192 protein-coding genes and 1 riboswitch (1 of these 193 running past the window's edge) are annotated in these 217,805 nt (G+C 71.4%); of the genes, 120 read left to right on the top strand and 72 right to left on the bottom strand.

What is annotated here, in order from left to right; all coding sequences use genetic code 11:
- Positions 1-86: 86 nt before the first annotated feature.
- Entirely contained in the window at positions 87-1,640 is a 1,554-nt protein-coding gene (locus tag AC07FA_RS20085; RefSeq protein WP_479077101.1) for an MFS transporter, read from the bottom strand.
- 185 nt (positions 1,641-1,825) lie between these two features.
- Between AC07FA_RS20085 and AC07FA_RS20080 the strand changes: the two genes are divergently transcribed.
- The 3 genes from AC07FA_RS20080 (at position 1,826) to AC07FA_RS20070 (ending at position 3,971) form a co-directional block, all read left to right on the top strand.
- A complete protein-coding gene (locus AC07FA_RS20080) occupies positions 1,826-2,452 on the top strand; it encodes a TetR/AcrR family transcriptional regulator (protein WP_479077100.1) in 627 nt (208 codons plus the stop codon).
- A gap of 117 nt (positions 2,453-2,569) precedes the next feature.
- The gene (locus AC07FA_RS20075) at positions 2,570-3,280 is read left to right on the top strand and encodes a ribonuclease HII (RefSeq protein WP_479077098.1); all 711 of its coding nucleotides are present in this window, start codon (positions 2,570-2,572) and stop codon (positions 3,278-3,280) included.
- Between the two features lie 58 nt (positions 3,281-3,338).
- Positions 3,339-3,971 (top strand): hypothetical protein, encoded by a 633-nt coding sequence (locus AC07FA_RS20070; protein ID WP_479077097.1) that lies wholly within the window; start codon positions 3,339-3,341, stop codon positions 3,969-3,971.
- A gap of 54 nt (positions 3,972-4,025) precedes the next feature.
- On the opposite strand, the gene AC07FA_RS20065 is transcribed toward AC07FA_RS20070, so the two are convergent.
- Both AC07FA_RS20065 and AC07FA_RS20060 read right to left on the bottom strand, forming a co-directional pair.
- On the bottom strand, positions 4,026-4,667 hold the full coding sequence (locus AC07FA_RS20065) for a hypothetical protein (protein WP_479077096.1): 642 nt from the start codon (positions 4,665-4,667) through the stop codon (positions 4,026-4,028).
- 216 nt (positions 4,668-4,883) lie between these two features.
- Complete coding sequence (locus tag AC07FA_RS20060; protein WP_479077095.1) at positions 4,884-7,055, bottom strand: RecQ family ATP-dependent DNA helicase; 2,172 nt, start codon at positions 7,053-7,055, stop codon at positions 4,884-4,886.
- A 111-nt stretch (positions 7,056-7,166) separates the two neighbouring features.
- Here AC07FA_RS20060 and AC07FA_RS20055 point away from each other — a divergent pair, with 111 nt between their 5' ends.
- From AC07FA_RS20055 to AC07FA_RS20025, 7 genes are all read left to right on the top strand, one after another.
- Positions 7,167-8,507: a DUF4192 domain-containing protein gene (locus AC07FA_RS20055; RefSeq protein WP_479077094.1), complete on the top strand. Its 1,341-nt coding sequence runs from the start codon at positions 7,167-7,169 to the stop codon at positions 8,505-8,507.
- Positions 8,508-8,889: 382 nt separating this feature from the next.
- Positions 8,890-10,836, top strand: a complete 1,947-nt coding sequence (locus tag AC07FA_RS20050; RefSeq protein WP_479077093.1) for a glycogen debranching N-terminal domain-containing protein — start codon at positions 8,890-8,892, stop codon at positions 10,834-10,836.
- A 116-nt stretch (positions 10,837-10,952) separates the two neighbouring features.
- On the top strand, positions 10,953-11,717 hold the full coding sequence (locus AC07FA_RS20045; protein WP_479077091.1) for an NUDIX hydrolase: 765 nt from the start codon (positions 10,953-10,955) through the stop codon (positions 11,715-11,717).
- 178 nt (positions 11,718-11,895) lie between these two features.
- On the top strand, positions 11,896-13,629 hold the full coding sequence (locus AC07FA_RS20040; protein ID WP_479077090.1) for an ATP-binding cassette domain-containing protein: 1,734 nt from the start codon (positions 11,896-11,898) through the stop codon (positions 13,627-13,629).
- A gap of 160 nt (positions 13,630-13,789) precedes the next feature.
- A complete protein-coding gene (locus AC07FA_RS20035) occupies positions 13,790-14,677 on the top strand; it encodes a FadR/GntR family transcriptional regulator (RefSeq protein WP_479077089.1) in 888 nt (295 codons plus the stop codon).
- A gap of 324 nt (positions 14,678-15,001) precedes the next feature.
- A complete protein-coding gene (locus tag AC07FA_RS20030; protein ID WP_479077087.1) occupies positions 15,002-16,543 on the top strand; it encodes an RNA polymerase sigma factor in 1,542 nt (513 codons plus the stop codon).
- Between the two features lie 134 nt (positions 16,544-16,677).
- A complete protein-coding gene (locus tag AC07FA_RS20025; protein WP_479077086.1) occupies positions 16,678-17,505 on the top strand; it encodes a serine protease in 828 nt (275 codons plus the stop codon).
- A 113-nt stretch (positions 17,506-17,618) separates the two neighbouring features.
- Here the strand turns inward: AC07FA_RS20025 and AC07FA_RS20020 are convergent, their stop codons facing one another.
- Complete coding sequence (locus tag AC07FA_RS20020) at positions 17,619-17,852, bottom strand: DUF7455 domain-containing protein (RefSeq protein WP_014153643.1); 234 nt, start codon at positions 17,850-17,852, stop codon at positions 17,619-17,621.
- Positions 17,853-18,290: 438 nt separating this feature from the next.
- Here AC07FA_RS20020 and AC07FA_RS20015 point away from each other — a divergent pair, with 438 nt between their 5' ends.
- From AC07FA_RS20015 to AC07FA_RS20005, 3 genes are all read left to right on the top strand, one after another.
- Positions 18,291-20,423 (top strand): DNA gyrase/topoisomerase IV subunit B, encoded by a 2,133-nt coding sequence (locus AC07FA_RS20015; protein WP_479077085.1) that lies wholly within the window; start codon positions 18,291-18,293, stop codon positions 20,421-20,423.
- Positions 20,424-20,671: 248 nt separating this feature from the next.
- Positions 20,672-21,115, top strand: a complete 444-nt coding sequence (locus AC07FA_RS20010) for a DUF485 domain-containing protein (protein WP_479077244.1) — start codon at positions 20,672-20,674, stop codon at positions 21,113-21,115.
- Entirely contained in the window at positions 21,112-22,719 is a 1,608-nt protein-coding gene (locus tag AC07FA_RS20005; protein WP_479077084.1) for a solute symporter family protein, read from the top strand. The genes AC07FA_RS20010 and AC07FA_RS20005 overlap by 4 nt, the downstream gene beginning before the upstream one ends.
- A gap of 10 nt (positions 22,720-22,729) precedes the next feature.
- Here AC07FA_RS20005 and AC07FA_RS20000 read toward each other — a convergent pair whose 3' ends face one another.
- The 3 genes from AC07FA_RS20000 to AC07FA_RS19990 are packed head-to-tail and all read right to left on the bottom strand — an operon-like array spanning position 22,730 to position 26,421.
- Positions 22,730-23,407: a DUF7342 family protein gene (locus AC07FA_RS20000; RefSeq protein ID WP_479077082.1), complete on the bottom strand. Its 678-nt coding sequence runs from the start codon at positions 23,405-23,407 to the stop codon at positions 22,730-22,732.
- On the bottom strand, positions 23,404-25,074 hold the full coding sequence (locus AC07FA_RS19995; RefSeq protein ID WP_479077080.1) for a sensor histidine kinase: 1,671 nt from the start codon (positions 25,072-25,074) through the stop codon (positions 23,404-23,406). The genes AC07FA_RS20000 and AC07FA_RS19995 overlap by 4 nt, the downstream gene beginning before the upstream one ends.
- 54 nt (positions 25,075-25,128) lie before the next feature.
- Positions 25,129-26,421 (bottom strand): citrate/2-methylcitrate synthase, encoded by a 1,293-nt coding sequence (locus tag AC07FA_RS19990; protein ID WP_479077079.1) that lies wholly within the window; start codon positions 26,419-26,421, stop codon positions 25,129-25,131.
- 121 nt (positions 26,422-26,542) lie between these two features.
- Between AC07FA_RS19990 and AC07FA_RS19985 the strand changes: the two genes are divergently transcribed.
- Both AC07FA_RS19985 and AC07FA_RS19980 read left to right on the top strand, forming a co-directional pair.
- A complete protein-coding gene (locus AC07FA_RS19985) occupies positions 26,543-27,706 on the top strand; it encodes a citrate/2-methylcitrate synthase (protein WP_479077243.1) in 1,164 nt (387 codons plus the stop codon).
- A 22-nt stretch (positions 27,707-27,728) separates the two neighbouring features.
- Positions 27,729-28,832: a CobW family GTP-binding protein gene (locus AC07FA_RS19980; protein ID WP_479077078.1), complete on the top strand. Its 1,104-nt coding sequence runs from the start codon at positions 27,729-27,731 to the stop codon at positions 28,830-28,832.
- Positions 28,833-28,860: 28 nt separating this feature from the next.
- On the opposite strand, the gene AC07FA_RS19975 is transcribed toward AC07FA_RS19980, so the two are convergent.
- Positions 28,861-31,311 carry a DNA gyrase/topoisomerase IV subunit A gene (locus tag AC07FA_RS19975; RefSeq protein ID WP_479077077.1) on the bottom strand — a complete coding sequence of 817 codons (2,451 nt, stop codon included), beginning with the start codon at positions 31,309-31,311 and terminating at the stop codon, positions 28,861-28,863.
- A gap of 249 nt (positions 31,312-31,560) precedes the next feature.
- Between AC07FA_RS19975 and AC07FA_RS19970 the strand changes: the two genes are divergently transcribed.
- From AC07FA_RS19970 to AC07FA_RS19955, 4 genes are all read left to right on the top strand, one after another.
- Positions 31,561-32,940 carry a M16 family metallopeptidase gene (locus AC07FA_RS19970; RefSeq protein ID WP_479077076.1) on the top strand — a complete coding sequence of 460 codons (1,380 nt, stop codon included), beginning with the start codon at positions 31,561-31,563 and terminating at the stop codon, positions 32,938-32,940.
- A 26-nt stretch (positions 32,941-32,966) separates the two neighbouring features.
- Positions 32,967-34,349, top strand: coding sequence for a M16 family metallopeptidase (locus AC07FA_RS19965; RefSeq protein WP_479077241.1), 1,383 nt, complete (start codon positions 32,967-32,969; stop codon positions 34,347-34,349).
- A 218-nt stretch (positions 34,350-34,567) separates the two neighbouring features.
- Positions 34,568-34,735: riboswitch (cyclic di-AMP (ydaO/yuaA leader) on the top strand.
- 13 nt (positions 34,736-34,748) lie between these two features.
- Positions 34,749-35,552: a M23 family metallopeptidase gene (locus AC07FA_RS19960; RefSeq protein ID WP_479077075.1), complete on the top strand. Its 804-nt coding sequence runs from the start codon at positions 34,749-34,751 to the stop codon at positions 35,550-35,552.
- A 210-nt stretch (positions 35,553-35,762) separates the two neighbouring features.
- Positions 35,763-36,467, top strand: a complete 705-nt coding sequence (locus AC07FA_RS19955) for a GntR family transcriptional regulator (protein WP_479077073.1) — start codon at positions 35,763-35,765, stop codon at positions 36,465-36,467.
- Positions 36,468-36,627: 160 nt separating this feature from the next.
- On the opposite strand, the gene AC07FA_RS19950 is transcribed toward AC07FA_RS19955, so the two are convergent.
- Entirely contained in the window at positions 36,628-36,909 is a 282-nt protein-coding gene (locus AC07FA_RS19950; RefSeq protein WP_328906274.1) for an HPr family phosphocarrier protein, read from the bottom strand.
- 162 nt (positions 36,910-37,071) lie between these two features.
- Here AC07FA_RS19950 and AC07FA_RS19945 point away from each other — a divergent pair, with 162 nt between their 5' ends.
- From AC07FA_RS19945 to AC07FA_RS19930, 4 genes are all read left to right on the top strand, one after another.
- Entirely contained in the window at positions 37,072-39,969 is a 2,898-nt protein-coding gene (locus AC07FA_RS19945) for a bifunctional acetate--CoA ligase family protein/GNAT family N-acetyltransferase (RefSeq protein WP_479077071.1), read from the top strand.
- Between the two features lie 133 nt (positions 39,970-40,102).
- Complete coding sequence (locus tag AC07FA_RS19940; RefSeq protein ID WP_479077070.1) at positions 40,103-40,699, top strand: DUF5998 family protein; 597 nt, start codon at positions 40,103-40,105, stop codon at positions 40,697-40,699.
- Entirely contained in the window at positions 40,699-41,886 is a 1,188-nt protein-coding gene (locus tag AC07FA_RS19935) for an alkaline phosphatase family protein (protein WP_479077068.1), read from the top strand. The genes AC07FA_RS19940 and AC07FA_RS19935 overlap by 1 nt, the downstream gene beginning before the upstream one ends.
- Before the next feature lie 58 nt (positions 41,887-41,944).
- Positions 41,945-42,598 carry a thymidine kinase gene (locus AC07FA_RS19930; protein WP_479077066.1) on the top strand — a complete coding sequence of 218 codons (654 nt, stop codon included), beginning with the start codon at positions 41,945-41,947 and terminating at the stop codon, positions 42,596-42,598.
- Positions 42,599-42,616: 18 nt separating this feature from the next.
- Here the strand turns inward: AC07FA_RS19930 and AC07FA_RS19925 are convergent, their stop codons facing one another.
- Positions 42,617-43,393, bottom strand: a complete 777-nt coding sequence (locus tag AC07FA_RS19925) for a VOC family protein (RefSeq protein ID WP_479077065.1) — start codon at positions 43,391-43,393, stop codon at positions 42,617-42,619.
- Positions 43,394-43,627: 234 nt separating this feature from the next.
- Here AC07FA_RS19925 and AC07FA_RS19920 point away from each other — a divergent pair, with 234 nt between their 5' ends.
- Entirely contained in the window at positions 43,628-44,458 is an 831-nt protein-coding gene (locus AC07FA_RS19920; RefSeq protein WP_479077064.1) for a sulfurtransferase, read from the top strand.
- Positions 44,459-44,548: 90 nt separating this feature from the next.
- Here AC07FA_RS19920 and sepH read toward each other — a convergent pair whose 3' ends face one another.
- Positions 44,549-45,613, bottom strand: coding sequence for a septation protein SepH (gene sepH / locus AC07FA_RS19915; protein WP_479077063.1), 1,065 nt, complete (start codon positions 45,611-45,613; stop codon positions 44,549-44,551).
- Between the two features lie 496 nt (positions 45,614-46,109).
- On the opposite strand from sepH, the gene AC07FA_RS19910 reads away from it, so the two are divergent.
- Complete coding sequence (locus tag AC07FA_RS19910; protein WP_479077061.1) at positions 46,110-47,147, top strand: hypothetical protein; 1,038 nt, start codon at positions 46,110-46,112, stop codon at positions 47,145-47,147.
- A gap of 33 nt (positions 47,148-47,180) precedes the next feature.
- On the opposite strand, the gene AC07FA_RS19905 is transcribed toward AC07FA_RS19910, so the two are convergent.
- Both AC07FA_RS19905 and AC07FA_RS19900 read right to left on the bottom strand, forming a co-directional pair.
- Entirely contained in the window at positions 47,181-48,503 is a 1,323-nt protein-coding gene (locus tag AC07FA_RS19905) for a D-arabinono-1,4-lactone oxidase (RefSeq protein WP_479077060.1), read from the bottom strand.
- Positions 48,460-49,707, bottom strand: a complete 1,248-nt coding sequence (locus AC07FA_RS19900) for an MFS transporter (RefSeq protein WP_479077058.1) — start codon at positions 49,705-49,707, stop codon at positions 48,460-48,462. The genes AC07FA_RS19905 and AC07FA_RS19900 overlap by 44 nt, the downstream gene beginning before the upstream one ends.
- Before the next feature lie 127 nt (positions 49,708-49,834).
- Between AC07FA_RS19900 and AC07FA_RS19895 the strand changes: the two genes are divergently transcribed.
- Both AC07FA_RS19895 and AC07FA_RS19890 read left to right on the top strand, forming a co-directional pair.
- The gene (locus AC07FA_RS19895; RefSeq protein WP_479077057.1) at positions 49,835-50,962 is read left to right on the top strand and encodes a ferrochelatase; all 1,128 of its coding nucleotides are present in this window, start codon (positions 49,835-49,837) and stop codon (positions 50,960-50,962) included.
- Positions 50,963-51,002: 40 nt separating this feature from the next.
- A complete protein-coding gene (locus AC07FA_RS19890) occupies positions 51,003-51,803 on the top strand; it encodes an inositol monophosphatase family protein (RefSeq protein WP_479077055.1) in 801 nt (266 codons plus the stop codon).
- Between the two features lie 101 nt (positions 51,804-51,904).
- Here AC07FA_RS19890 and AC07FA_RS19885 read toward each other — a convergent pair whose 3' ends face one another.
- Positions 51,905-52,078 carry a hypothetical protein gene (locus AC07FA_RS19885; protein ID WP_382737454.1) on the bottom strand — a complete coding sequence of 58 codons (174 nt, stop codon included), beginning with the start codon at positions 52,076-52,078 and terminating at the stop codon, positions 51,905-51,907.
- Between the two features lie 410 nt (positions 52,079-52,488).
- Here AC07FA_RS19885 and AC07FA_RS19880 point away from each other — a divergent pair, with 410 nt between their 5' ends.
- The 4 genes from AC07FA_RS19880 to AC07FA_RS19865 all read left to right on the top strand — a co-directional run bounded on the left by AC07FA_RS19880 (position 52,489) and on the right by AC07FA_RS19865 (position 56,051).
- Positions 52,489-53,142 carry a response regulator transcription factor gene (locus AC07FA_RS19880; RefSeq protein WP_073721987.1) on the top strand — a complete coding sequence of 218 codons (654 nt, stop codon included), beginning with the start codon at positions 52,489-52,491 and terminating at the stop codon, positions 53,140-53,142.
- A 7-nt stretch (positions 53,143-53,149) separates the two neighbouring features.
- Positions 53,150-54,382 (top strand): sensor histidine kinase, encoded by a 1,233-nt coding sequence (locus AC07FA_RS19875; RefSeq protein ID WP_479077053.1) that lies wholly within the window; start codon positions 53,150-53,152, stop codon positions 54,380-54,382.
- Positions 54,383-54,788: 406 nt separating this feature from the next.
- A complete protein-coding gene (locus tag AC07FA_RS19870; protein ID WP_003965732.1) occupies positions 54,789-55,085 on the top strand; it encodes a DUF4193 domain-containing protein in 297 nt (98 codons plus the stop codon).
- Positions 55,086-55,097: 12 nt separating this feature from the next.
- The gene (locus AC07FA_RS19865; RefSeq protein ID WP_479077052.1) at positions 55,098-56,051 is read left to right on the top strand and encodes a hypothetical protein; all 954 of its coding nucleotides are present in this window, start codon (positions 55,098-55,100) and stop codon (positions 56,049-56,051) included.
- 7 nt (positions 56,052-56,058) lie between these two features.
- Here the strand turns inward: AC07FA_RS19865 and AC07FA_RS19860 are convergent, their stop codons facing one another.
- Positions 56,059-56,517 (bottom strand): DUF3093 domain-containing protein, encoded by a 459-nt coding sequence (locus tag AC07FA_RS19860; protein WP_479077051.1) that lies wholly within the window; start codon positions 56,515-56,517, stop codon positions 56,059-56,061.
- Between the two features lie 57 nt (positions 56,518-56,574).
- On the opposite strand from AC07FA_RS19860, the gene AC07FA_RS19855 reads away from it, so the two are divergent.
- From AC07FA_RS19855 to AC07FA_RS19820, 8 genes are all read left to right on the top strand, one after another.
- Positions 56,575-57,159, top strand: a complete 585-nt coding sequence (locus AC07FA_RS19855) for a PaaI family thioesterase (RefSeq protein WP_479077049.1) — start codon at positions 56,575-56,577, stop codon at positions 57,157-57,159.
- Complete coding sequence (gene dut, locus AC07FA_RS19850; protein WP_479077048.1) at positions 57,159-57,686, top strand: dUTP diphosphatase; 528 nt, start codon at positions 57,159-57,161, stop codon at positions 57,684-57,686. Before AC07FA_RS19855 ends, dut begins: the two co-directional genes overlap by 1 nt.
- A gap of 1 nt (position 57,687) precedes the next feature.
- Positions 57,688-58,458: a DUF3710 domain-containing protein gene (locus tag AC07FA_RS19845; protein ID WP_479077046.1), complete on the top strand. Its 771-nt coding sequence runs from the start codon at positions 57,688-57,690 to the stop codon at positions 58,456-58,458.
- Between the two features lie 176 nt (positions 58,459-58,634).
- A complete protein-coding gene (locus AC07FA_RS19840) occupies positions 58,635-59,378 on the top strand; it encodes an ABC transporter ATP-binding protein (RefSeq protein ID WP_479077045.1) in 744 nt (247 codons plus the stop codon).
- Positions 59,379-59,512: 134 nt separating this feature from the next.
- Positions 59,513-62,056 carry a DUF4118 domain-containing protein gene (locus tag AC07FA_RS19835; RefSeq protein WP_479077043.1) on the top strand — a complete coding sequence of 848 codons (2,544 nt, stop codon included), beginning with the start codon at positions 59,513-59,515 and terminating at the stop codon, positions 62,054-62,056.
- 49 nt (positions 62,057-62,105) lie between these two features.
- Positions 62,106-62,798 carry a response regulator gene (locus tag AC07FA_RS19830; RefSeq protein WP_479077042.1) on the top strand — a complete coding sequence of 231 codons (693 nt, stop codon included), beginning with the start codon at positions 62,106-62,108 and terminating at the stop codon, positions 62,796-62,798.
- 109 nt (positions 62,799-62,907) lie between these two features.
- Positions 62,908-63,324, top strand: coding sequence for an OB-fold nucleic acid binding domain-containing protein (locus tag AC07FA_RS19825; protein WP_479077041.1), 417 nt, complete (start codon positions 62,908-62,910; stop codon positions 63,322-63,324).
- A gap of 3 nt (positions 63,325-63,327) precedes the next feature.
- Positions 63,328-64,089, top strand: a complete 762-nt coding sequence (locus AC07FA_RS19820; RefSeq protein ID WP_479077040.1) for a DUF3159 domain-containing protein — start codon at positions 63,328-63,330, stop codon at positions 64,087-64,089.
- A gap of 87 nt (positions 64,090-64,176) precedes the next feature.
- On the opposite strand, the gene AC07FA_RS19815 is transcribed toward AC07FA_RS19820, so the two are convergent.
- Both AC07FA_RS19815 and AC07FA_RS19810 read right to left on the bottom strand, forming a co-directional pair.
- Positions 64,177-64,854, bottom strand: coding sequence for a potassium channel family protein (locus AC07FA_RS19815; protein ID WP_479077038.1), 678 nt, complete (start codon positions 64,852-64,854; stop codon positions 64,177-64,179).
- Entirely contained in the window at positions 64,854-65,522 is a 669-nt protein-coding gene (locus AC07FA_RS19810; protein WP_479077036.1) for a potassium channel family protein, read from the bottom strand. The genes AC07FA_RS19815 and AC07FA_RS19810 overlap by 1 nt, the downstream gene beginning before the upstream one ends.
- Positions 65,523-65,748: 226 nt before the next feature.
- Between AC07FA_RS19810 and AC07FA_RS19805 the strand changes: the two genes are divergently transcribed.
- The 4 genes from AC07FA_RS19805 (at position 65,749) to AC07FA_RS19790 (ending at position 71,159) form a co-directional block, all read left to right on the top strand.
- Positions 65,749-66,408, top strand: coding sequence for a GntR family transcriptional regulator (locus AC07FA_RS19805; RefSeq protein ID WP_479077034.1), 660 nt, complete (start codon positions 65,749-65,751; stop codon positions 66,406-66,408).
- Between the two features lie 92 nt (positions 66,409-66,500).
- Positions 66,501-67,541: a 1-aminocyclopropane-1-carboxylate deaminase gene (locus tag AC07FA_RS19800; RefSeq protein ID WP_479077033.1), complete on the top strand. Its 1,041-nt coding sequence runs from the start codon at positions 66,501-66,503 to the stop codon at positions 67,539-67,541.
- Positions 67,542-67,666: 125 nt separating this feature from the next.
- A complete protein-coding gene (locus AC07FA_RS19795) occupies positions 67,667-69,715 on the top strand; it encodes an APC family permease (RefSeq protein ID WP_479077032.1) in 2,049 nt (682 codons plus the stop codon).
- 100 nt (positions 69,716-69,815) lie between these two features.
- Positions 69,816-71,159, top strand: coding sequence for a class I SAM-dependent RNA methyltransferase (locus AC07FA_RS19790; RefSeq protein WP_479077031.1), 1,344 nt, complete (start codon positions 69,816-69,818; stop codon positions 71,157-71,159).
- A gap of 146 nt (positions 71,160-71,305) precedes the next feature.
- Here AC07FA_RS19790 and AC07FA_RS19785 read toward each other — a convergent pair whose 3' ends face one another.
- Positions 71,306-71,755, bottom strand: coding sequence for an SRPBCC family protein (locus AC07FA_RS19785; protein ID WP_479077029.1), 450 nt, complete (start codon positions 71,753-71,755; stop codon positions 71,306-71,308).
- A gap of 296 nt (positions 71,756-72,051) precedes the next feature.
- On the opposite strand from AC07FA_RS19785, the gene AC07FA_RS19780 reads away from it, so the two are divergent.
- Entirely contained in the window at positions 72,052-72,324 is a 273-nt protein-coding gene (locus tag AC07FA_RS19780) for a hypothetical protein (protein WP_479077027.1), read from the top strand.
- 120 nt (positions 72,325-72,444) lie between these two features.
- Here the strand turns inward: AC07FA_RS19780 and AC07FA_RS19775 are convergent, their stop codons facing one another.
- Both AC07FA_RS19775 and AC07FA_RS19770 read right to left on the bottom strand, forming a co-directional pair.
- The gene (locus AC07FA_RS19775; protein WP_479077026.1) at positions 72,445-73,002 is read right to left on the bottom strand and encodes a sigma-70 family RNA polymerase sigma factor; all 558 of its coding nucleotides are present in this window, start codon (positions 73,000-73,002) and stop codon (positions 72,445-72,447) included.
- 115 nt (positions 73,003-73,117) lie between these two features.
- Positions 73,118-73,927, bottom strand: coding sequence for a lysozyme family protein (locus AC07FA_RS19770; RefSeq protein ID WP_479077024.1), 810 nt, complete (start codon positions 73,925-73,927; stop codon positions 73,118-73,120).
- A gap of 223 nt (positions 73,928-74,150) precedes the next feature.
- Between AC07FA_RS19770 and AC07FA_RS19765 the strand changes: the two genes are divergently transcribed.
- The 8 genes from AC07FA_RS19765 (at position 74,151) to AC07FA_RS19730 (ending at position 82,803) form a co-directional block, all read left to right on the top strand.
- Positions 74,151-74,783: a DUF6668 family protein gene (locus AC07FA_RS19765; RefSeq protein WP_479077022.1), complete on the top strand. Its 633-nt coding sequence runs from the start codon at positions 74,151-74,153 to the stop codon at positions 74,781-74,783.
- 2 nt (positions 74,784-74,785) lie between these two features.
- The gene (locus tag AC07FA_RS19760) at positions 74,786-75,061 is read left to right on the top strand and encodes a hypothetical protein (RefSeq protein WP_479077021.1); all 276 of its coding nucleotides are present in this window, start codon (positions 74,786-74,788) and stop codon (positions 75,059-75,061) included.
- Positions 75,062-75,157: 96 nt separating this feature from the next.
- On the top strand, positions 75,158-75,439 hold the full coding sequence (locus tag AC07FA_RS19755; RefSeq protein WP_479077019.1) for a hypothetical protein: 282 nt from the start codon (positions 75,158-75,160) through the stop codon (positions 75,437-75,439).
- Between the two features lie 21 nt (positions 75,440-75,460).
- Positions 75,461-76,234 carry a DUF8175 domain-containg protein gene (locus tag AC07FA_RS19750; protein ID WP_479077017.1) on the top strand — a complete coding sequence of 258 codons (774 nt, stop codon included), beginning with the start codon at positions 75,461-75,463 and terminating at the stop codon, positions 76,232-76,234.
- Between the two features lies 1 nt (position 76,235).
- On the top strand, positions 76,236-77,501 hold the full coding sequence (locus tag AC07FA_RS19745; protein ID WP_479077016.1) for a hypothetical protein: 1,266 nt from the start codon (positions 76,236-76,238) through the stop codon (positions 77,499-77,501).
- Between the two features lie 150 nt (positions 77,502-77,651).
- Positions 77,652-79,145 (top strand): SCO6880 family protein, encoded by a 1,494-nt coding sequence (locus AC07FA_RS19740; protein ID WP_479077014.1) that lies wholly within the window; start codon positions 77,652-77,654, stop codon positions 79,143-79,145.
- A gap of 302 nt (positions 79,146-79,447) precedes the next feature.
- On the top strand, positions 79,448-81,001 hold the full coding sequence (locus tag AC07FA_RS19735) for an ATP/GTP-binding protein (RefSeq protein ID WP_479077240.1): 1,554 nt from the start codon (positions 79,448-79,450) through the stop codon (positions 80,999-81,001).
- Positions 80,998-82,803, top strand: a complete 1,806-nt coding sequence (locus AC07FA_RS19730; protein ID WP_479077013.1) for a type IV secretory system conjugative DNA transfer family protein — start codon at positions 80,998-81,000, stop codon at positions 82,801-82,803. The genes AC07FA_RS19735 and AC07FA_RS19730 overlap by 4 nt, the downstream gene beginning before the upstream one ends.
- Before the next feature lie 65 nt (positions 82,804-82,868).
- On the opposite strand, the gene AC07FA_RS19725 is transcribed toward AC07FA_RS19730, so the two are convergent.
- A complete protein-coding gene (locus AC07FA_RS19725; RefSeq protein ID WP_479077011.1) occupies positions 82,869-83,798 on the bottom strand; it encodes a hypothetical protein in 930 nt (309 codons plus the stop codon).
- 358 nt (positions 83,799-84,156) lie between these two features.
- Here AC07FA_RS19725 and AC07FA_RS19720 point away from each other — a divergent pair, with 358 nt between their 5' ends.
- On the top strand, positions 84,157-84,567 hold the full coding sequence (locus AC07FA_RS19720; RefSeq protein WP_479077009.1) for a DUF4913 domain-containing protein: 411 nt from the start codon (positions 84,157-84,159) through the stop codon (positions 84,565-84,567).
- A gap of 12 nt (positions 84,568-84,579) precedes the next feature.
- On the opposite strand, the gene AC07FA_RS19715 is transcribed toward AC07FA_RS19720, so the two are convergent.
- Positions 84,580-85,770 (bottom strand): DUF418 domain-containing protein, encoded by a 1,191-nt coding sequence (locus AC07FA_RS19715; RefSeq protein WP_479077008.1) that lies wholly within the window; start codon positions 85,768-85,770, stop codon positions 84,580-84,582.
- Between the two features lie 9 nt (positions 85,771-85,779).
- Positions 85,780-86,232 carry a hypothetical protein gene (locus AC07FA_RS19710; RefSeq protein ID WP_479077006.1) on the bottom strand — a complete coding sequence of 151 codons (453 nt, stop codon included), beginning with the start codon at positions 86,230-86,232 and terminating at the stop codon, positions 85,780-85,782.
- A gap of 215 nt (positions 86,233-86,447) precedes the next feature.
- On the opposite strand from AC07FA_RS19710, the gene AC07FA_RS19705 reads away from it, so the two are divergent.
- From AC07FA_RS19705 to AC07FA_RS19695, 3 genes are all read left to right on the top strand, one after another.
- Entirely contained in the window at positions 86,448-87,329 is an 882-nt protein-coding gene (locus AC07FA_RS19705) for a hypothetical protein (protein ID WP_479077004.1), read from the top strand.
- A 248-nt stretch (positions 87,330-87,577) separates the two neighbouring features.
- Positions 87,578-90,439: an AfsR/SARP family transcriptional regulator gene (locus AC07FA_RS19700; RefSeq protein ID WP_479077003.1), complete on the top strand. Its 2,862-nt coding sequence runs from the start codon at positions 87,578-87,580 to the stop codon at positions 90,437-90,439.
- A 199-nt stretch (positions 90,440-90,638) separates the two neighbouring features.
- Positions 90,639-91,670: a C40 family peptidase gene (locus AC07FA_RS19695; protein WP_479077001.1), complete on the top strand. Its 1,032-nt coding sequence runs from the start codon at positions 90,639-90,641 to the stop codon at positions 91,668-91,670.
- Positions 91,671-91,718: 48 nt separating this feature from the next.
- On the opposite strand, the gene AC07FA_RS19690 is transcribed toward AC07FA_RS19695, so the two are convergent.
- The 3 genes from AC07FA_RS19690 to AC07FA_RS19680 form a co-directional block, all read right to left on the bottom strand.
- Entirely contained in the window at positions 91,719-93,308 is a 1,590-nt protein-coding gene (locus AC07FA_RS19690; RefSeq protein ID WP_479077000.1) for an MFS transporter, read from the bottom strand.
- 79 nt (positions 93,309-93,387) lie between these two features.
- Positions 93,388-93,861, bottom strand: a complete 474-nt coding sequence (locus tag AC07FA_RS19685; protein ID WP_479076999.1) for a MarR family winged helix-turn-helix transcriptional regulator — start codon at positions 93,859-93,861, stop codon at positions 93,388-93,390.
- A 175-nt stretch (positions 93,862-94,036) separates the two neighbouring features.
- Complete coding sequence (locus tag AC07FA_RS19680) at positions 94,037-95,071, bottom strand: LacI family DNA-binding transcriptional regulator (protein ID WP_479076998.1); 1,035 nt, start codon at positions 95,069-95,071, stop codon at positions 94,037-94,039.
- A gap of 140 nt (positions 95,072-95,211) precedes the next feature.
- Here AC07FA_RS19680 and AC07FA_RS19675 point away from each other — a divergent pair, with 140 nt between their 5' ends.
- The 4 genes from AC07FA_RS19675 to AC07FA_RS19660 are packed head-to-tail and all read left to right on the top strand — an operon-like array spanning position 95,212 to position 100,857.
- A complete protein-coding gene (locus tag AC07FA_RS19675) occupies positions 95,212-96,519 on the top strand; it encodes an ABC transporter substrate-binding protein (protein WP_479076997.1) in 1,308 nt (435 codons plus the stop codon).
- Between the two features lie 32 nt (positions 96,520-96,551).
- Positions 96,552-97,511, top strand: coding sequence for a carbohydrate ABC transporter permease (locus AC07FA_RS19670; protein ID WP_479076995.1), 960 nt, complete (start codon positions 96,552-96,554; stop codon positions 97,509-97,511).
- Positions 97,508-98,329: a carbohydrate ABC transporter permease gene (locus tag AC07FA_RS19665; protein ID WP_479076994.1), complete on the top strand. Its 822-nt coding sequence runs from the start codon at positions 97,508-97,510 to the stop codon at positions 98,327-98,329. The genes AC07FA_RS19670 and AC07FA_RS19665 overlap by 4 nt, the downstream gene beginning before the upstream one ends.
- Positions 98,326-100,857 carry a beta-xylosidase/alpha-l-arabinosidase gene (locus AC07FA_RS19660; RefSeq protein ID WP_479076993.1) on the top strand — a complete coding sequence of 844 codons (2,532 nt, stop codon included), beginning with the start codon at positions 98,326-98,328 and terminating at the stop codon, positions 100,855-100,857. Before AC07FA_RS19665 ends, AC07FA_RS19660 begins: the two co-directional genes overlap by 4 nt.
- Positions 100,858-100,963: 106 nt before the next feature.
- Here AC07FA_RS19660 and AC07FA_RS19655 read toward each other — a convergent pair whose 3' ends face one another.
- The 4 genes from AC07FA_RS19655 to AC07FA_RS19640 all read right to left on the bottom strand — a co-directional run bounded on the left by AC07FA_RS19655 (position 100,964) and on the right by AC07FA_RS19640 (position 105,442).
- The gene (locus AC07FA_RS19655) at positions 100,964-102,343 is read right to left on the bottom strand and encodes a glycoside hydrolase family 10 protein (RefSeq protein ID WP_479076991.1); all 1,380 of its coding nucleotides are present in this window, start codon (positions 102,341-102,343) and stop codon (positions 100,964-100,966) included.
- Positions 102,344-102,398: 55 nt separating this feature from the next.
- The gene (locus tag AC07FA_RS19650; protein WP_479076990.1) at positions 102,399-103,481 is read right to left on the bottom strand and encodes an endo-1,4-beta-xylanase; all 1,083 of its coding nucleotides are present in this window, start codon (positions 103,479-103,481) and stop codon (positions 102,399-102,401) included.
- A gap of 272 nt (positions 103,482-103,753) precedes the next feature.
- Entirely contained in the window at positions 103,754-104,767 is a 1,014-nt protein-coding gene (locus AC07FA_RS19645; protein WP_479076989.1) for a MerR family transcriptional regulator, read from the bottom strand.
- A gap of 3 nt (positions 104,768-104,770) precedes the next feature.
- Positions 104,771-105,442, bottom strand: coding sequence for a HEAT repeat domain-containing protein (locus tag AC07FA_RS19640; protein ID WP_479076988.1), 672 nt, complete (start codon positions 105,440-105,442; stop codon positions 104,771-104,773).
- A gap of 221 nt (positions 105,443-105,663) precedes the next feature.
- On the opposite strand from AC07FA_RS19640, the gene rpmB reads away from it, so the two are divergent.
- Both rpmB and rpsN read left to right on the top strand, forming a co-directional pair.
- On the top strand, positions 105,664-105,900 hold the full coding sequence (gene rpmB / locus AC07FA_RS19635; protein WP_479076987.1) for a 50S ribosomal protein L28: 237 nt from the start codon (positions 105,664-105,666) through the stop codon (positions 105,898-105,900).
- A complete protein-coding gene (gene rpsN / locus AC07FA_RS19630) occupies positions 105,900-106,205 on the top strand; it encodes a 30S ribosomal protein S14 (protein WP_479076986.1) in 306 nt (101 codons plus the stop codon). Before rpmB ends, rpsN begins: the two co-directional genes overlap by 1 nt.
- A 62-nt stretch (positions 106,206-106,267) precedes the next feature.
- Here rpsN and AC07FA_RS19625 read toward each other — a convergent pair whose 3' ends face one another.
- Positions 106,268-107,512, bottom strand: a complete 1,245-nt coding sequence (locus tag AC07FA_RS19625) for a hypothetical protein (RefSeq protein ID WP_479076985.1) — start codon at positions 107,510-107,512, stop codon at positions 106,268-106,270.
- Positions 107,513-107,675: 163 nt separating this feature from the next.
- Here AC07FA_RS19625 and AC07FA_RS19620 point away from each other — a divergent pair, with 163 nt between their 5' ends.
- The 12 genes from AC07FA_RS19620 to AC07FA_RS19565 all read left to right on the top strand — a co-directional run bounded on the left by AC07FA_RS19620 (position 107,676) and on the right by AC07FA_RS19565 (position 121,105).
- Complete coding sequence (locus AC07FA_RS19620; protein WP_479076984.1) at positions 107,676-108,656, top strand: ABC transporter substrate-binding protein; 981 nt, start codon at positions 107,676-107,678, stop codon at positions 108,654-108,656.
- Positions 108,653-109,714, top strand: a complete 1,062-nt coding sequence (locus tag AC07FA_RS19615; protein ID WP_479076983.1) for a FecCD family ABC transporter permease — start codon at positions 108,653-108,655, stop codon at positions 109,712-109,714. Before AC07FA_RS19620 ends, AC07FA_RS19615 begins: the two co-directional genes overlap by 4 nt.
- Before the next feature lie 80 nt (positions 109,715-109,794).
- Positions 109,795-110,784, top strand: coding sequence for a FecCD family ABC transporter permease (locus AC07FA_RS19610; protein WP_479077239.1), 990 nt, complete (start codon positions 109,795-109,797; stop codon positions 110,782-110,784).
- Positions 110,785-110,825: 41 nt separating this feature from the next.
- Positions 110,826-111,728, top strand: coding sequence for an ABC transporter ATP-binding protein (locus AC07FA_RS19605; RefSeq protein WP_479076982.1), 903 nt, complete (start codon positions 110,826-110,828; stop codon positions 111,726-111,728).
- 58 nt (positions 111,729-111,786) lie between these two features.
- On the top strand, positions 111,787-111,924 hold the full coding sequence (gene amiA, locus AC07FA_RS19600) for a streptamidine family RiPP (RefSeq protein WP_479076980.1): 138 nt from the start codon (positions 111,787-111,789) through the stop codon (positions 111,922-111,924).
- An 81-nt stretch (positions 111,925-112,005) separates the two neighbouring features.
- Positions 112,006-112,848: a hypothetical protein gene (locus AC07FA_RS19595; RefSeq protein WP_479076979.1), complete on the top strand. Its 843-nt coding sequence runs from the start codon at positions 112,006-112,008 to the stop codon at positions 112,846-112,848.
- The gene (locus tag AC07FA_RS19590) at positions 112,845-114,368 is read left to right on the top strand and encodes a CocE/NonD family hydrolase (RefSeq protein ID WP_479076977.1); all 1,524 of its coding nucleotides are present in this window, start codon (positions 112,845-112,847) and stop codon (positions 114,366-114,368) included. Before AC07FA_RS19595 ends, AC07FA_RS19590 begins: the two co-directional genes overlap by 4 nt.
- Entirely contained in the window at positions 114,359-115,750 is a 1,392-nt protein-coding gene (locus AC07FA_RS19585; RefSeq protein WP_479077238.1) for a YcaO-like family protein, read from the top strand. The genes AC07FA_RS19590 and AC07FA_RS19585 overlap by 10 nt, the downstream gene beginning before the upstream one ends.
- 9 nt (positions 115,751-115,759) lie before the next feature.
- On the top strand, positions 115,760-117,079 hold the full coding sequence (locus AC07FA_RS19580; protein ID WP_479076975.1) for a nitroreductase family protein: 1,320 nt from the start codon (positions 115,760-115,762) through the stop codon (positions 117,077-117,079).
- On the top strand, positions 117,076-118,815 hold the full coding sequence (locus AC07FA_RS19575) for an ABC transporter ATP-binding protein/permease (protein WP_479076973.1): 1,740 nt from the start codon (positions 117,076-117,078) through the stop codon (positions 118,813-118,815). The genes AC07FA_RS19580 and AC07FA_RS19575 overlap by 4 nt, the downstream gene beginning before the upstream one ends.
- Complete coding sequence (locus tag AC07FA_RS19570) at positions 118,812-120,566, top strand: ABC transporter ATP-binding protein (protein WP_479076971.1); 1,755 nt, start codon at positions 118,812-118,814, stop codon at positions 120,564-120,566. The genes AC07FA_RS19575 and AC07FA_RS19570 overlap by 4 nt, the downstream gene beginning before the upstream one ends.
- Positions 120,567-120,808: 242 nt before the next feature.
- Entirely contained in the window at positions 120,809-121,105 is a 297-nt protein-coding gene (locus tag AC07FA_RS19565) for a hypothetical protein (protein WP_479076969.1), read from the top strand.
- Positions 121,106-121,254: 149 nt separating this feature from the next.
- Here the strand turns inward: AC07FA_RS19565 and AC07FA_RS19560 are convergent, their stop codons facing one another.
- The gene (locus AC07FA_RS19560) at positions 121,255-122,187 is read right to left on the bottom strand and encodes an NADP-dependent oxidoreductase (protein ID WP_479076967.1); all 933 of its coding nucleotides are present in this window, start codon (positions 122,185-122,187) and stop codon (positions 121,255-121,257) included.
- A 90-nt stretch (positions 122,188-122,277) separates the two neighbouring features.
- Between AC07FA_RS19560 and AC07FA_RS19555 the strand changes: the two genes are divergently transcribed.
- The 9 genes from AC07FA_RS19555 (at position 122,278) to AC07FA_RS19515 (ending at position 130,714) form a co-directional block, all read left to right on the top strand.
- Positions 122,278-123,285, top strand: a complete 1,008-nt coding sequence (locus AC07FA_RS19555) for a GlxA family transcriptional regulator (RefSeq protein WP_479076965.1) — start codon at positions 122,278-122,280, stop codon at positions 123,283-123,285.
- A gap of 137 nt (positions 123,286-123,422) precedes the next feature.
- Positions 123,423-124,202, top strand: a complete 780-nt coding sequence (locus AC07FA_RS19550; RefSeq protein ID WP_479076963.1) for an amino acid ABC transporter ATP-binding protein — start codon at positions 123,423-123,425, stop codon at positions 124,200-124,202.
- Positions 124,203-124,260: 58 nt separating this feature from the next.
- A complete protein-coding gene (locus AC07FA_RS19545) occupies positions 124,261-125,112 on the top strand; it encodes a glutamate ABC transporter substrate-binding protein (RefSeq protein ID WP_479076961.1) in 852 nt (283 codons plus the stop codon).
- A gap of 99 nt (positions 125,113-125,211) precedes the next feature.
- Complete coding sequence (locus AC07FA_RS19540) at positions 125,212-125,877, top strand: amino acid ABC transporter permease (protein ID WP_479076959.1); 666 nt, start codon at positions 125,212-125,214, stop codon at positions 125,875-125,877.
- Positions 125,874-126,836, top strand: a complete 963-nt coding sequence (locus AC07FA_RS19535; protein ID WP_479076958.1) for an amino acid ABC transporter permease — start codon at positions 125,874-125,876, stop codon at positions 126,834-126,836. The genes AC07FA_RS19540 and AC07FA_RS19535 overlap by 4 nt, the downstream gene beginning before the upstream one ends.
- 102 nt (positions 126,837-126,938) lie before the next feature.
- Positions 126,939-127,988 carry an iron-siderophore ABC transporter substrate-binding protein gene (locus tag AC07FA_RS19530; protein ID WP_479076957.1) on the top strand — a complete coding sequence of 350 codons (1,050 nt, stop codon included), beginning with the start codon at positions 126,939-126,941 and terminating at the stop codon, positions 127,986-127,988.
- Positions 127,989-128,007: 19 nt separating this feature from the next.
- On the top strand, positions 128,008-129,045 hold the full coding sequence (locus AC07FA_RS19525; protein WP_479076956.1) for a FecCD family ABC transporter permease: 1,038 nt from the start codon (positions 128,008-128,010) through the stop codon (positions 129,043-129,045).
- On the top strand, positions 129,042-130,106 hold the full coding sequence (locus AC07FA_RS19520) for a FecCD family ABC transporter permease (protein ID WP_479076955.1): 1,065 nt from the start codon (positions 129,042-129,044) through the stop codon (positions 130,104-130,106). Before AC07FA_RS19525 ends, AC07FA_RS19520 begins: the two co-directional genes overlap by 4 nt.
- Before the next feature lie 65 nt (positions 130,107-130,171).
- Positions 130,172-130,714, top strand: a complete 543-nt coding sequence (locus tag AC07FA_RS19515; RefSeq protein WP_479076953.1) for a hypothetical protein — start codon at positions 130,172-130,174, stop codon at positions 130,712-130,714.
- A 90-nt stretch (positions 130,715-130,804) separates the two neighbouring features.
- On the opposite strand, the gene AC07FA_RS19510 is transcribed toward AC07FA_RS19515, so the two are convergent.
- The gene (locus tag AC07FA_RS19510; RefSeq protein WP_479076951.1) at positions 130,805-131,689 is read right to left on the bottom strand and encodes an SIS domain-containing protein; all 885 of its coding nucleotides are present in this window, start codon (positions 131,687-131,689) and stop codon (positions 130,805-130,807) included.
- A 203-nt stretch (positions 131,690-131,892) separates the two neighbouring features.
- On the opposite strand from AC07FA_RS19510, the gene AC07FA_RS19505 reads away from it, so the two are divergent.
- The 10 genes from AC07FA_RS19505 to argF all read left to right on the top strand — a co-directional run bounded on the left by AC07FA_RS19505 (position 131,893) and on the right by argF (position 142,851).
- A complete protein-coding gene (locus AC07FA_RS19505) occupies positions 131,893-132,693 on the top strand; it encodes a DeoR/GlpR family DNA-binding transcription regulator (RefSeq protein WP_479076949.1) in 801 nt (266 codons plus the stop codon).
- Between the two features lie 116 nt (positions 132,694-132,809).
- Complete coding sequence (locus tag AC07FA_RS19500) at positions 132,810-133,214, top strand: cell division protein SepF (RefSeq protein WP_328906373.1); 405 nt, start codon at positions 132,810-132,812, stop codon at positions 133,212-133,214.
- A gap of 117 nt (positions 133,215-133,331) precedes the next feature.
- Positions 133,332-133,691 (top strand): nucleotide pyrophosphohydrolase, encoded by a 360-nt coding sequence (locus AC07FA_RS19495; protein WP_479076948.1) that lies wholly within the window; start codon positions 133,332-133,334, stop codon positions 133,689-133,691.
- Positions 133,692-133,815: 124 nt separating this feature from the next.
- Positions 133,816-134,334, top strand: a complete 519-nt coding sequence (locus tag AC07FA_RS19490) for a DUF6099 family protein (protein ID WP_479076946.1) — start codon at positions 133,816-133,818, stop codon at positions 134,332-134,334.
- 93 nt (positions 134,335-134,427) lie between these two features.
- Positions 134,428-135,351, top strand: a complete 924-nt coding sequence (locus AC07FA_RS19485) for an LLM class F420-dependent oxidoreductase (RefSeq protein WP_479076944.1) — start codon at positions 134,428-134,430, stop codon at positions 135,349-135,351.
- Positions 135,352-135,410: 59 nt separating this feature from the next.
- Positions 135,411-136,358: a homocysteine S-methyltransferase gene (gene mmuM, locus AC07FA_RS19480; RefSeq protein ID WP_479076942.1), complete on the top strand. Its 948-nt coding sequence runs from the start codon at positions 135,411-135,413 to the stop codon at positions 136,356-136,358.
- A gap of 43 nt (positions 136,359-136,401) precedes the next feature.
- A complete protein-coding gene (locus tag AC07FA_RS19475) occupies positions 136,402-137,898 on the top strand; it encodes a 3' terminal RNA ribose 2'-O-methyltransferase Hen1 (RefSeq protein ID WP_479076940.1) in 1,497 nt (498 codons plus the stop codon).
- The gene (locus AC07FA_RS19470) at positions 137,895-140,462 is read left to right on the top strand and encodes a polynucleotide kinase-phosphatase (RefSeq protein ID WP_479076938.1); all 2,568 of its coding nucleotides are present in this window, start codon (positions 137,895-137,897) and stop codon (positions 140,460-140,462) included. The genes AC07FA_RS19475 and AC07FA_RS19470 overlap by 4 nt, the downstream gene beginning before the upstream one ends.
- 68 nt (positions 140,463-140,530) lie before the next feature.
- Positions 140,531-141,763: an arginine deiminase gene (locus AC07FA_RS19465; RefSeq protein ID WP_479076936.1), complete on the top strand. Its 1,233-nt coding sequence runs from the start codon at positions 140,531-140,533 to the stop codon at positions 141,761-141,763.
- A 71-nt stretch (positions 141,764-141,834) separates the two neighbouring features.
- Complete coding sequence (gene argF, locus AC07FA_RS19460) at positions 141,835-142,851, top strand: ornithine carbamoyltransferase (RefSeq protein ID WP_479076935.1); 1,017 nt, start codon at positions 141,835-141,837, stop codon at positions 142,849-142,851.
- On the opposite strand, the gene AC07FA_RS19455 is transcribed toward argF, so the two are convergent.
- On the bottom strand, positions 142,852-143,316 hold the full coding sequence (locus AC07FA_RS19455) for an ATP-binding protein (RefSeq protein WP_479076933.1): 465 nt from the start codon (positions 143,314-143,316) through the stop codon (positions 142,852-142,854).
- A gap of 246 nt (positions 143,317-143,562) precedes the next feature.
- On the opposite strand from AC07FA_RS19455, the gene AC07FA_RS19450 reads away from it, so the two are divergent.
- Entirely contained in the window at positions 143,563-144,390 is an 828-nt protein-coding gene (locus tag AC07FA_RS19450) for an enoyl-CoA hydratase family protein (RefSeq protein ID WP_479076931.1), read from the top strand.
- A 4-nt stretch (positions 144,391-144,394) separates the two neighbouring features.
- Entirely contained in the window at positions 144,395-146,677 is a 2,283-nt protein-coding gene (locus AC07FA_RS19445; RefSeq protein WP_479076929.1) for a bifunctional salicylyl-CoA 5-hydroxylase/oxidoreductase, read from the top strand.
- On the opposite strand, the gene AC07FA_RS19440 is transcribed toward AC07FA_RS19445, so the two are convergent.
- Genes AC07FA_RS19440 through AC07FA_RS19425 form a run of 4 tightly spaced genes read right to left on the bottom strand, consistent with a single transcriptional unit; the run spans position 146,664 to position 150,487 of the window.
- Positions 146,664-147,131, bottom strand: a complete 468-nt coding sequence (locus tag AC07FA_RS19440; protein WP_479076928.1) for a hypothetical protein — start codon at positions 147,129-147,131, stop codon at positions 146,664-146,666. The genes AC07FA_RS19445 and AC07FA_RS19440 overlap by 14 nt on opposite strands.
- Positions 147,128-147,952, bottom strand: coding sequence for a GNAT family N-acetyltransferase (locus AC07FA_RS19435; RefSeq protein WP_479076926.1), 825 nt, complete (start codon positions 147,950-147,952; stop codon positions 147,128-147,130). Before AC07FA_RS19435 ends, AC07FA_RS19440 begins: the two co-directional genes overlap by 4 nt.
- 53 nt (positions 147,953-148,005) lie before the next feature.
- Positions 148,006-148,824 carry a PaaX family transcriptional regulator gene (locus AC07FA_RS19430; RefSeq protein ID WP_479076925.1) on the bottom strand — a complete coding sequence of 273 codons (819 nt, stop codon included), beginning with the start codon at positions 148,822-148,824 and terminating at the stop codon, positions 148,006-148,008.
- 4 nt (positions 148,825-148,828) lie between these two features.
- The gene (locus AC07FA_RS19425; RefSeq protein WP_479076923.1) at positions 148,829-150,487 is read right to left on the bottom strand and encodes an AMP-binding protein; all 1,659 of its coding nucleotides are present in this window, start codon (positions 150,485-150,487) and stop codon (positions 148,829-148,831) included.
- Positions 150,488-150,578: 91 nt separating this feature from the next.
- Between AC07FA_RS19425 and AC07FA_RS19420 the strand changes: the two genes are divergently transcribed.
- The 9 genes from AC07FA_RS19420 to mnhG all read left to right on the top strand — a co-directional run bounded on the left by AC07FA_RS19420 (position 150,579) and on the right by mnhG (position 159,293).
- On the top strand, positions 150,579-151,706 hold the full coding sequence (locus tag AC07FA_RS19420; protein ID WP_479076922.1) for an acyl-CoA dehydrogenase family protein: 1,128 nt from the start codon (positions 150,579-150,581) through the stop codon (positions 151,704-151,706).
- Positions 151,703-152,104 (top strand): RidA family protein, encoded by a 402-nt coding sequence (locus AC07FA_RS19415; protein ID WP_479076921.1) that lies wholly within the window; start codon positions 151,703-151,705, stop codon positions 152,102-152,104. The genes AC07FA_RS19420 and AC07FA_RS19415 overlap by 4 nt, the downstream gene beginning before the upstream one ends.
- A gap of 120 nt (positions 152,105-152,224) precedes the next feature.
- Positions 152,225-152,656: a (4Fe-4S)-binding protein gene (locus AC07FA_RS19410; protein ID WP_479076919.1), complete on the top strand. Its 432-nt coding sequence runs from the start codon at positions 152,225-152,227 to the stop codon at positions 152,654-152,656.
- 168 nt (positions 152,657-152,824) lie between these two features.
- Positions 152,825-155,725: a Na+/H+ antiporter subunit A gene (locus AC07FA_RS19405; RefSeq protein WP_479076917.1), complete on the top strand. Its 2,901-nt coding sequence runs from the start codon at positions 152,825-152,827 to the stop codon at positions 155,723-155,725.
- A complete protein-coding gene (locus tag AC07FA_RS19400) occupies positions 155,722-156,333 on the top strand; it encodes a Na(+)/H(+) antiporter subunit C (protein ID WP_479076916.1) in 612 nt (203 codons plus the stop codon). The genes AC07FA_RS19405 and AC07FA_RS19400 overlap by 4 nt, the downstream gene beginning before the upstream one ends.
- Entirely contained in the window at positions 156,330-157,979 is a 1,650-nt protein-coding gene (locus AC07FA_RS19395; RefSeq protein ID WP_479076915.1) for a Na+/H+ antiporter subunit D, read from the top strand. The genes AC07FA_RS19400 and AC07FA_RS19395 overlap by 4 nt, the downstream gene beginning before the upstream one ends.
- Positions 157,976-158,605 carry a Na+/H+ antiporter subunit E gene (locus tag AC07FA_RS19390; protein ID WP_479076914.1) on the top strand — a complete coding sequence of 210 codons (630 nt, stop codon included), beginning with the start codon at positions 157,976-157,978 and terminating at the stop codon, positions 158,603-158,605. The genes AC07FA_RS19395 and AC07FA_RS19390 overlap by 4 nt, the downstream gene beginning before the upstream one ends.
- Positions 158,602-158,943 carry an MrpF/PhaF family protein gene (locus AC07FA_RS19385; protein WP_479076912.1) on the top strand — a complete coding sequence of 114 codons (342 nt, stop codon included), beginning with the start codon at positions 158,602-158,604 and terminating at the stop codon, positions 158,941-158,943. The genes AC07FA_RS19390 and AC07FA_RS19385 overlap by 4 nt, the downstream gene beginning before the upstream one ends.
- Entirely contained in the window at positions 158,940-159,293 is a 354-nt protein-coding gene (mnhG, locus tag AC07FA_RS19380) for a monovalent cation/H(+) antiporter subunit G (protein ID WP_479076911.1), read from the top strand. The genes AC07FA_RS19385 and mnhG overlap by 4 nt, the downstream gene beginning before the upstream one ends.
- 55 nt (positions 159,294-159,348) lie before the next feature.
- Here the strand turns inward: mnhG and AC07FA_RS19375 are convergent, their stop codons facing one another.
- Genes AC07FA_RS19375 through AC07FA_RS19360 form a run of 4 tightly spaced genes read right to left on the bottom strand, consistent with a single transcriptional unit; the run spans position 159,349 to position 163,123 of the window.
- Positions 159,349-160,551: an ABC transporter permease gene (locus tag AC07FA_RS19375; protein ID WP_479076909.1), complete on the bottom strand. Its 1,203-nt coding sequence runs from the start codon at positions 160,549-160,551 to the stop codon at positions 159,349-159,351.
- On the bottom strand, positions 160,548-161,339 hold the full coding sequence (locus tag AC07FA_RS19370) for an ABC transporter ATP-binding protein (protein ID WP_479076908.1): 792 nt from the start codon (positions 161,337-161,339) through the stop codon (positions 160,548-160,550). The genes AC07FA_RS19375 and AC07FA_RS19370 overlap by 4 nt, the downstream gene beginning before the upstream one ends.
- The gene (locus tag AC07FA_RS19365; RefSeq protein WP_479076907.1) at positions 161,336-162,553 is read right to left on the bottom strand and encodes a peptidoglycan-binding protein; all 1,218 of its coding nucleotides are present in this window, start codon (positions 162,551-162,553) and stop codon (positions 161,336-161,338) included. Before AC07FA_RS19365 ends, AC07FA_RS19370 begins: the two co-directional genes overlap by 4 nt.
- A 3-nt stretch (positions 162,554-162,556) precedes the next feature.
- Complete coding sequence (locus AC07FA_RS19360; RefSeq protein WP_479076906.1) at positions 162,557-163,123, bottom strand: hypothetical protein; 567 nt, start codon at positions 163,121-163,123, stop codon at positions 162,557-162,559.
- Positions 163,124-163,311: 188 nt separating this feature from the next.
- Here AC07FA_RS19360 and AC07FA_RS19355 point away from each other — a divergent pair, with 188 nt between their 5' ends.
- Positions 163,312-163,965 carry a response regulator transcription factor gene (locus AC07FA_RS19355; protein WP_479076905.1) on the top strand — a complete coding sequence of 218 codons (654 nt, stop codon included), beginning with the start codon at positions 163,312-163,314 and terminating at the stop codon, positions 163,963-163,965.
- Between the two features lie 11 nt (positions 163,966-163,976).
- On the top strand, positions 163,977-165,143 hold the full coding sequence (locus AC07FA_RS19350) for a sensor histidine kinase (protein WP_479076904.1): 1,167 nt from the start codon (positions 163,977-163,979) through the stop codon (positions 165,141-165,143).
- 38 nt (positions 165,144-165,181) lie between these two features.
- Here AC07FA_RS19350 and AC07FA_RS19345 read toward each other — a convergent pair whose 3' ends face one another.
- Positions 165,182-167,350, bottom strand: a complete 2,169-nt coding sequence (locus tag AC07FA_RS19345; protein ID WP_479076903.1) for an ABC transporter ATP-binding protein — start codon at positions 167,348-167,350, stop codon at positions 165,182-165,184.
- A gap of 86 nt (positions 167,351-167,436) precedes the next feature.
- Here AC07FA_RS19345 and AC07FA_RS19340 point away from each other — a divergent pair, with 86 nt between their 5' ends.
- Complete coding sequence (locus tag AC07FA_RS19340) at positions 167,437-169,278, top strand: S9 family peptidase (protein WP_479076901.1); 1,842 nt, start codon at positions 167,437-167,439, stop codon at positions 169,276-169,278.
- 67 nt (positions 169,279-169,345) lie between these two features.
- Here the strand turns inward: AC07FA_RS19340 and AC07FA_RS19335 are convergent, their stop codons facing one another.
- Both AC07FA_RS19335 and AC07FA_RS19330 read right to left on the bottom strand, forming a co-directional pair.
- Complete coding sequence (locus AC07FA_RS19335) at positions 169,346-170,410, bottom strand: cupin domain-containing protein (RefSeq protein WP_479076900.1); 1,065 nt, start codon at positions 170,408-170,410, stop codon at positions 169,346-169,348.
- A gap of 169 nt (positions 170,411-170,579) precedes the next feature.
- Entirely contained in the window at positions 170,580-170,726 is a 147-nt protein-coding gene (locus AC07FA_RS19330) for a hypothetical protein (protein WP_479076898.1), read from the bottom strand.
- 281 nt (positions 170,727-171,007) lie between these two features.
- Here AC07FA_RS19330 and AC07FA_RS19325 point away from each other — a divergent pair, with 281 nt between their 5' ends.
- Together AC07FA_RS19325 and AC07FA_RS19320 are read left to right on the top strand one after the other, a co-directional pair.
- Positions 171,008-171,796 (top strand): helix-turn-helix domain-containing protein, encoded by a 789-nt coding sequence (locus AC07FA_RS19325; protein WP_479076897.1) that lies wholly within the window; start codon positions 171,008-171,010, stop codon positions 171,794-171,796.
- A gap of 122 nt (positions 171,797-171,918) precedes the next feature.
- Positions 171,919-172,653 (top strand): CDP-alcohol phosphatidyltransferase family protein, encoded by a 735-nt coding sequence (locus AC07FA_RS19320; protein ID WP_479076896.1) that lies wholly within the window; start codon positions 171,919-171,921, stop codon positions 172,651-172,653.
- Here the strand turns inward: AC07FA_RS19320 and AC07FA_RS19315 are convergent.
- A complete protein-coding gene (locus tag AC07FA_RS19315; RefSeq protein WP_185297793.1) occupies positions 172,622-173,068 on the bottom strand; it encodes an FAD synthase family protein in 447 nt (148 codons plus the stop codon). The two genes, AC07FA_RS19320 and AC07FA_RS19315, sit on opposite strands and share 32 nt — an antisense overlap.
- A 154-nt stretch (positions 173,069-173,222) precedes the next feature.
- On the opposite strand from AC07FA_RS19315, the gene AC07FA_RS19310 reads away from it, so the two are divergent.
- From AC07FA_RS19310 to AC07FA_RS19300, 3 genes are read left to right on the top strand one after another with little or no spacing between them, the layout of a single operon-like run.
- The gene (locus AC07FA_RS19310; protein WP_479076895.1) at positions 173,223-174,485 is read left to right on the top strand and encodes a glycosyltransferase; all 1,263 of its coding nucleotides are present in this window, start codon (positions 173,223-173,225) and stop codon (positions 174,483-174,485) included.
- Positions 174,482-176,158 (top strand): P-loop NTPase family protein, encoded by a 1,677-nt coding sequence (locus AC07FA_RS19305; protein ID WP_479076893.1) that lies wholly within the window; start codon positions 174,482-174,484, stop codon positions 176,156-176,158. Before AC07FA_RS19310 ends, AC07FA_RS19305 begins: the two co-directional genes overlap by 4 nt.
- Complete coding sequence (locus AC07FA_RS19300) at positions 176,155-177,399, top strand: MATE family efflux transporter (protein WP_479076892.1); 1,245 nt, start codon at positions 176,155-176,157, stop codon at positions 177,397-177,399. The genes AC07FA_RS19305 and AC07FA_RS19300 overlap by 4 nt, the downstream gene beginning before the upstream one ends.
- Here AC07FA_RS19300 and AC07FA_RS19295 read toward each other — a convergent pair.
- Entirely contained in the window at positions 177,368-178,834 is a 1,467-nt protein-coding gene (locus AC07FA_RS19295) for a hypothetical protein (protein WP_479076891.1), read from the bottom strand. The two genes, AC07FA_RS19300 and AC07FA_RS19295, sit on opposite strands and share 32 nt — an antisense overlap.
- 109 nt (positions 178,835-178,943) lie before the next feature.
- On the opposite strand from AC07FA_RS19295, the gene AC07FA_RS19290 reads away from it, so the two are divergent.
- The gene (locus tag AC07FA_RS19290) at positions 178,944-180,104 is read left to right on the top strand and encodes a glycosyltransferase (RefSeq protein ID WP_479076890.1); all 1,161 of its coding nucleotides are present in this window, start codon (positions 178,944-178,946) and stop codon (positions 180,102-180,104) included.
- A 1-nt stretch (position 180,105) separates the two neighbouring features.
- On the opposite strand, the gene AC07FA_RS19285 is transcribed toward AC07FA_RS19290, so the two are convergent.
- From AC07FA_RS19285 to gmd, 5 genes are read right to left on the bottom strand one after another with little or no spacing between them, the layout of a single operon-like run.
- Positions 180,106-180,933, bottom strand: a complete 828-nt coding sequence (locus AC07FA_RS19285) for a glycosyltransferase family 2 protein (RefSeq protein WP_479076889.1) — start codon at positions 180,931-180,933, stop codon at positions 180,106-180,108.
- Entirely contained in the window at positions 180,930-181,631 is a 702-nt protein-coding gene (locus AC07FA_RS19280; RefSeq protein ID WP_479076888.1) for a hypothetical protein, read from the bottom strand. The genes AC07FA_RS19285 and AC07FA_RS19280 overlap by 4 nt, the downstream gene beginning before the upstream one ends.
- Positions 181,631-183,886, bottom strand: a complete 2,256-nt coding sequence (locus AC07FA_RS19275; RefSeq protein WP_479076887.1) for a LamG domain-containing protein — start codon at positions 183,884-183,886, stop codon at positions 181,631-181,633. The genes AC07FA_RS19280 and AC07FA_RS19275 overlap by 1 nt, the downstream gene beginning before the upstream one ends.
- A complete protein-coding gene (locus tag AC07FA_RS19270) occupies positions 183,883-186,672 on the bottom strand; it encodes a LamG-like jellyroll fold domain-containing protein (protein WP_479076886.1) in 2,790 nt (929 codons plus the stop codon). Before AC07FA_RS19270 ends, AC07FA_RS19275 begins: the two co-directional genes overlap by 4 nt.
- The gene (gmd, locus tag AC07FA_RS19265) at positions 186,669-187,682 is read right to left on the bottom strand and encodes a GDP-mannose 4,6-dehydratase (protein ID WP_479076884.1); all 1,014 of its coding nucleotides are present in this window, start codon (positions 187,680-187,682) and stop codon (positions 186,669-186,671) included. The genes AC07FA_RS19270 and gmd overlap by 4 nt, the downstream gene beginning before the upstream one ends.
- A 110-nt stretch (positions 187,683-187,792) precedes the next feature.
- Here gmd and AC07FA_RS19260 point away from each other — a divergent pair, with 110 nt between their 5' ends.
- A complete protein-coding gene (locus tag AC07FA_RS19260; RefSeq protein ID WP_479076883.1) occupies positions 187,793-188,776 on the top strand; it encodes a GDP-L-fucose synthase family protein in 984 nt (327 codons plus the stop codon).
- Positions 188,777-188,834: 58 nt separating this feature from the next.
- Here AC07FA_RS19260 and AC07FA_RS19255 read toward each other — a convergent pair whose 3' ends face one another.
- The 3 genes from AC07FA_RS19255 to AC07FA_RS19245 form a co-directional block, all read right to left on the bottom strand.
- Positions 188,835-190,382 carry a sugar transferase gene (locus tag AC07FA_RS19255; protein ID WP_479076882.1) on the bottom strand — a complete coding sequence of 516 codons (1,548 nt, stop codon included), beginning with the start codon at positions 190,380-190,382 and terminating at the stop codon, positions 188,835-188,837.
- Positions 190,383-190,693: 311 nt separating this feature from the next.
- On the bottom strand, positions 190,694-191,866 hold the full coding sequence (locus AC07FA_RS19250; RefSeq protein ID WP_479076880.1) for a glycoside hydrolase family 26 protein: 1,173 nt from the start codon (positions 191,864-191,866) through the stop codon (positions 190,694-190,696).
- 157 nt (positions 191,867-192,023) lie between these two features.
- Positions 192,024-193,292, bottom strand: coding sequence for a cytochrome P450 (locus AC07FA_RS19245; RefSeq protein ID WP_479076878.1), 1,269 nt, complete (start codon positions 193,290-193,292; stop codon positions 192,024-192,026).
- Positions 193,293-193,453: 161 nt separating this feature from the next.
- Here AC07FA_RS19245 and AC07FA_RS19240 point away from each other — a divergent pair, with 161 nt between their 5' ends.
- Entirely contained in the window at positions 193,454-193,939 is a 486-nt protein-coding gene (locus tag AC07FA_RS19240) for a tyrosinase family oxidase copper chaperone (RefSeq protein ID WP_479076877.1), read from the top strand.
- Positions 193,940-193,958: 19 nt separating this feature from the next.
- A complete protein-coding gene (locus AC07FA_RS19235; protein WP_479076875.1) occupies positions 193,959-194,819 on the top strand; it encodes a tyrosinase family protein in 861 nt (286 codons plus the stop codon).
- Between the two features lie 83 nt (positions 194,820-194,902).
- Here AC07FA_RS19235 and AC07FA_RS19230 read toward each other — a convergent pair whose 3' ends face one another.
- The 10 genes from AC07FA_RS19230 to AC07FA_RS19185 all read right to left on the bottom strand — a co-directional run bounded on the left by AC07FA_RS19230 (position 194,903) and on the right by AC07FA_RS19185 (position 206,794).
- On the bottom strand, positions 194,903-195,217 hold the full coding sequence (locus tag AC07FA_RS19230; RefSeq protein WP_479076874.1) for a chaplin: 315 nt from the start codon (positions 195,215-195,217) through the stop codon (positions 194,903-194,905).
- Between the two features lie 117 nt (positions 195,218-195,334).
- Positions 195,335-196,483: a GNAT family N-acetyltransferase gene (locus tag AC07FA_RS19225; RefSeq protein ID WP_479076873.1), complete on the bottom strand. Its 1,149-nt coding sequence runs from the start codon at positions 196,481-196,483 to the stop codon at positions 195,335-195,337.
- Positions 196,480-197,160, bottom strand: a complete 681-nt coding sequence (locus tag AC07FA_RS19220) for a YveK family protein (RefSeq protein WP_479076871.1) — start codon at positions 197,158-197,160, stop codon at positions 196,480-196,482. The genes AC07FA_RS19225 and AC07FA_RS19220 overlap by 4 nt, the downstream gene beginning before the upstream one ends.
- 63 nt (positions 197,161-197,223) lie before the next feature.
- Positions 197,224-198,336, bottom strand: a complete 1,113-nt coding sequence (locus AC07FA_RS19215; RefSeq protein WP_479076870.1) for a glycosyltransferase — start codon at positions 198,334-198,336, stop codon at positions 197,224-197,226.
- Entirely contained in the window at positions 198,333-199,145 is an 813-nt protein-coding gene (locus AC07FA_RS19210) for a polysaccharide deacetylase family protein (RefSeq protein ID WP_479076868.1), read from the bottom strand. Before AC07FA_RS19210 ends, AC07FA_RS19215 begins: the two co-directional genes overlap by 4 nt.
- Positions 199,135-200,871 (bottom strand): murein biosynthesis integral membrane protein MurJ, encoded by a 1,737-nt coding sequence (gene murJ / locus AC07FA_RS19205; protein ID WP_479076866.1) that lies wholly within the window; start codon positions 200,869-200,871, stop codon positions 199,135-199,137. The genes AC07FA_RS19210 and murJ overlap by 11 nt, the downstream gene beginning before the upstream one ends.
- Complete coding sequence (locus tag AC07FA_RS19200) at positions 200,868-202,253, bottom strand: O-antigen ligase family protein (protein ID WP_479076865.1); 1,386 nt, start codon at positions 202,251-202,253, stop codon at positions 200,868-200,870. The genes murJ and AC07FA_RS19200 overlap by 4 nt, the downstream gene beginning before the upstream one ends.
- 2 nt (positions 202,254-202,255) lie before the next feature.
- Positions 202,256-203,752 carry an exopolysaccharide biosynthesis polyprenyl glycosylphosphotransferase gene (locus tag AC07FA_RS19195; RefSeq protein ID WP_479076863.1) on the bottom strand — a complete coding sequence of 499 codons (1,497 nt, stop codon included), beginning with the start codon at positions 203,750-203,752 and terminating at the stop codon, positions 202,256-202,258.
- A complete protein-coding gene (locus tag AC07FA_RS19190; protein WP_479076862.1) occupies positions 203,749-204,891 on the bottom strand; it encodes a glycosyltransferase family 4 protein in 1,143 nt (380 codons plus the stop codon). The genes AC07FA_RS19195 and AC07FA_RS19190 overlap by 4 nt, the downstream gene beginning before the upstream one ends.
- 457 nt (positions 204,892-205,348) lie before the next feature.
- Positions 205,349-206,794, bottom strand: coding sequence for an MFS transporter (locus AC07FA_RS19185; RefSeq protein WP_479076860.1), 1,446 nt, complete (start codon positions 206,792-206,794; stop codon positions 205,349-205,351).
- Between the two features lie 332 nt (positions 206,795-207,126).
- Here AC07FA_RS19185 and AC07FA_RS19180 point away from each other — a divergent pair, with 332 nt between their 5' ends.
- Positions 207,127-209,184, top strand: coding sequence for a phosphocholine-specific phospholipase C (locus AC07FA_RS19180; protein WP_479076859.1), 2,058 nt, complete (start codon positions 207,127-207,129; stop codon positions 209,182-209,184).
- 117 nt (positions 209,185-209,301) lie between these two features.
- Here the strand turns inward: AC07FA_RS19180 and AC07FA_RS19175 are convergent, their stop codons facing one another.
- Together AC07FA_RS19175 and AC07FA_RS19170 are read right to left on the bottom strand one after the other, a co-directional pair.
- Positions 209,302-209,505 carry a cold-shock protein gene (locus AC07FA_RS19175; RefSeq protein WP_037908938.1) on the bottom strand — a complete coding sequence of 68 codons (204 nt, stop codon included), beginning with the start codon at positions 209,503-209,505 and terminating at the stop codon, positions 209,302-209,304.
- Positions 209,506-209,770: 265 nt separating this feature from the next.
- Positions 209,771-210,568 carry an inositol monophosphatase family protein gene (locus AC07FA_RS19170; protein WP_479076858.1) on the bottom strand — a complete coding sequence of 266 codons (798 nt, stop codon included), beginning with the start codon at positions 210,566-210,568 and terminating at the stop codon, positions 209,771-209,773.
- Between the two features lie 127 nt (positions 210,569-210,695).
- Here AC07FA_RS19170 and AC07FA_RS19165 point away from each other — a divergent pair, with 127 nt between their 5' ends.
- From AC07FA_RS19165 to AC07FA_RS19155, 3 genes are all read left to right on the top strand, one after another.
- Entirely contained in the window at positions 210,696-211,757 is a 1,062-nt protein-coding gene (locus AC07FA_RS19165; protein ID WP_479076856.1) for an ATP-binding protein, read from the top strand.
- Positions 211,754-213,589 carry a vWA domain-containing protein gene (locus tag AC07FA_RS19160; RefSeq protein WP_479076855.1) on the top strand — a complete coding sequence of 612 codons (1,836 nt, stop codon included), beginning with the start codon at positions 211,754-211,756 and terminating at the stop codon, positions 213,587-213,589. The genes AC07FA_RS19165 and AC07FA_RS19160 overlap by 4 nt, the downstream gene beginning before the upstream one ends.
- A 110-nt stretch (positions 213,590-213,699) precedes the next feature.
- Positions 213,700-214,758 carry a vWA domain-containing protein gene (locus AC07FA_RS19155; protein ID WP_479076854.1) on the top strand — a complete coding sequence of 353 codons (1,059 nt, stop codon included), beginning with the start codon at positions 213,700-213,702 and terminating at the stop codon, positions 214,756-214,758.
- On the opposite strand, the gene AC07FA_RS19150 is transcribed toward AC07FA_RS19155, so the two are convergent.
- From AC07FA_RS19150 to AC07FA_RS19130, 5 genes are all read right to left on the bottom strand, one after another.
- Complete coding sequence (locus tag AC07FA_RS19150) at positions 214,748-215,155, bottom strand: response regulator (protein WP_479076852.1); 408 nt, start codon at positions 215,153-215,155, stop codon at positions 214,748-214,750. The genes AC07FA_RS19155 and AC07FA_RS19150 overlap by 11 nt on opposite strands.
- Positions 215,152-216,246, bottom strand: coding sequence for a sensor histidine kinase (locus AC07FA_RS19145; RefSeq protein ID WP_479076851.1), 1,095 nt, complete (start codon positions 216,244-216,246; stop codon positions 215,152-215,154). The genes AC07FA_RS19150 and AC07FA_RS19145 overlap by 4 nt, the downstream gene beginning before the upstream one ends.
- On the bottom strand, positions 216,243-216,899 hold the full coding sequence (locus AC07FA_RS19140; RefSeq protein ID WP_479076850.1) for a response regulator transcription factor: 657 nt from the start codon (positions 216,897-216,899) through the stop codon (positions 216,243-216,245). The genes AC07FA_RS19145 and AC07FA_RS19140 overlap by 4 nt, the downstream gene beginning before the upstream one ends.
- 32 nt (positions 216,900-216,931) lie before the next feature.
- A complete protein-coding gene (locus AC07FA_RS19135) occupies positions 216,932-217,360 on the bottom strand; it encodes an STAS domain-containing protein (protein ID WP_479076848.1) in 429 nt (142 codons plus the stop codon).
- Positions 217,361-217,699: 339 nt separating this feature from the next.
- Positions 217,700-217,805 carry the 3' end of a hemerythrin domain-containing protein gene (locus AC07FA_RS19130; protein WP_479076847.1) on the bottom strand. 389 nt of this gene lie beyond the right edge of the window, so 106 of the gene's 495 nt are visible here — the last part of the coding sequence; its start codon lies beyond the right edge, outside the window — the gene reads right to left on this strand; it ends in the stop codon at positions 217,700-217,702.

The following is a 217,805-nucleotide window of genomic DNA, read 5'->3' as shown; positions in this document are numbered from 1 at the left end:
CCTCCTCCCTCCCGGCCCCCTCCCTCGTGTCCTGGTTTTCCCCTTCTTCCCCCCCCCCCCCCCCCCCCCCCCCGCGCGGACACGCCCTAGGCGGCCGGACCGGCCGCTGCGGAGTTTCCGCTCAGTGCTTCCAGGTCGCTCTTGCGTACCCGGATGACCAGAAGCGCCGTGAGCAGTGCGATCGCGGCCATCGCCACGGCCGCGGTGAACGCCGTGGCGATGCCCTGTGTGAGCACCTCGTTGCCCCACGGTGCGGGCAGCTCATGGGTTCGGGCGAACTCCGCCTGCTGCTCCGGCGTCGCCTGTGCCATGAACAGCGGGACCTGCTTCTCCGCCTCGTTGCGGCTCGCCGTGCCGAAGACGGTGACGAGGATGGACAGGCCGAGCGAACCACCCACCTGCTGGCTCGCGTTGAGCAGGCTCGACGCCGCCCCGGCCTCATGCGGCGCGACGCCGGACACGGCGGTCAGCGTCAGCGTGACGAAGTTCAGCCCCATTCCGAAGCCGAACAGAAGCATGGGGCCGAGCACTCCGCTCACATAGGAGCTGTCCGGCGAGATGAGCGTCTGCCAGAAGAGTCCGAGCCCGGTGATCGTCGACCCCGTGACCATGAAGGGTTTGGGGCCCAGCACCGGCAGGAGCCGCTGTGAGAGTCCGGCACCCGTGATGATCGCGACGGTCACCGGGAGGAACGCCAGGCCTGATTCGATCGGGCTGTAGTCCAGGACGTTCTGCACGAACAGCACGATGAAGAAGAACATGCCGAACATGGCCGCGGCCAGGCTGAGCATGATCATGTAGGTGCCCGAGCGGTTGCGGTCGGCGAACATCCGCAGTGGAGTGATCGGTTCCTTCGCGCGTGACTCGATGAGCACGAAGGCCGCGAGCAGCAGCACCGCCGCGCCGAACGACGACACGGTGAGCGTGTCGCGCCAGCCCTCTTCCGAGGCGCGGATGAACCCGTACACCAGCGAGGCCATGCCGAGCGTCGAGGTCAGAGCCCCGGAGACGTCGAAGCGGCCGGGGTGCTTCTCCGACTCGCTGATGTAGACGGGAGCGAGGACCGCGATCAGCACACCGATCGGTACGTTGACGAAGAGGACCCAGCGCCAGTCCAGCCACTCGGTGAGCATGCCGCCGGTCAGCAGTCCGATCGCGCCACCACCCGCCGACACCGCGGCGAACACCCCGAACGCGCGGTTGCGTTCGGGTCCTTCGCGGAACGTGGTGGTGATCAGTGCCAGCGAGGTCGGTGAGGCGATGGCCCCGCCGACACCCTGCAACGCCCGTGCGGCCAGCAACTGCCAGGGCTCCTGGGCGAGTCCGCCCAGGAGCGAGGCGAGAGTGAAGACGATGATTCCGGTCATGAAGACCCGGCGGCGCCCCAGGATGTCGCCGGCCCGGCCGCCGAGCAGCAGCAGACCGCCGAAGGTGAGCGTGTAGGAGCTCAGGACCCAGGAGAGATCGGTCGTCGAGAAGCTGAGTGCATCCTGAATATGCGGAAGTGCGATGTTGACGATGGTGGCATCGAGCACGACCATCAGCTGACATGCGGCAATGACGGTCAGTGCGATCCCCGGGCGCCCCTCCCGGCGGGCCGCGCCCGGATTGCCCTGTTTTTCTAACTGAGAGGTTGTCACTATGGGTCCCCCACAAGTGAATTAGTGAACGGATCCGTTCACTGTCTCGTCAACGGTAGTGAGTCCCCGTTAGTGAACGCAAGCGTTCACTGAGACTGCCGTCGACGGGATGCCCGACGCTGTCGGCCGGTTCCCCCCGGAACGCGCCGATCCGCTCTTCTCCCCGTCGTGATGGAGATCGACTGATGGCTACTTCGCGCCCGGCTGCTGCCGCTCGGCATCGCCCGGTGTCACTGCGTCGCCGCGGACCCGTGCTGGAACGGGCAATCCTCGACGCCGCCCTCGAGCAACTGAGTACGGTCGGCTGGAACGGGCTGACGATGGAGGGCGTGGCGGCCGGCGCCCAGACCGGTAAGGCCGCCGTGTACCGGCGATGGCCTTCGAAGGAGGATCTGGTCGTGGACGCGCTGCGCGCGGGGCTGCCGCCGCTGGACGACGCCCGCGACTGCGGCGGGATTCGCGACGACCTGTACGAGGTGTGCCGGCGGCTTCGCGACGCGATGCTGTCGGCGCCGGGAATCGCACTGCGGTCAGTGCTTCACGAGTGTGACGTGAGGGCAGCCGAACGCTTCCATGGCGTGATCATGAGCGGAGTGATCGAGCCTTCGACCGAACTCTTCCGCAAGGTCGTCGGCCGAGGTGTGGGGCGTGGTGAGGTGCGCCCGGAGGCCGTGAACGACATGGCGTTCGACGTGATCCCGGCCATGATGATGTACCGGACCAAGGTGTGCGGAAGTGAATGGCCGGACGAGGAGATCGCCCGGATGATCGACCAGGTGATGATGCCGATACTGCGGTCCGATCACCGCTGACGGCCGTGTTCCCGGTCCGGTCCTCGACGTGACGGACGGCGGGGCGCGCAGGAGTGGCAGGGAGCGGGTGCCCCGGGGTGTTCTTGCCGTAGTCATCGGCGTACGCTTGCTGGCGCCATGCCGTACGAACCACCCACGCACACCGTCGAGCGCTCACTGCGCGCTACCACCGGTGCCAGGACCGTCGCCGGTGTCGACGAGGTCGGACGCGGAGCGTGGGCCGGCCCTGTCACCGTCTGCGCGGCCGTCACCGGGCTTCGTCGACCGCCGGAGGGGCTCACGGACTCGAAGCTGATCAGTCCCAAGCGCCGCGCGGAACTGGCTCCGCTGCTGGAGAAGTGGGTCACGGCCTACGGGCTGGGACACGCCTCGCCGCAGGAGATCGACACCCTCGGAATGACCGCGGCGCTCCGGCTGGCAGCAGTGAGGGCCCTTGAGGGCCTGCCCGTGCGGCCGGACGCGGTGATCCTCGACGGCAAGCACGACTACCTGGGAGAGCCCTGGCAGGTCCGCACCGTGATCAAGGGGGACCAGTCCTGTATCGCGGTCGCCGCCGCTTCGGTGATCGCGAAGGTCCACCGGGACACGATGATGGCCGAACTGGGCGCGGACTCAGGGGAGTACACAGACTTTGCCTTCGGCGCCAACGCGGGATACCCGTCGCCGGTACACAGGGCCGCACTGGAGGAGCGGGGGCCCACGCCCCATCACCGCCTCTCCTGGTCCTATCTTGATGCGTTGCCCAGGTGGCAGCACCTGAAGAAGGTCCGTTTCTCCGCCGAGGCGGCTGCACTGGAAAGCGGGGGCCAGCTCGGCTTCGACTTCTGATCGCGCACGTACCCACGCGCTGACGTCCGAAGCGTCGGCGCTCGACAGTCACCTATTCATGCCTCTCATCCCCGAGGAGCCTCAGATTCACGAGAGTGCCCAGGGTCCCCGCGTCGCTCCGGCCGCCGGCCGCACCGCGCCGACCCCCCGTCCCGTACCAGGTCCGCGTTCCGCGGCCACGCCGCGTCCCGGGCGTCCGGGCCCCGGCCCCGCGCGGCCTGCGCCCCCGGCGCAGCGCCCGCAGCCCACATCCACTAGCGCTGCCTCCGCTTCGGGCCCGGCCCAGCCGGAGAATCGTTCCGCGCCGCAGCTCCAGGTGATTCCGGCCCCGGCCGGTGGCGCACTCGACGCGGCCGACGAGGCAGTCGACCTGCTGCTCGACTCGGGTCGCGCACCGGGCGACATCCTGGTCCTCACCACGGGTGAGGTGCACCCCTGGGCCGCGCACGAGATCTCCTTCGGAGAGGCCGCCTACTGGGCGCAGCACGACGCCGGCGACGACGTCTTCTTCGCTCACCTCGCGGCGGCCGGCCGTGCCGCGTCCCGCCCGGTGGTCGTGGTCGCGGTCAACGGTGACGTGGACGACGCCACCGCCCGCGCACTTCCCGTGGCGCGGGACCGTGCCGACGTGCTGCTGATCGTGTGCGGGGACCCGCAGAAGATCAACTCCGTGCTCGGCGCGGCGGTCTGAGCCGTACGTCATGGGGTCCCGGCTGCCCGAGAGGGTGGCCGGGACCGTGTGCGTTCAGCGGGCGGCGGTCCGCCGCAGGGCGTCCGCCGCGCCGCCACCGGTGCGCTGCGGGGACGGATCGAGATCCACGAAGGCTTCGGAGAGGTTGGAGGCCGGCGATATGGAGCTGGGCCGACGCCCGCCCCGCCCCTCGCCCAGCACCTGCCAGCCTCCCCGGGTCAGCGTGATGTACGCCCCGCAGCGCAGGCCGTGCAGCGTGCAGGCGTCCCGCAGGCCCCACATCCACGCACCGTCCTCCTCCGTCCAACGCTCGTCGCCGTCGCGGCAGTAGAGCAGCACCGCCGTACGGATGGGGGTACGGCGCCGCAGGTCGTGCGGCATGACCCGGCGCAGATGGGCCAGCAGCGCGTTGCGGAACTCCCACCCGTCCGCGGCCACCGTCGTCCGCCGGGCGAACGAGGCGCTGGCCGTGAGGCGTTCCTCGGGGTCGAGAACGGCCACGACGGCCGTCGTCGGAGTCGGCCGGTGGCGGGCGTGAAGACCACTGACGACCTCGCGGGGGCTCCGCAGCAGCGGTATGCCGGCCGAGGCCCATTCGGCTGGTTCGAGTGTTCTGGCAAGGTTGTTGACGGAGCCTGCGGACGCCGAGGACGTTGGCATCGAAGAGGCTTGGGACGGGGCGAATCCGAAGGTCACGGTCCTCCCTTCGCTACGCGCCCACGGTGCGGGCAGGGTCGAGTGAGGGCGCGCCGCGGCACAGCCCTTCCGGGCCGCGAAAGGACCGTGCGGGGAGCGATTCCAATTCTTCCTGGCGTACCGGCGGGCGGCAACGAGCAATTGGCTCGGCTGACGGGAATCAGCCGGAATGACACTGATATCCCTGCCCAGACAGTGCCCCTTCGACGCCACCTGTCACGCCTGAATGGCGAGGACCAGCGGAAACACGCCTTCCGCTCCTGCCCTGCGCAGCAGTCGCGAGGCCACGGCGAGTGTCCATCCGGTGTCGGAGAGATCGTCCACGAGCAGGACGGGGCCTCCAGCCGAGGCGATCGCTTCTGCCAGTTCCGGTTCCACGACGAGCGCCTCGTGCAGGGCCCGCACCCGCTGGGCGCTGTTCGTCTGCGAGATGCGTACGTCTTCGGTCCCCGGCGCGTACGTGACGGTGCCGAGGAAGGGCATCCTGCCCACCTCGGCGATACGGCTGCCGAGGGACTGGACGAGCTGGGGCCTGCGGCGTGAGGCGACCGTCACGACACCGACGGGGCGGGGGGAGGCGTCAGCGCTCCTCGAGGCCCAACCACCGGGCCCCTTCGCCCAGTCCGCCAGGACGGTGACCACCGCCGCCGCCACATCGTCCGGGACCGGGGCGTCCGGTGCCTGTGCCGCCAGCATGGGGCGCAGCCTGTTTCCCCAGCCGATGTCGGAGAGCCGCCCGAGCGCCCGGCCCGTGAACGACTGCTCTCCCACCGGGATACGGCCCTTGAGGTCCACTCCGACGGCGGGGAGGCCGGTCGGCCACATCTTCCGGGGCTCCACCTCGACACCGGGGCGCCCGAGTTCACCGCGCGCGCCGTCCAGCGCGGCCGTGGACACCTTGTCGTCGAACCGCGCCCCCACGCAGTTGTCGCAGCGCCCGCAGGCCGTCGCCTCGTCGTCGTCCAGCTGACGCCGGAGGAACTCCATACGGCAGGCGGTGGTGGAGGCGTAGTCCCGCATGGCCTGCTGCTCGGCGGCACGCTGCTTGGCGACCCAGGCATAGCGCTCGGAGTCGTAGACCCAGGGCTCGCCCGTGGCGATCCAGCCGCCCTTGACCCGCTTGACCGCACCATCGACGTCCAGCACCTTGAGCATCGTCTCCAGCCTGGTGCGCCGAAGATCGACCAACGGCTCCAGGGCGGGCAGGGAGACGGGCCGCCCCGCCTGGGCGAGCGCGTCGATGGTCCGCCGCACCTGCTCCTCGGGAGGGAAGGCGACCGAGGCGAAGTACTGCCAGATCGCTTCGTCCTCCTTGCCCGGCAGCAGCAGCACCTCCGCGTGCTCGACTCCACGCCCCGCACGCCCGACCTGCTGGTAGTACGCGATGGGGGAGGAGGGTGATCCCAGGTGGACGACGAAGCCCAGGTCGGGCTTGTCGAATCCCATACCGAGCGCGGAGGTGGCGACCAGGGCCTTCACACGGTTGGCCAGCAGATCGTCCTCGGCCTGCTGCCGGTCGGCGTTCTCGGTCCGTCCGGTGTACGAGGCGACGGTGTGGCCGCAGTGACGCAGATAGGCCGTGATCTCCTCGGCGGCGGCGACCGTCAGCGTGTAGATGATCCCCGAGCCCGGAAGCTCGCCGAGATGATCTCCCAGCCACGCCAGCCGATGCGCGGCATTGGGGAGCTTGAGCACGCTGAGACTGAGGCTCTCCCGGTCCAGCGCGCCCCGCAGGACCAGCGCGTCGGTGCCCGCTCCGGTGCCCAGCTGCTCCGCGACATCCGCGGTGACCCGGGAATTGGCGGTCGCCGTGGTGGCCAGCACGGGGACACCCGCGGGCAGATCGGCGAGCATCGTCCGCAGCCGGCGGTAGTCCGGCCGGAAGTCATGGCCCCAGTCCGAGATGCAGTGCGCCTCGTCGACCACGAGCAGCCCGGTCGCGGCAGCGAGCTTCGGCAGGACCTGGTCACGGAAATCGGGGTTGTTGAGCCGCTCGGGACTGACCAGCAGAACGTCCACCTCGCCTGCGGCGACCTCGGCCTGGACGGTGTCCCACTCCTCGGTGTTCGACGAGTTGATCGTGCGTGCGCTGATTCCGGCCCTGGCCGCCGCCGCGACCTGGTTGCGCATCAGGGCCAGCAGCGGCGAGACGATCACGGTCGGGCCACTGCCCTGCGCACGCAGCAGCGAGGTCGCGACGAAGTACACGGCGGACTTTCCCCAGCCGGTCCGCTGCACGACCAGCGCTCTGCGCTTGTCGGCGACGAGGGCCTCGATGGCCCGCCACTGGTCCTCGCGCAGCCGGGCCGTGCCGGTGGGGTCCCCGACGAGTCGGGCGAGTACGGAATCGGCCGAAGCCCTGAGCTCTGCGCGGTCTGGGTTGGTCATACCCCCATGCAACCCGATGGGTACGACAAACCACGAACGACGGAGCCGCGCCTGTGGACAAGTTATCCACAGGGGGTTTCGGAATTCGGCCGGTCGCGGGACGGTCATGCCATGAACAAGCACCACGAATCCACCGGACCGGCCGACGAGCAGCAGATCACCCTGCGCGGTCCCGCCGAACTCGCCGACGCCCTTCCGTACCTCATGGGTTTCCATCCCGACGACAGCGTGGTCATGGTGGCCCTGCACGGCGGTCGGGGACGTTTCGGCGGGCGTCTCAGGCTCGGGATTCCGCGGTCGCCGAAGGAGTGGGAGCCCGTCGCCGACCAGCTCGCCGAATGCCTGGTCTCGGGCAGCGAGCGGCGCGGCTCCCGGCCCGACGCGATCGTCGTCTTCCTCTGCCAGGACCCGGCGGACGGAGTGACAGGTCACCAGACGATGGAGCGGCTGAGGCCGTTCGCGCAGCTGTTGCGCACGGCGTGCGGGACGCTCGACGTGCCCGTACTGGAAGCGCTCTGCATCTCCGGCGGGCGCTACTGGTCGTACTGCTGCCCGGACGCCAGGTGCTGTCCGGAGGAGGGAAACCCCCTGGCCCTGCCGGGCACGACGGTCATGGCGGCGGCAGCCGCCTACGCGGGCATTCATGTGCGCGGATCACTGCGCGACATGGAGGCGCGGCTGGCGCCGCTGGAGACCGCCGGAGCGGACGGTCAGCAACAGGCACTGGACTCGGCGGGGGCCGTCCTTGTGTCCAGAATTCTGGACACCGAGGGCCGGGCCGAAGTGGCGGGGGAGACGCTGGAGCTCGCGCACGCGCTCATGGACCGTCTCGGCCGGGCTCCCACCGGTCCGCCGTCCGCTGGGGACGCGAACGACGACCGTCTGATCAGCCACGACGAGGCCGCCGCGGTGATTCTCGGGCTCCAGGACCGGGAGACGAGGGACAAGGCGGCGGAATGGATGGAAGGCCCCGGAGCGGCGTCCGCGCTGCGTCTGTGGCGGGCTCTCGCCCGCCGCTGCGTCGGCCCTTACGTGGAACACGCGGCCGCGCCGCTGACTCTGGCCGGGTGGGTCTCGTGGTCCACCGGTGACGAGCCGGCGGCCAGGGTGGCTCTGGGGCTCGCGCTGCGCGCCGACCCCGACTACACCTTCGCGCAACTGCTCCATCAGGCATGCAACGAAGGCCTCAACCCGGAGACATTGCGCCGTTGTCTGCGGGGCGAGCGCACCGCGGGGGCGGGGGAGGAGCGCCACGACAGCCGCGAGATCCACGGAGGCCGGGACGGCCGGCGTCCGGGCAGGCGTCCCAGGCCTCGGACCCTTCCCTCGCAAGTGGCGAAGCGGCGCAGGACCGCACCGGGCGGCGACACCGGGCCCGGACCCGTGGGGGTGCGTCGCCGGGTACGGGATGCCAAGCGTCAGGGCAGGCGTGGGAGCAGGAGCGACCGATGACAGCCGTGACCGGGCGGCCCGTGAAGCCGTTCACGGGGGTGGCGGAGTCGCACGACCCGTGGCGTCGCAGACACAGCGGCTGTCCGGAGCGCACGGACGGCGCAGAAAGACCACCATGGCCCTCACCGTCCCTCCCGGAGACCCCGAGTCCGCGGTCTCCTCTCCCGCTCCGCACCTCCGCCGCCCCACGTCGGCGGCCCGCGCCACCGCCGTTCCGCCCGTGCGCGCCGCCGGATCTGCCGCTCCTGCGGGGCCGGCCGGGCCGGAGGATGCCGTGGGACCTGTCGGACCTGTCGGACCTGTCGGACCTGTCGGTGCCCTCCGGCCTGGACCCGGACGTGGGCCGGGGCCCGGCGGGCCAGGGCCGGGCGCGGACCGGCGTATGCGTGAACCGCCCTCCGCGCACCTGGCCGTCATCAGCGTCGCGCTGCCGTCGATGGCCGTCTCGGCGGACCACGGTCAGCTCACCGGACAGGGTCTGGAGGGCTTCTACCGGTCCGGCCGCAGGCTGCTCTCCCGTTGTCAGCTGCGCGTGGGCGGACGGGAACCCATCGCCGTCCAGGGCGGCATGGTCACCTCCGGCAGCGCGCGCTTCCTGGGGGTGGTGCGTACGGCGGGCGACACCGGACCGGATCCCGAGATCACCGTCGAGCGGACGCGCCAGGCCGAAGGCATCGAACGGATCACCCTGCGCAGCGCGTCGGCCCGTACTCGCCGGCTGCCCGTCGAGATCACCCTGGCCACCGATCTCGTGGAGCTCGGTGCCATCGCGAGCGGCAGGCCGGGACCGGAGCGGGTCGCCAGCGTGTATGGCTCGGGACTGCGCTGGACGGCCTCGGACGGCATCGGCTGCGCCGTCACAGCCGAGCCCCCGCCCCAGGACGCGGTGGCCTCCGCGGGGCTGCTGCGCTGGGACGTGGTGCTCGCGCCCGGGGACTCGTACGGCATTGAGCTGACCGTTCGCGTCGAGCGCCGGGGACGCACTCAGGGAAGACCCGCGAACCGGCTGTCCGCCGACGTGTGGGCAGAAGCGGACGACCCCCGGGTCGAGCCGCTCGTGCGGACGGGGCTCGGAGACCTCCGGGCACTGCTCGTCAGCGGCGAGCAGCACCCGGCCGAAGGCTGGCTGGCGGCCGGGGTTCCCTGGCGCTGCGGCCCCGCTCCGGCCGAGGCGCTGTGGGCCGCGCGCATGGCGCTGCCGCTCGGTACGGGACTCGCGGCGTCCACGTTGCGCACGCTTGCCCGTTCGCAACTGCGAGGCACTGGTCCCGATCACGGGCGTATCCCCGGGCCGCTCCGGGACGCGGGTCCCCGGCTCCCGCCCAGCTGCACGGGTGTCGAGGCGACACTCGCCTTTCCGGCCGTGCTCGCGGAGGCACGTCGCTGGGGGCTGCCTGAACAGGAGGTGGCCGGTCTGCTTCCCGCGGCGGAGCGGTGCCTGCGGTGGCTGCGTACCGCGTCGGAGGGCGACGGGCTGGTCCCGGACGGCGGCCCCGACGGATTCCGGCGCGCCGAGATTCAGGCCCACGCCCACCGGGCCGCCCTGCTCGGTGCCGAACTGCTCGACGAGTGCGGACGGGGAGGCGGCGACGTATGGCGCGAATGGGCCGGCGCGCTGCGGAGCCGGTTCAGGGCCGACTTCTGGATCGACGACCACGCGGGCGGCTGCCCCGCCGCGGCGCGCGACGGCACAGGGCAGGCCGTGCCGCACCCCGGCAGCGGCGCGGCCCATCTGCTGGACACCGGCCTGCTGGGTGGAGGGCGGCTCGCCCCCGGTCTGCTGGACGCGGAACGGACCGGCCGGCTGGCCAGGCTCTTCGGCGGACCGGCACTGGACTCGGGCTGGGGGCTGCGCACACTCGGGACGAAGGAGCCTGGTCACAACCCGTTCGGCCACCGCTCCGGTGCTGTACGGGTGCACGAGACGGCGGTCGCCTGCGCGGGGCTGGCCGCTGCCGGATACGAGAAGGAGGCGAGCAGTCTGCTGCGGGGGGTCCTCGGTGCCGCTGGGGCCTTCGGCTACCGCCTCCCCGAGATGTACGCGGGGGAACAGCGCCGTGCGGGCAGTGCTCCCGCGCCCCACCCGACGGCCTGCCGTCCGGCCGCCGTCGCGGCGGCCGCCGGAGTCCACCTGGTCACCACGCTCGCGGGTATCCGCCCGGACGTGCCGGCGGCGACGGTCTCGCTGCGACCGGTCCGGTGCGCCCCGCTGGGGGCCGTCCAGCTGTCCGGGCTGCGTCTGGCAGGCGAGCCGTTCGCCGTGCGGATCAGCCGGCTCGGACTCGGGATGATCGAGGAAGCGGCTGCCGGACTTCAGCTGGGGGTGTGACGCAGGGGGCGGGAGGCAGGCATGACGGGCCGGGTCGCGTCGGGAAGGTGTTAACGGGTGACGACGAGCGTGACGAAGGGACTGTTTATCGTCAGGCAGACGACTATGATCACGGCATGCCGCCCTACGACCCGTCGACCTTCCCGCCCTTCGCTGTCACCGTCGACCTGGTTGTGCTCACCGTGCGCCGTCACGCGCTCTGCGCGCTGGTCGTACGCCGTGGTGAGACGCCGTTCCAGGGCAGATGGGCGCTGCCCGGTGGATTCGTCAGGGCCGATGAGGATCTCGCCGCCGCGGCAGCCCGTGAGCTCGTCGAGGAGACCGGGCTGTGCGCTCACGATCCGGAGGCCCCGGCTGTCGGAAACGGCGCGCATCTCGAACAGCTCGCGACCTATGGAGACCCCGGGCGCGACCCCCGTATGCGGGTCGTCAGCGTGGCCCATCTCGCGCTGGCTCCCGACCTGCCCGCGCCGCGTGCGGGAGGTGATGCCCACAGCGCCCGCTGGGCGCCCGTCGAGGACCTGCTCGGTGCCGGGGGCGGGTTGGACCGCGAGGGTGAGCAGTCCGCACCGCTGGCCTTCGACCACGCCCAGATCCTCGCCGACGGCGTCGAGCGCGCCCGTTCGAAGATCGAATACTCCTCGCTGGCCACGGCGTTCTGCCCGCCGGAGTTCACGGTCGGTGAGCTGCGCCGGGTCTACGAGGCCGTATGGGGCGTGGTCCTCGACCCCCGTAACTTCCATCGCAAGGTCACCGGCACCCCCGGCTTCCTGGTCCCGTCCGGGGGGACGACCACCCGGCAGGGCGGCCGTCCCGCCCAGTTGTTCCGCGCGGGCGCGGCCACCGTGCTCAACCCGCCCATGCTGAGGCCGGAAGTCTGAGCCCGAGGCCGTCCCACGGTCGCCCAGCAGCCCCCTCGCGGACGGCCGGTGGGCGCCCGGAGCTCGAACGTGCGGAACACCCGTAGGTTCGCGCTGCACAAAAAGTCGGAATTGTCGCGTTATGTTGCTGCGGTACCCACCCAGCCGCCGAGCGGTCTCACCTTCCGCGAGAGAAGCGATGCTCCAGGCCATCGGACTCACCAGCCGCCCCCGCCGCGACCTTCCGCCCGCCGTGGCCGATCTGACCTTCGAAGCCGGTCCCGGCCGTGTCACCACGCTGCTCGGCGCCCCGGGTTCCGGCAAGACCACGGCCCTGCGCCTGATGCTCGAACTCGAACCGGGGCGGGGTGTCACCTACTTCCGGGGGCGGCCCCTCCACCGCATCGGCCACCCGCCCCGCGAGGTGGGGGTGCTCCTCGGAGACGTACCAGGCCACCCCGCGCGTACGGCCCGCGGCCAGCTCCGGATGCTCTGCGCCGCCGCCGGCGTGCCCGCGTCCCGGGCGGACGACGTGCTCGAGGTGGTCGGTCTCGCCGGACTCGGGGACCAGCGCATCGGGACCCTCTCGGTCGGCATGGACCGCCGGCTCGGCCTCGCCTCCGCGCTGCTCGGCGACCCCCACACGCTCGTGCTCGACGAGCCCGCGGAAGGGCTTTCGCCGCGCGAGACCAGCTGGTTGTACGGGCTGCTGCGCGCGCACGCCGCCCAGGGGGGAACGGTCCTGCACACGACCAGCGACCCCAAGGAAGCCGCTCGCACGGCCGACCGGGTCGTCACCATCGACGAAGGGCGCCTCGTCGCCGACCAGGACGTCGCCGACTTCTCCCGTACGCGACTGCGCCCGCGCGTCGCCGTCCGCACACCGCACGCCGCCCGCCTCGCCGCGGTGGTCAGCCGCGAGGCACGCGCTGCGCAGCGCTCCGTCGAGGTCGTCGCCGAGGAGAGCTGCCGGCTGTCGGTGTACGGGAGCAGCTGCGCGGAGATCGGGGACACGGCGTTCCGGCACGGGGTCCCCGTACATCAACTCGCCGACGAGGTCGGTGACGCCGGTCCCGCCGTCGCGCCCCGGGCGAAGGCCGGGCACCCGGAGTCGTCCGTCGCGCTCTCCGAACTGCCCCCGCCGATCCCGGTACGCCCGGCGCGCGGCCCGCTCCGTCCGATCCGCTACGAACTGCGCCGGCTCTTCGGCGTGCGGACAACGACCGTGATCATGGCGGCGGTTCTGGTGATCTCCGCAGGACTGTCCGTCCTGCTCGCCCGCTCCGGCGGAACGCCCCTGCCGAAGCTCCTGGCCGCCTGGCCGGCCCTGTTGCCGCTGCCCCCTGCCGCTCTCGGCGCCGGCCTGCTGGGCGCACTCTCCTTCGGGGACGAGTTCCGCTATCCCGCGCTGTCCGCCGGCCGGGGAACCGTCCCGCGCCGGATCGGCCTGCTCGTGGCCAAGCTGATGGTCTCGGCGGGCGTCGGACTCCTGCTCGCGGCGCTGGTGGTGCTGGCCGACGCGCAGGCACTGCGACTCGTGTACGCCGACGACTTGGCCAAGGTGCCGTCGAACGCCGTCCCGCTGGCCGTGAGTTGGGCCGGTCTCACGGTCGGCTGCGCCTGGGCTGGGCTGCTCGCCGCCGGCATCTTCCGGGTCACCGGAGCCGGAATCGCCGCCGTTCTGGCCGTACCCGTTCTCGTCGTCCCGCTCGTCCAGAAGGTACTGGCGGGTCCGTCCGCCCGCTCGATCGCCGGACTTCCGGGCAGGTTGCGTGAGCTGACCTGGCTGCAGTGGCCGTACGAAGCCGACCGGTGGGTGCTGGGTGTCGTGAAGGTCGTGGCGCAGCCGGTGGGGGCGGCGTTTTCCCTGTCGTTGTCAGCTCTGATCTGCGCGTATGTGATCACCAGCCTTCGAGGAAGGGCCCGTTGGTGATCACACGGGCGTCAGATGGCGACGAGCCGCCCATAACTCCCTTGGAAATGCCCGCTTTATACATATATGGCGTCAATTGCGGGGCAGGCGCCGATCACCCTTTCGTGTGCTTTTCACCAAAGACCTCAAGGGGTGAGCGGGCCGCGCCGACAAAGGATGCGTGAGTACCCTTGCGCACACCATGATGACCGCCGCCCGCTCCGTCGAATCCGGCCTTGCCGGCTCGGGCGAACTCGACCGCTACCCCTACGCGGAGGCGCCGGCCGGCGAACGCGCCGCGCTGCGTTCCTGGGGCGGTACCGATTCCGAGTTGGGACGGGCGAGCCGACGAGGGGCGGCCAGTCGAGGCCGTGGTCTCCACGGCCAGCTTGTTCAGCAGCTGGGCCAGATGATCGTTTCCGGGGATCTGGGCGCCGACCGCCCGCTCGTACCGGAGGAGATCGGCCAGCGCTTCGAGGTCTCCCGCACCGTCGTGCGCGAGTCGCTGCGCGTCCTGGAGGCCAAGGGCCTGGTCAGCGCCCGTCCGAACGTGGGCACCAGGGTCCGCCCGGTCAGCGACTGGAATCTGCTGGACCCCGACATCATCGAATGGCGGGCGTTCGGCCCGTCGCGCGACGACCAGCGCAGGGAGCTCGGAGAGCTCCGCTGGACCATCGAGCCGCTTGCCGCCCGGCTGGCCGCGGGCCACGGCCGCGAGGACCTTCAACAGCGGCTCGGCGACATGGTGGAGATCATGGGCCACGCGATGGCGCAGGGTGACGGGATCACCTTCTCGCGGGCCGACGCGGAGTTCCACGCCCTTCTGATCCAGGCCGCGGGCAACCGCATGCTGGAGCACCTCTCAGGCATCGTCTCGGCCGCGCTCCAGGTGTCCGGCGCGCCCGTCACCGGCTGTGACCGCCCGACCGAGGCGTCGCTCGGTCACCACGCGCGCATCGTCGAGGCCCTCGCGACAGGTGATTCCAGCGGCGCGGAGGCCGCGATGCGCCAGTTGCTGATGGTCCACCCGGAAGTGGAGCGAGTGGTTCCCGCGCCGCGCGAGCACTGAGCGCAGCGCGGCCGGGGTGTACGGACCACGTGTCGCCGGATCACCGTGATCCGGCGGCACAATTGTGGAGAGATGTCACCTCTGGCACTGTTCGTCGCAAATGAGGTGTGACTCGGGCCACGCGGATTGGGCGTAACACTCCTCGAAACAGTGCGATGACTTAAGAGGTGACCGTCGCGGAAGGAATACAGCAGCTACCCAGTGCGCTGTGCAGTTCTGAGGCCAAGCCCGCGCCGTCGGCAACATCCCCCGCCGACGGTCGTCGGTTCCAGCCCTCTCAGGGGCCGGGCCGGAAGCCGTTTCCATCGTTCCGAGAGGTTGTTCGTGTCGGCCAGCACATCCCGTACGCTCCCGCCGGAGATCGCCGAGTCCGAGTCTGTGATGGCGCTCATCGAGCGGGGAAAGGCTGATGGGCAGATCGCCGGCGATGACGTGCGTCGGGCCTTCGAGGCTGACCAGATTCCGCCAACCCAGTGGAAGAATGTTCTGCGCAGCCTCAACCAGATCCTCGAGGAAGAGGGTGTGACGCTGATGGTCAGTGCCGCGGAGTCGCCGAAGCGCGCCCGCAAGAGCGTCGCAGCGAAGAGCCCGGTCAAGCGCACCGCCACCAAGACTGTCGCGGCCAAGACGACCGTGACGAGGACCGTCGCGGCCACTGCCGCCCCGGCGGCCGAGAGTGCGGATGCGGCGGCCGACGACGCCACCGCTCCGGCGAAGAAGGCGGCAGCCAAGAAGACGGCTGCCAAGAAGACTGCCGTGAAGAAGACGGCAGCGAAGAAGACAGCGGCGAAGAAGTCCGGCAAGCAGGACGACGAGCTCCTGGACGGCGACGAGCCGGTCGAGGACGTCAAGGCCGGCAAGGGTGAGGAAGAGGAGGGCGAGGGCGAGAACAAGGGCTTCGTCCTCTCCGATGACGACGAGGACGACGCACCCGCGCAGCAGGTCGCCGTCGCCGGCGCCACGGCCGACCCCGTCAAGGACTATCTGAAGCAGATCGGCAAGGTCCCGCTCCTCAACGCCGAGCAGGAGGTCGAGCTCGCCAAGCGCATCGAGGCGGGCCTGTTCGCCGAGGACAAGCTGGCGAATTCCGACAAGCTCGCTCCGAAGCTCAAGCGCGAGCTGGAGATCATCGCCGAGGACGGCCGCCGCGCCAAGAACCACCTGCTGGAGGCCAACCTCCGCCTCGTGGTCTCCCTGGCCAAGCGCTACACCGGCCGGGGCATGCTCTTCCTGGACCTGATCCAGGAGGGCAACCTGGGTCTGATCCGCGCGGTCGAGAAGTTCGACTACACCAAGGGCTACAAGTTCTCCACGTACGCCACCTGGTGGATTCGTCAGGCCATCACCCGCGCCATGGCCGACCAGGCCCGCACCATCCGTATTCCGGTGCACATGGTCGAGGTCATCAACAAGCTCGCGCGCGTGCAGCGCCAGATGCTCCAGGACCTGGGCCGTGAGCCCACCCCGGAGGAGCTGGCCAAGGAGCTCGACATGACCCCTGAGAAGGTCATCGAGGTCCAGAAGTACGGTCGTGAGCCGATCTCCCTCCACACCCCGCTGGGTGAGGACGGCGACAGCGAGTTCGGAGACCTGATCGAGGACTCCGAGGCGGTCGTTCCGGCCGACGCGGTCAGCTTCACGCTGCTCCAGGAGCAGCTGCACTCGGTGCTCGACACGCTCTCCGAGCGCGAGGCCGGCGTGGTCTCGATGCGCTTCGGCCTCACCGACGGTCAGCCGAAGACGCTCGACGAGATCGGCAAGGTCTACGGCGTGACGCGTGAGCGCATCCGTCAGATCGAGTCGAAGACCATGTCGAAGCTGCGTCACCCGTCGCGTTCGCAGGTGCTGCGCGACTATCTCGACTAAGTCGTACGCGTACGCAGGCCGAGGGCCCGGACCCCATGGGGGAAGCCGGGCCCTCGGCCTTTTGCGCGCATGCGGACCGGGGCAGGCTGGATGACTCTGAGTGGACCTTGCCCACCACAGCGTCAGGAGTCCCCATGTCCCGTACCGTCCTCCGTACCGTGACCGGGGCGCTCGCCCTGACGGCTGCCGCCGCCGTGCTGCCCCTGGGCGCGCCGGTGCCGGCAGCCGCGGACAGCATCGTCGTCGGCGGACAGCCGGCACACGTCGCGGACAGCCCCTGGGTCGTGGCCCTGTCGAGCCGTGACCGGTTCGGAGGAACCAGGGCCGGTCAGTTCTGCGGGGGTGTGGTGATCGCGCCGACCAAGGTCCTCACAGCAGCGCACTGCCTCGGGAACGAGGTCCTCGGCGCCGACGTGAGCCAGCTCCGCGACCTGCTGGTCATCGCCGGCCGGGACGAACTGCTCGGGGCGGGGGGCCAGGAGATCGCCGTACGGGACGCGTGGGTCAATCCCGGTTACGACCCCGACGTGAACGCGGGCGACCTGGCGGTGCTCACGCTGTCGGGGAAACTGCCGGAGAGCAGCGTCATCCGGATGGCGAAGGCGGGAGACGCGGCCTACGAGCCGGGCACGCGTGCGGCGGTCTACGGGTGGGGCGACACCACGGGAGGCGGCGCCTACGCCTCCGCTCTGCGCGCGGCCCCGGTGCAGGTGCTGCCGGACGGGATGTGCGAGCAGGCGTACCCGGGCGGCCAGGAGGGCACGTACGACGCCACGACGATGCTCTGTGCGGGCGATCCGGAGGGCGGGCGCGATGCGTGCCAGGGGGACAGCGGAGGGCCTCTGGTGGCCCGTGGGCGGCTTGTGGGCCTGGTCTCCTGGGGCAGCGGGTGCGGGCAGGCGGGCAGTCCGGGTGTGTACACGCGGATTTCCGCGGCCATCGGCTGGATGGCCGGTCGCTGACCGGCATCGTGCACAGGGCATGAGAACGGGCGGCTTCCCCCTGGTGCTAGCGGGGAAGGCCGCCCGTCGGCCGATTCAGGAACCGGACCCTGGCTCGTCGTGGATGCGAGGTGTCAGTGTTGTTCCTCGTCGGCGGCACTTGCCTGCACGGCAGTGAGCCGATCCGTCTCATCCTGTATTTCCGCGGCGATCTTCTTGAGTTCCGGCTCGAACTTGCGACCGTGGTGGGCGCAGAAGAGCAGTTCACCGCCGCTGATGAGGACGACGCGCAGGTATGCCTGGGCGCCGCAACGGTCACAGCGGTCTGCTGCGGTCAGCGGGCTCGCGGGGGTCAGAACAGTAGTCACGTCGCCTCTTCTCTAGCTCGACGAGCTGTCGTACCAGGGTCAACATCCAACCAGGCCGAAAACGTTCCCGCTCGTGGCTTTTCTTCGAAACTTCTTCTCAGGATGGCTGTCTGTTGCCGGTTGGCGGCGAATGTGCCGTATTGCGTAGCGCTACGGTTTCGCGTTGCTTGTCTTGGTGGGTCCGTCCGTCCGGCCGGCTTGCCGGGTTGTTGATGAGGACGTGCCCGGAGCCTAAATGGTTCATGCCTCGAAGGGAACGTGATGTCCACGTCACTCCAACGAATGATCGAACGTGCATGCGAGGCTGCACTAGCATGAGGATTCCCCGTGGGTGGCGTTACAACCGCTCTACCAGGGCTCTGTAGGCTCTCAGCGGCTACCGAAGCCGAGCCCGTTACCCAGTGGGCCCCAAATGAAATTCAGCGAGGAGCGAACCGCGTGAGCGCCGATACGTCCGTGCCGTCCACTGCGCTGCTGACCGGAGCGGGCGGCGTCGTGGACAAGGACAGCTCCAACTACACCGCGCGGCACCTTCTGGTCCTTGAGGGGCTGGAGGCGGTTCGCAAGCGCCCCGGGATGTACATCGGGTCCACCGACAGCCGCGGTCTCATGCACTGCGTCTGGGAGATCATCGACAACTCGGTCGACGAGGCACTCGGTGGCTACTGCGACGCGATCGAGGTCATCCTCCACGACGACGGTTCCGTCGAGGTCCGGGACAACGGCCGTGGTATCCCGGTCGACGTCGAGCCCAAGACGGGGCTCTCCGGCATCGAGGTCGTCATGACCAAGCTGCACGCCGGCGGCAAGTTCGGCGGCGGCTCGTACGCGGCTTCGGGTGGTCTGCACGGCGTGGGCGCGTCCGTCGTCAACGCGCTCTCCGCCCGGCTCGACGTCGAGGTCGACCGGAACAGCTCGACCCACTCGATCAGCTTCCGGCGCGGGGTTCCCGGGATGTTCACGGAGCAGGGCCCGGACAGCCCGTTCGACCCGGCCAACGGACTGCGCAAGGGCAAGCGCGTCCCGAAGAACCGCACGGGTACCCGGGTGCGGTACTGGGCGGACCGCCAGATCTTCCTGAAGGACGCCAAGCTCAACCTGGAGACGCTCTACCAGCGGGCCCGGCAGACGGCCTTCCTCGTCCCCGGCCTCACCATCGTCGTCCGCGACGAGCGCGGTCTCGACGGCGAGGGGAAGACGGAAGAGACGTTCCGTTTCGACGGCGGCATCAGCGAATTCTGTGAGTACCTCGCCCAGGACAAGGCCGTCTGCGACATCCAGCGCCTGACGGGGACGGGCACCTTCAAGGAGACCGTGCCGGTTCTCGACGAGCGCGGCCACATGACACCCACCGAGGTGACCCGGGAACTCGGCGTGGACATCGCGCTGCGCTGGGGCACCGGGTACGACACCAACGTCAAGTCCTTCGTGAACATCATCGCCACCCCCAAGGGCGGCACGCATGTCACCGGATTCGAACGCTCCGTGACCAAGACGGTCAACGAGGTGCTCCGCTCGTCCAAGCTGCTGCGCGTCGCCGAGGACGACATCGTCAAGGACGACGCCCTGGAGGGCCTCACGGCGGTCGTCACCGTACGACTGGCGGAGCCGCAGTTCGAGGGGCAGACCAAGGAGGTGCTCGGCACCTCGGCGGCCAACCGGATCGTCTCCAACGTGGTGACCAAGGAGCTCAAGGCGTTCCTGACCTCCACCAAGCGTGACGCCAAGGCGCAGGCCAGGGCGGTGCTGGACAAGGCGGTGGCGGCGGCCCGTACCAGGATCGCGGCCCGTCAGCACAAGGACGCGCAGCGTCGCAAGACCGCGCTCGAGTCCTCCTCGCTGCCCGCCAAGCTCGCCGACTGCCGCAGCGACGACGTGGGCCGCAGCGAGCTCTTCATCGTGGAGGGCGACTCGGCGCTCGGTACGGCCAAGCTGGCGCGGAACAGCGAATTCCAGGCGCTGCTGCCGATCCGGGGCAAGATTCTCAACGTTCAGAAGTCGTCCGTCTCGGACATGCTCAAGAACGCCGAGTGCGGCGCCATCATCCAGGTCATAGGAGCCGGGTCGGGGCGGACCTTCGACATCGACGCCGCCCGTTACGGCAAGATCGTCCTGCTGGTGGACGCCGATGTCGACGGTGCCCACATCCGGTGCCTGCTGCTGACGCTCTTCCAGCGGTACATGCGGCCCATGGTCGAGGCGGGACGCGTTTTCGCCGCGGTACCGCCGCTGCACCGGATCGAGCTCGTCCAGCCCAAGAAGGGCCAGGACAAGTACATCTACACGTACTCCGACGGCGAGCTGCGGCAGACGCTGCTGGAGCTCCAGCGGAAGAACGTCCGGATCAAGGACTCGATCCAGCGCTACAAGGGTCTCGGCGAGATGGACGCGGACCAGCTGGCGGAGACCACGATGGACCCGCGGCACCGCACCCTGCGGCGGATCAACATCGGCGACCTCGAATCCTCGGAGCAGGTGTTCGATCTGCTGATGGGCAACGAGGTCGCGCCGCGCAAGGAGTTCATCACCAGCTCGGCCGCCACGCTCGACCGGTCGCGCATCGACGTCTGACACGCTCAGCACCCCGCGCGCGCTCAGGGGCCCTCTCCGTATCCGGGGAGGGCCCCTGACGCATGCGGTACACGCACAGTCGGGCCACCGCACGAGCGACCAGGGCATCGTCACCTGAAGAGGTGAAGTCCGGCGCATGAAGTGCCCAGGATCTTCCCGATCTGCCCATTCTTGGCTATGCGGCCGAAAAGGTCCGTGGACAAGGGAGTTGTTCGGTGGAGAAGGAAGCAGGGTTCGAGGCCGCAGCGGTGCGACCGGACGACCCGTGGTACGACGAGCCGCCCTCCGGCTGGGCCGAGCTGGACGGTACGGGCAGCGGTGTGCCCGCGGTGCCTCCCGGGCCCGCGCTGCCCCACCAGGGTCCCAGCGCGGCGGAGATCTACCTGGACGTGCAGCGCAGCGAGGCGTTCCGCGAAGTGCGGCGCCGTTACCGGCGCTTCGTGGTCCCGGCGGCGGTCGCCTTCCTCCTCTGGTACGTCGCCTATGTCGTCGTGGCGACGACGGCGCACGAACTGATGGCACGCCCGGTGGCCGGCGCCGTCAACGTGGCGATGGTCGCCGGACTCGGCCAGTTCCTCACCACCTTCCTCCTCACCTGGGCGTACGCACGCCACGCGCGGCTGCGCAGGGACCGGGCGGCGCTCGATCTGCGGTGGGACACCCAGGAGATGACGAGAGGGATCGGGCGTTGAGCGGGGACGGGTGGGGCGGCGACCACCAGACGCTGGCACTCCTGCTGTTCAGCGCGTTCATCGCGGTGACGCTCGGCATCACCACCTGGGTGGGCCGCAACCGGCAGGGCTCGGCCGAGGAGTTCTACGCCGGCGGGCGGCTGTTCTCACCCATGGAGAACGGATTCGCCATCGCGGGTGACTACATGTCGGCCGCGTCCTTCCTCGGCATCTCCGGACTGATCGCCCTCTTCGGATACGACGGCATGCTCTACTCGGTCGGCTTCCTCGTCGCGTGGCTGGTCGTCCTGCTCCTCGTGGCCGAACTCGTCCGCAACTGCGGTCGGTTCACCCTCGCCGACGTGGTCGCGGCGCGCATGGCGGAGCGACCGGTGCGTACCGCGGTGGGCACCTCGTCCGTCACCGTCTCCGTGCTGTACCTGGTGGCGCAGATGGTGGGTGCGGGCAGCCTCGTGGCGCTGCTGCTCGGCGGTACGAGCGATGCCGCCCGCTCCTGGACCGTCGTGGGGGTCGGGGCCCTGATGGTGATCTACGTGTCGCTGGGCGGCATGCGGGCCACCACCTGGATCCAGATCGTCAAGGCCGTCCTGCTGATGGCGGGAGCCGTCGCGCTCACGGTGCTCGTGCTGGTGCATTTCCACGGCAACGTCAACGCGCTGCTCAACTCCGCCGCCGAACGCAGCGGCCACGGGAAGGACTTCCTGGCGCCGGGGCTCCGGTACGGCGGCAGCTGGACGGCCCGCTTCGACTTCATCAGCCTGGGCCTGGCGCTGGTGCTCGGCACGGCAGGTCTGCCGCACATCCTCTCGCGCTTCTACACCGTGCCCACGGCCCGCGCCGCCCGTCGTTCGGTCGTCTGGTCCATCGGACTCATCGGCAGCTTCTATCTGATGACGATCGTGCTCGGCTTCGGTGCGGCGGCGCTGGTCGGCCCCGCGGAGGTACGGGCGTCGAACGCCTCCGGGAACACGGCTGTCCCGCTGCTGGCCCTGGTACTCGGCGGAGGCGAGGGTTCCACCGGCGGAACGGTTCTCTTCGCCGTGGTCGCGGCCATCGCCTTCGCGACCATCCTCGCGGTCGTCGCCGGGATCACGCTGGCCTCGTCGGCGTCCGTGGCCCACGACCTCTACGCCTCGCTCAGGCGCCCCGGCGCCAAGCAGCACAGCGAGGTGGCGGTGGCCAGGGTCGCCGCCGCGGGCGTCGGTGTGGTCGCGATCGCGCTCGGTCTTCTCGCCCAGGACCTGAACGTGGCGTTCCTGGTCGGCCTGGCCTTCGCCGTGGCGGCGTCGGCCAACCTGCCGGCCCTGCTCTACTCGCTGTTCTGGCGGAAGTTCACCACGCGCGGAGCCGTCTGGGCGGTCTATGGCGGTCTGGTCCCCGCCGTACTGCTCGTGCTGCTCTCACCGGTCGTCTCGGGCAGTCCCACCTCGCTCTTCCCCGGTGTGGACTTCCAGCTCTTCCCGCTGGAGAATCCCGGACTCGTCTCCATCCCGCTGGGCTTCCTGGCGGGATGGCTGGGCACGGTGACCTCGGCGGAACCCCCCGACGAGGCCAGGCACGCGGAGACCGAGGTCCGCTCCCTGACCGGGGCGGGAGCGGTGTGAACAGGCCGGGTCAGCCGCCCGTGGCCCAGGTGTAGCGGTGTTCCGGGCGGCCCGTCTCGCCGTATCTCAGGGTCAGCCGGACCCGCCCGGTCCGCTCCAGCAGTTTCAGGTAGCGCTGCGCGGTCTGGCGGCTCATCCCGGCGCTCTCCGCGATCTCCTGTGCCGAGAGCGGCTGGTCGGCGGTCCGCAGCGCCTGCCGGACGAGTTCCGCCGTGGTCGGTGAATGTCCCTTGGGGAGGTCGGGCTCGCCGACGGTCCACAGGGCGCCGAACAGCCGGTCCACCTCGGTCTGCTCGGCCTCCCCGCCGCCTTCCAGCGTCCGGTGCAGGGTCGCGTACGCCTCCAGCTTGGTGCGCAGGCCCGCGTACGTGAACGGCTTCACCAGGTACTGGAGCGCGCCGTGGCGCATCGCGGCCTGGACGGTGGCCACATCGCGGGCCGCGGTCACCATGATCACGTCCGTGTGGTGGCCGAGCGCACGGAGTTCCTGGACCACGGAGAGGCCGTTGCGGTCGGGCAGGTAGTGGTCGAGCAGGACGAGGTCGACGGGAACCTCCGCGATCCTGGCGAGCGCCTCGGCGGCGGTGTGGGCCTGGGCGGCCACCCGGAAGCCGGGGACCTTGGCGACGTACGCCGCGTTGATCTGTGCGACGCGGACGTCGTCGTCGACGATCAGCACCTCGATCACGGGGCTTCTCCCGTCGTCGCCGGTGGGGCGCCCGGAGCCTCGGGGGCCTCCGGCTGGTGCAGGGCCTCCGGGAGGACGACCGTGAACACGGCCCCGCCCTCCGCGGCCGTGGCGACGGCCACGCTTCCGCCCTGGCGCTCCGCCAGCCGTCGTACCAGCGCGAGTCCCAGACCGCGTTTGCCGTGCGCCGGGAGCTCCTTGGTGGACCAGCCCTCCGTGAAGATGGATTCGCGCTGGTCGGCCGGTACGCCGGCGCCGCTGTCCCGTACCCGGAGAATCACCGTACGCCCCTCCGCCCGCAGCCCCACCTCGATGAGGGCGTCCGCCGACCCGGCGGCCGCGTCCAGAGCGTTGTCGACGAGATTGCCGAGGACCGTGACCAGGCCCCGCGGGTCCACCAACCGGTCCGGGAGCAGGGTGCCCGGCGCCATGCGCAGCGAGACCCCGCGCTCGGCGGAGACCGTGGCCTTGCCGACGAGGAGGGCGGCCAGCAGCGGATCGTTGATCCGCTCGGTCACCTGCTCCGCGGTCGCGCGGTGGACGCCGACGACCTCGGTGACGAACTCCATCGCGTCGTCGTGCATGTCCAGCTCCAGCAGCCCCAGGAGGGTGTGCAGCCGGTTGGCGTGCTCGTGGTCCTGGGCGCGCAGCGCGTCGATCAGGCCGCGGGTGGAGTCGAGCTCGCGGCCCAGGTGTTCGAGCTCCGTGCGGTCGCGGAGGGTGGCCACGGCCCCGCCGTCGTCGGTCGGCATCCGGTTGGCGAGCAGGACGCGGCTGCCGCGTACGGTCAGCAGGTCGTCACCGACCACCCTGCCGGCCAGCACGTCCGCGGTCCTGCCCTCGCCCAGCGCCTCGTCGAGCGGGCGGCCCGCGGCCTCCGGACCGAGGCCGAGCAGACGCTGCGCCTCGTCGTTCAGCAGCCGGATGCGTCCGGCCCCATCGAGCGCGACGACCCCTTCGCGGATGCTGTGGAGCATCGCCTCGCGCTCCGTGAGCAGCGCCGAGATGTCGGAGAACGCCAGGTCATGGGTCTGCCGCTGGAGCCGGCGGGAGATGAGGTACGCGGCGAGCGCACCGACCGCCAGCGCTCCGCCCGCGTAGGCGAGCAGCCCGGGGATCGCCGCCAGCAGCCGGGCGCGGACACTGTCGTACGCGATGCCGACGGAGACCGCCCCCACGATCCGGTCCGAGGCGTCGTGGAGCGGCACCTTGCCGCGGGCGGAGCGGCCGAGTGTGCCGCTGTCGATCTCCATGACGTCCTGGCCCGCGAGCGCCTCACTGGGGTCCGTGGAGACGACTCTGCCGATCTGCCGGCTGTCGGTGTGCGACCAGCGCACTCCGCGCCGGTCCATCACGACGACGTACTCCGCGCCGGTGGCCCGTCTGATCCGCTCGGCCGCGCTCTGCACGGGGCCGCCCGGGGTCGGCTCCGTGGTCAGCAAGGACGTGGCGATCTGGGACTGGGCCGCGGTGCTCTGAGCTATGGCGAGGGCGCGCCGCATCGCCTGGTCGTCGAGCTGGGCGCTGAGAGGGGCCAGGAAGAGGCCGGTGACCAGCACCGTGACTCCGGTGATGATGGTCAGCTGGATCAGCAGGACCTGGGAGAAGACCCTTTTCGGCCAGCCGAGCCGGCGGGGTCCCCGGGCGGTGGTCGGCGGGGCGTTCACCGTACGAAGGTAAAGGGCGGCCGGGTCCTTTCCGAAATCCCCCTCGTGGACCGGCTATCCGGCGGCCGTTGGCGCGGGCAGGGGCTGCGGGGGGCGGGGGCCCTCGTACTGCCCGCGGGGCCGCATGCGCAGCGGGCGTTCCGTGTACTCCTCCAGGGCGTGAGCGATCCAGCCCGCCGTGCGGGACACCGCGAACACCGTCTCGCCCGCTTCCGCGGGCATGCCGCACGCGACCGAGAGGACCGCGAGCGCCAGGTCGACGTTGGCGTGCAGGGGAGTGCGGCGGGCGGTGGTGGTGACCACGTCACGGGCCGCCGCCAGCACCTGGGCTGCCTGCGGCACGTCCGCGAGCAGGGCGAACAGCGCCGTCGCACGGGGGTCCTCGCCCGTGTAGAGGCGGTGGCCGAGGCCCGGCACCCGGCGGCCGGTACGGAGGTGGTCGGCGACGACCGGGGCCGCGCTGCCCCGCTCCACGACCTCGGAGAGCATGCGGTGGGCGAGGCCGCTGGCGGCGCCGTGCAGCGGCCCCTCCAGGACGCCGAGGCCCGCCGAGACCACGGCGTAGGGATGGGCGTGGGCGGACGCGGCGACCCGGGCGGCCAGCGTCGATGCCGCCAGGTCGTGGTCGGTCAGCAGGGCGAGGGCGGTGTCCAGGACGGCGAGCGTGGCCGCGTCGCCCCGCTGAGCGGTGAGTTTCGGCCACAGCTGACGGGCGATTCCCGTATCGCCTCCCTGGGCGGGGAGGTCCCGCCCGCCGGCCATCGGCAGGGCGCCCACCAGGGTGGGGATCAGGCCGCGCGCACTGCTGAGGACGCCCTGCGGGCTGAGGTCGAAGCGCAGCGGATCGGCGGCCGCCGCCGCGACGAGCGCGACCCGCAGGCGGTCGGTCGAGCCGCTGTGCGCGGGCAGCGCGTCGACGGCCCGTCGCGCTGCCGCGAGCGATACGGGCGGCGCGGTGAAGCGGACGCCTGGCCGGAGCTCGCCGGTCCAGATCCACTCGGCGACCTCCTCGTAGCCGTGGTGGCGGGCCAGCTCCGTCGCGTCGACGCCACGGAAGTAGTACCGGTCGTGGTCGATGAGCGTGATGCCCGTACGGAAGACGAGGCCGCCGTCGGCGGGTGCGGGCTCCCTCCGTCCCGTACGCCGGGCCAGGGCTCTGACCTCTGCTTCGTCGAAGGTGCTGCCGCGTCCGCCGGGGGCGCGCCTGCTGCTCAGCTGGCCCCGGCTGACGTACGCGTACACGGTTTCGGGCTTCACGCCCAGCAGCTCGGCGGTCTCCCGTGTGGTGAGCCGGCGGCCCTCCGCCGTGTCTCCCGGGTCGGCACTCCGCGCTGCTTGATCCGTCATGGTCCCCACCGTATCCATCCGTGCGCACATTGATTGAATCAATATTGACACGATCAGAGTCAAGCATGGACAGTCGAATCAATACATGGAGACCCCATGGATCACGGAAGCGAGTCCCGACATGACGGCCATGACCACTGACACCGCACCGCTCGACGTACCCCGCGGCCTCGCGGGCGTCGTCGTCACCGATACCGCTCTCGGTGACGTCCGGGGGCGCGAGGGCTTCTACCACTACCGGCAGTACTCGGCGATCGAGCTGGCGCAGAGCCGCACCTTCGAGGACGTCTGGTACCTGATGTTCCACGGCGAGCTGCCCGACCGGGCCGCCCGCGACAGCTTCACGGCCCGGACGGCGGCGCTGCGCCACCTGCCCGCCGAGGTCGTGGAAGCGCTGCCCGCCATTGCCGGGGCGGGCGCCGTGTCCGGCCCGCTCGCCGGGCTGCGTACGGCTCTGTCGCTGCTCGGAGCCCGCGCCGGTTTCCGCCCGGTGTACGACATAGGTGCCGAGCGCCGCCGTGACGACGCCCTCGCGGCCTGCGCCGCGGTCCCGACCATCCTCACCGCCCTGTACCGGCTCGGCCAGGGGCTCGAACCCGTCGAGCCGCGCGACGACCTGCCGTACGCCGCGAACTACCTGTACATGCTCACCGGCTCCGAGCCGGACGCCGCACGGGTCAGGGCCGTCGAGCAGTACCTGATCTCCACCATCGACCACGGCTTCAACGCCTCGACGTTCACCGGCCGGGTCGTCGCCTCCACCGGCGCCGACGTGGCCGCCTGCCTGGTCGCCTCGGTCGGCGCGCTCTCCGGACCGCTGCACGGCGGCGCCCCCAGCCGCGCCCTCGACACGCTGGACGCGATCGACACCCCCGACCGCGTCGACGGCTGGATCCGGGAACGGGTCCTCGCGGGCGAGCGCATCATGGGCTTCGGGCACCCCGTGTACCGCACCGAGGACCCGCGTTCGCGGATGCTGCGCTCCCTCGCGCAGGGCTTCGGCGGGCCGCTCGTCGACTTCGCGGTCGAGGTCGAGCGGCAGGTGGAGGCGATCCTCGCCGAGCTGAAGCCGGGGCGTGAGCTCCACACCAACGTCGAGTTCTACGCGGGAGTGGTCATGGAGCTCTGCGGACTGCCGCGCGAGATGTTCACGCCCACCTTCTGTGCGGCGCGTGTGATCGGCTGGAGCGCCAATATCCTGGAGCAGGCGGAGGACTCGAAGATCATCCGCCCGGCGGCCCGTTACACCGGCACGCCTGCGCCCCAGCCGGTCCCGGCCCCCTGACCGTCCACGAGAAAGGCCCCCGTTGACCCCGCCCCGCACCCCGCAGATCCCGGTCATCGTCCTGGCGGGCTTCCTGGGCTCCGGAAAGACGACGCTGCTCAACCATCTCCTCCGGCACCGCGCGGGCAACCGGATCGGTGTGATCGTCAACGACTTCGGGTCCATCGAGATCGATGCCATGACCGTCGCTGGACAGGTCGGTTCGACCGTCTCGCTGGGCAACGGCTGTCTGTGCTGCGCCGTCGACGCGAGCGAACTCGACACCTACCTGGAGACGCTGACCAGGCCCGCCGCCCGCCTCGATGTGATCGTCATCGAGGCGAGCGGCCTGGCGGAGCCCCAGGAGCTCGTACGCATGCTCCTGGCCAGCGACAACCCGCGCATCCGGTACGGGGGACTGGTCGAGGTCGTCGACGCGGCCGAGTTCGAACGCACCCGGGACCGGCACCCGGAGATCGACCGCCATCTCGCGGTCGCCGACCTCGTCGTGCTGAACAAGACGGACCGGGTCGACGACGCCGGACACCGCCGGCTGCGTGAGGCCGTCGCGGCGGCGGGCAGCCGCGCGGCCGTCGTCTCCGCCGCGTACGGACGGATCGATCCGGGACTGCTCTTCGACCCGGTCCTGCGGCCCGACGAGGACGAGCAGGCCCGTCAGCTCACCTTCGAGGACCTCTTCCTGGAGGAACGGGCCCAGGCCGGTGAGGAGCACGCGGACCATCTCCACACGGCGTACGAGAGTCTCTCCTTCACGGCCGACGTCCCCCTGGATCCCCGCCGCTTCATGAGCTTCCTCGACACCAGGCCCGAGGGGCTCTACCGGATCAAGGGGTTCGCCGACTTCGGCGCGGGGGACCCGGACCACCGGTACGCCCTGCACGCGGTCGGCCGCTTCCTGCGCTTCGTTCCGCAGCCGTGGGGGCGGGGCGAGCAGCGGATCTCCCAGCTCGTGCTGATCGGTTCGGGCATCGACGCGGAGGCGCTGCACAAGGAGCTCTCCGACTGCCGCGAGAGCGCCACACCCGCACCGGACGCCTCCCAGGACCGGGAGCGGAGCATGTGGGGCATCCTGCGCTACGTACACCAGCCGGACGCGCACCACCCGGACGACGACGCCCGCCTCTAGCCGAGGCGCCGTCGTCCGGGGCCGTCGGCTACACAGGCCCGGCGATCACCGCGACCGGACTCGTCAGCGGTGTGCCCGAACCGTCACGGCGCGGGTCTGGCTCCGGCAGCTGGGCCGGCGTCCCGTTCTTCTGGGCCGCCCGTGCCGGGACCGCGCCCGCCCAGGCGAAGACGAGCACGTCCTCGCCCTTGAGGAACCGCTGACACCGCACACCACCGGTGGCCCTGCCCTTGCGCGGATACTGGTCGAACGGGGTGAGCTTCGACGTCAGCTCCGAATCGTCCAGCGTGCCGTGCGACCCCGCCACCGTGAACACCACCGCGTCCGCGGCCGGGTCCACCGCGGTGAAGGAGAGCACCTCGGCCCCCGCCGCGAGCTTGACGCCCGCCATACCGCCCGCGGGGCGGCCCTGGGGCCGCACCTGAGCGGCCGGATAGCGCAGCAGCTGGGCATCGGACGTGATGAAGACCAGGTCCTCCTCACCCGTACGCAACTCGGTCGCGCCCACGATCCGGTCACCGTCCCTGAGCGAGATGACCTCCAACTCGTCCTTGTTGGCCGGGTAGTCGGGCACCACCCGCTTCACCACCCCCTGCAGGGTGCCGATCGCCAGGCCGGGCGAGGCCTCGTCCAGCGTGGTGAGACAGACCAGCTCCTCGTCCGTCTCCAGCGAGAGGAACTCCGCGACCGGCGCCCCTCCCGACAGGTTGGGGGCCGCGTGCGTGTCCGGGAGCCTCGGCAGATCGATCACCGAGAGCCGCAGCAGCCGGCCGGTCGAGGTGACCGCGCCCACGTCGCCGCGTGCCGTCGCGGCGACGGACGACACGATCACGTCGTGCTTGGCGCGCTTGGCGTCCTCGCCGATGACGATCGGGTCGGCGTTCGCCGTACGGGCGAGCAGCCCGGTCGAGGAGAGGAGCACCCGGCACGGGTCGTCCGCCACCTCCAGCGGTACGGAGGCGACCTGCGAACCCGCCGACTCCAGGAGCACCGTACGACGGTCGGTGCCGAACTTCTTGGCCACCGCGGCCAGTTCGCCGGAGACGAGCTTGCGCAGCTCGGCGTCCGAATCGAGGATCGCGGTCAGCTGGTCGATCTCCGCGTTGAGCCGGTCGCGCTCGCTCTCCAGCTCGATCCGGTCGAACCGGGTGAGCCTGCGCAGCGGAGTGTCCAGGATGTACTGCGTCTGGATCTCGCTCAGCGAGAAGCGCTCCATGAGCCGCTCCTTCGCCTGCGCCGAGTTGTCGCTGTCCCGGATGAGACGGATGACCTCGTCGATGTCGACCAGGGCGACGAGCAGGCCCTCGACCAGATGCAGCCGGTCGCGGCGCTTGCTCCGGCGGAACTCGCTGCGCCTGCGCACCACCTCGAAGCGGTGGTCGAGGTAGACCTCCAGGAGCTCCTTGAGCCCCAGGGTGAGCGGCTGGCCGTCGACCAGCGCCACGTTGTTGATGCCGAAGGACTCCTCCATCGGCGTGAGCTTGTAGAGCTGCTCCAGCACCGCCTCCGGTACGAAGCCGTTCTTGACCTCGATGACCAGACGCAGGCCGTGCGACCGGTCGGTGAGGTCCTTGACGTCCGCGATGCCCTGGAGCTTCTTCGCCGAGACCAGGTCCTTGATCTTGGCGATCACCTTCTCCGGGCCGACGGTGAAGGGAAGTTCGGTGACGACGAGGCCCTTGCGGCGGGCGGTGACGTCCTCCACGGCGACCGTGGCGCGGATCTTGAACGTGCCACGGCCTGCCGCGTACGCGTCCTTGATCCCGCCGAGGCCGACGATCCGGCCCCCGGTCGGCAGGTCCGGACCCGGGACGAACCGCATCAGGGTCTCCAGGTCCGCGCCCGGGTGCCTGATGAGGTGGCGGGCGGCGGCGATGACCTCGCCCAGATTGTGCGGCGGCATGTTGGTCGCCATGCCGACCGCGATCCCGGTCGTGCCGTTGACCAGGAGGTTCGGGTACGCGGCGGGGAGGACGACCGGCTCCCGCTCCTGGCCGTCGTAGTTCGACTGGTAGTCGACGGTGTCCTCGTCGATCGACTCCGTCATCAACGAGGTGGCGTCGGCCATACGGCACTCGGTGTACCGCATGGCGGCGGGCGGGTCGTCGTTACCGAGCGAGCCGAAGTTGCCGTGTCCGTCGACGAGCGGGAGGCGCATCGAGAACGGCTGCGCCATGCGCACCAGCGCGTCGTAGATCGACGCGTCGCCGTGCGGGTGCAGCTTGCCCATGACTTCGCCGACGACGCGGGCGCACTTCACATAGCCGCGGTCGGGGCGGAGCCCCATCTCGTTCATCTGGGACACGATGCGGCGGTGCACCGGCTTCATGCCGTCGCGGGCGTCGGGCAGGGCCCTGGAGTAGATCACCGAGTAGGCGTACTCGAGGAAGGAGCCCTGCATTTCGTCGACGACGTCGATATCGAGGATTCTCTCCTCGAAGTCGTCCGGCGGCGGGGTCTTCGTGCTGCGGCGGGCCATCGCTGCTGCGACTCCTTCACGGATTCTGTTCGGGCAACCTCAGGTTCTGACGCGGACCATTGTGGACCGCCGCACTGACAACGCCGACCTCGACCCGTCCGAAGCGGTCCTGCGGGCCCCGCGTGAGGCACCGTTTACGGCAGCATCTACGACAACATCAACGGATCGGGAACTTCGCCAGGTGTCGGTGCGCTTGCTTAGAGTGGCAGGTCTGGCAGGAAAACCTGTATCGCGATCGAAGGGACGTACATGCCCATGGGTCACACGGCCACAGCTCAGGCCGGCTCCGGCGGCAGAACAGCGACCGAGCACCGCCTGGCCAACGGCCTGCGTGTGGTGCTCTCGGAGGACCATCTGACCCCGGTCGCCGCGGTCTGCCTCTGGTACGACGTCGGTTCGCGCCACGAGGTCAAGGGGCGCACCGGCCTGGCTCACCTCTTCGAGCACCTGATGTTCCAGGGCTCGGGCCAGGTCAAGGGGAACGGGCACTTCGAGCTCGTGCAGGGAGCCGGTGGTTCGCTGAACGGCACGACCAGTTTCGAGAGGACCAACTACTTCGAGGTCATGCCCACGCACCAGCTGGAGCTGGCGCTCTGGCTGGAGGCCGACCGCATGGGCTCGCTCCTCGCCGCGCTCGACGAGGAGTCCATGGAGAACCAGCGCGACGTCGTGAAGAACGAGCGTCGCCAGCGGTACGACAACGTTCCGTACGGCACGGCCTTCGAGAAGCTGACGGCCCTCGCCTACCCGGAGGGCCACCCGTACCACCACACCCCGATCGGCTCGATGGCCGACCTGGACGCCGCGACCCTGGAGGACGCGCGTACGTTCTTCCGTACGTACTACGCGCCCAACAACGCGGTGCTCTCGGTGGTCGGCGACATCGACCCCGAGGAGACGCTCGCCTGGGTCGAGAAGTACTTCGGTTCCATCCCGGCCCACGACGGCAAGCAGCCGCCGCGTGACGGCACGCTGCCCGGCATCATCGGTGAGCAGCTGCGCGAAGTGGTCCACGCGGAGGTCCCGGCGCGTGCGCTGATGGCCGCCTACCGGCTGCCCCACGACGGCACCCGGGAGTGCGACGCGGCGGATCTGGCGCTGACCGTGCTCGGCGGCGGCGAGTCCTCCCGGCTGCACAACCGGCTGGTCCGCCGCGACCGTACGGCGGTGGCCGCCGGGTTCGGGCTGCTGAGGCTGTCCGGAGCACCCTCGCTCGGCTGGCTGGACGTCAAGACGTCCGGCGGTGTCGAGGTGCCGCAGATCGAGGCCGCGGTCGACGAGGAACTGGCCAGGTTCGCCGCCGAGGGCCCCACGCCCGAGGAAATGGAGCGGGCCCAGGCGCAGTTGGAGCGCGAGTGGCTGGACCGTCTCGGTACGGTCGAGGGCCGCGCCGACGAACTGTGCCGGTACGCCGTGCTGTTCGGCGACCCGCAGCTGGCCCTGACGGCCGTGCAGCGGGTGCTCGACGTCACCGCGGAGGAGGTCCAGGCGGCCGCCAAGGCCTGCCTGCGCCCCGACAACCGCGCGGTCCTGGTCTACGAGCCGGTCGAAGCGCCGGCCGACGCCGACGCCGATGCCGACGACACCGCCGAAGCCGGCACCGACACGCACGAGGGGGCCGAGCAGTGAGCGACGCCGCTGTGACTGGAGTAGCGATGCAGTACCACCCGCAGCCGACCGCGGGCGTGGCCAGGCCCTGGGCCTTCCCCGCCCCCGAGCGGGGCGCCCTGCCCAACGGCCTCACCGTGCTGCGCTGTCACCGCCCCGGCCAGCAGGTGGTCGCGGTGGAGATCTTCCTGGACGCGCCGCTGGACGCTGAGCCCGAGGGCCTCGACGGCGTGGCCACGATCATGGCGCGCGCCCTGTCCGAGGGCACGGACAAGCACTCCGCCGAGGAGTTCGCTGCCGAGCTCGAGCGGTGCGGCGCGACTCTCGACGCGCACGCCGACCACCCCGGCGTCCGGGTCTCCCTGGAGGTCCCGGTCTCCCGGCTGGCCAAGGCGCTCGGGCTGGTCGCCGAAGCGCTGCGGGCACCCGCCTTCTCCGAGAGCGAGATCGAGCGTCTGGTGGGCAACCGCCTCGACGAGATCCCGCACGAGCAGGCCAACCCCGCCCGCCGGGCGGCCAAGCAGCTCTCCAAGGAGCTCTTCCCCGCCACCGCGCGGATGTCGCGTCCGCGCCAGGGCACCGAGGAGACGGTGAAGCGGATCGACGCCGCTGCCGTGCGCGCCTTCTACGACGCGCACATCCGTCCGTCCACCGCCACCGCGGTCGTCGTCGGCGACCTCACCGGGGTCGACGTGGACGCGCTGCTCGCCGACACGGTCGGTGACTGGTCGGGCAACACCGCCGAGCCCCGCCCCGTCCCGCCGATCACGGCGGACGACCGGGGCCGCGTGGTGATCGTGGACCGCCCGGGCGCGGTCCAGACGCAGCTGCTGATCGGCCGCATCGGCGCCGACCGGCACGACAGCGTCTGGCCGGCCCAGGTCCTCGGCACGTACTGCCTGGGCGGCACCCTCACCTCGCGGCTGGACCGGGTCCTGCGCGAGGAGAAGGGCTACACCTACGGCGTCCGCGCCTTCGGGCAGGTGCTGCGCTCGACGGCACCCGGTTCCTCGTCCGGGCGCACCGGAGCGGCGATGCTCGCCATCAGCGGCTCGGTGGACACGGAGTCCACGGGACCGGCGCTGGACGACCTCTGGAAGGTCCTGCGGACGCTGGCTGCCGAGGGGCTGACCGACGCCGAGCGCGAGACGGCCGTGCAGAACCTCGTGGGTGTCGCCCCGCTGAAGTTCGAGACGGCGGCGTCCGTGGCGGGCACCCTCGCCGACCAGGTCGAGCAGCACCTCCCGGACGACTACCAGGCTCAGCTGTACGCGCGCCTGGCCGAGACGGGGACGGTCGAGGCGACGGCCGCCGTGGTCAACGCGTTCCCGGTGGACCGGCTGGTCACGGTGCTCGTCGGCGACGCCTCCCAGATCGCGGACCCCGTCCGCGCCCTGGGAATCGGCGAGGTGTCGGTCGTCAGCGGCTGACGGCCGGCCGGCTCACTGCCGTACTCGCAAAAGTGAACAAAGGGGACCTCGATGGGCAACTGCCCGTCGGGGTCCCTTCCTTTTGTCCGCTTTGGTGGGGAGGTTTCCTGTCTGCCCTGTGGGATGTACTACAAAACCGCCTGTCCGTTTGGTGATTGAAAGTGGCCCCGTTTAGCGTCGGCTCGGCTGTCCGTCATGTATGCCGCATCCGTGGCGCCGGGCAGCCATCGCCGAGTCCCCGTCAGGCGCGAGCCTGGGGAGCCGGGGACCCACGAAGTCCCTGGGGTGAATCGGACGTCTGCGCCTCCTCGGCGGTGCAGGGGCCCGTAGGAGACCTTCCTGCTCCGAACCCGTCAGCTAACCCGGTAGGCGAGAAGGAAGGAAAGGATCAGCCCCTCCATGGCGTTCACCCGTGCCACCGGGAAGCACCGTGCCCCGAGCCGTCTGACGCGCAAGAGCGCCCAGGTCGCCGGCATCGCGGCTCTGGCCACCACAGGCGTCATCGGCGGGATGGCCTCGCCGGCCCTCGCCGCGGACGAGGCCCGCGTCATCAGCGACACCGGCCTGATCCAGGCCGTCGCCATCGACGGCACCCTCGCCGACCAGATAGCCGCCCAGGCGAAGGCCCAGGAGCAGCAGGCCGAGGCCGCAGCCAAGGCGAAGGCCAGGGCTGCTGCCGCCGCCAAGGCGGAAGCGAAGGCGAAGGCCGAGGCCAAGCGCAAGGCGCAGGCGCGTGCCGAGGAGGCCCGCGAGGCCGAGGCGCGTGCCGCCCGCGCGGCCGAGCGCAAGCGGCTGACCTCGTTCCACCTTCCGGTGGCCGGTTCCTACGTGACCACCGGTTACAAGTCCAGCGGCTCCCTCTGGTCCTCCGGCAGCCACTCCGGTGTCGACTTCCACGCCGCGTCCGGCTCCTCCGTCGTCGCCGTCGGCGCCGGTACGGTCGTCGAGGCGGGCTGGGGCGGGGCCTACGGCAACAACATCGTGCTCCGGATGACGGACGGCACGTACACCCAGTACGGACACCTCTCCTCGATCGGCGTCTCCGTCGGCCAGAGCGTCACCTCCGGGCAGCAGATAGGTATCTCCGGCTCGACCGGCAACTCCACCGGACCGCACCTCCACTTCGAGGCCCGGACCACCCCCGAGTACGGCTCCGACATGGACCCCGTCGCGTACCTGCGCGCGCACGGGCTGAACGTCTGACCCACGCGCCGCACCAGCGCTTCCCGAAGGCCCCGGCTCCCCGCCGGGGCCTTCGGCATATCGCCCGGAGTCCGTCCGCCGAAGCCTTCCGTGGCCAGAAGATATCCCTTGATTCCGCTCTGCCATCGGAAATTCGCGCTCATTGCAATAGAGTCGCAGAACAGGCGTCGATCGGCCGCGTTTCGCGGGGATTAAGGCGGAGGTTCGGACATGCGCATTCCCGCGCATTCGGTATGCACGGCAATCCGTGACGACATCGTCTCCGGTGTCTTCGATCGCGGCAGCCGCCTCACCGAGGAGTTGCTCGCGCGTCGTTACGGGGTCTCGCGCGTCCCGGTGCGCGAGGCCCTGCGCACGCTGGAGTCCGAGGGGTTCGTCGTCACGCGCAGGCATGCGGGCGCGTGCGTGGCCGAGCCCACCGAGCAGGAGGCCGCCGATCTCCTGGAGGTCCGGATGCTGCTGGAACCGCTCGGCGCCGCGCGGGCCGCGCAGCGGCGTACGGAGGCCCACCTCAAGGTGCTGCGTGGCCTGGTCAGGCTGGGTCAGGAGCGGGTGCGGCGGGGTGAGGGCGAGGATCTGCGCTCCCTGGGCGGCTGGTTCCACGAGACGCTCGCCCAGGCGTCGGGCAGCCCCGGCCTCATCGCGCTCCTCACCCAGCTCCGGCACAAGATCGCCTGGATGTACGCGGTCGAGCAGCCGGTACGCCCCGCGGAGTCCTGGGCCGAGCACGGGGCGATCGTGGACGCCGTCGCGCGCGGTGACGCGGACCGGGCCAGGGCGCTGGCCGTCCAGCACGCCGAGCGTGCGATCGCCGCTCACCGGCTGCGCCGCCCGGACCGCCCGGGGCGCGGCCCGGTCCCGGCCCGGGTGAGCACTTCGCAACATGCCGTAAACACCGCGGGCGTCCGTCATTAACAATTGCGCCGTATACAAAGAAGGTAATTTCGCAGGACTTTCTTTGTGCTGCCCGAATTCGAGCCCGTCGGCGCCTTTCCGGAAACGAAGAAGTCGCGGCACCCGTTCAGGGATGCCGCGACTCCGTCGCAGAATTGATTCCGGTCGGATCCAGCCGGAATCAGACCGTCTCCGGAAGCTCCTCGAGCCCCTCGGCGACCAGCTTGGCCAGGCGGTCCAGGGCGGCTTCGGCGTTGTCCGCCTCGGACGCGAGCACGATCTCCTCGCCACCGGTGGCGCCCAGGCCGAGCACCGCGAGCATCGACGCGGCGTTCACCGGGTTGCCGTCGGCCTTGGCGATCGTCACGGGGACGCCGGAGGCCGTGGCGGCACGGACGAAGATGGAAGCGGGGCGGGCGTGCAGGCCCTCGGCCCAACCGACGTTGACGCGGCGCTCAGCCATGGTTCTGCCCTTCACGAATCAATGGTTGTCTAGACCAGTCTCTCATGCAGTGCGCACTGCTGTGCCCGGTCCCGGGCCCGGCCGCTGCGGCCGGTCGAGCACCCTCAGACTGCCCCGGCCCCGATCCCTCCGCGACCGGTGTGTCAGCCGTAGGCTTTGCCCATGCAGCCCACGCCGGAGCAGAGTCCGCATCACGCGTACCCCGACCACTGGGAAGCGGACGTGGTGCTCCGCGACGGTGGCACCGCGCGCATCAGGCCGATCACGACCGACGACGCCGAGCGGCTGGTCAGCTTCTACGAGCAGGTCTCCGACGAGTCGAAGTACTACCGCTTCTTCGCCCCGTACCCGCGGCTCTCCGCCAAGGACGTGCACCGCTTCACCCATCACGACTACGTCGACCGGGTCGGTCTCGCCGTCACGACCGGCGGCGAGTTCATCGCCACCGTGCGCTACGACCGCATCGACGAACGGGGCCGGCCCGCCACCGCCCCCGCCGACGAGGCCGAGGTCGCCTTCCTCGTCCAGGACGCCCACCAGGGCCGCGGGGTGGCCTCCGCGCTCCTCGAACACATCGCCGCGGTCGCCCGCGAGCGGGGCATCCGCCGCTTCGCCGCCGAGGTGCTGCCCGCCAACAACAAGATGATCAAGGTGTTCCGCGACGCCGGCTACACCCAGCAGCGCAGCTTCGAGGACGGCGCCGTCCACCTCACCCTCGACCTCGAACCCACCGCCGAGTCCCTCGCCGTCCAGCGCGGCCGCGAACAGCGCGCCGAGTCGCGGTCGGTGCAGCGCCTCCTCGCCCCCGGTTCCGTCGCCGTCGTCGGCACCGGCCGCACCCCCGGCGGGGTCGGCCGTACCGTGCTGCGCAACCTCCTCGGTTCCGGCTACACCGGGCGTACGTACGCCGTGAACCGGGCCTTCGACACCGGCCTGACCGAGATCGACGGCGTCCCCGCGCACCGGTCCGTCGGCGAGATCGACGAGCGGGTCGACCTCGCGGTCCTCGCCGTGCCCGCCGACCGGGTGCCCGAGGCGGTCGCCGACTGCGGTGAGCACGGCGTACGGGGACTGGTCGTCCTCTCCGCCGGATACGCCGAACAGGGCGCCGAAGGGCGCGAGCGGCAGCGCGAACTCGTGCGCCAGGCCCGCTCGTACGGCATGCGGATCATCGGCCCGAACGCCTTCGGCGTCATCAACACCTCCGAAGCCGTCCGGCTGAACGCCTCTCTCGCCCCCGAGTCGCCCGCCCACGGCCGCATCGGGCTCTTCACCCAGTCGGGCGCGATCGGGATCGCGCTGCTCTCCGGGCTCCACCGGCGCGGCGCCGGCCTGTCCACGTTCATCTCGGCGGGCAACCGGGCCGATGTCTCCGGCAACGACTTCCTCCAGTACTGGTACGAGGACCAGGAGACCGATGTCGCCCTCCTCTACCTCGAATCGCTGGGCAATCCGCGCAAGTTCACCCGCCTCGCACGGCGGACCGGGGCCGTGAAGCCCGTCGTGGTGGTGAAGGGCGCGCGGCACAGTGGTTCCAACCCGCCCGGCCACGCCGTGCCGGTCAGCCGGATTCCCGACGCGACGGTCTCCGCGCTGATGCGCCAGGCGGGCGTGATCCGCGTGGACACGGTGACCGAGATGGTCGACGCGGGCCTGCTCCTCGCCGGACAGCCGCTCCCGGCCGGGCCCCGGGTCGCGATCCTCGGGAACTCGGAGTCGCTGGGCCTGCTCACGTACGACGCCTGTCTCGCGGAGGGACTGCGCCCGCGTCCGCCCCGCGACCTGACCACCGCGGCGAGTCCGCAGGACTTCCGGGACGCGCTGGCCGAGGCGCTCGGCGACCAGACCTGCGACGCCGTGATCGTGACCGCGATCCCCTGGGTGGGGGAGAACGGCGAGGCGGAGACGGGGGACGGCGAGGTCCTGGCCGCCGCCCTGCGCGAAGCGGCGGCCACCGGTCCCGCCAAGCCCGTCGCGGTGGTCCACGTGGAGATCGGCGGCCTGGCGGAGGCCCTGGCCGCGGCCGCCGGCACGGTCGCCACCGCCCGCGCCGGGGCCCGGACGCAGGCTCCCGCGCGGGACACCGCCCTCGCGCCGCCCTCCGGCGGGTCCGCGCGGGACACCACCCTCTCGCCGCCCCCCGGTGAGTCCGCACCGGAAGCCGCCACGAGCGCACCGGCCCGCGTCGGGCGCATCCCCGCCTACCCGGCCGCCGAACGGGCCGTCCGCGCGCTCGCCGAAGCGGTGAGGTACGCGCAGTGGCGCCGCCAGGCGGCCGTCCCCGGCAAGGTGCCCGACTTCGACGACACCATCGACGAGGCAGGGGCGGCCCGCCTGATCGGCGGACTGCTCGGCCCCGACCCCGACCCGCGGGGCCGGCCGCTCACGCACGACGAGGCCCGCGAACTGCTGGGGTCCTACGGCATCACCGTCCGGCCCACCCTCCCCGCACCCCACCCGGAGGCAGCGGTCGCCGCCGCCGCGCGGCTCGGCTACCCCGTGGCGCTCAAGACCACCGCCCCCCACCTGCGCCACCGCGCCGACCTCGGAGGCGTACGGCTCGACCTCGCCAACGAGAGCGAGCTGCGGCGGGCGTACGGCGATCTGACCGAGCTCCTCGGCAGACCGGCCGAGCTCCAGCCGGTCGTGCAGGCCATGGCACCGCGTGGAGTGGACACCGTCGTCCGCGCCTCGATCGACGCGGCGGCGGGCGCGGTGCTCTCCTTCGGTCTCGCGGGCGCCCCCTCCGAACTCCTCGGCGACACCGCACACCGGCTGGTCCCGGCCACCGACCGGGACGCCGCCGAGCTGATCAGATCCATCAAGGCGGCCCCGGTGCTCTTCGGCTGGCGGGGTTCCGCACCCGTCGACACCCAGGCGCTCGAAGAGCTGCTGCTGCGGGTGTCGCGGCTGGTCGACGACCACCCGGAGGTGGTCTCCGTCGCCCTCGAACCCGTGGTCGTCGCCACCCAGGGGCTGACCGTCCTCGGAGCGAGCGTCCGGCTCGCCCCGCCCCCCGTCCGCGGCGACCTCGGCCCCCGCCACCTCCCCAGCTACTGAGGAACCCGGGCCCCGCAGGCGCTGAGGACCTCCGCGCCCGCCTCCGCCGCTCACCGATCCGTCCCGAGGTCCGGCCGCCGTACCTGCCGCACGGCGTGCCCGGCAGCCACCGGGCCCCCGTAGGATGGTCCCTATGGCAAAGACCGGTACGACGACCCAGGGGCTGCGCGCGGCGATCGAGCGCAGCGGCTACTACCCGGCCCTCGTGGCCGAGGCGGTGGAGGCCGCCGTCGGCGGGGAGCCGGTCGCTTCGTACGTGGTGCACCAGGAGACCACCTTCGACTCCAACGAGGTGCGCCGCCATGTCACGGTGCTGGTCCTGACGGACAACCGTTTCATCGTCAGCCACACCGACGAGCAGACCGCGGACGCGGATTCACCCACTCCGTTCGCCACCACCTCGACCGAGTCGGTCAAGCTCGACCGGATCTCCTCCGTCGTGCTCAGCCGTGTCGTGGCCAACCCGGAGAAGTACGTGCCGGGAACCCTGCCCCGCGAGGTCGTCCTCACCATCGGCTGGGGCGCCGTCTCCCGTATCGACCTGGAGCCCGCCGCCTGCGGCGACCCCAACTGCGAGGCCGACCACGGCTACACCGGCAGCTCCACCGCCGACGACCTGAGCCTGCGGGTCAGCGAGGCCGGTGACGGCCCGGAGACCGTGCGCGAGACGCTCGCCTTCGCCCAGGCGCTCTCCGAGGCCACGGCCGCGACCGCGGCGACCGGCCGCTGATGGTGCAGCCCGCGTGGCAGGACCCTGTTCTGCTTCCTCTCGACACCGCCCCGGTCCCCGAGTACGGGAGCGGGTCACTCTCCGACCTGCTGCCGACGCTCGTCGCCGGCCAGGGCGTCCCCGGGTTCGAGGCCACGATCCCCGAGCTCGCCCCCGCCGACCGGAACTGCGTGTTCCTGATCGACGGGCTCGGCTGGGAGCAGATCAAGGCCCACCCCGACGAGGCGCCGTTCCTGTACTCGCTGCTGCCCTCCTCGCGCGGTGGTACGGGCCGCCCGCTCACGGCCGGCTTCCCGTCCACCACGGCGACCTCCCTCGCCTCGGTCGGTACGGGGCTCCCGCCCGGGGAGCACGGCCTTCCCGGCTACACGGTCCGTAATCCGGAGACCGGCGAGCTGATGAACCAGCTCCGCTGGCGCCCCTGGACCGAGCCGAAGGTCTGGCAGCCGAACCCCACCGTCTTCAAGCTCGCCGACGCGGCGGGTGTGCGCACCGCGCAGGTGTCCGCCCCCACCTTCGAGCAGACCCCGCTCACCAAGGTCGCGCTCAGCGGCGGCTCCTTCCTCGGCCGGCTCTCCGGCGAGGACCGGATGGACGTCGCCGCCGAACGGCTGGCCGCCGGTGACCGCTCCCTCGTCTACACGTACTACAGCGAGGTCGACGGCAAGGGGCACCGCTTCGGCATCGACTCCGACGCCTGGCGCGGCCAGCTGATGTACGTCGACGGTCTCGCCCGGCGCCTGGCGGAACAGCTCCCGCCCCGCTCCGCGCTGTACATCACGGCCGACCACGGCATGATCGACATCCCCTTCGACGAGCAGTCCCGGATCGATTTCGACGAGGACTGGGAGCTGCGCGCGGGAGTCGCCCTGCTCGGCGGCGAGGGCCGGGCCCGCCACGTGTACGCGGTCCCCGGCGCCCAGGCCGATGTGCTGACCGTCTGGCGGGAAGTCCTCGGCGAGCAGTTCTGGGTGGCGAGCCGGGACGAGGCCATCGCGGCAGGCTGGTTCGGCCCCCGGATCGACGAGCGGGTGTACGGCCGGATCGGCGACGTGGTGGCGGCCGCCCACGACGACGTGGTGATCACCGCCTCCGTCCAGGAACCGCACGAGTCGGCGATGGTCGGTATGCACGGCTCGATGACCCCCGCCGAACAGCTCGTCCCGCTGCTCGAAGTGCGTTCGTAGCCCCCTCGTCCCCCTCCCCCCCCCGCTTCACGCCCGCCCGAAAGGTGCTCAACCCCTCATGCCCGAGCTTGTGTTCTTCTCCGGAACGATGGACTGCGGAAAGAGCACGCTGGCGCTCCAGATCGCCCACAACCGCGATGCGAGGGGGCTGCAGGGCGTGATCTTCACCCGTGACGACCGGGCGGGGGAGGGCAAACTGTCCTCCCGGCTCGGCCTGGTGACGGAGGCGGTCGAGGCGCCGGAGGGCATGGACCTGTACGCGTATCTCGTCGCCCAGCTCTCCAAGGGCGGCAAGGCGGACTACGTGATCGTCGACGAGGCCCAGTTCCTCGCCCCCGAGCAGATCGACCAGCTCGCCCGGGTCGTGGACGAGCTCGACATGGACGTGTTCGCCTTCGGGATCACCACGGACTTCCGCACCAAGCTCTTCCCCGGTTCCCAGCGGCTGATCGAGCTCGCCGACCGGATAGAGGCCCTTCAGGTCGAGGCCCTGTGCTGGTGCGGAGCCCGCGCCACCCACAACGCCCGTACGGTGGGCGGGGAGATGGTCGTCGAGGGTGCCCAGGTGGTCGTCGGTGACGTCAACCGCCCGGCGGAGGAGATCGGTTACGAGGTCCTCTGCCGCCGCCACCACCGCCGCCGTATGACGTCGGCCGCTGCCCACGCGGGCGCGCTGTCCCCGGATGTCCTCCCGGTCACGTCCGGCAGCTGACCCGGCGGTCCCGCTCGCTCAGCGAGCGGTCGACCGTACGATCGTGAAGACCGCGCCCTCCGGGTCCGAGACGGTCGCCAGCCGGCCCGTCGCGCCTTCCCTCGGCGGCTGGAGGACGTGTCCGCCGAGCTCGACCACCCGGGCCGCGGCCTCGTCGGTGTCGGCGACCTCGAAGTGGGTCATCCAGTGCGGTCCCCGGTCGCGCGGCAGCGCGTGCCCCACGCCGTGCAGCGAGGCCACGGGGCGGCCGTCCACATGGAGCGTCTGGTAGTCGAAGTCGGCGGAGACGACCGCCTCCGCCTCGAAGCCGAAGACCGCCTGGTAGAACTTGCCGACCGTCGCTGTCTCCCGGGTCACCAGCTCGTTCCAGACCGGGGTCCCCGGGGCGCCCGCCAGGGCCGTGCCGATGTGGGCGGCGGCCTGCCATACGCCGAAGACCGCCCCGCTCGGGTCGGAGGCGATGGCCAGGCGGCCGGCCTCGCCCGCGTCGAGGGGCCCGACAGCGACGGTGCCCCCGCAGGAGCGGATCGTCTCCGCGGTGAGGTCGGCGTCGTCGGTGGCGAGATAGGTCGTCCAGGCGGTCGGCAGGTGCCGGTCGGGGGCCAGCTGTCCGAGCCCCGCGACCTCCTTGCCGTCGAGCAGCGCACGGACGTACGGACCCAGTTGCTCGGGCCCCGGCCGGAACTCCCAGCCGAACAGGCCCGCGTAGAACTCCTGGGTGGCCGTCAGGCCGTGCACGATCAGACTCACCCAGCACGGTGTTCCGGGTGTGCGCCGCTCGGCAGCCTCGGTCATCGTCTTCTCTCCTCGGACCGTTGTGGTGGCCGTACGAAAGGACAGGGCCGGCACACCGGCCCGGGATGGTGGAGGTGATGTACGCCCGTGCAGATGCTTGCACCACCTGACGCGTGACGCGCCCCGGCCGCGCCGCCTTTCGACGGCTTCTCGACACGGAGGAACCGATTTGGGAGGGAATGTCCGCATCGGCATCGTTACAGGCCGGGTAGCTCCTGCGCGAGGATGGCACTCATGAAGCCCATCATCACCGCATCCGAATGTGCGAGCGAGCTGGCGGGGCCACGGCCGCCGGTGCTCCTGGACATCCGCTGGCAATTGGGTGGTCCGCACGGCCGCCCCGACTACGAGGCCGGGCACCTGCCCGGCGCGGTCTTCGTGGACCTCGACGCCGAGCTCGCGGGCCCGGCGGGCAAGGGCGGCCGGCACCCCCTGCCCGACCCGGAGGAGTTCGGGGCGGTGATGCGCCGCGCCGGGGTTTCCCGCGACACTCCCGTCGTCGTGTACGACGGCGGCCAGGGCTGGGCGGCCGCCCGCGCCTGGTGGCTGCTGCGCTGGACCGGGCACTCCGGCGTCAGGGTGCTGGACGGCGGTCTCCCGGCCTGGACCGGAGAGCTCTCGACCGGGACACCGAAGCCGGCCGAGGGCGATTTCCGTCCCGAGCCGGGTGCCCTGCCGCTGCTGGACGCGGACGCGGCGGCCGCCCTCGCCCGTTCGGGGCTGCTGCTCGACGCGCGGGCGGCGGAGCGCTATCGGGGTGACGTGGAGCCGATCGACCGGGTCGGCGGTCATATCCCGGGCGCCGTCTCGGCGCCGACCACGGAGAACGTCGGCGAGGACGGACGATTCCTCGCGGCCGAACTGCTGGCCTCCCGGTTCTCCGGGCTGGGAGCCGACGGCGACGCCGGTGAGGTCGGCGTGTACTGCGGCTCGGGCGTCTCCGGCGCCCACGAGGTCCTGGCACTGGAGATCGCCGGATACCGGGCCGCTCTGTACGCGGGTTCCTGGTCCGAGTGGTCCTCCGACGCGTCCCGGCCGGTCGCGACGGGCCCGGACCCGCGGTAAGCCTCCGGGCGGGGCCGGTTCCGGCACCAGGACAGAGCAAGGGCCCGTACGCGGTGGCGTACGGGCCCTCGTCATGCGGCGGTCACCGGCTCAGTCCTGCTTCTTCCGGCGCGTACCGAACACGATCTCGTCCCAGCTGGGTACCGCTGCCCGCCGGCCCGGACGGACACCGTCCGCCTCGGCCTGCCGGTCCGTCGTCCCGGTGAGCCGGTCGCGATGCCCGGCCACCGCCCGCGGCATCAGGACGTCCGCGTACGCCGAGCCCGCCCCCGCGGAGGCAGCCGCCGCGGGCGGCTCGTCCGCTTCGGGCTCCTGGATCGCGGGCTCGATGGCGGGCGGCTCGGGCGGCGCGGGCCGTTCTGGTACGACCATGTCGCCACGGAAGCTCGGCACCGCCTCCAGCAGGCTCGTCAGCGAGTCGCGCTCGCCGGCCGACACCCCGCCGATGTGTTCCTCGGGCTCGGGAGGCGGAGGCGGAGTGGGCCGCTCCATCTGACGGTCCAGGGCACGGTCCAGCGGCCGGTCGCGCGGCAGCCGTGCGATCCGGGGTACGAAGGGGAAGCTGGGCTCCGGCGCGGCGACGTCGTCGGTCTCGCCGATCAGCGAGCGCGCCTCGTCGTCCACGGCCTGGACGAGCCGCCGAGGCGGGTCGTACGTCCAGCTCGCCGAGTGGGTCTCGGCCGCGACGCGGTAGACCAGGAGGACTTCCCAGGTGCCGTCGTCACGGCGCCAGGAGTCCCACTGGACCGTTTCCTTGTCCGCGCCCCGCATCAGGAGGCGCTCCTGCACCGCCTCGCCGAGCTGGGGGCCGGTGTTCTCGCCGGGACGGCGCACGGGAGTCTTCCGGGCCCGCTCGGCCATGAAGGCACGCTCCGCGAGCACGGGGCCCTCGAAGCGGCGCACACGGTCGACGGGGATTCCGGCGAACTGAGCGACCTCCTCCGCGGAGGCACCGGCGCGTATCCGTGCCTGGATGTCGCGGGGGCGGAGGTGACTCTCCACCTCGATCTCGATCTGGCCGAGCCGGGCGCGGTCGTTGCGCACGGCGGCGCGCAGCCGCTCATCGATCGGAAGCGTGTACTCCGTGCTGTCCGCAGCCTTGAGCACCAGTCGTGTGCCGTCGTTTGAGACGGCCACGACACGCAGTTCGGGCATGGGAACCTCCCGGGTGGTGCCTGCCGACGTCACGTGCGTCGCTGCTTCCGCTAGTCGAGTGTGGCCTGCCCGGGTGCAGCCTGCCACAACCTTGCCAAGTTGCCCGGCGTGTCGGGCCTTGGCCCTTGCACGCCGCGATGGCACGGTTACCTATGTGCGACGCACAGTGACCAGGTGGTCACTCCGTGTCGCGGGCGCCGTGCGATGCCGCGGCGCCGCCGGTTCGAGTGCCGTCTTCGGCCCCCTCCCGTAAAGCTCGGATACCCATGCGGGAGTCCGGCCCCAGGGCTCGCCACAGTACTCCATTCGGGCCACGCGGGTGGACCGGCGCGCCGCCGAAGTTCTCGCGGGGCGCGGGAGTTGACCTCCGCGCAGCCCGGTCATATGTGCGCAATGCGTGTCCTGCTTCACAGAATCACCTGAAGCGGAACTATTCACTTCGCCCAAAGGTCCCTTCCTGTTGCATGGTGGGAGAGATGTCAAGCAGGGGCAGGTAATGGTTGATAGGCCGGAAAGCGACACAGAAACCAAGGAAAGGCGTATCGATCTGAGTCTGCCGCAGGTTGCGGGCAGTGCCGTGGCGGCGGTCGCCGCGGCCGTCATGGCCTCGCAACTGGGCGTGTACGGAACGATTCTCGGCGCGGGAGTGATGAGCGTCGTCGCCACCTGCGGAGGCTCCGTCTTCCAGCACTTCTTCCGCCGCACGGGCGAGCAGATCCGCGAGGTCACGGTCCAGGTGAAGCACCCGGCGGGCCGCCAGGTGACCGTACGGACGAGGGAGACGGCCCCGGCTGAGCGCGGGCGGCGGACGCGGCAGCAGCCGGTGGACGACGCGACGACCGTGCTGCGGACCGTGCGGCCCGACCTCGACCGCACCCGGATGCTCGACCTGGACCGCACCCAGCTCCTGAAGCCCGCCCCGGACCGTACGCGGCCGATGAAGCCCGATCCCGAACGCACCCAGGTGCTCAGGCGGGCGGACGCGCCCGAGGCGCTCGCGGCGGGCGGCCCGGACGACGCGTTCTCCGGCGCCACCACGCACGGCACGCGCATCCGCGGCTGGAGGAAGTCGGTGCTCGCGGCCGTCGCGGTCTTCGCGCTGGCGATGATCGGGATCACCGCGTTCGAGCTGGTCTCGGGCAACGACCTGAGCGGCGGCCGGGGAACGACCTTCGGCTCCGTCGTACGGGGCGGTGGCGACGGCTCGGGACCGGCCGGGCCCACGCCCTCCAGCGGCACGGACCAGGAGCGGGGCACGGACCAGGACCAGCGCTCCGGCAGCGGCACCGCGCCGGGCACGGACCCGGGCGACGGCGCGAGCACCGCCCCGGACACCGGCCGGGAGGGCGACGGCAGCACGACCGCGCCGACTCCCACACCGTCAGGGTCCGGCGAGGGCGGGACCGCCCCGACACCCACGCCCACCCCGACGGCGCCGGACGACGGTGCCACGTCCACCCCGGACCCGACCGGCACGGCCGAGGCCCCGGTGGGCCCGGACGCGGCGACGCCCGGCACCGGAACCGACGGCTGACGACGGACGGCGCCGGTCCCCGGTGCGCTCCCGTCAGTCGCCGAGTACGCGGCGCAGGTAGTCGTTGGCGAACAGCCGGTCCGGGTCGAGCCGGTCGCGTACGGCGGTGAACTCGCCGAACCGCGGATAGACGTCGGCGAGATACGCGGCGTCCCGGGTGTGGATCTTGCCCCAGTGCGGCCGGCCGCCGTGGGCGGTCATGATCCGTTCCACCGCGGTGAAGTACGCCTGGTACGGCGTGCCCCGGTACAGGTGCACGGCGATGTACGCGCTCTCCCGGCCCGAGGCCGTGGAGAGCGCGATGTCGTCGGCGGGCGCGGTCCTGACCTCCACCGGGAAGCTGATCCGCAGGGGCGAGCGGTCGATCATCGCCTTGACCTCGCGGAGGGCCTCGACAGCGCGCTCCCGCGGCAGCGCGTACTCCATCTCCATGAAGCGGACCCGGCGCGGGCTGGTGAAGACCTTGTACGGGATGTCGGTGTACGTACGGGCCGACAGGGCCCGGCTGGAGAGCTGGGCGATCGACGGGATGGCCGCGGGGACCGCCCGGCCGAGCGAGCAGGCGACCTGGAAGACGCCGTTCGACAGCAGCTCGTCGTCCACCCAGGCGCCGACCCTGCCGGGCGGGGCGGCCGGGCCCGCGCTGCGGTTGTTGCGCTTGGTGTTGCAGTTGCCCGTGTGCGGGAACCAGTAGAACTCGAAGTGCTCGTTCTCGGTGAAGAGCCGGTCGAAGTCGGCGGTGACCCTGTCGAAGGTCATCGGCTCCTCACGGGCCGTCAGCAGGAAGACCGGCTCCACGGCGAAGGTGATCGCGGTGATCACGCCGAGTGCGCCGAGTCCCAGGCGGGCCACGGCGAAGACATCCGGATTCTCCGCCTCCGAGCAGCGCAGCACCGTGCCGTCCGCCGTGACCAGTTCGAGGGCACGGATCTGCGCGGATATGGACGCGGAGTCGCGGCCGGTGCCGTGCGTACCGGTCGAGGTGGCCCCGGCGACCGTCTGCTCCATGATGTCGCCCATGTTGGTGAGCGAGAGCCCCTCCCGGGCGAGCGCCGGATTGAGCCGCTTCAGCGGGGTGCCGGCCTCGACCGTCACCGTCATCGCCGTACGGTTGATCTCCCGGATGCCGGTGAGCAGATCGGGGCGGATCAGAACGCCGTCGGTGGCCGCGGCCGCCGTGAACGAATGGCCCGTGCCGACCGGCTTCACCCTCAGACCGTCCTCGGACGCCCTGCGGAGCACCTCGGAGAGCTCGTCCACCGAGGCGGGTGACACCGCCCGTACCGGCCGGGCCGTGACGTTCCCCGCCCAGTTACGCCACGCGCTCGTCGTCGTCCGTGCGTAGGTGTCGTTCATCTTCCCCGCGCCCTCCCGTAGGAACCGGCTTGGCCAGCCGGCGATACCCCAGGAACCCCACCGCGGCCGCGAGCGCTCCCGCCACGACGGGCACCACGTACCCCGCCTCCGCTCCGGACGCGTCGACCACCCAGCCCGCGGCCGAGGAGCCGAGCGCCACTCCGACCGCGAGCCCGGTACCGGTCCAGCTCATGCCCTCGGTCAGTTCGGCGCGCGGTACGTGCTGCTCGACGAGGGCCATGGTGGTCACCATCGTCGGTGCGACGGAGAGGCCCGCGACAAAGAGCGCCACGGCCAGAAACGTCAGGTTCCCGGCCAGTTGGAGGGGGATCATACTCACGGCCATCACACAGACCCCCACCAGCCACCTGGTGGACGGCTTGCCCTTGAGGTGCATCAGCCCGAACACCGCCCCGGCGAGGCAGGACCCCAGGGCGTAGACCGCGAGCACGAGACTGGCCGCCGCCTTGTGGCCCTGCTCCTCGGCGAAGGCCACGGTGACCACGTCCACCGCCCCGAAGATCGTTCCGGTCGCCACGAAGGTGACCACCAGGACCTGGAGTCCGGGGGAGCGGAGCGCGGAGCGGCCGGAGTGCTGCGACCGGGGGTGCGGGACGGGTTCGGTGGCACGCTGCGCGGTCAGCCAGAAGACACCGACCGCCAGGAACACACCGGCCAGCAGCGGGCCCGCTTCCGGGAACCAGGCGGTGGAGAGCCCGATCGAGATGATCGGCCCGAAGATGAAGCACACCTCGTCGACGATCGACTCCCACGCGTAGGCGGTGTGCAGTTCACGGGCCGAGCCGCGGTAGATCTCCGCCCACCGGGCCCGGATCATCGAACCCACACTGGGAACGCAGCCGACGCCCGCGGCGAAGACGAACAGGGTCCAGTCGGGCCACCGTTGCTGGGCGCAGACGAGCAGTCCGGCGACCGCCGCCACGGAGACGAGCGTGGCCGGACGCAGCACCCGGCGCTGTCCGTACCGGTCGACCAGCCGGGAGATCTGCGGCCCGAAGACCGCCGCCGCCATGGCCAGCGTGGCCGAGAGCGCGCCGGCCAGCCCGTACCGGCCGGTGATCTGGGAGATCATGGTCACGACGCCGATCCCCATCATGGACAACGGCATCCGGCCGAAGAATCCGGCCGCCGAGAACCCCTTGGAGCCGGGGGCGGCGAAGATGGCGCGGTAGGGGCTGGGCAAGGGGCACTCCGGTCGAGCCTGTCACGCGTGAAGATGGCCGATACAGCTTACGGTCGGAACCGGGTGTCCGATACCTGGATGGATGTCGGTTGCCGTGCTGTCGGACCCGGGTGGCAGGATCGGGTGCATGTCCGATCTGCGCGATCCCGCTCTCTACGACGCCCTGCTGCTGCTCTCCTTCGGAGGCCCCGAAGGCCCGGACGACGTCGTCCCGTTCCTGGCGAACGTGACCCGTGGCCGGGGCATCCCCGAGGAGCGGCTGAAGGAAGTCGGCAAGCACTACTTCCTGTTCGGCGGCGTCAGCCCCATCAACGAGCAGAACAGGGCCCTGCTGGACGCCCTGCGCAAGGACTTCGCGGAGCACGGCGTGGACCTCCCGGTCTACTGGGGCAACCGCAACTGGGCGCCGTACCTCACCGACACCCTGCGCGAGATGGCCACGGCCGGACACCGCCGTATCGCCGTGCTCGCCACCAGCGCCTACGCCTCGTACTCCGGATGCCGCCAGTATCGCGAGAACCTCGCCGAGTCGCTCGCGGCCCTGGAGGCCGAAGGGCTTGTCGTGCCGCGCGTCGACAAGCTGCGGCACTACTTCAACCACCCCGGTTTCGTGGAGCCCATGACGGACGGCGTGCTGGCAGCGCTGGCCGACCTGCCGGAGGACCTCAGGGCGGGCGCGCACCTCGCGTTCACGACGCACTCCATCCCCACAGCCGCCGCGGACACCTCGGGCCCCGAGGAGACGCACGGCGACGGCGGAGCCTACGTCGCCCAGCACCTGGACGTGGCCCGGGTGATCGTCGACGCGGTGCGCGAGCGGACCGGCGTCGGGCACCCGTGGAAGCTCGTCTACCAGTCGCGCAGCGGAGCCCCGCACATCCCGTGGCTGGAGCCCGACATCTGCGACCACCTGGAGGCCGTCCACGGCTCGGGCGCGCCCGCGGTCGTGATGGTGCCCATCGGCTTCGTCTCGGACCACATGGAAGTCCTGTACGACCTCGACACCGAGGCCACCGCGAAGGCCGACGAGCTCGGTCTGCCCGTCCGCAGGTCCCCGACCGTCGGCGCCGACCCGCGGTTCGCCGCGGCCGTCCGGGAGCTGATCATGGAACGCACCGCGACCGAGCGGGGCCGCGCCGTGGAGCGGTGCGCCCTGGGCGCGCTGGGCGCCGGTCACGACCTGTGCCCGGCCGGCTGCTGCCCGGCGCGGGCCCCCAAGCCCGCGGCGGCGGGCGCCGACAGCCCGTACGCCTGAGACACCTCCCGCTTCTCACCGCAATCCACCTGGGAGCACTGTGACCGACCCCTTCCTGACCGAACTCCTCGACCTCGCCCTGGAAGCGGCGCGCCGGGCCGGCGCCCTGCTGCGCGACGGGCGGCCGGCGGACCTGGGGGTGGCCGCGACCAAGTCCAGCCCCATCGACGTCGTCACCGAGATGGACATCGCCGCCGAGAAGCTGATCACCGGCTTCCTCTCCGAGCGCCGCCCCGGAGACGGCTTCCTCGGCGAGGAGGGCGCCAGCTCCGAGGGCAGCACCGGCATCCGCTGGGTCATCGACCCGCTCGACGGCACGGTGAACTACCTCTACGGCCTGCCCACCTGGGCGGTGTCCATCGCGGCGGAGCGCGACGGCGAGCGGATCGTCGGCGTGGTCGAGGCCCCGATGCGCCGGGAGACGTACCACGCGGTGCTCGGCGGCGGCGCGTACGCGAACGGCGCCGCCCTGCGCGGCCGACCCGCGCCCCCGCTCGACCAGGCGCTCGTGTCCACGGGCTTCAACTACGTCACCGACGTCCGGACCCACCAGGCGGAGGTGGCCGCGCGGCTCATCCCGCGGCTGCGTGACATCCGGCGCAGTGGCTCGGCCGCCGTCGACCTGTGCGATGTCGCGGCCGGCCGTCTCGACGGCTACTACGAGCGCGGACTGCACCCGTGGGACCTCGCGGCCGGCGATCTCATCGCCCGGGAGGCGGGAGCACTCACCGGCGGGCGTCCCGGACGGCCCGCCGACGGCGGACTGACGGTGGCCGCCACCCCCGGGGTCTTCGAGCCGCTCCAGGCACTTCTGGAGGAGTTCGGCGCCTGGCACGACTGACGGAGGGCCCACCGGGGGCCCTGACGGGCTGCTGGGGGCGTACCGGCAAAGAAGAGGGCCCCGGCTGCCGGTCATGGCAGCCGGGGCCCTCTCGTAGCGGCTCAGACGCTTGTGGTGCTGACTTCGACGCCGTGTTCGGCCGCGAGGCGGCGCAGGTCGTCCAGCTCTCCCTGCTCGACATCCGCGAGGAAGTCGTCACCTGTCTCGCGAGCCCTGGTGAGGTCGGACTCGGTGCTCCTGATGCGTTGCAGCAGACCTGCGGTGAAAGCGTCCATGGAGCGCCCCTTCATCGTGGGCCGGTGGCACGGGGGTGTGCCCGGGATTCCTCCGGCCGGGCCGGAGGGCGGGTGATCACGCCTTCCCCCCAGGGGGACAGAACGGGCTGTGGCATGCCACGTGCAGGGTGTGATCTCGGGTGTGAAGTCGTCCTCCCCGGACCGGCTCCGGCGGAAACCTCAACTGGCCGGTAAATCCGCCGCATTCCCCGGAGCCCGCGGCGGCAGTGCGTCGTCTTACCGCCGGTTTATGCGCGTTGCGGGCAGGATGGACGCGCACAGCCGGTCCGCCGGCCGTGCGGCGGAGCGGCCCGGACCAGGGCCGTTCGCCCTTTCGATGTGCCGAAGTACCTGTGCACCGAGGTACGTGTGTACCGAAGTATCCGAAGTTTCTAAGGAAGGACAGCGCTGTGCGCGTACTCGTCGTCGAGGACGAGCAGCTGCTCGCCGATGCGGTGGCCACCGGACTGCGCCGGGAGGCCATGGCCGTCGACGTCGTCTACGACGGTGCCGCGGCCCTGGAGCGTGTCGGGGTCAATGACTACGACGTGGTGGTGCTGGACCGGGACCTCCCGCTGGTCCACGGTGACGACGTCTGCCGCAGGATCGTCGAGCTCGGCATGCCCACCCGGGTGCTCATGCTCACCGCGTCCGGTGACGTCAGCGACCGGGTGGAGGGTCTGGAGCTCGGCGCGGACGACTACCTCCCCAAGCCCTTCGCCTTCAGCGAGCTGACCGCGCGGGTACGGGCCCTGGGGCGCCGTACGACGGTCGCGCTGCCGCCCGTCCTGGAGCGGGCGGGGATCAAGCTGGACCCCAACCGCCGCGAGGTCTTCCGGGACGAGCAGGAGATCCAGCTCGCGCCGAAGGAGTTCGCCGTGCTGGAGGTCCTCATGCGCAGCGAGGGCGCGGTCGTCTCGGCCGAGCAGCTGCTGGAGAAGGCGTGGGACGAGAACACCGACCCGTTCACCAACGTGGTGCGCGTGACGGTGATGACCCTGCGCCGCAAGCTCGGCGAACCGCCCGTCATCGTCACGGTGCCCGGTTCCGGATACCGGATCTGAGGACGCCGTGCCCGCCGCCCCGGCGCCCGTGACAGCGCCTCCGAAGCCGACCTGGGAGCCCAAACAGCAGGAGCCCCCGTATCCCTGGCTGCGCCCGACCATCCGCATACGGCTCACGCTGCTCTACGGCGGCATGTTCCTGATCGCGGGCATTCTGCTGCTCTCGATCATCTACATGCTGGCCGCGCAGGCCCTGCACGTGGGCAGCGAGCTGCCGTTCCAGATCGTGAACGGACAGGTCACCAGCGAGGTGTGCGACCTTCCCAAGAAGGCCACGCCCGACGCCTTCAACGCGGCCATGAACGCCTGCGTCAACCACCAGCGCAAGCAGGCCCTCGACACGCTGCTGAACCGCTCCCTGCTGGCCCTCGTGGGCCTCAGCATCATCGCCTTCGCCTTCGGGTACGCCATGGCGGGCCGGGTGCTGTCGCCGCTGGGCCGCATCACCCGCACCGCCCGCAGGGTGGCCGGAACCGATCTGTCGCGACGGATCGAGCTGGACGGTCCGGACGACGAGCTCAAGGAGCTCGCCGACACCTTCGACGACATGCTGGACCGCCTGGAGCGCGCCTTCACGGCCCAGCAGCGGTTCGTCGGGAACGCCTCGCACGAGCTGCGCACGCCGCTCGCCATCAACCGCACGCTGCTGGAGGTCCACCTCTCGGACCCGGAGGCCCCGCCGGAGCTCCAACAGCTCGGCAAGACGCTGCTGGCCACCAACGAGCGCAGTGAGCAGCTGGTCGAAGGGCTTCTGCTGCTCGCCCGCAGCGACAACCAGATCGTCGAGCGCAAGCCCGTGGACCTGGCCGAGGTCGCGGACCGCGCCATCGACCAGGCCCACGCGGAGGCCGTGGCGAAGGGCGTGCTGATCCGCGGCGAGCGGGCCCCCGCCGTCGTCCAGGGCAACGGCGTCCTGCTGGAGCGGATCGCGCTGAACCTCGTACAGAACGCCGTCCGCTACAACGTGGCCGAAAACGGATGGGTGGAGGTGACCACCGAGCTCCAGCCGGGACAGGCGCTGCTGGTCGTCTCCAACACGGGGCCGGTCGTGCCCGCGTACGAGATCGACAACCTCTTCGAGCCCTTCAGGCGGCTGCGTACGGAGCGGACGGGCAGCGACAAGGGGGTCGGACTCGGCCTGTCGATCGCGCGGTCCGTCGCGCGGGCCCACGGAGGCCGTATCATCGCGGAGCCTCGCGAGGGCGGTGGTCTTGTGATGCGCGTCACCCTGCCGCTCTGAGAGGGTTCGTGGTGCGAGGCCGTAATGGATTCGCACTGTTCGCTTTAGGCGGAATTTTCGGGACCCGCTCCCGGTGAGTCCGTGTGTGATCGATCACAAGTGCTACATCGCGACCCTCTACTCTCCGTGATCGCACCTCCGTCGGAAAACCGGGAATCGTCCGGGTTTTCGGGGGTCGGTATCACGGGAAGTACACGGGGTGGCGCCTGTTAACCGCAGTATCAGGACCGTGTACGGTCCCCATCGCCACCCAAGCCGACCTCTCCCGAGGGGCCCGGTTGGGTGTCGATTGAGTAACAGACCTTGATGTGAGGCAAAATCTCCGCCTCAGGTCGGGCACAAGTCCGGCCTCTCACGCGTTACGTGCGCTGGAGACACCGCAGACACCCATGAGGGGGAGAGCGACATGGCAACGGATTACGACACCCCACGCAAGACCGACGACGACGTGGACCAGGACAGCCTCGAAGAGCTCAAGGCTCGTCGGAGCGACAAGACGGCATCCGCCGTCGACGTCGACGAATTCGACGCGGCCGAAGGGCTGGAGCTGCCCGGCGCAGACCTGTCCAACGAGGAACTGGCCGTACGGGTCCTGCCCAAGCAGGCCGACGAGTTCACCTGCATGAGCTGCTTCCTCGTGCACCACAGGAGCCAGCTGGCCCGCGAGAAGAACGGCCAGCCGATCTGCCGCGACTGCGACTAGGTCGGGTCGGCCGTGGCAGGCGACACACCGTTCCGGAAGCGGCGCTTGTGGCACAGGAAAGCCGCGGAGGCGCATCAGGGCGGCACAGGCCCGGCAGCAGGCGAAAGCCCGTCTGCCGAGCGTTCAGCCGCCCTGCCGCCCTCCGTGGGCGCACCTGACGACGAGCGGGGCCGGCCGGCCTCGCTCGAAGCCGTCCGGGCGGAAGGCACGCCAGGCATTACGGAAAAGGCCGGAGAGGCCGGCAGGACGGAGCCCGTGACCGGGGCAGGCCGTCTGAACACACTGAAACGGGGCGTACGCAAGGGCGGGGAGAGCGCCAGAGCCGTGGTCGGCCAGTTGGCCGACCGGATCATCGACACGGCTCCCCGCGTCCCCGTGCGTGATCTCGACACCTTGCGCAAGCAGTTCCCGGGGCTCGGCCCCGAAGAGCTCGCCGACAAGCTCATCGCGGGCGCGAGCAAGGCCACCGCGGCCGTGGGCGCGGGAATCGGGGCGGCGGCCATGATGCCCGTACCGCCCGCGATGCTCGCCGAACTGGCCGCGGAGATCTCCGGCGTCGCCGCGATCGAGCTGAAGCTCGTCGCCGAGCTCCACGAGGTCTACGGCCGGCGGCCCCCCGGCAACATCAGCCAGCGCAGCGCCGCGTATCTGACGTCCTGGACGGAGGAGCGCGGTATCGACGTCTCCCGGCCCACCACGCTGAACGCGGCGCTCGGTGGCCAGATGAAACGCGAGCTGCGCCAGCAGATCATGAAGCGCATGGTGCGCGATCTGCCGAATCTGATCCCGTTCATGGTCGGCGCCGCGGTCGGCGCGATGATGAACCGGCGCGACACCAAGAAGCTCGCCGACCGGGTCAGGAACGACCTGCGCGAAAGCCAGGTGCCCTGGGACCGGCTCCCCGACCTGCCCGCGCTGGAACAGCCCGCGAACCCGAAGCAGCTGCCCGGGGAGCCGAAGGGCTAGCGCGGACTCAGGCCGCGCGTACCGCCGTCAGCGCCGCCACCAGGGCCTGCGGCTCGCGGGTCGACAGGAAGACGTACGGAGTCGGGTCGGCCGGGTCGGTGACCTCGACCCGCACCGCCGTCGGGATGTAGCTGCGCAGCAGCATGAACGCGCGCACGTCCGCCTTGTACGAGCGCCAGGCGCGCGCCTCCTCCGCGTCCAGCACCTCGGCCTCGCCGAGCGCCGACAGCGGAATCCGCGCGTCGCCCGCGACGAGGGCGCCCGCCACCACGCGGATGCGCGCGGAGCCGTACGAACTCACGATCACCGCCGAGGCGGCCGTGCCGCCGACCAGACCGCCGAGCAGGGGCAGGGTGCCGAGCGGCAGGAGCATCAGGGCACAGGCGATGCCGACCCCGAAGGCGATGACCCACCACGAACGGGGAGCGGTGAGACGTTCGTCGAAGGGCGTTGCGGAAGGCTGCATGAAACCAAGCTTGGCACGGCGCGACCCGCGGTCGGCCGCGCGGGTAAGGTCTGCGCCGTGAGTGGAACATCTAAGGCCCTGACGCCTCCGGCCGACGCGGTGGCGCCGGTCCGGCACCCTGAAGCCCCGGCGCCGGGAGAACTTCTCGGCGCGCACTACGAACACTGTTTCGGCTGCGGCGGGGGACAGCCGCACGGGCTGCACCTCCAGGCCCGCGCCGAAGAGGGCGTGCGCGTCACCGCCGAGTTCACCGTGAAGGCCGCCCACCAGGGCGCCCCGGGTCTCGCGCACGGCGGCGTACTGGCCACGGCGCTCGACGAGACGCTCGGCTCGCTGAACTGGCTCCTGCGGGTGATCGCGGTGACCGGGCGGCTGGAGACCGACTTCGTCCGGCCGGTACCGGTGGACACCGTCCTCTTCCTGGACGCCGAGATCACCGCGGTCCACGGTCGCAAGATCTACTCGAGGGCGACCGGCCGGATCGGTGGTCCCGAGGGTCCCGTCGCGGTCCGCGCAGACGCCCTCTTCATCGAGGTCAAGGTCGACCACTTCATCGAGAACGGCCGGCCGGCGGAGATCCAGGCGGCCATGGCCGACCCGGACCAGCTCAAGCGCGCCCGCGCCTTCGAGGTGAACCCCTGATGCGCCCCCCTCTCGACGTACTGATCCGCCTGATCGACCCCGAGGTGCCGATCCCCTCGTACGGTCACCCGGGCGACGCCGGGGCCGACCTGGTGACCACCGAGGCCGCGGAACTCGCGCCCGGGGAACGGGTCGTGCTGCCCACCGGGGTGTCGATCGCGCTGCCCGACGGGTACGCCGCGTTCGTGCACCCGCGTTCCGGCCTCGCAGCCCGCTGCGGAGTGGCCCTCGTGAATGCCCCAGGGACGGTTGATGCCGGGTACCGTGGGGAGATCAAGGTGATCGTGGTCAACCTCGACCCGCGCGAGACCGTGCGGTTCGAACGTTTCGACCGGATTGCCCAGCTGGTCGTCCAGCAGGTCGAGAAGGTGCGCTTCCACGAGGTGGCGGAACTTCCCGGTTCGGCGCGGGCCGAAGGTGGCTTCGGGTCCACCGGCGGTCATGCCGCGGTGGACGGCGTCAGGGGCGGGATCACCCAGGGTGGGAACAGCTACGCTTCGGTCGTATCCGACCGGGAAGGACAGTGACGTGTTCGGACGTCGCAAGAAGAGTGGTTCCGCCGAGGACGCGGCGGACGAAGCGCGCGAGGCCGAGCAGGTCGCCGACGAGCTCGACACCGACGGCGCCGCGAGCGGTTCGCGCCGGATGAACCTTCCGCCGGCCCCTCGGCCGGACGGGCCGTGGGATGTCGACGAGGTGACCCAGCCCGGCGAGGGCCGGGTCGACCTGGGCGGCATCTTCGTGCCCGGAGTCGAGGGCATGGAGCTGCGGGTCGAGGTCGCGGGGGACGCGATCGTCGCCGCCACCGTGGTCCTGCGGGACAGCGCGGTGCAGCTCCAGGCGTTCGCGGCCCCCAAGAAGCAGGGCATCTGGGGCGAGGTCCGCGAGGAGATCGCCTCGGGCATCACCCAGCAGGGCGGCATCATCGACGAGGTCGAGGGTCCGCTGGGCTGGGAGCTGCGTGCCCAGGTCCCCGTACAGCTCCCGGACGGGACGAACGGCGTACAGCTCGTTCGTTTCGTCGGAGTCGACGGGCCGCGCTGGTTCCTGCGCGGAGTCATCTCCGGCCAGGGTGCCGTGCAGCCGGAGGCCGCCGGACTGCTGGAGACGATCTTCCGGGACACCGTGGTCGTCCGCGGCGAGGGCCCGATGGCGCCCCGCGACCCCATCGTCCTGAAGCTTCCCAACGACGCCCAGATGGTGCCGGAGGGTGTGCAGCAGGAGGAGCAGGAGGGCTCGAAGTTCTCCGGTGGAATGGGTCAGCTCCAGCGCGGGCCCGAGATCACCGAGGTGCGCTGAGTCGCTCCCCGCAGCATCGGCCGGTGGGCCGTACCCGCATGTCCAGGGGTACGGCCCACCGGCCTCTCCACGCCCGCTCGGTACGTCGGGCCGGTCTCCCGCACCTGGCCATTGCCCGGCCGTGTGCCTCATGCACATACTGGCCGCGGCGGGGAAGCGTACGTACGGGGAGAGACATGACCGAGAGCATCAGCGCACAGGGCGGCACGGCGGTGGCCGAGGGGCCGGGGCTCGGACCCATGGTGCGGATCGAGGACCTGCGCCGCTCGTACGGAACCGGCGCCTCGGCCGTCCACGCGCTGCGCGGCGTCTCCTTCGAGATCCCGCGCGGTGAGCTCGTCGCGCTCAAGGGGCGGTCCGGGTCCGGCAAGACGACGCTGCTCAACCTGGTCGGTGGTCTGGACTCGCCGGACAGCGGCCGGATCATCGTCGACGGCACGGACCTCTCCGAGCTCGGCGAGAACGGGCTGCTGGAACTGCGCCGCGACCGGATCGGCTTCATCTTCCAGTCCTTCGGTCTGCTCCCGATCCTGACCGCCGCCGAGAACGTCGGCGTACCGATGCGGCTCCGCAGGGCCGACCCGCGTGAGCGCGAGGAACGCGTGGCCCTGATGCTGTCGCTGGTCGGGCTCGGCGACCACGCCCAGCAGCGGCCCGGCGAGCTCTCCGGCGGACAGCAGCAGCGGGTCGCCATCGCCCGCGCGCTCGCCAACCGGCCCGCCCTGCTGATCGCCGACGAGCCCACCGGACAGCTCGACGCGGAGACCGGCCTCGCCGTGATGGAGCTGCTGCGCGCGGTGGTGCGCAGCGAGGGCGTCACCGCCCTCGTCGCCACCCACGACGCCCAGCTGCTCGGCCTCGCGGACCGGGTCCTGGAGCTCAGCGACGGGCACATCGTGGAGCACACGAAGGCGGTCTGAGGCCCCCGGGGCATCAGAATCCCGTCAATACGTCCTCCGGAGTCACCCCCGGCCCCATATGCCCGAAATCCTCGGAGTAGGTTCAGAATCGGCTGCCGCATCGGCCGCAGTCGATTCTGAAAGACAATGGGGCCATGGGACGCGGCAAGCTTCGGATCTACCTGGGTGCGGCACCGGGCGTCGGCAAGACGTACGCGATGCTCTCCGAGGCGCATCGCCGGGTGGAGCGGGGCACCGACTGCGTCGTCGCCTTCGTGGAGCACCACGACCGGCCGCGCACCGAGGTGATGCTGCACGGCCTGGAACAGGTCGGGCGCCGCGACATCGAGTACCGCTCGGCCGTGTTCACCGAGATGGACGTCGACGCCGTCCGCGACCGGGCCCCTGCCGTCGCCCTCGTGGACGAGCTGGCGCACACCAACGTGCCCGGCTCCCGCAACGCCAAGCGCTGGCAGGACGTCGAGGAACTCCTCGCGGCCGGCATCGACGTCATCTCCACCGTCAACATCCAGCACCTTGAGTCGCTCGGTGACGTCGTCGAGTCGATCACCGGGGTACGGCAGCGCGAGACCGTCCCCGACGAGGTCGTACGCCGCGCGGACCAGATCGAACTGGTCGACATGTCGCCCCAGGCCCTGCGCCGCCGCATGGCCCACGGCAACATCTACAAGCCCGACAAGCTCGACGCGGCCCTGTCCAACTACTTCCGCCCCGGCAACCTCACCGCACTGCGCGAGCTGGCCCTGCTCTGGGTCGCGGACCGGGTCGACGAATACCTCCAGCAGTACCGCGGCGAGCACAACATCCGCACCACCTGGCAGGCCCGCGAACGCATCGTCGTCGGACTGACCGGCGGCCCCGAGGGCCGCACCCTCATCCGCCGCGCCTCCCGGATGGCGGCCAAGGGCTCGGGCAGCGAGATCCTCGCCGTGTACATCGCCCGGAGCGACGGGCTCACCGCCGCCTCGCCCAAGGAACTCGCCGTACAGCGCACCCTCGTCGAGGACCTGGGCGGCACCTTCCACCACGTCATCGGCGACGACATACCCTCGGCGCTCCTCGAATTCGCCCGCGGGGTCAACGCCACGCAGATCGTCCTCGGCTCCAGCCGCCGCAAGGCCTGGCAGTACGTGTACGGCCCGGGCGTCGGCGCCACCGTCGCCCGCGACTCCGGAACCGACCTCGACGTCCACATCGTCACGCACGAAGAGGTCGCCAAGGGCCGTGGACTGCCCCTCGCGCGCGGCAACCGGCTCGGCCGGGCCCGCATCCTCTGGGGCTGGGCCGTCGGCGTCGGGGGACCGGCGGTGCTCTCGCTGTTCCTCAGAAGCCTGGAGGACGGCCCGGGACTCGCCAACGACGTCCTGCTCTTCCTCTTCCTGACCGTGGGAGCCGCCCTGCTCGGCGGACTGCGCCCGGCCCTCGCCTCGGCCGCCGCAGGCTCCCTGCTGCTCAACTACTTCTTCACCCCGCCCACCCACACGCTGACCGTCCAGGACCCGGAGAACTTCGTCGCCATCGTGATCTTCTTCGCGGTGGCGGTCGCGGTCGCCTCCGTGGTGGATCTGGCGGCCCGCCGAACCCACCAGGCCGCGAGACTGCGTGCCGAGTCCGAGATCCTCTCCTTCCTGGCCGGCAGCGTCCTGCGCGGAGAGACCGCCCTGGACGCGCTCCTGGAGCGGGTCCGCGAGACCTTCGCGATGGAGTCCGTCGCCCTCCTGGAGCGCCAGAGCGACGTCGATCCGTGGACCTGCGCCGGGTCCGTCGGCCCCGCCCCGGTCGTCCGCCCCGAGGACGCCGACGTGGACATGCCCGTCGGCGACCACATGGCGCTGGCGCTCTCCGGCCGGGTGCTGCCCGCCGAGGACCGGCGGGTGCTCGGCGCCTTCGCCGCCCAGGCCGCCGTCGTGCTGGACCGGCAGCGCCTGGTGGGGGAGGCCGAGGAGGCGAGGCGGCTCGCCGAGGGGAACCGGATCAGGACCGCCCTCCTCGCCGCCGTCAGCCACGATCTGCGGACCCCGCTGGCCGCCATCAAGGCCGCCGTCAGTTCCCTGCGCTCCGACGACGTCTCCTGGTCCGAGGAGGACGAGGCGGAACTCCTCGAAGGCATCGAGGACGGCGCCGACCGGCTCGATCACCTCGTCGGCAACCTCCTGGACATGTCCCGCCTCCAGACCGGCACCGTCACCCCGCTGATCCGCGAGATCGATCTCGACGAGGTGGTTCCGATGGCACTCGGAGGCGTACCGGAGGGCAGCGTCGACCTCGACATCCCCGAGACGCTTCCGATGGTCGCCGTGGACCCGGGGCTGCTGGAGCGGTCCGTCGCCAACATCGTCGAGAACGCCGTGAAGTACAGCCCCGGGGGCGCGCGCGTCGTCGTCGCCGCCAGCTCGCTGGGCGAACGCGTCGAGCTGCGTGTCGCCGACCGCGGTCCCGGCGTCCCGGACGAGGGCAAGGAACGGATCTTCGAGCCCTTCCAGCGCTACGGCGACGCCCCGCGCGGCGCCGGGGTCGGCCTCGGCCTGGCGGTCGCCCGCGGCTTCGTGGAGGCCATGGGCGGGACGCTCGACGCGGAGGACACCCCCGGCGGCGGGATGACCATGGTCCTCACCCTCAAGGCGGCGGGGGGATACGTGCCGGTCAGCCCCGGCCTGCCCGCCCAGGTCACCTCGTGACGCTCCCGTACTCCGTACATTTTCCGTGCAGCAGAAAGGCAGGTCCACGATGACCAGGGTGCTTGTGGTCGACGACGAGCCGCAGATCGTACGGGCCCTCGTGATCAACCTGAAGGCGCGCACGTACGAGGTGGACGCGGCTCCCGACGGAGCGACCGCCCTCCAGCTGGCCGCCGCCCGGCACCCCGATGTCGTCGTCCTCGACCTCGGGCTGCCCGACATGGACGGCGTCGAGGTGATCCGAGGACTGCGCGGCTGGACCCGGGTGCCCATCCTGGTGCTCTCCGCCCGCCACACCTCGGACGAGAAGGTCGAGGCCCTGGACGCCGGTGCCGACGACTACGTCACCAAGCCCTTCGGCATGGACGAACTGCTGGCCCGGCTGCGCGCTGCGGTACGCCGGGCCGAGCCCGTCGGCGCGGACGGCGCCGACGGCGTCGTGATCGTCGAGACCGAGGGGTTCACCGTCGACCTGGCGGCCAAGAAGGTCAACCGCGGGGGCCGCGACGTACGCCTCACTCCCACCGAGTGGCATCTGCTGGAGGTGCTCGTGCGCAACGGCGGCCGGCTCGTCAGCCAGAAGCAGCTGCTCCAGGAGGTCTGGGGCCCCTCGTACGGCACCGAGACGAACTACCTCCGGGTCTACATGGCCCAGCTGCGCCGCAAGCTGGAGGCCGATCCCTCGCACCCCCGGCACTTCGTCACCGAGCCGGGCATGGGCTACCGCTTCGAACGCGGCTGACCGCCGGAAACGGGCACGGGGAGGTTATACCGGGACGACTGGATGTCACCCGTCCGAGTGGCGCCCCCGGGCACCCGCCGACACCCCCGGACACCGGTACCCTTCGGGTATGAGTGCTGTTCCCCGATTCGAGAAGGCCGGCAAGGCGGATAAGCCGTCCGGCCGCTTCCGCCGGATGCTCGACCGGCTGTCCACCTCGCAGCAGGACCTGGAGTCCGAGGAGCTGCGGGAGGACGCGCAGGCGTCGGGGTGCACGCGCATCGCTGAGTGCTCCGACCGCCAGATCGTGAAGGTGACTGGTACGTTGCGGACCGTCACCCTGCGTCCGCGGGCCGGAGTGCCCGCCCTGGAGGCGGAGCTCTTCGACGGCACAGCGCCGCTCGACGTGGTCTGGCTGGGCCGGCGCTCCATCGTCGGCATCGAGCCGGGCCGTAAGCTCATCGCCTCGGGCCGTATCTCGATGAGCCACGGACGCCGAGTGCTGTTCAACCCCAAATACGAACTCCGACCGCTCGGCAAGGAGTAGCCGGTGACGTCTCTCGACAAGCCGACGTCCGATACGGACCAGTCCCACCCCACCGCCCGGGAGGAGGCCGCCGCGAAGGCGGTCACCGAGGCCGCCCTCTCCGAGGCGTTCGGCGGTGTCCGCGGCATGGTGGAGACAGTCCTTCCCGGGCTGCTCTTCGTCACGATCTTCACCATCAACAAGGACCTGCACACCTCGGCGATCGCGGCCCTGGTCGTGTCGCTGGTCCTGGTCGGTGTCCGGCTGATCCGCAGGGACACCGTCAAGCACGCCTTCAGCGGCGTCTTCGGCGTGGCCTTCGGTGTGGTCTTCGCGATGATGACGGGCAACGCCAAGGACTTCTATCTGCCGGGCATGATCTACACGCTCGGACTGGCCCTCGCGTACATCGTCACGACGATCGCCGGTGTGCCGCTGATCGGCCTGATCCTGGGCCCGGTCTTCAAGGAGAACCTCTCCTGGCGCACCAGGAACCCCGGCCGCAAGGCCGCGTACGCCAAGGCCAGCTGGGCCTGGGGGCTGATCCTGCTCGCCAAGTGCGCGATCCTCTTCCCGCTCTACTGGTGGGCCGACACCACGCAGCTCGGCTGGGTGCTCGTCGCGCTGAAGATCCCGCCGTTCCTGCTCGCCGTCTACCTGACGTGGGTCTTCCTCGCGAAGGCGCCGCCGCCGATCGACGTCTTCGCCGAGATGGAGGCGCAGGAGCAGGCCGAGAAGGACCGCAAGGCACAGGCCGCGACGCGGGCCGGTGACCCCGAGGTCTGACGCCGCCGGAACAGGCGTACGCGCGAACGAGAGGGGCCCCGGACCGTTGCACACGGTCCGGGGCCCCTCACGTACGCGTTCCCGGGATCAGTCCTCGGTGAGCTCGCGGCGCACCGACAGCAGATCCTCCAGCTGTTCCTCGCGCGCCTGGGCCGCCACGAAGAGCAGCTCGTCACCGGCCTCAAGAGACTCCTCGGTGCTCGGCGTCAGCACGCGCGTACCGCGGATGATCGTGACCAGTGAGGTGTCCTCCGGCCAGGCCACATCGCCGACCCGGGTGCCGGCGAGCGCCGACTCCGGGGGCAGCGTCAGCTCGACGAGGTTGGCGTCACCGTGGCTGAAGCGCAGCAGCCGGACCAGGTCGCCGACGCTCACCGCCTCCTCGACCAGGGCCGACATCAGCCGCGGTGTGGAGACCGCGACGTCGACGCCCCAGGACTCGTTGAACAGCCACTCGTTCTTCGGGTTGTTCACCCGCGCGACGACCCGCGGCACGCCGTACTCGGTCTTCGCGAGCAGCGAGACGACCAGGTTGACCTTGTCGTCGCCGGTCGCGGCGATGACGACGTTGCACCGCTGGAGGGCGGCCTCGTCCAGCGAGGTGATCTCGCAGGCGTCCGCGAGCAGCCACTCGGCCATCGGGACCCGCTCCACCGAGATGGCGGTCGGCGCCTTGTCGATCAGCAGCACCTCGTGCCCGTTCTCCAGCAGCTCGGCCGCGATGGAGCGGCCCACCGCGCCGGCCCCGGCAATCGACACGCGCATCAGTTACCGCCTTCATCCGGGCCCTCGGCGAAGGCCGCCTCGACCTTCGCGACCTCGTCCGTACGCATCATCACGTGGACCAGATCGCTCTCCTGCAGGACCGTCTGCGACGTCGGCAGGATCGCTTCACCCAAACGGGTGAGGAACGCCACGCGGACGCCGGTCTGCTCCTGGAGCGTGCTGATCTTGTGGCCGATCCACGAGGGCGTGGTGTGCACCTCGGCGAGCTGCACCCCGCCGCTCGGGTCGCGCCACAGCGGCTCGGCGCCGGACGGCAGCAGCCGCCGCAGCATCTGGTCCGCGGTCCAGCGGACGGTGGCCACCGTGGGGATGCCGAGACGCTGGTAGACCTCGGCACGCCGCGGGTCGTAGATCCGGGCGGCGACGTTCTCGATGGAGAACATCTCCCGGGCCACGCGGGCCGCGATGATGTTCGAGTTGTCGCCGCTGCTCACCGCGGCGAACGCGCCGGCTTCCTCGATCCCGGCCTCGCGGAGAGTGTCCTGGTCGAAACCGACCCCGGTGACCCTGCGCCCGCCGAACCCGGAACCCAGGCGACGGAACGCCGTGGGGTCGCGGTCGATCACGGCGACCGTGTGTCCCTGCTTCTCCAGGGTCTGCGCGAGAGCGGCTCCGACTCGCCCGCAGCCCATGATGACGATGTGCACCTTGCGCCTACCTCGCCGTCCTGGTCATCCCGCTGACCTGCGAAAACACCCTGGTCACACTTCTTTCTCAGCTTGCCGGGCAAACAACGGGGCAACGACGTCCGGCGTTGCCCGGGATTGAGCTTATGCCGCCCCGTTCCGGCCGCCTCATCCGAGTGTGCCCCGCGTTCTCACCCCCTGCCCGCACTCTTGAGTACCAGAACACAGACATCTAACATGTCAGTTCATGGAGACCCTCCGGCCCGTTCGACGGACCCTGCTGCGGGACACCGCGTACGAAGCGATTCGCGACGCCATCGTCCGCGGCGACATCCCACCCGGCGCGTCCGTCCGCGACGGCGAACTGGCAGAACGGCTCGGGCTCTCCCGGGCGCCCGTCCGCGACGCCCTGTCCCGGCTCGCCGGCGAAGGGCTGGTGGAGAGCAAGCCGCAGAGCTACACCCGCGTCACCCGGCTCGTCCCGCGTGACGTCAGGGACGCCGCCGCCGTCGTACGCGCGATGCAGGAACTGGCCGCCCGCAGCGCGGTCCCGCACCTCACGGCGACGGACGTCGCGGCGATGCGGGTGGCGAACGACCGGTTCCGGGCGGCCGCGGCCGACGGGGACATCGCGGCAGCGCTGCGCGCCGACGACGAACTGCACGGGGTGCTGGTCGCCGCCTGCGGCAACCGCGCGGTCGCCGCCACGGTCGAGCGCTACACCCCCCTGATCCGCCGCCTGGAGTGGCGGCAGTTCGGCACGGCGAGCGCGGCGCACGGCTCGGCCGCACTGCACGACCGGCTCATCGATGCCTGCGCCGGGGGGGACGCGGAGGCGGCCTCCCGCATCACGGCCGAGATCTGGCGCGCCCTGGAGGAACTCGCGGACGAGCCCCCGGCGCCCTGACCGTTCCCTTCCTCGTCTCTGTTCCGGTTCCTCATCTCTGCTCCGGCCCACCCCGTCCCTGCCGCAGCCCACCCCGCGATCCAAGGAGCCCCGTGACGACCCTTCCGGCCGACATCGCCTCGTACGAGCGCTATCCCCTCCTCTTCGGACCCTCGCCCGTGCACCGCCTGGACCGGCTCACCGAGCACCTGGGCGGCGCCGCACTCTGGGCCAAGCGCGAGGACTGCAACTCCGGCATCGCCTACGGCGGCAACAAGACCCGCAAGCTCGAATACCTCGTCGCCGACGCGCTGGCCAAGGGCTGCGACACCCTGGTGTCGATCGGTGGGGTCCAGTCCAACCACACCCGCCAGGTGGCGGCGGTGGCGGCCCGCGCCGGTCTGAAGTGCGTCCTCGTCCAGGAGAGCTGGGTGGAGTGGCCCGACGCCGTCTACGACAAGGTCGGCAACATCCTCATCAGCCGGCTGGCCGGAGCCGACATCCGTCTGGTGCGCGCCGGTTTCGGGATCGGCATCAAGGAGAGCTGGGAGCAGGCGCTGCGTGAGGTCGAGGAACGGGGCGGGCGTCCGTACGCCATTCCGGCCGGCGCCTCCGACCATCCGCTCGGCGGACTGGGCTTCGCCAACTGGGCGTACGAGGTCGCCGAGCAGGAGGCCGCGCTCGGCGTCTTCTTCGACACCGTCGTCGTCTGCTCGGTCACCGGCTCCACCCAGGCCGGCATGGTCGCGGGCTTCGCCGCCATCGAGGAGGCGGGCGGCCGGCCCCGGCGCGTGCTGGGCATCGACGCCTCCGCCGAGCCGGCCAGGACCCGTGAGCAGATCGCCCGCATCGCCCGCGCCACCGCCGCACTGATCGGGGTGCGGCGCGAGCTCACGGTGGCGGACATCGAGCTCGACGAGCGCTACCACGGGGGTACGTACGGCATCCCCGACGAGGCCACGCTCGACGCGATGCGGCTGGCCGCGCGGACCGAGGGAATGGTCACCGACCCGGTCTACGAGGGGAAGTCGATGGCGGGTATGGCCGACCTCGTGGCGCGCGGCGAGATCGCGCGTGACGCCACCGTTCTCTACGCCCATCTCGGCGGTCAGCCCGCGCTCAACGGATACAGCGCGCTCTTCGCGGAAGCGTGAGCGCAAGGAAGACGTTAAAGATTGAGCGAAGTTCTCTGCCCGAAGCCGGAAAATAGGAGAGATTGTCCGACTTTGATGGGGTGGTGGCTCATCGGCATCCGTACAGAACGCATACGATCCTCTGCGTGTCCAAACTGACCGACGTGCCCAAACGGATCCTGATCGGCCGGGCGCTGCGCAGCGACAATCTGGGAGAAACGCTCCTCCCGAAACGCATCGCTCTCCCCGTCTTCGCATCCGACCCGCTGTCCTCGGTGGCGTACGCCCCCGGAGAAGTCCTCCTGGTGCTGTCCATCGCGGGTGTGTCGGCCTACCACTTCAGCCCGTGGATCGCGGTCGCCGTCGTGGTGCTCATGTTCACGGTGGTCGCCTCCTACCGGCAGAACGTGCGTGCGTACCCGAGCGGTGGCGGCGACTACGAGGTCGCCACCACCAACCTCGGCCCCAAGGCCGGACTCACGGTCGCCAGTGCCCTGCTGGTCGACTACGTCCTGACCGTCGCCGTGTCGATCGCCTCCGGTGTGGAGAACCTCGGTTCGGCGGTCCCCTTCGTCGTGGAGCACAAGGTCCCCGTCGCTGTCGGCGCGATCGTGCTGCTGACGCTGATGAACCTGCGCGGCGTCAAGGAATCCGGCAAGCTCTTCGCCATTCCCACGTACCTCTTCGTGGTCGGCGTCTTCCTGATGATCCTCTGGGGCGCGTTCCGGGGACTCGTCCTGGGCGACACCATGCACGCCCCGACCTCGGACCTGGAGATCAAGCCCGAACACCAGGGGCTGGCCGGTTTCGCCCTGGTCTTCCTGCTTCTGCGGGCCTTCTCCTCCGGCTGTGCCGCGCTCACCGGCGTCGAGGCCATCAGCAACGGCGTGCCCGCCTTCCGCAAGCCGAAGAGCAAGAACGCCGCGACCACCCTCGCGATGATGGGCCTGCTGGCCGTCACCATGTTCTGCGGCATCATCGGGCTGGCCATGGCCACCGACGTGAAGATGGCCGAGAACCCCGCGAAGGACCTGATCCGCGACGGGGCGGCGGTCGGCGAGAGCTTCGTACAGGACCCCGTGATCTCCCAGGTCGCGGCCGCGGTCTTCGGCGACGGGACCTTCCTCTTCGTGGTCCTCGCCGCGGCCACCGCGCTCGTCCTCTTCCTGGCCGCCAACACCGCGTACAACGGTTTCCCGCTCCTCGGCTCGATCCTCGCCCAGGACCGCTACCTGCCGCGCCAGCTGCACACCCGCGGCGACCGGCTCGCCTTCTCCAACGGCATCGTGCTGCTGGCGGGCGCCGCGATCCTGCTCGTCTGGATCTACGGGGCGGACTCGACCCGGCTCATCCAGCTGTACATCGTCGGCGTCTTCGTCTCCTTCACGCTCAGCCAGACCGGCATGGTGCGGCACTGGAACCGCCATCTGCGGACCGAGAAGGACCCGGCCGCGCGCCGGCACATGATCCGCTCCCGTGCGATCAACACCTTCGGCGCGTTCTTCACCGGCCTCGTGCTGGTGGTCGTCCTCGCCACGAAGTTCACCCACGGCGCGTGGGTCGCCCTGCTCGGCATGGTGATCTTCTACGGGACGATGACCGCGATCCGCAAGCACTACGACCGCGTGGCCGAGGAGATCGCCGCCGACGAGACCCCGTCCGACGAGACCGTGCGTCCGTCCCGGGTCCACTCGATCGTCCTGGTCTCCAAGCTCCACCGGCCCACGCTGCGCGCCCTGGCGTACGCGAAGCTCATCCGCTCCGACCGGCTGGAGGCGCTCACCATCAGCGTCGACGCGGACGAGACGAAGGCGCTCAAGGACGAGTGGGAGCGGCGCGGCATCAACGTGCCGCTGAAGATCCTCGACTCGCCCTACCGCGAGGTGACCCGGCCGGTCATCGACTACGTGAAGGGCCTGCGCCGGGAGAGCCCGCGCGACGTGGTCAGCGTCTACATCCCCGAGTACGTCGTCGGGCACTGGTACGAACACCTGCTGCACAACCAGAGCGCCCTGCGGCTGAAGGGCCGGCTGCTGTTCACGCCGGGGGTCATGGTGACGTCCGTGCCGTACCAGCTGGAGTCGTCCGAGGCCGCGAAGAAGCGCGCCAGGAAGCGGGCGGACTGGAGCGCTCCGGGATCGGTGCGCCGGGGCCCCGTGGAACGGAAACACAAAGAGCCCACCCACAAGGGCTGACCGGCGGAGCCGGTTTGTGGTAAGCGGTCGGGCAGCACCCACGTAGACTGGTGGGTCGTTGTCCGGCCGCTTTCCCCTTGATCTCTGGAGCCACCCCCTCATGCAGAACGAATCCACTCCGCCGCAGGCCGGGGACTCGCTGATCGGGGAGGAGTACGAGGTCGAGGTCGGCCCCGTCGCGCACGGCGGCCACTGCATCGCCCGTACCGCGGAGGGCCAGGTCCTCTTCGTACGGCACACCCTCCCCGGCGAGAAGATCGTCGCCCGGGTCACCGACGGCGAGACCGGCTCCCGCTTCCTGCGTGCCGACGCCGTCCGGATCATCGAAGCCTCCAAGGACCGTATCGAGGCCCCCTGCAAGTACGCCGGCCCCGGTATGTGCGGCGGCTGCGACTGGCAGCACGCCAAGCCCGGCGCCCAGCGCCGGCTCAAGGGCGAGGTCATCGCCGAGCAGCTGAAGCGCCTCGCGGGCCTCACCCCGGAAGAGGCGGGCTGGGACGGCACGGTCATGCCGGCCGAGGGCGACAAGCTCCCGCAGGGCCAGGTGCCCGCGTGGCGCACCCGCGTCCAGTACGCGATCGACGACGAGGGCCGCGCCGGACTGCGCAAGCACCGCTCGCACGAGGTCCAGCCGATCGACCACTGCATGATCGCCGCGCCTGGCGTCTCCGAACTCGGCATCGAGAAGCGGGAGTGGCCGACGCTGTCCGCGATCGAAGCCATCTCCGCCACCGGCTCCCACGACCGCCAGGTCATCCTCACGCCGAAGCCCGGCGGCCGGCTGCCCCTCGTCGAGCTGGACAAGCCGGTCTCCGTACTCCGCGTCGAGGAGCACGACGGCGGCGTCCACCGCGTCCACGGCCGCGCCTTCGTCCGCGAGCGCGCCGACGACCGCACGTACCGCGTCGGCTCCGGCGGCTTCTGGCAGATCCACCCGCAGGCGGCCGACACCCTCGTCCGCGCGGTCATGCAGGGCCTGCTGCCCCGCAAGAACGACACGGCGCTCGACCTCTACTGCGGCGTCGGCCTGTTCGCCGGCGCCATCGGCCAGCGCATCGGCGAGAAGGGCGCGGTGCTCGGCATCGAGTCAGGCAAGCGCGCCGTCGAGGACGCCCGCCACAACCTGAAGGACCTGGAGCGGGTCCGGATCGAGCACGGCAAGGTCGACCAGGTCCTGCCCCGCACGGGCATCACGGAGGCCGACCTCATCGTCCTCGACCCGCCCCGCGCGGGCGCGGGCAAGGCGACGGTGAAGCACCTGGCCTCCCTGGGCGCCCGCCGCATCGCGTACGTGGCCTGCGACCCGGCGGCCCTGGCACGCGACCTGGCGTACTTCCGGGACGGCGGCTACAAGGTGCGGACGCTGCGGGCGTTCGACCTGTTCCCGATGACGTCGCACGTGGAGTGCGTGGCGATTCTGGAGCCGGTGGCCAAGGGCGCCTGACCTGGTGGTTTGTGGCGTAGGCCGGTCGCTCGGCCCGCTGTCCTCTGCGCAGCGGGCCGAGCGCGTCACCCTCTCGCACCCTTGCACCAAGCCCGGGAACGGCTAGCAGATGCCCGCCAGACCGGGTTCGCCCCCGACAAGGGGGCTCAGACCTCGCCGCGCCAGGATCCGGTCTCCAGGCCGCGGTCTTCGATGTACTCCTTGAACCGCTTCAGGTCGCCGGTGATCTGCCGCTTGACGAAGCCGAGCTTGTCCCCGACCGTCTCGGCGAAACCGTCCGGGTCGTAGTCGAGCTGGAGCATGACCTTGGTCCTGGCGTCGTCCAGGCGGTGGAAGGTGACCACGCCCGCCTGCTTCACTTCGCCGCCCAGCGTCGTCCAGGCGACCCGCTCGTCGGGGATCTGTTCGGTGATCTCCGCCTCGAACTCCTTCGTCGCACCTCCGATCTTCGCAACCCAATGCGTCATGGTCTCGGTGCGCTGGTCGATTCGCTCCACACCCTCCATGAAGCGGGGGAACGTCTCGAACTGCGTCCACTGGTTGTAGGCCGTACGCACGGGGACGTCGACCTCGACGGACTCTTCGACCTTCGACACGGAGCGTCCTTCCTCTTCGTCGGCCGGGCGGTGCCCAGCTCTACCCGGGGAGCCTTTCCCCTGCCAGCGCCTCTGCCCGGGTTGTCCACGTGCATGCCCGGAACAGACGCACGAGGAGAATTCGAGACCAGGATGCCCCCCCGGATACGGCTGGACCGACCTTCGGCGCTCGCTGGATCGAAGGGGTGCCGACGGGGCAGCGGCGTGGGCCGGCGTGGTCCGGGGCACATCGGGTACGCGAGGTGCGACACCAGCGCCACACCGCGCGCACCAGCCCACCGAACAGGAACGACGACATGACTGACCGCAGGCCGCAGGGAACCGCCTACACCGGGGCGAAGGGCCGCCCGCCGGCGGTGCCCGCCGACATGCCCGACCAGCAGGTCCAAGACGGCGAGGACGCCCTTGACGTGGTCCTCCCGCCGGGTGCCGAACGCCTCGAAGCGGGACCGGACGCCGCACCTGACGCCGACAAGCCGGACCCGGACGAGGCAGGCTCGGGCCGCGACGGTGCCCGCAATGCGGGCGTCCACCCGGAGCACCCCACCCCGGACGAGTCGACCGGGTGACGCGCGGTCGGCGGGCAAGGCGTCGGAACGTGAGTTTCGGCGCGGCGCGCAGACTGGCTGGAGGCGAGGGTTTGGGGCCTCGGTGCGAGGGCCGAGGGGCGGTGGTTTCGGGGTGTTTCCTCAGATGGCCGCCTGGGGTGAGGCGGTGGACGTGACCACCCCGCGTTCCTCCAGGGCCAGGCGCAAGGAGCGCAGGGCGTAGTAGACGCGGGACTTGACCGTGCCGTGGGGGATGTTGAGGGCGGTTGCCGCCTCCTGGGTGGTTCTGCCGACGAAGTACGTCTCGTACAGCACCTCGCGGTGTGCCTCGGACAGGGCCTTGAACGCCTCGCCGACCACGACCGACGAGAGGACGTTCTCGATCTCGTCCGCGTCCGCCGACATCTCGCGCAGCCAGTTGCTGCCGTCGATCTCGCAGGGGCGGGCCAGGCGGCGGCGGTGGCCGTCTATGACCAGGTTGCGGGCCACCCTGAAGAGCCAGGGTCTCAGTAAGGCCGCGTCGAGGCTCAGGTCCTGCTTGCTCCAGCAGCGCAGCAGCGTCTCCTGGATGATGTCCTCGGCCCGGTGACGGTCGCCGCCGACCAGGCGCAGGACGTATGTGTACAGCGGGTTGGCCTGCTCCTCGTACAGCGCGCGCAGGGTCTGATCCCCGGTGTCCTGTGACTCGCTCGATCCCATCAAAGACCATTGCATCGTGTACCCCCGGCGTCGGGCCTGCTGTTCTCCGTCGTCGGGAGTTTCACGGGACCGTGTCCACGGGGCGTTGACGGTCGATTGACGGCTCGTACATCCGTCACGGGGAAGGGCTCGGTGTGGGGCTCGGGGTCGGTGTCGGGGGCGGCGTGGGGGGTGTTGTGGAGGTCGGTGTCGGGGTGGATGTGGGGGCGAAGGACGGGGGCGGGGCGCCGATTCCCTCATACTTCGCGAACAGCGCCCGGATGCCCACGACATAGCCCTGGCTCGCGGCAGGGATGCCGCCGGTCCGGCGTACGGCGTCGATGTCCGAGTCGTAGGCCGCGAGTGCCAGGTCGAGCACCGTGCCGATGGCCTGGCCGTTGTCGATGAGGAGCTGGACCTCACCGGCCAGAGCGCACAGGTGGCGGCCCTGCGCCATGATCGAGTCGGCCGCGTCGAACGCCGAGACCTTGCCGTTGTCGTTCTCGTCCTCACCGAACTCCGTGAACACCGCCGGGGGAAGCTGTGAGATTCCCTCCGCCCCGTCGGGGCCGACCAGGTTCGGATCGAAGCCGGACGCGCGCTCCAGCTGGGCGGCGATCACCACCGGACCGATCGCCTCGCAGAGCGTCCCCGCCGACTTGATGGGCTCCAGAAGGTCCGCCGGTACTTGAGCGGGGTCGAGCTCGCCCTTCCCGTCCCCCTGGAACACCTCGACGACCTTCTCGGCCACGATGGCCGGCTCCGAACCGCCGCCTCCGAACAAGTGGACGAGGAGGACGAGTGGATACAGAAGCACACCGAGCCCGCCGACGACGATGACGACGATCACTGTGCCGAGGAGTACGGCCGGTGAGGTCAGGCAGCCGAGGCCGCCCGCCGCGCCCATGGCGATCTTCGCCGTGCTGCCGGGACCTTCGGAACTCATGAGCTGATCACGTTGTCTCCCTGTCTCCCTCGCTCGCGACCGTTACGGCCGTCTGTTCGAAATGAGTCGCCGAGGCCTTGAACCGGTGTGGGTGGGGCTCGCGTTGTGGCTGTCTGACGGAGCTCGACGGTCTCGAAGGAAGAGAACGGGTTCTGGAGCAGACCAGTTCAAACGCGCATGAATCGCTCGTGAGACGTTCGTGAGAAGAGAGGGTGGGGCACGCATGACTGTCCCTTCAGCGGAGCCCGCCGGTCCGCAGATGTGGGTACGGGGGCCTACGCGTCAGCAGCCCGCCGGGGAGCCGGTGACTCCGGAGGACGGGGCCACGACGATGGTGCGGCCGGTCGCCCCGCAGGGGGTGAAAAGCCCTGCGGAGCGGAGCGGACGGTCGCAGCGCCCGCGCCGGGAGCGATCCGGAACCCTGTCCGGTACGGGAGTCGGCTGGGTCGGCGCACACGGTGGTGCCGGCGTGAGCACCCTGGCCCGGGTGCTCGGCGGCACCGACCTCGGGTGCGCGTGGCCCGACCCCTCCCGCGGCGAACCCGCCCGCGTGATGCTGGTCGCCCGCACCCATGGGGACGGAATGCGCGCGGCGTCCCGGGCCCTGAACGCCCTCCGTGAAGGCCGGCATCCCGCCGGAATGGAGCTGGTGGCGCTGGTGCTCGTCGCCGACGCGCCCGGCCGGCTCCCCCTCGCGCTCGCCAACCGGGTGCGGATTCTGAGGTCCGCGGCTCCCGTGCGGCGGCTCCCCTGGATCTCCGCCTGGCGGCTCGGCAAGGAGACGAGAAAGCTCCCGAAGGAGCTGTTCCGGCTGGGTGCGCTCGCCGGTACGCGGCCCGACGGGCCGGGGGAGTGACGGTGCCCGGTATCGCCTCGGCGGGCGCCACGCTCGCCGCCACCTTCTCGCCGGGGCCAGAGGCCGGCGAGCTTCTCGGCCTGCTCGCCTGGTGCGCCTCGGCCGCCGGAGTGGGAGGCGTCATCACGGTCGGCACGCTGATGGCGCTCCAGTTGCGCAGTGGTCAGCCGGGGGAGGGCGGCGAACACTTCCGCGGGCTCTTCTTCGTCATGCTCGCCTGCGTCCTGGCCTCCACGGCCGGGCCGATCGTGTCCTCCCTCGGCTCCCTCGCACTTTGACGCTTCGTCAATTGCCGGTGTGTGTACGGGCAGTTGACGACCTTACTTCCTTCATCGCCACCGGTCGGTGGCGCACGACCCTCGCAGGAGACAGCCATGAAAACGCTCATCCCCTCGCTCTTCCACGCCTCGAACGTGCCCAATCCGAAGAGCGATGCTCCGGACGCGCTCACCCAGAAGGTCGACGTCGTGCTCGGCATCGCCGCCTGGGCGGGTACCGCCGCGGGCGTGGCCGGTGTCCTGATCACCGGCGCCATGATGGCCATCTCCATGAAGCGCGGCGAGAGTTCCGAGCACATGAGCCGTCTCGGCATGGTGCTGGGCGGCTGTGTGCTGGTGGCCACCGCGGGCCCGCTCGTCTCCTTCGTCTTCGACTAGACCGGGAAGGGGGCGGACATCATGTTCGGACGTAACCAGAGAGATGCCGGGACGGAGCAGCCGTTCTGGAACCAGCAGGGGTGGCTGCTCTCGGCGGCCTTTCTCGCCATCGTCCTCGTCATATCCGGGGTCACCTGGCTGTCGACGGGTGACGACGCGGCGGCCGCCCGGCAGGGGAGCCCCGCGAAGAAGGGGCCGCTGTCCTCCGCCGCGCCGAAGAGCGTGCCGGCCGGTGGCGAGGCGGCCGGTCCCGAACGGCCCGGCGGCTGTCTCACCGATGACAGCGACCAGACGCCTCCCGCGGCGTCGCCCGAGGATCTGGAATGGCGGTCGCTGGGCATGTCGAAGGTGCCCGTATCGCCATCGGCGGGGCCGGTCCGGACCAGCGGTGCGGTCATGTGGTGCTTCGCCCGCACCCCCCTCGGCGCGGTACTGGCCGCCCACGTGATTCCCGCCCGGATGAGCGGCAAGGACTGGCGCACCGTCACCGACCAGCAGGTCGTGCCCGGACGCGGGCGTGATCTCTTCGTCGCGCAGCGGAGCACCGTGCCGGAATCGGCCGGCAACGGAAGCGCGGCCGGCTCCTACGTCGGGTTCGCGCTGAGCTCGTACTCCAAGGAGACCGCCAAGGTGCAACTCCTCATCAGGAACGGCTCCGGTGGCTACGGAACGACCTTCGTCACCGTGGCCTGGGACGGCGGCGACTGGAAGGTGCGGCCCGAGACCAACGGGTCGCTCTACACCTCGCTGACGATCGTGACAGGCAACCACGGCTTCACCATGTGGGAGGTGTGACGTGCCCTCCTGCCCCACAGGGGACCCGCTGGTCGACGCGATCAAGGGCTTCTTCGACTTCCTGGGCGACCCGATCGGCACCATCGTGTCGGGCATCGCCAACGCCGTACTCGCCGCCGCCATCGCGGCCTTCGGTGAACTGACCGTCTCGATTCCCACGCTCTCCTCGACCGAGACCTCGCAACAGGTCAACAACCAGACGCAGTGGGTGGTCGTCTACACGGCGGTCGGCTCACTGATCTTCGCCGCGATCAGAATGGCCCTCGAACGACGCGGGGAGGCGGGAACGACCGCGCTCAAGGGCCTGCTGCGGGTGATTCTCGTGGCCGGTGCGGCGACCACGGTGGTGACCCTGCTGGCGGGGCTCTCCGACCGGTACGCCGACTTCCTCTTCAAGCAGGCCGCGTACGAGCAGCTCACCAACAACATCGGCTGCCAGAACGCCGGAGGCATCGAGGCGTTCCTGCTGCTCGTCCTCGCCTTCCTGCTGCTGATCGCCGCCATCCTGCACACGATCCTGCTCTACATCCGCCTCGGCGTGATGATCGTGCTGCTGGGCACGCTTCCGCTGGCCGCCGCCGCCTCCATGACGGACTGGGGCAACGGCTGGTGGCGCAAGCACATCGGCTGGATGATCGCCTGGCTGCTGTACAAACCCGCGGCCGGACTGGTCATGTACGCGGGCTCCGCGATGATCTCGAACGGCCAGGAGAACGGCATCCAGGAACGCATCGCCGGTATCGGCGTCATGCTCCTCTCCGCCGTCGCGCTGCCCGCCCTCCTCAAGCTCATCGTGCCCGCGACCGCGGCGCTCGGTGGCGGGAACGGCGTGGGGGACGGTGCCTCGGCCGCGGGCGGCGCGGTCGCCTCCGGAGCGAAGTCCGTCGCCTCGGGAAGCGGTGGCGGCAGCGGGGGCGGATCGGCAGGAAAGGCCGGGCCCTCCGGAGCTCCGGCATCCGCGGGCGGAGCCGGTGCGGCCGGGAGCGCGGGCGGGACGGGTGCGGCCGGTCAGCAGAGTGCCGCCGGCGGGGCCGGAGCGGCCGGTCAGCAGAGCGGTGCCGGCGGTGCCAGCGGTGCCGGTGCGGGTGGCGCTGTCGGCGGTGGTGCGGCGGGTGGCGCGGGTGCGGCCGGTGGTGCGGGTGCGGCGGCCGCCGCGGGTCCGGCCGGAGCCGCATTGGGCGCCGCGATGGCCGCCGCCCAAGGCGTGGGCCGGATCGCGAGCGGAGCCCTGGACGGCGCCGACGGGGACGCGGGCCACAACCGCTAGGGGCTGTCCGGAGAGGTCCACCGGGTCGTCCGGCCACGGCTTCGTCCTGAAGCGCCGGACGGCCCCCAGGGCCCAGGCCCCAGGGGCCCCGAACCCTGACACGACCACGGGCATCGGCCCGACCAAGCTACTGAGGAAGGAAGCAGAACCATGGCTACGGAAGCCGTTACGCATCCCACCTACGGGAACTGGCGCCGCCCCCGGCGCCCGGGACTCGGCCCACTCGGCCTGATCGGTACGTTCGGAGTCTTCGGCGGACTCGTCGTGGTGCTGCTCTCGTCACTGATCTCACTGCTCGCCGCCGTGGTGGTCCTCGTCCCTCTGGTCGTCGTCCTCACGCCACTGGCTCTGCGGACCCAGGACGGCCGCAACCTCTACCAGTTGCTCACTCTGCGCATCGGCTGGCTGCGCCGTAAGTCCAAGGGCGCGCACGTCTATGTGTCCGGGCCGCTGTCGCAGCGCCCGGGCGGCCGGTTCAGGCCGCCCGGCCTGCTGAACCGGGTGACGGCGAGCGAGGGGCGCGACGCGTACGACCGTCCCTTCGGCGTGCTGCACCACCGTCGGCGCAATCTCTACTCCGTCGTGCTGGGCTGCGAGCCGGACGGCGGGTCCCTGGTCGACCCCGATCAGGTCGACGTGTGGGTGGCGATGTGGGGCGAGTGGCTGGCCAGGCTCTCGCACGAGCCGGGGCTGCGCGGTGCCTCGGTCGTCGTCGAGACCGCCCCCGACCCGGGTACCCGGCTGGCCGCCGAGGTGCTGCCCCGGATCACCCCGGACGCCCCTCCGGCCGCGCGTGCCGTGATGGAGGAGGTCGTCGAGCGCTACCCGTCCGCCTCTTCCGAGATGCACACCTACATCACCCTGACCTACGGCGTCCCGCCGGGCCAGAAGCGCAAGCACGAGGACGTCGTCAACGACCTCGCCATCCGTATCCCCGGTCTGCTCACCGGACTTGTCGGAGCAGGAGGAGGCGCGGCGTACCCGCTCTCCGCCGAGCGGATCGCCGAAGTCGTACGGGTCGCGTACGACCCCGCCGTCGCGGCGGACGTGCTCAGCGCACGCGCTCAGCACGGGGGTACGGGACTCGAGTGGGACGACGCCGGCCCGTCCGCCTGCGTCGAGACGGTCAAGTCCTACCAGCACGACTCCGGTTACTCGCGCAGCTGGCTGCTCACCCTGGCTCCTCGCGGCACGGTGCGCTCCGGTGTGCTGCGCAGCATGCTGGAGGCCGCACCGGGGACCCGGCGCAAGCGGGTCGCGCTTCTCTACCGGCCCATCGACCCGGCGACCTCCGCGCGGATCGTCGAAGCCGACCGCCGCAGTGCCCAGTTCATGGCCACATCAGGCCGCGGGATGGTGCAGGCGCGCGCCGCATCCGAGGTGCGGGCGGCGGAACAGACGGCTGCGGAGGAGGCGTCCGGTGCGGGGCTGGTCGAGTTCTCGCTGATGTTCACCGTCACGGTCGACTCCGCCGACCAGCTGGGCGAAGCCGACGTGACCGTACGCAACCTCCTTGCGTCGTCCCGCATTTCGATGCGCCCTGCCGACCGGATGCAGGCCGCCGCGTTCAGCTGCACCCTGCCCGTCGGCATCCTTCCGTGGGAGCAGACGTTGATCCCGCACGAGCTCCAGGAGGCGCTGTGAGCGGCACCCCCACGTCGGTGCGGGTCCTCGACCTGGGCGCCGACTGGCCGGCCGGTTCCTCGGGCGGCACCACCGCGCTCAGCCGGATCTCGTTCGCGGACGCGGACGAGGCCGGGCCGGACGAGGCCGGGCGGAAGCAGGGCCGGAAGGACGCCGGGCCCGCTGCCGCGGAGGCGACGGGAAAGGCGGCCGGAAAGGGGAAGCGCGGGAGCGGGGGCCGGGCCGCCCGTCCCCGTCCCGTCCGTGAGGCGTACGTGCCCTCCCGGGGATGGGCCGGCCCCGGCGGCGGGCGCGTCGGTTACATGGACCCGCCCACCATGTGGCGCGCCACGAGCGTGCAGGCCTGCGGGCTCTGGCCGTTCGCCGCCGGTTCGGGGGCGCCCATGAGCGGCGTACCCCTCGGGCAGCACATGTTCACCGGGGCGACCGTGTGCGGCGATCCGCTGTCCTGGTTCACCCGGGCCCGGTACATCTCCAACCCTTCCCTGTTCATGCTCGGGATGCCGGGTCTGGGGAAGTCGACGCTGATCAACCGGATGCTCATCGGGCTGTCCGCGACAGGCGTGGTGCCGCTGGTGCTGGGTGACCTCAAGCCGGACTACGCGGACACGGTACGGGCCCTGGGCGGCCAGGTGATCTCCATCGGGCGTGGTGTCGGCGGCATCAACGTCCTGGACCCCGGTGCGATGGGGGCCGCCGCCGACCGCATCGGCGGTGAGGCGGGGCAGGCACTGGCCGCCGAGACCCATGGCCGTGTCCTCAACATGGTGGCCGCGCTGATCACGATCGTGCGCGGCCGGCCCATGGACGACCACGAGCAGTCGGTGCTCTCCGTATGCCTGCACCATCTGCGCGAACGCACCCCACGGGGGCACACGTTGCTCCTGCCCGACCTGCTCAGGGTGCTCGACGAAGGGCCCGCACGGGTGCGCGCGGTCACCCTGGACCGGGGGGACGACGCCAGGTACCGGGACGCGGTCGATCCCCTGCACCGCTCGCTGCTCGGCATCCTGGACGGGCCGCTGGGCGGCACCTTCGCCTCGGAGACCTCCACCCACATCAACCCGGATGCCACCGCGGTGTGCATCGACATCTCCCGTATCGGTGAGGCCGACACCCAGCTGACGGCGGCGGCGATGCTCGCCGCCTGGTCGGACGGGCTCGGCACGGTCGCGGCCTCGCACGCGCTGGCCGACGCCGGGCTCGCGCCCCGGCGCTGGTTCTTCACCGTCCTCGACGAGCTGTGGCGTCCGCTGCGTGCCGCGTCCGGCATCGTCGACCGGATCGACGCCCTGACCCGGCTCAACCGCTCGCTCGGCCTGGGCGACGCCAAGATCACCCACACCCTGAAGGACGCCGAGGCGCTGGGTACCGACTCGGACCGGGCCAAGGCGCGGGGATTCGTCGAGCGGGCCGGGATGGTCGTCGTCGCGGGACTGCCGCGGGCCGAGATGGAGGACCTCGGCAGGGTGGTCGGCCTGTCGCGGCGGGAGATCGAGCTGGTCTCCTCCTGGTCGTCGCCGCCCGGCTGGGCGAGCACCGGGGCGGATGAGGAGCCGCCGGGCCGCGGCCGGTTCCTCATCAAGGTCGGCGGACGCCCGGGCATCCCGATCAAGGTGGCGATCACCGACACCGAGCGAGGCCTGCACGACACCAACACCCGCTGGGCGTCCAACGGTTACGCCGAGGCGCGGGCCGCCGAGCGAGCCGCGGCGGAGGCGGCCGTCCTCGCCAACGGCCCCGGACCCGCCCTCACCGACGGCCCCGGACCCGCCCTCGCGGATCTCGGCCCCGCCGTGGACCTGTCGCGTCCCGTGGTCGATCTGTCCGCCCCGGCCGTACGGCGGCCCGCGTGAGCGGGCAGCCCGGCGGCCGGCCGGGAAGCGACCTCGCCCCCTGGGCGATCGTGGGCGTCGCCGGTGTGTCGCTGCTCGTGTTCGGGGTGACCTGGCTGGGCGGCACCCTGGGCGCCGCGGTGAGCGGAGCGGGCTGGAATCCGCCGCCCTTCGTCATGTCGACGTTCGGCACGCTGGTCACGGAGGGCGCGGAACGGCTCTGGCCGGGCGCCTCGCCCTACGGGGTGTACGGCGGCATCGTGGCCCTGTTCGCCATACTCGCCGCCCTGACCGTGCCGGTCGTCCGGCTCGTCCTGCGGACCCGGGGAGGGGGCGGGCACTCCGCCGGTCTCGCCGGCCGCAAGGAGCTCGCGTCCATGGGCCCCAAGGGCATTGCCGCGCGCGCCCGCGAACTGCGCCCGACCCTGAAGGGAATGAAGGAGCTCCATCCCGACGAGACCGGGAACCTCCTCGGTGACCTGGAGCCTTCCGGGCCCGAACTGCGCTCCTCGTACGAGGACGTGGAACTGGACCTGATGGCACCACGCGCCGGAAAGTCCACCGGAATCGCCATCCCACGGGTGCTGCGCGCGCGTGGGGCCGTGCTCCTCACGTCGAACAAGTCGGATGTGTACGCCGTCACCCGCGCCGAGCGGGCGAAGACCGGCACCGTCTGGACGTTCGACCCCCAGGGCATCGCCCACACCCCGCGTGAGATGTGGTGGGACATGCTCGCCGAGTGCGTCACGATCGAGGGCTCGCGTCGGCTGGCGGGCCACTTCGTGGCCTCCGTCAACGACGACGCCTCGCAGAAGGACTTCTGGATCTCGGCGGCGCAGAACACGCTGACCGCGCTGTTCCTGGCGGCGGCACGCGGCCGTGCGCCGGTGACCGATCTGCTCGGCTGGCTCGCCGACCCGGCCGACCGCACACCGATCGACCTGCTCCGCGAGGCCGGACTGGCCGCCATGGCCGAGCAGTTGCAGGGCACGGTGCGCGGCGCGGTGGAGACCCGTGACGGCATCTACGAGACGGCCCGGCAGTGCGTCTCCTGTCTCCTGGACCCGGGCATCCTGGCGTGGGTGACCCGGGACCCCGACGTACAGCAGTTCCGGCCCGAGCGGCATGTCCTGGGACGCGACACGCTCTATCTGCTGTCCAAGGACGGCGGCGGCTCGGCGGCCGGGGTGATCGCCGGCCTCGCCGACGCCACCATGAGGGCGGGCGTCGTCGCCGCCGAGCGGATGGGCGGCCGGCTTGACCCGCCGATGACGGCGGTGCTCGACGAGGCGGCGAACGTGTGCCGCATCGCTGATCTCCCCGACCTCTACAGCCACTTCGGCTCGCGCGGCATCAACGTGGTGACCCTGTTGCAGAGTTACCGCCAGGGCGCCCGTGTGTGGGGGGACGCGGGCATGGACGCCCTGTGGAGCGCCGCCACGGTCAAGCTGCTCGGTGCGGGACTGGACGACGCGGACTTCGTGGAGAAGATCTCCAAACTGGTGGGCCAGCACGATGTGAGCACCGTCAGCGTCTCCAGAGGCAGGGACGGCTCCTCCCGCTCCACCTCGTACCGCCAGGAGCAGGTGTTGCCGCCGGACCGGATACGGGCGCTGCCGAAGGGCACGGCACTGCTGCTCGCCACGGGTGTACGGCCGGCGTTGATCCGGCTCCGCCCCTGGTACAAGGAGCCGGACGCGGGCCGCATCTCGGCGGCGGCGAAGGCGGAGGTGGCGGCCATCACGGACCGGGCCGCGCGGTCGTGGTCGAAGGCGGCCATGACGGAGGCGGGGGAGGCGGGGGGAGCGCTGGAGTCCGTGTGAGAGGGGTTGGTGCGGTACGGGTGGGCGGGAGGACCTGGTGAGGGTGCTCCCGCCCACCCGGTTGTCTAACGGCCTTGCGTGGGCGACGCCATGCGGGCCGGTGGGATCGGGACCGGGGTCGTGGGCGCGTACTCGGTGGCCCTGTTGCCCTGAGTGGGCGGCGTCGAGCCGGGGACCGTGGAGACTGCTGCCTCGACGCGCTGCGAGGGCTGGGCGCCGAGAAGGGCGTTCGGTGCGGTGGCATGCGCCGGGTTGGCGGGCAGCGGCTCGTAGTACGCGTCGACGATGTCGGACAGGTCGTTCTCCGCGTCTTCGCTGACGAGGGGGGTGGTGGATGGCATGTCGAGGTACGCGTCCACGATGTCGGACAGATCGTCCTCGTCGTCGAGGATGAGATAGCTGAGTCCGGCTTCCTGCTCGTCCGATGCCTCCTCGCCGCCGGGGCGAGGCGCGGGGGCACTGCCCGACGCCGGGGACACAAGGGCTGCGGCCTCCGCGGTCGTGCGGCGCTCACTCGTTGCGAGGTGCGCATGCTGGACGAGCTGCTGGGTCCGGGGGAGTTGGCCGTTGTGGAACATCTCCACCAGCGCGGGGTGCTCGGCCAGTACGGCCTCCACCGCTTGCGCGATGCTCGCGGCCCTGCCCTTGTTCTCGTCGGTGTAGAGGTGGGCGAACCGGTCCGGGGCCTGTGCTGGTGCCTCCTGTGGTCCGGGCTGTTGCTGCCCCGGTGGCGAGATTCGCTCCAGGATCTTCTGGATGATGTACGCGATCAGCTTCTCGGTATCGGTGGACGTAGAAGCGTCCCGCGCACCAGACGCGCTGGACTCGTTCCCCTGCACCCGGGGGGGTTCCTCGGGCTGGGCTGGTCTGCGTTGCTCCTGCCGTTTCAGGCGCTCCCGAAGCTCAAGAAGGTCGTGGAGAATCAGTTCCATCGCTGTCTTCGCGGCGCCGGGATCGTGTGCAGTGATCCCCTCGGCAGCTCCCGTGGCGGGCATGACGGCGTGTCCTCTCTGTGGGGTTCGTGGGGCGGATGCGGTTCCGCCCACTCGTCTCGGACCGGCGCGTCCGGGCTCACCTGTGGTGTGCGACCGCCTGAGCGGAGGGAACGGCGACCGGGACGGGCCCGCCCACTTCTTCTGGTGTCGTCATGGCGTGCTGCCTTCCATGTGTTCTCCGTCTGGTCCCGTGAACCCGTGAACCGGTGTGCATGCACACGACGGATACCTGGGTATTCCGGTTCACGCGCGGCCCGGAGAAAGGCATGGACTGAACCATCCGCGCGTCCTGTGCGTAGTGCCGGTGTCGATCAGCCGATCACCGATATGCCCATCAACCTGTGGGAGGCGACCCCGCATGACCAGTGCCGTCGAGCGTGCCGAACCGGCCGGGAACACACAGCAGCAGGGACCGCAGTTCATCGTGTATCTGGACGGTCCGCTGCATGAAGAGGCGCTGAGCCTCCTGAGCCGGTGGGTGCAGCACCTCCTGATCCCGGTCTACGGCAGGGAGACCACCTCGTCCGCCCCCTGGTGCGCGCGGTGGTGGGAGCACGAGGAGGCGGTGGCGCAGCTCTACGGGCTGTGGATGGCCTGGCAGGAGCTCACCGACCCGGCGGCCGGCCTGACCGGCCCCGCGGTCTGGCACCGTGACTACCTCACGCACGTCATGTCCGCCTTGCGTGATCCCTCCGGTCCGTTCGCCGGCTGCAAGCCCGGGGCGCACCGGCCCAAGGACGTACCCGTGACGGAGACCTACGGCCGGTGAACTCCGGGGCGGCTACCGTGCCCGCCGCGGGAAGCCGCCCCGGGTCGCCGCGCGCACCAGGAATTCCACCGGACCGCTCCGGAAGTGCCTCAGCAGCACGCCGCTCAGGGCGAGTTGGGCGGCGTACAGGACCAGACAGCCCGACAGGACGGCCGTGGTGCCCAGCCGCCCGTACAGGCCGAGGCCGTACCCGGTGAAGACCAGGGCCAGGACGAGCGACTGCGTCAGGTAGTTGGTGAGCGACATCCGCCCCGCGGGTGCGAGCGCTGCTCCGACCCTCCGCCCGGCGGGGGTGCGTACGAGCAGGAGCACCCCGCAGGCGTACGCGGCGGTGAGGGCGGGAGCCGTGAGAATCCCGGCCGCCCGGCCGATGTGGAACCAGTCCCCGCCCAGCGGACCGCCGGTGCACGCCGCCATGAGGATTCCGCCGGCCAGGCCGAGGGGCAGCCATCGGCGGACGACGCGCCGCATCCCCTCCCGGTGGCGCTCCGGGCAGGCGAGGATCCGCCACCTGCCGGCGGCGAGGCCGACGAGGAAGGCAGCCAGCAGATCGGCGGAGTAGAGGACGTTCGCGCCGAGGAATTCCGGCAGCAGCTCGATGTTCGTGAGGATCACCGAGCCGGGGCCGCCCCGGTACCCCGTCACCGTGCCCGCCGTCGTGGCGGCGACGTCCTCCGTCCGCTCCGGCCCGCTCAGCGCGAGCGTGAGCAGACCGTAGGTGAGGAGCAGGGCGGCGAGCGTACCGACGAGGCCGGCCGCGATCCGCAGGAGCGCCCAGGGCGACACGTCACGCAGTGCGAACAGTACGAGCCCCAGGGCCGCGTACGTCATCAGGATGTCGCCCGGGTACAGCAGTACGGCGTGGGCGAGGCCGAGCAGGAACAGTGCGGCGGTCCGGCGGAGATGGCGGGGCGCGAAAGCGACGGCCGCGTGCTCGGCGGAACGCTGCTGCACGGTGAAGCCGTAGCCGAAGAGAAACGAGAAGAGAAGGTAGAACTTGCCGGCGACCAGGGCCGTCACCACCCAGGCGGCGCTCCGGTCCGCAAGCCCGGCGCCGGCCCCGCCGACGGACGCGGCGGCGGGGCCGGCCATGAGCTGGGCGTTGATCAGCAGGATGCCGAGCAGAGCGAAGCCGCGCAGCACGTCGATGTCACCGATGCGGGCCGTCGTCGGGGCGGCGGCGGATGCGTGGAGAGCGGACACGCGCGTGGCTCAGGAGACGGACGCGGCCGGGGCCGGGCCCGTGTCCTTCGGCCGGTGGGCCGGAGCTGGCAGGTGAGCGCCGGTCGCGTCGTCCCCGGCGGCCGCGGTCCGCGCCGCCCTGCGCGCGGAGGCGGACGCGAGCACCGGGTCCGCCGCGAAGAACCCCAGAGCGGCCACGCCGAACAGGGCGCCCGCCAGGGACGCGATGCCGGCCACGACCGCACCCGTCGGCGCCCCGGGCCACAGCACGCCCGTACCGCCACGGGCCAGCGCGGAGAGGGACTCCAGGGAGAACGGCGGCGGATTCCAGCCGTCGCCGACGAGCGCGACGCCCAGGCTGCCGCCCAGCCAGACGGCGGCAAGAGCCAACGGGGTCAGGAGCATCAGGGTCATCAGCCAGGGGACGAATCCCGTCGCTCCCGGCTCGTACGCACGGTCCTCCCGCTGTTCCAGGTCAGCCACGATGTGCCTCCACGTCTCGGTCTCCGGGGCCGTACGGCCGTTGTCGGACAGCCACCACGCATCCCGCCCGGCACGCGGTTCAATCCCGGACGGGCTCCTCGGCGGGAGCACCGAGAGTTCGTCGAGGGCCCGTTGAACCGGTGGCTCCGCACATCCGTCGAGGAGCTTGAACGCGCACTCAGCCCCCCGTTCACATCCGGCGAAGGGATTCCCGCATGCCAGAGCTCACCGCCCTCGACCGCCCCGGCCCGTCGGAGCCCGCACGCGCACTCGCCCCCCTGCTCTTCGACGTGTACGTCTCCGACGAGTACGCGGCCGTCCTCAACGGGGAGCCCGTCGACGTCGACGAGGGGCAGTCCGTCCACGAGGCGATCCTCGACCTCCTCCAGCGCCATGCGCGCGACCACCGGGGGCCGGTGCGCGCCACCGTCTTCGACCGCCCGGCCGCCCACACCGTGCGCATCGAAGTGGCACCGGACGGCTCCAGCCGCATCCCCGATCCCGACGAGAACGAGAACGAGAACGAGGGTGAGAGCGAGAACGAGGGCGAGAACGGAAACGGAAACGGGGACGTGAACGAGGGCCGCTTGGAGCCGGTCCCGGTCCCGGCCGCCGTCGCCGAGCGCGTACAACGCATCAGGGATGCCGTCGACGGAGGCGACGCGGAACACGCGGGCGTCCTCGCCGCCGCGCTGCGCGAGCGTCTCGCCGGTGACCACGGGGCCGGGCATCCGCAGGCACTTGAGGCGCGGGCGATGGAGGCGTACGTCGCCCATCTCGCCGGCGACCACCCCCTGGCCACGTCGCTGGCCATCGGGGTCGCCCGGATCCGCTGCGGGCTCGGGGACGCGCGCGCCGCCGACGACGTCCTGCGCGCGACAGCGGCGTGGGAGCGACTGCTCGACGAGCGGGCCGCTTCGGCGCACGGCCGTGAACTGCTGCACCTGTGGGCGCATCTGGCCGAGAAGCGCCGGCTGGGCCCCCCGCACACGGAGGCGATGCACCTGGTCAGGCAGCACTTCGCGGTCCCCGGCGCCGGGGACCGGGCGCACGCGGGAGTCGTGACAGCTGTGTCGCAGGACACGTGCGCTCTGTGACGATCACCTCAACCTGGTGCCCCACGGCGCATCGAATGTGCTGACATATGCAGCTGAAGGAGCATTCTGCGCCCACGCGGCGGCGAACCTGCTGAAGACGCCCTCCTCGCAACGGTTCGTCGGCCCGCTAACGTCCCCTCAGAAGATCGCTTCTGTGGGGGGCGCGAACACCAATGGAAACAACGGGCGTTACCGGTCTCCGGTTCACGGTTCTGGGTCCGTTACAGGCATGGCGGGGCGAGGACCCGGTGCCGCTGGGCTCACCGCAGCAGCGCGCCGTACTGGCCCTGCTGCTGCTCAAGCAGGGCCGCCCGGCCTCCGTCGACGAACTCGTCGACGCCGTGTGGGACGAGGACCCGCCCACGGGCGCCGTCTCCGTCCTGCGGACCTATGTCTCCCGCCTGCGCGCGGCGCTCGAACCGGGCCGGGCGAGGAACCAGCCGCCCCGCGTCCTCGTCTCGGTGGCCGGCGGTTACGCCGTCCACGTCCCCGACGGCGCGTTCGACCTCACCGTCTTCGAGTCGCGGCTGCACGAAGCCAGGAGGCTCAGAGACCGAGGCGACCACCGGGCCGCCAGAGACCTGCTGCGCTCCGCGCTCGACGCCTGGAACGGAGCCCCGCTGGCTGGTGTGCCCGGGGCCTTCGCCGAAGCGGAGCGGACCCGGCTCACCGAGCTGCGGCTCGGCGCGACGGAGATCCGCGTCGAGCTGGACGTGGAGCTGGGTGGCCACAGCGATGTCGTACCCGAACTGATCACCCTGGCCGCGGCCCATCCGCTGCGCGAACGGCTGCGGCTGCTCCTGATGCTGTCGCTGTACCGGTGCGACCGGCAGGCCGAAGCGCTGGCCGTCTACCACGACACCCGGCGCGTCCTGATCGCCGAACTCGGCATCGAACCGGGCCCGGCCGTCCGCGACCTGCACCGGCAGCTCCTGGCGGCCGATCCCTCACTCGCCGCGCCCAGGGCGGCGGCCGAACCACGGACCGCGGCAGTACGGCCCGCCCAACTGCCCGCGGACCTGGGCGACTTCACCGGTCGTGAGGCGGAGACCGCGCGCGTGACCGCGGCACTCTCGGGGGCGTCCGGGACGGCCGTGCCGGTGGCCGTCCTCACGGGCATGGGCGGAGCGGGCAAGACCGTCCTGGCCGTGCACGCCGCCCATGCCATGAGCGGGCAGTTTCCCGACGGTCAGCTCTACGTGGATCTGCGCGGTGCGGACGGCTCACCCGCCGACCCCTCGGCCGTACTCGCCGGATTCCTCCGCGCCCTGGGGGAGAAGGACCAGAGCATGCCGGACAGTACGGAGGAGCGCGCGGCGCTCTACCGTTCGGTCCTGGCCGGGCGCCGGGTGCTGGTCGTGCTCGACAACGCCCGTGACGCCGAGCAGGTACGTCCGCTCCTGCCCGGCTCCGGTGGGTGCGCCGCCGTCGTGACGAGCCGTTCCGCGCTCGCCGCCCTCTCCGGTGTCACGCATGTCGCGGTGGAGGTGTTCCGGCCCCAGGTGGCGGCGGCCCTCTTCACCCGCATCCTCGGCGGCTCCCGTACCGAGGGCGAACGCCTCGCGATCCTGCGCGTGGCCGACCTCTGCGGAGGGCATCCGCTCGCCGTGCGCATCGTGGCCAGCCGGCTCGCCGTCCGCCCGGACTGGACGGTGACGGACACGGTCGACCAGCTCAAGGACGAACGGCAGCGCATCGGCGAGCTGCGGATTCAAGGGCTGGGCGTCGAGGCGTGCTTCCGGCTCGGCTACGGCGAACTCGACGCGGAGCAGGCGCGCGCGTTCCGTCTGCTGTCCCTGCCGGCGCCCAGCCCCCTCATCCTGGTGGAAGCGGCGGCCGTGCTCGGACGGCCCCCGGAGCTGACCGAGTCGCTGCTCGAATCGCTGGTCGACGTGGGCATGCTGGAGTCGACGGCCCGCCGGTGCTACCGCTTCCACGACCTCCTGCGGCTGTTCGCACGCCAGCGCGCCCAGGAGGAGGAGTCGGCCGAGGCGCGTGAGGCCGCGCTGACCGGCCTGCTGGATCTGCTGCTGGCCACCGCGCGCAATGCGTACGGTCTGATCCGGCCGGGACACAAGGTCCCCGTGTCGCTGCTCCCCACCGAGCACCGGGGTGTGACCTTCGCGGACGAGAGGGAAGCCTGTGCCTGGTGGACCCGGCGGCTGGCTCCGGCGCTGGAGTTCGTGGCACAGATCGCCCCGGCGGCCCCGGCCGGCGCCGCCGATCTGATCCTGGCACTCGACCCCCTGCTGATGTCCGAGCACCGCTGGCGCGATGTGATCCCTGTCGCCCGCACCGTGGTCGACGCCGCGCGCCGTGCGGGCGACCGGCGGGCGGAGCAGCGGATCTGCTACATGCTCGGCGGTGCGCTGATGCAGATGGAGGAGTTGCAGAGCGCCCACGAGGTGACGAGCCGCGCGATGGAGCTCTCGGTGGGGACCGAGGACCACACGGTGCACGCCATGGTGCTGAACGTGGCGGCGCTCCTGGCAACGAAACGGGGCGGCGAGGGGGGCGGCCTGGAGCTGGGCATGCGTGCCGTCACCGAGGCCCGCGCGGCGGGGGACAGGTCCGTAGAGGGGCTTGCCCTCGGCAACGTGATCCTGGAGTGCGTGCGGCTCGGGCAGGTGGACGAGCTGCTTCTCGACACGGCCCTGCGGCAGTTGGACCTGTACGAGAGTCTGGGCGACCAGCACGGGCGCGCCTACGCGCACTACCGGATCGGTCAGGTGTTGCTCGGTCTGGGGCGCTCGGCGGAGGCGCTGGGTCAGTTCGAGGAGTGCCTGGCGCGTCTCGGCCCGAGCGGGCACTCCTTCGTGCGCTGCGCGAGCCTGATCAGGGGCGCCGAGGCGTACCTGAGTCTCGGACAGCCGCAGATGGCCGCCCGCTACGCCGAGCAGGCGATCGCCCTCGCCCGGGAGATGAACTTCGAGCGGGGCGAGGCCCATGCCACCGAGATGCTCGGCGATGCACTGGACCTGGTGGGGCACGAGTCGTGGGCGCGTGCCTGCTGGGAGCGGTCGCTCGCCGTCTGCCTGAGGCTCGGTATGGCCGACGAGGCCGGACGCATGCGCGGAAGGCTTGAGGCGCAGCCGGCCGACGCCCGCTGATCCCCCCGGCCCACCGCGGCCATCATCCGCCCGCCCTCGTGAACCACCGGCTCCCGCAGGGACGTTGTAGGGGCGAACGGGGGCGTCCTGACCCGTTCGGTTGGTCGTGCCGCGCGGCGGCATGACTCCTCCCGCCCACGAGTCATGACGGAGCGTCAGCAACGTGATACGGAAAGCGAGCGGTAAGGGTGGTCGGGCGGTGGTGGCCGCGGTCGTGCTCTGCGTCGTCGCGGCGACGGCACAGGGTTCGGCGACGGCGGTACCCTCTCCGGCGCCCGATCCCGCCCGGCCCACGTCCCTGGCGGAGGTGCGCGAGGAACTGGACCGGCTGTACCACGATGCCGAGGTCGCCACGGACACGTACAACGCCGCGGAGGAGCGGGCCGGCAAGCAGTCCGCCCGGGTGGCCGCGCTCGCCGAGGACATGGCGGCGGGCCGGGTCGCGCTGGAGCGGCTGAGGTCGCGCATGGGGGCGGCGGCCCGTGCCCAGTACCGCAGCGGCGGCCTGCCCCTCGATGTCCAGCTGCTGCTGAGTACGGACCCCGACGACGTACTCGACGAGGTCGGACGAGCGCGCCAGGCCCAGCACGGTGTCGACGGACTGCTGCGCGAGCGGACCCGCGTCCAGAAGGAGCTGCGCGAGAAGTCCGAGGTGGCCTCGGAGCAGTTGAGAAAACTCCAGGGCAGCCGCCAGGCCGGGGCGGATGCCCGGAAGCGCATCGAGAAGCGCATCGCCACCGCGAAGACGCTGGAGGCGCGGCTGGAGGACAAGGAGCGCAGACGCCTGCTGGAGATGCAGAAGGAGGCCGCGGACGACACGCACGCGGCGTATCTGCGGTCCGGCTCGCTCAAGGACGTCAGGGGAGAGGCCAGTGAGCAGGGTGCGACAGCGGTCGCCTTCGCGTCCCAACAGCTCGGCAAGCCCTACGGGTGGGGGCACGAGGGGCCCGACAGCTACGACTGCTCCGGGCTCACCTCGCAGGCGTGGGCCGCGGCGAAGCGGCCCATACCCCGCACCTCGCAGGAGCAGTGGCGTCTGCTGCCGCGTATCGGCATCGAGACCATGCGCCCCGGAGACCTGATCATCTATCACCGGGACGCCAGCCACGTGGGGATGTACATCGGCGACGGCTCGATCATCCACGCACCGCGCCCGGGACGGAACATCACCGTCGCCGACGCCGGTTCGATGTTCATCCTCGGAGTCGTACGCCCCGACAAGCGTCCCTGAGCGAGGGCGGCGGCTCGCTGCTCCTGTCCGGGCCGCCGCCCACCGCCGTCAGTGAGCCGCGGAAGCCTCCGGGTCGCGGCGGACGCCGACCGCGGCGAGGACGGCGCCGGCCACGCACAGCACGCCGGTGACGAGCGCGGCGGTGTGCACGCCGTTCATGAACGCCTGCCCGCTGCCTTCGATCACCGCGGCCTTCAGCTGCGCGGGCATCTCACCGTTGACCGGCGAAACCCCCATCGACACCGCGTCCTTGGCCTCGTGCAGCCCCTCCGCCATGGGTCCGGGGACCCCGGCTGAGGTGAGTTCGCCGGTCAGGGTGGAGCCGACCCGGCTGCTGATCAGGGAGATGAGTACGGAGGTGCCGAGCGCTCCGCCGACCTGGAGTGCGGTGGCCTGCAGCCCGCCCGCCACACCACCGTCGCTCACCGGGGCGTTGCCGACGATCGCGTCGGACGAGGCGGCCATCACCATGCCGACACCGAGGCCCAGCGCGACGAAGGGCGGCCACATCGCGGCGTACGAGGAGTGCACACCCCAGCCCAGCAGCCCGAAGGAGGCACCGGCCTGGAGCGCCATGCCCAGCGGCATGGACAGCCGGGCCCCGAACCTCTCCGTGATCTTGGCGCCCAGCGGCGCCGCGACGACCGAGGCGAGGCTCAGCGGGAGGGTCCGTATGCCTGCCTCGACGGGGGTGAAGCCGCGGACGTTCTGGAGGTACAGCATGACGAAGAAGATCACGCCGAGCAGGACGAAGAAGTTGACCGCGGTGATGACCGTGCCGATGGTCAGCGCGGGGCTGCGGAACAGCCGCATGGGCAGCAGGGGGTGCGCCACCCGCGTCTCGTACCAGCCGAACACCGCGAGCAGGACCACGCCCGCGGCGAGAGTGGCGAGCGTCGAGACCGAACTCCAGCCCCAGGTCTCGCCCTTGACGACACCGAAGACCAGAACGAGCAGGCCGAGCGCCAGCAGGATCACGCCGGGGACGTCGAAGCGCTGTTCGCTCGCCGGGTTCTTGCTCTGCGGCAGGACGAACGCGCTGAACGCGAGCGCGACGATGCCGATCGGGAGGTTGATGAAGAAGACCGACTCCCAGTTGACGTGCTCGACGAGCAGTCCGCCGACGATCGGGCCGAGAGCGGTGGAGACGGAGGACACCATCGCCCAGATGCCCACGGCCATGCCGAACTTCTTCGGCGGGAACACCGCGCGCAGCAGACCGAGTGTGTTGGGCATCAGCAGGGCGCCGAAGAAGCCCTGCAGGGCACGGAAGGCGATGACGCCTTCGATGGAACCCACCAGCGCGATGGCGATCGAGGCCGCGGTGAAGCCGGCGACGCCGACCAGGTAGTACGTGCGCCGGCCGAAGCGGTCCCCGAGCTTTCCGCCGAGGATCAACGCAGCGGCCAGCGCGAGCAGATAGGAGTTGGTGACCCATTGCAGATCGGCGGTGGACGCGTTCAGGTCCCGGCCGATCTCCGGGTTGGCGATCGCGACGACGGAACCGTCGAGGCCGACCATGAACAGACCGAAGGCGACGGCTGCCAGCGTCAGCCAGGGGTTGCCGCGACGGCCGGCCGGGGCAACGGGCCGGTCGCGGGTGGGCAGGGGGGAGTGGTCCACGGCAGTGGAGGGCATACGGATGCCTTGCTTCCTGAAAAGGGGGAGAACGAAGAGAGGGAGAACGTAGGGAGGGAGACGGACGGCCGCGCGGGCGTCAGTGCGAGGCGGCGTGGATGTGCCGCGCCAGTCCCTGGAGCGCACCGAGGGCGGAGCCGATCGCGTCGAGATCGCCGTCGGTCAGGGCCGACAGGGCCTCGGCCACATACCCGTCCATGAGCGCGCCGACGGCGGTGATGCGCCGCCGGGCCTCGGCCGTCAGGTGCAGATGCGCGATCCGCTTGTCGGCCGGGTCCTGCCTGCGTTCCAGCAGCCCCTGGGCCGCCAGCTGGGTGACCAGTGCGCTCACGTTGTTCGGCTTCATCAGCAGTTCGTCGGCTGCCGCGCGCACGGTGATGGCTTCGCGGCCGCCGACGAGGCGCAGCAGCGCGAGCTGGCCTTCGGGGAGCTTGGGGTACGGGATGTCCTGGGCGAGCCGCCGGTCGAGCGCCCGGTGCAGCGCGGGCAGGACAGCCGTCATCGCTGACGCGATGTGCCGGATGTCCTGTTCGGACGCGCTGGGGGCAGACATACGGGCATCATAAGTATGAAGAGATACCTATGTCAAAAGACCTAAACGCCCAAGGGTGCCCGGCCACGCATGGGGGCGATCGCCGAGGTCACCAGCCTGCTCGCGCCCGGCGACGGCAGGCGGCTGTGCGACGCGCAGCGCTTGACGCGCAGCGCCCGGCTTCGGCCGCGTCCGCTCAGTCCTCCGCGGGCGGCGGCGCCGTGCTCTTGCGTACGACCAGGCTGGTGGCCAGCTCCAGCCGTGTGGACACCGGTTCCTGGGCCCGCAGCCGCATCAGCATCTGCGCCGCCTCCTCCGCCATCTGACGCAGTGGCTGATGGACGGTGGTCAGCGCCGGGCTGGCCCAGCGGGCGATGGACACGTCGTCGTAGCCGACCACCGAGAGGTCGTGCGGGACGCGCAGGCCGTTCACCCGGGCCGCTTCCAGGACGCCGAGCGCCTGGAGGTCGCTGCCCGCGAAGATCGCGGTGGGCCGCTGCGGCCGGGACAGCATCTCCGCCGCACGGTCGTATCCACCCTCCACGTGGAAGTCGCCGAACAGGATGAGCTCCGGGTCGACCTCCAGCCCCGCCATGCTCATCGCCGACCGGTAGCCGTCGAGCCGGGCCCGGGAGCACAGCATGTCCTCGGGGCCGGTGATGATGCCGATGCGCCGGTGCCCGCACTCGATCAGATGGCGGGTGGCGGCGAGTCCGCCGTTCCAGTTGGCCGAGCCGACCGACGGTACGTCGGGGTCGGGATCGCCGGCCGGGTCGATGATGACGAAGGGGATCGAACGGGCCCTGAGCTGCTGCTTGACCTCGCTGGGCAGGGCGGAGAAGACCAGGACGACACCGAGCGGCCGGCGCTGGAGCATCGCCTCCATCCAGTCGGGGCTGGGTGAGTGCCGGGTTCCGCTCTCGGTGAGGACGACCCCGGCGTTGTGGGCCTTGGCGACGTTCTCCACGCCCCGGATCAGCTCCATCGCCCAGATGCTCTCCAGCTCGTGGAACACGATCTCGATGAGCGGCGCCTCGCGGGCCGAGCGGGTGGTGCGCCGGTACGCATGGGCCTCCAGCAGACGCTCCACCTTGACCCTCGTCGGGGGCGCCACGTCCTGCCGCCCGTTGAGGACCTTCGAAACTGTCGAAATGGACACGCCGGCCTGCTGGGCCACCTGGGCGAGGGTGATGCGGCCCATTTCCTCGTCATCGCGCATGGCGAGGAGCATAAAGCACGGCCCAACCGCCGCCGAGGCGTAACGCTTTGATAACGCGGTGACCGAGGGTTGACCCCCCAAGTGAGGCGTCCTAGCGTCCCGACTCAGGAAGTTTCGGTAATCGTACCGAAAAAGTTTCGAGAGGCGAGTCGATGAAGCAACGCGCACGGTTCCCGCGGACCGCTGTCGTCGGTGGTGCCGCGCTGGCCCTGGTGCTGTCCCTGTCCGCGTGCGGCGGAGGAGGGTCCGATTCGGCCGGCGGGGACGACACCATCCACGTCCTGGTCTACGGGGATGCGACGAACAAGGTGGAGAAGGAGCTCGTCGCCACCTTCAACAAGACCTCCAAGGTGAAGGCCGTCCTGGACACGATCCCGGGCGCCGACTACCAGGCCAAGCTGCAGACGATCATCAGCAGCAAGCAGGCGCCGGACGTCTTCTTCAACTGGGGCGGCGGCAGCATCAAGCCGTTCGTCGACGCGGGACTGCTGCTCCCGCTGGACGACTTCATCGCCAAGGACCCCGGCCTCAAGGCGAAGTTCCTGCCGTCCGTGTTCAACAGCGCGGTGCTGGACGGCAAGTCCTACGGCGTACCCATGCGCGGTACGCAGCCGGTGCTGCTGTTCAACAACGGCAAGGTACTCAAGGAGGCGGGCGTCGAGGCGCCGAAGACCTGGGACGAGCTGCTCGCGGCCGTCAAGGCGCTGAAGGCCGACGGCGTCACCCCGATCGCGCTGGGCGGCGGCGACCGGTGGCCGACGCTGATGTGGTTCGAGTACCTCTACGACCGCATCGCCGGCCCGGAGCTCTTCCAGAAGGCCCTGGACGGCGACAAGGAGGCGTGGGCGAGCGCCGACAGCCGTGAGGCGCTGGGCAAGATCAAGGAACTGGTGGACGCGGGGGCGTTCGGCACCAACTACGACTCGGTGAAGTTCACCGACCAGGGTTCGCCCACGCTCCTGGCGACCGGCAAGGCCGCCTTCGAGCTGATGGGCTCGTGGGAGTACTCGACCCAGCAGGACGCGTTCCCCGAGTTCGCGAAGAACGACCTCGGATACAGCGCGTTCCCGTCCGTCGAGGGCGGTAAGGGTGATCAGACCAACGTCGTCGGGAACACCAACAACTTCTACTCCGTGCTGAAGAAGACCAAGCACCCGGAGGCCGTCGGCGAGTTCCTGAAGCTCATGTACTCGGACCAGTTCGTCAAGGCGCAGCTCGGCATCGGCAACCTGCCGACCACGACGAACACCGAAGGCTTCCTGGACACCGCCGCCAGCCCGGAGTTCGCGAAGTTCCAGTACGACCTGGTCAAGGCGGCCCCCGCGTTCCAGCTGTCGTGGGACCAGGCGTACCCCCAGTCGGCGTCCACCACGATGCACCAGTCCCTCCAGCAGTTCTTCAACGGCTCGATGGACGAGGACGCCTTCATCAAGGCCATGCAGGCACTGCCGACCTCGTGAGCTTCCCGACATCCGGACCCGGAGCACGTGACATGACCGCCACCGCTGCCGCCTCCGCCATCGCCTCCGTGGACGGCGAGAAGGCCGGGCGGACCGGCCGATCCGCCGGCCCGTCCGGCATCGGAGCGGGCCGCCCGGGATTTCTCTGGGCGGCCCCCGCCGCTGTCTTCTTCGGCCTCTTCGCCATCATCCCGCTCGTCATGGTCGCCGTACTCTCCTTCGCCAGCTGGGACGGTCTGAGCGACCCCGAATTCGCCGGCCTCGACAACTGGAAGAAGCTCTTCGACGACCCCGTCATGATCAAGAGCCTCTGGCTGAGCGTCCTGCTCACCGGGCTCGGCGTCCTCGTCCAGACCCCGCTGAGCATCCTGCTCGGCGTCTGGGCGGCGGGGCACCAGCGCAACCGGGCCGTGCTGTCCGCCATCTACTTCGTCCCGATGCTGCTGTCCATCGCGGCAGTCTCGGTGCTGTGGCGCGCGGTCCTCGACCCCAACTTCGGGGTTCCCGCACAGGCCACGTGGCTGTTCGGCGACGGCAATCTGTTCGGGATGCAGTCCAGTGCGATCGGTGTCCTCGTCTTCGTCAGCACCTGGCAGTTCACCCCGCTGCACACACTGATCTACCAGGGCGCGGCCCGCGCGGTGCCGCCCGTGCTCTACCAGGCGGCGCAGATCGACGGGGCGGGCACGGTGCGGCAGTTCTTCCACATCACGCTGCCGCAGCTGCGCAACTCGGTCATCACCTCGATGATCCTGATGGTGGTCGGCGGGCTCACGACCTTCGACACCGTCCTCATCCTCACCCAGGGCGGACCGGGCAGCGACACCACCATCAGCGCCTATTACATGTACCAGAAGGCGTTCAAGAGCTTCGACTACGGAGCGGCGTCCGCCATCGCCCTCCTCCTGGTCCTCGTCTCCACGGTCATCTCGCTGATCGTGGTGCGGCTCTCGGGCTACGACAAGATGCGCAGCACCATGGAGGGACTGTGAGCAAGAGCCGTCCCAACTACTTCGCCGGATTCGGCTCGCTGGTCTGGCTCCTCGTGGTCGGGCTTCCCCTGTACGTGATGCTCGTCGCCACGTTCCAGTCGCGCCCCGACTACGCGGCCAACGGCCCGCTGGCCTTCCCCGAACACTTCACGCTCGACAACTACGTCAACGACCTCAACAGCGGCTTCGCGCAGTACTTCCTCAACACGGTGATCGTCACCGTGTGCGTGGTCGGCATCGTCGTGCTGCTCGTACCGCCGCTGGCCTACACCATCGTCAGGAGCCGCGGCCGGGCCACCACCACGGTGTTCCGGCTGTTCCTCCTGGGCCTGGCGATTCCCTCGCAGGCGGTCATCGTCCCGATGTTCTTCGTCATCAGCGAGGCCGGTCTCTACGACAACCTGATCGGCGTCATCCTGCCGACCGCGGCCTTCGCGATGCCGGTGTGTGCCCTGATACTCACGGGTGTGATGCGTGACATCACACCCGATCTGTACGAGGCGATGACGATGGACGGTGCCTCGCCCCGGCGGGTCTTCTTCCAGCTGGTGCTGCCGCTGTCCAAGAGCGGTATCTCGACGATCGTCGTCTTCTCCGCGCTCCAGGCGTGGAACGGCTTCCTCTTCCCCCTCGTCCTGACGCAGTCCGCGGAGACCAAGGTGATCACCATGGGTCTCTACGACTTCCAGACGGAACACGGAGTCGACACCCCCGGCCTGCTCGCCGCCGTCGTCCTGTCCATGCTCCCCATCCTGCTCGTCTACCTGTTCGCCCGTCGAGCCTTGGTCCAAGGGCTGATGGGGGTCGGAGGAAAGTGACCGCCAACATCGACAACGCCGGCGTGCAGACACCCGCCGGGGCCACGGACCCCCACGCGCCGGTCTCCGGCACCACGGACTCCTGTACTCCACCGCCCTGGCGCGATCCCGCCCTCGGCCCCGGGGCCAGGGCCGATGCCCTGATCGCCGCGATGACCCTCCAGGAGAAGATCTCCCAGCTCTTCGGCGTCTGGGTGGGCGCGTCCGACGAGGGCGCCGAAGTCGCCCCGTACCAGCACGACATGGAGGAGGCCGTCGCCCTCGACGAGCTCCTCCCGCACGGCCTCGGCCAGCTGACCCGCCCGTTCGGTACGGCGCCGGTCGACCCGGCCGTCGGCGCGCTCTCGCTCGCGCGCACCCAGGAGCGGATCGCCCGGGCGAACCGGTTCGGCATCCCGGCGCTCGCCCATGAGGAATGCCTCGCGGGCTTCGCCACCTGGGGCGCGACCGCCTACCCGGTGCCGCTGTCCTGGGGTGCTACCTTCCATCCGGCGCTGGTCCGCGAGATGGCCGCCGCGATCGGCCGCGACATGCGCGCGGTCGGGGTGCACCAGGGCCTCGCCCCGGTCCTGGACGTCGTGCGCGACGCCCGTTGGGGCCGCGTCGAGGAGACGATCGGCGAGGACCCCTACCTCGTCGGCACGGTCGCCACGGCCTATGTCCAGGGCCTGGAGTCGGCCGGTGTCGTCGCCACGCTCAAGCACTTCGCCGGGTACTCCGCCTCACGCGCGGGCCGCAATCTCGCTCCCGTCGGTATGGGTGCGCGCGAGCGGGCCGACATCATCCTGGCGCCGTTCGAGATGGCCGTACGCGAAAGCGGCGTACGGTCCGTCATGCACGCCTACACCGACACCGACGGGATCCCCTCCGCGGCCGACGGGCTGCTGCTGACCGGTCTGCTCCGCGACACGTGGGGCTTCGACGGGACCGTCGTCGCGGACTACTTCGGCATCGCGTTCCTCAAGACGCTGCACGGCGTGGCGGGCACCTTCGGGGAGGCCGCCGGTGCCGCGCTGGGGGCCGGTGTGGACGTGGAGCTGCCCACTGTCAAGGCGTTCGGCCGCCCTCTGAGCGACGCGATCGCGCAGGGTCACGTACCCGAGTCCCTGGTGGACCGGGCGGTACGCCGAGTGCTGGTCCAGAAAGCCCAGTTGGGGCTCCTGGACCCGGACTGGAGCCCGGTGCCGCCGGCGCTGGCCGGGCGCGGGCCGCGTACGGAAGGCACCGCCGAGCCCGCTGGTCTTACCGACCCTGTTGGTCCCACCGGGCCCGCTGGTCCCGCCGAGGGGTCCCAGGCACTGCGCGGAACCGTCCGGCTCGACACGTACGAGAACCGGGCGCTGGCCCGCCGCGTCGCCGAGCAGGCCGTCGTGCTCCTCCGCAACGACGGCACACTGCCCCTCGCCGTCGATCCGGCGGCCGGCGCCCCGGACCGTATCGCGCTGATCGGACCCAACGCCGACACGCCCACCGCCGTCCTCGGCTGCTACGCCTTCCCGGTGCACGTCGGCGGCCAGCACCCGGAAACCCCGGTCGGCATCGAACTGCCCACACTCCGTGAGGCGTTGACGGCGGAGTTCCCGCACAGCGAGATCGTCACCGCCAGGGGCGCGGACGTCGACGGCCCCGCCACCGACGGCTTCGGCGAGGCCGTCGAGCTGGCCCGGGGAGCCGACCTCGTGATCATCGCGCTCGGTGACCGGGCCGGGCTCTTCGGCCGCGGCACGAGCGGGGAGGGCTGCGACGCGGAGAGCCTGGCGCTGCCCGGAGTGCAGCAGCAGTTGCTCGACACGCTCCTCGACACGGGGACCCCGGTCGTCCTCACCCTGCTCGCCGGGCGTCCCTACGCCCTCGGGCGGGCTGCGGAGCGGGCTGCCGCGGTCGTGCAGTCCTTCTTTCCAGGGGAGGAAGGCACGACGGCCATCGCCTCGGTGCTCAGCGGCCGCACCGCACCGTCGGGCCGGCTGCCCGTCAGCGTGCCGCGCCACCCGGGCTCGCAGCCCTCCACCTATCTGGCGGCCCGGCTCGGTCACTCCAGCGATGTATCCAGCATCGACCCGACCCCGGCGTTCGGGTTCGGCCACGGGCTGACGTACACCACCTTCGCGTGGGGCGATCTGGTCGTGGAACGCGAACGGGCGGCAACGGACGGTGAGTTCACGCTCTCCTGCACGATCCGCAACACCGGCGCCCGCGAGGGGACCGAGGTGGTCCAGGTGTATCTGAACGACCCGGTCGCCTCCGTGGTCCAGCCGGTGCAGCGCCTCATCGGCTACGTACGCCTCGGCCTGCGCCCCGGGCAGGCGGCGAGGGTGCGGGCGACGGTTCCCGCGGACCTCGCGTCGTTCACGGGCCGCGACGGACACCGGATCGTCGAACCGGGCGATCTCGAACTGCGGCTGGGCGCGTCGAGCACCGATACGCGTCTGACGGCCCGGGTCACGCTCACCGGGCCGGTGCGCACGGTCGACCACACCCGGCGGCTGCACATGGACGTCGCTACGGAGATCCTGGCGGACACGCTCTAGTCCGGCCTGGTCCGGCACGTCCCGGAAACCGGAAACAGGAAGGGGCCTTCGCGGGCGGTGGGACAACCCGCCCGCGAAGGCCCTTCCCGTCATTCAGATGCCGGGGTCAGGAGGCGGTGCAGGCGCTGACGACGGGCGGTGCGGTGGTGCCGTGGGTCATGACGGTGAAGCCGAAACTCGTCGAGGCACCGGCCGCGAGGGCTCCGTTGCCGTTCGGCGTCATGGTCATCACCTTCCCGGTGCTGTCCCAGCTGGGCGTGCCGTTCCAGGTGGCCGAGATCTCCTGCGCGGAGGCGATGGTCACCCGTACGTTCCAGCCGCTGATCGCCGACGATCCGGCGGTCACCGTCACCTTGCCGTTGTAGCGGTCCCCCCACTCCTCCTGCTTCGCGTACGAGACGCTGCACGTACGCGTCCCGCCGCCGCCCCCACTCGTACCGCCGAGCGCGGACAGTACGGCGTCATAGGCCGGCTTCTTGTTGTAGTTGCCGTCGAAGAGCAGCGGGGTCCCGCTGCTGCGCCATGAATACTTGTCGGTGACACCCCAGACGGTGATGCCGGTGCAGCGCGAGACCGCCAGGCAGGCCTTGACCGCGTTGCCGTAGCTGGTCGCCTGCGAGGCTCCCGACCCCTCGATGTCCAGCTCGGTGATCTGCACGTCGACACCGAGGTCGGCGAACCGCTGGAGATTCTGCTGGTAGTCGGCGGGGACGGGGGAGTTGCTGTTGAAGTGGCTCTGGAAGCCCACGCAGTCGATCGGCACACCGCGCTGCTTGAAGTCCTTGACCATGGCGTACACGGCGTTGGACTTCGCGTTCACCCCGTCGGTGTTGTAGTCGTTGTAGCAGAGCTTCGCGGCCGGGTCGGTGGCCCGGGCGGTACGGAAGGCCTCCTCGATGAAGCCGTTGCCCAGCTTGTCCTGGAAGGGCGAGCTGCGCCGCGCCCCGCTGCCGCCGTCCTGGAACGCCTCGTTGACGACGTCCCAGGAGTGGATCTTGCCCTGGTAGTGCCGCATGACCTGGGTGATGTGGTTGTTCATCGCGGTACGGAGGTCGCTCGCGCCCAGCGTGCCCACCCAGCCCGGCAGTTGGGAGTGCCAGACCAGCGTGTGCCCGCGAACCTTCATCCCGCGGCTCAGCGCGTGACTGACGATCTGGTCGGCGGCCCCGTAGCTGAAGGAACCCCGGGACGCCTCGACGGCGTCCCACTTCATCTCGTTCTCCGGGGTCACCGAGTTGAACTCGGTGTTCAGCGTGGCCGCGTAGGGCGCCTCGCCGAGATGGCCGGCGGCGACCGCCGTGCCGAAGTAGCGGCCCTTGGCGGCCGCCGACTCACCGAGGGTGCTCGCGGCGTGCGCGGTGCCGGACAGGGCGACGACGCCGGTGGCGGTGAGCAGCCCCGTGACGGAGAGGGCCAGCGCCCTGCGCGCGTATGCCCCTAAGGGCGTTCGGCCTACTGCGGGAGCACTCAAGATTGTACTGATCATGACAACCTCTTCCTTCTGTTGACGGACCGTGTGGGGTGGGTGGATGAGGGGGGTGTTACCGCTTGGTGGGCGCGGCCGCCCGCAGTTCGGCGACGAGCGCGGTGTACGCGGGCTTCGCGGCGAAGTCCGCGTCCAGGATGTTGGCGGCGCCCTGGCCGTCGAAGACGCCGGGTACCCAGGAGTACTTGTCGGTGAAGCCCCAGACGGTGAACGAGGTGCAGGAGCGGACGGCGAGGCAGGCGGCGAGGAGCCTGCGGTAGTCCTCGGCCTGCCGGGACAGCGAAGGGCCGTCGGCCGGCAGGTTCATGCGGACGTCGACCTCGGTGAACGCGGTCTCCAGGCCCAGCGCGGCGAAGCGCTCCAGATTCGCCCGTACGTCTCCGGGGAAGCCGTACTGGATGTCCAGGTGCCCCTGGATGCCGAGCCCCTGGACCGGAACGCCTTCGGCGAGCAGTTTCCTCGCCAGGTCGTAGTACGCGGTCGACTTGGCGTTGATTCCCTCGACGTTGTAGTCGTTGAAGAAGAGCGTGGCCCGGGGATCGGCGGCGTGCGCCCACCGGAACGCGTCGGCGACGTAGGACGGGCCGAGCTCCCGCAGCCAGAGCGAGTCCCGGTAGGTGCCGTCCTCGTTGAAGATCTCGTTGACGACGTCCCACTGGTAGATGCGGCCCTTGAAGTGCGTGACCTCAGCCGTGATGTGGGCGCGCAGGATCTCGCGCAGCTCGTCCGCCGTGATCGAACCGTCGGCGACTCCCGAGGTGAGCCAGGCCGGAAGCTGGCTGTGCCACAGGAGGGTGTGGCCGCGTACCTCCTGCTTGTGCTTCTTGGCGAAGGCCACCAAGCGGTCGGCCTGCGACCAGTCGTAGGTGCCGCGGGTGGGCTCCACCACCTCCCACTTCATGACGTTCTCAGCGGTGACGGAGTCGAACTCGCCCGCGGTGAGGGCCCGGTACCGGGCGTCGGAGGCGAGGGCGGAGGTGTCGACGGCCGTGCCGATGCGTAGATCAGGACGCTCGGCGAGCGCACGCAGCGTCCTGTCGTGCGTGCCGGGGTGGGCGGACGCCGTCTGGGCGGCGGTTCCCAGTGCGAGCACGGCGGCGGTCGCCGCGGCCAGGGCGTGGACGGTGCGTCTGGGCATGGGGGTCTCCTGGGAAGGGGAACGGGCGGGAGCGGGCCGGTCCGCCGTCGGAGCGGTACTCGCTCACCTCCACCACCCCGGCCGTTCCCGGGACCTCAGCGAAAGCTTTCAGGACCGACGGACCCACCCCTGCCCGTGTGTCACACGGAAAGGTGGCTGCCAATGAGATCCTGAGTGATACATGCCATCGAAACAATGGCGCGTCACGATCGAAACAATTTCGGTCGCGATGCGCGTGCTCCTGGAGGTCCGTTCGCCGGGCCCGCTGCCCGTCACCGTGCGTCGCGTAGCCGAAGAAGGTACGCCGCGGTCAGCGCAACGGCGCGGTCCACGTCATGCGACAGTTCCTCGAGGGCCCGTGACGTCTTCGCCCCCGGGATGCCCGCCAGCGCCTGGGTCAGCCGTCCGCGTGCAGGCGCTCCATGCGCTTCAGGGGTGTCGTGTGCGAGTCGGCCGACGAGGCTGGTCGCGATCTGATCCGCCGTCGCGGTGTCGCTCGCCAGCACGCTCAGTGCGTCGGCCGCATCGGTGTCGTTCCTTCCCTCCACGATCATGTCGATGAGCGTCGGGACCGCATCAACCACCCCACGTGTGCCGAGCGCCAGAGCCGCATACCCGCGGACCACGGCGTCGGGGTCCGCGAGGGCGTCCCGCAGTCGCGCGGTGGCCTCACCACCGGGCATCTCGGCGAGGGACTGAACGGCACGTTCCCGCACCGCGGCCACCGGTGAGCCGAGGCCCTCCGCCAGGAGTGCCGTGCCGCGGTCACCCGATCGCGCCAGCGCCCATCGAAGGGCCCCGGCGACGTTCGGCTCCGTCTCGCTCAAAGCCGCCTCGACCAGGGCCTCCACCGGCACCGGAACCTCGTCGACCGAGGAAAGGGCCGCGCGCTGGCGCGCGTCGGCGCTCTTCGATCCCAGTGCCTGGAGGAGCGCGACGACCTGGAGGACGTCCTCCCAGCCGGTGGGGTCCGTGGCATCGATCCGGCGCAGCCGCGTGAGCAACTCGGTCTCGGATGCGATGCGTTCGCGCGTCTGGCGGACAAGGTCGCCGACGAGCGCCGAGGGGGTGAAGCCGGGATCGTCGAGCGCGCGACCGATCTCACGGAGCGACAGGCCCAGCGACCGCAGGCTCTCGATATGGAAGATCCTCCGGATGTCCTCCCCGGAATACTCCCGATAGCCGGAGCCGGTACGGCCCGAGGGCCGCACCAGACCGAGCGACTCGTAATGCCGGAGCATGCGGGCACTGACCCCGGACCGTCGCGCCACCTCACCGATCAACACGTCCTATCGTCCCTCCTGGCCGGACCCGCCGAGGGCCACGACGCGCTTCGCCTCCTCGATCGCGAACTCGAATCCGGCATCCGGGTCGCGCAGCAGCCGTCGTGTGGCGAGCGCGTGGGCGCGCGTGCGTGGGTCGGGGGCCGTCGTCGCGGCATGCAGAGCCGGGGTGATCACCTCACCCAGTGCGACCAGCGCCCGGCTGAGACTCAGCTGCGTCTCCCGCTCACCGCGCCCGAGCTGCGTGGCCAACACCGCGGCCAACGCGGACTCCTCGCCCTCCGGTACGAGCACGACCGCGGCCCGCCAGGCGCTCCGCGCAACCCCGTCGTCGGCGTCGGTCAGGAGCGTCCGTGTGATGGCCGGCCACGCCTGCGGGTCCCCGATCTTGGACAGCGTGTGCAGCGCCTGGCTCCGTGCCTGCGCACGCTCCGAGCGGACTTCGCGGAGCAGCCCGGGAAGCGTCATGGACACCGGGTGGCGGGTGAGTGCCCAGGTCAGCATGTCGCGGACGAAGAACTCGGGCTCGACCGCGCATCGCTCGATGAGCTTGGCGACGAAGCGCGCGTCGGGGGTCGTACCGACCGCCAGAGCGGCCCGCAGTCGCACGGACGAACGGCCGTCCTCCAGCCTCTGGAGCACTCGTATCGCATCGGCGTCCTGTGTCGTGATCGTCATCGAGACCACCTCCTCGGCAAGCAGTGAAGGCCCTGTCACCGTGTCAAGGTCAAGCAGGGCCGGCCGCGCGGACGCCAGTTCCTCAGACAGACGAAGCCGTGCTCGACCGATCCCGGATCGAGGGTCGCCAGCACTCTGACCGCCACCGGAAGATCAAGGTTACTATGTGGGAATGGTTTCCATTATCGTTAAGCGATCGTCTGTAGAGAGCAGGTAACTCCATGTCCGCTCACTGTCAGCTGACCGGCGCGAAGCCGGGTTTCGGCAACAGCATTTCGCACTCGCACCGGCGCACCTCGCGCCGCTTCGACCCGAACATCCAGCGCAAGCGCTACTGGCTGCCGAGCGAGGGCCGTTATGTGCGTCTGACCCTCAGCGCCAGGGCCATCAAGGCCATCGACACCATCGGCATCGAGGCCGCGGTAGCCCGTATCCGTGCACGGGGGACGAAGGTCTGATGGCCAAGAAGAGCAAGATCGCGCAGAACGAGAAGCGCAAGGTGGTCGTCGCGCGGTACGCGGCCCGGCGGGCCGAGCTGAGGGAGATCCTCCGGCGGCCGGCCTCGACGGACGCCGAACGGGCGGCAGCCGCAGCGGAGTTGCGTGCCCAGCCGCGTAACGCCAGTGCCACCAGGGTGCGCAACCGGGACAGTGTGGACGGCAGGCCGCGCGGGCATCTGCGGAAGTTCGGGCTGTCCCGGGTGCGGATGCGCGAGCAGGCGCACGCCGGCTTCCTGCCCGGAGTCACCAAGTCCTCCTGGTAGTGGCGTCGACGGCCTCCCGGATGGACGGCCCGCGCTTCCCCTGGGGAGCGCGGGCCGTGGCGTCAGCGGCCGACCTGGTCGAGATGGGCCCCGTCGTCGGGCTCCACCAGTGCCAGCAGTCCGCCCTCGTCGAGCGGGGTCGGCACGGTGACGAGTGCCGTCTGCCGGGCCGTACCGGCATCGAACACGTGGACCTCGCCGTGGCCCCCGCGGGACACGGCGACCAGGGACCCACCCGGTGAGGCCGCGATGGCCCGGCGCTGTACGCCGTCCCACGGTGTGCCGCCCCGGCGCGGCGCGCCCGCCATCGGCGGCAGTGGCAGCCGCGCCGTCACGGCCGGCGCGTGCTCCCCGGTGGAGACGAGGACGAGTTCGTCGCCGTCGGGGTGCACGCGGCTGAAGGCGACATGGCCTGCCGTCACCGCCAGGCGGAAGACCAGGCCGGGGCCGAGCCGCAGACGGCCCGCCTCGGCCGAATCGAGGTGGTACCACCAGGCGTCGTTGGTCCAGTCCGGCCAGCTCTCCGGGGCCTCGGGCCCGCTCCGTACGCAGGACCAGAGCGTCCGGTGTGCCGCGTCGAGCCGCAGGTAGTAGCCACGGCCCCCCTCGCGCCCGCCGGCCGCCCACGGGATGGTCTCCCCGGCCATGAGCGCGTCGCCGTCGGGGCGGGCCGTGTGGACCCCTGAGCCGGTGGCCGCGAACAGCCGGTCCGTCACCGGGTCGTAGGCGTCGCCGTGCCCGTCGTCATCGGCGAGGGGGAGCGTGGATACGGGCCCGGCGGGCGGACACGAGGGGGCGGCCGCCATCAGCGCGGAGTGCCGGTAGGCCGCCAGTTCGCCGGGTTCCCGGTGGCGGAGTACGACCAGGGGGTCCTGCCGCGAGCCGATCACGGTCACGCCCGGTTCGCCGGTCCGGGTACGCACGCGTACCGCCCCCGCACCTCTCTCGTCCGCCAGGTCGACGGCCGTCAACTGGTCGGACCAGGCCGACCAGTTGCGGCCGAGACCGGTGGTGACGGCGATCCGGCGGCCGGTGGAATCGGCGGCCAGGTGCTCGGCGGGCACCGCGACCGGTATCCGGCGCTCGATGAGCGGGCGGCCCGCGTCGGGCCCGTACGGATCGAGGACCAGAAGCTCTCCCGCCCGGTCGTCGACGCATGCGGTGCGGTGGCGCGGAAGGGCGAGGAAGCCCGCGTGCTCGGCGAGATGGCGCCCGGCGAGCTCGGCTGTCGTTCCGTCGCGCAGGTCGACGACCCTGACGCGGCCGGCTACGTGGTCGGCGACGATCAGGCGCGGTCCGAGGGGCATGAGGCGGTCTCCGGGGCAGGGGGCGGGGCTGGGGAGTGGGGCGGGGCTTGCTTTGATAATGATTATCATGTCTAAATCTCGGTGGGGAGAGGCCTGGTGCCGGGACGGCCCCCTCGGTACCGATTCGTCTTCCCCGGCCATCCACAGGAACAGAGGGCACGTCATGTCGCGCGCAGTGAGAGGAATCCGCCGGTGGGCGGCGGCCATCGTGATGGGGTCGTTCCTGGTGGGGTGCGGCGCCACCGGGCAGCCCGCGTCGGGTGGCGCCGAAGCGGGCGGCGCCGGCCCGAGGACCGCGGTGGACGTCCGGCCCGTCAAGGCGTCCAGCACGATCACCGACGCCCAGGGCGTCACCATCACCGCCGAGCGGCCGCCGAAGCGTGTGGTGTGTCTGGTCGCGCTGTGCGACGACATGCTCGCGGAACTCGGTATGACTCCGACGGCCACCAACTCCACGCTGCTCGCCCACCCGGCGTTCCTCGGGCCGGAACGGGCGGGCCGCGTTCCGGTGATCCCCGGCGGCTTCCTGAGCCCGGAGGCGGAAGCGATCCTCGCGCACGAGCCGGATCTGGTCATCGGCCTGGAGGACACGCACGGCAAGCTCGCCCCCGCGCTGAAGGGCGCGACCACCTTCTGGCCGGTACAGCCCTCCACCTGGGAGGACAGCGTCGGCTATCTGCGGAACCTGGCGGCGCTGACCGGACGTACGGAGCAGGCCGAGGCGGCGGAGAAGCGGCTGCGCACCAAGCTCGCCCGGGCGGAGGGGAGGAAGAGCGACAAGACGGCCCTGATCATCTTCGGCGGTGACGAGAACTTCGGGGTCGCGACGCCGAAGAACGACGTGGCCGCCGGGCTCTTCCCGAAGATCTCCTCGTACCCGTGGGAGGGGCGAGGGGTCGAGGGCGGCTACAGCCTGGAGGAGATCCTCGCCCGCGATGTCGATGTGCTCTTCGTGGAGACGCTTTCCTTCGGGGCGTCGGACGGGAAGCTCTCCGCCAAGCTCGCCGAGAACCCCCTCTGGTCCCGTATCCCGGCTGTCAGGAACGACAAGGTCGTCGAGGTGAACTCCGAGGTCTGGGCCAAGGGGCGGGGGACCCGTTCGCTCGGCATCGTCCTCGACGAGGCAACGGCCGCGCTGCGGTGACACGTCAACTGGCGGGCGCCCTTGCCCTTTTGGTGGCCGCAGCCGGCGTAGCGCTCTGCTTGGGTACGCCGTACGTGGCGCCGCACCGGCTGCCCGCGGCCCTGAGCGGCGACGGCCTGGAGGCGGTCGTCCTCACCGAACTCCGGCTCCCGCGACTGGTGCTCGCCCTCGCCGCCGGAGCCTGCCTGGGCGTCGCGGGCCTGGTGCTCCAGGAGGCGCTGCGCAACCCCCTCGCGGTGCCGGAGATGATCGGTGTCTCCTCGGGCGCGGCCCTCGGCGTCGCCGCGCCGCTGGTGCTGGCGCTCTCGGTCCCCGCCGCGGTGCAGCCCCTGCTCGCTCTCGGGGGCGCGGTGTTCGGTGGTGTCCTCACCCTCGTGGCCGCGGGATTCGGGCGCAGCCCCTCGGCGGTGCTCCTGACCGGAGCGGCCGTGTCGGCGGCCCTGCAGGCCGGGCTCCTGGTGCTGATGGTGCTGGCCGACCAACTGGACCTCCAGCTGATCTACCGCTATCTGCTGGGCAGTCTGTCCGCCCGCACCTGGGACGACGTGGTGGGGCTGGGGCCCTGGCTGCTCGTCGCGGTGCCCGCGCTCGTGCTGTGCGCCCCGGTCCTCGGCGTGCTGCGCCTCGGGGACGACGACGCACGCGCCCTGGGCGTACGGGTCCGATGGGCCCGGTTCGGCGCCCTCGCGCTCGCCATCGTGCTGATCGCCCCTGTGGTGGCGGTCTGCGGGCCTGTCGCCTGGGTGGGTTTCCTCGCCCCGCAACTGGCACGACGGCTCCGGCCGGGGGCGGACGCGCTGACCCTGCTTCCTTGGTCCGCGGTGTGCGGCGCGCTGGTCGTGCTGTGCGCCGACCAGCCGGCCCGGCTCGCACTGGCGCCGATCGAGACACCGGTCGGCGCGTGGACCGCGCTGCTCGGGGTGCCGGCGGGTGTGGCACTGATGAGGTTCCGGCGGATCACACCGCCGAAACAGCTGATGAGGGTCCGGCGGAACAGACCGCCGCAACAGAGGAGTTCGCCGACGGCCCATGAGGTCATGGCGGGAGGAGACCGGTGAGCCTGCCGACTGCTGTACGGACGGGGGATTCCGCGACCCCGCGCCGACCGTTCGCTTTCGGGGCGGGAACCGGACTCTGCCTGCTGGCAGGGCTCGTGGCCGTCGCGTTCTGCGCCTGCCTCTTCGCCGGGCGGAGCCCGTCCGCAGGTCAGGTGTGGGAGGTGCTGACCGGCCGTGGCGACCCCGTCGCCCGCCACATCGTGCTCCGGCTGCGGGTGCCGCGCGCGCTCGTCGCCCTCGGTGCCGGGGCGAGCCTCGGACTGGCCGGCCTCCTGCTCCAGTCGGCGCTGCGCAATCCGCTGGCCGGGCCGGAGGTCACGGGCGTCACCCCCGGCGCCGTGCTCGGAGCCGTGACGGCGACCGGACTGGGACTCGCGGGCTGGGAATCCCCAACGGCGGTGGTCGTCGCCGCGTGCCTGGGCGGCTTCACCGGAGCGGGACTGCTGTGGCTGCTCACCGGGCGCCGCAGGAGCGACCCCGAGGAGACCGCGGTCTACGGGGTGCTGGTGTCCGCCGTACTGGCCGGGCTCACCTCGATGGTGCTCCTCGTCGCGCCCGGAGAGCTCGGAAGCGTCGTGCAGTGGCTGATCGGTTCGACCGAGGGCCGGGTCTGGGAGCACTGGACGCTCCTGTGGCCCTGGGCCCTGGTGTGGGGCGTCGCGTCCTGCGCCCTGGCCGCGCCACTGACGCTGCTGCGGTGCGGCGACGACCAGGCGACGGCGGCGGGACTGGCCGTCGGGAGGGCGCGCGGAGCGGCACTCGTGGGCGCCGTCGCGCTGACCGCCGGCGCGGTCTCCGCCGTGGGGGCGCTCGGTTTCGTAGGACTTCTGGTGCCGCATCTGGCGCTCGCGCTGTTCGGCGCCGACCTGCGCTTCACCCTGCCGGGTGCCGCGCTGATCGGCGCGGTCGTGGTGTGCGGCGCGGACGCGGCGGCGCAGACGCTCTCCCGCGTGCTGGTGGAAGGGCTGGGTGCGGAGCGGATGACCGTTCCCGCCGGAGCGCTGACGACGTGCGTGGGCGCCGTGCTCCTTCTCGTCGTGGCACGACGGCACCCGCCGGGACAGGCGTGAACGGTGCGGCAGATGACACCCCAGTGCATGCAGGAGGACGAATGACCATCCCACAGACCTCGGACGCGGGAGTACGGGAGGCGGGTGCGGCAGACCCTGCGGGCGCCGCCGGTGCACGCGCGGGGGACGCCGTCTCCGTGGACGGAGTGAGCTTCGGCTACCCGGGGCGTACGGTCCTCGCGGACATCCATCTGCGGGTCGCCCAAGGGGAGTCGGTGGCCCTCGTGGGTCTCAACGGCTGCGGCAAGAGCACCCTGCTCCGCCTTGTCGCCGGACTGTTGCGCCCCTCGGCCGGGCGTGTGCTGCTGGCAGGCGAGGACGTGGCACGCCTCTCGCGGCGAGCCACCGCGCGACGTGTCGCGCTGCTCCACCAGTCCTCGCCCGCGGTGCCGGGCATGACGGTACGTCAACTGGTGAAGCAGGGGCGGTACGCGGCGCGTGGCCCCCTCGGCATGCTCAGGGAGGCCGATGACGACGTCTGCGTGCGGGCGCTGGCGGACGTCGGGGTCTCCGGCTGGTCGGACAGGATGGTCGACTCCCTCTCCGGCGGTGAACGCCAGCGGGTCCGGCTGGCGATGTCCCTGGCGCAGGACACGGACGTGCTGCTGCTGGACGAGCCCACCACCTACCTCGATCTGCGCCACCAACTGGAGGTCCTGCAAACGGTGGTGAGGCTGAGGGAGGAACGCTCCCTGACCGTGGTGATGGTGCTGCACGACCTCGGCCACGCGGCGCGTTTCGCGGACCGCGTCGTCGCCCTGCGGGGCGGCCGGGTGGCTGCCGACGGCCCGCCCGGACGCGTCGTCACCCCCGGTCTGCTCGCCGAAGTACTGGGCGTCGCCGGGCGGGTGGGCACGGACCCGGTCGGCGGCTGGCCGGTGTGTTACCCAGATCACCCTCTGCCCTCCGAGGAGCTATTGCGGAACGATAATCATATTCATTAGTGTCTGAGCTGCGGCGCCGACCCGGCGCCGCTGTCCCACAAGCGAATGGAGAATCCTCATGGAGCAGAACAAGGTGTTCAGCCCGATCGCCGAGCAGGGTCAGCTGGCCCACCTGTCGGCGACCCACTCCAACGCCCTCGTCGAGAACCCCTTCGACGACGCCGAGTCCGCCGCCGCGGGCGACAGCGACAAGTAGAGCCAAGTGAGCGGGCCCGCCCAGCCGTTGGGCGGGCCCGCTTCGTCTCCGCAGCCGTCCCGCCTACCTAGGAGCCCCCTCGTGACCGCCAGCAGACTCGCACCAGGCGTCGAGCTCGTCACCGTGCCCGGACAGGGCCTCGCGGTGCGCACGCAGGACGGAGAATTCCTGCGCGTCGACACCGGGCAGGTGACGGCGGAGGAACTGGTGGCGAGGTTCGAGGACGGGCGGGAGGGCAGCCCGGAACTGGAGAAACTGGTGACGGCCTTCGAGGACGCCGGATACGCGGGGGAGCACACCGTAAGGCCGCTCACCGGCCGGGCGGTCCTCGTCCTCGGCGACGAGCCGCTGGCCGCAGGCCTGGCGCGCCGGGTCGCCACGGAAGGCGCCGACGTCACGCGCGTCGGCCGGGACGAGGTCACCGCCCTGGCCGAGGAAGGCGCCGGGCCCCCGCACGGGAAGCCGGCCGCGGTGGTCTGGTGTCTCGACTCGCCCGTCCCGGAGGGCCTGTGGGACGCGGCCGACCGGCTCCCCGCGCGGGGGATCGGCTGGCTGCGCTGCCATCGCGAAGGACTCCAGGCATGGATCGAACCCCTCGCCGCCGCACCCGGTGACGTGACCGCGGCGGATGTGCGCCTGAGACGCCTCGCCGCCACCCCGGCACACCGCGAACTCGCCGCGTACTGGGCGGGGCACCGGACGGCCGGGGCCCCGTGGCAGGGCGACGGGGCGGCCACGGCGCTGATCGTGGAACTGCTCACGGCCGACCTGACCGCCTGGGCCACCGGACAGCACACGACGGGCCGCCTTCCCGTGCGGCGCCGTCTGCGCCGGGTGGATCTTCGTGACCTGACGGTCGGAGAGCACCCTGTCCTGCCCGTGCCCGCCGTGGCCCCCGCCCCCCGGCCGGGCGCGCCCCGATGACCGCGTCCGGCGCTGCCCTCACGGTGCCGGTCGGCATGACCGACGGCGCCCGGCTCACCGCGGACCTCTGCCTCCCGGCGGGCGACGGGCCGTTCCCGGCGGTCCTGATCCGTACCCCGTACGACCGCCGCTCGCACCGCGCCGAGCTGCGCGCCTGGGCCGCCTCGGGCTTCGCCGCCATCGCGCAGGACGTACGGGGGCGGCACGCGTCGGAGGGGGAGTGGCACCCCTACCGGAGCGAGGAGGAGGACGGCGCCGCGACCGTGCGCTGGGTGCGCGGGCAGCCGTGGAGCAGCGGGAAGGTCGTGGCTCACGGCAGTTCGTACGGCGCGCACTGCGCGCTCGCGGCCGCGCTCGGCGCGTCGGCGGACGGCCGCCCGGACGCCGTCGTCGCGGCCGTCCCCGCGCTCGGAGCCGCCGAGACGGCGCGCGAACCGGGCGGCCCCGAACGGCTGCTGGCCCGCGCCGGCTGGTGGGCCGCGCACGGAGACCGCCGCACCTCCGACGGCACGGCCCTGGAGGACGCCCTCGCGCAGGACCCCCGGCTGCTCGAACACCTCCCCGTGACCGGGCTCCCGTCGAGGCTGGGGCGGGCGCTGCCCTCCTGGCCGCGGCTGTGGACCGAGGGACGCGACGGCGGCCTGCTCGATCGCGCGGCGGCCGCCGGCGTTCCGCTGCTGGCCGTGGGCGGTACGCGCGATCCCTTCCGCGACGACACCATGGAGCTGTGGCGGCGCTGGGGCGGTCCCTCCCGGCTGCTGATGGGCCCCTGGGGGCACGCGCTGACCGCGTCCCCCGGCCCCGAGGCCCGGCCCGAACACCGCATCAACCTCGGTCGGCTGTACGTCCGTTGGGCCGCGTCGGCGCTCGCCGGCGGGCTCGCTCCGGGGCGGCGCGGTGTCACCGCGCTGGGCGGCAGCGGCTGGTGGGCCTCCATGGCGGACGCCCCGGAACCCACCCCGTACCCCTTCGGCACCGCACTGCGCCTGCTCGGCGGGCCAGGCTTCGAAGCCGACCCCGAACGGCCCTTCCGCTCGGACCACGTGAACGTACCGACGGCCGGCCGCACCGACCGCTGCCTCCTGGTCACACCGCCCCTCCCCAGGCCGCTGGACCTCCTGGGACGGGCCGATGCCCGGCTGGCCGCGGTCGCGGACACGCCCACCGCCGACTGGGTCGTCCGCCTCGTCGCCCTCGACCCCCGGGGCGCCGCCGACCATCTGGCGACCGGCGTCGTACGGCGGACCGACCCCGCGCACGAGACCGCACGGTTCTCGGTGCCGCTCGGCCATCTGTCCCGGCGCCTGCCCGCCGGAACCCGCCTCCGTCTCGAAGTCGGCGGACACCACTTCCCCGCGCACGCCCGCAACCCGCACTCCGGGGAGGACCCGGTCACCGCGACCCGCCTGCGGTCCTCGCGCCGGTCCGTCCAGCTCGAGGACAGCGCGCTCGCCCTGCCCGTCGTCGCAGCCCGGCATCGCGCCGCGCGCGTCAAACCCGCCCAGGAGATCTGCCGTTGACCAGCACCAGCGTTCCGACCGCCCCCCTCTCCCCCGACGATCTCGTGGACCCCGTCTGCGGACTGATCCGGGGGGTCGAACCCGTCGAACACCCCGCGGGGGCACCACCCCGCTACACCGCCATGACCGCCGAGGTCTCCGACGCCCGGAGATTCGGGGCCTGGCCCGCCGACCGCGTCGCACTCGGGACGACCTTCGGCGACCCCGCCGGAGCCCGGATAGCGGCCGTCGCCGAAGCGGTCGAACGCTACTGCGGCAACCGGCTGCCGCCGCCCGGACACTTCGGGGCGCCCCGGCGGGCCACGGCCCAGCAGCTCATCGACGAGGGCAAGCGCCTGTACGGACCGGACGACCTTCCCCGGTACGCGTCCTGGCAGTACGCACGCCCGGACTTCCCCTACCGGCCGTTCCTCGCGGACACCCCCGCCCTGTGGGCCGTGGGCGACGAAGGTACCGAGGAATGCTGGGCCCCCGTCGCCCTGACCCATCTCAACTGGCGGCAGGGGGACCTGCGTGCGCTGCCCCGGACCCACCACCTCAACTACGCGGGCATAGCCACCGGCCAGGGTTTCGACGACGCCGTGGAACGCGGCCTGCTGGAGATCGTCGAACGGGACGCCCTGGAACTGTGGTGGCACCTCGACGGGCCCACCCGGGGCATCGACCCGGCCACCGTCCCCGGACTCACCGCCGACCTGGCCGGATGCGACCTCGACGTACGGATCGTCGAGATGCCCTCGGAGTTCGCCCCCTGCATGGCCGCGCTCGTCCACGACCGGCGCCGGGGTATCCACGCGGCGGGATTCGCCTGCCGCTACGACCCGGCCGAGGCCGCCCGTAAGGCCGTACTCGAAGCCGTACACACCTGGGTGTTCACCCAGGGAGCGGTTGAACGCGACGGCTGGGTCTTCAAGGCGATCGACGCCGGCATGTTCGCCCCCGGCCTCTATCTGGAACACCGCGACGACCGGCGCTACCTCGACGACTGCGGCACCCACTTCGCCGCCGTGCGCGACCTCGGCGCACACGTCCAGGTGTGGCTCGACGACCGGGTCACCCCGCTGGCCACCCGGTTCACCGACCCGGCACACGGAGTCGTCGGCATCCAAGACGTCGCGCCGGGCAGCCGCCGCGCCCTCGACGGCCGGCTCGCGGCCGGCGGGCACCGGGTGATCACCTTCGACCTGACCACCGAGGACGTCAGGGCGACCCCGCTCAGGGTGGCGCGCGTGCTCGTCTCCGGTCTCGTCCCCAACGCCCCGGCCGCGTTCGGCTACTTCGGCAGCCCGCGATTCGCCGAGGCGGCCCTCTCCCGGGGATGGCGGTCGACCGAACCGGCCGGGCCCCAGGACTTCACCCTCACACCGCCGCCACACATGTAGGGGACCGACGTGCCCGCACCACCCACCACGGACGACCCGGCCCGCGCCGCTCTCGCGCTCGCCCGCTCCGGCACGGTGCCCGGCCCGGACACCCCGGCCGGTCCCTTCCCCCGCTGGCCGGGGCAGGAGACACCGCTCACCCCCCGGACCGCACCGCAACTCGACCGCCTCCTGCGCCATTCGCTCGCCGTAGCGGCCGGCGGGCGGCTGAGGCCCGTCGCTTCGGCGGGCGGGCTGTATCCCGTCGGCGCGCATCTCCTGGTGGGCGCTGCGGGGGAGCTGCCGCCCGGTCGCTACGCCTACGACGCGGTACGCCACCGGGTGCACCGGCGAGGCCCCGCCCCGGCCGATCCGCCGCACGGCACCCTCGTCGTCCTCACGGTGAACGCCCGGCGCACCGTCTCGCACTACGGGCACCGTGCGCTGCCCCTGCTGCTCCTGGACGCGGGTCACGCCGTCGCCGCGCTGGTGGCGGCCGGCGCGGCCGGCCTGAGCCTGGACACGGACGGCGCCCTCCTGTCGGCAGCGGCGGGCCTGCCCGGACCCGCCCGGTGGCAGCGGACCTGGCCCGGCACCACACCTCAGCACGTCCTCGCCGCGGTCGTCATCGGGGCGGTGGGCAGAGGCTCCGATGGCGCACTCGAACGCTGGGCGACGTGTCCACTCGGCACCGCCCCGCAGCGGGAACCCGGCGCCGACGAGGCGTCTCCCGTGCTGGAACGGTCCTGGCGGGCCCTGGACGCCGTCGCTTCGGCCGCCGGGCCGGGTGAGTGGGCGCCGGAAGAGTGGATCACGCAGACGGCACGTACACCCGACCGCACCCTGATCTCCCGGCGCAGCGCCCTGCCGCCGCTGAGCGGGGCACCGGCACTCGAAGACCTCGCCCATGTCCTCGCCCGCGCGGCCGGAGCTCTGCCCGCGGGGCCCCGGTGGTGCGTCGCCACCGGCGGGGCGCGCCCCGCGCTGTTGCACCTCGCGATCGAGAGCGCCGAGCGGGCGCACCGTCCGGTGCTTCGCCCGCTCGCCTCCGGGGACGCCCGGCGGACGCTCGCGGCCTGGGCGGCAGGCCAGGGCTGGATCGCGGAAGCGGGGGCCGTGCTCCTCGCGTACGGATGCCCCGAGGACGCGGACGCGCGACGGATCCGCCGCGATCACCTGGTCGCCGGATACGCCGTCGGGCTGGCTCAGCAGGCCGCGACGGGGCTGGGGCTGAGGTCCCGCCCGGTCGGCTCCTGGCAGCGGGCCGATCTCGGGGCGGCGCTCGGCGGTCCGCCCGGCCGCGAACTGATCGTCCATGGACTCGCCCTGGGAAGAGGGGATCAGCCGTGATGCTTCACCCGGAGCTGACACGCGCCGCCCGCACGGCGCGCGGCGCGCTGCTCGGCGCCACCGCGCTGCTCGGCGCGGTGGCCCTGACACACCTCGCGCAGGCGGTGCTTCTTGCCGTGGCACTCTCCGCCATCGCCCGCGGCGACACCCGCCACCTGCCCGCGCTGCTGGCCGGCGTCCTCGTCGCCGTCGTGGCACGCGCGTGCCTGAGCTGGTGGCAGCGGCGCACCGCCGTGAACGCCGGATCACGTGTACGCGTGGGTCTGCGCGACGCCCTGCTCGAACACCTGGGCCGACTGGGCCCCTCTCACGTCCGGGGCGCACGCGTCGGCGCGGTACGCGCCACACTCATCGACGGCGTCGAGGGAGTGGACGCGTACGTCTCCCGGTATCTGCCCCAACTCCTCATCACCTGCGCCGTCCCGCCGCTGCTGCTGATCGCCGTCGCCGCCCTCGCCCCGTACGCACTCCTCGCCCTCGTGCCGGCGTTGCTCCTCGCGCTGCTCGCCCCCCGCTGGTGGGACCGGCTGCTGGAACGCCGGGGGCGCGAGCACTGGGAGTCGTACGAAACCCTGGCGGCCGACTATCTCGAAGCCCTCCAGGGCATGCCCGCCCTGCGCGCGGCCGGAGCGGTCGGACGGACCCGGGGGCGGCTGGAACACCGCTCGGACGCGCTGCACCGGGCCACCGTGGCCAAACTGCGCGTCTCCCTCGTCGACACGGGCCTCACCGATCTGGCGATCCAGGGCGGAACGGCCGCGGCGGCCCTGGTGGCCTGCGCGTCCGCCGCCTCCGGGCACACGACGGCGACCGGCACCTATCTGCTGCTGATGCTGGCGTCGGAGTGCTTCCGCCCGGTGCGCGACCTCTCCAGGGAGTGGCACGCCGGATACCTCGGGGTCTCGGCGGCCGACGGGATCGCGGCCCTGCGCACTGCCCGCGGTGGCGTGCCGGACGAGGGACGGGAGCGGGCGGACTGGTCCGTCGCACCTGACATTGCATTTGACCATGTGACATTTCACTACCCGGGCACCGAGCGTCCCGTACTGGATAGCGTCACCTTCACCGCCGCGGCCGGACGCACCACCGCCGTGGTCGGCCCCTCCGGCGCGGGAAAGTCGACGCTCCTGTCCCTGCTGGTGCGCCACAACGACCCCGGACACGGCACGGTCCTGGTGAACGGCGCCCCGGCCGCGCACTACACCCTCGACTCCCTCCGACGCGGCATCGCCGTCGTCTCGCAGGAGACCTACCTCTTCCACGCCACCATCGCCGACAACCTCCGCCTCGCCCGCCCCGGGGCCACCGAGGACGAACTGCGCGGCGCCACGCGCGCCGCGGGCATCCACGAGGAGATCGCCGCCATGCCGGACGGTTATCTGACCGTGCTGGGCGAACGGGGCGCCACCCTGTCCGGCGGGCAGCGCCAGCGCCTGGCCCTCGCCCGCGCCCTGCTCGCCGACGCGCGCGTCCTCGTCCTCGACGAGGCGACCAGCGCCGTGGACGAACGCGGCGAAGCCCGCATCGGCAAGGCCCTGGCGCGGGCCGCTCGCGGACGCACCTGCCTCGTCATCGCCCACCGCCTGGACGCCGTGCGCCACGCGGACCGGATCGTCGTCCTCGACGGCGGACGGGTACGGGCCATCGGCGACCACACCACCCTCATGGCGGAGAACGGGCTCTACGCGGCCCTGGTCGAGGCCGGACGAACGAAGGAAGCGGGACGAGCGGCATGACGATCCTTCGCACCGAGGAACGCGGCGCCCTCCGAGGCCTGTTGCCCGCGCTCGGCGCACACCGGCTCGTGGTGGCGCGCACCTGCGCCGCCGCCCTCACCGACCAGGCCGCACTGGTCGCCCTGGTGACGCTGGGCGCCCACACGGTCGGCGCCACCGTCATGGAAGGTCACCCTCCCTCCGGAGCCACCGTGGCGGCGCTCATCGCGCTCGTCCTCGTCAAGGCGCTCGCCACCTGGCGGGAGATGGACCTGAGCCACGATCTCGCCTACCGGGTCCTGGCCGCACTCCGGGTACGGATCTTCGACGGGCTCGCCCGGAGCGCACCGGCCCGGATCGGCGGCCGGCGCAGCGGCGACCTGGCGGCGACGGCGATGGGAGACGTCGAGGCCCTGGAGTTCTTCTACGCCCATGGGATCGCCCAACTCGTGGCATCGGCCGCGGTGTTCGGTACGGGCGCCACCGCTCTGGCGGTCGTCGAACCACGGATGCTGATCGCGGTGCTTCCGGTCGCGGTGCTCCTCGTTCTCGCCCCGCTGCTGGAAGGGCGGGGCCGTACGCGCCGGGGAGCCCGGACCCGTACGGCAGCCGCCGAACTGTCGTCGGAGGCCGTGCAGACCGTGGACGGGCTGCGTGAACTGCTCGGTTTCGGCGCCCTGCGCGGCAGGCGTGCCCGACTGGCCGACGCGGGCCGGGGGCTGGCCGACGCGCAGCGGGCCGAGCAGTCCTGGGAGGCGGCCGCGTCGGCCGTCCGCGACGCGCTGGTGGTCGTGGCGGTGACGGGGGTCGTGGCGATCGCGGCGCAGGCGGTCGCCGCCGGGCGGCTCGACGGGGCCTGGGCCCCGGCCGCCATGGCCCTGGCACTCGGCACCCTCGCGCCCGCCGCCGAAGCGGCGGCGGCGCTGGGCCAGGCCGGGGGGCTGCGGCCGGCCGCGGCCCGGGTCGGGGCGGCCGTCACGGCCCCGGCGGGTGCGGTGGAACCTTTTTCGCCGAGGCCCGTTCCCGGTGGCCCCCTGGGTGTGCGGCTGCGCGGCGTCCGTTTCGACTACGGCGGGCGGGGCGTCCTCGACGGTGTCGACCTGACCGTACGGGCCGGGGAGACCGTGGCCCTGGTGGGGGTCTCCGGCGCGGGGAAGTCGACCTGCGCCCATCTGCTCGCCCGCTTCTGGGACCCGTCCGCCGGCGCGGTCGAACTGCTGCCCGCCGACGGCTCGGCACCGGTCGACCTGCGGGACCTGGCCGAAGCGGAATTGCGCGGGGCGGTCGCCGTGGTCGGCCAGGAGACACCCCTCTTCCACGGCACCCTCGCGGACAACCTCCGCCTCGGCGCGCCCGACGCGAGCGACGCGGAGGTGGCAGAGGTGGTCCGCCGCTGCGGCATCGACCGCTTCGTGGAGAGCGTGGACCTGCATGTCGGGGAACGCGGCACGACACTCTCCGGGGGCCAGCGGGCCCGTATCTCACTGGCGCGCGCCCTGCTCGCCGGCCCCCGGGTGCTGGTCCTCGACGAGACGACCGCCCACCTCGACACGGCCGGAGACGCCGAACTCGCCGCCGCGCTCGCGGCGGCGTCCACCACCCGTACGACGATCTGGATAGCCCACCGCCCTGCGACGATCCGCCGGGCCGACCGGATCGCCGTCCTCGACGCGGGACGCGTCGTCCAGCAAGGAACCTGGGAGCAACTCGTCTCCCAGGGGGGCGCCTTCGCGGAAGCGGTGGTCTCCGAACGGGCCGGAACATCCCTGTAGGCCCGGCGCGGTGGACCGCGCCGGGCCTGGCCGGCCCCTGATCGTGACCGGTAGCCGGTCGTCCGGTGCGGTGTTCTGCTCTCCGGGCGCAGCAGACCGCGCTCGTACGCCTTGGCCAGCCGCTGCGGATCGGCTCGTCGGGGAGGAAAATGAGTCATTGGCCCAGAGGCGCGGCATGCGGCCGGCCTCGGAAGTGCGAGCGGCCCCCGGAAGCGCGAGCGGCCCATGAAGCGGAGAGAGCCATGACCACTGCACACGCTCCCCATACCGACCACACGCATCAGCACGGCGAGGGCTGCGGCCACGTCGCCTTCCCACACGGTGATCATGTGGACTACGCGCACGACGGCCATGTGCACCGCCTCCACGAAGGTCACGCGGACGAATGCCGGACCGGCGCACACGCCGCCCACCAGGACCACGCCCACCAGCACGGCGAGGGCTGCGGCCATGTCGCGGTCCCGCACGACGGGCACACCGACTACGTGCACGACGGTCACCGTCACGCAGGACACGACGGGCACTGGGACGACCACTGACCCCGGCCGGGCCCCGGCCACGCTCCGGGGCCCGGCGACGCTCCGTGCCCCGGACGCGCTCCGGACCCCGGACGAGCTCCGCACCCCGTCGCGCGCGGGGGCCGTTCCACGGCGCTCGCGACGGGGTCATTCCACGACGCTCGAGAGTGTCATCCCGCGACGCTGAGGACGAGCTTGCCGGTCGTGCGGCCCGACTCCCCGAGTTCGTGCGCCTTGGCCGCGTCCGCCAGCGGCAGTACCGCCGCGATGTGGGGCCGCAGCCGGCCCGCGTCGGCGAGTTCGGCGATCGCCTTCAGTCCGGCGTGGTCCGGCTCGACGATCGTGAAGCCCGCGCGCAGGCCCATCTCGGCCGCCACCTCCGCGAGCCCGGCCTCCGCCGGGGAGGCGAGGGAGACGACCATGCCGCCCGGGCGCAGCGTGCGCAGGGAGCGGGGGCCGTAGTCCCCGCCGATCGTGTCGATGACCACGTCGATGTCCCTGGCCGCCTCGGCGAAGTCGGTCGTCGTGTAGTCGATGACCTCGTCGGCGCCCAGCGACCGTACGAAATCGTGCTTGGCGGCACTCGCCGTACCGATGACGTGGGCGCCCAGGGACGAGGCGATCTGGACGGCGAGGTGGCCGACCCCGCCCGCCGCCGCGTGGACGAGGACCCGCTGACCGGGGCGTACGGCGGCGGTGTCCACCAGGGACTGCCAGCCGGTGAGCGCGGCCACCGGGAGCGCCGCGGCCTCCACATGGGAGAGGGTGCGCGGCTTATGGGCGAGGTGCCGGGCCGGAGAGGTGACGTACTCCGCGTACGCCCCGGCGGGCTGCGGGAGGCGCGGCATCCCGTAGACCTCGTCGCCCGGCCGGTACATCGTCACTCCGAGGCCGACCGCCTCGACCGTGCCCGAGACGTCCCAGCCCAGCCGGACGGGCGCGCCGAGGAGTCCGCCCGTGGAGCGGTGCCACCAGTCGGTCGGATTGACGCCGGCCGCGTGGACGCGGACGAGGACCTCCGAGGGGCCGGGCTCGGGGCGGTCCACCTCGACGAGCTTCAGCACCTCGGGTCCGCCGAGTGAGTCCTGACCGATGGCGCGCATGTGCTGCTCCCTTGTGCGGGGTGAGTGTGTACGGGGTGGTGGCTGTGGGACCAACCCTGCGGCAGCGGCCTGGCCGCTTCGAGTGTCCAGATGGCCATCATGTGGAAGGATCTGGCCATGCATCGCGTCGTCGTACTGGCCCTTGAGGGCGTCTATCCGTTCGAGCTGAGCATTCCCGTACGGATCTTCGGGACCGCTGCCGGCGCGGACGGACAAGCGCTGTACGAGGTGGTCACCTGCGGTCTGGACGGCGGCCCGGTCCGGTCGAGCGCCGACTTCACCGTCGGTGTCGAGCGCGGGGCGGAGGCGATCGCGACGGCGGACACCCTGGTGATCCCGCCGTTCGCCTGCGGGCCCGACGGTGCGCGCGACTGGCTGCCCGCCCCGCTGGCCGAGGCGCTCGGCCGGCTCCGCCCGGGTGCGCGGATCGTGTCGATCTGCACCGCCTCGTACGTCCTGGCCTCCGCCGGCCTCCTGGACGGGCGCCCCGCGACCACCCACTGGAACGAGGCGGACCAGTTCCAGCGGATGTTCCCCCTGGTCCAGGTCGACCCGGACGTGCTGTTCGTCGACGACGGCGACGTCCTCACCGCGGCCGGGGTCGCCGCCGGGGTCGACCTGTGCATGCACCTGGTGCGCCGGGACCACGGCAGCGAGGTCGCCAACCGGGTGGCGCGGCTGTGCGTCGTACCCCCGTGGCGGGATGGCGGGCAGGCCCAGTTCATCGAACGGCCGGTCCCGGAACTCTCGGCGGCCACCACCTCGGCGACACGCGCCTGGGCCCTGGGCGAACTCCACCGCCCCCTCCAGCTGGCCGAGCTGGCGGGCCACGCGCGCATGAGCGTACGGACGTTCTCGCGCCGCTTCCGCGACGAGGTGGGGCTGACGCCGGGGCAGTGGCTGGCCCAGCAGCGGGTCGAGCGGGCGCGGCGGCTGCTGGAGACGACCGATCTGCCGGTCGACCGGGTCGCCGAGGAGGCGGGCTTCGGGACCGCCGCCTCCCTGCGGCAGCACCTGGTCGCGGGCATCGGAGTGCCGCCCTCGGTCTACCGGCAGACGTTCCGTGTCGGACACCTCGCCCGGGCGGACACGGCCTAGTGCCGTGACCGGAAGGGTTCAGCGGGTCGTCCGGCCACCGTCTTGTCCTGTCACAGCACGGGCGAACCCGTGGCACTCGTCCCGCCGGCCGTCCTCCCGGAGTGCGACGTGACGGCGGACGGCGGACGATGAAGCAGATGAGCCGTTCAGCGGGCACGCGACGTGAAGGGCCGGGCGGGACCGATGGCCTGGTCGTACTGAACAACGTCAACAAGCACTTCGGCGCCCTGCACGTGCTTCAGGACATCGACCTCACCATCGGCCGGGGTGAGGTGGTGGTCGTCATCGGCCCCTCGGGAGGCGGGAAGTCCACGCTGTGCCGGGCGATCAACCGTCTGGAGACCATCGACTCCGGAGAGATCTTCATCGACGGCAAGGCGCTGCCCGCGGAGGGCCGCGAGCTGGCCGCACTGCGGGCCGATGTGGGCATGGTGTTTCAGTCGTTCAACCTTTTCGCCCATAAGACCGTGCTCCAGAACGTCACTCTGGGCCAGCTCAAGGTCCGTAAGAAGAACAAGCACGCGGCCGAGGAGCGGGCGCGCTCGCTCCTGGAACGCGTGGGTGTGGCCTCGCAGGCGGACAAGTACCCCGCGCAGCTCTCCGGTGGCCAGCAGCAGCGGGTCGCGATCGCCAGAGCCCTGGCGATGGACCCGAAGGTCATGCTCTTCGACGAGCCGACCTCCGCGCTCGACCCGGAAATGATCAACGAGGTGCTGGAGGTCATGCAGCAACTGGCCCGGGACGGCATGACCATGGCCGTCGTCACCCACGAGATGGGCTTCGCCCGGTCCGCCGCCAACCGTGTGGTCTTCATGGCCGACGGGCGGATCGTGGAGGAGGCGACGCCCGCGCAGTTCTTCGGCGACCCGCGCAGCGACCGGGCCAGAGACTTCCTGTCGAAGATCCTCAAGCACTGAGCGGGCCCGGGAACCGGCCGCTCGTCGAGGCTCCACCGAGATCCCAGGGATGATCACCATGAACGTTCGCAGGACCACCGCAGCGGCCGCCGCCGCACTCGCGCTCTCCCTGACGACCGTGACCGTCGGCTCGGCGGGTGCCCAGGCCGCCGGTGCGGGCAGCGGCTCCGGGAGCAGCGCCGACACGATCACCATCGGCATCAAGTTCGACCAGCCGGGCGTCGGCCTGAAGACTCCGGACGGCACCTACACCGGCTTCGACGTCGATGTGGCGACCTACGTGGCCAAGGAGCTCGGCTTCGCGCCCGGCGACATCAAGTGGAAGGAAGCCAAGAGCGCCGACCGCGAGACGCTGATCCAGCGCGGCGACGTCGACTTCATCGCGGCTTCGTACTCGATCAACGACGAGCGGGAGAAGAAGGTCGACTTCGCCGGTCCCTATCTGCTCGCGCACCAGGACATCCTGGTCCGGGCGGACGACGACTCCATCAAGGAGCCCGCGGACCTGAACGACAAGAAGCTCTGCTCGGTCACCGGCTCGACCTCCGCGCAGAACGTCAAGGACGAGCTCGCGCCGCGGGCGCAACTCCAGGAGTACGGCGGCTACTCGGAGTGCATCACCGGCCTGGAGAACGGCGTCATCGACGCGGTGACCACCGACGACTCCATCCTCGCCGGATACGCCGCGCAGGAGCAGTTCAAGGGCGAGTTCAAGCTGGGCGGCTTCAAGCTGAGCAACGAGAACTACGGCATCGGCGTCCAGCAGGGCAGCGAACTCAAGAACAAGATCAACACGGCCCTGGAGAAGATGGTCTCCGACGGCTCCTGGGACGCGTACGTCGAGAAGAACTTCGGTCCGGCCAACTACGAGAACGAGCCCGCGCCGAAGATCGGCACCGTCGTCGAGTAGGACCGCGCAGGACCGCTCGGGGTCCGGCAGCAGGGCCGGTGAGGTGCGCCGCCGGGGTGGCGCACCGGGCCCTCCCCACACGCGAAAGCGCGGGACACCGTGTTCGACTTCCTTGAAGGCTACGACCTGGTGGGGGCCTTCTGGGTGACGATCCAGCTCACCCTCTACTCCGCCGCGGGCTCGCTCGTCTGGGGCACCGTCCTGGCCGCGATGCGGGTCAGCCCCGTCCCCCTGATGCGAGGCTTCGGCACCGCCTACGTCAACATCGTGCGGAACATCCCGCTCACCGTGATCATCATCTTCACCTCGCTCGGACTGTTCCAGACGCTCGGCATCAGCCTCGGCGCGGAGGACTTCACGGCCATCAACTTCCGGCTCGCCGTGCTCGGTCTGACCGCGTACACCGCCGCGTTCGTCTGCGAGGCGCTGCGGTCCGGCATCAACACCGTGCCCGTGGGCCAGATCGAGGCGGCGCGTGCCATCGGTCTCGGCTTCACCCAGACCCTGCGCCTGGTCGTCCTCCCGCAGGCGTTCCGTTCCGTCGTCGGCCCCCTGGCGAACGTCCTGATCGCGCTGACCAAGAACACCACGGTCTCCGCCGCGATCGGCGTCGCCGAAGCGGCGGCGCTGATGCGGGAGATGATCGAGAACGAGGCCCAGCTCATCCTCATCTCCGCCGTCTTCGCGGCCGGGTTCGTCTGCCTCACCCTGCCGACCGGACTCTTCCTGGGCTGGGTGAGCAAGAAGGTCTCGGTGCGGCGATGACCCCTCCCCTGTACGACGTTCCCGGACCGCGCGCCAAGCGGCGCAACCTCCTGTACACGCTGGTCTTCCTGGTGGCCCTCGCGGCGCTCGGCTGGTGGGTGTACAGGAGCCTCGTCGACAAGAACCAGCTGGAATGGGCCAAGTGGGAGCCGTTCTTCACCGACTCCCGCGCCTGGAGCACGTACATCCTGCCGGGTCTGCAGAACACGGCCGTCGCGGCCTCCCTCGCCATGGTTATCGCCCTGCCCCTCGGCGCGCTCCTCGGCATCCTCCGGCTCTCCGAACACCGGTGGGTGCGCGGGGTGGCCGGCACGGTCGTGGAGTTCTTCCGCGCCATCCCCGTACTGATCCTGATGCTCTTCGCGAACGCCGCGTTCTCCGAGTTCACCGACATCAGCCCCGAGACCCGCCCGCTGTACGCGGTGGTCACCGGGCTCGTGCTCTACAACGCCTCGGTGCTCGCCGAGGTGGTGCGGGCCGGAATCCTGTCCCTGCCCCGGGGCCAGACCGATGCCGCCAAGGCGATCGGCATGCGCAAGGGGCAGACGATGCTGCACGTGCTGCTGCCGCAGGCCGTCACCGCCATGCTGCCGGCGCTCGTCAGTCAACTGGTGGTCATCGTCAAGGACACGGCGCTCGGCGGCGCGATGCTCGGCTTCTCCGAACTACTGGCCTCGGTGCGCCCGATGAGCGCCAACTACGGGGCGAACACCATCGCCAGCTTCACCGTCGTCGCGGTGATCTTCGTCGTGATCAACTTCGCCCTCACCACCTTCGCGAGCCGGCTGGAGCGCATGCTGCGGCGCGGCAAGAAGTCGACCGGGGCGGTGGTGGGGGCCGAGGCCGTCGAGGAACTGGCGACGCCCGGCGAGCACATCGTGCCGGGAGGTCCGGGAGGTCCGGGAGGCAGGGGTGGCACGGGTGGCACGGGAGCCGGTTCCGGGGACGGTACGAAGTAGCCCCCGGGTGGATTTTCGGTAACGGGACCCCGATTGAATCCGGAATCATGATTAGCTTAGGCTTGCCTAACCATCACCGCTCGCCAATCATGAGGAACACCAATGCTCGGGTCCACCCGCGTGCGTCGTCACACCATCGCAGCCTCGGCCACCGCCGCCGCTCTCGCGCTCGTCCTGGGCGGCTGCTCGTCCGGCAGCGACGGCGAGAAGAAGACGACGGAGTCCTCGGCGAAGGGCAAGGGCACCTTCCCCGTCTCGATCAAGAGCGCTCTCGGCACCGCGGAGATCGACGCGAAGCCCGAACGGATCGTCACGCTCGGCCAGGGCTCCGCCGAGACGGCGATCGCGCTCGGCCACACCCCCGTGGGCATCGAGAAGTACGAGTGGGGCAGCGACAAGAGCGGCTACCTGCCGTGGATCAACGAGGCCGTGAAGAAGTCGGGCGACGAACTGCCCAAGCAGTTCACGGGCGGCGAGGACATCGACTTCGAGGCCATCACCGAGCTGGAGCCGGACGTCATCCTCGCGCCGTGGTCGGGTGTCACGCAGGAGCAGTACGACATCCTCAAGGACATCGCCCCGACCGTGGCCTACCCGGACCAGGCGTGGAGCACCGACTGGGACCAGCAGATCGACATCATCGGCAAGGCCCTCGGTCAGACCGACGACGCCAAGGGTCTCAAGACGAAGATCGAGAAGCAGCTCGCCGACGCCGCGGCCACCCGGCCGAACTACAAGGACGTCACGTTCTCGTACATCTACAACACCGGCCCCGGCACCCTCGGCGTCTTCAAGCCCGAGGAGCAGCGCGTCAAGATGGTCTCGTCCCTCGGGCTGACCGTCGACCCCGTGGTGGACACGTTCAAGGAGACCGAGGGCACCGACTCGGCGCTCATCGGCCTGGAGAACGCCGAGAAGCTGAAGGACAGCGACGTCGTCTTCACGTTCTACATGGACGACAAGAGCCGTAAGGAGATCGAGGCGCAGCCGCTGTACGCCGCGATCCCGGCCGTCAAGAAGGGCGCGGTCGTCGCGAGCAACGACAACCCCTTCGTCACCGCTTCCTCGATCATCAACCCGCTGACCGTGCCGTGGGTGATCGACCGCTACCTGCCGCTGATCGACAAGGCCGTCGCCGCCGCGGGCAAGTAACCCACCGCAGGCAATCCGTATGGCTACCACCGCACACGCACCGCCGAGCGGCGCCGGGACCTCGCGTACCGGCGCCGCTCGGCGGGCGTTGACCCTGATCGCCGGAGTGGCCGTCCTGGCGCTCGCCCTGTGCGCGAGTGTCATGTTCGGCAGCCGGTCGACCTCGTTCGCCGACGTCGTCGACGTACTCTCCGGCACCGCCGACCCCAACATCACCACCATCATCGAGAGCCGCTATCCGCGGACCGCGCTCGGCGTACTGGCGGGGCTCTGCCTCGCCGTCGCCGGCACCCTGATGCAGGGCGTCAGCCGCAATCCGCTCGCCGATCCCGGACTGCTCGGCATCAACGCGGGCGCGTCGGCGAGCATCGTGACCGCGACGGCCTTCTTCGGAGCCACCGGCAGTACCGCCACGATGTGGTGGGCCCTGCCCGGAGCGCTGATCGCCGGAGTGCTCGTCCACCTCATCGGCTCATCGGGAGCGAGCACGGGACTGGTGCGACTGGTTCTTGCGGGCGCCGTCCTGTCCGCCGTGCTGATGGCGTACATCCAGGCCGTCACCCTGGGCAGGCCCAAGGTGTTCGACAGCTACCGCTACTGGGTCGTCGGCGCGCTCGGCGGACGGGACTTCGACGTCTTCACGGCGGTCCTGCCGTTCGCGGCGGTCGGGTTCGTCATCGCCCTCGTGCTGGGGCCCGGCCTCAACACCCTGGCCCTCGGTGACGCCACCGCGGCGTCGCTCGGCGCGCATCCCGCACGGATCCGGGCCGGGGGACTCTTCGCGGCGACGCTGCTGAGCGCCGCGGCGACGGCGGCCGTGGGCCCCATCGCCTTCGTCGGCCTGGCCGTTCCGCACGTCGTACGCGCCCTGGTGGGCGTGGACTTCCGGGTGCAGATCGCGTTCTCGGCCATCGTGGGACCCGCGCTGCTGCTCGCGGCGGACGTGGTGGGCCGCGTCGTCCTGCGCCCGCAGGAACTGATGGTCGGCGTCGTGACCGCGTTCATCGGAGCGCCCGCGCTGCTCGTGGCCGTACGCAGAATGAGGGGAAGCACATGACGGCGGACCAGGCGGGCTTCCGGACCGCCTCACCACGGGGCGTCGTCACCCTCGGCCGCAGCGTCGCGGTGCCCGTACGACGGGTGTCCGTCATCGCCGCGGTGGTCCTGCTGCTCCTGACGGCCGGCGCCGCGATCGCCACCCTGTCGCTCGGCCGGCTCGGCATCCCGCTCGCCGACCTGGCCGGGGCGCTGACCGGCGGAGCCGAGGGCAAGGACGCGTTCGTACTGGAACGTCTGCGCGGCCCCCGGCTGGTCGTCGCCCTCGGTACGGGAGCGGCGCTGGGCCTTTCCGGGGCGCTGTTCCAGTCCGTGACCCGTAACCCGCTCGGCAGCCCCGACGTGATCGGGCTCGGGGCCGGGGCGGGCGCGGGCGCGGCCGTCGTCGCGCTGATGCTGCCGGACACCGTGCCCGTGGCCCTGGGGGCACTCCTGGGAGCACTGCTCGCCATGGTGCTGGTCTATGTGTCCACCGGCACGGGGTTCCGCAATCCCGCCCGGCTCGTCGTCGCGGGCATCGGCGTCGCGGCGATCTGTACGGCGGTCACGCAGTACGTCGTCTACGCGATGGAGCGGGACCGGGCAGCGGTCCTCTCGGCGTACGTCAACGGCAGTCTCTCCGCGAGGTCCTGGGACGACGCGAGCACGATCTGGCTGGTGCTGCTTGCCGTGGCCCCGCTGTGCGCGCTGATCGCCCGACGGCTGGACATCGGCGAGATGGGTGACGACATCGCCGCGGGTCTCGGGTCCGAACCGCAGAAGACCAAGACGCTCGCCGTGATCCTCGCGATCGTCCTGTGCGCGGGCGCCGTCAGTGTGGCGGGCCCCATCGCCTTCATCTCACTGACCGCCGCCCAGATCGCCAAACGCATCACCAGGGTGTCCGGGCCCCATCTGCTGCTGTCCGCGGTGACCGGCACCCTGTTGCTCGTCCTGGCCGATCTCGCCGCCCAGCAACTGCCCTTCTTCGACAACCTGCCCGTCGGTATCTACACGATGGCCATCGGTGGCGCGTACCTCGGCTACCTGCTGACTCGCGAATGGAGGAGGGGAGTTCTATAGGTTCCGCACCCCCCGCCGGTGGTGGCCACTGGCCTCGTACAGGTTCGTCGTCCATACTGCCCGCCGTGGAGCAGCGCATAGATTCGAAGACAAAACCCGAGTTCGCCGCAGGCACCGACCCGGCGTACATCCCCGGCCTCACGGCCCCAGTCACGGCGCGGACGGAGGAAGAAGCGGAGCCGGCCGACTCCGTTGCCACGGACGGCGCTGTCGCCGACCAGGCCGAGACGTCGGCGGACACCTCGGCTGAGACACCGGCGGACACATCGGCGGAAGCGGAGGCGGTACCGGAGACCGAGGCGCCCGCCCAGCCGGAGACCGGCGACGACGGCCCCGTCTTCGAGGTCAGTGACCGTCGTGGTTCCATCAGGGCCGACCGTGCGGGCATCGTGTTCCGGCTGGACGACCAGGAGGCCGACTTCACCTGGGACGAGATCGGCGCGGTCGAGGTCAGGACGGCCCGTTTCGGGCGACGGTTCACCGTCACCGTCCACGTGTCGAGCCGCCGCTGGTTCAACGCGGAGGTCGAGGCCGCCACGCGCAGCGGCCTCAAGGAGTGGCCGGCACTGCTCGACGTGGTGCTGGACGCCTACTTCGAGGAATCCTGACCCGCACGGGCCGGTCGCGTGCGGGGTGGGAGGCAGCGGGTGCTTCCTCCCGCCCCGCGCATTTCGGCGTTCCGGGCCGTCCCGGCCGGCTCAGCTCCCGCTGAGGACCACCGAGCGCGTCAGGTGCCGGGGGAGGTCCGGGTCCAGACCGCCCGCGAGCGCCCGCGCGATGGCCAGGCGCTGTACGCGCACGAGGTCGGCCAGCGGGTCGAGGCCGTCGTCGATCCAGCGGGCGCCGGTGTCGCGCACCTGCTGCGCCAGCCCCTCGGGCGCGGAACCGAACATCCAGGTGGCGGTCCCGGTGGTGGAGATGCTGATGGGGCCGTGGCGGTACTCCATCGCCGGGTAGGACTCCGTCCAGGACAGGGACGCCTCCTTCATCTTGAGCGCCGCCTCGTTGGCGAGGCCCACGGTCCAGCCCCGGCCCAGGAACGTGAACTGCGTGCAGTCCAGGAGTCCTTCCGGCAGCGGCTCGGCGAGCGCCGTCTCCGCGTCACGTACCGCCTGCTCCGTGTGCAGCCCGAGGTGGGCGCGGAGCAGGGTGAGCACGGTGGTCGCGAACCGGGTCTGCACGACGGACTGCTCGTCGGCGAAGTCGAGTACGACGACGTCGTCGGCGGCCGTCATGACCGGGGTGTGCGGGTCCGCCGTGAGGGCGACGGTACGGGTGGTGCCGCTGAGCCGGGTGAGCAGCTCCAGTACCTCGGTCGTCGTACCGGAGCGGGTGAGCGCGACGACCCGGTCGTAGCTGCGGCCGAAGGGGAACTCCGAGGCTGCGAAGGCGTGCGACTCGCCCTGTCCGGCGTCCTCGCGGAGCGAGGCGTAGGCCTGCGCCATGTAGAAGGAGGTGCCGCAGCCGACGACCGCGATGCGTTCGCCGGTGGCGGGCAGGGCGTCCGCCCGGTCACCCGCCAGTTCCGCGGCGCGGCGCCAGCACGCGGGCTGGCTGGCTGTCTCGCTCGCTGCAAAGGACACGTCTGCTCCATCGGGCCGTGGGTGAACGATGAGTGTCATGCTTGAATTTGCACGTTACAGCCACTCAACGAGCAAAAACAAGCATGCGGTGCCGTGGGGGCCGGCTCGCGGACGGGCTGTGCGACGCTTGCGCTGTCCGGCGCCCGGCGACCGCGTTCCCGGGAAACGTGGTGCCGCAGGCCGGACAGGTGAGGAGCACACTCGTGGCCAGGGACGCCCGGTGGGACGCATTGCTGGAACTGGTCGGAAAGAACGGCCGGGTGGAGGTCGAGGACGCCGCGGTGGCCCTGGACGTGTCGGCGGCGACCATTCGCCGCGATCTCGATCAGCTCGCCGAGCAGCACCTGCTCACCCGGACCCGCGGCGGCGCCGTCGCCCACGGTGTCTCCTACGAACTGGCCCTGCGCTACAAGGCCGGCCGGCACGCACCGGAGAAGCAGGCCATCGGCCGCGCCGCCTCCGAACTGGTCGCGGTCGGCGAAGTGGTGGGCCTGACCGGCGGCACCACGCTCACCGAGGTGGCCAGGGCGCTGGCCGTGCGCCCGGACATCGTGGGGGAGACGGGGGCTCCCGCGGGCGGCCAGCCCACGCTGACCGTCGTGACCAACGCGCTGAACATCGCCAACGAACTGGTGATCCGACCGCAGATCAAAATGGTGGTGACCGGCGGGGTGGCCAGGCCGCAGTCGTTCGAGCTGACGGGCCCGCTGGCCAGCGGGGTGATGAGCGAGATCACCCTCGACATCGCCGTACTGGGCGTGAACGCGATCGACATCGAGCGCGGGGCGTACGTCCACCACGAGGGCGAGGCCAGCATCAACAGACTGCTCGCCGAGCGGGCGCAGCGCGTGGTCGTGGCGGCGGACTCCTCGAAGATCGGCAAGCGGGCCTTCGCCCGCGTCTGCGATCTCGGGGAGGTCGATGTGCTGGTGACCGATTCCGGCATCACGCCGGAGGCGACGGCCCGCTTCACCGAGGCGGGTGTCACGGTTATCGCCGTCTGACTCGTCTCTGTGCCCGTGTCGGTGGTACGCCGAACGGGTGAGAGACGAGAGACTTGCCCGATGAACAGCGAGCGCAGCCGGCACACAGTCAACCGGCGCACGGACGGGGTGGCCCTGTGAGCAGGTACGACAGGTACGACAGGTACGACGCCACCGACGAACAGTGGGAAGGACTCGCCCAGGTCGTGCCGCTGCGCGGCCGCAACGAGTGGCCTTCGCGGGTCGACCACCGCACGGTCCCGGACGAGCCGGTGGCGGAGCAGCGGCGGCTCGTCGTGCTGCGGGTGCAGGTCTTCGCGGACGCCCGCGAGGTGGCCGAGTACCTGGTCGCGCAGATTCCGGTGCTGCTGGATCTGACCGCGGCCGAGACCGATGTGGCCAAGCGCATCCTCGACTTCAGCAGCGGCGTGGTCTTCGGCCTCGGCAGTGCCATGCACCGCGTCGACCGCAACGTCTTCCTGCTGGCACCGGTCGGCATGGAGGTCGAAGGAGTCGCGGCCGCGGGCGTCCCCCACGCGTAGCGCCGTGCGGACGGGCTTGGTTCTCAAGCCCGTCCGGCGATCGAGGACAGGACGCGGCGCGAAGAGGCCGCGAAGCCCGGTGAACGCGAGTGGTCACAGCACTGGTAGACCTGGGCCGTGACGGAATCCGACGTAGCGGGACTTCAGAGGCGGCTGGCCGCGTTCGCCGCCGCGCGGGACTGGGAGCAGTACCACACCCCGAAGAACCTGGCCGTGGCGCTGAGCGTCGAGGCATCCGAACTGGTCGAGATCTTCCAGTGGCTGACGCCGGAGCAGTCGGCGCGGGTGATGGAGAAACCGGAGACGGCGCACCGCGTCGCCGACGAGGTCGCGGACGTGCTCGCGTATCTGCTGCAGTTCTGCGAGGTGCTGGGCGTCGACCCGCTGGCCGCCCTGGCGGCGAAGATCGACCGGAACGAGGCGCGCTTCCCGGTTCCGGGGCGCGCGGAACCCGAGGATAGTCACTCTTCGGAGTGATCAACTTGTCCACAATCGATTTAGTGTCCACAGATTTCCGAATTCCTCTGTTCTTCCGGTGCTCGGCACCTCACTGTGGGTAATGAAAGAGGTGACCGGGTTTTCGTACAGACGGGGGAATGGCATGGAAGCGGAGCGACTGATCGAGGCCGGCCGCCGTGCTCTGGCGGAGAGCCGGGGCGCGCTGAGTGTGATGGCGGAGGCGTGGCAGGCCCAGGCGCTCGCCCGGACGGTCGGCAGCAGGCTGGTCCTGAGCGGGCCCGTGGAATTACGGGGCGAGGCGCGCGGCCTCAGCGAGGTCGGCGGACGGGGCTGTTCGGCGCTGGACCACCCGATGGTGCTCGCAGGCGGGACGAGGGCGTCGCAGCTCACCGAAGTGACCGATGTGCACCGGTCGCTGACGGCTCTGGTGGCCCTGCTCGGCGAGGTGGGGATCGCGCTGGTCGGGGTCGCCTGCGACACCGACGAGGAGGGCCTCTACTGGCAGTGCATCGAGGCGATAGACGCCGCCGACGAGTCGGTCGACCGGGTGCACGGCATGCTGAGACGGCTCGCGGAGCGGGAGGCGGAGCGGGAGCGTGAGCGTGACGGCCCGTTCGGGGTGCTCCACGGGCCGGCGGGCTCGGCGACGGGCCCGCCATGAGCGGGGACGGCCGGTGCCGGGCGGTCATGCACCGCGACCGGGCCGGGGGTGAGGAGCTGGGACGCCCGGTATTCGAAGGTGCAGGATGGATGCATGGATCTTCGAATCTTCACCGAGCCCCAGCAAGGGGCGAGCTACGACACTCTGCTCACCGTGGCAAAGGCCGCTGAGGACCTCGGCTTCGACGCCTTCTACCGGTCCGACCACTACCTCCACATGGGCTCGGGCGACGGACTTCCCGGCCCGACCGACGCCTGGATCACCCTGGCCGGGCTGGCGCGTGAGACCAAGCGCATCCGGCTCGGCACGCTGATGACGGCGGGCACGTTCCGGCTGCCGGGGGTGCTGGCCATCCAGGTCGCGCAGGTCGACCAGATGTCCGGCGGACGCGTCGAACTGGGCCTGGGCGCAGGCTGGTTCGAGGCGGAGCACAAGGCGTACGGCATTCCGTTCCCCAAGGAGAAGTTCGGCCGCCTGGAGGAGCAGCTGGCGATCATCACCGGTCTGTGGGCGACCGAGACCGGCACGACGTTCAGCTACGACGGCACGTACTACCAGTTGACCGACTCGCCCGCGCTGCCCAAGCCGGCCCAGACCAAGGTGCCGGTCCTGATCGGCGGGCACGGGGCCACCCGCACCCCGCGGCTCGCCGCGCAGTACGCCGACGAGTTCAACATCCCGTTCGCCTCGCTGGAGGACAGCGAGAAGCAGTTCGGCCGGGTCAGGGAGGCGGCGAAGGCGGCCGGCCGGGGGCCGGACGAGCTGGTGTACTCCAACGCCCTGGTGGTCTGCGTCGGCAAGGACGACGCGGAGGTCGCACGACGGGCCGCCGCCATCGGCCGGGAGGTCGAGGAGCTCAAGGCGAACGGACTGGCGGGCTCGCCCGCCGAGGTGGTCGACAAGATCGGCCGGTACGGCGCGATCGGATCGTCCCGGGTCTACCTCCAGGTCCTGGACCTGGACGACCTCGACCATCTGGAACTGATCTCGTCCCAGGTCCAGTCACAGCTGGCCTGACGGGACGCGCGGACCGGCCCGCGCGACGGCCGGCCAGCCCAGGACGAGGAGGAGCACCCATGCAGACCGGCCGGCCCCCGCACGGCTCAGCGGGCCCCGCACAGCCCCCACCGGCCCGCACCCTCGGCGCCGCCCTCGCCGAGGGGACCGTCCTGCTCGACGGCGGGCTCTCCAACCAGTTGGAGGCACAGGGCTGCGATCTGTCGGACGCGCTGTGGTCGGCCCGTCTGCTGGCCGACGCGCCCCACCAGATCGAGGCCGCCCACACGGCGTACGTGCGGGCGGGCGCACAGGTGCTCATCACCGCCGGCTACCAGGCGACGTTCGAAGGCTTCGAGCGGCGCGGGATCGGGCGGGCCCGCGCCGCGGAACTGCTGGCCGACAGCGTGGAGCTGGCCCGGCGGGCCGGCGCGGGGGCCGGGCGGCAGATCTGGGTCGCCGCCTCGGTCGGTCCCTATGGGGCGATGCTCGCGGACGGCAGCGAGTACCGGGGCCGCTACGGGCTCTCGGCAGGGGAGTTGGAGCGCTTCCACCGGCCCCGGGTGGCGGCGCTGGCCGCGGCGCGGCCCGACGCGCTGGCGCTGGAGACGGTGCCGGACATGGACGAGGCGGAGGCCCTGCTGCGGGTGACCGGGGAGTACGGGGTGCCCGTGTGGCTCTCGTACAGCGTGGCGGGGGACCGGACCAGGGCCGGGCAGCCCCTGGCGGAGGCGTTCGCGGTGGCGGCGGGGCACGGGCACGTGGTGGCCGTCGGGGTCAACTGCTGCGACCCGGCCGACGCGGACCGTGCGGTGGAGACGGCGGCCGCGGTGACGGGCAAGCCGGTCGTCGTCTATCCGAACAGCGGCGAGAGGTGGGACGCCGGGCGCCGGGCGTGGGCTGGAGACAGCACCTTCGACGCCGGGCGGGTGCGGGCGTGGCAGGAGGCGGGGGCGCGGCTGGTCGGGGGGTGCTGCCGGGTCGGGCCCGACCGGATCGCGGAGTTGGCGGGGCTGCTGGCAGCATGAAATTGCCTGGTGGGAGCGGGGTGGTGGGGCCATAATCGGACGGGTGTTCCTGACTATCAGTACAACCGGCACCCCGGAGCGTCCCGCCACCGATCTCGGCTTTCTGCTGCACAAGCATCCCGGGAAGGCGCAGGCGTTCTCCACCTCGCACGGCACCGCGCATGTCTTCTACCCCGAGGCATCCGCGGAGCGTTGCACGGCGGCGCTGCTGCTGGAGGTGGACAGTGTGGCGCTGGTGCGGCGCGGCAAGGGCAAGGGCCGGGGTGGTGCCCCGGACGCGGCCCTCGCGCAGTACGTCAACGACCGGCCCTACGCCGCGTCCTCGCTGCTCTCCGTCGCCATGAGCACGGTCTTCAAGTCCGCCCTGAGCGGCACATGCCGGGCCATGCCCGAGCGGGCGCGGGAGCCGCTCCCGCTGCGGATCGAGATCCCCGCGCTGCCCGCGCGCGGCGGAGTCGAGCTGGTGGAGAAGCTGTTCGGCCCGCTCGGCTGGACGAGCGTGGGGGCCGTGGCCGTACCACTGGACGAGGAGTTCCCGGAGTGGGGCGACTCGCGCTACGTACAGCTGGTGCTGGAGGGGGAGATGAGGCTCGCCGACGCGCTGCGGCAGTTGTATGTCCTGCTCCCGGTGCTCGACGACGCCAAGCACTACTGGGTGGCCCCGGACGAGGTGGACAAGCTGCTGCGGGCCGGTGAGGGGTGGCTGGCCGAGCACCCCGAGCAGAAGCTGATCACCAGCCGGTATCTCTCGCGCCGCTGGGGACTCACCCGACAGGCGATGGAGCGGCTCGAACTGGTGCGGCTCGCGGAGTCGGACGACCTCGACGTGGCCTCCGTGGACAACGCCGTGGACGAGACGAAGGACACCGAGGAGAAGCCGGTGCCGCTCGCCGAACAGCGGCGTGCGGCGATCCTGGAGGCACTGCGGGCCGCCGGGGCGAGCCGGGTGCTCGACCTGGGCTGCGGCCAGGGCCAGTTGGTCCAGGCCCTGCTCAAGGACGTGGCCTTCACCGAGATCGTCGGCGTCGACGTCTCGATGCGTGCCCTGACGATCGCCTCGCGCCGGCTGAAGCTGGACCGGATGGGCGAGCGGCAGGCGGGCCGGGTCACGCTCCAGCAGGGCTCGCTCACCTACACCGACAAGCGGCTCAAGGGGTACGACGCGGCGGTACTCAGCGAGGTCATCGAGCACCTGGACCTGCCGAGGCTGCCCGCCCTGGAGTACGCGGTGTTCGGCTCGGCACGGCCGCGCACGGTCCTCGTGACCACGCCGAACGTCGAGTACAACGTCCGCTGGGAGACGCTCCCCGCCGGCCATGTGCGCCACGGCGACCACCGCTTCGAGTGGACCAGGGCCGAATTCCGGCAGTGGGCCCAGGAGGTGGCACAGCGCCACGGCTACGAGGTGGCCTTCGTGCCCGTGGGACCGGAAAACCCCGAGGTGGGGCCGCCGACACAGATGGCCGTGTTCACGATGAACGCGACGGACGGGACCAGGAACGCTACGCACGGGACCACGAAGGAGGCGAAGGCCGCATGAGCAGCACCAGCACCACCGACACCCCCAGCACCTCGCGCACGCTGCCGGTGACCGACCTCTCCCTCGTCGTGCTCATCGGTGCCAGCGGATCGGGCAAGTCCACCTTCGCCCGCAAGCACTTCAAGGCGACCGAGATCGTCTCCTCGGACTTCTGCCGCGGGCTCGTCGCCGACGACGAGAACGACCAGAGCGCCAGCGGCGACGCCTTCGACGTCCTGCACTACATCGCGGGCAAGCGTCTCGCCGCCGGGCGCCTCACCGTCGTCGACGCCACCAACGTCCAGGCCGAGAGCCGCAAGCAGCTCGTGCGGCTGGCCCGTGAGCACGACGTGCTGCCGATCGCGATCGTCCTCGACCTGCCGGAAGAGGTCTGCCTCGCGCGCAACGCGAACCGCCCCGACCGGGCCGACATGCCGCGCCACGTCATCCAGCGTCACCGCCGCGAACTGCGCCGCTCGCTGCGCGGCCTGGAGCGCGAGGGCTTCCGCAAGGTGCACGTCCTGCGCACCGAGGAGGAGGCCGAGCACGCGGACATCGTGCTGGAGCGCCGCTACAACGACCTGCGCCACCTCACCGGACCCTTCGACATCATCGGAGACATCCACGGCTGCAGCTCCGAGCTGGAGACCCTGCTCGCCACCCTCGGATACGTCGACGGCGCACACCCCGACGGGCGCACCGCCGTCTTCGTCGGCGACCTCGTCGACCGGGGCCCCGACAGCCCCGGCGTGCTGCGCCGCGTCATGGCCATGGTGGCGTCGGGCAACGCCCTGTGCGTACCGGGCAACCACGAGAACAAGCTCGGGCGTTACCTCAAGGGCCGCAGCGTCCAGCACACCCACGGGCTCGCCGAGACCATCGAGCAGCTGGACCGCGAGGACGCCGTCGACCCCGCATTCCGGGGCCGGGTCAAGGAGTTCATCGAGGGCCTCGTCAGCCACTACGTGCTGGACGGGGGGAAGCTCGTCGTCTGCCACGCCGGGCTGCCGGAGAAGTACCACGGACGTACGTCGGGGCGGGTGCGCTCGCACGCGCTGTACGGGGACACGACGGGCGAGACCGACGAGTTCGGCCTGCCCGTGCGCTACCCGTGGGCCGAGGAGTACCGGGGCCGGGCCACCGTGGTCTACGGCCACACGCCCGTGCCCAGCACCTCCTGGATCAACAACACCATCTGCCTGGACACCGGCGCCGTCTTCGGCGGGAAGATGACCGCGCTGCGCTGGCCGGAGCGCGAACTCGTCGACGTACCCGCGGAGAAGGTCTGGTACGAACCGACCAGGCCCCTCGTGTCGGAGGCGCCGGGCGGGCGCGAGGGCCGTCCGCTGGACCTCGCCGACGTACAGGGCCGGCGCATCGTGGAGACCCGGCACATGGGCCGCCTCGCGGTGCGCGAGGAGAACGCCGCCGCGGCGCTCGAAGTCATGAGCAGGTTCGCCGTCGACCCGCGGCTGCTGGCCTACCTCCCGCCCACCATGGCACCGACGGCGACCTCGCACGAGGACGGTTTCCTGGAGCACCCGGCCGAGGCGTTCGCCCAGTACCGTGCGGACGGTGTCACCAAGGTCGTGTGCGAGGAGAAGCACATGGGTTCGCGGGCCGTGGCACTGGTCTGCCGCGATGCCGGGGCGGCGCGCGAGCGCTTCGGTACGGAAGGCCCGACCGGCGCCCTGCACACCCGTACCGGCCGGCCGTTCCTCGACGACCCCGAGCTGACCGAATCCGTCCTCGGCCGGCTGCGCACGGCCGTCACCGCCGCCGGACTGTGGGAGGAGTGGGACACCGACTGGGTCCTCCTGGACGCCGAGCTGATGCCGTGGTCCCTGAAGGCGGCCGGGCTGCTGCGCTCGCAGTACGCGGCGGTCGGTGCCGCGTCCGGCGCGGTCCTCCCGGCGGCGGTCGCCGCCCTCGAAGCGGCGGCCGCCCGCTCCGTCGACGTCGGCGCGCTGGCGGACCGGCAGCGCGGACGCGCCCAGGACGCCGCCGCGTTCACCCGGGCGTACCGCCGCTATTGCTGGAGCACCGAAGGGCTCGACGGGGTGCGGCTCGCGCCCTTCCAGATCCTCGCCGTGCAGGGCCGCTCCCTGGCCTCCGTGCCGCACGACGAGCAGCTGGCGTGGCTGGACCGGCTGGTCGAGCACGACCCGACCGGGCTGCTCCAGGTCACCCGGCGTCTCGTCGTCGACACCGGTGACGAGGAGTCGGTGCGCTCCGGTACCGACTGGTGGCTGGAGATGACGGGCCGGGGCGGCGAGGGAATGGTCGTCAAACCGCTCGGCGCGCTCGTACGCGACGAGAAGGGCAGGCTGGTCCAGCCGGGCATCAAGGTGCGGGGCCGGGAGTACCTGCGGATCATCTACGGCCCCGAGTACACCCGTCCGGAGAATCTGGAGCGGCTGCGCTCCCGGTTCCTCGGCCACAAGCGGTCGCTGGCCCTGCGGGAGTACGCGCTGGGACTGGAGGCCCTGGACCGGCTGGCCGACGGGGAGCCGCTGTGGCGCGTCCACGAGGCGGTCTTCGCGGTGCTGGCCCTGGAGTCGGAGCCCGTCGACCCGAGGCTCTGAGAGGGCTCCGCGGGAACCAGGACGCGATTCGCCGGGTGAACGGCGCTCCGTGCGGTGAGGATGAAGGCATGGGATTCCATGTCGACTCCGAGGCCGGGCGGTTGCGCCGCGTCATCCTGCACCGCCCCGATCTGGAGCTCAAACGGCTCACCCCCGGCAACAAGGACGCGTTGCTCTTCGACGACGTGCTGTGGGTGCGCCGCGCCCGGCAGGAGCACGACGGGTTCGCCGATGTGCTGCGCGACCGGGGTGTGGAGGTGCATCTCTTCGGTGATCTGCTCCGGGAGTCGCTGGACATCCCGGTCGCCAAACGGCTCGTCCTTGACCGGGTGTTCGAGGAGAAGGAGTACGGTCCGCTCGCCACGGAGCATCTGCGCGCCGCCTTCGAGGAGCTGTCCACCGCCGAGCTGACGGAGGCGCTGGTCGGCGGGATGACGAAGCGCGAGTTCCTGGAGCGGTACAGCGAGCCGACCTCGGTCCGGTTCCATGTGATGGATCTGGACGAATTCCTGCTGGCGCCGCTGCCGAACCACCTCTTCACCCGTGACACCTCCGCCTGGATCTACGACGGGGTGTCCATCAACGCGATGCGATGGCCCGCCAGACAGCGCGAGACCGTCCACTTCGAGGCGATCTACCGCCACCATCCGCTGTTCACCGGCCCGGAGGCGGGTGTGTTCCACCACTGGTCGGAGGGGCAGGACGACTACCCGTCGACCATCGAGGGCGGCGACGTGCTGGTCATCGGGCGCGGCGCCGTGCTGATCGGGATGAGCGAGCGCACCACCCCGCAGGCCGTGGAGATGCTGGCCCGGGGGCTCTTCGACGCCGGGTCGGCCCGGACGATCGTGGCGCTCGACATGCCGAAGAACCGGGCCTTCATGCACCTCGACACGGTGATGACGATGATCGACGGCGACACGTTCACCCAGTACGCCGGGCTCGGCATGCTCCGCTCGTACACCATCGAGCCGGGCAGCGGCCCCAGGGAACTGAAGGTCACCGACCATCCGCCCGAGCACATGCACCGGGCCATCGCCGGTGCGCTGGGGCTGGAGTCGATCCGGGTGCTCACCGCCGTCCAGGACGTGCACGCGGCGCAGCGCGAGCAGTGGGACGACGGCTGCAACGTGCTGGCCGTCGAGCCCGGCGTCGTCGTCGCGTACGAGCGGAACGCCACCACCAACACGTATCTGCGCAAGCAGGGCATCGAGGTCATCGAGATCCGCGGCAGCGAGCTGGGGCGGGGGCGGGGCGGTCCCCGGTGCATGAGCTGCCCGGTCGTCCGTGACCCCGTATAGCAATGCAGCTCTTCGTATAGACTTCCAAGGTCAGCGTTTGAAGCGACCCTCGCCCGACCAGGAGCAGTCACATGGCCACAGACCTCGCAGGCCGCCACTTCCTCAAGGAGCTGGACTTCACGGCCGAGGAGTTCCGCGGCCTGATCGCCCTGGCCGCCGAGCTCAAGGCCGCCAAGAAGGCGGGGACCGAGGTCCAGCGGCTGCGCGGCAAGAACATCGCGCTGATCTTCGAGAAGACGTCGACGCGTACGCGCTGCGCGTTCGAGGTCGCCGCCGCGGACCAGGGCGCCTCCACGACGTACCTCGACCCCTCCGGCTCACAGATGGGCCACAAGGAGTCGGTGAAGGACACGGCCCGTGTGCTCGGCCGGATGTTCGACGGCATCGAGTACCGGGGCGACAGCCAGCAGGCCGTCGAGGAACTGGCGGCGTACGGCGGCGTCCCCGTCTTCAACGGGCTCACCGACGAGTGGCACCCCACCCAGATGCTCGCCGACGTGCTCACGATGACCGAGCACAGTGCGAAGCCGCTGGAGCGGATGGTGTTCGCCTATCTCGGTGACGCTCGTTTCAACATGGGCAACTCCTATCTGATCACCGGTGCCCTGCTCGGTATGGACATCCGGATCGTCGCCCCCCAGGCGTACTGGCCGGCGGCGGACATCGTCGCGCAGGCGCAGAAGCTCGCCCAGGTCGGCGGGGCGACGGTCACCCTCACCGAGGACATCGCCGAAGGGGTGCGCGGTGCCGATTTCGTCGCCACGGACGTCTGGGTGTCGATGGGGGAGCCCAAGGAGGTGTGGGCCGAGCGGATCGCCGCGCTCGCACCGTACGCCGTGACCATGGACGTCCTGCGGGCCACCGGCAACGACGACGTGAAGTTCCTGCACTGCCTGCCGGCCTTCCACGACCTCGGTACGAAGGTCGGCAAGGAGATCCACGCGGAGTACGGCATGACGGAGCTGGAAGTGACCGACGAGGTCTTCGAGTCCGCGCACTCGGTCGTCTTCGACGAGGCGGAGAACCGGATGCACACCATCAAGGCCGTGCTCGTGGCCACGCTGGCCGGCGCGGGTCCCGACGCCTGATCACTCCGCCGCGCGGGCGTGCCGCGCGGGGGCGGAGGGCTGGGCGGGGAGCGCGGGCAGGGTGAACCACACGGCCTTGCCGTGCTCCGTCGTGCGGTGACCGCAGGCGGAGCTGAGCGTACGGATCAGGAGGAGGCCGCGGCCGTGCTCCTGCCAGGGGTCCGGTGCGCTGTCCGGCCCCGGGCGGGAGAGGTCGCCGGGCGGAGACGGGTCGCGGTCGTGGACCTCGACCTGGCAGCCCGCCGCCATGAGCTCCACGACCAGCTCGATGGGCTCGTCGCCGTCCGTGTGCTCCACGGCGTTGGCGACGAGTTCGGCGGTGAGGAGCTCGGCGGTGTAGCTGTCCGCGGCGGCGTCGATGTCCGCGAGCGCGGTACGGATGAGCGCGCGGGCGATCGGCACGGCGGCCGTGGAGTGCGGCAGGGCGATACGCCATGACGCGGGAATGGGGACGTCGGGGGGCACAGCTGGTTCCGTTCCGGGGCGGGACTTCCTGGTATCGGCCAATTCTGCGTTCAACCTTACGAAGCGGGACGGCGCAGTCATAGAGGCGGTCGACCGGTACGAAAGGGACGTTCGCCACTACGCTCGCATGTTTGGGTTATCGCGCGCTCCTGACGGCAGTCACATATGAGTGATAGCTTCGAGGTGGATCGAGTCGCCCGAAGCGGGTCGGCTCAGCGGCCCGTCGGTTGAAGGGGACCACCTCCCATGAGCCCTTTTCCCAGTTCAGCCCCGCGTACGGAGGACTGGAACCATCTGCGGCTGACCCGGCACGACGGGGTCGCGACCGTCACCTTCGCCCGGCCCGAGAAGCTCAACGCACTCACCTTCGGCGCCTATGCCGACCTGCGCGACCTCCTCGCCGAACTGTCCCGCGAACGCTCCGTGCGCGCCCTCGTACTGTCCGGTGAGGGGCGTGGCTTCTGTTCCGGAGGTGATGTCGACGACATCATCGGCGCCACCCTGGCGATGGACACCGCCCAGCTCCTCGATTTCAACCGGATGACGGGACAGGTCGTACGAGCCCTTCGTGAATGCCCCTTCCCGGTTATCGCCGCCGTACACGGGGTGGCGGCAGGAGCCGGGGCCGTTCTCGCGCTGGCGGCCGATTTCCGCGTCGCGGACCCCACCGCACGCTTCGCCTTCCTCTTCACCCGGGTCGGCCTCTCCGGCGGCGACATGGGCGCCGCCTACCTGCTGCCCCGCGTCGTCGGACTCGGCCACGCCACCCGGCTGCTGATGCTCGGCGAACCCGTCCACGCCCCCGAAGCGGAACGGATCGGCCTGATCAGCGAGCTCACCGCCGAAGGGCAGGCCGACGCCCGCGCGGCGGAGCTCGCCCGCGGACTGGCCGACGGCCCCGCTCTCGCACTCGCGCAGACCAAGGCGCTGCTCACCGCCGAGCTCGACATGCCCCTCGCGGCCTCCGTCGAGCTGGACGCCGCCACCCAGGCACTCCTGATGAACGGCGAGGACTACGCCGAATTCCACGCGGCCTTCACCGAGAAGCGCCCGCCGAAGTGGCAAGGCAGGTAGGGCGATGTCCGGCGACACGAGGCGGATCGCGGTCATCGGCGGCGGCCCCGGCGGGCTGTACGCGGCGGCGCTGCTCAAGCGGCTCGGCCCGGAGCGTGACATCACCGTCTGGGAGCGCAACGCCCCGGACGACACCTTCGGCTTCGGCGTCGTCCTCTCCGACGAGACCCTCGGCGGCATCGAGCACGCCGACCCGGTCGTCTACGCGGCGTTGAGGGAGGAGTTCGTCCGCTGGGACACCATCGACATCGTCCACCGGGACCGCACCGAGACCTCCGGCGGTCACGGCTTCGCGGCGCTCGGCCGGCGAAGGCTCCTGGAGATCCTGCACGCGCGCTGCCGCTCCCTCGGCGTCCGCCTCCACTTCCGTACGGAGGCCCCGCCCGCCGCGGAACTCGCCGAGGCGTACGACCTGGTGATCGCCGCCGACGGGGTGCACAGCGCCACCCGCGAGGCCCACGCCGACGTCTTCCGCCCGCACCTCACCACGCACCGCAACCGGTACATCTGGCTCGCCGCCGACTTCGCGCTCGACGCCTTCCGCTTCGAGATCGCCGAGACCGAGTCCGGGGTGATGCAGCTGCACGCCTACCCGTTCTCGGCCCACGCGTCCACCGTCATCGTCGAGATGAGGGAGGAGGTGTGGCGGGCGGCCGGGCTCGACCGGTGCGACGCGGCCGAGTCCACCGAGCGCTGCGCCAAGATCTTCGCGGGCGCTCTCGACGGCCGGCCGCTGCGCTCCAACAAGTCCTCCTGGCTCACCTTCACCACCGTCGTCAACGAGCGGTGGTCGCACGGCACCACGGTCCTCATCGGCGACGCCGCCCACACCGCGCACTTCTCCATCGGCTCCGGAACCAAACTCGCCGTCGAGGACGCCCTCGCCCTGGCCGCCTGCATCGAGGAACAGCCCGATCTGCGTACGGCACTCGACGCGTACGAGACGGAGCGCCGCCCGGTGGTCGCATCGACCCAGCGCGCGGCCGCGGCCAGTCTGCGCTGGTTCGAGGAGCTGGAGACGTACGTGGACCAGCCGCCGCGCAGGTTCGCCTTCAACCTCCTGACCCGCAGCCGCCGCGTCACCCACGACAACCTCCGGCTGCGGGACCCCTCCTTCACCGGCGCCGTCGAGGAGGAGTTCGGCTGCCCGCCCGGCACCCCGCCGATGTTCACCCCGCTGCGGCTGCGCGGACTGGAACTGCGCAACCGGGTCGTCGTGTCACCCATGGACATGTACTCCGCCGTCGATGGTGTGCCCGGCGACTTCCACCTCGTCCACCTGGGCGCACGCGCACTCGGCGGCGCCGGACTCGTCATGACCGAGATGGTCTGCGTGAGCCCCGAAGGCCGCATCACCCCGGGCTGCGCCGGCCTCTACACCGACGAACAGGCCGCCGCCTGGACCCGGACCGTGGACTTCGTGCACCACAGCGCCCCCGGCACCGCGATCGGCGTCCAGCTCGGCCACTCCGGCCGCAAGGGCTCCACCAGACGCATGTGGGAGGGCATCGACCAGCCACTGGACGAGGGCAACTGGCCGCTGTCCGCCGCCTCACCGATCCCGTACGCACCAGGCGTCAACCAGGTCCCGCAGGCCCTGGAACGGGACGGACTCGACGTGATCCGCGAGGAGTTCACCGCAGCCGCCCGCCGCGCCGCGCGCTGCGGATTCGATCTGCTCGAACTGCACTGCGCCCACGGATACCTGCTCTCCGGATTCCTCTCCCCGCTCACCAACCACCGCACCGACGCGTACGGCGGCCCGCTGGAGAACCGGCTCCGCTTCCCCCTCGAAGTCTTCGACGCGGTCCGCGCGCAGTGGCCCGCCGACCGGCCCATGACCGTGCGCATCTCCGCCACCGACTGGGCTGAGGGCGGTACGAGCGGCGAGGACGCCCTCGGTATCGCCCGGGCCTTCGCCGAGCACGGCGCCGACGCCGTGGACGTGTCCACCGGCCAGGTCGTCCCGGACGAACGCCCCGAGTACGGCCGCTCCTACCAGACCCCGTACGCCGACCGCATCCGCAACACCCTCGGCGTCCCCGTCATCGCGGTCGGTGCCATCTCCTCCTGGGACGACGTCAACTCGCTGCTGCTCGCGGGCCGCGCCGACCTCTGCGCCCTGGCCCGCCCGCACCTGTACGACCCGCACTGGACCCTGCACGCGGCGGCCGACCAGGGCTACAGCGGACCGGGGGCGCCGTGGCCGCTGCCGTACCGCGCGGGCAGCCGCACCCCGCCCGCCGGCCGCACGGACGCCCCGAAACCACGGCTCACGCTGAACTGACCGTCAGACACTCGTGGCACCGGCAGGGCGTGGGATGGGGGACGCCGACCCACCGGGCGAGGCGCTCCTCGACGGCCTGCTCACCGAAGCGGGCGGCGCGCTCCTCGGCGCCCTCCCTGCCGCCCCAGTCCCGGCCCGCGCCGTCCTCCGCGTCACGCCGGAGAACGGCCGGGCTGCGGACCAACGCGGCCCGGAAGGTGTGCAGATGGCGTGTCGCCACTTCGAGCGTGATGTACGTGCCGGTATGGCGCCCCCGCCCGATGGCCGTCAGCACCCCGGCGCCCCCGGGGCGGCAGCCGATCACGTACACCTTCGAGCCGCCCCGGCAGGACTTCGTCCCCGGCCGCAGCTCCTGGCCGCCCTTCCCGTACCGCCGCCACCGCACCACGTTCGCCGCTATCAGCCACTGCGGCTCCAGCTCCAGCTCCGGCTCCGGCGTCCCGTCCCCGCTCATGCCCGGCCGGCCGCACTGAGCAGCAGCCGGTCCGAGACCGCCTCGTACCCGATCCGCCGGTACACGCCGTTGCTCGTCGGGTTCGCGAGGTCCGTGAACAGCAGCACCTCCTCGGCGCCCGCCTCCCGCGCGGCCCGGCTGACCTCGGCCGTCACCGCCGCCGCGTATCCCCGGCCCCGGTACTCCGGCGGGGTGTAGACGGTCGCCACCCGCACCGCGCCCGCGATGTTCCGCGAGACGCCCGCCATCGACACCGGCACACCCGCGTCCTCCCAGAGCGTCAGCCCGCCGTACGTCGTGCGCTCGTCGACGAGCCGCTCGGCATGGGTGCCGGGCTGGCCGACCTGCTCGGCGAACGTCAGGTGCCAGTCCAGCAGCAGCTGGCGGTCGGCGGCCGTGGCCGTCCGCGGCCGGCCCGCCGGGGCGGGGGACGGCGGGACGAGCGTCCCGAGCCGGTAGAGCCGCTGCTCCTCGTCGACCCGGTGGCCGGGCCAGTGAGCGGCCAGTGCCTCGGCGGTGGCGCGGTCCGCGTTGACGCTGGTCATCGGGAGCGCGCGGGTGAGCGGAGTGACGGCTTCCGGGGCGGTCGCGCCCAGCAGCGGCGGATACGGCGGAGTGTGCACCAGGGTCCCCGCGACCGCGCCGTCGGCCCCGCGCCACCAGCCGAGGACCGGGTCCGCCTCGCCGTAGGCGTGCGGACCGCTGTGCCTCAGCGCGGCGGTGACGGTCAGTACCAGGGTGTTGTCCGCGGGGCGGGCGGCCAGCCACGCACCCGCCGTATCCAGAAAAACGTCGACATCGTCCGTGAAAGTCCAGGTCATGCCTCATCCTGCCGGTTGGCCGGACCGGCAGTCACCCCAATTCCAGGGGCCGTTCACGGTCGTACGAAGCGCTCCCCGGCGTCGCGCAGCATCGCGTGCAGCAGCCCGAACACCTCGGCCGAGCGGCCGCCGGGCCAGTCCTTCGGCAGCAGCTCCTCCGGGAGCCCGGGGTCCGCGTAGGGCAGCCGCCGCCAGGAGTCCAGGGCCGGCAGATAGTCCCGGTAGGCCTCCTCGGGGTCCAGGTCACTGCCGGGCGGCTGTGCCTCCCACGTCTTCAGCACCGGCTCCTGCTGCTCCAGGAAGTCCAGATGGAGACGGGCGATGGCGTCCAGATCCCACCAGCGCGCCACCGACTCCTTCGTCGCCGCGAAGCCGAGGTGTTCCCCGCGGAAGAGGTCCACATACGCGGCGAGTTCCAGCCGTTCCAGGGTGTGCCGGGTCTCCTCGTACAGCGCGGCGGGCGCGATCCACACCCCGGGGGCGGCCGAGCCGAAACCGAGGCGGGCCAGCCGCGAGCGCAGCAGATGCCGCTTGTGGCGTTCCGCCTCCGGTACGGAGAAGACGGCGAGCACCCAGCCGTCGGCGGTCCGGGGCTCGGGATGCTGGTAGATGCGCCGGTCGCCGTCGTCCAGCAGCTGCCGGGCGTCGGCCGACAGCGCGTAACCGGCCGACCCGTCCGCGGTACGGGCCGGGACGAGCAGCTCGCGGCGCTTGAGCCGGGAGACGGAGGAGCGTACGGAGGGCGCGTCGACACCGACGGCGCGCAGCAGACGGATCAGCTCGGCCACCGGCAGCGGTTCGTTGCCGGGGGAGCGACCGTAGGCGCCGTAGAGGCTGACGATCAGGGAACGGGGAGTGTGCAGCTCGGCCACGTGATCACTCTAGAGGCCGCGGGGCGTGCGGGTCCGCGTCGCTGCGCAGCCGGAAGCGCTGGAGTTTCCCTGTCGCGGTCCGGGGGAGCGCGGTCAGGAACTCGATGACGCGCGGGCACTTGTGCGGCGCCAGCTCGCCCTTCAGGTACCCGCACAGGGAGTCGGCGGACTGGGCGGAGCCCTCGCGCAGCACCACGTACGCCACGACGATCTGCCCGCGGAGCTCGTCCGTCCGGCCCACCACCGCGGCCTCGGTCACCTCCGGATGGCGCAGCAGGGCGTCCTCCACCTCGGGGCCGGCGATGTTGTAGCCGGAGGAGATGATCATGTCGTCGGCGCGGGCCACGTAGCGGAAGTATCCGTCCGGCTCGCGGACGTACGTATCGCCGGTGATGTTCCAGCCGTGCCGCACGTACTGCTTCTGCCGCTCGTCGGCGAGGTAGCGGCAGCCGACCGGGCCGCGCACGGCCAGCAGACCCGGTTCGCCGTCGGGCACCTCCACACCGTCCGGGTCCACCACCCGCGCCTGCCAGCCGGGCACGGGCGTCCCGGTGGTCCCGGGGCGGATGGCGTCGTCGGCCGCCGAGATGAAGATGTGCAGCAGCTCGGTGGCCCCGATGCCGTTGATGATGCGCAGACCGGTCCGCTCGTACCAGGACTGCCAGGTGGCGGCGGGCAGATTCTCCCCGGCGGAGACGCAGCGGCGCAGCGCGGACAGGTCGTGCCCGTCGAGGTGGTCCAGCATCACCCGGTACGCGGTGGGCGCGGTGAACACCACCGAGACCCGGTGGGCGGCGAGCGCGGGCAGGAGCTGACCGGGGCCCGCCTGCTCCAGCAGGAGCGCCGAGGCGCCGGCGCGCAGCGGGAAGATCACCAGCCCGCCCAGCCCGAAGGTGAAGCCCAGCGGCGGACTCCCCGCGAACACGTCGCCGGGCTCCGGGCGCAGGACGTGGCGCGAGAAGGTGTCGGCGACGGCCAGCACATCGCGGTGGAAGTGCATACAGCCCTTGGGATGTCCGGTGGTGCCCGAGGTGAACGCGATCAGCGCGACATCGTCGGCCGCGGTGTCCACCGGCGTGTACGGCCCCGGACGGGACTGCGCCAGGCGCGTCAGATCGTCGGATGCCTCACCCCCGTACGTGGTGATCCGCAGCTCCGGGACCCGTGCCCTCAGCAGATCCTCGACCGAGCGGACATCGCACAGCGCATGGCTCACCCGGGCGAGTGAGCAGAGGGTGGCCAGCTCCTGGGAGCGCGCCTGCGCCAGGACGGTGACGGCGACCGCGCCCGCCTTCATGACGGCCAGCCAGCAGGCGGCCAGCCAGGGCGTGGTGGGGCCGCGCAGCAGCACCCGGTTGCCCGGGCGTACGCCCAGGTCGCGGGTGAGGGCGTGGGCGATCCCGTCCACCCGGTCCCGCAGCTCCCCGTAGCTCCACACCCCGCCGTCGGCGTCACGGAATGCGGGGCGGTCCGGCCCGAAGCGGTCGATGGTGCGGTCGAGCAGTTCGTATCCGCAGTTCAGCCGGTCCGGGTAGCGCAGCTCGGGCCGGTCGAAGAGCAGCTCGGGCCACTGGTCGGCCGGTGGCAGCTGGTCGCGGGGAAACGTGTCGGTGTGTGCGGTGGCACCGTCCGCTGACGCGTCCGGCGAGGAAATCGGCTCCATGAAGGATCGCCCCCTTGTCGCCCTTGGAGCGTATCGTTTGAGTGACGGTAGTCAACGGTGCGCGATAAGACGTGACAAGAGAGGCGCCGCCATGACGGCATTCTCGCTCGACCCGGCCCGGACCGCCTGGTGCGCGGAGCTGTACGAGGTGGCCGTGCGCGAGCTGCGGCCCCTCGCCGAGAAGGGCGAACCAGGCAGGGTGAACCGCCCGCTGCTGGCCGCACTCGGCGAGCTGGGGCTCCTCGGCCGGCTCTTCGGCTCCGGCGCGCTCGACCTCTGCCTGCTGCGCGAATCCCTCGCCCGCGCGTGCACGGAGGCCGAGACCGCCCTCGCGCTCCAGGGCCTCGGCGCGTACCCGGTCGTCCAGGCCGGCACCCCCGCCCAACGCGAGCGCTGGCTCCCCGGGGTGCGGGCGGGCCGCGCGGTGGCCGCCTTCGCGCTGAGCGAGCCGGGCGCGGGCTCCGACGCCGCCGCCCTCTCCCTCAGCGCCCGGCGCAGCCCGGACGGCTGGCGGCTGACCGGGGAGAAGTGCTGGATCTCCAACGCGCCCGAGGCCGACTTCTACACCGTGTTCGCCCGTACGACGGAGGGGGCGGGCGCCCGGGGCATCACCGCGTTCCTGGTCCCCGCCGACCGCCCGGGGCTCACCGGAACCGCCCTCGACATGCTGTCCCCGCACCCCATCGGGGCGCTGGACTTCGACGCCGTGCCCGTCACCGCCGACGACGTCCTGGGGGAGCCCGACGGGGGGTTCCGGGTCGCCATGAACACCCTCAACCTCTTCCGGCCGAGCGTCGGCGCCTTCGCGGTCGGCATGGCCCGCGCCGCACTCGACGCCACCGTCGTACACACCGCGGAGCGCACCGCGTTCGGCGGACCGCTGAAGGACCTCCAGGCCGTGTCGCACCAGGTCGCGGAGATGGCGACCCGCACCGAGGCCGCCCGGCTCCTGGTGTACGCGGCGGCCGCCGCGTACGACGCGGGCGAGAGCGGCGTCCCCGGACGCGCCGCCATGGCCAAGCTGTACGCCACCGAGACCGCGCAGTACGTCGTCGACACGGCCGTCCAGCTGCACGGCGCCCGCGCCCTGCGCAGGGGCCATCTGCTCGAACACCTCTACCGGGAGGTCCGCGCGCCGCGCATCTACGAGGGCGCCAGCGAGGTGCAGCGCGCGATCATCGCCAAGCAGCTGTACGCGACCCAGGAGCCGCCCGCATGAACCCGGTCAACCGGATCAACCCCGCCGAACTCTCCCCGCCCACCGGCTTCTCGCACGCCGTCACCGTCACCGGCGGCCGACTGGTCTTCCTCGCCGGGCAGACCGCCCTCGACGAGTCCGGGAAGGTCGTCGGCGCCACGCTGCCCGAGCAGTTCGAGAAGGCCCTCGCCAATCTGCTCACCGCGCTGCGCGCGGCGGGCGGCACCCCGGCCGGCCTGGCGAGGGTCACCGTGTACGCCACGGATGTCGCCGACTACCGTGCCTGTGCACCCGAGTTGGGCCGCATCTGGCGGCGACTGGCAGGCCGCGACTACCCGGCCATGGCGGTGATCGGCGCCGTCCGCCTCTGGGACGAACAGGCTCTGGTCGAACTGGACGGAGTGGCCGCACTGGACTGAACCGGCAACGGCGTCCGGCCCGTGCGGCTTGAGTCGCGGCGTACGGATTCCGGGGAGACGCTGGAGAGGTCCGTACGGACGTGCGCAGCACGGAGACCGAGCCGATCCAGGAGATCCGCGGTGACCAGTGAACCGCCCCCGCCCCCTGCGGTCAGGTCGTACGACGGTGAGGGCATCACCGTCGGCTACGACGTGCACCGCTGCCTGCACGCGGCCGCATGCGTACGGGGTCTGCCCACCGTGTTCGCGGTGGGGCGCAAGCCGTGGATCATGCCCCGGAACGCTTCCGCCGACGAGGTCGCCGAGGTCATCCACCGCTGCCCCAGCGGCGCCCTCCAGTACCGCCGTACCGACGGGCTCGCGGACGAGGTCCCCGATGTGCCCACGACGGTGTCCCTGCACTCCGACGGCGTACTCCACCTGCGCGGCGACCTCGAAGTGGCCACGCCGCAAGGTCCCCGCCAGGAGACCCGGGTGATGCTCTGCGGCTGCGGGGAGACCGGGAACACGCCGTACTGCGACCACAGCGGGGCGTGCGCCCGGCACATCTGACCGGAACCGGAACCGGAACCGGAGCCGGAGCCGGAGCCGGAGAGGCCGGGCGAGCCGGAAGCGGACGCGAACCGCACCGGGCGCGGCGCGGCGTACGGGTGAACAGAGCCGGGCGATATATCTGTAATCAGTGCCCTCAGTCCCGGAAGCTGCTCAGGACCCCGCTTCATGACCGCGCTCATCGTCTGTCACTTCGTGCTGGCGGCCTGCGCGGGCCCGCTGGTGCGCCGGCTCGGCAGGCGGGCCTTCCTCGTGCTCGCCCTGCCCCCGGCCGCCGCAACGGTCTGGGCGGCCGTCCGGTGGGAGGGCGCCGCGGCCGGGGAAGCGGTCACCTGGTCGTGGCAGTGGATCCCGGCGTACGACGTCTCGGTGGACCTGCGTCTGGACGCGCTCGCCGAACTGATGGTGCTGCTCGCGGCCGGTATCGGCACGCTGGTGCTGCTCTACTGCGCCTCGTACTTCGCCGACGACGCCCCGGGCCTGGCCGGATTCGCCGGGAACCTGCTGGCCTTCGCGGGCGCGATGCTCGCCCTCGTCCTCGCCGACGACCTGATCTCGCTCTATGTGTTCTGGGAACTGACCACGGTCTTCTCCTTCCTGCTGATCGGATACGGCAGCGAGCACAAGCACAACCGCCGCTCCGCGCTCCAGGCCCTGACCGTGACCACGCTCGGCGGCCTCGCGATGCTCGTCGGCTTCCTGATCATCGGACAGGCGGCCGGAACCTACCGGATCTCCGCGATCGTGGCCGATCCCCCCGAGCCGACGCTCGCCGTCTCGGTCGCCGTGGCCCTGGTGCTGTGCGGCGCACTGTCGAAGTCCGCGATCTGGCCGTTCTCCCTGTGGCTGCCCAACGCGATGGCCGCGCCCACCCCGGTCAGCGCCTATCTGCACGCCGCCGCGATGGTCAAGGCCGGGGTCTACCTGGTGGCGCGCCTCGCACCCGCCTTCGCCGACGTCCCGGTCTGGCGGCCCGTCGTCCTCGTGCTCGGGGCCGCGACCATGCTGCTCGGCGGCTGGCGCGCGCTGCGCCTCCACGATCTGAAGCTCGTCCTCGCGTACGGAACCGTCAGCCAGCTCGGCTTCCTCACCGTCCTCGCCGGAGCGGGCAACCGCGACGCGGCGCTCGCCGCCGCCGTCATGATCCTGGCCCACGCACTGTTCAAGGCCCCGCTGTTCCTCGTGACCGGCATCGTCGACCACGCCACGGGCACCCGCGATCTGCGAAGACTCTCCGGCGTCGGCCGGGCACTGCCCCAGGTGTGCGCGGTCGCCGTGCTCGCCGCCGCCTCCATGGCCGCGATTCCCCCGTTCCTGGGCTTCGCCGCGAAGGAGGCCGCCTTCGAAGCGCTGCTGCACGGCGGCGCGGCGGACCGGTGGACGCTGGCCGCCACGGTCGTGGGCTCCGCGCTGACCACCGCGTACACCGCCCGGTTCGTCTGGGGTGCCTTCGCCCGTAAGCCGGGCGTCGCCGACACCCCCGTGCACCGGGTCGGCGTCGCCTTCCTCGCTCCGCCCGCCCTCCTCGCGGTCTGCGGGCTCGTGCTGGGGCCCGGCGTCGGTCTGACGGACCGGCTGTTCGCCGCGTACGCGGACGAGTTCCCCGCCCCGGAGCACCCGTACCACCTCTCCCTCTGGCACGGCTTCGGCACGGCTCTGCTCCTGTCGGCGCTCGCCTGGGCGGGCGGCGCCCTGCTCTTCGCGGGGCGCTCCACCGTCACCCGGCTCTCCCGGCGCATCGCCTGGCCGACCGCGGACAGCGTCTTCGGCCACCTCCTCCTCGGTCTGGAACGCTTCGCCCTCCAGATCACCGGCTTCGTCCAGCGCGGCTCGCTCTCCGTCTATCTGGCCACCACCCTGGCGGTGGTGCTGACCGGACAACTGGCCGTACTCGTCACCGACCGGCCCTGGCGCGGGGCGGCGGCGCCGCGGCTGTGGGACGTTCCGCTCCAGGGCGCCGTGGCGGTGCTGACCTGCGCGGCCGCGCTCTTCTGTCTGACGGTGAGCCGCCGGATGAAGGCCGTGGTCCTGGCGGGACTGACCGGCTACGGGGCCGCGTTGCTGTTCGTCGTCCAGGGAGCGCCCGATCTGGCGCTCACCCAGTTCTGCGTCGAGACCGTGTCGATGGTCGTGTTCGTGCTCGTGCTGCGCAGGATGCCGGTGCGCTTCGAGGAGTCGGTCAGCACCTGGCGCCGTGCCGTGCGCGTCCCGCTCGCGCTGGCCGCGGCGGCGACGGTCGGTGTGGTCGTGTGGGTCGCGGCGGCCGCCCGCACCGCGGCGCCCGCGGGCGCCGCCATGGTCGAGGAGACCGCCCACCACGGGCTCAAGGACGTCGTGGCCACCATCCTGGTCGACCTGCGGTCCTGGGACACGATGGGGGAGTCCGCCGTGCTCGCCGCGGCGGCGATCGGGGTGACCAGCCTGATCTACCGGCACCGCCGCAGCGAGGGATCGATGGCGCGGGGAGACCTGGAGGGGCCCACCGCCTGGTCGCTCTCCGCGCCCCGGCTGACCGGACTGCCACAGGGCGACGAGGCGGCGCCCGAACGTGACTGGCTGGCCGCCGGAGCGACGCTCGCGCCGGAACACCGCTCCGTCGTCCTCGAAGTGATGGCGCGGCTGCTCTTCCACCCCATCCTGATTCTCTCCGTGTACCTGCTGTTCTGTGCCGAGAACATGCCGGGCGGCGGATTCGTCGCCGGACTCGTCGCCGGGGTCGCCCTCATCACCCGCTATCTGGCGGGCGGCCGTTTCGAACTGGCCGAGGCGGCACCGCTCCAGCCCGGTCTCTTCACCGGCCTCGGACTGTTCGTCTCCACCGGGGTCGCGCTGCTCGGACTCGTCAAGGGCACGGTCCTGCTCGCCTGGACGCACAAGGGGCATCTGCCCGTGTTCGGCGACTACCACATCGGCTCGACCGTCCTCTTCGACTTCGGCGTCTACCTGCTCGTCCTCGGAGTGGTCCTGGACATCGTGCGCGCGCTCGGCGCCAAGATCGACCGGCAGATCGAACGGGCCGCGGGTGCGCTGACCGCGGCCGAGAGCCCGGCGGGAGGTGCCGGCCGGTGATCGTCAGCGTCTCGCTCCTCGCCCCGGCCGTGGTGCTCTGCGCGGTCGGCGGCATCCTGATGCTCACCCGGCCCCTCACCCGCATCCTGCTGGGCGCCGTGATCGCCGGCAACGGCATCAACCTGCTGGTCCTGACCGCCGGCGGATCGGCAGGACGGGAGCCGCTGCTCTACGGCGTGCCCCTGCACCGGATCACCGACCCGCTGCCCCAGGCCATCGCGGTCACCGCCATCGTCATCACCCTCGCCACCACCGCCTTCCTCCTCGCCATGGCCTACCGCAGCCACCAACTGACCGGCACCGACGAGGTCCACGACGACCTGGAGGACCGGCGCATCGCCCTGCGTACCGAGGTGATGGGGCAGCGGGCCGAGCTGCGCGCGGAGTTCCGGAACGGGGCGAAGCCCACCCGGGAGGAACGCGCCCGCTACCGGGAGGAGCACGGGCGGCTGCGCGAGAAGCTGCGCGCCGACCGTGCCCTGCAGGCCCGCGGCCGCGACGCCTCGGGCAACCTCTGGCACGACGTGCTGGGCGCGGACCCGGAGGACTACGCGGCCGGGCAGCGGGGCGACGCACCCGAAGAACCCCACCGAGGAGCCACCGGATGAACTCGCTCGTCCCGCTGCCGGTGCTGCTGCCGCTCTGCGCCACCGGCCTCAGCCTCGCCTTCGGCACCCGCCTCAAACGCTTCCAGCGCTTCATCAGCGTCACCGTGCTCAGCGCGGTGCTCGCTCTCTCGGTCGCCCTGATGATCGCCGCGGACCGCGGCGGCCCGCTCTCCGTCCACCTCGGCGACTTCGCCCCGCCGCTCGGCATCACCCTGGTCGCCGACCGGCTGTCCGGGCTGATGCTCACCGTCTCCTCGGCCGTCACGCTCTGCGTGCTGGTCTACTCCCTCGGCCAGGGCATGGCCGACCGGGACGGGGAGACCCCGGTGGCCGTCTTCCACCCCGCCTACCTCATCCTCGTCGCCGGGGTCTCCTGCACCTTCCTCGCCGGGGACCTCGTCAACCTCTACGTCGGCTTCGAGATCATGCTCGTGGCCAGCTTCGTCCTGCTCACCCTGGGCGGCACCGGGCCCCGCATCCGCGCGGGCTCCACCTACGTGATCATCTCGCTGTTCTCGTCGATGGTGTTCCTGATCGCCATCGCCACGACGTACGCCGCCACGGGCACCGCCAACTTCGCCCAGCTGGCCCTGCGGCTGGGCGAACTGCCCCTCGGCGTGCAGACACTGATCCACGCCACGCTGCTCACCGTCTTCGCCGTCAAGGCCGCCGTCTTCCCGCTCGCCGCCTGGCTGCCCGACTCCTACCCCACCGCGCCGGCCCCCGTCACCGCCGTCTTCGCCGGACTCCTCACCAAGGTCGGCGTCTACTGCATGCTGCGTACGGAGACCCTGCTCTTCCCCGGCAACCGCCTCGGCGGTCTGCTGATGGTCGCCGCACTCGCCTCCATGGTCATCGGCATCCTGGGCGCCGTCGCCCAGACCGACCTGAAGCGCGTGTTCTCCTTCACCCTCATCAGCCACATCGGTTACATGGTCTTCGGTATCGGCCTCGCCACCCGCGAGGCGCTCGGCGGTGCGATCGTCTACGTCGTCCACCACATCACCGTGCAGACGACGCTCTTCCTCGTCGCCGGGCTCATCGAACGGCGCACCGGCACCACCGAACTCACCCGGATCGGCGGCCTCGCCAAGGTCGCCCCGGTGATCGCCGTCCTCTTCTTCGTACCCGCGATGAATCTGGCCGGCATCCCGCCGCTGTCCGGCTTCATCGGGAAGCTGGGTCTGATGCGGGCCGGTGTCGCCGACGGCGGCGTCCTCGCCTGGATTCTGGTGGCCGGTTCGGCGGTCACCAGTCTGCTGACGCTCTATGTGATGGCCAAGGTCTGGAACCTGGCGTTCTGGCGGGCCGCCCCACCGGGCCAGGCGGCGGACGGCACGGTCCTGGAGACCGACGACGCGTCCGACGACGACACCGACACGGGCCCCGACCGGATGCCGGGCACCGGCGACGAAGGCGTGCGGGAGTACCACCCGGCGGGCCGGGTCGTGGCGGCCACCCTGCACGGGCACGCGGTCACGACCACGACCCGGCTGCCGCGCACCATGACGGCGGCGACCGCCGGGGCCGTCGCCCTCGGGCTGGCGTTCACCGTGCTCGCCGGACCGCTGACCTCGTACACCGACCGCGCGGCGGCCGAACTCATCGCACGGTCCCCCTATGTCGAGGAGGTGCTCGGCCGGTGAAGCGGGTACTCACCCTGTCGTTCCGCAACAAGGAACTTCCGCCCTTCAGCTGCGAGTTCGGTGAGCGGCGACGCGTGCTCGACCTGCCGCTGATCGCCTGGCTCACCCTCATCTGGGTGCTGCTGTGGTCCACGCTCTCCTGGGCCAACGTCATCACCGGGTTCGTCGTATCGGTGGCCGTGTGCCTGGCCTTCCCGCTGCCGAGGGTCGACCTCGGGCTGCGGCTGCACCCCTGGGGCATCCTGTGCCTCGCCGCGTATCTGCTCTACGACATGTACACCTCGGGTGTACGGGTCACCCGCCAGATCTTCGACGGAGCGTCCCACCAGGCCGCCGTCATCGGCGTCCCGCTGCGCTGCCGCAGCGATCTGATGATGGCAGCGACCGCGGTCGCCGTGTCCAACGTGCCGGGCGGCTCCATCGTCGAGGTGCGCCGCGCGACGGCCACGGTCTTCCTGCACGTGCTCGACGCGGACCGGCCCGCCGCACTGGACGCGGCCCGGCAGTCCGTATGGCGCATGGAGGAGCTGACCGTACGGGCCTTCGGCACCCGCGACGAGATCGCCCGGGTCGGCGCACCACCCCCCGACCTGCCCTGGTCCGGGCCGGGGAGGGGGACGGCATGAGTGCTCCCGAGGTCGTGGACCGGGTGCTGCTGACCGCCGCCGTGGTGATGATCGTCGTCGCCGGGGCCCTGCTCCTGATCCGTATCCGGCGCGGCCCCTCCATGCTCGACCGGGCCATCGCGCTGGATGTCTGCGCGGCCCTGATCATCGCGGGCCTCGGCGCCAAGTCCGCCTTCTCCAGGGACCCCTACTACTTCCCGATCATGATGGTGCTGGCGTTCCTCGGATTCACCGGCTCGGTGGGCATCGCCCGCTTCATCGCCGTACGCGACCGGCCGAAGTCCCGGGGGACCCCGCCGCCGGCCGCTCCCCCCGGCCCGAAGGAGGGAGCCGAGTGAACCCCTGGTCCCAGATCGCCGACACGGCCGGAGCCGTCCTCGTCCTCGTGGGGGCGGCGACCTCCCTGCTCGGAGTCATCGGCATGCTGCGGCTGCCCGATGTCCTGTCGCGCAGCCATGCCGCGACGAAGCCGCAGACCCTCGGCATCCTGTTCGTGCTGATCGGGGTCGGACTGCGGATGCGCAGCGGCATGGACCTCGCCACCCTCGGTCTGGTCGTCTTCTTCCAGATGATGACCGGCCCGGTCGCCGCCCATCTGGTCGCCCGCTCGGCCTACCGCACAGGCCAGATCGACCACGGTCAGCTGCTCTTCGACGAACTCGACGAGCAGCTGACCGAGGAACGCTGACCGGGCGGTGGCCTCGGTGTCAGATCGAGCCCCGGAGTCAGACCGAGCCCCGGTGTCAGACCGAGCTCAGCGCCTCCGTCGGCGTGAGGCGGGCCGCGCGCGAGGCCGGATACAGGCCCGCCACCGTGCCGATCAGCGCGGCCGCTCCGACGCCGGCCAGCAGGACACCGGTCGGCATGACGACGGGCCAGCCCTGCGCCACCGACCAGCCCGCGGTGATCAGCGCTCCCAGCAGCACCCCCACCGCCCCGCCCGAACCCGACAGGGCCACCGACTCCGCGAGGAACTGCACCCGGATCTGGCCGCGCGCGGCTCCCAGCGAGCGCCGCAGACCGATCTCCGGCCGGCGTTCCAGGACCGAGATCACCATGGTGTTCGCCACCCCGACCCCGCCGACGAGCAGGGCGACCGCGCCCAGCCCCAGGAACAGCGAGGTGAACGCCGACTTGGCGGCCAGTTGCGCTTCCAGGGCGTCGGACGGACGGCTCACCCGTACGTCCTGCGGGCTCTGCGGGTTGGCCGTGGCGGCGAGGACCGCACGGACGTCCTCGACGGACTCGTCGGCCGAGCGTTCGTAGAGCGTGGTCGGATGGCCGTCGAAGCCGAACAGGGTACGGGCCGCCTCCCAGCCGACGAGCGCGGAACGGTCGATCTCCGGCGCCAGGGCGACCGGTTCGAGCAGCCCGGTGACGGTGAACCAGCGTTCCCCGATGTACACCTGGCGCCCTGTCCGGTCGATGCCGAGACGTTCGGCGGCCACCGACCCGAGCACGACCGCCGGATAGCGCCCGGTCGCCCCGTTGAGGAATCCACCCTCCCGGACCGTGCCGCCGACGGTCGCGAGCAGGTCCTCGCGGGCCGCGGCCACCCCTATGCCGCCACCGGCCAGCGGATCGATGCGGTCGGTGCGTCGCACGGTGACCCCGGACAGCTGTCCGGTCGCCGTGACGGACTCCACCGGCCCGATCCGCTCGACCATCTCCACCGCGTTCAACGGGAGTTCGGCGTCCTGCCCGAACAGGTCACGGCCAGGCGACACGGTCAGCAGGTTGGTGCCGAGACGGCTGATCCGGTTCATCAGATCGGCCTGCCCCGCATTGCTGATCCCGAGCACCGCGACCATCGCCGCGATCCCGATGGCGATCCCCAGCGCGGACAGTACCGCGCGGGTCGGCCGACTGCGGATGCCGACCAGGCCGACGCGCAGAATGTCGGCCGGCAACAGCCGTACAGGTGAGGGGAGTTCGGAGCGGTTCACCGCGCCACCTCCCGCACCGGGGATGCCACGCCCGAGTCCTCGCGAATCCGTCCGTCCAGCAGCTCGACCCTGCGCGGCAGTTGGGCCGCGAGAGCGGAGTCGTGCGTGATCACGACGATGGTCGTGCCCTGGTCGTTCAGATCCCGCAGCAGCGCCAGCACGCCCGCGCCCGCCGCCGAGTCCAGATTCCCGGTCGGCTCGTCGGCCAGGATCACCGAGGGACGGATCGCCACGGCCCGCGCGATGGCGGTCCGCTGCCGTTCGCCCCCCGACATCTCGTGCGGCTGGTGCCAGAGCCGGTGGCCGAGCCCCACCCGGCGCAGGGCCGCGATCGCGAGCGTACGCCGACGGCGGGCCGTGATGCCGTGGTAGAGCAGCCCTTCGGCGACGTTGTCGACGGCGGACCGGCCGGGGGAGAGGAAGAACTGCTGGAACACGAAACCGATCCAGCGCGCACGGACGGCCGACAGCTTCCGGTCGCTCAGTTCGGCGACGTCGTGGCCGCGCAGCAGCACCCGGCCGCCGGACGGCCGGTCCAGTGTGCCCATCAGATGGAGCATGGTCGACTTCCCCGAACCGGAACGCCCGACCACCGCCAGGAGTTCACCGGACCATACGTCGAGGCTCGCCTCGCGCAACGCCTGCACCCCGCCCGGATAGGACTTCGAGACCCCCTCCAGCCGGATCACCGGGACACCGTCGGGCGGACCGCCCAGGACGGCTTCCCCGGTACCGCCGAGGTGCCGCGGAGCGCCGTGCGGCGACGGCGCCGCGCCGGGTTCGCTCATGTGCGCGGCACCTCCACCCGCATGCCCTCGGTGAGCCCCTTGCCGGACACCTCCACCTTGCCCTGGGCGAACGCCCCCAGCCGTACGGGCACCAGCCGGCCCTGCGGTGTCTCGACCGCGTACCCGCCCTCGGCGAGGGCCAGCAGGGCCGGGACCGGTACGGCCAGCACGTCGTCGCGGCGGTCGCTGGTGAAGTCGACGGAGACCGGGGCACCGTCCAGCGCCCCGACGTCCTCCGGGCGGGACAGGGTGACCCGTACCGCGACCGTGGCGTCCCGCGTGGCGCTGTCACCGGCGTCGGCGTTCTCGCCGCGGGCGCCGCTCTGCGGGGCGCGGGCGACGGTGCCGACCCGGGTGACCTCGCCGTCGGTCATCGCCCCGCCCGGCAGCTGGATGCGGACGGTGGCACCCTTCCGCGCCAGCTGCTGCTGGGCGACCGGCATGTCGACGGTGACGATCCGTTCCGTGCCGGAGAGCGTGAGCAGGGGGCCTTCCACGGGGGCGCCGATGATGCCGAGGGTCTCCGTCACCCGCACGGGGCCCGGTTCGACGAGCGCGTCGCCGGGCGAGACCGTGCCGGTCTCCTCACGGCCGAGCGCCTCCTGCCAGTGCCGTACGGCGTCGGCGGTGCCCGGTGAGTAGTGGGAGTCGTCGGCGAGCTCGTCGCCGTGGCCGAGCTTCTTGAGGTTGCGCTTGAGCACGCGTACGTCGGGGCCGTCGTCGACGCCGGCCGACAGCTCACGGAACAGCGGAGTCGCGCCGTAGAAGAGCGGTACGGAGACCCCGTCCACGGCATACGCGCGGTCGCCGCGTTCCAGCGTGTCGCCCACGTCGGGCAGCCAGGTGACCATGGAGCGGCCGGTGCCCGCGACGGTGTACCGGCCGTCGTAGCCGAGGGTGCCGTCCACGCGCTGCGTCTGCACCAGGTCGGTCCTGGTCACGGTGGCCGTCGCGGTCCGGGGGGTACCGGGGCCCGCCTCGGCGCCGTCGTCCCTGATCAGGACGCCGACGACCCCGCCGCCCACCGTCAGGACGACGAGCGCGGCCGCGAGGAGGACGAGGGAGCGACGGCGCCGGCGCGGGGGCCGCTCGTCGTCGGTGCCCTCGGCGCCGTGGGCACCCGCCGCCGGCGCCGACCAGGAGTCGCCGTCAGCGCCCGGCGCACCGGCCGCGAACACCCCCGCGCCCGGACGCTGTTCCGTCTCGTTGCTCATGCCTCACCCCCCGGCCGAGGGCGAGGCGGTGCCCGCGCCCGCTCCGACGGCCGACCGGCAGGCGGTGATCGCCTCGCGCGCCTCGGGGCTGCCCGCGGCCCCGCTCAGCTGGAGCGGTTTGCCCGGCTCGGGGTCCGCGACCTCCAGCCCCTTGCTGCGCAGGCACTCCGCCAGCTCGACGGCCCGGTCCTGTGCCGTGCTGTCGGTGCCGTCCTTCGCCCCGCCGCCGAGCAGTCGCTGACACTCGGCGAGCGCGGCCTGCGTCCTGCTGTCGCCCTTGGTGCCCGCAGGAAGCTGCACGTTCTCCTCGCCCGGGGCCGGATCGGGGATCTCCACCCCGTTCTCGCGCATGCACCGGGCGAACGCAACGAGCTGGTCCTGCCTGCTGCCGGTGGGAGCCGCGGACGCCGACGACGTCTTCTCCCGGTCGTTCCCCGCGCTCGCCACATCGGGCGAGCCGGAGTCATCGCCGCACGCGGCCGACGCCAGCGCCAGTACCGACGCCAGCGCCAGGGCCCGGAGCCCTCCCCGCCCGCGCCGGACCGCCCGCCCCGATGCCGTTCCCTGCATGGTGACTGCCACTGTGCTCCGTCCCTTCCTCGCCCCTGCGGGCCTCCGCACGGCACCGGCGGCCGCCGGTGCGTCCACAGATGTACCGAGGGCGTGGTTGCGCCACCGTCTCCGACCGTGCATACGGTGGCGAAACACCGGGGCGGGTATCACGGATGTCCGGTGACACGGCAGACAGGGGACGGCGGATGCGGGTACTGGTGGCGGAGGACGAGGCGATGCTCGCCGAACTCGTCGCGGAGGGTCTGCGGCAGTACGGGATGGCTGTCGATGTCGCCCTGGACGGCGACGCGGCCCTTGAGCGGCTCTTCGTCAACGACTACGACGTCCTCGTACTCGACCGGGACCTGCCCGGTACGCACGGCGACGACGTCTGCCGCGAGGTCGTCGCCTCGCCCGCCCGTACGCGCATCCTGATGCTCACCGCGGCCGGGCAGACCGGCGACCTGGTGGGGGGCCTCGCCCTCGGCGCCGACGACTACCTCGCCAAGCCGTTCGAGTATCCGGAACTGGTGGCCCGGGTCCAGGCGCTGGCCCGCCGCGCGACCCGTGCGGTGCCGCCCGTCCTGGAACGGGCCGGAGTCACCCTGGACATGCCGCGACGGCAGGCATTCCGCGACGGCCGCTATCTGCGCCTCTCGCCCAAGGAGTTCGCCGTCCTCGAAGTGCTCATGGCGGCCGACGGCACGGTGGTCAGCGCCGAAGAACTGCTGGAACGGGCCTGGGACGAGAACGCCGACCCGTTCACCAGCGCCGTACGGATCACGATGAGCAAACTCCGCGCGAAACTGGGCGAGCCCCCGGTGATCGAGACCGTGCCCGGCAGCGGCTACCGGATCTGAAGGAGCCCGCGATGCCGGAACCCACCCCACCCCCGCGCCGTCGCCGGCGCTCGGTACGGCTCCAACTGACCGCGCTCTACAGCGGATTGTTCTCCGTCACCGGGCTGCTGCTGCTCGGACTCACGTACGTCCTGTTCCGGCAGCGGATCGGTGCGACGACCGTGCTGGTCGTCCCGAAGAGCGAACTGCCCTCCGGCGCCGTCACCAAGCTCACCCCCAGTCAGCTCGCCGCCGTCGCCTCCCGGCTGCGCGACAGCGCGCTGGAACAACTGCTGCTGATGTCGCTGATCGCCCTCGTCGTCATGCTGCTCGTCTCCGTGGCCCTCGGCTGGTGGATCGCGGGCCGGGTGCTGCGCCCCCTCCACACGATCACCGCCGCCGCGCAGCGGGTGTCCGCAGCCAACCTGCACGAACGGATCTCGCTGGCGGGGCCCGACGACGAGCTCAAGGACCTCGCCGACACCTTCGACGCCCTGATGGACCGGCTGCACGCGGCGTTCGAGGCCCAGCGCCGCTTCGTCGCCAACGCCTCGCACGAACTGCGCACCCCGCTCGCGGTGCAGCGGGCCGCTATCCAGATCCGGCTGGGCCGGGCGGGCCCGGACGACCTGCCCCGTATCCAGGAGGAGCTGCTGGAGACCAACCGCCGCAGCGAACGCCTCATCGAGGGCCTGCTGACCCTGGCCACCAGTGACCGGGGCCTGGACCGGCACGAGCCGGCCGACGTGGCGCGGGTGGCGTCGGAGGCCTTCGGCCAGTGGCGCCAGGCCGCCGCCGACGCCGGGCTGCGGGTGGAACTCGACCTGCGGCCCATGCCGGTCGTCGGCGATCCGGTGCTGCTGCACCAGCTCGTCTCCAACCTCGTTCAGAACGCGGTCCGTCACAACGTGCCGGACGGCTCGATCTCGCTCACCACCTCGGCGCGGGACGGCCTCGTCGTCCGCAATTCCGGCGCCCCCGTCCCGCCGGCGGAGGTCCCGGGACTGCTCGAACCGTTCCGGCGTCTCAGCCGTGCGGGCTCAGGCGTCGGCCTCGGCCTGTCCATCGTCCGCTCGATCGCGCAGGCACACGGCGGGACGGTGGAACTGGACCCGCTGCCCGGCGGCGGACTGGAGGTCCGGGTCCGCCTGGCCACGAGGACCGCCGCCCGGGCCGCCGCCCAGCCGGTGCCGGCGTGAGCGCGGGCGGGCGGGCCGGGCGTACACGCCCGGGCCACTTACCGGCCCGGCCCCGGCGTCCGGATGCCGTTCCCCGGCCCCTTGGCGGCGAGCGCGGCCTCGATGGCGGCGGCCTTGGCGGCGGCAGCGGCTCCGGTGGCCCCGGACGTGCCACCGGCTCCCCCCGCCCCGTTCCCCCCGGCGGCCGGACCGCCCTGCGAGGTGTACGCCGACGCCTGGAGCGCGAAGAGCCGGGCGTACGAGCCGCCCAGCCGCATCAGCTCCTCGTGCGTTCCCTGCTCGGCCGGGCGGCCGTCCTCGATCAGCAGGATCAGATCGGCGTGCCGCACGGTGGAGAAGCGGTGCGAGATGTACACCGTGGTGCGCCCATGGGCCAGCTCCCGCAGCCGGGCGAAGAGTTCGTGCTCGGCCTCGGCGTCGAGCGCGGACGTCGGCTCGTCCAGGACGAGCAGCGGGGCATCGCGCATGAACGCCCGCGCCAGAGCGACCTTCTGCCACTCCCCGCCGGACAGCTCCACCCCGGTGTCGAACCACTTGCCGAGGGCCGTGTCGTACCCCTGGGGCAGCCGCGCGGCGAGCGGCGCCGCCCCGCCGCGCCGGGCCGCCTCCGCGATACGGTCCCGGTCCTCGACCCGGTTCATGTCGCCCAGCCCGATGTTCTCCGCGAAACTCGCCTGGTAGGAGACGAAGTCCTGGAACATGGCGGCGACATTGCGCCTCAGCTCGTCCGGGTCCAGCTCCCTGATGTCGGTGCCGTCGAGCAGGATGCGCCCCTCGTCCGGCTCGTACAGCCGGCACAGCAGCTTGATCAGCGTCGACTTCCCGGCGCCGTTGCGGCCGACGACGGCGAGGGTGGTGCCGGGCGGGATGTCCAGACTGACCCCGGACAGCGCCGGACGGGCGGCCCCCGGATAGCTGAACGTCACGTTCTCCAGCACCACATGGCCGAGCAGGGGCGAGGGCATCGGGGCCACCGGCCGCTTCGCCGCCCCCTCGGCCGCCGGGGCGTGCACGGGGACGGCGAGCAGTTCGTACAGCTTGCGCAGATAGAGATTGTTCTCGTACATGTTGCTGACCCCGCTGAATATCCCCTGGATGGACGCCTGCACCGAGGTCGCCGCCGAGGTGTAGAGGATCAGATCGCCGAGGCTGAGCCGCCCGTGGGCCGCCTGCACCGCGACGTACAGGAAGGTCAGCGAGCCGACCAAAGTGGTCAGCGTCGACCACGCGTTACCCATGAGATAGCGGGCGACGACGACCCGGCGCAGCCCCCGGTACGCGGTCGCGCCCAGCAGCCGGAAGCGTTCCGTGAGGAAGGGGCCGAGGCCGTAGACCTTGACCTCCTTGGCGTACGCGTCGGTGGACAGCAGCCGCGACAGGTACTCCATGCGGCGACGGATCGGCGAGGACCAGAGCGTCACCATGAAACTGCGCATGCTGTACCGGGAATCGGAGACGAACGCGGGCACAGGGGCGAGCAGCGCGGCCAGCGCCACGACGGGCCCGAGGCCGAAGAGCAGACCGACCATGCTCACGAACGTCACCCCCATCTGGAGCAGATGGAAGGCCCCGCCGATCATGGTGACCGGGCGGGTCGACGCCTCCTGCTGGGCCTGGCGCAGCAGGTCGTACGAGCGGGAGTCCTCGAAGAACGCCAGCGGCAGCCGTCCCGCGTGCTCCATGACCTGGAGCTGCACGCTCTGGGAGGCCTTCTCCTGGAGGAGCTGCTGGGCGATGCTCCGCACGGCCGTGGCCAGCGCGCTGAGGGCGTAGATCGCGAACTGGAGCCCCGCCAGCACGGCCAGCGCCCCCACCGTGCTGAGCACCGGAAGATGCAGGGTCACTCCCGGCAGCGGAAGGTCGAGGCCGATCCGGTCGGGCCGGTCACCGGAGTGGATGGCGGCGCCCTCGACCACCGTGTTCACCAGCAGCCGGCCCGTCATCGCCACAGCGGCGGGCACCAGCCCGATCAGCACGGTCGCCACCCCGAGTGCCGTGGTCAGCGACGGAGACGCCCGCCACACGAGGGCGATCACCTGACCGAGCCCCACCACCGTGTCGGCCGCCGAACGGCCCGCCCGGCGCAGCCGCGCGCGGACGCCGCGAGGCGGGCGCGGGGGCTCCGGCTCCGGGAAGTCGGCGGGCCCGGTGAGACCGCTGCCGCCCGTCGACGCGGCGCCGCGCGCCGTGAACACCACCTGCTCCATCAGTGCGTTCCTCCCCTTCCGGTGCCGCGCACCGGACTCCGTACCACCGCCGACGCATCCACGACCAGGACAGGACGGGCCCGCCCATGACTCCGCCCCCGCTCATCCCGCGCGCCGTGCTCTTCGGGAACCCGGACCGGATGAGCCCCTCGCTCTCGCCCTGCGGGCGGTTCCTCGCCTATCTCGCCCCGGACGATCGGGGTGTCCTCAACGTGCACGCGGGACCCTGGCGGGAGCGGGACTTCCGGCCGGTGACGGCGGACGCGGGGCGTGGTGTGCGGGCCTTCGCCTGGTCCGGCGACGGCCGGGGCCTGCTGTACGTGCAGGACCGCGACGGGGACGAGAACACCCACCTGTACGTCGCCGACCCCGCGGGCCGCGAGCCGGTGCGCGACCTGACCCCGTACGAGGGGGTGCAGGCCCGCCTGGTCGCCATCGACCCCCGCTTCCCCGACCGGATCCTGATCGGCCTCAACCTCCGCGACCGCGCCCGGCACGACGCCTACCGGCTCGACCCGGCCACCGGGAAGCTCGAACTCGCCGCGCAGGACGAGGGGTTCACCCGGTGGGTGGCCGACGACCGGCTGCGGGTGCGCGGCGCCGTCCGTGCCGAGGAGGACGGTTCCGCCGTGCTGCTCGTCCGTGCCGAGGAGGACGCACCCTGGCGCGCTGTGCACCGCGTCGGCCCCGAGGACGCCCCGGCGCTGCGGCCCTTCGGATTCACCACGGGGGGTCGCGATCTGCTGCTGTTCTCGTCGCTCGGCTCCGACACCGCGAGGCTCCTGCGGCTGGACACTGTGACATGTGACACCGAAGTCCTCTACCAGGACCCGGAGTACGACGTCGAAGGGGTCGGCGTCCACCCCGTCACCGGGCTGGCCCAGTTCGTCCTGGTGCGGCGCGAACGCAACGACATCGAGGTGCTGGACCCCGCCCTGGCCGCCGACTTCGAGGCTCTGCGGGGCGCCGCACGCGGGGATGTCACCGTGCTCGGACGGGATCTGGCGGACCGGCACTGGCTGGTGCAGCACAACGCCGACGACAGGCCGGCGGGCTACCGCGTCCTGCACCGCGAGACGAGCCGCACCGACTTCCTGTTCAGCCATCTCCCCGCCCTGGACGGCCACCGGCTGGCCCGCGTGGAGCCCTTCTCGTTCCGCGCCCGCGACGGACTGCGGGTGCGCGGCTACCTCACCTTCCCGCCCGGCGCCGCCCGGCCCCTGCCCACCGTGCTGTGCGTCCACGGCGGACCGTGGACCCGTGACCTGTGGGGCTACCGCTCGGAGGCCCAGTGGCTGGCCAACCGCGGCTACCTCTGCGTCCAGGTGAACTTCCGCGGCTCCACCGGCTACGGCAAACGGTTCACCAACGCGGGCGACCGCGAGTGGGGCGGCCGCATGCAGGACGACCTCCAGGACGCGGTCCGGCACACCGTCGCGCTCGGCCACACCGACCCGGAGCGCGTCGCGGTGTACGGCGGTTCGTACGGGGGGTACGCGGCGCTCGTCGGGGCGGCGTTCACGCCCGACGACTACCGGTGCGCGGTCGCGGTGGCCGCCCCGTCCTCGCTGACCACCTTCATCGAATCCGTGCCCGTCACCTGGGGGCCGATGGCGGCCATGCTGCGCCGCCGTGTCGGATCGCCCGAGACGGAGCCCGGCTTCCTGCGGTCCCGGTCGCCGCTCCACGCCGCCGACCGCATCCGCGTACCCCTCCTGATCGGCCAGGGGGCGCGGGACCCGCGGGTACGCAGCGAGGAGTCCGAGCAGCTGGTGGCCGCGCTGCGGCGGAACGGCGTCCCGCATGAGTACCTGCTCTTTCCCGACGAGGGGCACGGTTTTGTACGGCCCCGGAATCGACTGGCGTTCTACGCGGCGGCCGAACGGTTCCTGGCCCGGCACCTCGGCGGACGGTACGAGGAGGCCTGACGGCGGGCCGCCGGCACGAGGAGGTTCGACCGCGGGCGGCCGGGCCCGGACACCCGCGGTACGGACCTCAGACGAGCGTGAGCAGACCCTCCTGCACCAGCCTGCGGATCAGGACGAGCCGCCCCTCCACGTCCAGCGCGCCGGTCACCTGGCGCGCGCTGAACGGCCCCTCGGCGGCCAGCAGATAGCGCAGCTCCGGCTCGATCCGAGCCGGAAGCCTGACCACCTTGCCGTGGAACTCCAGACTCAGCCCGGAACCGTCGTGCGCCAGCGACCACAGCAGCTCCGCCCTGCGCCGCACCTGGGTGTCGGGGCCCATGGTGCGCAGCCCCTCCAGGTCCAGCAGATGGCCGTCGAGCACCGGCTGCCGTCCCACGAGCGCCCGGCTCGCGGCGCGTTCGACCAGGTCCCGGGGCTGTACGGCGGCGGCCACCGACGCCAGCAGCTCGGCCAGCGTGGCGGCGGCCTCCCCGCGCAGCCCGGGATCGAGGGCGAAGCCGGGCGGCAGCGATGCCCGGTAGCGCGGATCGCTCTCGATGGCCTGGTCCAGCGCGTCCTTGAGCACCGTCGACCAGAGGACCGGCAGCACCCCGAGCGTGATGTGCAGGGATGCCTCCTCGTTGGAGGTCGCGTCGTGCACGGTGCCCCGCGGCATGTACATCAGGTCACCGGCCTTCAGATCGAACTCCCGCACCGGGGCACCGGGCCCGTCGGCGGGCCGCCGGTAGTGCCGGTTCTGCAACGGCAGCTCCTCCGGCGATTCGTACAGCCGCCAGTGCTTGGAACCCCACACCTGGAGCACGAAGACGTCATGGGTGTCGTAATGGCTCGTCAGCCCCTGTGCACCCGCCGGGGTCAGGTAGGCGTTGGCCTGGAATCCGGCACTGAACTCGCCGGACAGCCGCCGGCACAGCCGGCCCAGCGGCTCCCACCGCTCGTGCAGGAACTTGAAGACGACGGTCGACCCCTTGCGATAGAGGTCGTAGAGAACTTCGAGACCGTTGCTGGGGCCACCGGGTCCGGAGGCCGCCATTTCCACCAGCGGAATCTCTTGCCCGTTGACCACGACCTTGAGTTCCGAGGAACGCACGCTGGACGTCGAAAGAATGTGGTCGACATCGCGGAACGTCAACGGGTCCGCATAGTAATCAGGATCGTCACGATGGATGACGAGAGGCTTCTTTTCCCAGAATTCTCGTTTGAAGTCGGCCGTATCGAAGGGGGACAGGAGACCGGAGAGGCCGAGCGAAGGCTGCGCCTGAGGCGCAGCCTTCCACCCGCCGTGTTCCACGGCCATCAGGTCAGATCACCGGGTCGGACGGGTCATTGTCCGAAATGACCAGCACCGGGTCGGTGGGGTCGTTGTCCGAGATCACGAAGTCCGGCGTCGCGATCGGCGACGGCGAGACCTCGATTTCATCCGATCGCAATGAATTGCGGTCTTCCATTTTCCCTCCCTTGTCTTCGAGTGGCTGTCATCCAGCTGTCCGGAACGAACGCTCCGGGCGGCTCGAATATTGCTCAACCCGAACGGCCGGTGTCAACGCTGCACCGCCGCTTGTCCAATTCCCTTCCCTGCCCGCAACGGACCGGCGTGTAAGAATTTCCACGACATTCTTTACAGGGTGTGCCGGGACAAATTTCACGTGTGTTCCGGCGGGCGGAGACATCGTTGAAACGTGTGATCGTCTAAACCGGTGGCGGGAACCCATACGGAGGAGGCGGATCGGTGAGTCGTCACGCGAGTCCAGAGCAGCGGCGCCGGGCGGTGCTGTCGGTGCTGTCGGGCGACCCGGTGTCCGAGGTCGCCCGGCGCAACGGCGTCTCGCGGCAGACGCTCCACAACTGGCGCAGGAGATACGGGTCGGCGGGCGACGCGGGGCTGGCCGACCGCTCGCAGCGCCCGCACGCCAGCCCGGCACGCCTCGACGCCGCCGTGGAGGCCCTGATCTGTTCCCTGCGAGAGCAGCACCCCGACTGGGGCGCCCAGCGCCTGAGAGCCGCCCTGGAGGGGCTCGGCGTCGCGGAACCGCCCTCGCGGACGACGGTGCACCGGGTGCTCGTCCGCAACGGCTTCCTGGCCGGCCCGCGCCACCCGGCCGCCCACGGACACGAGGACTCCGGCGGTGCGGACGGGGAGTGGGACGCGGCCGGCCGGGCGGCGCCTGGGGAGGAGTGGCTGACGGATCTGCTCGGCGCGGCCCGGGAGCTGGTGGACCGGCTGGACCGGGCCCTGGGCGTCCTGGCCGCCGACGCCGGACCGGACACCCCGGTCTGCGCGCTGTGCCCGCCCGGGCCCCCGGCGCACCGGGCGCCCGCGCCGAAACGGCCGGGCGACGTACGGGTGTTCCGCACCCCGTCCGTCAGCCTGTTCGCGCAGCCCGGTCCGCACAGCGCGTCAACTATGTACCGGGCCGGTTCCGTCATTGACCGGCCCTACGAACTCGCCCCGTGCGGTGGCTCGTTGACCGAAAGAGCCCCTGAGGACCAGTCGGTCGGCAACGGGACCGGTGGGTAGCCGCCGCCAGGACGTGGCCGGGCCTCGTCCCCGCCGGCCGCACGGGCGCCGACACGTGGACCGGGCCACGGGAGGGACCCGCGCGTGCCATGATGCGGACACCGCTGGACGCTGGGGGGCGTATGGAAAGCACAGGAACGGTGCTGCGCGAATTGCGCGGCGCGCAGAAGACCGCCAAGGGTGTGTCGCTGTACTCGCGCTATGTGAACCGGCCCGCGGGGCGGGTGCTGGCGGCCGGGGCCTACCGACTGGGGCTGACTCCCAATCAGGTCACCCTGATCAGCGCGGCGTTCACCTTCGCCGCGATCCTGGTGCTCGCGCTAGCCGAGCCCTCGTGGGCGCTCGGTGCGGCCGTCTACGCGGGACTGGCGGTCGGCTTCGCCTTCGACTCGGCGGACGGCCAGCTCGCCCGGCTCACCGGCAGGGGCGGCCCTGACGGCGAATGGCTGGACCATGTCGTCGACTGCGCGAAGATGATCCTGGTCCACACCGCCGTACTCGTCTCGTTCTACCGCTACGCCGAACTGCCCTCGGACGGCTGGCTGTTGCTGCCGCTCGGCTTCCTGTTCACCGCGGTGCTCACCTTCTGTGCCGGGCTGCTGCGCGAGCAGCTGGGCAAGGCGGCGGCCGCGGCCCGCCCGGCCGCCGCGGGCGGGGCCACGGGCCCGGTCTCCCGGGTGCGTGCCGTGGCGCTCCTCCCCGCGGACTACGGGGTGTTCTGCCTGGTGTTCCTCCTGTCCGGCGCGCCCGGGGTCTTCCTCGCCGGGTACGCGGCGCTCGCCGCCGTGCACGCCCTGTTCCTGGTGGCGTTCCTCACCAAGTGGTTCAGGGAGCTGAGAGCGCTCCGGGCGGACTGACCAGCACGTCGAGCGCCCGGCGCAACTGGGTGCTGGAGGTGTGCACGGTGTACGGGAAGTAGACGACCTCCACGCCGACTTCGGCGAAGTCGCGCTCCAGCCGGAGCCCCTTCTCCGTGCCCCGCCAGTCGTCGCCCTTGAAGATCACGTCGAACCGGACCTGCTGCCAGGTCTCGACCTTGTCCGGCACGGTCTCGACGAACGCGGCGTCCACGAAACGTACGCTCCGGACGATCTCCAGCCGTTCGGGCAGGGGTATCACCGGCTTGTGGCCCTTGGCGAGGGCGGCCATCTCGTCCGAGACGACCCCCGCGACCAGGTAGTCGCACTGACTGCGCGCGTGCCGCAGGATGTTCAGGTGTCCGACATGGAACAAGTCGTACACACCCGGCGCATATCCGACTCTGTGCACCATCCGCTGTCTCCCCCCGGAAATATCGGTATCGGTGTGGATCTCCAACGACCTTACTGTGAAGAACACTTGTGCAAGCCGTGAACGGATAAGCTCGCCCCGGGGACTGTTCCATGGGGGGAGCAGTGGCTGTTCCGGGGGGAAGGCGACCGAACCGATGTCCGCTGCCGAAGATCACCGAACGTTCGAGGACCGCAGAGTGCTGGTGGTCTCGACCAACTACGCCCCCGAGCTCACGGGCATCGGGCCGTACGCCACGCAGCTCGCCGAGCACTGGGCCGCGTCCGGAGCCCGGGTCCAGGTGCTCACCGGCATGCCGCACTACCCTTCCTGGCGTCTCGACGAGCGCTACCGGGGCGTGTGGCGGGCCCGCGAGACGCGCGCCGGGGTCGTGGTCCACCGGCGCAGACACTATGTGCCGCCCCGGCAGACGGCCTTGCGCAGAGGCGCCTTCGAGGCCACTGTGCTGGCACATGGACTCCTCGCCCCGCCGCCCGGCCGCCCCGACGCCGTGATCGCCCAGATGCCGAGCCTCGCGGGCGGTGTCATAGGCGCCCGCGTCGCCCGCCGCCACCGGGTCCCCTACATACCCGTCGTCCAGGACCTGATGGGCGCCGCCGCGGCCCAGAGCGGCATCCGGGGCGGCGGCAGGGCGGCATCCGTCGCCGCGGCGGCCGAGCGCTATGCCCTGCGCGAGGCGGCCCTCGTCGGTGTCATCCACGAGACGTTCGTACCCGGCGTCACCGCGCTGGGCGTCGACCCGGCCCGTATACGTATCGTGCCCAACTGGACGCACGTGGAGCCGCCCACCGCCGACCGGGCCGCCACCCGCGCCAGGCTCGGCTGGCCCGACGGCACCCCGGTGCTGCTGCACTCCGGGAACATGGGACTCAAGCAGGGCCTCGACGTCCTCGTCGACACGGCCCGGCTCGCCCCGGACGTCCGCGTCGTCCTGATGGGGGACGGCAACCAGCGCGACACACTGCGCGCCCTCGCCGGCTCCCTGCCCAATCTCGACTTCCTGCCGCCGGCCGGTCCGGAGGAGTTCACCGACATCCTCGCCGCCGCCGACGTCCTCGCCGTGACCCAGCGGGCCTCCGTGCTCGACATGAGTGTCCCCTCCAAACTCACCTCCTACTTCGTCTCCGGACGGCCCGTCGTCGCCTCCGTCGCCGACGAGGGCGGCACCGCCGACGAGGTACGCCGCTCCGGCGCCGGAGTCCTGGTCGCCCCGGAGGACCCCGCCGCGCTCCTCGCGGCGGTACGCAAGCTCACCGAGGACGCCACCGCGGCGGACACCCTGGGCGCCCAGGGCCCGCGGTACGTCGCACACCACCTGGGCCGGGAGGCGGGACTCGCCCGCTTCGACGCCCTGCTCACCGAGGTCCTCGGGCACGCTCAAGGGAGACCACAGCGATGACGCATCCGATCCGCGCACTGGAGGACCAGGACGAACCGGCGCTGCTGCGGGACCAGTTCCGCCAGCTCCTGCGCTACCGCGCGCTCCTCGCCGTCGGCGTCGTCGTCGGGCTCGTCGGCGGCGGCTATCTCGCGCTCAGCGGCGCGGAGACCTACACCGCCACCGGCGTGGTGCTCGTCCGCTCCGCCACCGCCGACCCGTTCGCCACCGGCGCGTCGGCGGACAAGGGCATCAACATCGGCTCCGAACGGCAGACCGCCGTCAGCGACACCGTGGGCGAACTGGCCGCCCGCGCCCTGGCCAAGGACGCCGACCCGGTCGACGCCGGGGACCTGCTGGCCGGCCTCCAGGTCACCAACCCGCCCAACACGCTGACCCTGCGCTTCTCCTACACGGGCGACACCCCCGAGCAGGCCAGATCCCGCGCCGAAGCCCTCGCCGACGCCTACCTCGAACACCGCAGACAACGCACCGAGGACAGCATCGAGAACATGGCGGAGGGCTACCGTGCCCAGCTGAAGCCGCTGGAGGAGAAGCGCGACCTGCTGGAGGACCAGGTCGGCGCGAGCGAGGCCGACGACGTCAGCAGCGCCCGCGCCAACCTCATCGTCTCCATCTCCGAACTCAGCCGGAAGATAAGCGAGCTCCGCGCCCTGGACGCGACCCCCGGCTACCTCAACCAGAAGCCCGTCGCGCCGGAACAGCCCACCGGCGCGGGCCTGCCCATGCTGCTCGGCCTCGGCGGTGTGGTGGGCCTCGCCCTGGGACTGCTCCTGTCCTGGGTACGTCTCGTCTTCGACCCCGCCGTACGCTCCACCCGCGAACTCGTCCGCTCCCTCGGCGCCCCGCTGCTCGGCACCCTGCCCCGTGAGCGCGGCGCCACGGACAGCCTGCTCGCCATCGGGCGCGGCGGCAGCAGACTCGCCGAGGAGTACCGGGCCGTGGCCTTCCGCCTCGCCTACGACCCCTCGTTCGCGGAGAGCCGCCGCCTGCTGGTCACGGCGCCGCGCGGGGACAACGCGTCAGCCGCTGGCGCCGCCGCGAACCTGGCCGCCGCCTTCGCCGAGATGGGCCGCGACGTCCTCCTCGTCGAGGCCGACCTGCGTACGCCGTCGCTCGCCCGCGAGCTGGGTTCCGCCGCGCACGAGGCACGGCCGCCCCGCTGGGCCGCCGACGACGACGGCACCTGGCCCTCGGGCAGCCGCTCCAACGTGGACGTGCCGGGCTCCGGCGCCTTCACCCTCGTCGCGGGCAGGCGCGTCGACAACGTGCCGCGCGCGCTGACCTCCGCCCCCGTCGGCCGTATCGTCGCCGAGGGCGACCGCCCCGGCACCCTCGTCATCGTGCTGGCCCCGCCCGTCCTGTCCTACGCCGACGCCGTCGCCCTCGTCGACCGGGTGGAGGGCGTCATGATCGTCTGCGACCCGCGCGAGGTGCACCGCAGCGACCTGGAGCGGATCCGCGAGATCATCAGCGCGTCCGGCGGCTCGGTGCTCGGCGTCCTCCTCCACCCGAGCCGCAAGCGCATCGGCTCCAAGGACCGCAAGAAGTCCCCGAGGCGGCGCAGCGGCCCGTCCGCCCGTCCGGACGGCCCCGACGAACCGGAGATCACCGGCGACCCCACCGAAACACTCGGGCTGCGCGCCTTCAACCTCCCCGCGGGGCGCCGGTGAAGGCACGCACCGCGATCGTCTGCTCGGTCGCGGACCAGGGCGTCACGGCCCTCACCAACATCCTGGTGCTGGTGGCGGCCGCCCGGCTCTCCACCGTCGCCGACTTCGCGCGCTTCTCCGCCGTCTACCTCGTCTTCACCATCCTGCTGGGCGCGTCCGGCGCCTACACCGGGCAGCCACTGGTGCTGCGGCGCGCCGAGAACGACGACACGCGTGGCGCCTGCCGCTCGGCCGTCGCCTTCACCCTGCTCACCGCCACGGCGCTCGGGGCGCTGCTCGCCGCCGTCTGTCTGCTCGTCCCGGGGGACACCGCACGCGCCCTGATGATGCTCGGGCTCGTCCTGCCGGCCGTCCTCGGCCAGGACGCCATGCGCTACGCCTTCTCCACCCTGCGCCTGCCGCACCTCGCCCTCACCTGCGACGTACTGCGACTGGTCTGTGTGATGGGCTCCCTGGCCGCGCAGCCGTACGGGGCCGGGGCAGCCCGCCTCGTCACGGTCTGGGGACTCTCCGCGCTCCCCGCCCTGCTGCTCTCCGCCGTGCTGCTGCACCGGCGGACGGCGGGGGCCACCCTGCGTGTGCGTCCCCTGGTGCGGCGGGGACACCTCGGGCAGCGGTTCGTGGTGGAGTTCGGCGTCGGCAACGCGACGAGCCAGCTGTCGGTGCTGGGCCTCGGCGCCGTCGGCACCCCCCTGGTGGTCGGCGCGCTCCGGGGGGCGACCACGCTCTTCGGGCCGCTGAACGTGCTCTACACCTCGGCCACCAGCTTCGGGCCCCCGCTGCTCGGCCGCCTCGGTTCGCGGCGGCGGCAGGTGCGGGCCACGGCGGGGCTGGCGGCGGTCCTGGCGGCGACCGCGGCGCTGTGGGCGACGGCGCTCGCGCTGCTGCCGGACGCGGCGGGACGCGAGCTGCTGGGTGACACCTGGCCCACGGCCGCCGCGCTGCTGCCCGCCACGGGCAGTCAGTACGCGGCGATGGCCGTCGGCACCTGCGGCCTGCTCGCCCTGCGGATGCTCGATCCCCGCACCACCCTGTCCATCCAGGTGGTGTTCTCACTGGCCGCCGTGGCCTTCCTGGCCGGCGGATACGCCCTCGACGGGATCACCGGGGCGGCCTGGGGCCTGTGCGTGGGGTCCGTCTGCAAGGCCGTCGCCACCTGGACCCGCGTGATACGCCTGCGCGGCGAGGAGACGACGGGGCAGGAGACCGTCAGCGTGAGCGCTGTCCGTTCCGGTTCCTGAAACTGGTCACGAGCAGCAGGCACAGCGCGGCGATGGCGAACTTCCCCGCGGACTGCAACAACGGGCCGCGCAGCAGAATGAAGGTGTATCCGGCGATGAGCGGTGCCGCGATCGCCAGCACACTGCCGGGGCCCGGCCCCGCCCTGGTCACCGCGACCGCGTATCTGCGGTCCGTACGGGCGGCCCCGTAGCCGATCAGAGCCAGCCCGCCGGCCATCCCGGCGGCGCCGAAGTCGACCCAGAGCTCGGTCCACAGGGGCGCCGAGAGGTTGGTCATCCTCATACCCATCCATTGACCGACCCGGACCCCCGTGTCCTCCGGCTTCCCGCTCCACACCGCGCGCGGTACGAAAAAGAGCCCGGAGCCCGCCAGTTGGCGGCCGTACGTGTGCCCGCGGGTGTCGACCCAGGAGATGGTGTTGGCGAACATCACCGTCTGGTCGTAGTCCTTGGTGGCCAGCGGCTCGAAGACGGACGCCGCCTGCGCGGGCTGCTTGTAGCCCTCGTCGTCGTACCGGAACCGGTCCGCGTACGGGAACAGCACCAGCGCCCCCACGACGCCCATGGCGAGAACCGAACGGTAGATCGCCGCACTGCTGGGGAACGCGGTGAACAGCAGCGAGACCAGCACGGTCAGGAACCAGTAACGGGCGTTGGAGATCGGGTTGTTCACGATCAGGTTCAGCGCCGCCAGCGCCACCCACACCAGGACCGTGGAAGGCGAGCGCCGGGCCCTGCGCGAGGTCGCCAGACGGCGCGTGTAGAAGAGCAGCGCGATGAGCGCCGGCACGGTGCCGAAGCCCTTCAGGAACGCCGAGCCCACATTGGACTCGCTGGACACGACACCGCTCTCCGCCACCGACGCGCTGATCTCCTGACGGCTGCTGAAGAAGATCGCGGGCCCGCCGAGCTTCAGGATGTAGTACCCGCCGGCCGCGAACGCGATCACGACCAGCAGCGCGAGCCGGCCCTGATGCGCTGTCGGGCCCGACCTGCCCGTCACCCCCGGGCGCCGGCGCAGCGGCCGCCGCGAGGCCAGCAGCGCCCCGAGGTCGAACGCGGCGCAGCCCAGCAGGATCAGCGCGATCGCCGACACCAGGTCGGACCGCGGACCGACCATCGGGGTGGGCGTCTGCCCGATGACCGCCTGGGCGAGCGGTGCCACCCCCATGGCGATGTAGACGAACATCCAGAAGACGCCCTGGAGCAGCCGTCGCCCGGTGGACAGGATCATCGTGGCGAGCCGCGCCCCCGCGTAGCAGGTGAGGACGAGCTGCATCCAGAACGCGTTGTCGCGGACACCGGTGCCCGGCTGCGCGACGATCACCGCCGGAAGGAAGCAGACCAGGCCGAGAATCATCGGGACCGCGAGCGCCCGCGAGAGCATCGCCCACGACATCGGCTTCGCGACGGACTCGACCTGCACGGACGTCATGCGCTCCCCGCTCCGTGGACCGACCTGGGAACACTCTAACGAATCAACGCACTTGAGGGGATGCCATGACTACTCTGTGAACAGTCGGCCGAGGTTGAGGGGGACCCTGGTGAAGATCCTGCACGTCGTTACGCTGCACACCCCGGACCACGCGTTCGGTGGCCCGACGAGAGTCGCGCTCAATCTGTCCAAGGTGCAGCGCGCCCACGGCGACGACGCCCGGATCATGGCCCTGGGCGACGGCTTCGACGGTGAACTCCCGGACACGGTCGAGGGAGTTCCGGTCCACCTGTTCCAGGCCCGTCATGTGCTCCCCATGTTCGAGGTCAGCGGCATCACCTCCGGCGCGCTGCTGCTCGCGGCGCGCCGCATGATGCGGGGCGCCGACCTCGTACACGTCCATCTGATGCGCGACCTCGTGACGCTGCCCGCCGCCCTGCTCGCCCTGGCCACCCGCACTCCGCTGGTCGTCCAGACCCACGGCATGGTGGACCCGACCGAGAAGCGGGTCGCCCAGCTCACCGACCTGCTCGGGGTCCGCAAGGTGCTGCGCGGCGCCGACGCCGTCCTGCACCTGACGGAGGTGGAACGCCTCGATGTGAACGCCGTCGCGGCCCCCGTCCCGCTCACCCGTACCGTACGGCTGGTCAACGGGGTCAGGCCGCAGGAGCGCAAGCCCGCCCGGGAGCCCGGCAGGCCCCCGACAGTGCTCTTCCTCGCCCGCATCCAGGAGCGCAAGCGCCCCGAGGACTTCGTCGCCGCGATGCCGGCGGTCCTCGCGAAGCACCCCGACGCGCGCTTCGTCCTGGCGGGCCCGGACACCGGTGCGCTGCCGGGCACCCTCGCACTCGCCCGCAGGCTGGGCGTGACGGACTCGCTCGACCATGTCGGGCCGCTCGGCCACGAGGAGGTGCTCGCCGCCGGACGGGAGGCCGACGTGTACGTACTCCCGTCGATCGAGGAGCCGTTGGGCGTCTCCGTCCTCGAAGCGATGTCCGTCGGCACCCCCGTCGTCATCACCCGGACCTGCGGGCTCGGGCCCGACGTGGCGCAGGCGGGCGCGGGCCGGGTCGTCGACAGCCGCCCCGGCGAGGACGCCGCCAACGCGGAGAAGGTCGCGCGGGCCGTCCTCGAACTGCTCGAACCCGAGGTCAACGAACAGGCGGGCAAGGCGGCCTGGGAGCTGGTCAACGGCCACTTCACCATCGAGGCCGTGACCGCAACCCTCCGGCGGACCTACGACGACGTGGTCCGCCGGAGCCGCCGGTAGGTCAACCCGTCCGCTCCTCACGGGACTTCAGCGCGATCTGCCACCGGTAGAAGCTCATCGCCAGCGCGAAGTCGAACCCCGCCCGCCCGTCCAGAAAGCCCCGCCGGTAGAGATACATGTACGCGAAGGACACCAGGGGCTTGAACGGCGCCTTGTGGAAGAGCTGCCCCTGCCGGGACTTCACCTTCCGCACCTGCTCCTTGACGTCCGGGTGGTGCTCCAGCCAGGCCTCCCAGTCCGAGTAGCGGTTGTGCCGCTCGAACCAGGCGGTGACCGGGTCGAGATCCTGGTGCTCGATCGGATTGACCAGCGAACCGCTGGTGGGGGCGACCGGCTGGTAGTGCCCCTCGACCTCGCCGATCCCGGGGGCGTCGAGATCGCCGACCTCCGGATAGTGGCAGCGGGTCCGGTCCGTCAGGGACCGCTTGCGGATGGTGTAGCCGTGCCGCAGCCGCTTCCCCGAGAACCAGTAGCCCAGGGGTATGTCGTACGCCGCGGGCTTCTCGGCGGCCGGGTCGGCGAAGACCTCCCGCAGTTCCGCGAGCAGCCCGGGGCTGAGCCGTTCGTCGCCGTCCAGCAGCAGGATCCAGTCCAGGTCGGTTCGGACATGGTCCAGGCACCACTGCTTCTTGCGGGGGTGGCCGCCGTCCCAGGTGTACGTGACCACCTCGGCCCCGCACTCCTGGGCGATCTTCGCCGTGTCGTCCGTGCTGTGGGAGTCCACCACGACGACCGCCTCGAAGTGACCGAGCACCGATTTCACCGCCTCGGCGATGTTGAGACCCTCGTTCTTCGTGGGGATCGCGACCGCGATCGGCAGCTTGCTCATCCGTTGTCTCCTTCGGGCAGCCAGGCGTAGCAGCCTGTGGAGGTAAAGGTGCGAGCCGTGCGGGGAATGGTGATCCGCGTCGGCTTCCCGGTGTCGGACGAACCCGACTCCAGAGTCTTTCCGGACCCGTCCTCGATCTGCCAGCCGCAGTCCTTGGTGGGGGCGGCGGAACGGTAGCGTCCCGCCCGGAGCTTCTTGCCCGTGTGGGTGCCGTCGGCGTATCCGAGGGCGGCTTCGTCCACCAACTCCTGGTAGGGAGTGCACAGATGGGCGACGGCGTCCTTCGCGTCGGGGATCTCGCCCGTCACGATCGAGCCCACGGCGGTGTCCCGGTCGACCTTGACGAGGTAGCGGATCTTGTCGCAGGTCTCCTGCCCGGTCTGGAGCACCGCGGCCGGGTCCATGCCCTCGGGCACCCGGTCGGCCAGGAACTCCTTCTGCTTCTTCGTGAACGTCCCGGTGGCCGGGGTGATCCGGTCCGCGGGCACCTTGGGCGGTTCGCTCGTCCTGCTCGCGGAGGCGTCGGGCCCGGGTTCTTCCGGGGACCCGGCCGACGGCCCGGCGACGGGGGGCCCGGAGGCCGCGGGTGCTGTGGCACCCGCGGCCCGCGGCCCGTTCCCCTCGGCGGACGAGCCGCAGGCGGCCAGCGCCGCCGTCAGTACGACGACGGCGGCGCCGGCCAGGAACGGATGCTTCATCAGCCCGTCCTCAGGGCATAGTGCGCGCTGACCTGGGAAGAGCTCAGCGCGGTCGGGTAGACGGCGGTCTCGTCGATCTGTCCGGCGAAGAAGTTGCTGGTCGGACGGCTCGGCCAGCTGGCGAGGTTGTCCCCGCCGACCCGCCAGTAGCCCGGGCTGTTCTCGTTGCCGGTGAACAGGAAGTTCGACGCGCGCAGCTGCCCGTCCACGTAGAGCGCCATACCGCCGGTGCCCTGGGTGGCGACGACGTGGTGCCAGTTGCCGTCGTTGTAGGTCCCGAGCGAGGTGACGGTCCTGGTTCCGCCGCTGTAGACGCCGAAGACCAGCCGCCCGTCGTTGCGCATGTACACGTGCTTGTCGTACGAGGAGCTGTTCTGCATGACCCGGTTGCCGAACCCGATGATCTTCCCTCCCCGGGTGGTGGTGGTCTTGATCCAGGTCTCCACCGAGAACCGGGTGGGTGCCGGGCGCAGCTTGTTGCTGTACACGTAGTCGGCGGTCCCGTCGAAGCCGATCGCGGTCGAGTCACCCGCGACGGCGGCCGGTGTCTGCCGGTAGGCGGGTCCGTTGCGCAGGAAGCCGTTGTCCAGCCCGGCCCCGGTGTCCGAGGCGAAGGTCGACGCCCCCTCGTCGTACCGCCAGTACAGCGAGGCCCCGTCGCTGAGGACCCGCGCCGGATACGCCCCGGCCGCGGCCGCGACGGTCGCGGACTGGGCCGGCGACTTGACGCTGGTGTTGGTGCCGTCGCTCGCGGTGATCCGGTACGAGTGGGTCTCGCCCGGCGCCACGTCGGTGTCCGTCCACCGCAGCTGCGGCCGGTCCCAGAAGACGGAGTAGCCCGTCGTGGTGTGGACGGGGGTGGCGGCCCCGTCCTTGTAGATCCGGTAGGTCAGCTCACCGTCGTCGGTGTCGAAACTGGTCTGCCAGTTCACGTCGATCCGCCCCGGAGTGACCGTCGACAGGCTGACGTTGGGCACCCACGGGGCACCGGTGTCCGGACCGTCGGCGAACCGGGTCAGACCCTGCTGGGCGATTCCGTTGACGGTGGTGAACTCGCCGCCGACCCAGAGGTAGTGACGGCCTCCGCTGTCGGTCTGGGACATCACCCGCGGGCCGACCGGCTCACCGATGCCGTCATTGGTGTCCGGGAACCAGGGCAGCAGCTTCGGATCGTTGACGGACTGGGCCAGCAGGTGCTTGCGCGGCTGGTCGGGGAATTCACCCATGCTGGCGCAGTCATGGGCGTGGCTGCCGCTGTACAGCACTCCGGAGTGGACCAGTACGGACTGGGTGGCACCCAGGCAGGTGTCGCGCCAGCGCTGCTGGAAGTCGTCGAGGTCGACGGCGATCCGGCCGTCGAAGACACCGCCTCCGGTGCCCTCGTTGGCGGTGTAGAAGCCGGTGGCGTCGGTGGTCAGGTCCTGCACCGTGGAGGTGTTCGGAATGAAGCCCGGGTAGCTCTTGGTGAGCGCCCCCGTGGTGGCGTCGACCACGGCCAGCGCGTGCGAGGTGGTGCCGTTGACGGTGAAGAAGTCACCGCCGAGCAGGACGCGCTGCCCGTCCGGCGTCACCTCGACGGCCCGGGCCACCTCGTCGGCGTTCGCCGTCCACGGCAGCAGGTCGGCGCCCGTGGTGACCGCGGCGAACTTGTTCCGGGTCTGCCCGCCGACGCTGTTGAAGTCACCGCCCAGATAGACGGTGTCGGCGGTGACGGCCAGGGCCCGTACGGTCGCCGAGACGCCGATCTTGAAGTCCTGGCGAGGAGTGCAGGTCGCCGTGTCGATGGCCGCGATGTTGCTGACGCCGACATCGTTCACCGCGCCGAACTGACCACCGGCGTAGAGGGTGTCGCCGTCCGGGGACAGCGCCAGTGCGCGCACGGTCGCCGTCCCGGAGGACTGCGTGAACGACAGGCTGCACCCCGTCGGTGCCCCGGTCCCCGCGTCGAACGCGGCGAAGTTCACCGCGGGCTGCTCGCCCGTGCCGGGCGCCGCGTCCGGCGGCCGCACGGTGGAGAAGGTTCCTCCCGCGTACACGACGCCGTCGGTCGCGGCCATCGACCAGACGATTCCGTTGGTCTGCCAGGTCGTGAGATCGTCCGCGGTGATCGACACCGGTGGTGTCAGCGCGGCTGCCGGTGCGGCTCCCGCCGCGGTGGCGGTCAGGGCACCGGTCAGCAGGCACAGCGCGGCGGATGCGGCTCGCACCCGGCCGCGTGGGCCTCCGGTTCTCTGCCCCGTACTTCCGTTCATCATTCAGCTCCGAAGGTGAGAACGAGCTGCGGCCGGTAGGCCGCGGATGATGCCTCGCTCGACCAGATGCGCAGGCTGTCCGTCCCGCTGCTGGTCAGGGCGAGTGAGTAGACGGAGCCCAGGGCTCCGCCCAGTGCGGACGCGTTCAGGTCCACCGAGTAGCCGGTGGAGACCGAGGCCGCGTCCGTGATGGTCCCCAGCACGGACGCGGAGAGCGCCGGCCGGGTGTTGTAGGTGACCGCCGACTCGGTCCAGGCGCCGGTGACCGGCACCAGGGTGTGGCTGTCGGTGGAGCCCGCCGTCGCGTCCGACGAGGTGCGGAAGTCGATGCGGGCGCTCGTGAGGACCTGCCCGGACGGCGCCGCGGGCAGGGTGTAGCGCAGGTAGCCCAGGTAGGGCGTGCTGCCGCGGGAGGCGAGCTGGCTGTCGTTGTACGTGGTGTTCGCCGCGACGCCGTTGACGTACGCGTCCTCGGTCGGCGCGAGGGTGACGGTGGTGCCCCCGGACGGGGGAGTGGCGTCCGCCAGGTCGTGATGGGCGGCCACCTGGGCGGCGGTCAGCGCGGTCGGGTAGATCGCGGTCTCGTCGACCTGACCGGCCAGATAGGTGCTCGTGGGCCGGTTCGGCCAGGCGTTGTTCATGTCGTCGCCGCCGACCCGCCAGTAGCCGTTGTACGAGCGGTTCCCGGTCGCCGGGTGGGTGCCGACGGCTGCCCCGTCCACGTACAGCACCATGCCGGCCGGGCCCTGGGTGGCGACGACGTGGTGCCAGTCGCCGTCGTTGTACGAGGCGCCCGTGGTGATGGTGGGCCGGCTGGTGCTGCTGCCGGTCTGGACGCCGAAGGCCAGCCGTCCGTTGTCCGTCAGATAGACGAGCTTGTCGGAGATGCTGCTGGTGTGGCCCCGGGCGGTCCCGATGTTGTTGCCGTACCCGATGATCCGCCCGCCGTTCGTCGAGGTCGTGCGGAACCACGTCTCGACGGAGTAGGGGGTGGGCGAGGTGTAGCGGTGCATCCGGTCGCTGTAGACGTACTCGTCGCTCCCGTTGAGCGAGAGCGCGGCGGAACCGGCCACGGCCGAGGGGGTGGAGCGGTACGTGGGGGCGTTGACGTACACCCCGCCGTTGTCGGCGGCCGAGGCGTCCGCGGCGAAGGCACCGCCCGCCTCGTCGTAGCGCCAGTACAGCCCGGCGCCGTCCGCGAGCACCCGTTCCTGGTACGGCGAGGCGGAGGTGGCGGCGGTGACGGACGCGGCGGCGGACAGGCCGCTGGTGTTGGTCCCGTCGCTCGCCGTGATCCGGTAGCTGTACGTCTGTCCGGCCACCACGTTCGTATCGGTGAACGTCAGCTGCGGCCGGCTGGAGAACAGCGAGGAGCCGGTCGTCGTGTGCACGGGAGTGGAGCCGCCGTTGCGGTAGACGCGGTAGGTGAGCAGGCTGTCGTCCAGGTCGTGACTGGAACGCCAGCTGACCTTGACCTGACCGGCCCGCGGCGCCGACACACTGACCGCGGGCGCGGCGGGCGCGCCCGTGTCGGGGCCGGTGGCGAACCGCGTCAGGGCCTGTTGCCCGACCCCGTTGACGGTGGTGAACTCGCCGCCCACCCAGAGGAAGTCGCGGCCGTCCCGGGACGAGACGGTCAGGGCCCGGGGGCCGACCGGCTCGCCGATGCCGTCGTTGGTGTCCGGAAGCCAGCCCAGCAGGGCCGGGTCGTCGACGGACTGGGCGGTGAGGTGTTTGCGGACCTGGTTGGGGAAGCCGCCCATGGTCGAGCAGTCATGGACGTGGCTGCCCGCGTACAGCACGCCCTTGTAGACCCGCAGCGCCTGGGTCGCGCCCTGGCACGTGTCCCGCCAGCGCTGGTCGAAGGAGTCCAGTTCCATGGCGAGGCGCCCGTCGAAGGACGCGCCGCCCCGGCCCTCGCCCGCCGCGTACCAGCCCTCGGACGCGGAGTCGGTGACGATGTCCTTGATGACGGCGGTCGACGGGATGAAGCCGCCCGTATAGGCCCGGGTGACCGTGCCCGTGGCGGCGCTGGTCACGGCCAGTGCGTGCGAGGCGGCGCCGCCGACGGTGAAGAAGTCCCCGCCGATCAGCGCGCTCCGCCCGTCCGGCGTGGCCTTCAGCGCCCGGCCCGGCGCGTCCGCGTCGGGGTTCCATCCGGTGAGGACCCCGGCGGCGGTGACCGCGCCGAAGAAGCGCCGGGTCTGGCCGTTGACGGACTGGAAGTCGCCGCCGGCGTAGACCGTGCCGTTCGGGGCGACGTCGAGTGCCCGCACGGTGGCGCTGAAGTCCGGCGAGAAGCCCGGGCGGATGCGGCAGGTCGCGGTGTCGATGGCGACGAGGCCGTTGGCGCTCGCGCCGTTGACCGCGTTGAAGTAACCGCCCGCGTACAGCGTGGACCTGTCGGGCGAGACCGCGAGCGCGCGCACGGTCGCGGTGCCGCTGCTGCGGGTGAACGAGAGCGAACAGCCGGCCGGGGCGCCGGTGGCCGCGTTGAACGCCGCGAAGTTCACGGCGGGCGTCGTGCTGCTTCCGGCGGGGGCGCCGGCCGGCCGGATGGTGGAGAACGTGCCGCCCGCGTAGACGACCCCGTTCGCCTCGGCCAGCGCCCAGACGATGCCGTTGGTCTGGTACGTGGAGAGGTGGTCGGCGGTGAAGCCGACCGGCGGTGTCAGTGCGGCGGCCGGGGGCGCGACGGCCCCGGTGGTGGACAGCACACCGGAGGCGAGGGCGAGCGCCGCGGCGAACGCGCCGCAGCGGTTGCGTCCGATGCGTCCCGGCCCGCTCATCGGTGTGCCCGGGCTGCTGCTCCGCTGAGCTGGTCGTCCAGCCGGCGGATGTCCGCGTCGACCATGATCCGGGCGAGCTCCCGCGACTTCACCGAGGGCTTCCAGCCGAGCAGTTCCTCCGCCTTGGACGCGTCGCCGATCAGCGCGTCGACCTCACTGGGACGCTCGTACTTCGGGTCGTAGCGCACATGCTCACGCCAGTCGAGCCCGGCGTGCTCGAAGGCGCACTCCAGGAACTGCCGGACGCTGACGCCCTCACCGGTGGCGACCACGTAGTCGTCCGGGTTGTCGCACTGGAGCATCCGCCACATCGCGTCCACGTACTCGGGGGCGTATCCCCAGTCCCGTACGGCGTCGAGGTTGCCGAGGTGCAGCCGGTCCTGGAGACCGGCCTTGATCCGGGCCACCCCACGGGTGATCTTCCGGGTCACGAAGGTCTCGCCGCGGCGCGGGGACTCGTGGTTGAACAGGATGCCGTTGACCGCGAACATGCCGTACGCCTCGCGGTAGTTGACCGTCGCCCAGTACGCGTAGACCTTGGCGACGCTGTACGGGCTGCGCGGGTGGAACGGCGTGCGCTCGTTCTGCGGCGGCGGATTGGCGCCGAACATCTCGGACGAGGACGCCTGGTAGACCCGGGCGTCGATCCCGCTGGCGCGCACGGCCTCCAGGAGCCGCATGGCGCCGAGCCCCGTGACGTCACCGGTGTAGAGCGGTGCGTCGAAGGAGACTCTGACGTGCGACTGCGCCCCCAGGTTGTAGACCTCGTCGGGCTGGATGTCGCGCAGCAGGTTCACCAGCGCGACGCCGTCCGCGAGATCCGCGTGATGGAGCACGAAGGAGCGGCCGGCCTCCTCAGGGCCCTGGTAGATGTGGTCGATCCGCTCGGTGTTGAAGCTCGACGAGCGGCGGATCAGGCCATGGACCGTGTACCCCTTCTGGAGCAGCAGCTCCGCCAGATACGAACCGTCCTGGCCGGTTACGCCGGTGATGAGCGCGGTCTTCGCCATGGTCCCCCCCTTCTGTCCGCCTGAGAGGCGGTCGTTCACCGAAATTTCAGAGTTTGAGTGTTCTGCGGTAAAGGTCACTGACTTGCATGGCTCCTGGCAGAATCCGAGCCATGACGACTGATCTCCCCGGCCCTCCCCAGGAATCCGTCCGCCCCCTGCTACGACCCGGCTCCCGCATATTCGTCGCGGGCCACCGTGGTCTGGTCGGCTCGGCGCTGGTGCGCCGCCTCGCCGACGACGGCCACGAGGTGCTCACCCGCGGCCGGGACCTCCTCGATCTGCGCGAGAGCGCGCCGACCGAGGCGTATCTGCGCGACGTCCGCCCCGACGCCGTCGTGCTGGCCGCCGCCAAGGTGGGCGGGATCATGGCCAACAGCACCTATCCGGTGCAGTTCCTGGAGGACAACCTGCGCATCCAGCTCAGCGTGATCGCCGGGGCGCACGCGGCCGGCACGGAGCGGCTGCTCTTCCTCGGCTCGTCCTGCATCTACCCCAAGCACGCCCCGCAGCCCATCCGCGAGGACTCCCTGCTCACCGGCCCGCTGGAGCCGACGAACGAGGCGTACGCGCTGGCGAAGATCGCCGGAATCACGCAGATCCGCTCCTATCGCAGGCAGTACGGCGCCGCCTACATCAGCGCCATGCCCACCAACCTCTACGGCCCCGGCGACAACTTCGACCTGGAGACCTCGCACGTCCTGCCCGCCCTGATCCGCCGGTTCCACGAGGCGAAGCGGGACGGTGCGCCCGAGGTGACCCTCTGGGGATCGGGCAGCCCCCGCCGCGAGTTCCTGCATGTCGACGATCTCGCCGCCGCCTGTGTCCGGCTGCTGGAGTCGTACGACGGGGAGGACCCCGTGAACATCGGCTGCGGAGAGGACCTGACGATCAGAGAACTCGCCGAGACCGTACGTGAGGTGACGGAGTACCAGGGAAGCATCGCCTGGGACACCTCCAAGCCCGACGGTACCCCGCGCAAGCTCCTGGACGTCTCCCGACTGACCTCCCTGGGCTTCAAACCGCAGATCCCGCTGCGCGACGGCATCGCGCGGACCTACGCCTGGTGGCTCGGACAGCTGCCCCCGCAGAGCTGAGCGCGCGGGCCGGCGGCCCTCGCGTACCGGGGCTCCTCGCATCTGTTCCCCGCCCACGTCAGTAGGCCCCGCGGCCATCGGTGACGGCGCGCACCGTGCGGGCGAGGAGCCCCATGTCCGTGGCCACCGACCAGTTGTCGACGTACCAGAGGTCCAGTGAGACGGTCTCCTGCCAGGACAGGTCCGAGCGCCCGCTGACCTGCCACAGGCCGGTCAGCCCCGGCTTGACCGCGAGCCGCCGGTGCTCGCGCTCGTCGTAACGGGACACTTCCTCCGGCAGTGGCGGACGCGGTCCCACCAGTGACATGTCACCCCGCAGCACATTGATGAGCTGCGGAAGCTCGTCGAGCGAGGCCCGGCGCAGCGCCCGGCCCACCCGTGTCACCCGGGGATCGCTGCGCATCTTGAACATCGGACCTTCGGCCTCGTTCGCCGCGCTGAGCTGCGCCTTGCGGACCTCGGCGTCCGCCACCATCGTGCGGAACTTCCACATGGTGAAGGGCCGGCTGTGCTGGCCGTGGCGGACCTGGCGGTGGAACACCGGGCCGGGCGAGGTGAGCCGCACCGCCATCGCGATCACGAGCAGCAGCGGAGACAGGGACAGCAGCCCGAAGGCGGCGCCGGCCCGGTCCAGGAGAGTCTTGAGCACCGGCTGCGCGCCGCTGCGCAGCGGCGGGGCGATGTGCAGCAGGGTCAGCCCGGCCACGGAGGAGAGCCGCACCCGGTTCGCCGCGGTCTCGGACACCTCCGAGAGCACGCACAGGGGCAGTCCGCTGTCGTGCAGACCCCACGACAGCCTCCGCAGCCGATCGTCCGCGAGCTCCGGCCCGGGAGCCACCAGGACGAGATCGGCGTCGTGGGCGAAGGCGCCGCCCAGCACGGTGGAGAGGTCGTCCTCCGCCGGAGTCGCGGCGAGCCGGCCGGGAACCGGCGCATCGCAGCTCAGCGGGGTGGGCCCCACGGGTATCGCGGCGGCCACCGTGTAGGCGTGCTCCTTGCGGGAGTTGAGCAGATTCACCGCCCGGTCCACGCCGGCCGCCTGCCCGACCACCAGCACGCGGCGCACCGCGAGCCGCCGCCGGGCGGACGACCGCCACCGCCGCACCCCCGACATGAGGAGGGCCGCCGCGAGACCGGGCACGAGGGCCGCGACCGCGATCGCCGGGTCGAGGGGCTCACCGGACACGGTCAGCAGGACGGCGAGCACCCCCACGAGCAGCAGCCAGTCACCGGTGACGCCCAGGGCGCCACCGGCGGACCCGGGCAGCCCCTGTGCGTACCGTCCGCGCGCGGAGCGCACCACGGCCCACACGAGCGCGGACAGTGCCGCCGTGATCAGCGGGGCGGGCTGGTCACCGGCCTGCTGGACGAGCCAGGCCGGACCCCCCACGCCGAGCACGTCGGCCAGGACGAGCAGCGGCAGCTGCCGGCCGGTCCGCTTCCTGACCCGGGGCCGCTCGGTGTGCCGGCGCTCCGCGGTCGGTGTCCTCCACAGCTGCTCCAGGGCCGCGTTCCGGTTCCTGGACGCCGCGGTACGTGGTCGTGGCGCACCTGCCAGCCCCAGGTGCCCGGATATATCTGTGTCAGGTATTTCGACATGCCCCATGAACCCCCCAGCCCACATCGCATCCCCACAAACGGGGCGCATCCGTCGATCCCATGGACTGACGGATGCGCCCTCGCTCGGTGCACGATATCCACACACGTGCCATTTCGCTGGAGTTCCAGTGAAGTTCAGACAGGTCGGATGGTTCGCATCTCAGCCGGTTCCGGACGGGAACTCTGCTTCTGTGCCCGCCTGTTCGGCTTTCCAGTGGTTCGGCAAGCGCTTGCCGACCGGACGAACCGGGGCGTAACTACCGTGCGGTGGTTCGGTTTTGCATGCCGGGGCCATGGAACACGCCCACTGACGCACGCCTAGTAGCGCACGCAGAACTTCCGGTCCGGCAGCCAGCGGCCGAGCCAGTCGCCCAGTGGCACGGTGACGCACCACTTCCGGGAGTTGGGCTCCGGGGCGGGGACGGTCGGCGTGGGCTTGTCCGGCTTCGGGGTGGGCCAGGCCGGTGTCGTCGGCGTCGGTGCCGGGTTCTTGGTGAGCATCGCACGGTACGTCCGGGAGGACTCGGGGTTGTCCGAGCACTGCCATACGCCGTGCGGACAGTAATCCGTGATCGTCTGGTACACCGGGTCGTGGGTGTCGATCCATTCGAGCATGCGGCGCATGTACTCGGGATTGTCGCCGTTGCGGAACAGGCCCCACTCCGGAAAGGAGATCGGCTTGTCGTGCTCGGCCGCGAAGTCGACATGCTTCTGGAGGCCGTACGGGCCGTTCACCTGCTCGTCGAAGCTCCGGCCCGGGGGCTGGTCGTAGGAATCCATTCCGATGATGTCCACCACGTCGTCACCGGGATAGCACTGCGTCCACGCAATCGCGTCCGTCCCCCGGCTCGGGGCGAAATCGAAGCGGAACCTCTGTCCGGGGACGGCACGCATCGTGGTGACGATGCGATTCCAGTACGCCTTCCACGACGCGGGGTCCGGACCGCAGCGGTGCGTGTACGTGATGCCGTTCATCTCCCAGCCGAGCACGATCACGGTGTCCGGGAGCGCCAGCCGGACCAGCCGCTCGGCCAGCCTCCGGAAGTGGTGGTCGTAGTCACCGGCCGCGCCCGCCCTCAGCAGGGTGCGGACCTCGGTGTCGCCGACCCCCTCCTCGTTGCGCTCCAGCATCGGCACGTTGAGTACGAACATCCGGTCCGGGTCCGCGTTCCGCCAGGCCGCCCAGGACCGCAGGAACTCGGGCCGCCCCTCGATGTTCGACCAGAGGTCACCCGGCAGATAGCTGTGCCCGGCCCGCAGCTCCGTGCCGCCGAGCCAGCGCGACAGCTCCCTCGTTCTCCATACGCCCTCGGGGCCGTACCCCACGTAGGCGCCGTGCGCGGTGGTGACGTCCGAGCCGGTCCGTGCGGGCGGGACGCCGTCGGTGGTGTCCGTGCCGGACGAGACCGTTGCGATGATTCCGCCGGCGGCGAGGAGACTGAGCGCAGCCGTCCCGACGCAGATGTTGATGAGACGGCGCTGTGCGGACACGGCTCCTCCTTCGCTCCGGTGTTTCCTCCGACCTGTTCGACAATAGGGAGACATTTTCTTAATCGGGTGGTTCAGGAGCTCAGGAGTGGGCCATTCGCGGAGCAACGCGATTCAAGCCGGACCGTTCGGGTGAAATGCGCGGACGAGTCGGGACCCGTCAGGGGCGGTCGAAAGAGAAAGGCAGCGAGCGTACCCGGTTGTCGAAATTCGAGTCGACCAGCAGGGGATCTCCGACCGTGCCCAGCGTGTCCAGGCGGCTCAGCAGTTCCTGGAAGAGCGCCTTCATCTCCAGCCGCGCCAGATGCGCTCCGATGCAGTGGTGAGGACCGCCCCCGCCGTATCCCAGATGGGGATTGGGACTCCGGGTGATGTCGAAGACGTCGGGATCGGTGAAGACGGACTCGTCCCGGTTGGCCGACGCGTAGAAGAGCACCACCTTCTCGCCGGGGCGGTAGCTCCGTCCGCCCAGGGAGCACTCGTCCGTGACCGTCCGGCGGAACTGGATGATCGGTGTCGAGTGCCGCACGATCTCGTCGACCGCCCCGTCGATGTACCGGTCGAAGTCCGACTCCAGGAGCGCCCGCTGCTCCGGGTGGCGGGCCAGCAGGTACATCCCGTGGGCGATCGCGTTCCGGGTGGTCTCCACACCGGCGACGAGCAGCAGCGAGAAGAAGGAGCCGAGCTGGCGCGAGGTCAGCGCCTGACCGTCCACGTCCGCACGGACCAGGGCCGAGACGAGGTCGTCCGTGGGGCGGCGGCGCCGCTCACGGGCCACCCGCGCCATCACCAGGTGCATACGGGCCAGGGAGCGCAGACCGCGCCCGGGCACCCGCAGCCGGGCCCGCCCCCGCCGCCGCACTCCGACGTACTCCGAGGCGTGATCGATCTGCTGGGAGATCCGGGGCCGGTGGCGTTCCGGAATGCCCATCAGGTCGCAGATGACTTCGAGCGGCAGCCGGAAGGGCGCCGAGGGCATGAAGTCGTCGGGGCGCTCGGCGATCACCTCGTCCACCAGGCGGCGCGCGAGATCACGGATGTTCTCCTCGGCCCCGGCCAGCAGACGCGGGGTGAAGGCGCGCGAGACGATCCGGCGCATGGCGGCGTGCTCGTCGCCGTCCATGTTGACCATGGAGTTCCCGAAGACCGCCTTCGCCCAGGCCGCCGGTTCCGGAGTCGTGACGCCCGGGGCGCTGGCGAAGTGCTGCGGCCGGCGGCTGGCCGCCTTCACGTCGGCGTGCTTCACCAGCGCGTAGAACGCCTCGCCCGACCCGCGCGCCGTGAACCGGACCGGTGCGTCCAGCTGCCGCAGCAGCGCGAAAGCCTCCAGCCGGGCGGGGCGCGGCAAGGTCCAGAACGACGGATCGGCGAGATCCACGTCCTCCGGCCGTAGTACGCGGTCCTTGCTTCCCTGCCTGGGAACAGTCATCGCACAACCTCCACATTCCAGGACGGCCATGCTGACCCGATTCAGGACAAACGGTGTGATCGGCGCGCCGCTCGTCCGAGAACTGTTGCGCCGGTGTCTCGTTGTCAACGTCGGATATGTCAACACCTCGGAAGAGTGGACGAGAGGCAGGCGTGCACACCATGGGCCAGACCACGGACACACGAGGCACGGGGGCCGGCCGACGCGGGGTGTCCCGCCGGATCGTGCTGCGTACCGCCTTCACCCTGGGAGTGACCGCGGGCACGGCGGCGGTGCTCGCCCCCGTCCTGGCCGGAGGGCCGGAAGCCGAGCCCCCGTCGGCGAAGGGGGGCGGCGCGCAACCGGAACGGTTCGCCGAGACGTACCGCGGCCGGGACATCAGGGGCACGGCGACCGTCATGGTCCCGGCGGGCGGCCCGGGCGGCGACATCCGGGCGGCGGACACCGGAGCCACGGCCGCCGCGCCCCACCTCGACGTGCGGGTGGACGGACGGCCGTTGCACATCATGAGGCGCGCCGACGGCAGTTACGTGAGCGAGGCCAACCACTACGAGTCGTTCCCGACGCTCCTGGCCACGGCTCGCGCCGCGGTCGACGAGCTCGGGACCGCACGGCTGTCGGCGGCCCCGTCGCGGCACAGCATCTGAAACGGGAGGACCAGTACGGGTGTACAACCGTAAGAACCAGCGGAATCTCACGCGCACCGAGAAGCGGCGTCTGGTCGGCGCGATCCTGGAACTCAAGCGATCGGGCCGGTACGACGAATTCGTGGTCCTGCACCGGGAGTTCTACGTCACCGACGGCGAGGACCGGCCGAGACCCGCTCATATGGCCCCATCCTTCTTCCCGTGGCACCGCCAGTACCTGCTGGAGTTCGAGGCGGCTCTGCGGGAGGTCGATCCGGGGGTGTCCCTCCCGTACTGGGACTGGACGTCGGACAACACGCCAAGTGCCTCGCTCTGGGCCGACGACCTGCTCGGCGGCAACGGCAGATCCGGTGACCGGCAAGTGATGACGGGGCCGTTCGCCTACACGGAGGGGAACTGGACCATCAACGACGGAGTCACCGAACAGCCCTTCCTCACAAGGAACTTCGGCCGCCCCTCGGACCCGGTCGCCCTGCCGGGCAAGAAGGACGTGGCGGCCGCCCTGAAGGACCCGGTGTACGACGCCGAGCCGTGGAACAGCGTCAGCACGACCGGATTCCGCAACCGGATCGAGGGCTGGGGCATCAGAGGATCGCGCGGCGTGAGCAACCACAACCAGGTGCACCGCTGGGTCGGTGGTCTGATGGCGGGCGCCACCTCCCCCAACGACCCCGTCTTCTGGTTCCACCACGCCTTCATGGACCTGCTCTGGACCCGCTGGCAGAAGGCCCACCCGCGGTCCCGGTATCTGCCCGGCAGGGCTGCCGCGGGGTCCGGCCCGGACCGTGAACGGGTCTTCGGCCTCGACGAGCCCATGCCGCCCTGGGACGTCGCGCCCTCGAAGCTCCTCGACCACTCGCGCCTGTACCGGTACGTCTGAGCCGCGGCCGCCCCGGGCACGCGAAAGCGGCCGGGCCTCCCCTCCGGAGCAGGAGGAGGCCCGGCCGCTTCACGGTGCTCGGATCAGCCGCCGTAACCGTAGTCGCCGTTACCGTGGTCCGACGGGCCCTCGTAGTCGCCCGGGCCCTCGTGGTCGCCGGAAAGGTTCACGCAGGTGTTGCCGAAGGCCGGGTTCAGCAGGCCGATGACGTTCACCGTGTTGCCGCAGAGGTTGACCGGGATGTGAATCGGCACCTGGACAGCGTTGCCCGAAAGGACACCGGGGGAGTGGGCGGCGACGCCCTGGGCTCCGGCGTCGGCGGCAGCCATGCCGGCGCCGCCGGCGATCAGGGCACCCGTGCCTGCCATGACAGCGGCTGCCTTCGAGATACGCGACATCAGTTCTCCTTGTGAGAGGTGGGGAGTCCACGGAGCGTGGGGCCCCGTATGACCTGACAACGTAAAAATCGACAGACGGTAACGGACTGGCACAAAAGTCGTAACCCGGCTGCGGCATCACCGGCCGATGCCGGGGAGGGCGGTCAGCCGTCCGTGCCAGTCGCGAGCGGCGGGAAAACGGCTCTTCACGGTCTCCGCCGCCAGGTCCCGCGCACTCAGCTGCGACACCCGCAGCCGCAGCAGCGGATCGAGGCCGGAACGGGCCAGCAGCAGCCGCTGGTTGACGACGGGGACCGGCTCCCAGTGGTTCTTGTACTGCTCCGAGCCGCGCAGCAGACTCAGTACCGTACGCCCGGTGTCGGCGGCCTGCTGGGCCACCTCGCGCAGCAGCATCGTCGCCACGTCCACCTTCCGCTCCCTGAGCGAGGGATGGGCCCCGTACAGATAACCGCCGGTGAGACGGTCCGACTGGAGCGACATGTTCACCGCCACCACCTCGCCGTCCAGCAGGAACTCCGTGAGGGCGGCCCCGCCGGTGCGGACCATCCGCCGGGTGGCCCGCACCAGATGCGCCGAGAACCGCGGCCTCAGGTGCTCGGGATTGACCCCGCGGCCGGTCCACTGGAGTTCGTGCAGGCGCAGCAGCCGGCCCACCGCGCCGGGCACGTCGAGCGCGGACACGGGACGGCATGTCAGCGGCAGCGCGTCGATCTTGCGCAGCTTGGCCCTGACCCGCTGGGCCCGCGATCCCGGCAGCCGCTGGAGCAGTGTGCCGATCGGTTCGGCGGGCAGCTCCATGCAGGTCGAGTCGTCGAGCCGGGTGCGGGTCCCGGCCCACCTCTCGTACAGGAGCTGGGCCGAGGCGTCGGGCCGCACCTCCCGCAGGTCGACCACCGCGTGCCGGGCGGCCCGGTCGAGCCCGCGCTCCAGGGCCACGAGCGCGTCCTTCGACTCCTCCTCGTCGACGAGGACGTCGAAGAAGTCGGAGATCGCGCCGCCCATGGGCACGAGCAGAGGCATCGGACGGTGGACGAGCATCAGCGGAGCCGCACCGATCAGACGCCCGTCACGCCGGGCCAGCACCACCCGGAGGCGGCCGGAGTGCCCGTAGGACAGCCACCACGAGTGGAGCCAGGCATGACTCTGGAACGGGGTGGCCGTCCGGCAGCGGCGATGCAGCGCCTCCCAGTCGTCCGCGAGCCCGGCGAACTCGCCGAGGTCACGGCAGAGCGTGACGGTCAGACCCTCCCCGCGGCCGGCGCTCATGACACGAGCTCCCTCTCGTCCGCGGCCGCCGGCTCACCGGTCGCCTGGGCCGGGGCGGGCACATGGGCCTCGGAGCTCCTGCGCGCCGGACGCGGCCGCACGAGGAGGACCAGGCCGCCGAGCAGTCCGCCCGCACTGGCTCCCACGGCCGTCCCCAGCGGGGCGGACGGGGAGACCGGCTCCTCGGGCGCCAGGGCGTGGCTGAACTCGATGAGCTTCACCCCGGTCTCCTTGGACACGTGCTCGCTGCTGACGACGACGGCCTCGATGACCGCGTTGGCGATCTCCGCCGCCCGGCGCGGAGAGTCGGCCGTACCGGTGACCGCGATCATGGGTGAGTCGGGTGAGGTCTCCGACCGCACCTGGGCACGTAGTTCCTTCAGCGGCTCCCCGGCGGCCCCGTGCGCGTAGGTGAGGGTGGGGTCGCTGGTGGCCAGCCGGCCGTAGGACTGGGCGAAGCCCAGGGCGGCGGCGGCGTCGGTGCCCTTGTCGGTCACGGCCATCGCGTAGCCGGTGGACGCGTACTGCGGGGTGGCGAGCAGCCCGTAGGACAGACCGCACACCGCGCCGAGCAGGGCACAGGCGGGCAGCGGCCACCAACGGGGCAGCGGGGGAAGGGAACGCAGCCGGCTGAACCGTCCGGGGACGGCCGGCCGCTGCTCGGGCGACTCGGTCATGAGGGTGCTCTCTGTCGGGGGATGGTGGCGGTGGACTGCTGAGGGGAGGGGCGGCCCGGAACCTCAGCGCCCGCTCAGGGCGCGCTCGTAGACGTCCATGAGGTGTCCGCTGCTGCGTCTGATGTCGTAGTGGCCGACGGCCGGGGGCGGCGGCAGCCGGTGAGGTCCCGCCCGCATCCGCTGCCGCAGGGCCGCTGTCAGCTCCTCGGCGTGGCCCGTGATGCGGGTGGTGCCCCAGGACTGGTCCGCGGGCAGATCCTCGATCGCGGGGCACGCGGCGTGCAGTACGGGCAGCCCGGCGGCCAGCGCTTCGACGACGGCCAGACCGAAGGACTCCTCGCGCGACGTCGAGACGAAGGTGTCCATGGCGCTGAGCAGCGCGGGCACGCCCGGCCCCGCGCCTGGCCGCTCCTCGTCGCACTCGCCGAGCAGCCGGATCCGGCCGGCCGCTCCGAGCCGCTCCGCGAGGGCGGTCAGCGGGCCGCGTTCCGGCCCGTCCCCGGCCAGCAGGAGATGGGCGCCGGGCAGCGCGGCGACGGCCCGGACCAGGACGTCGAAGCGTTTGCCGGGGACGAGCCGGCCGACGCCCCCCACCACGAAGGCGTCGTCGGGGAGGTCCAGCAGCGCACGGACGGCCCGTCGTCGCGCGTCGTCGTACCGGAAGCGCTCCGCGTCGATCCCGTTGGGTACGAGGTGGATCCGCGCCGCGGGCACACCCCAGTCCCGCAGCCGTCCCGCGACGGTGGAGGACACGGCGACCGTGGCCGAGCCGAGCCGCTCCGTCCGCAGGTAGAGCGCGCGCGTGGAGCGGGTGAGGGGACGCCCCTCGATCTCCGCGTGGCCCAGGGAGTGTTCGGTGGCGACCGTGGCGCGGACCCCGGCCAGCCGGGCGGCGATCCGCCCGTAGACACAGGCGCGGTAGAGATGGGTGTGGACGAGGTCGTAGGTCCCCCGCCGGATGATCCGGGCCAGCCTCGGCAGCGCCGCGACGTCGCGGTTGCCCTTCATCCCCAGATCGGTGACGCGTACGCCGTCGGCGCGCAGCCCGTCCGCCACCGCACCGGGGTTGGTGAGCGTGACGACGTCGCAGGACACCGGCAAGTGGCGCAGCAGCAGCCGCAGTTGCTGCTCGGCGCCGCCGATCCCGAGGCCGGTGATGATGTGCAGGGCCCTCATCGGCGCTCACCGGAAACCGCGGTCGCGGTCTCGGGCAGCCGGCCGGGGGCCGCTCCCGCCCGGTACCGCAGCCGGTGGCGCACGTCCTTGGCCCGGAGGCGTACCGCGCGGTCCGCGTGGCTGATGTGGGTACGCGGCAGGGTGAACGGGCCGAGCAGCGGACCGGGGGTGATGGCGCAGCCGTAGCCGTACCCCGCGTCGCGCACCGCATCGGCCACCCGCTCGTCGACCGCCCCGTACGGGTAGCAGAAACCCTCGGGGACGACGCCGGTGATGTCGTGCAGCAACTCCCGGCTGCGGTACGTCTCCAGGCGCAGTTCGGCGCCGGAGAGCGACGTCAGATCCCGGTGCCGCAGACCGTGCGAGCCGATCTCCATCCCCGCGTCGGCGGCGGCCCGGATGCCCTCGGCGGTGAGGAGCGGCTTGTGCGGGCCGGGCCGGTCCCATTCGTTGGAGCCGCCGAGCCGGCCGGGCAGGACGAACACGGTCGCCGAGCAGCCGTGGCGCCGGAGCACCGGAAGGGCCTCGCGGACGAAGTCGGCGTAGCCGTCGTCGAAGGTCAGCCCGACGAGCCCGCGCCGGCCCTCGGCGGGGGCGCGCAGCAGCGTGGCGACGCTCACGCCGGTGTAGTGGCGGCGCCGCAGCCAGGCCAGCTGCCGGTCCAGCCGCTCGGGGGAGACGGTGATGCCGTACGGGTCGCTCGTCCGCTCGCACACGGAGTGGTACGTCAGGATCCACGGCTGGGCACACGCGGGCTGTCTGAGCCGGGCGGAGCGCGAGTCGGCACGAGCCGATGGGTCAGCGGCCATGAAGCAACCTCCGTCGGGTGAGGGTCAGCAGGTGAACGACTTCCGGAGCTCTGAACAGGAGCCCGGCCAGGAGGAACAGGACCGGTACGAGGACGCAGCCGCCGGCCACGCTCAGGAGGGGGTCGGACACCAGGGGCGCCGCCAGCCAGCCCGCGCCCCCGGCTACCGCGGCGGCGCCGGCCAGCCGGACCAGCGAGAGGCTGACGGCCCCCACCCGGATGGCGACCACGCGCGTACCGAGTCCCATGAGCAGCAGCATCGCCGCCGTGCTGATCCCGACGGCGTTGGCCGCCGCGATGCCGTTGACGCCGAACCGGTGGGTCATGGCGAATCCGGCACCCGTGGTGACCAGGAGTCCGGTGGCCATCGCGAAGACCGGGAACCAGGTCGGCCGCCCGGCGGAGAAGTACGGCCGGCTCAGCGCCCCCACGAGCGAGTGGCCGAGGAGCCCCAGCGCGTACACCCGCATGGCGTCGGCCGTCGCCCGGGTGTCCAGCGCGTCGAACGCCCCCCGCTGGAAGAGGACTTCGACGATCTGGGGCGCGTACCCGAGCACCATCGCCGTCCCGGCCAGGACGACCAGACCGGCCAGCGCGAGGTCGCGCTCGACCCGGTCGCGGGCCTTCTCCCGGTCGCCGTTGGCCATGGCGCGCGCGACGACGGGGAAGGTCACCGTGCAGATCATCAGCGAGAGCACCATCGGCATCTGCGCGACCTTCTGCGCGTAGTTCAGGTGCGAGATGGCGCCGGCCGGCAGCGAGGAGGCGAGGAAGCGCTCGACCAGGACCTGCGCCTGACGGCTCACCACGAAGATCACGACCGGGGCGAGGACCGTGGCACCCAGCAGCGGAGGAGCCGCCCCGGCGAATCGCCGACCGGCACCCGGGCGCCGGCCCCGTCCGGCACCGGACGTCCGGGCGGGCATGAGCCGTGCGAACGCGGGGAGCTGGGTGAGGATCATCAGGACACTGCCGACGGCGACACCCGCCGCCGCCGCGCGCACACCCCAGAGGGAGTGCAGAGCGAACATCATGCCGATGATGCCGACGTTGTACGCCACGTAGACCCCGGCGGGCGGCAGGAAGCTGCGGTGGGCGCGCAGGGCCGCGCTGAGATAGCCGGTGAGACCGAAGGTGAGCACGGTGACGGACGTCAGGCGGGTGCAGTCGACGGCGAGCCGCGGATCACTCAGACCGGGCGCCAGGATTCCCACGACCCACGGGGCGCCCAGCGCCAGCAGCGCGGCGGCACAGGCGAGCAGCGCGGACAGCCGGGGCAGGGTGGCCGAGATCAGCTCCCGTACAGGGTCGTCCGCGCCGCCGGTGGCGCGCTCCCGCTTCCGGCCGGTGCCCGCCGCCCGGCGCGCCAGGGCGTGGCTGAACGCCGGGACGAGCAGCAGCGCCATCCCGTCCTCGATCAGTACGGTGGCGGCCATCTCGGGCACGGTCCAGGCGATCAGGAACGCGTCGCTGGCACCGCTCGCGCCGAAGAGGTGGGCGATGGCCTGGTCGCGTACGAGCCCGAGAACGGCCCCGGCCACGGTCAGCCCGGCCGTGACGGCGGCGGCCCGGGCGAGGAACCGGCCGAGCCCGGGTGCCTCCGCGCCCCCGGTCGCCGCCGTGCCGGGGCCGGGGGCGACGGCCTTCCCAGGGGGAGGGGACGGGACGAGGCCGGGTTCCGGGAGCGCCTCCACCGGCGGACCCGACTCGATACCGGTGTTGTTCACGCTGGCCGCGCCTTCTCCGGCTCGGCCAGCGCCCACCAGGCGGCCAGGCCGAGCACGACTCCCGTGAGTACGGTCGAGGGGCCGCCGATGTCCGCGTACAGGAAGTCGACGGTCTGCCACAGCATCAGCCCGGCCGCGACGAGTCCGCAGTCCACGGCCGTGTCCCCGCGCCCGCGCCCGGTGATCACCCTGCGCACTCCGCCGACGAGGATCGCCAGCCAGCTGCCGGCGAGGGTGATGAGCCCGATCAGTCCCTGCTCGCCGAGGACGAGCAGATACATGTTGTGCGGGGAGAGCAGCGGCTGCTTGCGGAAATCCTGACCGGCGCCCGCCGTGTCGCTGCCGGCGGAGAGCGCGATCGAGGCGTGCCCGTCGCGGTGCGCGGGGAAGCCCTTGAGGCCGACGCCCGCCGCCGGTTCCTCGCGCCACATGCTCGCCGCGGCGGCCCACAGGGTGTACCGGTCGGTGACCGACTGGTCGGGGGCGGCGGTCACCTCGGTGATGCTGGTGAGCCGTTGCGAGACCATCTCGGAGCCGATACCGAGACCGCCGACGAGGACGACCCCGGTGGCGCACAGGACCGCCAGGGCGCGTACGGCCTGGCGCGCTCCGGTCAGGGCGATGAGAGCGAGCGCTGCGATCACCGTGGCGATCCACGAGCCCCGGCTGAAGGACAGCACGAGGGCGACGAGCAGCACGGCGGTCGCGCCGAGGGCGCAGGGCCGCAGCCACCGAGGAGCGCCCTCCGGCGTACGGAGTACGTAGGTGGCGGCCGCGAGCAGACCGAAGGCGACGACGGTGGCCATCCCCATGATGTCGCCGGGACCGAACGTGCCCACGGCCCGGACGTCCTCGCCCATGTAGGAGGCGCCCGTGCCGGTGGCGTACTGGTGAAGGCCCGTCACGCCCTGGACGAGCGCCAGCAGCACGAGGGCGCCGACCACGATCCGGAAGCCCTGGGCGTCCCTGACCAGGAGGAACACGGCGGCCGGTACGAGGACGAAGACCTGGAGGTAGCGGACGAACCCGGGCAGGGCGGCGGAGGGGTCCGCCGCGGTGACCGTCGCCACGGCGATGCCGAGCGCGGGCAGCCCGAGGACGAGAGCGGCGGCCGGCGTCAGCGGACGCCGCCGGAGATACAGCAGGCGGGCCAGGCACACCAGTACCGCGACGCCCGATGCGAGGTCGGCCGGGCGCGTGACCTGTGCCTCGCCGGCCGCCGCGTCCGTGACCGGAAGGGCGAGCAGCAGCACGGTCGCGATCAGCGGCAGCAGCGGCCACTGCCGCGTCCACCGTCCCGCGCGCGGGATGCCCGCGCCGGCGGGGACCCGTGGACGCGGAAGAGTGGCGGCGGCGGGTTCGGCGGTCCAGGTGGCGGCCACGGTCAGCTGCCTCCCGGCCGGAACAGGGAGCCGGCGGTGCGCGCCAGGACGCATACGTCCTGCCAGAGCGACCACGTCTCGATGTAGTGGTTGTCGAAGCGGGCCCGGTCCTCGATGGACGTGTCGCCGCGCAGCCCGTGCACCTGCGCGAGCCCCGTGATACCGACGGGCATCCGGTGACGGGCCCCGTAGCCCGCGTGCAGACGGCTGAACTGGTCGACGAAGTAGGGGCGTTCGGGGCGCGGACCGACCAGGCTCATGTCGCCGCGCAGCACGTTCCACAGCTGGGGCAGTTCATCGAGGGAGGTGCGGCGCAGCAGCCGGCCGACGCGGCTCATGTTCCGGTCGGCGGCGACGTTCCACCGGGTGGCGGACTCGTGCGCGTCGGCCGGCCTGATCGTGCGGAACTTCAGGAGGACGAAGGGCCGTTCGTGCCGTCCGATGCGCTCCTGGCGGAAGATCACGCCGGGCCCGTCGGAGATCCGTACGGCCAGCGCGCAGACCGCGAGCAGGGGTGCGGTCGCGAGGAGGGCGACCGCGGCCAGCAGGGCGTCCATGGTCCGTTTGGCCGCGTACGCCACCGGCCGTCCGCCACCGTTGTGCAGCGAGTACGCGGCGAACCCCCACAGGTGGTCGGGGCGTGCGGCGGCCCCGCGCGGGGCGAAGGCCCCGGCCGCGGGGCCGTTGATCAGCCACATCCGGCAGCCGTGCCCGGCCAGCAGCGCGAAGAGCGCTTCACCGTCGCGGGTGGCCGCGGGGGCGGTGGTGAAGAAGGCGTCGCGCACGCTGTTCTGGATGACCGCGCGGCCGACGTCCTCCAGGGTGACCAGGACGGGCAGCGGGGCGGCGCCGGCCGGGGGAGCCGCGGGGGCGTCGGGGGTGGCGGGCGTGGGATCGACCCGGCCGACCGGCCGGAGCCCGTACTCGGGGTGCCCGTGCAGGGCGGCCGCGACCTCGTGGGCGACCGGCCCGTGCCCCACGACCAGGGCCGACCGGGGGGCGCGGGCCGCGGAGCGGAGCCGCGAGCGGTGGGCCAGGACGCGGGCGGAGCAGCACAGCAGGGTCTGGGTGAGGACCGCGAGTCCCAGCGCCTGCCAGCCGATCGCGTAGCTCGGGTCGTACGCGGTCAGCACTTCCGCGGTGGCGAACCACTGGAGCAGGGTGAGGCCGAGGAGCGCGGGCAGTTCGGCGAGGCAGGACGTGGAAAGACCCGGCCGGTACAGCCCCCGGTGGGCGTGCAGCAGCAGTTGTGCGGCCACCTGGACCGCGATCACGGCCGGCGGCCAGGGGGTCGCGGGCAGCACGGCCGGGGTGAGACCGAGGGCCAGCGCGTCGGCGGCCAGCAGCCGGCCGGAGGGCCCGTGTCCGCCGAAGCGGCGTGCGGTGCGCCGGGAGGGACGGTGACCGGTGCCCCGGCGAGGCGGGTGGATGGTGGAGGCCGTGGGAGGTTCGGCCGTTGCCTGGGCAGCGCGGGGTGCGGGGGCTCTCTCCGTAGTCATCGGTCGGTGCGCTCTCTCGTCGTGGGCCGGGACAAGCCGACAAGTTCCTGATAGATGCGGTGGACGGCTCCTGCGGTCTTCCGGACGTCGAAGACGGATCGCGTGTGGGTCAGGGCGGTACGGCCCAGCTCGTCCCTCAGCGCCGGATCGGTCAGGAGGCTGGTGAGCGCGGCCGCGAGGGCCGCCGGATTCTCGGGGGGTACGAGGCAGTGGGCTTCGTGACCGGGGGGCAGGCTCTCCCTGGCCCCGTTCACATCGGCCATCACCACCGGTCTGCCGCAGGCCATGGCTTCGAGCGGGGCCAGCGCCATTCCCTCCCACCGGGAGGGGAGCACGAGGACGTCCGCGGCGTGGAGCCACGGGCGGACGTCCTGGCTCGCCCCCGTGAACACCACATCGGCGGGGGCCATGTCACGCAGCCGCCGCTCGCAGGGTCCGTCTCCCACCAGGACCAGCCGGGCGCCGGGGACGCGCAGCCGCTGCCAGGCGCGTAACAGCACGTCCTGGCCCTTCTGCCGGCTGAGCCTGCCGACGCAGACGACCAGTGGCGTCCCGGCGCCGATGCCGCCCGGCAGGGGGAGCGCGGCACGGGCCGCGGCACGCTCCGCCGGGCCGCCAGGACGGAAGTGTCCGAGATCGATGCCGTTGTGGATCACGGACCACCGGGCCGCGATGCCGGCCTGCTGGCCCGTACGACGCTCGGACTCGCTGACACAGACGATGTGATCGCTCCAACGGGCCCCGAACCGCTCCCAGTTCAGGGCCATGCGTGCGGTCCGGCCCTCCACGGCCTCGAAGGACCAGGCGTGCGGCTGGAAGACCGTGGGGATCCGTCCCCGGACCGCGAGCCGGCCCGCGAGGCCCGCCTTGGCGCTGTGGGCGTGCACGATCTGAGGGCCGCACTGCCGGACGAGCCGGCCCGCGGTGGCGACTTCGGCGGCCAGCCGGGGGCCGGGGTCGCGCACGGCCGGCCAGGGGAGCACGTCGGCGCCCGCCGCCTCGGCTCCGGCCGCGAGCGGGCTTTCGGCCGGGCAGGCCACCACGGGCCGCAGGCCGGCCAGGGCCTGCGCCCTGACGAGGTCGGTGACGACGCGGGCGACGCCGCCCTCCACCGGCTGGACCAGATGGAGCACTGTCACTTGTCGTTCTTCAGAAAAGCTCTTTTGCCGCACGCATGGCTCTCTTCTCACGTGCCCCCCGAAGGACGGGACCCGAAAAGGCGCCGACGGCAGGGAATGTCAACAGGGGAAGCCCGGGTCATCGAAATCATCAAGGTGGGCGGCTGGATTCCAAGGACTGATCAAGTGGGTAAAACAGAAGTGCACTTTGGCAGACAGTTGACGAGAAAACACGCGTGACTCGCTCATAGGGCCATGTGGGGCACACTCGTTTGGCAGCCTGTTCTGACTGCCTGTCAGGAGTGAATTCGGGCCGTATGGAAGGCTGTACGCCTGGATTTCTCGCATTCGAGCGTGTGGCCGTCGAACAGGAATCCACTCCGGCCTGCCACGCTAATGGCCCTGGGGAAAACGGACGCAGGTCCGGCCCGCACCTGACTCGGTGCGGGCCGGACCTGCGTGACCGGAAGGGGAGGAGTTATGACGTGACCGGGGCGTCCTGTGCGCGGGGTGCGGAGTCCTGCCCGGCGTCCGCCGCGGACCTCCCGCCACCCCGCATCAGCACCAGGGTGAGCAGCGCGCCGGCCGTGGCGATCACCGCTGCGCCCGTGAAGGCGGAGCTGAACCCCTCGGTCAGGGCCGGCAGGTCTCCGAGGCTGCCCGCGCCCCGTGAGGTGGCCAGGGCGGTGAGCGCGGCGAGCCCGAGGGCCGAACCGACCTGGTAGGTCGTGTTGACGATGCCGGACGCGAGACCCGCCTGTTCCTGGGGCGCGCCGGACATGGCGGCCATCATGGCCGGGATGTAGGCGAGGGACATGCCGAGTGCGGCGACGAGCGAGGCGGGCAGGACGTCGACCAGGAAGGTGCCGGTCGGTTCGACGGCGGAGAGCCACAGCAGACCACCGGCGAGTACGAGGAGTCCGCCCGCGATGAGCGGCTTGGCGCCGAAGCGGCCGAGGAGACGTGCGGTGATCGCCGTCATGAAGATCATGAGGAGCACGGTCATGGGGAGCAGGGCCGCACCGCTGGCGAAGGCCCCGTAACCGAGCACCTGCTGAAGGTAGAGGTTGAGGAAGTACCACATCGGAATCCACGCGGCACCGAGCAGGGCCATGGCCACGTTGGCGGCACCGAGGCCGGGGACGCGCCAGATGCTCAGCGGCATCAGCGGCGTACCGGCGGAGCGCTGGATCAGCAGGAAGGCGGCCAGCAGCGCTGCTGCGCCCAGGAGCTGGAGCACGGTCCGGGTGCTGCCCCAGCCGGTTTCGGGGGCGCGGACCAGGGCGAAGACGGCGAGGGCGAGTCCTGCGGTGACGGCGGTCGCGCCGAGGACGTCGACGCCGCCGCGCCGGCCGCGGACGGCGGGCAGGAGGCCGGTGGCCAGCAGGGTGGCGACGCCGATCGGGATGTAGATGATGAACACCCAGGGCCAGCTGGCCCATTCGGTGAAGACGCCGCCGAGGAAGACACCGGCGGTGCCGCCGGCGGGGGCCGCGGCCCCGTAGAACGCGAGGGCCTTGCCGAGCTCCTTCGGGCTGTGCCCGAAGAGGATCATCAGCAGGGTCATCGAGGCGGGTGCGATGAGGGCGCCGCCGACGCCCTGCACGGCGCGGCCGACGATTTCGGTGGTGGCGTCGCCCGCCGCGGCGGCGACCACCGATCCGGCGATCAGGATCAGCCAACCGCCCGTGAAGACCTTGCGGGCGCCCAGGAGGTCGGAGAGCCGCCCGCCCAGGAGCAGCAGGCCGCCGAAGGCGATGACGTACGCGTTGAACACCCACTGCAGATCGCCCTGGGAGAAGCCCAGATCGCGCTGCATCTCGGGGAGGGCCACCCCGATGATCGAGGTGTCCATGATGACCATGAACTGGGCGGTGGCCAGCACGGCGAGTGCCCACCACCGCCGGGGGTCGACGGTTGACATGTCGCTGCTCCCTCTGTTGGTTCCATACCCCAGGGGGGTATGCGTGACTGTGAGGACATGTATACCCCCACCCCGTATACGTGGCAAGTGCTGGCGGGATTTCCCGGGCATGGACTTCCGGACCGGCCCCATGGACTCTTCGGAATCCATGGGCACCGGCGGGGGCGGGGCGCCTAGGCTGACGCACCGTCATGGAGCGGGCGGCCCCGGCCGTTCTTGCCGCATACGGCGCTTCGTGGCCCGGGTGACGCCCGGACGCCCCTTCAGCCAGCTGCCCTTGGAACCGCGCCAGAGAAGTCTCTGCCCCCGACTCCGGAGAGGTCCCCACCCGCATGCCTGAACTGAATCGCCGTCGTTTCCTGCAGATCGCGGGCGCGACCGCCGGCCTGTCGGCCCTGCAGGAGAGCATCGCCCGCGCCGCCTCGATCCCCGCCCGGCGGGTGGCCGGCACCCTGGCGGACGTCGAGCACATCGTCGTGCTGATGCAGGAGAACCGGTCCTTCGACCACTACTTCGGCTCGATGAGGGGCGTACGCGGATTCGGTGATCCGCGCCCCACGACGCTCCCGAGCGGGAAATCGGTCTGGCACCAGCCGGACGGCGCCAAGGACGTCCTGCCCTACCACCCGGACGCCGACGACCTCGGCATGCAGTTCATCGCCGGTCTCAACCACGACTGGGCAGGCGGGCACAGAGCCTTCAACAACGGCAGGTACGACCAGTGGATCCCCGCCAAGTCCGCGGGCACCATGGCGTATCTGACCCGGGAGGACATCCCGTTCCACTACGCGCTCGCCGACGCGTTCACGGTCTGCGACGCGTACCACTGCTCCTTCGTCGGAGCCACGGACCCCAACCGCTACTACATGCTGACGGGGCACACGGGCAACGACCGCAAGGGCGGCGGTCCCGTCCTCGGCAACGAGGAGGCCGGCTACGGCTGGACGACGTACCCCGAACGCCTGGAGCAGGCGGGGATCTCCTGGAAGGTGTACCAGGACATCGGCGACGGCCTGGACGCGGCCGGGTCCTGGGGCTGGATCAACGACGCGTACCGCGGCAACTACGGCGACAACTCGCTGCTGTACTTCGACAAGTACCGCAACGCCAGGCCCGGCGATCCGCTGTTCGACAAGGCCCGCACCGGCACGGACGTCTCGAAGGGCGACGGCCTCTTCGACGTCCTGCGGGCCGACATCGGCGCCGGAACACTGCCGCAGATCTCCTGGATCGCGGCGCCGGAAGCCTTCTCCGAACACCCGAACTGGCCTGCCAACTACGGTGCCTGGTACATATCCCAGGTCCTGGACGCACTGACCTCCGATCCGGAGGTGTGGAGCAGGACGGCCCTCTTCGTCACCTACGACGAGAACGACGGCTACTTCGATCACCTGGTCCCGCCGTACCCGCCGTCCTCCGCGGCCCAGGGGCTCTCCACCGTGAGCACCGCCCTCGACCTCTTCCCGGGCGACTCGCGGTACGCCGCCGGTGTCTACGGCCTGGGCCAGCGGGTCCCGATGATCGCCGTCTCGCCCTGGAGCACGGGCGGTTACGTGTGTTCGGAGGTCTTCGACCACACGTCGATCCTCCGGTTCATGGAGCGCCGCTTCGGGGTGAGCGAACCGAACATCTCGCCGTGGCGGCGTGCCGTCTGCGGCGACCTCACCTCGGTCTTCGACTTCGGCCTCAAGGACACGACGCCGGCCTCGCTCCCCGGCACCGACGGCTACCGGCCGCCGGACGGCGACCGGCACCCCAGCTACGTACCGAAGCCGCCCGCGGTCGGTACCCTGCCCGTCCAGGAACCGGGCTCACGCCCCTCCAGGCCGCTGCCGTACACCCTGGTGACCGATGGCACGGCGACCCCCGCGACGGGCCGGTTCACGCTGTCCTTCGGCTCCGGCGCGCAGGCCGGCGCGTGCTTCCACGTCACCGCCCCGAACCGCACCGACGGGCCGTGGACGTACACCGTCGAGCGCGGTAAGACGCTCACCGACACCTGGAACACGAGCTACTCGAAGGGCGTGTACGACCTCTGGGTGTACGGCCCCAACGGCTTCCTGCGCACCTTCCGCGGACCTGGCACGACCGCGGGCCCGGAAGTGACCGCCCGCCACGACAACGTCGCGGGAACGGTGGTGCTGACGATGAAGAACCCGGGCGCCACCGACGTGAACCTCACCCTGGGCAACGCCTACGGAGGCGCCTCGCAGACGTTCAAGGTGGTCAGGGGCGCCACGGTGAACCACACGGTCGACCTGCGGGCGAGCGCGCGCTGGTACGACCTGACCGTCGTCTCCGACGGGAACACCACCTTCAGGCGGCGGTTCGCCGGGCACGTGGAGACGGGCGCCCCCGGCATCAGCGACCCGGCGATCATCACGGGCTGAACGGCTGAACGGCTGAACGACTGACCGGCTGAACGACTGACGGCTGAATGGCTGAATGGCTGAACGAGCGAGCGGGCCCCGCCGGCTGGTGTGCGGGGCCCGCTCCGATTCCGGGCGTCAGGCGGGGGTGATGTTCTCCGCCTGCGGGCCCTTCTGGCCCTGGGTGACGTCGAAGTTCACCTTCTGGCCTTCCTGGAGCTCGCGGAAGCCCTGGGCGGCGATGTTGGAGTAGTGGGCGAACACGTCCGGGCCACCGCCGTCCTGCTCGATGAAACCGAAGCCCTTTTCCGCGTTGAACCACTTCACGGTTCCACTGGCCATTTTTGTCCTCCAAGCAGACACAGAAATCGGCGCCCGCACCGTACGGGCACCGGAGGTGATCGCCATGGTCCTCGGAGACACTGAACAGCACGACGCCCGCGAACTCTCGTCCACGGGCCGATCCTTCCGAACCACGACAGCTGGAGCCGACGCTACACAGCCTCCGCGGTCCACGCCACGAACGACGCCCCGACCGGTGGCGCCAGTCACCTGCCAGGCCCAAAGGAAGTCGCCGCCCCCGGCCGGGAGCGGCACACGAACACCGTCACGCGGGGTTCCTGATCAGCGACATCAGCAGCCCGTGGGTTTCCGCGTCGGCGGCCACGACGAGCCCGCGGCCCGCCTGCCCGAGCGGGCCGCCGTCGATCCCGGTGACCACGCAGCCGGCCGCCCGGCACAGAGCGATCCCGGCGGCGAAGTGCACGCTTCCTGACAGGTCGCCGCCATCGGTGACGTACGCGGCGCGCCTGCCCGCCGCCACCCAGGCCAGCGCCAGCGTCGTGGACACGACGCGCGGCCGGAACGCCTCCACGAACCCCGGGTGGCCCAGCAGTCCGACGGCCCGGAAGCCCGGAGCGTTCGGGAACGGCGGGTCCAGGTTGACGTCCACCAGACGGGTGGCGGACGTGGGCACCAGCGGCGTATTTGCCCCGTCGTGGCGCACCAGGGCGCTCTCGCCGTCGGTGAAGAACACGTCCCCGCCGAACGGGTCGGCCACGGCCGCCGCCCCGTCGCGCAGCGCCACGTTGACGGCGACCAGCATGTTGCCGACGGCGTAGTTCAGCGTGCCGCACAGGGGGTCGACCAGCCACTGGCGCACCGCGTCGGCGGAGCCCTGCTGCCCGCCCTCCTCGCCGAGCACCGCGTCATCGGGCCGGGCGGCACGGATGACGCCGAGGATCGCCTCCTCGGCCCCGACGTCGGCGGCGGTGGCGAAGTCCCCGGCCCCCTTGTCGATACGGGCGAGCCGGCGCCCGTACATCCCGTGCACCACGTCCGCGCCGGCGCGCGCGGCGGCTATCGCCACCTCGGAATCGTCAAGGCCCGCATACGAGTTGATCACGCCGCACAGCGTATCGGCGCGTACGGACTCCTCAGGAGCGGCCGGACCGATATTCGGCTGCGGCGGGCCGCGGGGCCTCACATACTGGGCGAGCTCGCCCTCCCAAGCCCCGAAGGAGCCTCCCCGCGTGCAGGCTGCCGTCACCGTCACTCCCGCCCAGATCCCCGAACTGCTGCTCGGGCTCGCCACCGTGCGGCCCGTGTTCCTGTGGGGAGCGCCAGGGATCGGCAAGTCGTCGCTCGTGCGGAGGTTCGCGGACTCGCTGGGACTGGAGTGCGTCAGTCTCCTCGGGACGCAGCTCGCGCCCGAGGACCTGATCGGTGTGCCACAGATCCGTGACGGACGTTCCGTGTTCTGCCCGCCGGAGATCATCGCGCGCGACGAGCCGTACTGCCTGTTCCTCGACGAGCTCAACGCCGCGACCCCCGATGTCCAGAAGGCCTTCTACTCACTGATCCTGGACCGGCGGATCGGGTCCTACGAGCTGCCCGCCGGCTCGATCGTCATCGGAGCCGGCAACCGCGCCACCGACAACGCGCTGGCACGGCCCATCGCCTCCGCCCTGGTCAACCGGCTCACCCACGTCCATCTGCGGGCCTCGGCGGCTGACTGGCTCGTATGGGCGGGGGAGAACGGCATCCACCCCTGGGTGACGGACTACCTCGTCGACCGCCCCGACCACCTGTGGTCGCAGCCGCCCAAGACCGAGGAGCCGTTCTCCACGCCCCGCTCCTGGCACATGCTCTCCGACGCCCTGCACTCCTTCGGGCCGGGCATCGACGAGGAGACGCTGAAGGTGATCGTGCACGGCACGCTGACACCCGCACACGCCGTCTCCTTCTGCGGCTACGCGAAGATCGTGCGCCATACCTTCGGTATCGAGGCGATCCTCAAGGGCGACGCCTCCTGGCCCGCCCGGCTGGAGGACCGCGACCTCCTCTACTACCTGGCCGAGGCGTTCCGCGGACGGCTGGTGAAGGAGCTGCCGCGGCAGAAGGAGCACGTCTCGCCCGCGATGCGGCAGACCTCCTACCGGGCCAAGTCGCTGCTCGTACAGCTCGCCGAGATCTCGGTCGAGGTCGCGCAGACCGTCATCGCGGACGACGCCGACGGTCACCCGGTGCTGCCCGCCTGGTTCCTCGTCGAGGCGGCACGCGACATGCCGAGGCTGGTCGAGGCCCGGCGATGAACGCCACGGCCGGCGGGGCGAACGGCAAGGGCGGGAGAAAGCACAAGGGGGGCGCGTCCGACCCGGCCACCGAGGCCTTCGCGGCGGGACTCGCGATGGTCAAGCGGAACCCGGCCTTCGCCGCTCTCGAAGCGTCCGTCTGCAGACAGGCAAGGTGTGCCTCGACCCCGGCCGGGGGACTGGCGGCCGTCACCTCCGACGGCACCATCCACGTGCATCCCACCAAACGGGCGGACCCCGCCGAGTGGGCCTGGGTCCTGGCCCACTGCCTGCTGCATCTGGGCTTCGGGCACGTACCGGCCGCCACGGACGACCCGCGCGAGCAGCCCGACCGCTTCGACCTCGCCGCCCGCTGCACGGTCGTCAACCGCTTCCTGCTCACCTTCCGGGCAGGCCGGCCCCCCGGCCACCTGCCGGAGTCGTACCCCGGTGGCGACGAGGCACAGCTCGCCGCCCGCTGGCGCCGCGACGGCATCCCCGCCGCCTATGAACTCTGCGGCACCGCGGGCGGGCACCCGGACCAGGTCCTCACGACGTGGCGGGTGTGGAACACCTCTGTCCCGGACTGGGAGACCGCCTTCGCGCACGCCCTCACCCGGAGCATCTCCACCGCCATGGACGTGGCGGGCGGACGCCTCGACCGCGACACCGGGGAGCGCGCGCCGCAGCGCGCCTGGAACCGGGCCATGAACTGGTTCGTCTCCTCGTACCCGCTGCTCGGCGGACTCGCCGCGGGCCTCACCGTCGTGGCCGATGCCGAACTGGCCCGTGCCCAGGGCATCGCGATCGCCGCCGTGAGCTCCGCCGCGGGCGAGATCTACATCAACCCGCTGCGCACGTTCACCGACGAGGAATGGCGCTTCGTCCTGGCCCACGAGATGCTGCACGCCGCGCTGCGCCACGGCGAACGCAGCGGCGGCCGTGATCCGCTCCTCTTCAACGTCGCGGCCGACTACGTCGTCAACGACTGGCTCGTCCAGATGCGCGTCGGCGACATGCCCGAGGGGCTGCTGTACGACCCGGACCTGCGGGACCTGTCCGCCGAGGAGGTGTACGACCGCATCGTGGTCGACCTGCGCCGTCAGCGGCGGCTCGCGACACTGCGCGGAAAGGGCGCCGGCGACATCCTCGGCGAGGCGCTGCCGCACGCGGAAGCCCGCCCCTACACCGACCTCGACGAGTTCTACCGGCGCGGTCTGGCCCAGGGTTTCGATCTGCATCAGTACGGCCGGCGCGGCCTCCTGCCGGCCGGGCTGATCCAGGAGATCCGGGCGCTGGCCCACCCGCCGGTGCCGTGGGACGCGAGGCTCGCCCGCTGGTTCGACGAGTACGTCCCCCGACCGGAACCCGTACGGTCCTACGCCCGCCCCGCACGACGGCAGGCGTCGACCCCCGGCATCCCGCGCGCGGGCCGGTACTTCCCTCCTCAGGAGACGGCCCGCTGCACCTTCGGAGTCGTGCTCGACACCTCCGGCTCGATGGACAGCGGCCTCCTCGGCAAGGCTCTGGGCGCCATCGCCTCGTACGCGCAGGCGCGCGACGTCCCCGCGGCGCGCGTGGTCTTCTGCGACGCGGCCCCGTACGACGCAGGCTATCTGCCGTCGGCCGAGATCGCGGGCCGGGTCCGGGTGCGTGGCCGGGGCGGCACCGAACTGCAGCCGGGCGTCGACCTGTTGCAGAGGGCCGACGACTTCCCGCCCGCCGCCCCGGTACTCGTCATCACCGACGGCTGGTGCGACACGCTGCGCATCCAGCGCGAGCACGCCTTCCTGATTCCCGAGGGAGCCTCGCTGCCGTTCACTCCGCGAGGCCCGGTGTTCCGGCTGCGCTGAGGGGCCCGGTGCCGTGGGCAGGGCGGCTGATCGTCCGTCACGCTCCACTGTCAGTGCCTCCCCATAGTGTGAGGTCATCACTCGGGGAGCCCTGAAAGGGGATCAGAAGCATGTCCACCAACAAGATCAACCACAAGGTGAATCACGTCGCGCTGGTAGTGGACTGTTCAGGTTCCATGCATCAGCACCAGGGTCAGCTCATCCGCGTGGTGGACGAGTTCGTGGCCGGCCTGAAGGCGGAGTCGGACAGCCTCGGCCACGAGACCCGGATCAGCCTCTACTCCTTCGACCACAAGGTGGAGAACCTCGTCTGGGACATGGACGTGAAGCATCTGCCGTCCATGCGGGGGCTGTACAAGGTCAAGAACGGCGCCACGGCCCTCATCGAGGCCTCTCTGAAGTCCCTGGACGACCTGGGCCACATCTGGGAGGAGTACGGCGAGCACAGCTTCCTGCAGATCGTGGTGACGGACGGCGAGGAGAACGCCTCCGGCGGCGACCGGCGGCACGACGGCGACATGGCCGTCCTCGGCCCCTGGCTCGACAGGATCGCGGCGAAGATGGGCACGCTTCCGGGCCACTGGACCTCCGCGATCCTCGTTCCGAACTCCCTGGCCAAGCGAACCGCCCAGAACTACGGCTTCCCCGCCGGGAACATCGCCATCTGGGACGCGGATTCCCAGGAGGGCGTCGAGGAGGCGATCGGCACCGTGCGCGCCGCCGCCACCAGCTTCCTCCGGGGCCGCGAGCAGGGCGTGCGCGGCACGAAGAACCTGTTCGCCGTCGGCCAGGGCATATCGGTCGACGAGGTACGGGCGAACCTCGAACCGATCTCGGCCGACAGGTACCGGCTCCTGAAGGTCGACAAGGAGGCGGAGATCCGTGCCTTCGTCGATTCGCATCCGGGCGTGACGTACGAACGCGGCTCGTGCTACTACCAGCTGGGCACCCGGGTCCAGGTCCAGCCCGACAAGGAGGTCATCGTGGTCGAGAAGGACACCGACCGCGCCTACACGGGCGACGCGGCGCGCAGCCTTCTCTTCGGTACGGGTATCCAGGGGACCGTCTCCGTGAAGGCGGGGAACAATCCCAAGCTGGAGGTATACGTGCAGAGCCGCTCGGTGAACCGGAAGCTCAAGGCGAAGACGCGCCTGCTCATCATGGTCTGAGGCCTTCCGCCGCCCGGCGCAGAGCCGCGAGGAGTTCCCGATTGCTCACACCCTTGAGCACGTACTCGGAAACGCCGGCGCTCAGCATCTGCTCGACCGAACCCTTGTCGTCGTAGGCGGAGAACGCCACGATGCGGCTGGCCGGTGAACACCGTGTGATGTCCCTGGCGACGGAGGGGCCGCCGCCGGGGAAGCGGACGTCCAGGATCACGAGGTCCGGTTGATGACGGTCAGCGAGCCCAAGCGCCTGCTCGCCGTTGCACGCGGTGCCCACGACCTTCAGATCGGGCTGCGCCCCTACGACCTCGTTCAGGGTCTCCAGCAGCATCACGTTGTCATCACACAGGATCACGCTGAACGGTGCGCCGGGGGCGCTGTCCGGTCTCGCCGCGGTCACGCCGCGTCGTCCGTCGGCGTCGGAACCGGAAGCGGATTCGGCACCCAGAACTCGACTGTCGTCCCCGTTCCGGGCCGGCTGTGCATGGACCACCAGCCTCCCGCCGTCTCGGCTCTCTCCCGCATCTCGATGACCCCGAAATGATCGCGGGTGCCGTCCTGGGACATCGGCGCGCCGGTTCCGTCGTCCACGACACGCGTCACGATGCCCCTGTCGGCCGACGCGACACGGACGTCGACCTTGCTCGCACGCGCGTGCTTGTGCACGTTCAGCAGTGCTTCCTGGACGATGCGGAAGATGGTGATGGCCGTCTCGGGCGTGGGTGCTCGGTCCAGCTGGTGTTCGAACGAGTAGGCCATCCCCCAGGAGGAGCCCACGACGTCGTCCAAGTGACTGGAAAGCGCTTCGACGAGGCCATGCCTGTCGATCCCCGGCGGATGCAGCCGGAAGGTCAGACTGCGCAGGCGGCCGATGGCCTCGCGCACCGATGCGTCGAGACGCCGCAGTTCCGCGGCATGCGCCTCCGGCACGCGCTCCGCCAGCAGTTCCAGCCGCATGCCGACGGCGACCATGGCCTGGATGGAGTCGTCGTGGACATCCCACGCGATGCGGCGTCGTTCCGTCTCCTGCGCCTGGACCAGGTGATCGAACAACCGCCGTCGCTCGATGAGGGCGTCCTCCGCCGCCCGCCGTTCGGACATGTCACGGGTGACCTTGCCGAATCCCTGCAGTACGCCTTCGTCGTCCCACAAGGCGGTGATGACCACGTTCGCCCAGAAACGGGAGCCGTCCTTGCGGACGCGCCAGCCCTCGTCCTCCAGTCTGCCTTCGGCCACGGCGGTCTCCAGCTCCCACTGCGGCTTGCCCGACGACTTGTCCTCGGGCGGGTAGAAGACCGAGAAGTGCCGTCCGAGGATGTCCGCGGCACTGTAGCCCTTGATCCGCTGCGCCCCTGCGTTCCAACTGATGATGTAGCCCTGCGGGTCGAGCATGAAGATGCCGTAGTCCAGCACCCCCTGAACCAGCAGGGTGAAGGCCGCCTCCGACAAGGGGGCCGCCTGCTTCCGCACCTGCGTATGCTCCTCTGTCACTTCAGGAGCCCTTCACGTCGCGCGATGGTCACGGCTTCCAGCTGGGAACGCGCTCCCAGTTTCTCCAGCACCCGCTGGACGTGGTTGCGCCCCGTGTTGAGGGCGACCCCCAGCTGTTCGCTGATCTCCGCGGTGGTGCGGCCTTCCCCCAGGAGATGAAGGGCTTCGCGCTCCCGCGGAGTCAGATTCGCGCCGAGCCCCGGCACTCTGCCGGTCAGCCGTTCCAGCACGTCGCCCAGCAGGTCCTGGCTGAACACCACCTCACCCGCTGCCACCCGACGAACAGCGTCCTCCAGTTCGCTCAGACCGCGGGCCTTCAGGATCAGACCGGCTCCGCCCAACTCCGCGACGCGCGCGGCCACCGACCCGCTGCCCTCGCCCGCCAGGACCAGGACGCGCGCATCCGGCACGAGTGCCAGGAGATCGGCGATGGCGGTGACCCCGTCACCGTCCGGCAGGCGCCGGTCCATCAGTACGACGTCCGGCTCGCATCGCCTCGCGTCGGCCAGTGCCGACGCCACCGACGCCGCGCGCGCCACGATCTGCAGATCGGGCGAGCGCTCCAGGGCGAGGCATATCGCCTCAGCCACCATGTCGTGGTCCTCGACCAGCAGAATCCTGACCGGTCGGCTGCGCGGGGAAGGTGAAGGCATCGGTGCATCCTTGCAGGTGGCGGACCGCATGATCATGCCAGAAGGTCCCGGCGTCGTGACTCCACGGTGGCCGCCGTTTCCGCGTCACGGCGAGTCGTGGCCGTTTCCGAGGCGCGGCGCGCCGGCCCCGCGTTCGCGGGCTCGTTCCTCTCGGTGAGGATGCCGTCGGCCTCGATGAGGGAGAGCAACCGTGCCAACTGGGGTCCGATTCCTTCCACGACAAGATCCGCGCCTGCCCGGAGAACGCACATCCGTGCCGTGAGCAAGGCGCTCAGGCCGACGCAGTCGCAGAAGGAGACCCCGGTCAGATCGAGGCAGAGACTCGTCGGCCGCTTGGCCAGACATGCCGTTACCGCCTCCCGGACGTGGAAGGCGGTGTCCAGGTCGAGTTCGCCGGCGAGCGTCACTCGCGCGGCGCCCGAATGCACCACGGCATGCGACGTGAACGGATAAACGGTCACAGCGTCCCGCACCTCTCCGTGCTCTCGTGCTGCGCGTATCTGCGCAGAGCGGTCCCACGGGCCCTTCCTGCGGAGGGGCCACTTGTCGTCAGCTGCCGCATCACTACCTCATAGTGCGAGGACATCAGTGCCGATCTAGTGAATCTGCACTAGGCGCGGAAGTCAACACGCGCAGACGGAGGTTGACGGCGGCGGACAGCAAGGGGAAGCGCGGACAGGAAGCGGGGGCGCCCCGGCGGGCCCCGCGGGCCGGCCCGGTGCACCGCCGGGGGCCGGGGCGTCAGCAGGCGGGCACCCATCCGGCCTGTCCGGATGGGTGCCCGCGTACCGCTGTGAGGTTCAGTGCGCCCGGACGACCGCGCGGACGCTGTCGATGTTCCCGCAGTCGGCCTTCAGGTGCTTGGCCCGGTCGTGGAGGAAGGCCGCGCCGAGTTCGGCGCGGCGC

It is taken from the genome of Streptomyces sp. NPDC045968 (assembly GCF_056430475.1).
This window is presented reverse-complemented; position numbering and strand designations above follow the sequence as displayed.

Bases quoted from the DNA above. Each gene is read 5' to 3' on its own strand.
- AC07FA_RS20080 (WP_479077100.1), top strand. From the start codon at position 1,826: ATGGCTACTTCGCGCCCGGCTGCTGCCGCTCGGCATCGCCCGGTGTCA.
- AC07FA_RS20075 (WP_479077098.1), top strand. From the start codon at position 2,570: ATGCCGTACGAACCACCCACGCACACCGTCGAGCGCTCACTGCGCGCT.
- AC07FA_RS20070 (WP_479077097.1), top strand. From the start codon at position 3,339: ATGCCTCTCATCCCCGAGGAGCCTCAGATTCACGAGAGTGCCCAGGGT.
- AC07FA_RS20060 (WP_479077095.1), bottom strand. From the start codon at position 7,055: ATGACCAACCCAGACCGCGCAGAGCTCAGGGCTTCGGCCGATTCCGTA.
- AC07FA_RS20055 (WP_479077094.1), top strand. From the start codon at position 7,167: ATGAACAAGCACCACGAATCCACCGGACCGGCCGACGAGCAGCAGATC.
- AC07FA_RS20050 (WP_479077093.1), top strand. From the start codon at position 8,890: ATGCGTGAACCGCCCTCCGCGCACCTGGCCGTCATCAGCGTCGCGCTG.
- AC07FA_RS20045 (WP_479077091.1), top strand. From the start codon at position 10,953: ATGCCGCCCTACGACCCGTCGACCTTCCCGCCCTTCGCTGTCACCGTC.
- AC07FA_RS20040 (WP_479077090.1), top strand. From the start codon at position 11,896: ATGCTCCAGGCCATCGGACTCACCAGCCGCCCCCGCCGCGACCTTCCG.
- AC07FA_RS20025 (WP_479077086.1), top strand. From the start codon at position 16,678: ATGTCCCGTACCGTCCTCCGTACCGTGACCGGGGCGCTCGCCCTGACG.
- AC07FA_RS19990 (WP_479077079.1), bottom strand. From the start codon at position 26,421: ATGACGGATCAAGCAGCGCGGAGTGCCGACCCGGGAGACACGGCGGAG.
- AC07FA_RS19985 (WP_479077243.1), top strand. From the start codon at position 26,543: ATGACGGCCATGACCACTGACACCGCACCGCTCGACGTACCCCGCGGC.
- AC07FA_RS19975 (WP_479077077.1), bottom strand. From the start codon at position 31,311: ATGGCCCGCCGCAGCACGAAGACCCCGCCGCCGGACGACTTCGAGGAG.
- AC07FA_RS19970 (WP_479077076.1), top strand. From the start codon at position 31,561: ATGCCCATGGGTCACACGGCCACAGCTCAGGCCGGCTCCGGCGGCAGA.
- AC07FA_RS19965 (WP_479077241.1), top strand. From the start codon at position 32,967: ATGCAGTACCACCCGCAGCCGACCGCGGGCGTGGCCAGGCCCTGGGCC.
- AC07FA_RS19960 (WP_479077075.1), top strand. From the start codon at position 34,749: ATGGCGTTCACCCGTGCCACCGGGAAGCACCGTGCCCCGAGCCGTCTG.
- AC07FA_RS19955 (WP_479077073.1), top strand. From the start codon at position 35,763: ATGCGCATTCCCGCGCATTCGGTATGCACGGCAATCCGTGACGACATC.
- AC07FA_RS19950 (WP_328906274.1), bottom strand. From the start codon at position 36,909: ATGGCTGAGCGCCGCGTCAACGTCGGTTGGGCCGAGGGCCTGCACGCC.
- AC07FA_RS19945 (WP_479077071.1), top strand. From the start codon at position 37,072: ATGCAGCCCACGCCGGAGCAGAGTCCGCATCACGCGTACCCCGACCAC.
- AC07FA_RS19940 (WP_479077070.1), top strand. From the start codon at position 40,103: ATGGCAAAGACCGGTACGACGACCCAGGGGCTGCGCGCGGCGATCGAG.
- AC07FA_RS19935 (WP_479077068.1), top strand. From the start codon at position 40,699: ATGGTGCAGCCCGCGTGGCAGGACCCTGTTCTGCTTCCTCTCGACACC.
- AC07FA_RS19930 (WP_479077066.1), top strand. From the start codon at position 41,945: ATGCCCGAGCTTGTGTTCTTCTCCGGAACGATGGACTGCGGAAAGAGC.
- AC07FA_RS19925 (WP_479077065.1), bottom strand. From the start codon at position 43,393: ATGACCGAGGCTGCCGAGCGGCGCACACCCGGAACACCGTGCTGGGTG.
- AC07FA_RS19920 (WP_479077064.1), top strand. From the start codon at position 43,628: ATGAAGCCCATCATCACCGCATCCGAATGTGCGAGCGAGCTGGCGGGG.
- sepH (WP_479077063.1), bottom strand. From the start codon at position 45,613: ATGCCCGAACTGCGTGTCGTGGCCGTCTCAAACGACGGCACACGACTG.
- AC07FA_RS19910 (WP_479077061.1), top strand. From the start codon at position 46,110: ATGGTTGATAGGCCGGAAAGCGACACAGAAACCAAGGAAAGGCGTATC.
- AC07FA_RS19905 (WP_479077060.1), bottom strand. From the start codon at position 48,503: ATGAACGACACCTACGCACGGACGACGACGAGCGCGTGGCGTAACTGG.
- AC07FA_RS19895 (WP_479077057.1), top strand. From the start codon at position 49,835: ATGTCCGATCTGCGCGATCCCGCTCTCTACGACGCCCTGCTGCTGCTC.
- AC07FA_RS19885 (WP_382737454.1), bottom strand. From the start codon at position 52,078: ATGGACGCTTTCACCGCAGGTCTGCTGCAACGCATCAGGAGCACCGAG.
- AC07FA_RS19870 (WP_003965732.1), top strand. From the start codon at position 54,789: ATGGCAACGGATTACGACACCCCACGCAAGACCGACGACGACGTGGAC.
- AC07FA_RS19860 (WP_479077051.1), bottom strand. From the start codon at position 56,517: ATGCAGCCTTCCGCAACGCCCTTCGACGAACGTCTCACCGCTCCCCGT.
- dut (WP_479077048.1), top strand. From the start codon at position 57,159: ATGCGCCCCCCTCTCGACGTACTGATCCGCCTGATCGACCCCGAGGTG.
- AC07FA_RS19840 (WP_479077045.1), top strand. From the start codon at position 58,635: ATGACCGAGAGCATCAGCGCACAGGGCGGCACGGCGGTGGCCGAGGGG.
- AC07FA_RS19835 (WP_479077043.1), top strand. From the start codon at position 59,513: ATGGGACGCGGCAAGCTTCGGATCTACCTGGGTGCGGCACCGGGCGTC.
- AC07FA_RS19830 (WP_479077042.1), top strand. From the start codon at position 62,106: ATGACCAGGGTGCTTGTGGTCGACGACGAGCCGCAGATCGTACGGGCC.
- AC07FA_RS19825 (WP_479077041.1), top strand. From the start codon at position 62,908: ATGAGTGCTGTTCCCCGATTCGAGAAGGCCGGCAAGGCGGATAAGCCG.
- AC07FA_RS19815 (WP_479077038.1), bottom strand. From the start codon at position 64,854: ATGCGCGTGTCGATTGCCGGGGCCGGCGCGGTGGGCCGCTCCATCGCG.
- AC07FA_RS19805 (WP_479077034.1), top strand. From the start codon at position 65,749: ATGGAGACCCTCCGGCCCGTTCGACGGACCCTGCTGCGGGACACCGCG.
- AC07FA_RS19790 (WP_479077031.1), top strand. From the start codon at position 69,816: ATGCAGAACGAATCCACTCCGCCGCAGGCCGGGGACTCGCTGATCGGG.
- AC07FA_RS19780 (WP_479077027.1), top strand. From the start codon at position 72,052: ATGACTGACCGCAGGCCGCAGGGAACCGCCTACACCGGGGCGAAGGGC.
- AC07FA_RS19775 (WP_479077026.1), bottom strand. From the start codon at position 73,002: ATGGGATCGAGCGAGTCACAGGACACCGGGGATCAGACCCTGCGCGCG.
- AC07FA_RS19770 (WP_479077024.1), bottom strand. From the start codon at position 73,927: ATGAGTTCCGAAGGTCCCGGCAGCACGGCGAAGATCGCCATGGGCGCG.
- AC07FA_RS19765 (WP_479077022.1), top strand. From the start codon at position 74,151: ATGACTGTCCCTTCAGCGGAGCCCGCCGGTCCGCAGATGTGGGTACGG.
- AC07FA_RS19755 (WP_479077019.1), top strand. From the start codon at position 75,158: ATGAAAACGCTCATCCCCTCGCTCTTCCACGCCTCGAACGTGCCCAAT.
- AC07FA_RS19750 (WP_479077017.1), top strand. From the start codon at position 75,461: ATGTTCGGACGTAACCAGAGAGATGCCGGGACGGAGCAGCCGTTCTGG.
- AC07FA_RS19740 (WP_479077014.1), top strand. From the start codon at position 77,652: ATGGCTACGGAAGCCGTTACGCATCCCACCTACGGGAACTGGCGCCGC.
- AC07FA_RS19735 (WP_479077240.1), top strand. From the start codon at position 79,448: ATGGACCCGCCCACCATGTGGCGCGCCACGAGCGTGCAGGCCTGCGGG.
- AC07FA_RS19725 (WP_479077011.1), bottom strand. From the start codon at position 83,798: ATGCCCGCCACGGGAGCTGCCGAGGGGATCACTGCACACGATCCCGGC.
- AC07FA_RS19720 (WP_479077009.1), top strand. From the start codon at position 84,157: ATGACCAGTGCCGTCGAGCGTGCCGAACCGGCCGGGAACACACAGCAG.
- AC07FA_RS19705 (WP_479077004.1), top strand. From the start codon at position 86,448: ATGCCAGAGCTCACCGCCCTCGACCGCCCCGGCCCGTCGGAGCCCGCA.
- AC07FA_RS19690 (WP_479077000.1), bottom strand. From the start codon at position 93,308: ATGCCCTCCACTGCCGTGGACCACTCCCCCCTGCCCACCCGCGACCGG.
- AC07FA_RS19685 (WP_479076999.1), bottom strand. From the start codon at position 93,861: ATGTCTGCCCCCAGCGCGTCCGAACAGGACATCCGGCACATCGCGTCA.
- AC07FA_RS19680 (WP_479076998.1), bottom strand. From the start codon at position 95,071: ATGCTCCTCGCCATGCGCGATGACGAGGAAATGGGCCGCATCACCCTC.
- AC07FA_RS19675 (WP_479076997.1), top strand. From the start codon at position 95,212: ATGAAGCAACGCGCACGGTTCCCGCGGACCGCTGTCGTCGGTGGTGCC.
- AC07FA_RS19670 (WP_479076995.1), top strand. From the start codon at position 96,552: ATGACCGCCACCGCTGCCGCCTCCGCCATCGCCTCCGTGGACGGCGAG.
- AC07FA_RS19655 (WP_479076991.1), bottom strand. From the start codon at position 102,343: ATGATCAGTACAATCTTGAGTGCTCCCGCAGTAGGCCGAACGCCCTTA.
- AC07FA_RS19650 (WP_479076990.1), bottom strand. From the start codon at position 103,481: ATGCCCAGACGCACCGTCCACGCCCTGGCCGCGGCGACCGCCGCCGTG.
- AC07FA_RS19640 (WP_479076988.1), bottom strand. From the start codon at position 105,442: ATGACGATCACGACACAGGACGCCGATGCGATACGAGTGCTCCAGAGG.
- rpmB (WP_479076987.1), top strand. From the start codon at position 105,664: ATGTCCGCTCACTGTCAGCTGACCGGCGCGAAGCCGGGTTTCGGCAAC.
- rpsN (WP_479076986.1), top strand. From the start codon at position 105,900: ATGGCCAAGAAGAGCAAGATCGCGCAGAACGAGAAGCGCAAGGTGGTC.
- AC07FA_RS19625 (WP_479076985.1), bottom strand. From the start codon at position 107,512: ATGCCCCTCGGACCGCGCCTGATCGTCGCCGACCACGTAGCCGGCCGC.
- AC07FA_RS19620 (WP_479076984.1), top strand. From the start codon at position 107,676: ATGTCGCGCGCAGTGAGAGGAATCCGCCGGTGGGCGGCGGCCATCGTG.
- AC07FA_RS19605 (WP_479076982.1), top strand. From the start codon at position 110,826: ATGACCATCCCACAGACCTCGGACGCGGGAGTACGGGAGGCGGGTGCG.
- amiA (WP_479076980.1), top strand. From the start codon at position 111,787: ATGGAGCAGAACAAGGTGTTCAGCCCGATCGCCGAGCAGGGTCAGCTG.
- AC07FA_RS19590 (WP_479076977.1), top strand. From the start codon at position 112,845: ATGACCGCGTCCGGCGCTGCCCTCACGGTGCCGGTCGGCATGACCGAC.
- AC07FA_RS19570 (WP_479076971.1), top strand. From the start codon at position 118,812: ATGACGATCCTTCGCACCGAGGAACGCGGCGCCCTCCGAGGCCTGTTG.
- AC07FA_RS19565 (WP_479076969.1), top strand. From the start codon at position 120,809: ATGACCACTGCACACGCTCCCCATACCGACCACACGCATCAGCACGGC.
- AC07FA_RS19560 (WP_479076967.1), bottom strand. From the start codon at position 122,187: ATGCGCGCCATCGGTCAGGACTCACTCGGCGGACCCGAGGTGCTGAAG.
- AC07FA_RS19555 (WP_479076965.1), top strand. From the start codon at position 122,278: ATGGCCATCATGTGGAAGGATCTGGCCATGCATCGCGTCGTCGTACTG.
- AC07FA_RS19550 (WP_479076963.1), top strand. From the start codon at position 123,423: ATGAGCCGTTCAGCGGGCACGCGACGTGAAGGGCCGGGCGGGACCGAT.
- AC07FA_RS19545 (WP_479076961.1), top strand. From the start codon at position 124,261: ATGAACGTTCGCAGGACCACCGCAGCGGCCGCCGCCGCACTCGCGCTC.
- AC07FA_RS19535 (WP_479076958.1), top strand. From the start codon at position 125,874: ATGACCCCTCCCCTGTACGACGTTCCCGGACCGCGCGCCAAGCGGCGC.
- AC07FA_RS19530 (WP_479076957.1), top strand. From the start codon at position 126,939: ATGCTCGGGTCCACCCGCGTGCGTCGTCACACCATCGCAGCCTCGGCC.
- AC07FA_RS19525 (WP_479076956.1), top strand. From the start codon at position 128,008: ATGGCTACCACCGCACACGCACCGCCGAGCGGCGCCGGGACCTCGCGT.
- AC07FA_RS19520 (WP_479076955.1), top strand. From the start codon at position 129,042: ATGACGGCGGACCAGGCGGGCTTCCGGACCGCCTCACCACGGGGCGTC.
- AC07FA_RS19490 (WP_479076946.1), top strand. From the start codon at position 133,816: ATGGAAGCGGAGCGACTGATCGAGGCCGGCCGCCGTGCTCTGGCGGAG.
- AC07FA_RS19485 (WP_479076944.1), top strand. From the start codon at position 134,428: ATGGATCTTCGAATCTTCACCGAGCCCCAGCAAGGGGCGAGCTACGAC.
- mmuM (WP_479076942.1), top strand. From the start codon at position 135,411: ATGCAGACCGGCCGGCCCCCGCACGGCTCAGCGGGCCCCGCACAGCCC.
- AC07FA_RS19470 (WP_479076938.1), top strand. From the start codon at position 137,895: ATGAGCAGCACCAGCACCACCGACACCCCCAGCACCTCGCGCACGCTG.
- AC07FA_RS19465 (WP_479076936.1), top strand. From the start codon at position 140,531: ATGGGATTCCATGTCGACTCCGAGGCCGGGCGGTTGCGCCGCGTCATC.
- argF (WP_479076935.1), top strand. From the start codon at position 141,835: ATGGCCACAGACCTCGCAGGCCGCCACTTCCTCAAGGAGCTGGACTTC.
- AC07FA_RS19450 (WP_479076931.1), top strand. From the start codon at position 143,563: ATGAGCCCTTTTCCCAGTTCAGCCCCGCGTACGGAGGACTGGAACCAT.
- AC07FA_RS19445 (WP_479076929.1), top strand. From the start codon at position 144,395: ATGTCCGGCGACACGAGGCGGATCGCGGTCATCGGCGGCGGCCCCGGC.
- AC07FA_RS19440 (WP_479076928.1), bottom strand. From the start codon at position 147,131: ATGAGCGGGGACGGGACGCCGGAGCCGGAGCTGGAGCTGGAGCCGCAG.
- AC07FA_RS19435 (WP_479076926.1), bottom strand. From the start codon at position 147,952: ATGACCTGGACTTTCACGGACGATGTCGACGTTTTTCTGGATACGGCG.
- AC07FA_RS19425 (WP_479076923.1), bottom strand. From the start codon at position 150,487: ATGGAGCCGATTTCCTCGCCGGACGCGTCAGCGGACGGTGCCACCGCA.
- AC07FA_RS19420 (WP_479076922.1), top strand. From the start codon at position 150,579: ATGACGGCATTCTCGCTCGACCCGGCCCGGACCGCCTGGTGCGCGGAG.
- AC07FA_RS19415 (WP_479076921.1), top strand. From the start codon at position 151,703: ATGAACCCGGTCAACCGGATCAACCCCGCCGAACTCTCCCCGCCCACC.
- AC07FA_RS19405 (WP_479076917.1), top strand. From the start codon at position 152,825: ATGACCGCGCTCATCGTCTGTCACTTCGTGCTGGCGGCCTGCGCGGGC.
- AC07FA_RS19395 (WP_479076915.1), top strand. From the start codon at position 156,330: ATGAACTCGCTCGTCCCGCTGCCGGTGCTGCTGCCGCTCTGCGCCACC.
- AC07FA_RS19385 (WP_479076912.1), top strand. From the start codon at position 158,602: ATGAGTGCTCCCGAGGTCGTGGACCGGGTGCTGCTGACCGCCGCCGTG.
- AC07FA_RS19370 (WP_479076908.1), bottom strand. From the start codon at position 161,339: ATGAGCGAACCCGGCGCGGCGCCGTCGCCGCACGGCGCTCCGCGGCAC.
- AC07FA_RS19365 (WP_479076907.1), bottom strand. From the start codon at position 162,553: ATGAGCAACGAGACGGAACAGCGTCCGGGCGCGGGGGTGTTCGCGGCC.
- AC07FA_RS19360 (WP_479076906.1), bottom strand. From the start codon at position 163,123: ATGCAGGGAACGGCATCGGGGCGGGCGGTCCGGCGCGGGCGGGGAGGG.
- AC07FA_RS19355 (WP_479076905.1), top strand. From the start codon at position 163,312: ATGCGGGTACTGGTGGCGGAGGACGAGGCGATGCTCGCCGAACTCGTC.
- AC07FA_RS19350 (WP_479076904.1), top strand. From the start codon at position 163,977: ATGCCGGAACCCACCCCACCCCCGCGCCGTCGCCGGCGCTCGGTACGG.
- AC07FA_RS19345 (WP_479076903.1), bottom strand. From the start codon at position 167,350: ATGGAGCAGGTGGTGTTCACGGCGCGCGGCGCCGCGTCGACGGGCGGC.
- AC07FA_RS19340 (WP_479076901.1), top strand. From the start codon at position 167,437: ATGACTCCGCCCCCGCTCATCCCGCGCGCCGTGCTCTTCGGGAACCCG.
- AC07FA_RS19330 (WP_479076898.1), bottom strand. From the start codon at position 170,726: ATGGAAGACCGCAATTCATTGCGATCGGATGAAATCGAGGTCTCGCCG.
- AC07FA_RS19320 (WP_479076896.1), top strand. From the start codon at position 171,919: ATGGAAAGCACAGGAACGGTGCTGCGCGAATTGCGCGGCGCGCAGAAG.
- AC07FA_RS19315 (WP_185297793.1), bottom strand. From the start codon at position 173,068: ATGGTGCACAGAGTCGGATATGCGCCGGGTGTGTACGACTTGTTCCAT.
- AC07FA_RS19310 (WP_479076895.1), top strand. From the start codon at position 173,223: ATGTCCGCTGCCGAAGATCACCGAACGTTCGAGGACCGCAGAGTGCTG.
- AC07FA_RS19305 (WP_479076893.1), top strand. From the start codon at position 174,482: ATGACGCATCCGATCCGCGCACTGGAGGACCAGGACGAACCGGCGCTG.
- AC07FA_RS19295 (WP_479076891.1), bottom strand. From the start codon at position 178,834: ATGACGTCCGTGCAGGTCGAGTCCGTCGCGAAGCCGATGTCGTGGGCG.
- AC07FA_RS19285 (WP_479076889.1), bottom strand. From the start codon at position 180,933: ATGAGCAAGCTGCCGATCGCGGTCGCGATCCCCACGAAGAACGAGGGT.
- AC07FA_RS19280 (WP_479076888.1), bottom strand. From the start codon at position 181,631: ATGAAGCATCCGTTCCTGGCCGGCGCCGCCGTCGTCGTACTGACGGCG.
- AC07FA_RS19275 (WP_479076887.1), bottom strand. From the start codon at position 183,886: ATGATGAACGGAAGTACGGGGCAGAGAACCGGAGGCCCACGCGGCCGG.
- AC07FA_RS19270 (WP_479076886.1), bottom strand. From the start codon at position 186,672: ATGAGCGGGCCGGGACGCATCGGACGCAACCGCTGCGGCGCGTTCGCC.
- gmd (WP_479076884.1), bottom strand. From the start codon at position 187,682: ATGGCGAAGACCGCGCTCATCACCGGCGTAACCGGCCAGGACGGTTCG.
- AC07FA_RS19260 (WP_479076883.1), top strand. From the start codon at position 187,793: ATGACGACTGATCTCCCCGGCCCTCCCCAGGAATCCGTCCGCCCCCTG.
- AC07FA_RS19255 (WP_479076882.1), bottom strand. From the start codon at position 190,382: ATGGGGCATGTCGAAATACCTGACACAGATATATCCGGGCACCTGGGG.
- AC07FA_RS19245 (WP_479076878.1), bottom strand. From the start codon at position 193,292: ATGACTGTTCCCAGGCAGGGAAGCAAGGACCGCGTACTACGGCCGGAG.
- AC07FA_RS19240 (WP_479076877.1), top strand. From the start codon at position 193,454: ATGGGCCAGACCACGGACACACGAGGCACGGGGGCCGGCCGACGCGGG.
- AC07FA_RS19230 (WP_479076874.1), bottom strand. From the start codon at position 195,217: ATGTCGCGTATCTCGAAGGCAGCCGCTGTCATGGCAGGCACGGGTGCC.
- AC07FA_RS19225 (WP_479076873.1), bottom strand. From the start codon at position 196,483: ATGAGCGCCGGCCGCGGGGAGGGTCTGACCGTCACGCTCTGCCGTGAC.
- AC07FA_RS19220 (WP_479076871.1), bottom strand. From the start codon at position 197,160: ATGACCGAGTCGCCCGAGCAGCGGCCGGCCGTCCCCGGACGGTTCAGC.
- AC07FA_RS19215 (WP_479076870.1), bottom strand. From the start codon at position 198,336: ATGAGGGCCCTGCACATCATCACCGGCCTCGGGATCGGCGGCGCCGAG.
- AC07FA_RS19210 (WP_479076868.1), bottom strand. From the start codon at position 199,145: ATGGCCGCTGACCCATCGGCTCGTGCCGACTCGCGCTCCGCCCGGCTC.
- AC07FA_RS19195 (WP_479076863.1), bottom strand. From the start codon at position 203,752: ATGACTACGGAGAGAGCCCCCGCACCCCGCGCTGCCCAGGCAACGGCC.
- AC07FA_RS19185 (WP_479076860.1), bottom strand. From the start codon at position 206,794: ATGTCAACCGTCGACCCCCGGCGGTGGTGGGCACTCGCCGTGCTGGCC.
- AC07FA_RS19180 (WP_479076859.1), top strand. From the start codon at position 207,127: ATGCCTGAACTGAATCGCCGTCGTTTCCTGCAGATCGCGGGCGCGACC.
- AC07FA_RS19175 (WP_037908938.1), bottom strand. From the start codon at position 209,505: ATGGCCAGTGGAACCGTGAAGTGGTTCAACGCGGAAAAGGGCTTCGGT.
- AC07FA_RS19160 (WP_479076855.1), top strand. From the start codon at position 211,754: ATGAACGCCACGGCCGGCGGGGCGAACGGCAAGGGCGGGAGAAAGCAC.
- AC07FA_RS19155 (WP_479076854.1), top strand. From the start codon at position 213,700: ATGTCCACCAACAAGATCAACCACAAGGTGAATCACGTCGCGCTGGTA.
- AC07FA_RS19140 (WP_479076850.1), bottom strand. From the start codon at position 216,899: ATGCCTTCACCTTCCCCGCGCAGCCGACCGGTCAGGATTCTGCTGGTC.